The organism is Acidobacteriota bacterium, from assembly GCA_019347945.1.
In the GTDB taxonomy this organism is placed as follows: domain Bacteria; phylum Acidobacteriota; class Thermoanaerobaculia; order Gp7-AA8; family JAHWKK01; genus JAHWKK01.
Map to the genome: position 1 here is coordinate 1 of JAHWKK010000003.1, position 228,082 is coordinate 228,082.

Annotated in this window: 196 protein-coding genes, 1 tRNA gene and 2 pseudogenes; 110 read left to right on the forward strand and 89 right to left on the reverse strand. The window is 62.2% G+C overall.

The window, feature by feature from the left end; all coding sequences use genetic code 11:
- Positions 1–229 precede the first annotated feature (229 nt).
- Positions 230–3,388 (forward strand): right-handed parallel beta-helix repeat-containing protein, encoded by a 3,159-nt coding sequence (locus KY459_02635; GenBank protein ID MBW3563600.1) that lies wholly within the window; start codon positions 230–232, stop codon positions 3,386–3,388.
- A 169-nt stretch (positions 3,389–3,557) separates the two neighbouring features.
- Here the strand turns inward: KY459_02635 and KY459_02640 are convergent, their stop codons facing one another.
- A complete protein-coding gene (locus tag KY459_02640) occupies positions 3,558–5,867 on the reverse strand; it encodes a Na-K-Cl cotransporter (protein MBW3563601.1) in 2,310 nt (769 codons plus the stop codon).
- 87 nt (positions 5,868–5,954) lie between these two features.
- Between KY459_02640 and KY459_02645 the strand changes: the two genes are divergently transcribed.
- Entirely contained in the window at positions 5,955–6,053 is a 99-nt protein-coding gene (locus KY459_02645) for an energy transducer TonB (protein ID MBW3563602.1), read from the forward strand.
- 352 nt (positions 6,054–6,405) lie between these two features.
- Here the strand turns inward: KY459_02645 and KY459_02650 are convergent, their stop codons facing one another.
- Positions 6,406–7,011, reverse strand: coding sequence for a hypothetical protein (locus KY459_02650; protein MBW3563603.1), 606 nt, complete (start codon positions 7,009–7,011; stop codon positions 6,406–6,408).
- Positions 7,012–7,151: 140 nt separating this feature from the next.
- On the opposite strand from KY459_02650, the gene KY459_02655 reads away from it, so the two are divergent.
- Positions 7,152–7,979: a cadmium carbonic anhydrase gene (locus KY459_02655; GenBank protein MBW3563604.1), complete on the forward strand. Its 828-nt coding sequence runs from the start codon at positions 7,152–7,154 to the stop codon at positions 7,977–7,979.
- Between the two features lie 360 nt (positions 7,980–8,339).
- Complete coding sequence (locus KY459_02660; protein ID MBW3563605.1) at positions 8,340–9,815, forward strand: response regulator; 1,476 nt, start codon at positions 8,340–8,342, stop codon at positions 9,813–9,815.
- A gap of 176 nt (positions 9,816–9,991) precedes the next feature.
- Here KY459_02660 and KY459_02665 read toward each other — a convergent pair whose 3' ends face one another.
- Positions 9,992–10,444, reverse strand: a complete 453-nt coding sequence (locus KY459_02665; protein ID MBW3563606.1) for an MgtC/SapB family protein — start codon at positions 10,442–10,444, stop codon at positions 9,992–9,994.
- A 343-nt stretch (positions 10,445–10,787) separates the two neighbouring features.
- Here KY459_02665 and KY459_02670 point away from each other — a divergent pair, with 343 nt between their 5' ends.
- The 8 genes from KY459_02670 (at position 10,788) to KY459_02705 (ending at position 21,520) form a co-directional block, all read left to right on the forward strand.
- On the forward strand, positions 10,788–11,018 hold the full coding sequence (locus tag KY459_02670) for a hypothetical protein (GenBank protein MBW3563607.1): 231 nt from the start codon (positions 10,788–10,790) through the stop codon (positions 11,016–11,018).
- A complete protein-coding gene (locus tag KY459_02675; protein ID MBW3563608.1) occupies positions 11,015–13,300 on the forward strand; it encodes a protein kinase in 2,286 nt (761 codons plus the stop codon). Before KY459_02670 ends, KY459_02675 begins: the two co-directional genes overlap by 4 nt.
- A gap of 15 nt (positions 13,301–13,315) precedes the next feature.
- Positions 13,316–13,483, forward strand: coding sequence for a hypothetical protein (locus KY459_02680; GenBank protein MBW3563609.1), 168 nt, complete (start codon positions 13,316–13,318; stop codon positions 13,481–13,483).
- A gap of 4 nt (positions 13,484–13,487) precedes the next feature.
- The gene (locus KY459_02685; GenBank protein MBW3563610.1) at positions 13,488–15,575 is read left to right on the forward strand and encodes a PAS domain-containing protein; all 2,088 of its coding nucleotides are present in this window, start codon (positions 13,488–13,490) and stop codon (positions 15,573–15,575) included.
- Positions 15,576–15,979: 404 nt separating this feature from the next.
- Positions 15,980–17,131: a hypothetical protein gene (locus tag KY459_02690; GenBank protein MBW3563611.1), complete on the forward strand. Its 1,152-nt coding sequence runs from the start codon at positions 15,980–15,982 to the stop codon at positions 17,129–17,131.
- 434 nt (positions 17,132–17,565) lie between these two features.
- Positions 17,566–19,017: a glucose dehydrogenase gene (locus tag KY459_02695; GenBank protein ID MBW3563612.1), complete on the forward strand. Its 1,452-nt coding sequence runs from the start codon at positions 17,566–17,568 to the stop codon at positions 19,015–19,017.
- 13 nt (positions 19,018–19,030) lie between these two features.
- Positions 19,031–19,366 (forward strand): cytochrome c, encoded by a 336-nt coding sequence (locus KY459_02700; GenBank protein ID MBW3563613.1) that lies wholly within the window; start codon positions 19,031–19,033, stop codon positions 19,364–19,366.
- A gap of 141 nt (positions 19,367–19,507) precedes the next feature.
- On the forward strand, positions 19,508–21,520 hold the full coding sequence (locus KY459_02705; protein ID MBW3563614.1) for a DUF4910 domain-containing protein: 2,013 nt from the start codon (positions 19,508–19,510) through the stop codon (positions 21,518–21,520).
- A gap of 130 nt (positions 21,521–21,650) precedes the next feature.
- Here the strand turns inward: KY459_02705 and KY459_02710 are convergent, their stop codons facing one another.
- Together KY459_02710 and KY459_02715 are read right to left on the reverse strand one after the other, a co-directional pair.
- A complete protein-coding gene (locus KY459_02710) occupies positions 21,651–22,862 on the reverse strand; it encodes a cation:proton antiporter (GenBank protein ID MBW3563615.1) in 1,212 nt (403 codons plus the stop codon).
- Between the two features lie 237 nt (positions 22,863–23,099).
- Positions 23,100–23,687: a TetR/AcrR family transcriptional regulator gene (locus KY459_02715; protein MBW3563616.1), complete on the reverse strand. Its 588-nt coding sequence runs from the start codon at positions 23,685–23,687 to the stop codon at positions 23,100–23,102.
- Positions 23,688–23,759: 72 nt separating this feature from the next.
- Between KY459_02715 and KY459_02720 the strand changes: the two genes are divergently transcribed.
- Together KY459_02720 and KY459_02725 are read left to right on the forward strand one after the other, a co-directional pair.
- On the forward strand, positions 23,760–24,386 hold the full coding sequence (locus KY459_02720) for a hypothetical protein (protein MBW3563617.1): 627 nt from the start codon (positions 23,760–23,762) through the stop codon (positions 24,384–24,386).
- Positions 24,387–24,575: 189 nt separating this feature from the next.
- Entirely contained in the window at positions 24,576–25,721 is a 1,146-nt protein-coding gene (locus KY459_02725; protein MBW3563618.1) for an FtsX-like permease family protein, read from the forward strand.
- Positions 25,722–25,998: 277 nt separating this feature from the next.
- Here the strand turns inward: KY459_02725 and KY459_02730 are convergent, their stop codons facing one another.
- Positions 25,999–26,475 (reverse strand): nuclear transport factor 2 family protein, encoded by a 477-nt coding sequence (locus tag KY459_02730; protein MBW3563619.1) that lies wholly within the window; start codon positions 26,473–26,475, stop codon positions 25,999–26,001.
- Between the two features lie 306 nt (positions 26,476–26,781).
- On the opposite strand from KY459_02730, the gene KY459_02735 reads away from it, so the two are divergent.
- Complete coding sequence (locus KY459_02735; protein MBW3563620.1) at positions 26,782–27,819, forward strand: hypothetical protein; 1,038 nt, start codon at positions 26,782–26,784, stop codon at positions 27,817–27,819.
- Between the two features lie 473 nt (positions 27,820–28,292).
- Positions 28,293–30,533 (forward strand): hypothetical protein, encoded by a 2,241-nt coding sequence (locus KY459_02740; protein MBW3563621.1) that lies wholly within the window; start codon positions 28,293–28,295, stop codon positions 30,531–30,533.
- A 414-nt stretch (positions 30,534–30,947) separates the two neighbouring features.
- On the opposite strand, the gene KY459_02745 is transcribed toward KY459_02740, so the two are convergent.
- Entirely contained in the window at positions 30,948–32,633 is a 1,686-nt protein-coding gene (locus KY459_02745; protein MBW3563622.1) for a VWA domain-containing protein, read from the reverse strand.
- 254 nt (positions 32,634–32,887) lie between these two features.
- Here KY459_02745 and KY459_02750 point away from each other — a divergent pair, with 254 nt between their 5' ends.
- Positions 32,888–33,202 (forward strand): hypothetical protein, encoded by a 315-nt coding sequence (locus KY459_02750; protein ID MBW3563623.1) that lies wholly within the window; start codon positions 32,888–32,890, stop codon positions 33,200–33,202.
- 44 nt (positions 33,203–33,246) lie between these two features.
- On the opposite strand, the gene KY459_02755 is transcribed toward KY459_02750, so the two are convergent.
- From KY459_02755 to KY459_02770, 4 genes are all read right to left on the reverse strand, one after another.
- Positions 33,247–35,172, reverse strand: coding sequence for a glycoside hydrolase family 15 protein (locus tag KY459_02755; GenBank protein ID MBW3563624.1), 1,926 nt, complete (start codon positions 35,170–35,172; stop codon positions 33,247–33,249).
- A 3-nt stretch (positions 35,173–35,175) separates the two neighbouring features.
- Entirely contained in the window at positions 35,176–36,732 is a 1,557-nt protein-coding gene (locus KY459_02760) for an SDR family NAD(P)-dependent oxidoreductase (GenBank protein ID MBW3563625.1), read from the reverse strand.
- A 156-nt stretch (positions 36,733–36,888) separates the two neighbouring features.
- On the reverse strand, positions 36,889–37,707 hold the full coding sequence (locus KY459_02765) for an alpha/beta hydrolase (GenBank protein ID MBW3563626.1): 819 nt from the start codon (positions 37,705–37,707) through the stop codon (positions 36,889–36,891).
- A gap of 139 nt (positions 37,708–37,846) precedes the next feature.
- The gene (locus tag KY459_02770) at positions 37,847–38,089 is read right to left on the reverse strand and encodes a hypothetical protein (GenBank protein MBW3563627.1); all 243 of its coding nucleotides are present in this window, start codon (positions 38,087–38,089) and stop codon (positions 37,847–37,849) included.
- Positions 38,090–38,495: 406 nt separating this feature from the next.
- Between KY459_02770 and KY459_02775 the strand changes: the two are divergent.
- From KY459_02775 to KY459_02790, 4 genes and pseudogenes are all read left to right on the forward strand, one after another.
- Positions 38,496–38,807: pseudogene (locus KY459_02775) on the forward strand (hypothetical protein).
- 290 nt (positions 38,808–39,097) lie between these two features.
- Positions 39,098–39,868 (forward strand): formylglycine-generating enzyme family protein, encoded by a 771-nt coding sequence (locus KY459_02780; protein ID MBW3563628.1) that lies wholly within the window; start codon positions 39,098–39,100, stop codon positions 39,866–39,868.
- A gap of 22 nt (positions 39,869–39,890) precedes the next feature.
- A complete protein-coding gene (locus KY459_02785) occupies positions 39,891–40,238 on the forward strand; it encodes a DUF3179 domain-containing protein (protein ID MBW3563629.1) in 348 nt (115 codons plus the stop codon).
- Between the two features lie 21 nt (positions 40,239–40,259).
- Entirely contained in the window at positions 40,260–40,934 is a 675-nt protein-coding gene (locus tag KY459_02790; GenBank protein ID MBW3563630.1) for a DUF3179 domain-containing protein, read from the forward strand.
- A gap of 60 nt (positions 40,935–40,994) precedes the next feature.
- On the opposite strand, the gene KY459_02795 is transcribed toward KY459_02790, so the two are convergent.
- From KY459_02795 to KY459_02805, 3 genes are all read right to left on the reverse strand, one after another.
- Positions 40,995–41,579: a hypothetical protein gene (locus KY459_02795; protein MBW3563631.1), complete on the reverse strand. Its 585-nt coding sequence runs from the start codon at positions 41,577–41,579 to the stop codon at positions 40,995–40,997.
- Positions 41,576–42,094, reverse strand: coding sequence for an RNA polymerase sigma factor (locus tag KY459_02800; GenBank protein ID MBW3563632.1), 519 nt, complete (start codon positions 42,092–42,094; stop codon positions 41,576–41,578). Before KY459_02800 ends, KY459_02795 begins: the two co-directional genes overlap by 4 nt.
- 252 nt (positions 42,095–42,346) lie before the next feature.
- The gene (locus tag KY459_02805) at positions 42,347–43,372 is read right to left on the reverse strand and encodes a hypothetical protein (GenBank protein ID MBW3563633.1); all 1,026 of its coding nucleotides are present in this window, start codon (positions 43,370–43,372) and stop codon (positions 42,347–42,349) included.
- Positions 43,373–44,005: 633 nt separating this feature from the next.
- On the opposite strand from KY459_02805, the gene KY459_02810 reads away from it, so the two are divergent.
- Positions 44,006–44,539, forward strand: a complete 534-nt coding sequence (locus KY459_02810) for a DUF1440 domain-containing protein (GenBank protein MBW3563634.1) — start codon at positions 44,006–44,008, stop codon at positions 44,537–44,539.
- Positions 44,540–44,675: 136 nt separating this feature from the next.
- Positions 44,676–45,020: a hypothetical protein gene (locus tag KY459_02815; protein MBW3563635.1), complete on the forward strand. Its 345-nt coding sequence runs from the start codon at positions 44,676–44,678 to the stop codon at positions 45,018–45,020.
- 61 nt (positions 45,021–45,081) lie between these two features.
- On the opposite strand, the gene KY459_02820 is transcribed toward KY459_02815, so the two are convergent.
- Positions 45,082–47,685 carry a serine/threonine-protein kinase gene (locus tag KY459_02820; protein ID MBW3563636.1) on the reverse strand — a complete coding sequence of 868 codons (2,604 nt, stop codon included), beginning with the start codon at positions 47,683–47,685 and terminating at the stop codon, positions 45,082–45,084.
- A gap of 244 nt (positions 47,686–47,929) precedes the next feature.
- Between KY459_02820 and KY459_02825 the strand changes: the two genes are divergently transcribed.
- The 3 genes from KY459_02825 to KY459_02835 all read left to right on the forward strand — a co-directional run bounded on the left by KY459_02825 (position 47,930) and on the right by KY459_02835 (position 53,534).
- Entirely contained in the window at positions 47,930–48,706 is a 777-nt protein-coding gene (locus KY459_02825; GenBank protein ID MBW3563637.1) for a ZIP family zinc transporter, read from the forward strand.
- A 541-nt stretch (positions 48,707–49,247) separates the two neighbouring features.
- Positions 49,248–52,640, forward strand: coding sequence for a response regulator (locus KY459_02830; protein MBW3563638.1), 3,393 nt, complete (start codon positions 49,248–49,250; stop codon positions 52,638–52,640).
- 39 nt (positions 52,641–52,679) lie between these two features.
- Positions 52,680–53,534, forward strand: a complete 855-nt coding sequence (locus KY459_02835) for an NAD(P)-dependent oxidoreductase (GenBank protein MBW3563639.1) — start codon at positions 52,680–52,682, stop codon at positions 53,532–53,534.
- A gap of 121 nt (positions 53,535–53,655) precedes the next feature.
- Here the strand turns inward: KY459_02835 and KY459_02840 are convergent, their stop codons facing one another.
- A complete protein-coding gene (locus KY459_02840; GenBank protein MBW3563640.1) occupies positions 53,656–53,799 on the reverse strand; it encodes a hypothetical protein in 144 nt (47 codons plus the stop codon).
- Positions 53,800–54,049: 250 nt separating this feature from the next.
- Positions 54,050–54,448: a MerR family transcriptional regulator gene (locus tag KY459_02845; protein MBW3563641.1), complete on the reverse strand. Its 399-nt coding sequence runs from the start codon at positions 54,446–54,448 to the stop codon at positions 54,050–54,052.
- A 311-nt stretch (positions 54,449–54,759) separates the two neighbouring features.
- Between KY459_02845 and KY459_02850 the strand changes: the two genes are divergently transcribed.
- Both KY459_02850 and KY459_02855 read left to right on the forward strand, forming a co-directional pair.
- On the forward strand, positions 54,760–56,151 hold the full coding sequence (locus tag KY459_02850; protein MBW3563642.1) for a sensor histidine kinase: 1,392 nt from the start codon (positions 54,760–54,762) through the stop codon (positions 56,149–56,151).
- A gap of 518 nt (positions 56,152–56,669) precedes the next feature.
- Positions 56,670–56,942 carry a DUF4242 domain-containing protein gene (locus KY459_02855; protein ID MBW3563643.1) on the forward strand — a complete coding sequence of 91 codons (273 nt, stop codon included), beginning with the start codon at positions 56,670–56,672 and terminating at the stop codon, positions 56,940–56,942.
- Between the two features lie 13 nt (positions 56,943–56,955).
- Here the strand turns inward: KY459_02855 and KY459_02860 are convergent, their stop codons facing one another.
- The 3 genes from KY459_02860 to KY459_02870 all read right to left on the reverse strand — a co-directional run bounded on the left by KY459_02860 (position 56,956) and on the right by KY459_02870 (position 62,266).
- Positions 56,956–60,093, reverse strand: a complete 3,138-nt coding sequence (locus KY459_02860) for a protein kinase (GenBank protein MBW3563644.1) — start codon at positions 60,091–60,093, stop codon at positions 56,956–56,958.
- Between the two features lie 78 nt (positions 60,094–60,171).
- Positions 60,172–60,993 carry a DUF3494 domain-containing protein gene (locus KY459_02865; GenBank protein ID MBW3563645.1) on the reverse strand — a complete coding sequence of 274 codons (822 nt, stop codon included), beginning with the start codon at positions 60,991–60,993 and terminating at the stop codon, positions 60,172–60,174.
- Between the two features lie 298 nt (positions 60,994–61,291).
- Positions 61,292–62,266: a hypothetical protein gene (locus KY459_02870; GenBank protein MBW3563646.1), complete on the reverse strand. Its 975-nt coding sequence runs from the start codon at positions 62,264–62,266 to the stop codon at positions 61,292–61,294.
- Between the two features lie 174 nt (positions 62,267–62,440).
- Between KY459_02870 and KY459_02875 the strand changes: the two genes are divergently transcribed.
- Positions 62,441–62,899 (forward strand): hypothetical protein, encoded by a 459-nt coding sequence (locus KY459_02875; protein ID MBW3563647.1) that lies wholly within the window; start codon positions 62,441–62,443, stop codon positions 62,897–62,899.
- Positions 62,900–63,147: 248 nt separating this feature from the next.
- Here the strand turns inward: KY459_02875 and KY459_02880 are convergent, their stop codons facing one another.
- The 4 genes from KY459_02880 to KY459_02895 form a co-directional block, all read right to left on the reverse strand.
- Positions 63,148–67,023 carry an SPOR domain-containing protein gene (locus KY459_02880; GenBank protein ID MBW3563648.1) on the reverse strand — a complete coding sequence of 1,292 codons (3,876 nt, stop codon included), beginning with the start codon at positions 67,021–67,023 and terminating at the stop codon, positions 63,148–63,150.
- 81 nt (positions 67,024–67,104) lie between these two features.
- Positions 67,105–67,932, reverse strand: coding sequence for a fimbria/pilus periplasmic chaperone (locus KY459_02885; GenBank protein MBW3563649.1), 828 nt, complete (start codon positions 67,930–67,932; stop codon positions 67,105–67,107).
- Positions 67,933–68,096: 164 nt separating this feature from the next.
- Positions 68,097–68,558 (reverse strand): DUF4402 domain-containing protein, encoded by a 462-nt coding sequence (locus KY459_02890; protein MBW3563650.1) that lies wholly within the window; start codon positions 68,556–68,558, stop codon positions 68,097–68,099.
- Positions 68,559–68,824: 266 nt separating this feature from the next.
- Positions 68,825–69,286 carry a DUF4402 domain-containing protein gene (locus tag KY459_02895; GenBank protein ID MBW3563651.1) on the reverse strand — a complete coding sequence of 154 codons (462 nt, stop codon included), beginning with the start codon at positions 69,284–69,286 and terminating at the stop codon, positions 68,825–68,827.
- Between the two features lie 680 nt (positions 69,287–69,966).
- On the opposite strand from KY459_02895, the gene KY459_02900 reads away from it, so the two are divergent.
- The 15 genes from KY459_02900 (at position 69,967) to KY459_02970 (ending at position 94,537) form a co-directional block, all read left to right on the forward strand.
- Positions 69,967–70,836, forward strand: coding sequence for a sigma-70 family RNA polymerase sigma factor (locus KY459_02900; protein ID MBW3563652.1), 870 nt, complete (start codon positions 69,967–69,969; stop codon positions 70,834–70,836).
- 328 nt (positions 70,837–71,164) lie between these two features.
- Positions 71,165–75,085, forward strand: coding sequence for a response regulator (locus KY459_02905; GenBank protein MBW3563653.1), 3,921 nt, complete (start codon positions 71,165–71,167; stop codon positions 75,083–75,085).
- Between the two features lie 419 nt (positions 75,086–75,504).
- Positions 75,505–76,038 (forward strand): hypothetical protein, encoded by a 534-nt coding sequence (locus KY459_02910; GenBank protein MBW3563654.1) that lies wholly within the window; start codon positions 75,505–75,507, stop codon positions 76,036–76,038.
- A gap of 86 nt (positions 76,039–76,124) precedes the next feature.
- Positions 76,125–77,294, forward strand: a complete 1,170-nt coding sequence (locus KY459_02915; protein MBW3563655.1) for a glycosyltransferase — start codon at positions 76,125–76,127, stop codon at positions 77,292–77,294.
- Positions 77,291–78,871 (forward strand): tetratricopeptide repeat protein, encoded by a 1,581-nt coding sequence (locus KY459_02920; protein ID MBW3563656.1) that lies wholly within the window; start codon positions 77,291–77,293, stop codon positions 78,869–78,871. Before KY459_02915 ends, KY459_02920 begins: the two co-directional genes overlap by 4 nt.
- A 272-nt stretch (positions 78,872–79,143) precedes the next feature.
- Positions 79,144–81,744: a carbohydrate binding family 9 domain-containing protein gene (locus KY459_02925; protein MBW3563657.1), complete on the forward strand. Its 2,601-nt coding sequence runs from the start codon at positions 79,144–79,146 to the stop codon at positions 81,742–81,744.
- Between the two features lie 386 nt (positions 81,745–82,130).
- Positions 82,131–83,363 carry a PAS domain-containing sensor histidine kinase gene (locus KY459_02930; protein ID MBW3563658.1) on the forward strand — a complete coding sequence of 411 codons (1,233 nt, stop codon included), beginning with the start codon at positions 82,131–82,133 and terminating at the stop codon, positions 83,361–83,363.
- A complete protein-coding gene (locus KY459_02935) occupies positions 83,360–83,992 on the forward strand; it encodes a response regulator transcription factor (protein ID MBW3563659.1) in 633 nt (210 codons plus the stop codon). Before KY459_02930 ends, KY459_02935 begins: the two co-directional genes overlap by 4 nt.
- Before the next feature lie 250 nt (positions 83,993–84,242).
- Positions 84,243–84,662 (forward strand): response regulator, encoded by a 420-nt coding sequence (locus KY459_02940; protein ID MBW3563660.1) that lies wholly within the window; start codon positions 84,243–84,245, stop codon positions 84,660–84,662.
- A gap of 83 nt (positions 84,663–84,745) precedes the next feature.
- Complete coding sequence (locus KY459_02945; GenBank protein ID MBW3563661.1) at positions 84,746–86,146, forward strand: PAS domain S-box protein; 1,401 nt, start codon at positions 84,746–84,748, stop codon at positions 86,144–86,146.
- Positions 86,139–86,561 carry a response regulator gene (locus tag KY459_02950; GenBank protein MBW3563662.1) on the forward strand — a complete coding sequence of 141 codons (423 nt, stop codon included), beginning with the start codon at positions 86,139–86,141 and terminating at the stop codon, positions 86,559–86,561. The genes KY459_02945 and KY459_02950 overlap by 8 nt, the downstream gene beginning before the upstream one ends.
- Positions 86,558–87,610 carry a PAS domain S-box protein gene (locus KY459_02955; GenBank protein MBW3563663.1) on the forward strand — a complete coding sequence of 351 codons (1,053 nt, stop codon included), beginning with the start codon at positions 86,558–86,560 and terminating at the stop codon, positions 87,608–87,610. Before KY459_02950 ends, KY459_02955 begins: the two co-directional genes overlap by 4 nt.
- 15 nt (positions 87,611–87,625) lie before the next feature.
- Positions 87,626–88,849, forward strand: a complete 1,224-nt coding sequence (locus KY459_02960; GenBank protein MBW3563664.1) for a PAS domain S-box protein — start codon at positions 87,626–87,628, stop codon at positions 88,847–88,849.
- Between the two features lie 25 nt (positions 88,850–88,874).
- Positions 88,875–91,955 carry a PAS domain-containing protein gene (locus KY459_02965; protein ID MBW3563665.1) on the forward strand — a complete coding sequence of 1,027 codons (3,081 nt, stop codon included), beginning with the start codon at positions 88,875–88,877 and terminating at the stop codon, positions 91,953–91,955.
- A gap of 272 nt (positions 91,956–92,227) precedes the next feature.
- The gene (locus KY459_02970; GenBank protein MBW3563666.1) at positions 92,228–94,537 is read left to right on the forward strand and encodes a protein kinase; all 2,310 of its coding nucleotides are present in this window, start codon (positions 92,228–92,230) and stop codon (positions 94,535–94,537) included.
- 590 nt (positions 94,538–95,127) lie between these two features.
- Here KY459_02970 and KY459_02975 read toward each other — a convergent pair.
- Positions 95,128–95,316, reverse strand: a complete 189-nt coding sequence (locus KY459_02975; GenBank protein MBW3563667.1) for a hypothetical protein — start codon at positions 95,314–95,316, stop codon at positions 95,128–95,130.
- A 217-nt stretch (positions 95,317–95,533) separates the two neighbouring features.
- Between KY459_02975 and KY459_02980 the strand changes: the two genes are divergently transcribed.
- A complete protein-coding gene (locus tag KY459_02980) occupies positions 95,534–96,649 on the forward strand; it encodes a permease (protein ID MBW3563668.1) in 1,116 nt (371 codons plus the stop codon).
- A 153-nt stretch (positions 96,650–96,802) separates the two neighbouring features.
- Here KY459_02980 and KY459_02985 read toward each other — a convergent pair whose 3' ends face one another.
- The 7 genes from KY459_02985 to KY459_03015 form a co-directional block, all read right to left on the reverse strand.
- Positions 96,803–98,107 carry a vitamin K epoxide reductase family protein gene (locus tag KY459_02985; GenBank protein MBW3563669.1) on the reverse strand — a complete coding sequence of 435 codons (1,305 nt, stop codon included), beginning with the start codon at positions 98,105–98,107 and terminating at the stop codon, positions 96,803–96,805.
- Positions 98,108–98,383: 276 nt separating this feature from the next.
- Entirely contained in the window at positions 98,384–98,914 is a 531-nt protein-coding gene (locus KY459_02990) for a hypothetical protein (GenBank protein ID MBW3563670.1), read from the reverse strand.
- A gap of 396 nt (positions 98,915–99,310) precedes the next feature.
- On the reverse strand, positions 99,311–99,859 hold the full coding sequence (locus KY459_02995) for a DUF2007 domain-containing protein (protein MBW3563671.1): 549 nt from the start codon (positions 99,857–99,859) through the stop codon (positions 99,311–99,313).
- On the reverse strand, positions 99,846–100,652 hold the full coding sequence (locus KY459_03000; GenBank protein ID MBW3563672.1) for an ion transporter: 807 nt from the start codon (positions 100,650–100,652) through the stop codon (positions 99,846–99,848). The genes KY459_02995 and KY459_03000 overlap by 14 nt, the downstream gene beginning before the upstream one ends.
- A 67-nt stretch (positions 100,653–100,719) precedes the next feature.
- On the reverse strand, positions 100,720–101,376 hold the full coding sequence (gene coaE / locus KY459_03005) for a dephospho-CoA kinase (GenBank protein ID MBW3563673.1): 657 nt from the start codon (positions 101,374–101,376) through the stop codon (positions 100,720–100,722).
- Positions 101,376–102,287 carry a bifunctional 5,10-methylenetetrahydrofolate dehydrogenase/5,10-methenyltetrahydrofolate cyclohydrolase gene (locus tag KY459_03010; GenBank protein MBW3563674.1) on the reverse strand — a complete coding sequence of 304 codons (912 nt, stop codon included), beginning with the start codon at positions 102,285–102,287 and terminating at the stop codon, positions 101,376–101,378. The genes coaE and KY459_03010 overlap by 1 nt, the downstream gene beginning before the upstream one ends.
- Positions 102,284–102,931 carry a ubiquinone/menaquinone biosynthesis methyltransferase gene (locus KY459_03015; protein MBW3563675.1) on the reverse strand — a complete coding sequence of 216 codons (648 nt, stop codon included), beginning with the start codon at positions 102,929–102,931 and terminating at the stop codon, positions 102,284–102,286. The genes KY459_03010 and KY459_03015 overlap by 4 nt, the downstream gene beginning before the upstream one ends.
- Positions 102,932–103,470: 539 nt before the next feature.
- On the opposite strand from KY459_03015, the gene rlmB reads away from it, so the two are divergent.
- Positions 103,471–104,199, forward strand: a complete 729-nt coding sequence (rlmB, locus tag KY459_03020; GenBank protein MBW3563676.1) for a 23S rRNA (guanosine(2251)-2'-O)-methyltransferase RlmB — start codon at positions 103,471–103,473, stop codon at positions 104,197–104,199.
- Here rlmB and KY459_03025 read toward each other — a convergent pair.
- The 3 genes from KY459_03025 to KY459_03035 are packed head-to-tail and all read right to left on the reverse strand — an operon-like array spanning position 104,153 to position 109,222.
- Positions 104,153–107,230, reverse strand: coding sequence for a CHASE domain-containing protein (locus KY459_03025; GenBank protein MBW3563677.1), 3,078 nt, complete (start codon positions 107,228–107,230; stop codon positions 104,153–104,155). The genes rlmB and KY459_03025 overlap by 47 nt on opposite strands.
- Positions 107,231–107,258: 28 nt before the next feature.
- On the reverse strand, positions 107,259–108,350 hold the full coding sequence (locus tag KY459_03030; protein ID MBW3563678.1) for a DUF2183 domain-containing protein: 1,092 nt from the start codon (positions 108,348–108,350) through the stop codon (positions 107,259–107,261).
- Positions 108,329–109,222: an NAD-dependent epimerase/dehydratase family protein gene (locus tag KY459_03035; GenBank protein ID MBW3563679.1), complete on the reverse strand. Its 894-nt coding sequence runs from the start codon at positions 109,220–109,222 to the stop codon at positions 108,329–108,331. The genes KY459_03030 and KY459_03035 overlap by 22 nt, the downstream gene beginning before the upstream one ends.
- 249 nt (positions 109,223–109,471) lie before the next feature.
- On the opposite strand from KY459_03035, the gene xseA reads away from it, so the two are divergent.
- Genes xseA through KY459_03055 form a run of 4 tightly spaced genes read left to right on the forward strand, consistent with a single transcriptional unit; the run spans position 109,472 to position 112,834 of the window.
- Entirely contained in the window at positions 109,472–110,950 is a 1,479-nt protein-coding gene (gene xseA, locus KY459_03040; protein ID MBW3563680.1) for an exodeoxyribonuclease VII large subunit, read from the forward strand.
- Positions 110,947–111,210 (forward strand): exodeoxyribonuclease VII small subunit, encoded by a 264-nt coding sequence (gene xseB / locus KY459_03045; protein MBW3563681.1) that lies wholly within the window; start codon positions 110,947–110,949, stop codon positions 111,208–111,210. Before xseA ends, xseB begins: the two co-directional genes overlap by 4 nt.
- Positions 111,197–112,120, forward strand: a complete 924-nt coding sequence (locus KY459_03050; GenBank protein MBW3563682.1) for a polyprenyl synthetase family protein — start codon at positions 111,197–111,199, stop codon at positions 112,118–112,120. Before xseB ends, KY459_03050 begins: the two co-directional genes overlap by 14 nt.
- A gap of 24 nt (positions 112,121–112,144) precedes the next feature.
- Positions 112,145–112,834 (forward strand): N-acetylmuramoyl-L-alanine amidase, encoded by a 690-nt coding sequence (locus tag KY459_03055; protein MBW3563683.1) that lies wholly within the window; start codon positions 112,145–112,147, stop codon positions 112,832–112,834.
- Between the two features lie 4 nt (positions 112,835–112,838).
- Here the strand turns inward: KY459_03055 and KY459_03060 are convergent, their stop codons facing one another.
- Both KY459_03060 and KY459_03065 read right to left on the reverse strand, forming a co-directional pair.
- On the reverse strand, positions 112,839–114,467 hold the full coding sequence (locus KY459_03060) for a hypothetical protein (GenBank protein ID MBW3563684.1): 1,629 nt from the start codon (positions 114,465–114,467) through the stop codon (positions 112,839–112,841).
- Positions 114,464–116,218, reverse strand: a complete 1,755-nt coding sequence (locus KY459_03065) for a hypothetical protein (GenBank protein ID MBW3563685.1) — start codon at positions 116,216–116,218, stop codon at positions 114,464–114,466. Before KY459_03065 ends, KY459_03060 begins: the two co-directional genes overlap by 4 nt.
- A 210-nt stretch (positions 116,219–116,428) precedes the next feature.
- On the opposite strand from KY459_03065, the gene dxs reads away from it, so the two are divergent.
- A complete protein-coding gene (gene dxs / locus KY459_03070; protein MBW3563686.1) occupies positions 116,429–118,345 on the forward strand; it encodes a 1-deoxy-D-xylulose-5-phosphate synthase in 1,917 nt (638 codons plus the stop codon).
- 831 nt (positions 118,346–119,176) lie between these two features.
- Here dxs and KY459_03075 read toward each other — a convergent pair.
- The 3 genes from KY459_03075 to KY459_03085 form a co-directional block, all read right to left on the reverse strand.
- The gene (locus KY459_03075; protein ID MBW3563687.1) at positions 119,177–120,100 is read right to left on the reverse strand and encodes a cation diffusion facilitator family transporter; all 924 of its coding nucleotides are present in this window, start codon (positions 120,098–120,100) and stop codon (positions 119,177–119,179) included.
- Positions 120,101–120,130: 30 nt separating this feature from the next.
- Positions 120,131–121,417, reverse strand: coding sequence for a phosphoribosylamine--glycine ligase (gene purD / locus KY459_03080; GenBank protein MBW3563688.1), 1,287 nt, complete (start codon positions 121,415–121,417; stop codon positions 120,131–120,133).
- 296 nt (positions 121,418–121,713) lie between these two features.
- Positions 121,714–122,709, reverse strand: a complete 996-nt coding sequence (locus KY459_03085; GenBank protein MBW3563689.1) for a phytanoyl-CoA dioxygenase family protein — start codon at positions 122,707–122,709, stop codon at positions 121,714–121,716.
- A 180-nt stretch (positions 122,710–122,889) separates the two neighbouring features.
- On the opposite strand from KY459_03085, the gene KY459_03090 reads away from it, so the two are divergent.
- The 10 genes from KY459_03090 (at position 122,890) to KY459_03135 (ending at position 133,414) form a co-directional block, all read left to right on the forward strand.
- Entirely contained in the window at positions 122,890–123,576 is a 687-nt protein-coding gene (locus KY459_03090) for an RNA polymerase sigma factor (GenBank protein MBW3563690.1), read from the forward strand.
- Positions 123,577–123,613: 37 nt separating this feature from the next.
- Positions 123,614–124,012 (forward strand): hypothetical protein, encoded by a 399-nt coding sequence (locus KY459_03095; protein ID MBW3563691.1) that lies wholly within the window; start codon positions 123,614–123,616, stop codon positions 124,010–124,012.
- A gap of 81 nt (positions 124,013–124,093) precedes the next feature.
- Positions 124,094–124,510, forward strand: coding sequence for a ribonuclease HI (gene rnhA / locus KY459_03100; GenBank protein ID MBW3563692.1), 417 nt, complete (start codon positions 124,094–124,096; stop codon positions 124,508–124,510).
- A 116-nt stretch (positions 124,511–124,626) separates the two neighbouring features.
- Positions 124,627–125,094, forward strand: coding sequence for a PTS sugar transporter subunit IIA (locus tag KY459_03105; protein MBW3563693.1), 468 nt, complete (start codon positions 124,627–124,629; stop codon positions 125,092–125,094).
- A gap of 26 nt (positions 125,095–125,120) precedes the next feature.
- Positions 125,121–126,722 carry a TrkH family potassium uptake protein gene (locus KY459_03110; GenBank protein MBW3563694.1) on the forward strand — a complete coding sequence of 534 codons (1,602 nt, stop codon included), beginning with the start codon at positions 125,121–125,123 and terminating at the stop codon, positions 126,720–126,722.
- Positions 126,723–126,725: 3 nt separating this feature from the next.
- Positions 126,726–128,081 carry a Trk system potassium transporter TrkA gene (gene trkA / locus KY459_03115; protein MBW3563695.1) on the forward strand — a complete coding sequence of 452 codons (1,356 nt, stop codon included), beginning with the start codon at positions 126,726–126,728 and terminating at the stop codon, positions 128,079–128,081.
- A 71-nt stretch (positions 128,082–128,152) separates the two neighbouring features.
- Positions 128,153–128,971 carry a hypothetical protein gene (locus KY459_03120; protein MBW3563696.1) on the forward strand — a complete coding sequence of 273 codons (819 nt, stop codon included), beginning with the start codon at positions 128,153–128,155 and terminating at the stop codon, positions 128,969–128,971.
- Complete coding sequence (locus KY459_03125) at positions 128,964–129,824, forward strand: hypothetical protein (GenBank protein ID MBW3563697.1); 861 nt, start codon at positions 128,964–128,966, stop codon at positions 129,822–129,824. Before KY459_03120 ends, KY459_03125 begins: the two co-directional genes overlap by 8 nt.
- Entirely contained in the window at positions 129,821–131,134 is a 1,314-nt protein-coding gene (locus tag KY459_03130; protein MBW3563698.1) for a magnesium transporter, read from the forward strand. Before KY459_03125 ends, KY459_03130 begins: the two co-directional genes overlap by 4 nt.
- 78 nt (positions 131,135–131,212) lie before the next feature.
- Complete coding sequence (locus KY459_03135) at positions 131,213–133,414, forward strand: hypothetical protein (GenBank protein ID MBW3563699.1); 2,202 nt, start codon at positions 131,213–131,215, stop codon at positions 133,412–133,414.
- Between the two features lie 43 nt (positions 133,415–133,457).
- On the opposite strand, the gene KY459_03140 is transcribed toward KY459_03135, so the two are convergent.
- On the reverse strand, positions 133,458–134,099 hold the full coding sequence (locus KY459_03140; protein MBW3563700.1) for a DUF2459 domain-containing protein: 642 nt from the start codon (positions 134,097–134,099) through the stop codon (positions 133,458–133,460).
- A 379-nt stretch (positions 134,100–134,478) separates the two neighbouring features.
- On the opposite strand from KY459_03140, the gene KY459_03145 reads away from it, so the two are divergent.
- A complete protein-coding gene (locus KY459_03145; GenBank protein ID MBW3563701.1) occupies positions 134,479–135,435 on the forward strand; it encodes a hypothetical protein in 957 nt (318 codons plus the stop codon).
- Between the two features lie 72 nt (positions 135,436–135,507).
- Entirely contained in the window at positions 135,508–137,046 is a 1,539-nt protein-coding gene (locus KY459_03150) for a M20/M25/M40 family metallo-hydrolase (GenBank protein MBW3563702.1), read from the forward strand.
- A 24-nt stretch (positions 137,047–137,070) separates the two neighbouring features.
- Here the strand turns inward: KY459_03150 and KY459_03155 are convergent, their stop codons facing one another.
- The 7 genes from KY459_03155 to KY459_03185 form a co-directional block, all read right to left on the reverse strand.
- Positions 137,071–137,598 carry a hypothetical protein gene (locus KY459_03155; protein ID MBW3563703.1) on the reverse strand — a complete coding sequence of 176 codons (528 nt, stop codon included), beginning with the start codon at positions 137,596–137,598 and terminating at the stop codon, positions 137,071–137,073.
- The gene (locus KY459_03160; GenBank protein MBW3563704.1) at positions 137,583–137,861 is read right to left on the reverse strand and encodes a hypothetical protein; all 279 of its coding nucleotides are present in this window, start codon (positions 137,859–137,861) and stop codon (positions 137,583–137,585) included. The genes KY459_03155 and KY459_03160 overlap by 16 nt, the downstream gene beginning before the upstream one ends.
- A gap of 16 nt (positions 137,862–137,877) precedes the next feature.
- A complete protein-coding gene (locus KY459_03165; protein MBW3563705.1) occupies positions 137,878–139,563 on the reverse strand; it encodes a serine hydrolase in 1,686 nt (561 codons plus the stop codon).
- Between the two features lie 13 nt (positions 139,564–139,576).
- Positions 139,577–140,305 (reverse strand): hypothetical protein, encoded by a 729-nt coding sequence (locus KY459_03170; protein MBW3563706.1) that lies wholly within the window; start codon positions 140,303–140,305, stop codon positions 139,577–139,579.
- 63 nt (positions 140,306–140,368) lie between these two features.
- Positions 140,369–141,490: a Gfo/Idh/MocA family oxidoreductase gene (locus KY459_03175; protein ID MBW3563707.1), complete on the reverse strand. Its 1,122-nt coding sequence runs from the start codon at positions 141,488–141,490 to the stop codon at positions 140,369–140,371.
- 45 nt (positions 141,491–141,535) lie between these two features.
- Complete coding sequence (locus KY459_03180; protein ID MBW3563708.1) at positions 141,536–142,597, reverse strand: hypothetical protein; 1,062 nt, start codon at positions 142,595–142,597, stop codon at positions 141,536–141,538.
- Positions 142,594–142,851 (reverse strand): translation initiation factor, encoded by a 258-nt coding sequence (locus KY459_03185; GenBank protein MBW3563709.1) that lies wholly within the window; start codon positions 142,849–142,851, stop codon positions 142,594–142,596. The genes KY459_03180 and KY459_03185 overlap by 4 nt, the downstream gene beginning before the upstream one ends.
- Positions 142,852–142,993: 142 nt before the next feature.
- Here KY459_03185 and KY459_03190 point away from each other — a divergent pair, with 142 nt between their 5' ends.
- From KY459_03190 to KY459_03220, 7 genes are all read left to right on the forward strand, one after another.
- The gene (locus KY459_03190) at positions 142,994–143,734 is read left to right on the forward strand and encodes a class I SAM-dependent methyltransferase (protein ID MBW3563710.1); all 741 of its coding nucleotides are present in this window, start codon (positions 142,994–142,996) and stop codon (positions 143,732–143,734) included.
- Positions 143,735–143,914: 180 nt separating this feature from the next.
- Positions 143,915–144,676, forward strand: coding sequence for a hypothetical protein (locus tag KY459_03195; protein ID MBW3563711.1), 762 nt, complete (start codon positions 143,915–143,917; stop codon positions 144,674–144,676).
- A tRNA-Met gene (locus tag KY459_03200) sits at positions 144,677–144,753 on the forward strand.
- A gap of 74 nt (positions 144,754–144,827) precedes the next feature.
- Complete coding sequence (locus KY459_03205) at positions 144,828–145,118, forward strand: hypothetical protein (GenBank protein ID MBW3563712.1); 291 nt, start codon at positions 144,828–144,830, stop codon at positions 145,116–145,118.
- 189 nt (positions 145,119–145,307) lie between these two features.
- Entirely contained in the window at positions 145,308–145,520 is a 213-nt protein-coding gene (locus KY459_03210) for a hypothetical protein (protein ID MBW3563713.1), read from the forward strand.
- A gap of 32 nt (positions 145,521–145,552) precedes the next feature.
- Positions 145,553–145,822, forward strand: coding sequence for a hypothetical protein (locus KY459_03215; GenBank protein MBW3563714.1), 270 nt, complete (start codon positions 145,553–145,555; stop codon positions 145,820–145,822).
- Positions 145,823–146,083: 261 nt separating this feature from the next.
- On the forward strand, positions 146,084–146,932 hold the full coding sequence (locus KY459_03220; GenBank protein MBW3563715.1) for a hypothetical protein: 849 nt from the start codon (positions 146,084–146,086) through the stop codon (positions 146,930–146,932).
- Between the two features lie 145 nt (positions 146,933–147,077).
- On the opposite strand, the gene KY459_03225 is transcribed toward KY459_03220, so the two are convergent.
- The 8 genes from KY459_03225 to KY459_03260 all read right to left on the reverse strand — a co-directional run bounded on the left by KY459_03225 (position 147,078) and on the right by KY459_03260 (position 152,608).
- Positions 147,078–147,740, reverse strand: coding sequence for a hypothetical protein (locus tag KY459_03225; protein ID MBW3563716.1), 663 nt, complete (start codon positions 147,738–147,740; stop codon positions 147,078–147,080).
- A 1-nt stretch (position 147,741) separates the two neighbouring features.
- Positions 147,742–148,266 carry a hypothetical protein gene (locus KY459_03230; GenBank protein MBW3563717.1) on the reverse strand — a complete coding sequence of 175 codons (525 nt, stop codon included), beginning with the start codon at positions 148,264–148,266 and terminating at the stop codon, positions 147,742–147,744.
- Complete coding sequence (locus KY459_03235) at positions 148,263–148,892, reverse strand: RNA polymerase sigma factor (GenBank protein ID MBW3563718.1); 630 nt, start codon at positions 148,890–148,892, stop codon at positions 148,263–148,265. Before KY459_03235 ends, KY459_03230 begins: the two co-directional genes overlap by 4 nt.
- 116 nt (positions 148,893–149,008) lie before the next feature.
- Positions 149,009–149,584, reverse strand: coding sequence for a YdeI/OmpD-associated family protein (locus KY459_03240; protein ID MBW3563719.1), 576 nt, complete (start codon positions 149,582–149,584; stop codon positions 149,009–149,011).
- Positions 149,585–149,688: 104 nt separating this feature from the next.
- Positions 149,689–150,843: an NAD(P)/FAD-dependent oxidoreductase gene (locus tag KY459_03245; GenBank protein MBW3563720.1), complete on the reverse strand. Its 1,155-nt coding sequence runs from the start codon at positions 150,841–150,843 to the stop codon at positions 149,689–149,691.
- On the reverse strand, positions 150,840–151,610 hold the full coding sequence (locus KY459_03250; protein ID MBW3563721.1) for a di-trans,poly-cis-decaprenylcistransferase: 771 nt from the start codon (positions 151,608–151,610) through the stop codon (positions 150,840–150,842). Before KY459_03250 ends, KY459_03245 begins: the two co-directional genes overlap by 4 nt.
- A gap of 34 nt (positions 151,611–151,644) precedes the next feature.
- On the reverse strand, positions 151,645–151,950 hold the full coding sequence (locus KY459_03255; GenBank protein ID MBW3563722.1) for a transcriptional regulator: 306 nt from the start codon (positions 151,948–151,950) through the stop codon (positions 151,645–151,647).
- Between the two features lie 61 nt (positions 151,951–152,011).
- Positions 152,012–152,608: a hypothetical protein gene (locus tag KY459_03260; protein MBW3563723.1), complete on the reverse strand. Its 597-nt coding sequence runs from the start codon at positions 152,606–152,608 to the stop codon at positions 152,012–152,014.
- 218 nt (positions 152,609–152,826) lie between these two features.
- Between KY459_03260 and KY459_03265 the strand changes: the two genes are divergently transcribed.
- The 5 genes from KY459_03265 (at position 152,827) to KY459_03285 (ending at position 158,264) form a co-directional block, all read left to right on the forward strand.
- Positions 152,827–153,024, forward strand: a complete 198-nt coding sequence (locus tag KY459_03265) for a hypothetical protein (GenBank protein ID MBW3563724.1) — start codon at positions 152,827–152,829, stop codon at positions 153,022–153,024.
- A gap of 164 nt (positions 153,025–153,188) precedes the next feature.
- A complete protein-coding gene (locus tag KY459_03270) occupies positions 153,189–153,635 on the forward strand; it encodes a RimK/LysX family protein (GenBank protein MBW3563725.1) in 447 nt (148 codons plus the stop codon).
- Entirely contained in the window at positions 153,632–154,537 is a 906-nt protein-coding gene (gene rimK, locus KY459_03275; protein MBW3563726.1) for a 30S ribosomal protein S6--L-glutamate ligase, read from the forward strand. The genes KY459_03270 and rimK overlap by 4 nt, the downstream gene beginning before the upstream one ends.
- Complete coding sequence (locus KY459_03280; GenBank protein MBW3563727.1) at positions 154,534–155,496, forward strand: succinylglutamate desuccinylase/aspartoacylase family protein; 963 nt, start codon at positions 154,534–154,536, stop codon at positions 155,494–155,496. The genes rimK and KY459_03280 overlap by 4 nt, the downstream gene beginning before the upstream one ends.
- A gap of 755 nt (positions 155,497–156,251) precedes the next feature.
- Positions 156,252–158,264: a sulfatase-like hydrolase/transferase gene (locus tag KY459_03285; GenBank protein MBW3563728.1), complete on the forward strand. Its 2,013-nt coding sequence runs from the start codon at positions 156,252–156,254 to the stop codon at positions 158,262–158,264.
- Here the strand turns inward: KY459_03285 and KY459_03290 are convergent.
- Positions 158,258–160,150: an acyl-CoA dehydrogenase family protein gene (locus KY459_03290; protein MBW3563729.1), complete on the reverse strand. Its 1,893-nt coding sequence runs from the start codon at positions 160,148–160,150 to the stop codon at positions 158,258–158,260. The genes KY459_03285 and KY459_03290 overlap by 7 nt on opposite strands.
- A gap of 145 nt (positions 160,151–160,295) precedes the next feature.
- Between KY459_03290 and KY459_03295 the strand changes: the two genes are divergently transcribed.
- Together KY459_03295 and KY459_03300 are read left to right on the forward strand one after the other, a co-directional pair.
- The gene (locus KY459_03295; GenBank protein ID MBW3563730.1) at positions 160,296–160,991 is read left to right on the forward strand and encodes a GTP cyclohydrolase I; all 696 of its coding nucleotides are present in this window, start codon (positions 160,296–160,298) and stop codon (positions 160,989–160,991) included.
- A gap of 14 nt (positions 160,992–161,005) precedes the next feature.
- The gene (locus tag KY459_03300) at positions 161,006–161,329 is read left to right on the forward strand and encodes a nuclear transport factor 2 family protein (protein MBW3563731.1); all 324 of its coding nucleotides are present in this window, start codon (positions 161,006–161,008) and stop codon (positions 161,327–161,329) included.
- A gap of 21 nt (positions 161,330–161,350) precedes the next feature.
- On the opposite strand, the gene KY459_03305 is transcribed toward KY459_03300, so the two are convergent.
- Entirely contained in the window at positions 161,351–161,884 is a 534-nt protein-coding gene (locus tag KY459_03305; GenBank protein ID MBW3563732.1) for a GNAT family N-acetyltransferase, read from the reverse strand.
- Positions 161,881–162,705, reverse strand: coding sequence for a potassium channel family protein (locus tag KY459_03310; protein MBW3563733.1), 825 nt, complete (start codon positions 162,703–162,705; stop codon positions 161,881–161,883). The genes KY459_03305 and KY459_03310 overlap by 4 nt, the downstream gene beginning before the upstream one ends.
- Positions 162,706–162,753: 48 nt before the next feature.
- Here KY459_03310 and KY459_03315 point away from each other — a divergent pair, with 48 nt between their 5' ends.
- Positions 162,754–164,790, forward strand: a complete 2,037-nt coding sequence (locus KY459_03315) for an alpha-1,4-glucan--maltose-1-phosphate maltosyltransferase (protein ID MBW3563734.1) — start codon at positions 162,754–162,756, stop codon at positions 164,788–164,790.
- A complete protein-coding gene (treS, locus tag KY459_03320; GenBank protein MBW3563735.1) occupies positions 164,780–168,088 on the forward strand; it encodes a maltose alpha-D-glucosyltransferase in 3,309 nt (1,102 codons plus the stop codon). The genes KY459_03315 and treS overlap by 11 nt, the downstream gene beginning before the upstream one ends.
- Before the next feature lie 27 nt (positions 168,089–168,115).
- Here the strand turns inward: treS and KY459_03325 are convergent, their stop codons facing one another.
- Positions 168,116–168,307, reverse strand: coding sequence for a hypothetical protein (locus KY459_03325; protein MBW3563736.1), 192 nt, complete (start codon positions 168,305–168,307; stop codon positions 168,116–168,118).
- A gap of 85 nt (positions 168,308–168,392) precedes the next feature.
- The gene (locus KY459_03330) at positions 168,393–168,596 is read right to left on the reverse strand and encodes a cold-shock protein (protein MBW3563737.1); all 204 of its coding nucleotides are present in this window, start codon (positions 168,594–168,596) and stop codon (positions 168,393–168,395) included.
- Positions 168,597–168,880: 284 nt separating this feature from the next.
- Between KY459_03330 and KY459_03335 the strand changes: the two genes are divergently transcribed.
- Positions 168,881–169,843 carry a hypothetical protein gene (locus KY459_03335; protein ID MBW3563738.1) on the forward strand — a complete coding sequence of 321 codons (963 nt, stop codon included), beginning with the start codon at positions 168,881–168,883 and terminating at the stop codon, positions 169,841–169,843.
- A 106-nt stretch (positions 169,844–169,949) separates the two neighbouring features.
- Here the strand turns inward: KY459_03335 and KY459_03340 are convergent.
- Positions 169,950–170,695: pseudogene (locus KY459_03340) on the reverse strand (tyrosine-type recombinase/integrase).
- A 42-nt stretch (positions 170,696–170,737) separates the two neighbouring features.
- Here KY459_03340 and KY459_03345 point away from each other — a divergent pair.
- Positions 170,738–171,493 (forward strand): hypothetical protein, encoded by a 756-nt coding sequence (locus tag KY459_03345; protein MBW3563739.1) that lies wholly within the window; start codon positions 170,738–170,740, stop codon positions 171,491–171,493.
- Positions 171,494–171,550: 57 nt separating this feature from the next.
- Here the strand turns inward: KY459_03345 and xerD are convergent, their stop codons facing one another.
- From xerD to KY459_03360, 3 genes are all read right to left on the reverse strand, one after another.
- Positions 171,551–172,486, reverse strand: coding sequence for a site-specific tyrosine recombinase XerD (gene xerD / locus KY459_03350; GenBank protein ID MBW3563740.1), 936 nt, complete (start codon positions 172,484–172,486; stop codon positions 171,551–171,553).
- Positions 172,483–173,358: a lipoyl synthase gene (gene lipA, locus KY459_03355; GenBank protein ID MBW3563741.1), complete on the reverse strand. Its 876-nt coding sequence runs from the start codon at positions 173,356–173,358 to the stop codon at positions 172,483–172,485. The genes xerD and lipA overlap by 4 nt, the downstream gene beginning before the upstream one ends.
- 109 nt (positions 173,359–173,467) lie before the next feature.
- On the reverse strand, positions 173,468–175,594 hold the full coding sequence (locus tag KY459_03360) for a sodium-translocating pyrophosphatase (GenBank protein MBW3563742.1): 2,127 nt from the start codon (positions 175,592–175,594) through the stop codon (positions 173,468–173,470).
- 109 nt (positions 175,595–175,703) lie between these two features.
- Between KY459_03360 and KY459_03365 the strand changes: the two genes are divergently transcribed.
- Entirely contained in the window at positions 175,704–176,099 is a 396-nt protein-coding gene (locus tag KY459_03365; protein MBW3563743.1) for a secondary thiamine-phosphate synthase enzyme YjbQ, read from the forward strand.
- 15 nt (positions 176,100–176,114) lie between these two features.
- Here KY459_03365 and KY459_03370 read toward each other — a convergent pair whose 3' ends face one another.
- The 7 genes from KY459_03370 to KY459_03400 form a co-directional block, all read right to left on the reverse strand.
- Positions 176,115–176,651 (reverse strand): superoxide dismutase family protein, encoded by a 537-nt coding sequence (locus tag KY459_03370; GenBank protein ID MBW3563744.1) that lies wholly within the window; start codon positions 176,649–176,651, stop codon positions 176,115–176,117.
- A gap of 55 nt (positions 176,652–176,706) precedes the next feature.
- A complete protein-coding gene (locus tag KY459_03375) occupies positions 176,707–178,212 on the reverse strand; it encodes a hypothetical protein (GenBank protein ID MBW3563745.1) in 1,506 nt (501 codons plus the stop codon).
- A 107-nt stretch (positions 178,213–178,319) separates the two neighbouring features.
- Entirely contained in the window at positions 178,320–179,021 is a 702-nt protein-coding gene (locus KY459_03380; GenBank protein MBW3563746.1) for a hypothetical protein, read from the reverse strand.
- On the reverse strand, positions 178,996–179,886 hold the full coding sequence (locus KY459_03385; GenBank protein MBW3563747.1) for a class A beta-lactamase-related serine hydrolase: 891 nt from the start codon (positions 179,884–179,886) through the stop codon (positions 178,996–178,998). Before KY459_03385 ends, KY459_03380 begins: the two co-directional genes overlap by 26 nt.
- A 43-nt stretch (positions 179,887–179,929) precedes the next feature.
- The gene (locus KY459_03390) at positions 179,930–180,514 is read right to left on the reverse strand and encodes an ATP-binding cassette domain-containing protein (GenBank protein MBW3563748.1); all 585 of its coding nucleotides are present in this window, start codon (positions 180,512–180,514) and stop codon (positions 179,930–179,932) included.
- Positions 180,511–181,197 carry an ABC transporter permease gene (locus KY459_03395; protein MBW3563749.1) on the reverse strand — a complete coding sequence of 229 codons (687 nt, stop codon included), beginning with the start codon at positions 181,195–181,197 and terminating at the stop codon, positions 180,511–180,513. The genes KY459_03390 and KY459_03395 overlap by 4 nt, the downstream gene beginning before the upstream one ends.
- Positions 181,194–182,096, reverse strand: a complete 903-nt coding sequence (locus tag KY459_03400; protein ID MBW3563750.1) for a substrate-binding domain-containing protein — start codon at positions 182,094–182,096, stop codon at positions 181,194–181,196. The genes KY459_03395 and KY459_03400 overlap by 4 nt, the downstream gene beginning before the upstream one ends.
- A gap of 60 nt (positions 182,097–182,156) precedes the next feature.
- Between KY459_03400 and pepQ the strand changes: the two genes are divergently transcribed.
- Positions 182,157–183,473 carry a Xaa-Pro dipeptidase gene (gene pepQ, locus KY459_03405; GenBank protein MBW3563751.1) on the forward strand — a complete coding sequence of 439 codons (1,317 nt, stop codon included), beginning with the start codon at positions 182,157–182,159 and terminating at the stop codon, positions 183,471–183,473.
- Positions 183,474–183,489: 16 nt separating this feature from the next.
- On the opposite strand, the gene KY459_03410 is transcribed toward pepQ, so the two are convergent.
- Positions 183,490–185,016: a hypothetical protein gene (locus KY459_03410; GenBank protein MBW3563752.1), complete on the reverse strand. Its 1,527-nt coding sequence runs from the start codon at positions 185,014–185,016 to the stop codon at positions 183,490–183,492.
- A 75-nt stretch (positions 185,017–185,091) separates the two neighbouring features.
- On the opposite strand from KY459_03410, the gene KY459_03415 reads away from it, so the two are divergent.
- The 5 genes from KY459_03415 (at position 185,092) to KY459_03435 (ending at position 189,670) form a co-directional block, all read left to right on the forward strand.
- Positions 185,092–185,382, forward strand: coding sequence for a hypothetical protein (locus KY459_03415; protein ID MBW3563753.1), 291 nt, complete (start codon positions 185,092–185,094; stop codon positions 185,380–185,382).
- Positions 185,383–185,460: 78 nt separating this feature from the next.
- Positions 185,461–186,378 carry a proline dehydrogenase family protein gene (locus KY459_03420; protein ID MBW3563754.1) on the forward strand — a complete coding sequence of 306 codons (918 nt, stop codon included), beginning with the start codon at positions 185,461–185,463 and terminating at the stop codon, positions 186,376–186,378.
- A 226-nt stretch (positions 186,379–186,604) separates the two neighbouring features.
- Positions 186,605–186,877: a hypothetical protein gene (locus KY459_03425; protein ID MBW3563755.1), complete on the forward strand. Its 273-nt coding sequence runs from the start codon at positions 186,605–186,607 to the stop codon at positions 186,875–186,877.
- A gap of 525 nt (positions 186,878–187,402) precedes the next feature.
- Positions 187,403–189,439 (forward strand): biosynthetic arginine decarboxylase, encoded by a 2,037-nt coding sequence (gene speA / locus KY459_03430; protein MBW3563756.1) that lies wholly within the window; start codon positions 187,403–187,405, stop codon positions 189,437–189,439.
- 45 nt (positions 189,440–189,484) lie between these two features.
- Positions 189,485–189,670: a hypothetical protein gene (locus KY459_03435; protein ID MBW3563757.1), complete on the forward strand. Its 186-nt coding sequence runs from the start codon at positions 189,485–189,487 to the stop codon at positions 189,668–189,670.
- A gap of 62 nt (positions 189,671–189,732) precedes the next feature.
- Here the strand turns inward: KY459_03435 and atpE are convergent, their stop codons facing one another.
- The 4 genes from atpE to KY459_03455 form a co-directional block, all read right to left on the reverse strand.
- Positions 189,733–190,017, reverse strand: coding sequence for an ATP synthase F0 subunit C (gene atpE, locus KY459_03440; GenBank protein MBW3563758.1), 285 nt, complete (start codon positions 190,015–190,017; stop codon positions 189,733–189,735).
- Between the two features lie 96 nt (positions 190,018–190,113).
- Positions 190,114–190,809, reverse strand: a complete 696-nt coding sequence (atpB, locus tag KY459_03445) for a F0F1 ATP synthase subunit A (protein MBW3563759.1) — start codon at positions 190,807–190,809, stop codon at positions 190,114–190,116.
- Positions 190,810–190,853: 44 nt separating this feature from the next.
- Positions 190,854–191,249, reverse strand: a complete 396-nt coding sequence (locus KY459_03450) for a hypothetical protein (protein ID MBW3563760.1) — start codon at positions 191,247–191,249, stop codon at positions 190,854–190,856.
- Positions 191,242–191,433: an AtpZ/AtpI family protein gene (locus KY459_03455; protein MBW3563761.1), complete on the reverse strand. Its 192-nt coding sequence runs from the start codon at positions 191,431–191,433 to the stop codon at positions 191,242–191,244. The genes KY459_03450 and KY459_03455 overlap by 8 nt, the downstream gene beginning before the upstream one ends.
- Positions 191,434–191,700: 267 nt before the next feature.
- On the opposite strand from KY459_03455, the gene KY459_03460 reads away from it, so the two are divergent.
- The 3 genes from KY459_03460 to KY459_03470 all read left to right on the forward strand — a co-directional run bounded on the left by KY459_03460 (position 191,701) and on the right by KY459_03470 (position 194,176).
- Positions 191,701–192,360: an OmpA family protein gene (locus KY459_03460; GenBank protein ID MBW3563762.1), complete on the forward strand. Its 660-nt coding sequence runs from the start codon at positions 191,701–191,703 to the stop codon at positions 192,358–192,360.
- 137 nt (positions 192,361–192,497) lie between these two features.
- A complete protein-coding gene (locus tag KY459_03465; protein MBW3563763.1) occupies positions 192,498–193,205 on the forward strand; it encodes a hypothetical protein in 708 nt (235 codons plus the stop codon).
- Between the two features lie 272 nt (positions 193,206–193,477).
- Positions 193,478–194,176 carry an SGNH/GDSL hydrolase family protein gene (locus tag KY459_03470; protein ID MBW3563764.1) on the forward strand — a complete coding sequence of 233 codons (699 nt, stop codon included), beginning with the start codon at positions 193,478–193,480 and terminating at the stop codon, positions 194,174–194,176.
- Here the strand turns inward: KY459_03470 and KY459_03475 are convergent.
- The gene (locus KY459_03475) at positions 194,155–194,631 is read right to left on the reverse strand and encodes a flavin reductase family protein (GenBank protein ID MBW3563765.1); all 477 of its coding nucleotides are present in this window, start codon (positions 194,629–194,631) and stop codon (positions 194,155–194,157) included. The genes KY459_03470 and KY459_03475 overlap by 22 nt on opposite strands.
- Positions 194,632–194,643: 12 nt before the next feature.
- Positions 194,644–197,016 carry an alkaline phosphatase family protein gene (locus KY459_03480; GenBank protein MBW3563766.1) on the reverse strand — a complete coding sequence of 791 codons (2,373 nt, stop codon included), beginning with the start codon at positions 197,014–197,016 and terminating at the stop codon, positions 194,644–194,646.
- Between the two features lie 54 nt (positions 197,017–197,070).
- Here KY459_03480 and KY459_03485 point away from each other — a divergent pair, with 54 nt between their 5' ends.
- The 4 genes from KY459_03485 to KY459_03500 are packed head-to-tail and all read left to right on the forward strand — an operon-like array spanning position 197,071 to position 200,632.
- Positions 197,071–198,207: a Re/Si-specific NAD(P)(+) transhydrogenase subunit alpha gene (locus tag KY459_03485; protein ID MBW3563767.1), complete on the forward strand. Its 1,137-nt coding sequence runs from the start codon at positions 197,071–197,073 to the stop codon at positions 198,205–198,207.
- Entirely contained in the window at positions 198,204–198,488 is a 285-nt protein-coding gene (locus KY459_03490; protein MBW3563768.1) for an NAD(P) transhydrogenase subunit alpha, read from the forward strand. The genes KY459_03485 and KY459_03490 overlap by 4 nt, the downstream gene beginning before the upstream one ends.
- Before the next feature lie 12 nt (positions 198,489–198,500).
- Positions 198,501–199,925 (forward strand): NAD(P)(+) transhydrogenase (Re/Si-specific) subunit beta, encoded by a 1,425-nt coding sequence (locus KY459_03495; GenBank protein MBW3563769.1) that lies wholly within the window; start codon positions 198,501–198,503, stop codon positions 199,923–199,925.
- 14 nt (positions 199,926–199,939) lie between these two features.
- On the forward strand, positions 199,940–200,632 hold the full coding sequence (locus KY459_03500; GenBank protein MBW3563770.1) for a dienelactone hydrolase family protein: 693 nt from the start codon (positions 199,940–199,942) through the stop codon (positions 200,630–200,632).
- A gap of 308 nt (positions 200,633–200,940) precedes the next feature.
- Here the strand turns inward: KY459_03500 and recA are convergent, their stop codons facing one another.
- A complete protein-coding gene (gene recA, locus KY459_03505; GenBank protein ID MBW3563771.1) occupies positions 200,941–202,002 on the reverse strand; it encodes a recombinase RecA in 1,062 nt (353 codons plus the stop codon).
- Positions 202,003–202,207: 205 nt separating this feature from the next.
- Between recA and KY459_03510 the strand changes: the two genes are divergently transcribed.
- Both KY459_03510 and KY459_03515 read left to right on the forward strand, forming a co-directional pair.
- The gene (locus KY459_03510; protein MBW3563772.1) at positions 202,208–202,783 is read left to right on the forward strand and encodes a DNA-3-methyladenine glycosylase I; all 576 of its coding nucleotides are present in this window, start codon (positions 202,208–202,210) and stop codon (positions 202,781–202,783) included.
- Positions 202,780–204,783, forward strand: a complete 2,004-nt coding sequence (locus KY459_03515; protein ID MBW3563773.1) for a thioredoxin domain-containing protein — start codon at positions 202,780–202,782, stop codon at positions 204,781–204,783. The genes KY459_03510 and KY459_03515 overlap by 4 nt, the downstream gene beginning before the upstream one ends.
- A gap of 3 nt (positions 204,784–204,786) precedes the next feature.
- Here KY459_03515 and KY459_03520 read toward each other — a convergent pair whose 3' ends face one another.
- Positions 204,787–205,458: a transglycosylase SLT domain-containing protein gene (locus tag KY459_03520; protein MBW3563774.1), complete on the reverse strand. Its 672-nt coding sequence runs from the start codon at positions 205,456–205,458 to the stop codon at positions 204,787–204,789.
- A gap of 80 nt (positions 205,459–205,538) precedes the next feature.
- Between KY459_03520 and KY459_03525 the strand changes: the two genes are divergently transcribed.
- Entirely contained in the window at positions 205,539–207,212 is a 1,674-nt protein-coding gene (locus tag KY459_03525) for an amidohydrolase (protein MBW3563775.1), read from the forward strand.
- 203 nt (positions 207,213–207,415) lie between these two features.
- Here KY459_03525 and KY459_03530 read toward each other — a convergent pair whose 3' ends face one another.
- Positions 207,416–207,628, reverse strand: coding sequence for a DUF2283 domain-containing protein (locus tag KY459_03530; protein ID MBW3563776.1), 213 nt, complete (start codon positions 207,626–207,628; stop codon positions 207,416–207,418).
- Positions 207,625–207,873, reverse strand: a complete 249-nt coding sequence (locus tag KY459_03535; GenBank protein ID MBW3563777.1) for a DUF4258 domain-containing protein — start codon at positions 207,871–207,873, stop codon at positions 207,625–207,627. The genes KY459_03530 and KY459_03535 overlap by 4 nt, the downstream gene beginning before the upstream one ends.
- Before the next feature lie 349 nt (positions 207,874–208,222).
- Here KY459_03535 and KY459_03540 point away from each other — a divergent pair, with 349 nt between their 5' ends.
- Positions 208,223–208,864 (forward strand): DinB family protein, encoded by a 642-nt coding sequence (locus KY459_03540; protein ID MBW3563778.1) that lies wholly within the window; start codon positions 208,223–208,225, stop codon positions 208,862–208,864.
- A gap of 93 nt (positions 208,865–208,957) precedes the next feature.
- Here KY459_03540 and KY459_03545 read toward each other — a convergent pair whose 3' ends face one another.
- Positions 208,958–209,734 (reverse strand): hypothetical protein, encoded by a 777-nt coding sequence (locus KY459_03545; protein ID MBW3563779.1) that lies wholly within the window; start codon positions 209,732–209,734, stop codon positions 208,958–208,960.
- 231 nt (positions 209,735–209,965) lie between these two features.
- Here KY459_03545 and KY459_03550 point away from each other — a divergent pair, with 231 nt between their 5' ends.
- Positions 209,966–212,407 (forward strand): protein kinase, encoded by a 2,442-nt coding sequence (locus KY459_03550; protein MBW3563780.1) that lies wholly within the window; start codon positions 209,966–209,968, stop codon positions 212,405–212,407.
- Positions 212,408–212,462: 55 nt separating this feature from the next.
- Here KY459_03550 and ahcY read toward each other — a convergent pair whose 3' ends face one another.
- Positions 212,463–213,968: an adenosylhomocysteinase gene (gene ahcY, locus KY459_03555; protein MBW3563781.1), complete on the reverse strand. Its 1,506-nt coding sequence runs from the start codon at positions 213,966–213,968 to the stop codon at positions 212,463–212,465.
- A 113-nt stretch (positions 213,969–214,081) separates the two neighbouring features.
- Here ahcY and KY459_03560 point away from each other — a divergent pair, with 113 nt between their 5' ends.
- Positions 214,082–215,491: a TIGR00366 family protein gene (locus KY459_03560; GenBank protein ID MBW3563782.1), complete on the forward strand. Its 1,410-nt coding sequence runs from the start codon at positions 214,082–214,084 to the stop codon at positions 215,489–215,491.
- Positions 215,492–215,535: 44 nt separating this feature from the next.
- Here KY459_03560 and KY459_03565 read toward each other — a convergent pair whose 3' ends face one another.
- Positions 215,536–219,441, reverse strand: coding sequence for a carboxypeptidase-like regulatory domain-containing protein (locus tag KY459_03565; protein ID MBW3563783.1), 3,906 nt, complete (start codon positions 219,439–219,441; stop codon positions 215,536–215,538).
- A gap of 93 nt (positions 219,442–219,534) precedes the next feature.
- On the opposite strand from KY459_03565, the gene KY459_03570 reads away from it, so the two are divergent.
- From KY459_03570 to KY459_03590, 5 genes are read left to right on the forward strand one after another with little or no spacing between them, the layout of a single operon-like run.
- Positions 219,535–220,113, forward strand: coding sequence for a protease complex subunit PrcB family protein (locus KY459_03570; GenBank protein MBW3563784.1), 579 nt, complete (start codon positions 219,535–219,537; stop codon positions 220,111–220,113).
- The gene (locus tag KY459_03575; GenBank protein ID MBW3563785.1) at positions 220,101–220,631 is read left to right on the forward strand and encodes a DinB family protein; all 531 of its coding nucleotides are present in this window, start codon (positions 220,101–220,103) and stop codon (positions 220,629–220,631) included. The genes KY459_03570 and KY459_03575 overlap by 13 nt, the downstream gene beginning before the upstream one ends.
- A 15-nt stretch (positions 220,632–220,646) precedes the next feature.
- Positions 220,647–221,936: an MFS transporter gene (locus KY459_03580; GenBank protein ID MBW3563786.1), complete on the forward strand. Its 1,290-nt coding sequence runs from the start codon at positions 220,647–220,649 to the stop codon at positions 221,934–221,936.
- On the forward strand, positions 221,933–222,592 hold the full coding sequence (nth, locus tag KY459_03585) for an endonuclease III (protein ID MBW3563787.1): 660 nt from the start codon (positions 221,933–221,935) through the stop codon (positions 222,590–222,592). The genes KY459_03580 and nth overlap by 4 nt, the downstream gene beginning before the upstream one ends.
- A 44-nt stretch (positions 222,593–222,636) precedes the next feature.
- Entirely contained in the window at positions 222,637–223,221 is a 585-nt protein-coding gene (locus tag KY459_03590) for a phosphoribosyltransferase (protein ID MBW3563788.1), read from the forward strand.
- Positions 223,222–223,329: 108 nt separating this feature from the next.
- On the opposite strand, the gene KY459_03595 is transcribed toward KY459_03590, so the two are convergent.
- Positions 223,330–223,941 (reverse strand): OmpA family protein, encoded by a 612-nt coding sequence (locus KY459_03595; protein MBW3563789.1) that lies wholly within the window; start codon positions 223,939–223,941, stop codon positions 223,330–223,332.
- A gap of 63 nt (positions 223,942–224,004) precedes the next feature.
- Positions 224,005–224,958 (reverse strand): VWA domain-containing protein, encoded by a 954-nt coding sequence (locus KY459_03600; GenBank protein ID MBW3563790.1) that lies wholly within the window; start codon positions 224,956–224,958, stop codon positions 224,005–224,007.
- A gap of 54 nt (positions 224,959–225,012) precedes the next feature.
- Between KY459_03600 and KY459_03605 the strand changes: the two genes are divergently transcribed.
- Positions 225,013–225,198, forward strand: a complete 186-nt coding sequence (locus tag KY459_03605; protein MBW3563791.1) for a PspC domain-containing protein — start codon at positions 225,013–225,015, stop codon at positions 225,196–225,198.
- A gap of 15 nt (positions 225,199–225,213) precedes the next feature.
- On the opposite strand, the gene KY459_03610 is transcribed toward KY459_03605, so the two are convergent.
- Positions 225,214–225,483, reverse strand: coding sequence for a hypothetical protein (locus tag KY459_03610; GenBank protein ID MBW3563792.1), 270 nt, complete (start codon positions 225,481–225,483; stop codon positions 225,214–225,216).
- Between the two features lie 193 nt (positions 225,484–225,676).
- Between KY459_03610 and KY459_03615 the strand changes: the two genes are divergently transcribed.
- The 3 genes from KY459_03615 (at position 225,677) to lepB (ending at position 227,888) form a co-directional block, all read left to right on the forward strand.
- On the forward strand, positions 225,677–225,925 hold the full coding sequence (locus KY459_03615; GenBank protein MBW3563793.1) for a carboxymuconolactone decarboxylase family protein: 249 nt from the start codon (positions 225,677–225,679) through the stop codon (positions 225,923–225,925).
- A 64-nt stretch (positions 225,926–225,989) separates the two neighbouring features.
- Entirely contained in the window at positions 225,990–227,117 is a 1,128-nt protein-coding gene (locus tag KY459_03620; GenBank protein ID MBW3563794.1) for a fatty acid desaturase, read from the forward strand.
- 48 nt (positions 227,118–227,165) lie between these two features.
- Positions 227,166–227,888 carry a signal peptidase I gene (lepB, locus tag KY459_03625; GenBank protein MBW3563795.1) on the forward strand — a complete coding sequence of 241 codons (723 nt, stop codon included), beginning with the start codon at positions 227,166–227,168 and terminating at the stop codon, positions 227,886–227,888.
- Positions 227,889–228,082 lie beyond the last annotated feature (194 nt).

Consider the following 228,082-nt stretch of genomic DNA (forward strand, 5'->3'; position numbering starts at 1 on the left):
TCCAACCGTTGCCGGGAGTGGTTGCTTTTCTCCCTCGGAATGGAAACTTTCGTGACACTTCTCCACCAGGAGTAGAATGCTTTTGAGCCCGAAAATGCGTGTCGAACCGAAAAACGAAGGTGTGGCCCCTATCTCGTTTCTCTCACTCGCTGTGGTTTCGTTGTCCGCGCTGCTGTGCGCCAGCTGCGGCGCCCCCGTTCAGCGGAATGTTTCGGATTCTGCGTCGGCCATGCCCAGCGCTACTGGGGGAGTTGTGCACGTCGCCTCTCCGACCGGCAAGAAGGCGACGGACCGCGCGAGCATCCAGGCCGCTCTGGAACAGGTTGAGCCCGGTGGCACCATCCAGTTCGCGCCGGGGACGTACCTGATCGGCGCAGGCATCCGGATCCAGGTGGCGCGGCTCACCCTACGCGGCCACCCCCAGGGCACCACGCTACGCGGCTGCGATCCGGACGAATTCGCGACCTACGGCCTCCCGGAGCTGTCGGAGAATTGCGAAGGTCTCCGGCTGCTCGCAGGGCATCAGTCGGTGCACGATCTCACCTTCGAATACGCCTTCACCGGGCTCTATCTCGGCCTGCAGTGGGAGACGGGCGATCACCGAGCGCACCGCACCGAAGGCGGCGATCGGATCATGAACAACACCTTCCGGACCGGGAAAGGTATTGTCCTCCACGGCGACTGGCCGGAGCCATCGGTCATCCGTAACAACCGCTTCATCAACAACTATCACGCGGTCAATATCTTCGGCGCCACGGCCCACGTACTCGACAACCACTTTTCCGTGCCCGAGCCAGAGCGGGTGCCGATTGCCGGCTTCCCGGACGAAGCCGTCCGGATCTTTCCCCGCGACCGGGAAGCCGGGGACACGCTGCCAACCGTCTGTGGCCGCAACGTGGTCGCCGGCAATCGGATCGAAGGGGCGCTCATCGGGATTGAGATCCGCGTTCGGGAGGCGGACACGAGCTGTGAAGGGAATGTGATCCGGAATAACTGGATCGCCGTGACGCCCGCGCGTGTGCCCGAGTGGAGTTCGGTTCCGGCGCCGGATGACAGCCGCATCGTCTACGGATTGGCGCTGGCGCTGAACGACCTTGCGGCCGAGGGTTCCGGTGCGGAGAGTGACGCCGCAGCGCCCCGCATTTCAGGCAACGTCATCGAAGGGAACCGGATCATCGGGGGTTCGGGCCCTGCCATCCAGCTATACGGGGCAGCGGGCAACCGGATCGTCGACAACACCATCACCGGGGTACGACTACGGGAGACGTATCCGGGCCACACGCTGTATCTCCCACCGCCCGGCACCGATGCGAACGGCTCCGGTATCTGGATCTCCCACGGCAGCGACGACAACGAGATCGTCGGCAACACCTTCGAGGACGTGGCGTCGTACGCCATCGTGATCGAGGGTGATCGGAATCGCGTGGTCACCGCGAGCGCGAGCGACTCCGTGCGGGACCTGGGGCGCGGCAACCGCGTGACCGGCTCGAGCGCCACGCCCGCAGCGGCGGAGCCGGCGCACCCGGAGTGGCGACCTGTCGCCTCACCGGACGGGGCCAGAGTATTTGCTCTGGCCTATGCGGACGGCACGCTGTTCGCCAGCACGAGGGCGGGGCTGTTCGCATCCGAAGATCTCGGGACCTCGTGGCAGCTGCGGGGTCCCGCGAGTCGCCTGATCTCACGCGTGCTCCCGACGGCCGAGGGCGCGCTGCTCGTGGGCACGTACCGCCAGGGCATTCTCCGCTCGGACGATGGGGGGCGGACATGGTCACCGGTCGGGTTCGAGCGGAACATCTACACCCAAGGCCTTGTCCAGGATGCCGACGGTCGGATCTACGCGGCGGTTCGGCGCGCGGTAGAGGACGAGCCCACCGGCGTCTTCCGTTCCTCCGATGACGGCCGGACCTGGGTCGCAGCGGGCCTCGGGGCCGAGGAGGTCTACTCCCTCAGTCTGCCCCGCCCCGGGCTGCTCTTCGCCGGCACGCGCCGGGGGCTGTTCCGCTCCGAGGACGGAGGGGCTACCTGGTCCCGCATGGCATCGCTTCCATCGGAGGCTCCCGTGTTGAAGGTGGTGGCCGCGGGAGGACATCTCTATGCCGCGATGGGGTCACGCCTCTCCCGAACCCCCGGCGGCGGCGTAGCGCGTTCCGCGGATGGCGGGCGATCCTGGCAGCCGACGGAGGGACTGCCCCCGGGCACCTCCGTTCAGGACCTCGTTGTTCGGGACGGAGTGGTGTTCGCCGCCACGGGCAATGTGGTGCACGGCGGCGGAAGAGGGGCCTTCCGCCTGGATGAAGGGGGCAGCTGGCAGCCCGCCCGACTCCAGGACGTGTGGCTCCTGTCGCTGCTCGAGACCCCGGACGGTCTGTTCGCCGGAGCCTACGAGCTCGGGGTCTTCCACTCCGCCGACGGTCGGACGTGGAACCACCGCTCCGCCGGACTCCGGAACTGGGAGCCGACTTCCCTTCTCTTCGATGACAAGGGTCTCCTGTACGCGCTGTCGGTGAGAAGCCTGTTTCGCTCGACCGACCGTGGGCGGAGCTGGGTCGAGACGCCGCGGCCCGAGGGCTCGGCGCCCCCCAATCCGTGGAGCCTGGCCGCGGATTCGCGCGGCGACCTGTACCTGGCGGGCGAGGGCGGGGTGCTGGTTTCGTCGGATCAGGGCCAGTCATGGGAGATCCGCCCGATCCCGGGCGAGGACGGTCAGGTATTCGCCGTCACCATGGGCTGCCGAAGTCGGCTGTACGCGGTCGTCAGGGGGAAGGCCGCCTATACGTCTGCCGACGGGGGCCGGACGTGGGAGGTCGTGGATCTCCCGGCCCCGCCGCGCATGGCCCTTTTCGCGAGCCCGGCCGGCGCCCGCTTCCTCACGGCCCCGGACGGGACCTGGCGCTGGAGCGAGGGAGAGTCCTGGCGAGCGGTGAACGAAGCGCAGGTCGGACATTTGACCGCCTGTGGCGATGCCCTGATCGCCGGCACGTTCGCGCGAGGGTTGCTCCGGAGCACCGACGACGGCCGCACGTGGACCCCGATCACCGAGGACTTGCGCGCCGAAGCGCAGCAGGCGGGCTACATCACCTTCACGTCGATCGCCTGCCTCCCGGCCGGGGGCATTCTCGCCGGCACCTTCTGGGACGGCGTGTTCTACAGCCCGGACGGGGGCGCAACCTGGGTCGACGTGAGCGCAGGCTTGCCTTCGCCCTCGTCGCAGGACTTCGCGACGACGCCGGACGGACAGGTCTTCGTCGCCACGCCGGCTGGCGTGTACCAGGCGGATTTCACGGGTGCTCCGCAGCGCGGGGATGGTTCGGTCCCGACGGAAACCGATCGGCTCCAGCCGGACGTTCAAGAGGGAGGTGGTCACCAAGCTGTGGGCGAGGACGGATGATGGGTGGAAGATCGTCCACTTTCACTCCTCGGTGCATGAGGTTGCGCCGACGGCCGTCGTTGTGGCGAGCTATGGAAGTTCTGGATCATGATTCATCCCCGCGCCTCCCGTATCTCTGTCGAGTCCGAATAGCGAAGACCGTCGCCGCCTCCCCGCGGGGGGATGGGCATTAAGCCAGCGCACTCTCCTCGCCGCCGTCGCGCATGAACAGGCAGGTGGCGCCGGTGGCGTCGCGTAAATGCCAGAGCAGGTCGGTGTCGAACTCGCTCGGCAGCGGGAAGACGTTGATGTCGGCGTGCGGGGCCTGGCTGGCGTAGCGGCCGAACTCGCCGTCGGCGACGTGCACGCTGGTCGCGGCCGGCAGGCGCGCCAGGTCGACCAGGCGGACAAGGAACTCCTGCGCGCGCTCCTCGTGCGCCGTGTCCTCGACCGCCGCGATGACGTTGAGCGCGCCGTTCCAGCTGTCGGTTAGCCGGTAGGCGAGCAGGATGGCGAGATCCAGGTTCTCGAATTCCATGTCGAGCTTCCACTCCGGCCCCTGGTCTGGCAGCCACAGGTTGACGCGCTCGCGCCGCCCGAGACGCGCCGTCTCGTGCTCGACGAACAACACTACGCCCATGCGGTGGCGCCTTGCCTCGGACATCAGCTCGTCGAGCGCAGCGTGCGTCTCGCGGTCTTTTGGCAGCTGCAGGAACAGCACGTTGGGGCGGAAGAAGGCTCCGGCGAGCACCTCCATCCCCGTACGCACGTCGTCCTGGAAGCGCTCGGAGCGCAGCACCGTCGCCATTGCAAAGACGCCGCGCTCCTGGAAAGCGCGCACGGAGTCCAGCAGTTGCGCCTCCACGTGTTCGACCTCCCGCTCCGGAGCCATGCCCAGCAGCTTGAGCGAGCCCATCGGGTGCGTCAGGTGATGCAGCAGTTCGAACTGGCCGTGCAACCGGCTCGGGTCCTCGATCGGCACCAGCAGGTTTGGTTTCCAGGCCCGCTCCGCCGTGCCGCGCGCAAGGCGCACGCGCTTGGCGGCCCACTCGGCAAGCGCGGTGAACAGGCCGCTGCGCACGTCGCCCATCGGCGCCGCCAGCGTGCGGTGGACGAGCACGAAATACAATGCGACGACGAGCACCAGAGCGACGAGGCTGAACACTGGGTTGACGATGAACATCACCAGCAGGCAGCCGGCCAGGCCCATGAATGGCACGAAAGTGGGCACTTTCAGCAGCGGCCGGTAGCTCAACAGCCGCAGGCGCTGCTCGATCAGCACGACGAGATTGATCGTCGCGTAGGTGAGCAGGAAGAACATGGTGATCAGCGGTGCAATCGCGTTCAGGTCGCGCAGCATGAGGCCGGCGATGACGATCAGGGACGTCACCCAGGCGGCGTGGCGCGGTTCGTTGCCGCTGGTGGTGCGCGCCAGCCATCCGCCAGCGGGAACGATACGGTGCACGGCCAGCGCCTGCAGGATGCGGGGCGCACCAACGAAGGAAGCGAGCGCCGAGGAGAAGGTCGCCGCCAGCAGGCCGGCGAGCACGGCTGGACCCCAGAAGGCGTAGTCGATCATCGCCGTGTAATTGGTCAACAGCTCGTCGTGCGGAATGGCGCGCATCATCCACCAGGCCAGCGCCAGGTAGATGACGAAGCTGATGGCCACCGCCGCCAATGTGCCCGTCGGAATGGCGCGGCGCGGGTTCTTGAGATCTCCGGACATGTTGGCGCCGGCCATGATGCCGGTCGCCGCGGGGAAGAAGACCGCGAAGACAACCCAGAAGGTGGTGCCCGTGAAATTTTCTTCCGGCGCGCCCTCGAACTCGCCCCACCATACGACCGGGTTGTCCATCGGGGCCGTAAATGCCGCGATCGCCACCGAGGCGATCGACGCGACGATGATCGCCACGATGAGAAACTGTATGCGCATCGCGAATCGTGTGCTGATCAGCGTCAGGCCCAGGATGAGGCCGAAGACGATCAGGTCGATCGCTATCGACGGCAGTCCCGGCACTCCCATTGACTGCGCCGCCCATTCCCAGCCAGCGCGAAAGCCAAAGACGTACATGACGACGCCGAGCGCCTGCGCAACGAACAGCGGCACGCCGAGGGCACCACCGACCTCCAGGCCGAGCGACTGCGAGATCATGGAGAACGCGCCGCCGGCGCCGACCCGGATGTTGGTGACGAAGCTCGACATCGACAGCGCCGTGAAACCGGTGATGACGAAAGCGATGCCGATGATCGCCCAGGCGCCGCCCAGGCCTGCATTGCCGGTGACCCAGCCCAGGCGCAGGAACATGATGACGCCGAGTATGGTGAGCAGCGTCGGCGTGAACACTCCGGCGAACGTACCGAACTTGCTCGCCTGCGCCTGCTCGTGCTCCTCGGCCTGGCGCTGGATGTCCTTGGCCTCTTCCGCTCCATCCGGCGCCTGGCGCTCGATGTCGTCGCCCGCCTCGCCTTCGCCGCGCATGCCCTCTTCTTCTTTGGCCATGACCCTCTCCCTTTTGCGCGTTTCACGCCGGATGCAGGACGTCGCGGCCGACCATGACCATCACCACGACGTCATGCACTGAACGCCGTGAAACGGTGGCGTTTCAATCCGGGAACCCTGGACGGACTGGACGGAGAGCCGGTGGACGTGATCTTCCGTACCACGGTCAGCTTCAACGTTCCCTGATAGCCGGCCCGCCGTTCTCAGGAGTCCGTTCTCCCCCTCCCGATTCTTCTTTCGGTTGCCCTCCGAAGATCGGCTCGGCGGGAGTCTCGCTCTCCTGCTGGTTCATGCTCGATGCGGACGGTTCGTGCTCGATTTGGGCGGTTCATGATCACAAGAAGACAGTTCATATTAAAAAAAGGACAGTTCATGTGAAAGTCTGCTCCGCGGCTCAGAATGAACGGTTGGGAGGAGGCGGCCGGCCCTCTTCCAGGGACGGCCATCGTGACACTGGTCATCCTTACGCTCCATGCTGAGCTGACTCCCGTCCGGCTGCTCATCACTGACTTAGAGGGGGAGGTGATCGTGGCGGTCGCTACAGCCGCTCGAGGGTGGTCACGTTCAGGGTCGTGCCCTGCATACAGAAAGACATCTCGGCGATCGATCCGGTGACCCGTACTCGATCTCCCGGCGTGAGCTCTTCATTCGAGGACCCGAGGGTGTAGAGCGTTCCATCCTCGGTTCGCATGGCGAGACATTCGACGCCTTCGTCGGTGATTTGCCCGGTGACGGTGATCGTGTCGCCGTCGTTCGATCCTCCGGTCACCGCGAGGGGAGAGGACAATGCCTTGATGCGAGCGTCCGGTGTGGCGACGACGAAGAGATACGAATCGCTCGATGTGGCGGACCGCGGGATCGCGACCTGTCGTTCGATACGACCGGTCTCATCGGTACGCCCACGCTCGATCACGTCGTACTCCGACCGAGGTGGTCCGGCTCCGATGATGACTTCCGTATCGGGTGGAAAGCCCTGGCCGGTGACCGTCACCATCTCGCCCGGTGCGCCACTCGTTTTCGAGACCGACGCTACGGGCTCATCGGGCACGTCCGGCTCGATGGTCGTCTGATTCGCCGTGCAGGCTGCGCTCGCAACCAGCACGAACGTTGCGATCAGTGAGAATCTGCTCTTCAGTGCATTCATGTTTTAACGGTGAGTGCGAGGTTCATTCCGTGATGGCGACCGGAACGGAGCTCGCAAGAGCAAAGACGACAGCCGGACCACCGCGGTGGTCGGCCTGCTTCGAAAATGTCTCGTACGGAACCACAAAGGAGGATTGATCAATGAAAGAATGGGCTCTCGGTTTCATTTCAGTGGCACCTATGATCGTCGCGTCGTGCACCACAGCAGATCGTGCCGACGATCATCTGATTCCGCCTCCTGACGAGGCTGCTATCGTTGCGACGTGTGAAGGATTCGGCCCACAGACACCGCGTGACATCGACAATCGACGCGGACAGAATCCGATCGTTTCTTCCTTTGCACCCGATTATGAACGAATGAACCTCTGCAACATCCATTTTCATAAGAGCGCCGAGCATCGATCGAAAGCATTCGCAATTCCTGCCGAGAACAGCGATGGTGGGTTTCGCTGTGCGATCAGCGAAACTCTGACTGCCGCCGAACTGAGGCGGCCCGCGACCGACGTTTGTTCAGGTCTCCAGCCCGGCGACACCATCGAGGTCCACTGGGTCTACTCATCCTGCGACGTCGCCCCGGGGGAAGGCCTCGGCGCCTGTCTCAACGACACGTGCGCCAATCCGGACCTCAGAGTCGAAACGCAGGTGTTCACACTGGTGAATGATCCTTCCGCCCTGGACTTCACCGACTTCGGCTACACCGGCTCCAGGACCGGCGTCTATCACCAGGCCGCATCGCTTCCCACAGGGACCGGCACACCCGTAACCTTCCTCGGGTCGACGACCGGTCCGAGCTATTCGAATGAACAATGTTCGCCCCTCCAGGTCTCGTGGAGCGTCAGACCGGAATGTGCCAGGCTCGACATCAACTCACTCGGCACGTGGTGCCTTTCGAATCCGTTCATGGAGGACCACGCTCACGGCGTCCGCGAGCTCGTGACCGATCCTGCGCTGCTGGCACCGATCAGGTAACTTTCATCGTCTCGCGAAGGGCGAAGCAGCCGAGCCGATCAGGTCGCCAGACCTGCGTAGGTGCCCGGTCCCGGGTGGTAGAGTCAGACTGCGCGAGGTATTGCGACGGGACGGCGAAAACAGAGGAACGAATCCCGAGACCGAACCAGCGACGATCGGGTTGTCGAGCTGTGGAAAACGTTCCGAGCCTCTCCGCGACATCGCCGCGCTTTTCGGGCTGCGGGCCCATGCACACCTGACGAGATCGACGCTCGACAAGCGCTCGTACAGAGGCTGGTTGTCAGACGCGACGACGCTTGCAACGATGCCGGGAGAATGACTCGTGGTCATCATCATCGTGAGAAGATCATCTCGCGGTTGTTGCCGCGCGAGGTCACGTGCCAGAGAGCGCCACGATGTTCGAGTCTGGGCGGTCGAGCCATAGCGAGACCATCCCTCGGTGAGAGAAAAAAGTCCAACCGTTGCCCGAATTGGGAGACGACTGGAAGGAACGTCTTCGAGCTCGTCCATCCCGAAGACCGGCCCGATGTGGAGAGTCGTTTCGCTGAGGTGGTTCGCCAGGAGGCGACCAGCCATCCATTCGAGCTTCGATACCGCCACAAGAGCGGCTCGTGGCGTCTCATCGAGACTGTGCTGAGTCCTGCGCGCGATCCCGACGGAAACGAGATTGTCATATCGAATTATCGTGATGTCACAGAGGCGCGTTATCTGAGACGGCAGTACGAGGAGAGCGAGCGGATCGCTGCGCTGGGGCGGGTCGCATCGTCGATGGCACACGAGTTCAACAACGTGCTGATGGGAATCCAGCCATTCGTGGAGGTGATCAAACGATCGTCCGATCCGGAGCAGCTCTCCAGCGCGGCAAATCAGATCGGCGCGTCGATCCGACGCGGAAAAAATGTCACTGATCAGGTTCTCCGATTCACTCGTGGGCAGCAGAAGCTACTGGGCCCCGTGCGGGTACTCGCATGGTTGGGGGCGCAGCTTCCCGAGATCCGGGCGATCACTCCTGAATCAATCCATCTCGACCTTTCTCTTCCGGATGAGGATCTTTGGGTCACCGGAAACCTCGAGCAGCTCCAGCAGATTCTGGTCAATCTGGTCTCGAACGCGATTCAGGCCATGCCGGAGGGGGGTGAGATGCACATCGTCGCCCAACGAGCACGTCAGGCCAGCTGGAGCTTCGGTCATGTCCCCGATCCGAAATCGATGCTGCATCTCGCGGTGTCCGACACCGGAGTCGGCATCGACCCGGAGCTCCATGGAAAGATCTTCGAGCCGCTCTTCACGACTGGCAAGGTTCACGGAACTGGTCTGGGACTTTCCGTTACGCGACAGATCATCACCGCGCACGAGGGATATCTGTTCGTGGAAAGCCGGCCAGGCCACGGTGCCACCTTTCACGCTTTCATCCCTCTCTCGACTGCCCGGCCGGAGCTAAGAAAACCCCGTGGTGACTCGCGACTCGACGAGCGGATCCGTCGGGTTCTTCTCATCGAAGACGAAGACATGATCGCTGAAGGACTACGGGTTCTGTTCGAGATGGGCGACGTCGAACTGGAGCGTGCCTCCACCGGCATCGAGGGGGTGGAAAGGGCACGTTCCGATGCCTTCGATGCGATCATTCTGGACATCGGCCTCCCCGATATCGAGGGGGAGGAAGTGTTTCAGCAGATTCGGAGCACCGACAGCGATATACCGATCGTTTTTGCGACGGGGCACGCCGACCAGCAGAGACTGGGAGAGCTCCTCCGGAAGCCGCACACCTCATTCGTCGGGAAGCCTTTCGAGCTCGACAGTCTGATCTCGGTGCTGAACGATGCATTGAGGGGATGAAGAGCCTTCCAATTAAAGCTCCCCTGGAAGTTGAGGTCACAGCCAGTAACGCAGCTTGACGAACTCGTGAAGGCGAGGCCGCGGGAAGTTAAGTTGACTTTATGGCTGTGACCCACTTCTCGACAAGCTTTCGTACAGAGGCTCGTCGTCAGACGGACGGACGGCCGCCCGCAATCTCACTTGCCCAGGTCGAATTTTCTGAGATAGCGCAGGGTCACGAAGACGATGAGCGTCACACCCGCCGCGAGAACATATCGCGAGTAACCACACGCGGAGCCGACTGCGGCCGTCGCCCAGACCGAGGCCGCCGTCGTGAGGCCGCGCGGCTTCGATTCGTCCACGAAGACGATCCCCGAGCCAAGAAATCCGACTCCAATCGCGATCGCGTGAATCGCACGGATCGGATCGACCTGAAGTCGCATGATGGCGGATTCGAGCTCGAAGTCGACCCATAGAGCGGCCAGCGCTACAAACAGCGCGGAGGTCACGCCCACCAGGATGTGAGTCCGAAGTCCCGCGGCTTTTTCCGCCCGTTCCCGTTCGTAACCGATCAAACCCGAAAACACGGCTGCCACCATGATCGGTAGCAGAAGTTTCAGCTCCGCTGTCACGTACGGCCCGAGATCCATTCGATCCTCCCTCTCGCTCGACCGGAGTCTACTGGCGCGATTGCCTGGATTCTATCAATGTGCCGGTGCTCGTTACGCTCGAGGGTAAAGTTGGGGTCACACCTCGAATCTAAACTTGCCGGCTACACCGTGAGGGAAGGTTGGGGTCACAGCCAGAATCGCTTTGGCGAACTGGTGAATGCCGAGAAGAGCTGGAACGCTGCGACGGCAGTTCCGAAGATCTCTGAAGGGTATTCGATCGACGTTAAGTTGATTTTCCAGGTGTGACCCCGACTTCCCGACGAGGTTCATCCATATGCTCGAAGTGATCGCGACCCGTCCGTTCGTATTACAATCGACGCGCATGGATGAGGATCTCGGGCGGCACCTCGACGTGCTCGCGGAAGCGGCCGACCGGAAAGATCGACCGTATTCTCGAAGCGGCTCTTTGCTCGATGAGAAGCTCGATCGGCATCAGACCGGGAGCCGGCAGGAACTTACGGAGACGCGATCGATGATCAAACTCTCGTACACGTCTCCGATCGAAAGATCTCCGTGGAAACGACGGGTCCATCGCGGTAGTAAGACGGGGTGATCGGACAACGTCTGTCGCGGTACCGGATCGTCGAAAAACTGGGAGAGGGTGGGATGGGCGTCGTCTACAGGGCGCATGATGAGCGACTCGATCGGTTCGTCGCAATCAAACTGCTCGCTCCGGCTCTGTCAGAGGACAAGAATGCCCGACTGCGATTGCAGCGGGAAGCTTCGCTTCTTTCGAAACTGAACCACCCTAACATCACCACCATTCACGATTTCGAGACAGTGGATGATCTTGCGTTTCTCGTCATGGAGCTCGTCCCTGGGCAGACTCTGGCGGATCTCGTCCAGGATGGACCTTTCAGTGAGATCCGGATCGTGGAATGGGCGGAGCAGCTTTGTTCAGGGCTTGCCGCGGCGCATTCGCTCGGAATCATCCACCGGGATCTGAAACCGGCCAATCTGCGAATGACCCCGGATGGCAGGCTGAAGATCCTCGACTTCGGACTTGCAAAAATCTTCGAGAACCGGACGTCTGCTGACGATCCCACCGGGGTGTTGTTGTCGCAGGCCGGCGCGATCACCGGGACGATCTGTTACATGGCGCCGGAGCAGCTGGAAGGCACAATTCTCGACGGACGCACCGACATCCATGCCGTCGGCCAGGTCCTCTACGAGCTCGCCACCGGACATCCTCCATTCCAGCGGAAAACGGTTACGGAAATGATTCGCGCAATCGCCATGGAAGCTCCGCCCACGCCCGCCTCTCGCGGTGCCCGAATCAGTGGGACTTTCGAAGCAATCATCCTGAGGTGCCTCGAAAAAGATCCGGCCGACCGCTATCAATCGGCCCTCGAGCTCCTTTCGGACCTCCAAACCGTCGGAGCCCGTCCGGAAGGGCGGGAGACGTCGCCCGATCAGGTGACGGTACGCAGAAACATCGAACGACCTCCCAGGTCGGTGGCTCTCCTTCCGTTCGAGAATGCGACCGGTGCCGAGGAGTACGCCTATCTTTCCACGGCTCTTCCCGACGCTGTGGCAACTTTTCTCAGCAGGATCCGATCGCTCAACGTCCGGCCTCTTTCCAGCACGCGAAGATATCTCAGCACCGGAACGATCCCTCGCAACGCGGGACTCGAGCTTCGAGTGGATCTCGTCGTCAGCGGACACTTCATCGCCGATCCCGTCAATATCCGCGTGACTCTGGAGGTGATCGACGTCGACAGTGATCAGCTTCTGTGGGCATCGGCTCTGCGTGTGAAGCGAAGCGAGATGGAGCAGATCGACACCGAGGTCGCGAGCCGTATCAGGGGTGAGCTCCTCCCATCCCTCGGCCTGCGAGCCGGCACCGGCGCTGATGCGACACGCGCAAGAAATCCCGAGGCGTATGATCTCTATCTCCGGTCGCTCGCCCTTGCCGAGAACGTCGCACCTAACAAGGAAGCAATCGAAATGCTGGAAAAAGGGGTCGCCATCGACTCCTCGTTCGCTCCAGCCTGGAGCAATCTCGGGCTGCGACATCACCTGAATGGCAGTTACGGGCACGGAGGGAGCGAGGCTTACGACTTGTCGCAGCGCGCGTATCTGCGTGCGATCGCGCTCGACCCGGAACTGCTGTCGGCGACCTCCGGGCTCATCTTTCACTGGGTCGAAAAGGGCGACCTGTTCGGTGCGATCGATGTAGCGAGAGAGCTGCTGGCACGGCGTCCGGATGCTGTGCCGGCTCACAACGCCATGGCATATGTGCTCCGTTTCGCGGGACTCCATCGCGAGTCCGCGGAACATTCCGAAAGCGCTTTGCGACTCGACCGGGATCCGCGGACCGCTCATGCTGCTCTGACCTACCTCGCCCTGCAGGAGTACGATCGGGCGCTGGACTTCCTGGAGCTGCGATCAGGAACGGCATGGGCCGAGAACACGCGCCTGCACATCCTCCTGCACAAAGGAGCAGTCGATGATGCGCTGGCGGTTGCCCGGAGCCTCGCACCCGATCCGGCCTGGCCGGCGCGATTGGTCGCGGCGTTTCTCGAGGGACGGTCTCGCTCCGAAATCGCACGGCGCGCCGAGGAGTACGTCGAGACGAACATCCGAGTCGCCAGAGATCCGGAGTCGTCGTATCTCGACGGAGCCTTGATGGCTCATTGCGGCGAAGTGGAACGTGCGGTCGCGATGATCCGCAGTGCGATTCGCGGCGGCTACTTCTGCTACCGGAATCTGCAGCGCGATCCGCTGATCGGCAGTATCCGCGGTCTGGCGGAGTTTTCGCTCCTGCTCGAAGAAGCCCGGGCAGGCCACGACTCATTCGTGTCGTACCTCAATCGCTCCTCCAGCAAGGGGTGAGACGGCTTCATCACCGTGCGCACGATCACGTTCGGGTTGAATCCGGCCTGGCTGCTGGAAAATTCGGCCTCTCTCGATCTCGATTACGCGATTGAATACGGACAGGTTCGCTCGGAGCTGGAGCGGACGGGGACGCCGATCGGTCCCAACCAGTCGGGCGCATTCATTGCACTCCATTTGTAGTGTTATGCCATCGGCGCTGGATTTCCGCGCATTCTTCGAGTCGGCGCCGGGCCTCTTTCTCGTTCTCGAACCCGACCTCGAGATCGTTGCCGTGAGCGACGCCTATCTCGCCGCGACGATGACCGAGCGCGAGTCCATCGTCGGCAGGAATCTCTTCGACGTCTTTCCCGACAACCCCGATGATCCTGCGGCTACAGGGGAGCGGAATCTGCGCTCGTCCCTCGAGACGGTACTCGCGACCGGCGCGCCACACACGATGGCGGTGCAGAAGTACGACATCCGTCGCCCCGATACCGAAGGCGGCGGGTTCGAAGTGCGTTACTGGAGCCCGATGAATGCACCCGTGTTCATCGATGGCAGGTTGACCCACATCATTCACCGCGTCGAAGACGTCACCGAGCTCATTCGTCTCGACCAGCAGAGACGGGAACAGGAGAAGGCGCACGTCGAGCTGCTCTCGTCCGTTGAGAAGACACGCATCGAGCTCGATCTGCGCAACCGGGAACTGGAGGAAGCGAAGCTCCGCGGGTTCGTGGCGAGCAGGAACCTCGGTCTCATCTCCCGAGCCAATCTCTACCTGCTCCTGATGAACGCTCCCGCCGCCGTCTGTGTGGTGCGGGGCCCCTCCCACACGGTAGAGTTCGCCAATCCGATGTTCAAGCAGCTCGTGGGGACTAGAGAGATCCTCGACCGCCCCATTCGGGAGGCCCTCCCCAAGAGTGACGTTTTGATCGAACCGCTCGACCGCGTGCTCGCGAGCGGCGAGACCTTCGTCGGCAAGGAGCTGTCCCTGCGACGTGAAGACGACGCGCACTCCGAGCCTGCCATTTTCACCTTCGTCTACCAGCCGATGGCCGGCGTCGACGGACGGAACGAAGGAGTCGTTCTCTTCGGATTCGACGTCACCGAGCAGGTCGAGGCCCGGCACTCGGTCGAAGCACTCGCCGAGCAGCTTCGCGAAGCAGACCGGGCCAAGGACGAGTTCATCGCGGTCATCTCGCACGAGCTTCGTACGCCGATGACATCGATTCTCGGCTGGACTCGCATGCTCTCCCTCGGTGATCTCGACGAGGAGACTCACCGGGAGGCTCTGGATGCTCTCGACCGAAGCACCCGCGCCCAGGCGGCCCTCATCGAAGACCTCCTCGACGAATCGAGAATCGCGGCAGGAAAGCTGCGGCTCGATCGGCGCGATGTCGACCTGAGAACGATCGTCAGCGAGGCGGTGCAGATGGCGCGTCCCGGGGCGCAGGCAAAAGAGATCGTCCTCTCTTTCGAGGAGGATGAGGAGCGCTATCCAGCAAAGGTTGATCCGGCGCGCCTCCAGCAGGTCATCAGCAATCTGCTGGGCAACGCGATCAAGTTCACTCCCGAAGGGGGAGGCGTGAGAGTGAGGATCAGCCGCGACGACTCGTCAGCGCAGATCGAGATCAGCGATACCGGACGGGGCATCGCACCCTCGCTGCTCCCTCACATCTTCGATCGCTTCCGTCAGGGCGAGGATCAACTCGAGCGGCGGAGCGGACTCGGACTCGGACTCGCCATCGCGCGTCATCTGGTCGAACTGCATGAGGGACAGATCGAGGCGAGGAGCGAGGGAGAGGGCAAAGGAGCGGTCTTCGTCGTCCGGCTCCCTTTGCAGGAGCCCTCGAGCGGAGCGGACTTCATCGGACGCGACCGGTCGAGCCGCACCGCAGAGCTGCCTCGGCTCGATGGCGCCAGAATCATGCTCGTCGAGGACGAGCTCGACAACCGCACGGTCCTGGCAAAGGCACTCCAGCACTGCGGAGCCGAGGTCCGCTGCTGTACGACGATCGCAACGGCCCGGGAAGCAGTTCACGTCTGGCAGCCGGATGTCCTCATATGCGACATCGCACTGCCCGATGGGGATGGTTGCTCATTCCTCGCAGAGATCCGTGAAGCTGGCCATTCGATGCCGGCGCTCGCTCTGACCGTCTTCGGACGCCATCACGAGCAGACACGAATTCTCGAAGCAGGCTTCGAAGTGTTTCGCCAGAAACCGATCGATCCCGTCGATCTCGCACATGAGATCGCGCGTCTCACCCGCCCGCATCACCTCGTTCGGGACTGAGCCGCGCCGGGAGGTGCAGGAATGAGCCTCGGCGGGAGCCACTCCCGTCCTTCGTCGTCCCGACCCTCGTCGGTGGCGAGCCGACTCATGTCGAACTTGCGCGGCTCAGGTCCTCACAACCGTGAGAATCGTCCCTCCCAGTCATCTCATCGGGTCTTCGGATGGCGTGAAGGGGAAAAGCGAAAAGAGTGGTCAGGGCTACACAGCGCAGAGTTTTGTAGACCACCAGCAGGGACCGGACCGCGATCAGCCTCGACTACGGCGGAAAGTTCTGATTCTCCTTCGTGATCAAAAGGACCGGCTCCGCCGGACGCTGTTCACATCGATGGGTCCCTGGCGTATTTCCTGTTTTGGCGGTAGCATTACCACCTAAGGTGTTGACTGCCATTTCGAGGAGGAACGTCATGAGATTCCTGTCGATCCGAAAATTATCTCTGTCTGTGCTGGCCCTGCTGCTGCCGCTTACCATGGTTTACGGTGCGACTCCCGAGAGCGGAGATCTCTCCAGTTCCACCGACGAAGTGACGTGGTCCGGCGAGTTTTTCGTCTCCAATCCCACCTTGTGCACGGGCGAAGACGACCCGGTCTGCGATCACTTCCGCCTGACAATATCGTCGCCGTCGATCCAGCGTGTCCTGATCGCGATCGCGCCTCAGGAGGGGTATGAGGAGGACGACTACGACCTGTTCGTCTATGACGATCAGGGGGTGCTGCTCAACAGCGAAGCGAGCAGTGACGGGTTCGAGTCCGTCGTCATCGAGAACACCGGCTCTTCGTATTATGAGGTGAGGATCCAGCCCTGGTTCGTGACTTCAGGGTCGCGCTACAGCGGAGTCGCGATGAAGACCAGAGAACAGATGATCGACGTCGAAAACAACGATTGCCTGGAACTGGTGCCCGATACTCTCAGTGTCGTCGACACTGGTCAGGTCGTGGAGCTTTCCGTGATGCTGCTTCTCGATGGGACCGATTCGGCCGTTGCCGAAGAGATCATGGCGAGAGCGGCCGACTCGTATGCACCTCTCGGCATCAATCTGGTGCTGAAGCGGACGCGCAAAGTTTCGTACACCTCGACAGTCTCGAGTGATCTGATCTCCGACGCCAAGGCAACGGTCGGAGGAGTGCCGCCCAACGGGATCGACCTGGTCGGCGTCTTCACGACGAAGACGATGCAGTCGACGGCGGGTGGGGCCACGGTGGTCGGTCAGGCCGACTGCATCGGCGGCATCCGGTGGGACGAGAACTCCTTCTTCGTCCTCAGCGACATCCGGCACATCGAGGATCCGGAGAGCGGAACGACCGGAACGCTCAACAGCATGGGCTTCAATCCGAACGTCGACGCCACCGCGGAGGTGATGGCGCACGAGATCGGCCATCTGATGGGCGCGCATCACCACTACGCGAACTGCGTCGAGGGAAGTCTTTCCAGCACCGGACCGAGCGATCTCTCGCCCTGCACACTGATGTTCAACGCGGTCAATTTCGCCTCGATCAACTTCACCACCCTGAGCGGCAGCGTCGTGCGCGGTCACGCGATCGAGTACGCAGCGCCGTAAGAAGTTCTCTCACGGGCGCCTCGGAATTCCGGGGCGCCTTTTTCCTTCCTTCTGTCTCCGTTTCGAGATTCGCATTTCTGTTGAATATCGGTTTCAGGTCCGATCGCCTCCATTGGAGTTTTGCATTCGGATACCTCAACGATCGACGGCTGGTGAATCCCGGTGAGAAACGAAGACCGACCGCCGATCCTGTCCTTCTTTTCTGATCGAATGACCGCGCGACAAATAACCGCGCATCGCAGGAGGGCTTCGAGGTATTTCGCCGGAAGCCGATCGATCCCGCAATCTCACCGATGAGGTCGCACGTCTCACCCGCCCGCTGCGGGTTGGCAGACTCCAATGACAGAGCATCGTCACCCGGCTTCAACTGCTTCAGGCGTCTGCTGCGGGCACGGCTCATGCTACTCCACGAATCGAAGACCAAAGGAGTTGCCGTGCACCGTCGTCACTCAATTCTCGTACTCGTACTCCTTCCCCTTCTCGCCGCAGGCTGCTTTTCGATGCGCGGTTCGCACGGTGGTGGCCAGACGTCATTCGATGAAACGAGGCGGATCACTCCGAGCGACGTCGCGCTCCCCGATGGATACAGGATCGAGCCGGTTGCGGAAGGCTTCACATTTCCGACTGGCGTCGCGTTTGATGCCGCGGGGACGCCCTACGTCGTCGAGTCCGGATACTCGTACGGAGAGGTCTGGGACACGCCCAGGCTGCTTCGTGTCGCGGGCGATGGCTCCGTGACGGAGGTTGCGAGAGGCGACAACAACGGTCCGTGGAACGGAGTCGCGTACCACGACGGTGCCTTTTTCGTCGCCGAGGGTGGTCAGCGCGAGGGGGGACGGATTCTGAGAATCACCCCGGCCGGGGAGGTGACGCCGATCGTCGAGAACCTCCCGAGCCTCGGGGATCATCACACCAACGGCCCCGCCGTCGGCCCTGACGGCCGGATCTACTTCGGCCAGGGAACCGCGACGAACTCCGGCGTCGTCGGGCTCGATAGCGCGCAGTTCGGCTGGCTTCATCGCTATCCGGAGTTCCACGACATCCCGTGCCGCGACATCACACTGACGGGGAAGAATTACACGACTCGGAATCCGCTCCGGGGAGCCGGCCCGGCCGACGTCTCGACCGGAGCATTCGTCCCGTTCGGCACCGCGACCCGCGACGGCCAGGTGATCCGCGGGAGGATTCCGTGCAACGGCGCGATCCTGCGTGTCCGTCCCGACGGATCGAATCTCGAACTGGTCGCATGGGGACTGAGAAATCCTTTCGGACTCGCCTTTTCGCCGGACGGACGGCTGTTCGTGACTGAGAACAGCTACGATGATCGTGGAAGCAGGCCCGTGTTCGGGACCGGCGATCTTCTTCGCGAAGTCCAGCCGGGGAAATGGCACGGCTGGCCCGACTACTTCGCACACATTCCGATGGCTGGCTCCTTTGCCCCACCCGGAAAGGACGACCTGGTGCGGCTGATGAAGGAGTGGCCGAATGATCCGCCGAAAGCCGCCGCGAAATTCGCCGTTCACTCCTCCTCGAATGGACTCGATTTCGACGGCAGCGGGCGATTCGGCCCGCGCGGTCTCATCTACGTGGCGCAATTCGGTGACATGGCTCCCGGTGTAGGGAAAGTTCTCAACCCCGCGGGATTCAAGGTCGTGAGGGTCGACCCGGGGACCGGTGTCATCGAAGATTTTGCGGTCAATCGGGGCGAGCACAACGGACCGGCTTCGATGCTTGGTACGGGCGGACTCGAACGGCCGGTAGCCGTTCGATTCCATCCTTCTGGGAACGCCATGTACGTCGTGGATTTCGGAGTCATGACCGTGAGCGACAGAGGTCCTTCTCCGAAGAGAGAAACCGGAGTCCTCTGGAAGATCACCCGAAGATGAAGGAAGAAATCCGATGAAGAGATTCATAGCCGCACTCATCCTGCTCATGTCCGTTGCGCTCATCCACTGCGGCTCCGCGCGACGAGGCCTCCCGATCACCGGTCCGATGGAGCTCAAGGCGGAGCAGAGAGCGGGACAGGTCGCGTTCATGCGCACCTGTCATCAATGCCACCCCAACGGAGAGGGAGGACTCGGCCCCGCCATCAACAACAAACCTCTCCCTTCCTGGCTGATGAAGTTCCAGATTCGGCAGGGTCTGGGAGCCATGCCCGCCTTCGACGAGGATGTGCTGAGCGATCAGGAAGTCGACCAGATCATCGCGTATCTCAAAGAACTGCGGCATGAATGAGAAGAAGATTGGCCGCTCATTGGCGGTCAGATTTTCTGTTCAGGGCGGCACAGTCTGAAAGTGAACTGAAGACGTGAACGTTCGCTGGTCCGCTCTCTTCAAGCGGCAGCGATCGTACACCTTCGCCGTACAATCACGGCCATGCAAGCGACCCGTCTGCTCCTCGCCACCCTCCTCGCCACGCCGCTCGGTGCCAGCGACCTCCCGCCTCTGCTCGATCGCGACACCGTCCACGCGCTCTCCGAAGAGATTTCGGGAGAGCTGGCGAAGCGGAACCTCGAGCGGCTCGTCGTCCATCACCGGATGCGTGGCAGCGACGGATTCGAGGCCGCGGTCGCCGATCTCCATTCGCGCCTGCGCGGCTACGGGCTCGGTGAGGTCGAGATCCTGGAGCTCCCCGCGGACGGCGAAATCTTCTACGGCACGCAGCGGTCCCGTCCTCCGTGGAATGCTCAGTTCGCCGAGCTCCGCGAGATACGCGATGACGGCGAGGTGCTGATCGCGAGCTGGGACGCAATGCCGATGCGGCTCGCACAGGACAGCGTCAGCGCCGCGTTGACCGCGCGGCTCGTTGACGTCGGCGCGGGAACGTCGGAAAGCAACTACGCCGGACGCGACGTTAAGGGAGCGATCGTCATGACGTCCTCGCAGCCCGGCGCGATCGCCGATCTGGCCGTGGGCCGATACGGTGCTGCCGGTATCGTGAGCTGGGCGCAGAATCAGAGAACGGCATGGTGGGGGGAAAACGAGGAGCTCGTCCGCTGGGGTCACCTCGATACCTTCTCCGAACATCCCACCTTCGCGTTCATGCTCTCACCCGGGGAAGCGCGCGCTCTGATGCGCAGGCTCGAGGCCGGCGAGACCATCACGCTGCAGGCAGAAGTTCGTGCGGGCCTCGACGAGGGAGGCTACGACGTTCTCACCGCGACCATTCCCGGCGAGAGCGACGAAGAGATCGCCTACAGTTGCCATCTCGATCATCCCCGTCCCGGCGCGAACGACAACGCGAGTGGGTGCGCTGCTCTTCTGGAGATCGCACGCGTGTTCGCGAAGCTGATCGACGACGGCGCGCTGGAGCGTCCGAAGCGGACGATCCGCTTCGTCTGGCCGCCGGAGATCGAGGGAACGCTCGCGTTCCTCGTCGCCCATCCCGAAATAGCCGCGAACATTCGCGCCGCCATTCATCTCGACATGGTGGGAGGAGGACCGGAGACGAAGGCGACCTTCCATGTCACCCGGGGACCGGCGAGTCTCCCCTCATTTATAAACGACCTCTCACAGGAGATTGGCCGGTGGGTCAATGACCAGACCGCGGAGCTCGCTGCGGGAGGAACGCCCCTTTTTCCGCTCGTCGAGAGCACCGGCGGCAAGGAACCGCTCCGTGCCGAGATGGTCGAGCTCACCATGGGGAGCGACCATCAGATCTACACGGAAGGATCCTTTCGCATCCCGGCCGTCTACCTCAATGACTGGCCCGACCGATATATCCACACCACGTGGGATACGGCGGCAAACATCGATCCGACGAAACTCCGGCGCGCGGCGTTCATCGCGGCGGCGACCGGATGGGCGCTCGCAAACCTGGACGAAGACGACGTCCCGGAAGTGCTCGAGATCCTCGGGCGAAACGCGGTGCGGAGAACCGCTTCGATGATGGAACGACGCGGGGAAGTCGATCCGGCCGAAGCCGCGAATCTGACGCGCTTCCACTCCTGGTACGAACGAGAGCTCGTCCGATCGATCGAGCCGTTCGCACCGATCGGAAGCGCGTCCCGCGCCGAAACCGAAGAGTTCCTGGACCAGCTCGATCGACTCACGGGTGCCGCGGCACTCGCCGGGAGCGCGCGCGAGACGTCTCCCGTCGTCTACCGTAGAAACCGTGATCTTCCCGGGCCGATGACCGTCTTCGGCTACGACTATCTGGAGGCGCACTACGGGAAAGAAAAGACCGCGAATCTGGCGCTGCTGAGAATCGCCGGAGGCCGTCGCGGATCGGGTGCCGATTATGCGTACGAAGCCCTCAATCTCGTCGATGGGCGGCGCAGCGTTCGCGAGATTAGAGACATGCTGTCTGCGATTTACGGCCCCGTTCCCTTCGAGGCCGTCGCCGAGTACCTCGACGCGCTCGAGTCGATCGACGTGGTCCGAAGATAGCCGTGGAGAGCGCCGCCTCCGGCGGCTCGTATGACACTGGGATCGCGATGAGTCTTGCGGGTTGCCGCAGTCGACATCCATCGGCTCGCGGCCGCCGAACTCGATGGTTGCGGGCCGGGTCGCAGATTGGCTAGCCGTGATCGGGTTCCGGCTCGACTCGCCACATCACGGGAGTGGCGGTGATCCCGTGGACGAGGATCGAGATGAGCACCACGAACGCGACCGTCGACCAGATCACATCGGCCTCCGGCAGGTTCAGCCGGTTCAGAGCATAGGAGAGGTAATAGAAGGAACCGACGCCGCGGATCCCGAAAAACGCGATCGCTGCACGCCCGCGGAAGCGCAGGGGGGTTCCCGCCATCGCGAGAAGGCCAGTCAGCGGACGGACGACGAGGACGAAGATCAGACCTACGAGTGCGCTCTTCCATGTGAGTGATGCCAGAAGTCCCGTTGCGAGTGCGCCGCCGAAATAGACCAGAACGATCACCATCAGCAGTCGTTCGATGTCGTATGCGACCGCATGCAGCTCCCTGTGGTACTCGTGTTTTTCCTCGTGGCGGCGAACGACCAGGGCGGAGACGAAGACGGCGAGGAAGCCGTAGCCACCGAGAAGCTCCGTCCCCGCGTACGAGATCAGGGTGATGGCGATCGCGGCGATGCCCTCACCACTCTGAGCCAGCGGGGATGGCATCCGCACTTTGAAGACGAACCACGCGAGCAGGTGACCGATCATGATGCCGGCGAACAGTCCGACGCCTACCTTGTAGATGAGGTCGTGCCAGAGCCAGTTGCCGAACCAGGTCCAGCCCGATGCCCCCGCGGCGGCCAGGGCAAGGGCGAGGTTGGTGAACGGAAATGCGAGGCCATCGTTCAATCCCGATTCGGACGTGAGGGCGAATCGAACCTCACCGCTCCTCCCCTCCAGCGGGGGAGCCGACTGAACGTCTGCTGCCAGAACGGGATCGGTGGGCGCCAGAACGGCTCCGAGGAGGATCGCGGCCACTGGAGAGAGCCCGAGCGTCCACCAGCCGATCAGCGCAAACGCGGCGATGCACAGCGGCATGGTGATGCCCAGCAGTCTCCAGGTCGAGCTCCACGACCGCCACCCGACCCGCCGGTCGAGCTTCAGCCCCACTCCCATCAGCGCGACGATGACTACCAGCTCCGTCGCGCGCTCCACGATCTCAGGGTGCCGGAACGGCGACGGGATTTGCAGCCCGAGCGGCAGGGCGAACACGACCATCCCAAAGCCGATGTAGATGACCGGTACCGAGATCGGCTTTCCGTGGAGCAGGCGCGGAAGCCACGCCGCCATCAGAAAGGCGATGCCGATCAGCACCATGTAGATGTCGTAAGTCTCGCTCACCGGGACTCCTACTGTCGCACATCAGCGGGAGCCTTGCTTACGACCGTCGGGGGGTGCCGCTAAATTCTATTTGCGGGTCCGACCTCGAATTCCTGCCGCGGAGACGTGCTGCGGCCGCCCGACGACGGAACATCTTTCAGGACGATCTGCGCAAGGGCGCACTCCGGGGCGTTATCCTGTGTGAGCTCCAGCGAGGAGAACCGCGAGGCGTCATCACGAGGTCGCGGCGGCATCGATCGCTGACCAGGCCATCCGGTGGAACAGCGCGTCGAGACGTGCCGGCTCCTGCGCCGTATTCTCGCTCACCCACTCCTCCAGAATCGACATTGCGGCTCGCGCCTGCGACGTTGCAACCAGTCTGCGTGTGTCGGATGAGAAAGACCTCGACCCGGAAGTACTGCGGATGCGGTGGTCGATCAACCGGACGAAGTAGGCTTCGACGAGATCGAGGACACCGGCGATCGAGGACGACGCTTCGATCGCGCGGTAGAAGTCATCCACATCGGCGATGTGACCGAGAAGCTCACGGAGGGGGATGAGACGTCGAGAGCGTTCGGGTGACGCTTCCATCAGCGTCACCATGTAGTCGAGCAGATGCTCCACATCGGTGAGGAAGAGGTCGTTCTTGTCGCGGAAGTGTTCGTAGAAGGTGGAGCGGGCCACACCAGCGCGGTCGAGAATCTGCTGGACCGTGATCTCGTCGAACGGCTGCTCGGTCGCCAGCTCGACGAGCGCGTCGCCGAGTGACGCACGCGTTCGCCGCACGCGACGATCGAGCTTCTGCGTGCCGTTTCCGGACATCCCGCCCCCTTTCGTTCGAGAACGCGGCGAGCTGAGCTCGAGACGCCGCGGGAACGTCGCTACGATGACTTCATGACCGATGCACGCTCTGGTGGCCTCGCATTCGTGACCGCGACGATGCTCATGATTATAACGATGGTCTTCCATCCGACCGGACAGGATCTCGTCGACCCGGAAGGCTTTTCTGCTGCGGCGCGGATCGCGACTCTGGCCCACACCCTGGCCCTCCTGAGTCTGCCGCTCTGGGCCCTCGGTGGACTCGTACTGACGCGCGCGCTGGGATCGCGTGTGCTCCCGGTCGCCGCCTTCGTCGTGTACGGCTTCGGGCTGATCGCCGCGATGATCGCCGGCGCCGCGAGTGGACTGATCGGGCCCGCTGTCGCAGAAGCGATGCTCGACTCGGCGGAGAACGCCGGGTCGTGGCAGGTTGCGTTTCATTACAACGGACTCGTGAACCGCGCATTCGCGTCGATCTTCGTCGTCGCGTCGGCGGGGGCAATCGTCCTCTGGTCGGCGAACGGCATCCAGGGACGCACGCTTCCACGCGGGATGGGAATCTTGGGAGTGGTCGCGGGCATCGTCGTGATCGCAGCGTTCGTCACTGGCCATGTCGGACTCGACGTGCACGGCTTCGGGCTGATCATGCTCGTCGAGGAGATCTGGTTCGTCGGCGTCGCCGTCTGGATGATCCGTCGATAGTCCGGCGAAAAAGCGCCGTAGCGTAGAGTCAGGGTCACACCTCGAGTCTGATCTTTACTTTGCTCTGGCTAGGAGACTTGGGCGTCGACGCCCGTCACCTCGAACGCCAGGTAATCGAGCTCGTCTGATTTGGTCGAGTCGGTTGCGGGGCCTTCTGACCGGCTATGATGTCTCCATCTTCATCGAATCATGTTCAGACTGATTCTGTCGAATCTTCGCCGGCACGCGTTGCGGACGCTTCTCACGCTCCTTTCGATCGGTGTTGCGTTCCTTCTGTACGCATATCTCTCGGCAATCTCTAAAGCGTTCGAGCTCGGCATCGATCTGGCCGGGGGGGACCGGATCGTCGTGAGAAATGCGGCAGGGCTCAGGCTCATCCCTCTCGATTACGAGCAGCGGATCGAAGCGATCGAAGGAGTCTTCGAGGCGATGCCGCTCACCATGTTCGGCGGAATCCAGGGGGAGCGCAGGACGACACTGTTCAATCAGTTTCCGGTCTGGCCGGACGACTTTCGCCGCGTTTGGCCGGAGTTTCGGATTACGGACGAGACGCTGGACAGGTGGAAGACGAGCCGGCGGGGAGCCGTCGTGGGGGAGAAGACCGCGAAACGTCTCGACCTCGAGCCAGGAGACCGCTTCCTGCTCAACTCGCCGATCTGGCCATCGAAAACCGGCGAAGCGTGGGAGTTCGAGATCGTCGGAATCTATCACGGTCTGGAGAAGGAGACCGATGCGACTCACATGTTTTTCCGCCACGACTACTTCGAGGAGAATCGCGCCAGCGGAGAGGGACTGGTCCTCATGATCCTGGTCAGAATCTCCGACCCGGCCGAGAGTGCAGCGATCGTCAAGGCGATCGATGCCGAGTTCGCAAACTCCGACGCGGAAACCAGCAGCGAATCGGAAGAGGCATTTCTTCACGCGGTCGCGCTTCAGATCGGCAATGTGGGAGCGATCGCGATGTGGATCATGGGCGTGGTCTTCTTCACGATTCTGCTCGTCGCTGCGAACACGATGATGCAGTCGGTGATGGAACGGATGGTCGAGTTTGGCCTCCTCAAAGCGATCGGATTTACGGATCTGAGAATCCTGACTCTGGTGGTGGCCGAATCGACATTGATCGCGCTCGCGGGTGGGGCCGGCGGACTGCTGACTGGGATGATCCTGATCGGAAGAGGGGATCCGACCGGAGGCATGCTTCCAGCCTTTTTTTTTGCACCCGAGGACATCGCGGTCGGTGGGATCATCATGCTGATCCTCGGAATCGTCAGCGGGCTCGCCCCCGCTCTTCAGGCCTCCCGTCTCAATCCGATCGATGCTCTGCGGAGAGAATGACTGGAAGAGCCACTTTCCAGTGTTCGGGGAACGGGCGAAAAACGAACGGGCTGTTGCCCAAACCCGGGAAGGACGAAGCGGGGACAGGTGAGAACTTCGGGAACTTCACTTCCAATGCGTCCCACGTTCGCCACATCGCGCCGTGAAGTTCCCGAAGTTCTCACCTGTCCCCGCTGTGGACGGGGGCTCATGAATCGCGGTTGAAGGGACGGGCTCGGCCTGATCCGGTCTCTTCGGTTTGAGCAACAACCCCCCGAAGACCGGACCCCGTCCGTCGTCAGGAACCGAGGACCCGGTTGAACTGCTCGGTGTCGGTGTACTGCTGGAAGGACGTCACCTTCCCATCTCGCACCCGCCAAACGTGCACGAACTGCGCGTCGAGCGGAAGACTGGTGGCGTTGCCGGTACCCTTATAGCGGCCGAAAACGACCACCGTGTCGCCTTCACTGATGAAATTCTGTGGCCTCACCTGAAACTCTGCGATGTCTGACAGAACGCGTCCGAACACTCCTTCCGCCACGGCGTCGGGCCCGACGTAGGGATTGCGATCCGAATAGTGGAAACTCTCGGCCTCATTCCACACGATCCCGGGATCGAACGTTCCTAGGACTGCCGCTGCATCGCCGCGGGCAAAGGCGTCGTAAATCGAACGAACGAGCGCTTCATTCGATCCAGCAGCCGCGACACCGGCTGGGGACGCACATCCGGTCAGTAGGATCGTGATCATCAACGCTGCAGAAAATCTCTCGAGCATTCGCGTAACCTCCTGTGATTTGGACGCAATTGTACAGAAGCGCCCGGAAAAGGTCTTCTTTTTGGTTCGGGGCGCATGAATCACGGTTGAAGGAACGGGCTCGACCTGATCCGGTCTCACGGGTTTCGGTTTGGGCAACAACCCCCATGGACGTGACCCATGAGGCTCCTCAGTTTCGCAGTCGTAACCGACGACCGAAGACGCGGCCTCAGTTTCCGGACTCCGGCACCGCGTCGGTGAAATTTCCCGCTAAAGAAACTTCTGTTCGGAACCTCTCTTGCAAGCGGCGCAGGGAAAGGAGGTCGCATGGCTATGGAGAGAGAGCCCGAGGTCGTACGAAGCGAACGCGTGCATACCGAGGTACATGATCACGAACACTCGGTTTCAGGAGGCGTCCGACGCGTCTCGTGGGGAGCGATCTTCGGAGGAGTCATCGTAGCCCTCGTCGTGCAGCTCCTGTTGAGTCTGCTCGGCCTCGGTATCGGGATGAGCACGATCAATCCGGAGCACGAGCAGGATCCGATGGCAGGCCTGGGGATGGGGGCGGCCATCTGGTGGGTCGTCACGGCCCTGATCTCGCTATTCGCGGGAGGATGGACGGCCGGTTATCTGGCGGGAGTCCCGAGGAAAATCTCCGGCGCTCTGCACGGCGTAGTGACCTGGGGACTCGCAACCCTTCTCACCCTTTACATGGTGACCACAGCCGTCGGTGCCATCGTCGGCGGAACGATCTCGCTGGCGAGCCAGGGCTTGCAGAGCGCCGCGGGAGCGATCGGCGGAGACGGGCAGCAGACCGCACAGCAGACCCCGCAGGACCAGTCGCGAGAGCAGACCATCGATCGGATTCGCCGGGAGGCGGAGCAGATTCTCCGTGATACGGAAAATCCGGAGCTGCAACCCGAGGCGCTGAGAGAAGAGCTGGACGAGGCGCAGCAGACCGTACGGGAAGAGGCGATGGACGCGGTTCGGAATCCCCAACGTGCCGCACAGGAGCTCGACCAGATGTTCGATCAGCTTCAGTCGCAGGCGCGAGGGGTGATCTCCGAAGTCGATCGCGAGGAGATGACGAATGTGCTCGTGAGGAACACCGGCATGTCGGAAGAGGAGGCACGCCGGACGGTCGACAACTGGCAGCGACAGATGGAGCAGGCCGAGCAGAGGCTCGAGCAGTTGCCCGAACAGGTCCGGGAGAAGACCGAGGAGTACGGCCAGAGGGCGGCTGAGACCACGGCATCCGCGGCTCTGTGGTCCTTCTTTGCTCTGCTCGTTGGACTGCTGGCCGCCGCGTTCGGAGGATCCGTCGGAGCCCCGAAGCACCTCCTCCACGACCGCGATCATCATTGACGACTACCACGGCGTTTGACGTCTGCCGGCCGCGGGGTCACGACCCGGGATCTACTGCAGGGGTCGCGTTCGTCGCGAACGATCAAACCGCGCAATCTTTCACTCCCTCCGCCGATTCTCGGGGGAACCGCGCGAAAACGAACGGGTTGTTGCTCAAACCGACAAGCCGAGAGGATCACCGTCCAGATTTACCCCAGGGTCGACGTGTTCACAACTCGTCATCCTGAGCCGCCGAAGGACGGCGAAGGATCTGGGGGTGGCTCGCGAATCATCGTCATGGCGGGCTGGAGGATCATTCATGAGCCCCCGCCCAGATCCTTCGCCGTCCTTCGGCGGCTCAGGATGACAAGGGGCGGACTTTTCCCCGCCATCGTCTCTACCCGGATTTGGGCAACAGCCCGCGAAGACCTGATACGCAATCAGGCGCTGACCCCGAAGGGAGTTTTCTCTGCGAGGCTCTGTTTGGTTTTGTAATGTCTTTCTCCTCGGTACGGTACGTCGTGATCTGGCTGGTCTTCCTCCTGACGGTGCCAGTCGCACTGGCGATCGATCTCGGAGCGCCCGTGCCTCTGACGGAACCTCTCGAAGGTGCGGCGTGGTCGCGAAGCGAGAGCGTCAGCGCGGTCTGGGACGGCAAGCACTTTCTCGCGGTTTGGATCGAGAGCCGCGAGGTCGCCGCGGACGGCGAGGCGTTCCTCATGTCGGGACGGTTCGGGCCGGAAGGCGAGCGGCTCGACGGCCACGGCATTGAGCTCGACCGGCGAACAGAGATCGGTTGGGCCAGAGTCGTTCTCGCGGGCGGCAGTCCGCATGTGGTGTACCAGGTCCCGGGGCAACTTCTCGTCGTCCGCATCGAAGAGAACTTCGAGCTCACGCCTGTCCTCTCTTTCGGCGTTTCGATCCAGGATGGAGATGCTGCCGGCAACGGAAACCGGATCCTCATCACCTGGAGTAACTGGGATCAGGGATACGGGCCGGTGCAGGCGGTCATCGCCGATGTGTCGACCGGCATGCTCAATGGTCCGATCGTGATCGACGACGGCTATGAGCCTTCCGTCGCCGTGGACGGCGAAGGGTTTCTCGTTACATACAACGAGAGGTGGTCTCCGCCCGGCGGGATCAGGGCAGCGCGGATCGGCTCCGGGGGCACGGTTCAGAGCATCATCGTGATCGAGGAGACCGCCGGTCGCCAGGGTCCATCCGCAGCATTCACCGGCTCTGGTCACCTCATCGCGTATGGGCCGCACGACTACCCTCATCGCGTACGGATTCGGTTTCTTTCGGCCGAGGGTGAGCTCGGAGAGAGTCGATCGTGGGACGCCGGCGACTTTGGAAGAGACCGCATGATCTCGAATCGCGTGGCCGCAGATTGCAGCAGCGACCAATGCCTCGTGGTGGCCGAGCTCTCTCCGGTCTGCCATTTCAGTCCCTGCCTGGTCCCGTCTGATCTCTTCCTCATGCGTTTCGATCTCGATGGAAACCCGCTGGACGAGGAGTGGACGCTGCTGCGTGACGTTTCGTTCACCTCGTCGTATTCGCGAATCGCCAGTTCCGACAGTGCGCTATTCGTGACCTGGGCCGCCGACAGCCGCGGATACGGTAGTCTGATCGAAGGGTCTGACGTCAGTGAGACCTTTTATCTCTCCTCGGGAGCAACGAATCAGCGAAATCCTGTGGGTGCCGACCGTGAAGACGATTCGCTCGTGGTCTGGAGCGAGTCGGGGGACTTCGATGAGGAGAGATGCCTTCGGGCCGCGTTGTTGAGCAGGAGTGGTCGAAGAATCGCGGGAACGAGCATTTCCGACTGTAGCGATCAGGCGGGAAGGTGGTCCTTTTATCGGACGGGAATGTGGTCCGTTTCAGGAAACGAGAGCTCATGGCTCACCGTCTGGAGAGATTACGATGAGGAGCTCCAGACAGGCTTGATTCGCGGAAGAATCATGCAGCCTCACGATCTCACTGGCGAGACGTTTCTTGTTGCGGAGGAGTACCCGAGCGGGATTGCAAGTGCTGGCGGAAGCAGCGGTCACGTGGTCGTATGGCGGCATTTCGATGGCCTCGTTGCGACGCGGATCAGCTCGACCGGACAGATCATGGGCAACCCGTGGCCTGTTCTGTGGGGTAATGTTGATCAGCCACTCCTCGTCAGACTCGGTTCCGGATTCGCTCTGGTCTGGGATGGTGGTTACTGTCCCGGGGAGACCTGCGGGCTTCAGTACCGGTTCCTGACCGCTGACGGCCACACGTACGGCGATCCTGTCGCGATCGCGTCGCGTGGATTTACGTTCGATGCGGTAGAGGCTCCTGGTGGCGAGGCGCTCCTCGTCTGGAGAGATTCACTTCCGAAAATTCGCGCTGCGTTCATACGAGCAGACGGCAGTCTCCGCGACCTCGGTGTCATCGGGACCGCCGACATGTGGGGGCCAGTGCGCGTCGGACGTGATGGGGACGGATTCCTGGTCGCGGTCGAGCGGAATGACGGTTCGCTGCGGGTCACGAAGGAGACGCTCCTGATCCGTCTCGATGCCTCAGGAAGGGTCGAGGGGGAGCCTCACCACTTCGAGGGGCGTATTCAGGAAGTAGTCGGAGATGGTTTGCTCATCGAGCAGCGGAACGTGGAGTCCCCGCCCTTCTATGGCGCGCCGCGCCTCTTCCTGCGCCCGACCGAAGACGAGCCCGCGCCGAGGCGCCGGCGCCCGGTGCGCAGACCCTAGAAGGCCCGGCCGATCCCTCGCTCCGGACTCACTCAGACCGCGCGTAGCATTCGATCGCTCCTTCTGGCTCGGAACGTGGTTCCGGCCGACCACGGCCATGACACGCTCGCCCTCCCTGATCGCCTCGCCGAGAAGGCGCGCCATGTGCGCATCCCGATACTGGCTCGACTGGCGATTGATCTCATTAGTGAAGATGCCTCCGGTCTCCGCCGAAGTCCTGCCCGGATCGAACCACTTCGTCTCGGCCGTCCACCACTCCCGCGAGCCGAAATGCCGCTCATAGAGGTCGGCGAGATCGTCGACATCCGACATCAGCGCGACGTCGCCGAAGAGGGCCCGGACTTTCGTGATCAGCTGGTTCATCGCATCCTCCAGCGCCTGTCCCCGCTGGACGGGGACTGACCCCCGATCACATCAGCCGGAAGGGATCGTGATCTTGCGAATCCCGCGGATCTGGCTCGTCTCGTCCATCACCGTCACGACGAGGACGTGCTCACCGCGGCGCATCCGCATCGGAACGACGTAGGCGTAGGAATCGCCTTCGAGTGCGAGGCGGTCGCGTTCCTCCAGCTCGAATCGATGCGTCTGCTCCGCGACCTTCGAGAGCTTGCCGGCCCCATCCGACGCTGCGATGAGGACCGTGAAGGCACCCTCGAGACCTCTGTCGCCGCTGTGAAGGACGAGCTCCTCGTACGGGATGCTCAGCTCGAGCGACACGATGTTCCGTCGCCAGCTCTCGCGCTCGACTCCCAATACGCGTGATTCGAACCGGAGCTCCTCCGGCTGCTCGATCGTCTCCGGAAGAACGAGGCTCGCGATCGTCTGGAGCTCCGCCCGTTCACGCGGAGTGATTCTCAGCACCTCCAGCCGGTGGCGGACGGTGACGCCGGGCTGGTCGACCTCGACCCGTATCGAGCTTCGCCGGGGCGACGACTCGGACCGGAACCCGAGCGAGTAGTAGAAGCTGACGTCGTCCGCGGCCTTGCGGTTGATGTGCTCGAAGCCATTCGTCGGGGGAGCGGTGAGCCCGCCGGTCTCACGCGCCAGGTAGTTGAACACTTCACGGACGGATTGGAACTCGAACAGCGGATAATCGCCCATTCGACCTCTCGTGTGCTCGAAAGGAGCGAGGGTGTTGCCGGGGCCATCCCACATGAGCTCTGCGCCGCTGATCCCGGACTCGAGCTCCGAGAGTCCCCCTCCGAAGACGGGATAGAACGTCACGTCCGCCTCGTTCGCCGAGGCGACGAGCCCCCGGATCAGGGAACGGGCGTTGGTGAGCTCCACGATCTCCGGTTCGGCCTGCGGCTGCGACGCGTACTCCGTTTTATCGCTGCCACCGAGCATGCCAGCCATCTCCTGCTGTTTACCCTCGAGGGTCTGGATCGAGTCCGTGAAGGCGAACCTGAGACCCGGCCCGAGGTAAGCGACCATCGCCTTTCTCCCTTCGAGTCCTGCCACGCTGCGAACGACGCTTTCGAGCGCGAGGAATCGGTGACGAAGGAACGGCGTCATTTCGTTCGGCCGTCGAGTCTGGAACGCATGCCGGCTCGACGCGATCTTTTCGACCATCGCTTCGAGTTGCTCGCTGTCCGTCGTGAAGGAAATCAGATCATCGGCCTCGCCGCCAAAACCCCTCAGGACCATCATGACGGGTATCGAACGATCGCTCAGCGTCCGGACGAGCTCTCTGAGGTCCTCCGCAGCGTGGTCGCGACTGAAACGGTTCAGCGCCGAAGACTCGACGTAGATGATGAAGTGCTGCTGGGTTGAGGTGGGAACGAGATCGGTCGAAAAAACAGGAGTTTCCGGAACGCCGGCGTCGATGGCGACGGGCGCGTTCGCGTCGGTCACGTTGGCGTCGGTCACCGCGACCTCCGAGAAGTTCGAGATCTCCCGCTCCACGCCATCTTCGTAGATCTTGAAGTCCTCGGCGGTCAGTCCTCGAACGGGATTGCCGTCGGCATCGCGAACGAAGACGTCGACGCTGGTGACTTCGACGTCGATCCGCTCGACGAAACCGCCTTCGTCCTGGGTCGCGGCGGGGGAGGCCATCATCGCCGCCACCAGCGACATCGAGAGTCCTTGTGCGAGCTTCATGGGTGACCTCCCGTCCGGTCTGATTGTGATCGATCTATAGGTCACAGCAGGTGTGTGGAGTCAGGTATTCCGGGAGTCTTCATCTCGGAGGTGGAACGCGCGGAGACCCCCCGGTGGTGCGGGACGGTGCGCAAAGTTCGCGACGGTGTGGCTCGGCAGACCCCCGCGGTTGTTTACAAGGTCTGACGAATCTCGTGGAGAGGTTTTGAGTGATCTCGAGAGCTCCTGATCCGGTCCTTAGGTAAAATGATCGTATGACAGACGAAAGGGATGAGCTGCTGACCCGGATTCTGGACGAAGTGGTCAATGGCCGGAAGGCCGTCGAAGATCGAATCGACGGTGTTGCCAGCGAAGTGACCGATATGCGGCGAGATATGCTGTCGCACTTCGATGCCCTTTATGCTCGATTTGATCGTCTCGAGACGGAATATCATGCGCTCGCGAACGCGGTCGACCGACTCGAAAAGCGCTCGATGAGCAGGGAGGAGTTCGAGCAGAAAATTGCCGACCTCAAAGCTCGCGTTCATCAGCTCGAAACCAAAATCCTCGAGCTCGAAAAAACGTCCTGATCCAATCTCCAGGGGACGGCGAAGACCTCACACCCGGTCCGGTGTCACAGCTTCAGCATCGACTGCTTCGAGGACCAGAACCGCCCCAGGCGCCCTGACTGCCGGAACGCATCCCACAGCGCCATCGGACCGGACGTCGCACCGATGAGCTGCTTTGCGCGGCTCGTATTGCTGCCGCGAATGCCATCGACTCCCTCTTTTTCGAAGAGCTCGAAGAGTGACGCCGTGCGGATCACCGCCATGTGTGTGAATGCCTGCGGAAAGTTGCCGAGAAAAATCTTTGAGTCCGGATCGATTTCTTCCGAGTAGAGCCCGACGTCATTCGACGCAGCGAGCAGCTCGTCAAGCCGGTCCCGGGCCTCCTTTTCTCTCCCCAGCCAGAGCAACGCATCGACGAGCCAGAAGCTGCAGAGGAGAAATGCGCCTTCCCCCCCTTCGAGCTGGTCATCAGTTCGATACCTGTAGACGAACGGTCCATCCGACAGCTCCTCGCGGATTGCATCGACGGTGCGGCCGAACACGCCGGCATCGATCGGGAAGCCTGTGAACGGTATGGCGAGCAGCGAGCCGTCCAGATCGCCGCTCTCGAACGATTGCATGAGAGTGCCGCGGTTCGGATCGATCCCTCTCGCGAGGACCGTCTCGACGATCTCGTCCGCGGTCCGTCGCCATCCGCGTTTCTGCTTTCGGGATCCGGTCAATGCCGTCGCGCGGTCGAGGGTCACCCACGTCATCACCTTCGAGTAGACGTGATTCATCGGCTCTCCGCGCATCTCCCACAGACCGCTGTCTGGCTCCGACCAGTTCTCAGCGGTCCGGTCCGCGAGCTCCGCGAGAAAGTTTCTGGTGCGCCGTCGGGGGCGGCTCCCGAGGGCGCGCTGGAGGTGAGCCCAGTCGAGAATCTCACCCGGCACGTCGTGCTGCGTCTGCTGATATGCACCATTTCCTATGCGCACGGGACGACTCCCCGCATAGCCCTCGAGATGATCGAGTGACCGTTCCGGGAGCTCGGCTTCCGAGTCGATGCCGTACATGATCTGGAGGCGTGGGTACGAGGCGTGGCAGGCCACCATGAGGTACTCGCCGAAGCGCCGGGCTTCGCCGCTGTATCCGAGGACCGACAGCGCATACAGAGTGAGCGCTGAATCGCGCATCCAGCAGAACCGATAGTCCCAGTTTCGCCCAAACCCGATTGCCTCGGGAACAGAGGTGAGAGGCGAAGCCACCAGCGCTCCCGTCGGGGCGTACGTCATCAGCTTCAACGCCATCGCACTCCGCACGACGGCGGCATCGTGCGGTCCACCGTAGCGGGAGTACTCCATCCACTCCTCCCAGAATGCCCGTGTGACGTCGAGAAGCTGCTGCACGGGAATGTCGGGAACGCGAGCCATCGCGGGATAGACGAGCAGCTCCCGGCGATCTCCCGCGTGCAGCTCGATCTGAGCCGCCGCGCCTTCCGTCTCGTAGACGTGAAAGTCGATGCCTGTCCGGAGCTGCGTCCCGTCGGAAGCCGTCACGCCCCCTTTCATCGTCGTCAGAAGGGAGCGATGGCGGCCGTAATCGCTGGTCGGATCGTACAGCAGCTTCATGGGGACAGTTCCCTCGACGCCCTCGAGAATGCGCACGAGCGCGAATGGCGCCTCGAGCGTGACGTAGTCATGCATGCTCGATCCTGGCTTGCGACCGACCGGCATGAAGTCCGTCAGCCGAACAGACCCCGATGAGGTGCGGAAGAGAGTCTCGAGAATGTTGGTCCCTTCGAGGTAGCGGCGTTCCGATTCGAATTCTCCCGCGGGGTTGATCGAAAATGATCCCCCTCGTGTCGCGTCGAGGATGCGGCAGAACGCCGGCGCGGCATCGAACCGGCCGAATGTGCACCAGTCGATGCTTCCTGTCCGGGAGACGAGCGCTGCGCCGTGACAGTCGCCGATCAGCGCGTAGTCACGGATCGGTGCGTAAGGTTCGTTCACCGTTCACTCGAGCTCAGCGGTCTTTCCGGTCATCGCCCGTCCCGCCGCACGCAGTTCGCGGACGACGAGCGGGACCGTTGCGAACGTCGCACCCGCCGCAAGGAGGCACCAGAAGCAGAAGGCTTTGTGTTTGGTCCACTGATCGAGCGTGAGTTTCCCCGCATTGGCGGCATCGAAGGCGACCTTCGCACCGAGCGCGAGCGGAACCCACGGCATCGTCCGGTACCGATCGGGACCACCCATGGCGGCAAGCGACATCGTCGCTGCGTAGCTGCCGAGGCCGAGAACCGCATCGGGCATCGAGAATCTCTCGTACGCTTCCGCCGACGCATCGACCTTGTCTGCATCCATCATCGGAAGCGGCGGCTCGGGCAGATGCCGGATGATCCCCATCTGATAGAGCGCGATGAACCCCATCGAGGCGGAAGCGAGAGCTGACAGCCCCACGATGCCGCGCCTGTCCTTCAGATACTTCGACTCTCCCCTGCGGAGGTCGCGGCTCAGCCTGGACGCCTTCTTCTTCGCCCGCTTCTTCTCTTTCCGCTGCTGACCATTCCCTGCAGCCTTCAGACTCACGGCCACGGCGCCTAACGCGATCGCAGCAGCACGACTCAGCCAACCGCGGTGCAGATTGGCCTTCGTATACCAGTCGTGTTTCTGCGCTCTGTCGTCGAACCGGCCATGAGCTCCATGATCACCGGGGACTGGTGCCCACAGATTGTGCGGACGGTCCGGATCTTCCGGCTCGTCGGTCATCTGATCGTAGCCGTTGTCGGCGAGATAGGTGTCTCCGTAGCCGGGAAAGAATGCGTTTCCGACGATCGCCTTCGTGGTATTCCACGCGACGTTCACTTCCCTGCGATCGTTGTCTACGGCCCACATCACCGCGCGGGCGGCGATCTCGGGCTGGTAAATCTCCCCCACCGGCGCAGCCCGGCGCGGCAGCTTGCTTTTCACCCAGTCGAACTGCGGAGTATTGACTGCGGGAAGGTTCACCATCGTCAGACGCACAGCGCTCCTGTCGTGGATGAGCTCCGCGTACAACGAATCGTTGAAGCCCTGGATCGCGTGTTTGGCTCCGCAATAAGCCGCCTGCAACGGAATGCCCCGGTAAGCCAGAGCAGAGCCGATCTGGACGATCACGCCGTGATCGCGCGGAAGCATCCGACTGAGGGCGGCCATCGTTCCATGAACGACACCGAGGTAGGTCACCTCCGTGACCCGTTTGACTTCGTCAGGCCGCAGTTCTTTAACCGGCGAGAAGACAGAGACCATCGCGTTGTTGACCCAGACGTCGATTGGACCGAAGGTCTCTTCGACCGTTTTCGCTGCGGCCTCGACCGCATCAGCATCCGCGACGTCCAGAGGGAGAATGATCGCCTCCCCGCCGAGCTCTTCGACATCGCGCTTCGCGCCTTCGAGGCCATCCCCTCCGCGCGCGATCAATCCGATCCGAGCACCACGGACTGCGAGCTCCCGCACGATCGCGCGACCCACACCCGCCGACGCACCGGTGACGACGACCACCTCGCGTTTCTCATCCTGCGCACGCTTCTTCATCTCTGAATGTCCTTTCTCCCGTTCAGCCGCAGCAAGAAAAACTCCAGCCGGCGATTCGCTCGCTGAACTGAGATTGTCGAAATTGACGTTCACCAGGGCTCGATGTGTGGCGGCCAGTTTCGAGGCAGCAGCCATCGAATGACCAGAAGCTCTCAGTCAACGGTTGGCCTCAACGAGATCATTGATACCGCGGGCGATGATGTCGGGGTGATCTTCAGGAGTGAAATGTTTTCCTCCCTCGATGCGCTCGAGAGGCGCATCGAGGTCATGAGCGAAGCGCTCGCCATATTTCACCGGCTGGAAAGGATCGGCGGCTCCCCAGATCAATCGTGACGGAGTGCCGCGCAGGCGCGGAAGGTCGTCCGCTACTGACAGTGTGTCGTTGACGTCCAATGATCTCATCTGCCGGATGAGAGCCACTCCAGCACGGTCGCGCTCGTAGCGGGACCAGTGGATACGAAATGATTCGCGCGCGACGTCCTGATCATCATGGCCGCGCACGAACAGCGGAGCCACCATCGCTTTGACCACGCCTGCAGGAAGATGCCGTACCAGACCACCGATCGCCCGCATCATTTTCACGCTCGGTATCGGCCACGAGTCGTATCCGATTGCATTCGTGAGCAGAATTCCGGCCGCGAGTGAAGCGCGTCGGACGGCTGCGATCTGCACGACTCCGCCACCCAGATCATGCCCGACGAGAATTGCACGCTCGACCTGCAGAGCGTCCAGCCAGTCGAGGAGGTAGTCCGCTTGACGCGCGACTGATATCTCCCGTTCTGCGCCCGCCGCAATCGAGTCGCCATAGCCGATCATCTCGAAGCAGAGTTTGCGGGCGTTGGGAACGAGCGGCGTCACTTTTCGCCACAGATCGGGTGAGGTCGGTATTCCGTGGACGAGAACGACGGGAATGCCGTCGCCATCCTCCTCCCAGCGTGTCGGCGTGCCGTTGATCACTTCGGTACGCGATCGCATCTGGCGGTCCCTTCGTTTAATGCACGTGCGGTGCTGTCCTCGTTTCTCAGGCAGACGGCTTATCCTGCCCGCATCTCGTCCGTTTCTCGAATGCAAGCCGCATACGTGCTGTCGTGGTGATCCACCCGAGACGCTGCGGTCAGGAGGGCTCTCGCCGCTGTGCGTCCGCCAGAGCCGCGGAGGCGAGTGACACGAGAAACGGAACCGCGAACGTCAGCGAGATCCGCAGCAGGGCAATGCGTGCAACCGCTCCGCCGGACAACAGCATCCAGACCGTTTCGGTCTGGTTGATCACGGCGAGGATCGGTCCGACGATGAGGGCCGTGAGAGTCGCGCGGCGAAGATTTCGAGGGGCGCGCGCCGCCGCGAGAAACCGATGCATGGCCTGTTCTTACCGAATGCCCAGCGCACTGTCCAGTGGTTGATGGAAATCAGTGCAATCAAATCCGCACCCGGATCGTAACGCGGCTGAGGCACGTAGCCGTGCCCAGGAGGAAGGAATGACCGAACCGACGTATGTGAGGCAGACGAAAATCAACTGGAGCTCGGCACTGATCGCCGGATTGATCGCTACTGTCGTGATCACGATTACGATGGCGATCTTCGGGCAGAACATCATGAAGATGCTCGGCTCGACGATGCTCGGCGAGGACGCGAGCGTGGGCGCACAGTATCTCGTCGGAGGAATGTTCCATCTGATGGTCGGCCTCATCTGGGGCGTGCTCTACGCGTGGCTGTTCGGTCCCGTGCGCGTGTGGAATCCGCTCCTGAAGGGAATCGTGTACGGTCTGGCCATCACCGCCATCGCCCTCGCGACCATGCCGATCATGATGGCAATGATGGGCGGAGGGGGAGCCGGAAACCCATGCGCCGCCAACCCGTGCGCCGCCGGAAACCCGTGCGCCGCCGCCAATCCGTGCGCTGAAGCGCCCGGCAATCCCTGCCAGCCTTCGGATGTCGCGGGGAACCCGTGCAATCCATGCGCTGCCAATGCGAGCTCTTCGCCCGACCACGCCGGCAATCCGTGCAACCCCTGCGCGGCGAAGGCCGCATCCAATCCATGCGCGGCGAAGGCCGGGTCCAATCCCTGTTCTGCGTCAGCCGGAAATCCGTGCAATCCATGCGGCGGATCCGGAGGAGACACCTATTCGGCGATGATCAGCCTGATCAATCATCTCGTCTTTGCCCTGGCGCTGGCGTTCATCTACAGGCCGCGGGTGGCAGAATGACATTCCCTCCCCCAATTCGTCTCGCGGGAGTATTCGCCGGCGCAGTCCTTCTCCTGGGAGGTACCGGCTACTGGCTGGAGCGGAGCTCCGCATCGCTGGATGCCGAAGGGCTGGCGTGGGGAAGCGGGACGGACCTGACGCGTCCCGCGAGCTCCGGTGAGATGGTGATGATTCCTGGCGGCACGTACCGGATCGGGGACGACTCCGACCATGCGGCTGCGGATGCGCCATTGCGCGAGGTCGCCATTCAACCCTTCTATATCGACACGCACGAGGTCACCAACCGCCAGTTTCGCGAGTTCGTCGAGGCGACCGGCTACCGAACGACCGCGGAACGTCAGGGGGGAGGTTGGGGCTACCGATCGGGAGCATCGGACTGGGAGTATCTCCGCGGTGCCAGCTGGCTTGAGCCGCTCGGTCCTGGAAGCTCGATCGACGGCGCACTCGATCATCCCGTCGTTCTCGTTTCATGGGAAGACGCACGCGCGTATTCCGCGTGGGCCGGCAAGCGGCTTCCGACCGAAGCGGAGTGGGAGGTCGCCGCCCGCGCCGGTGTATCGGCAGGCAACACCACTTCCCGTCATCGCGACCCCTCGAAGGATGGATCTGCGAATGTCTGGCAGGGAACCTGGCCGCGCAGGAACGAGCTGGTGGACGGATTTTTCTACACTGCACCCGCCGGTACGTTCGAGCCGAACGACCTCGGCCTTTACGACATGATCGGGAACGTCTGGGAGTGGACCGAAGATCCGTACGATCGGGTCAACGCGCCGGAGATGCGTGTCGCCCGCGGTGCCTCGTGGTTCTGCTCGGCAAGCTACTGCGGTGCCTATCGTCCCGGGTTTCGCGGCAAGAGTCCGATCTCGCGCGGGTTCAACAATGTCGGGTTCCGCTGCGTGAAAGATGCGGTGTCACTGAGCAATGAGAGTTGATTTCAGTCCTATGCGAGATTTGATGCGTCTCCGCGTGATTGCTCCGCTCGTTCTGACACTTACGGTTTCTGCCTGTGCAGCGCCAAACGTCGACGATCCGAGGAGGGAGCCGAAAACGAGGGACGGATTGCCGCACATCACCGAGGTTGAAAACGATCCCGTTCACACGCTGCTCGCTCCCGACGCGATCCCCGCCATCGACGAGCCGGAGTTCGTTCGGGCGGCCGATGCGACGTTCATGGATGACGACGAGCCGGTCATCGGTGTCGTCTTGGACGGGGTGGCGAGGGCGTACTCCACATGGCACCTCGACCGCCACGAGATCGTCAACGATACGATCGCCTCGAAGCCGCTCGCGGTCACCTGGTGACCGCTCGCGCATACGGGCGTCGTGTACGCCCGACCGGAAGTCGACGACGGTCCGACCACCCTGGGCGTGTCGGGGATGCTGTGGCGTGATTCTCTCGTGATGTACGATCGTGCGACGCGCTCGCTCTGGAGCCAGGTCAATGGCCGGGCTGTCGCCGGGCCGATGAAAGGACGGCGGCTCGAAGAGTTTCCGTCCGAGCAGATGACGTGGGCCGAGTGGAAGCGCCGCCATCCGGACACACTGGTCCTCGTCAAGCCCCGCCTTCGCGGTTCGACGTACGATCGATACTTCGATGATCCCCGCATGATCGGGGTCCGCGGGTCGCGGAACCCCGATCCTCGCCTGCCGGGAAAGGAGCTCGTTCTCGGCCTCGAGCACGATGGCCGCTTCGCCGCCGTGCCGATCTCTGCGCTCCGACAGCGTCCGATCCTTCTGACCACAGCGCTCGACCGTCCAATCGTCGTCACCCGCACCGCCGCCTTCGACCGGCGTCATGGCGATCGCTCGCTCACATTCGAGCCTTTTGACGGAGCGCGGATGCGCGATCGGGAAACCGGTTCGATCTGGTCACTGGACAGCGGAGAAGCGATCGACGGACCGCTCCAGGGGCAGCACCTCGCGCGCATCTCGGCGAAGACTGTCTACTGGGCGATCTGGGCGAAATTTCATCCCGAGACCGCGGTGATCGAACCATGAAAGTGCTGGAGGGTATACGCTTCGGGCTGTCGAGTACGCACCGCTGCGCCATCCCTCAGCTCACGCAGTCCTGGCGAGCGCCATGACGAGCCCCTTCTCTTTCCAGACATCGATTCGAAGTCCATCGATGACGAACTGCTGCGAGGAGCCGATTCTCGCAAGTCGCTCGTCGGCCCGCACCTGAATCAGAGTGCAGATCCCTCCGGACGGCTCGACGAGCTTGATTTCTATCGCAGACAACCCGCCGACCGACGAGTATCGCGCGCCGACTACGCGCAGCGACATCTCTGCGGCGCGCTGAGGCATTACCGGATTGAAGTCGAGACGCGCCATCTTTGCGCGCAGCTCGTCGTAATCAGAAGCTCGTACTTCGACAGCGAGACGGCGGTTGTGATCCCGGGCCGCGATCATCGCAATCTCCTCCGCCGCCCCGTGATCGCGAGGGACCAGCAGAAGTGCGGTGGCCGCGATCAGGATTGCAATGACCGCAGCGATCGAAAGCCAGCGAACCGAAAACCGGCTGGACCTCCGCTCGCGCTCGCTCCCCTTTCGGAGAATGCGGATCTCGTCGATCATGGACGAGGAGAGACGCTTCGATTCGTAGTGAGTGCGAATCTGCTGTTCCAGGTTCTTTTCCGGTTTCATATGCTTCCCTCTGCGCCGGTCCGGCAATTCAGAAGGGTCCTCAGTTTCGATTTTGTTCGATGCAGCAGACTCAGCACCGTCCCCCGCGGCCGGCGCGTCAGATCGGCGATCTCCTGCGCGGTATAGCCCTCGACCACGGCCAGAAAAAGCGTCTCCCGCTCCTCCGCCCTGAGCTCGCCGAGCGCCTGATCGAGTGCGCCGGAAAGGAGATAGTCCTGCTCCTTCAGCGAGACAGCCGGCAGATCGGCGTCTTCTTCGATTGGAACGAAAAGAATGCGCCGATTGCGCCGGTACCTGTCGATGAACCGGTTCCGGATCGTCGTCAGGAGATACGCCTTATCCCAGGAGCCGCCCGAGCGGACGACAGCCACGCAGGCATCATGGACCAGATCTTCCGCCTCTTCCACCGCGTGGGTGAGCGCCATTGCATAGCGGAATGCAGCGTGCAGCAGATCTTCGAAATCTGCGTCGTCAGACCACTCCGCCGAGACATCTGTCGGCACGGTTTCATTCACCGGTTCTTGCTCTGCATCGGAAACGCCCGGCCGCGAGCTTTGATTGCAGCGGAAGAGCCCCGCGCATCGACCCCTCGCCCCGCTCGCGGGTAGAGGGGCCGTACAACTCCGATGCGGGCTACCACACGCAGAGGCTGCAAGCCCCCCGACTCCGTCTCCCGGCGCGCGTTGATCGCGCAAGCTCATCCGCGAATGCCGCGCGCCACTTCTTGTCTCGCCGACTTCGCGGGGAGAGGGGAGCGGCGGTGGTGCTCATCTTCGAACCGGACGTCTTCGCGCGGGCGCGTCGTTCCGAAACCAGCCCCGTGCCGTCGGCTCTGACTTCAGGAACCTCAGAAGCAGCGCTCCCACTTTCTGTTCGCCCGATTGCGCGGGATGCGTTCCGTCGCTCTGAAAATCGCCGGGCTCCCATACCAGCCCGTCGCTGCGCGGGTTCTGGCCGTCTGCCCAGAGATACGGCCCCCACGCCATCCATGGAGCGGCCGTGGCCCAGGACAGATCGCCCGCGCGGGGATTCGTCACCTCTCCGTTGCGCATTTGTTCGATCTGCGCTTCGACCGCCCACTTGACTGCAAACGCAGACTCGTAGGCGTAGGGTTCCGGATTCAACATCGTCGTTGCATAGCCGGCGTAGATCCGGCTCGACAGATAGATGATCTTCAGGTTCGGATAGCGGAGGCGAAGCGCGCGTGCGATGTCGCCGATCTGGGTCACGAGCCGGTATGCGTCGGCCTGGCCATCGGGAAGCGATCGCGTCGGACGCGGGTTGGCCACCTTCACCCACGCCACCTGAACCTGCGCTTCCGAGAGTCCACGCGGCGCCAGCACCGTGTCTCGTATGCGGTCGTAGTTCCTGTCGCCCGCCGAGTCCCACGTCTCCGCGGCCTGCCCGCCCTTCGCACCATTTGCGAAGACCAGAGAGGTCCGATTCACCTCCGGGTCGGCGAGCGCCTGGCCTACGAACGACCACACCTCGCAGCGGGTTGGATTTCCCTGGGAACAGAACTCCTGAGTCGTATTCGACATCCCGACCGATAGAAGAACGATCTTCCCTGATGATGATGGAACGCCGACAGTATCCCGCGGCACGATCTCCCGCGCGAACGACATGCCGGCCGCCGCGTGATCGAGTGGCATCTCGTTCCGGCCACCGGGATACAGACCACCGGGAAATCCGAGATAGTTCTGCGATCCCATGTCGGTGAGGGGCGTCAGAGCCGATGCGACTGTGGCGAATCCCGCGAACATCAGAGTGACGCGTGTCAGCTTCATGCTCATTGGACGGATTGAGGGGCCGTTCGTTTACTCGTACTGGCTGCAAATATTGTCCAGCTGTAGACTTGAATCCTTCGGAAGATTTTTTTCTCCGGGCCTGACGTACGTCGTGCAACTCTCCGCGACAAAGAGGTTTAAAAAAGCAGGACGGGCTTTCGTGCAGTAAGAGTAGGGGCCTGATGGGAAGTGGCGCAATCACTCCTGTGACTTACTCGTCTCTCTACCGAGATTAATAGTAGGGGCCAGGTCTTTTGGGGGTTGTTGCTCAAACCCGGGATAGAGACGATGGCGGGGAAAAGTCCGCCCCTTGTCATCCTGAGCCGCCGAAGGACGGCGAAGGATCTGGGGGTGGCTCGCGAATCATCGTCATGGCGGGCTGGAGGATCATTCATGAGCCCCCGCCCAGATCCTTCGCCGTCCTTCGGCGGCTCAGGATGACGAGTTGTGAACGCGTCGAACCTGGGGTAAATCTGGACGGGTGATCCTCTCGGCTTGTCGGTTTGAGCAACAACCCGTTTTAATTTCTACTCTGCGGGAAGGAGAAACAGAGATTCCAGACCTAGTTCCTGCTCTAGACTCTACTTGGGGCTCGAGACGATCGATCAGAAGGAGCAATCGGAAGGAGCGGCAGTTTCGATGAGAACCCGATCACGACGCATCCGTGAGCGCAGCCTGGCCACCGACCTGCTGGTCGGTACGGCTGCAGGAGTGGCCGCTACATGGGTGATGGACTGGGTAACGACCATCATGTACGAGCGGGAGCCGCAGCAGGCAAAGGATCGCGAGAACGCAGCCCGCGGCGACCAGATGGCGTACGAGACAGCGGCCGAGAAAGCCGCTGAGCTGCTCGGTCACGAGCTCTCCGAGGAGCAACGAAAGACGCTCGGCGCCGGCATCCACTGGACGCTCGGCGTTTCTGCCGGTACGGTTTACGGCCTCGCTCGGAACCAGGTTCCTGCCGCCGGGCTCGGATCAGGTCTCGCCTACGGTGCGCTCTTCTGGCTGGCGATGGATGAGGCGGCGCTCACCCTTCTCGGCCTCACTCCGCCGCCGCCCGAGTTTCCATGGCAGACGCACATGCGCGGACTCGTTGGCCATCTCGTCTTCGGCGTGGTCGTCGAGGCGGCGTTCGCCATCGCGGACACCGCGCAGGACCGGCTCTCCGACTGAATGAAGCGGAGGAGGGGAGCCCGTGCGCTTCCTGCAGTCGACACCGCTTCCTCGTGGCTACGAAGAGTGACGGCTCCCGGGCTCCGGCAGATCCGCCGGGCGGTGGAGAGGCACAACTTCCGCACGATCCGGAGAGATGGGCGAGTTCGGAAAAGTTCTTCTGCTCGCGCTGATTCCAGCTGCCGGAGTGATCGGCGGGGGGCTCGTCGGGGAACTGATGGCGATCAGCCGCAAGGCGAGAAGCATGGCGCTTCATGCCGCGGCCGGTATCGTCCTTTCAGTAGTTGCGGTGGAACTGTTGCCGGAGGCCATCACGGTCGATCCGCCCTGGGCGGCAATCGTTGCGTTCGCGTGCGGCGGGCTCTTCTTCGTCGGCATCGATCGCGCGGTCGATCTCATCGCAAGTCGGGATGGGGAAAGTTGGGGTCAGAGCCAGAAACGCAACTTAACGAGGTGGCGAGTGAAAAGTCCGCCGAGGTAAAATCCCTCTGCGGCCTGCCACCGGTCAGTCGCCGGCACAGCTCCGGGGTGCTTCCGGACGATCACTGGCGATCAGACCCCTCGAGCATCCAGACGTCTCCTCCCTCCGGACGCGATCGGTCGAATACGACCCACTGGCCATCGGGTGACCAGGACGGGTAGTCGATCCTCACCTGGGAGTCTTCGAATTCGAGAATCGTCCTCGTCTCTCCGGTCGCGAGCGGCGCCACCCATAGCCGCTGGTGATTCGAGACATCGATGACATGCGAACGGTCCGGCGAATACGAGTGGTGATACCCGCCTATGATCGCGGTTGGTTGCTCGTCGCCACCGGCGATTTCGATGAACGCGAGGCGGGAAGGGGATGTGGCGTTCGAGACGAACGAAACGGCCCTGGAGTCCGGGGTCCAGCGGATGTAGTGAACGTCGATGCCGTTCTTCGTGACCTGGCGCTGGTTCGAGCCGTCCCGGCTCATCACCCACAATTCGAGTCTGCCATTGGCGTCCGACATGTAGGCGATCATGCTGCCATCCGGTGAGTAAAAGGCATGAGTCTCACTAGAGGGATCGCGGGTGAGCTGCCGAAGCGAGCCGTTCCGCAGATCGACCTCCCAGATGTCGATCGATTGGCCACGGCCGGAAAAGAAGACGAGATGGGTCCCGTCCGGTGACCACACCGGCTGGAAGTCACCACCCGGTCCACGTGTCACCTGCTTCGCGGCGTCATCCTCGAGCGTCCTGATCCAGATGTTCATGTCGCCGGTCCGGTCGGAGTTGAAGGCGATCGCCGACGCGTCGGGAAACCACGAAGCCCGGCTTTCTTCGCGTGTGGTCGCCTCCACGACCTCAGGAGAGCCCGCCACGTTTCCCCCGGGGGTGACGGGGAGCTTCCACAGATCGGAATTCTGCCGAAGGGTCGTCATCGCCAGCCGGTTTCCATCGGCGGAGAGGGCGAGATCAAGATCGTGTCCCGCGCCGGTCGTCACCTGCTCCGGAGGCTCGGGGAATGAGTCGTCCGGCGCTGCGCGGCTTCTCCAGACGTTGATCCCGCCTCCCCGGTACGAGGAGAAATAGACGTAATCGCCGGACCAGACGGGGCCGACGTCGAGGATCGAGTCTTTCGTGAGCCATTGTGTCTCTTCCGTTTCGAGATCGAGAATCTGAATGTCGAACTGCGTACGATCCGAATACTGGAAGACGATACGGTCGCCGCCCGGCGACCAGCTCGGACGAAGATGCTCGCTCGCTTCGGTCGTGTCAGTCGTCGCCTGCCTCGGATTGCGGCCATGAGGATCCGCGATCCAGATCCGGCCACTGCCGCTCCATTGGGCCGAGAACGCGATTCGATTCCCGTCGGGAGACCACGCCGGGTCGAAGGCATCGCGAATGAGAACGTGCTCCGCTCCGCCCCCGAGATCGATCGACCACACGTCTCCGCCGGAGTAGGCGCCGTAGACATCCCCCGGCGCGAGTCGCTGGCCCTTCTCCCGCGAACGTACGAAGAGGATCGTCTTGCCGTCGGGAGACCAGGCCGGATAGATATCATCATAATCCCCGAACGTGAGCTGTCGTTCCTCCGCGTCGCCAATCGATTTCAGGAAGAGCTTTCTGAGGTTCCCGGTCTCTCTGGTGAAGACGATCCATTTCCCGTCCGGCGACCAGGAGGGGAACTGCTCGACAGCGCTCGCGGACGTGAGCTGCGAGAGGGTTCTGGGGGAGCTGGCCGCTGCTTCTCTCACTGTCTCATGAGGTGCGACGTCGTCACGAGCGATCCATACGACGACCGCTGCTGCGGCCAGCAGTAACACGAGAGCAATCCACATCGCTGGACGAGATTTGCCGTGCGTCTCGTGGGTCAGCCGGCGAAGACGAAGCCCGAGATCATGGGCGGACTGCAGACGCCTTCCTCTGTCCCTGGCCAGGCACTCGCTGACGAGCGCCTGGAGGGAATCGGGAACACGTTCGAGTGCGGGTGGCTCGTCGCGAAGGATCGCGCTCGTCGTTTCAGAGGCGCTCGGCCGCAGAAATGGCGGGCGGCCGGTGATCATTTCGTGAATGATAGACCCGAGGGAGAAGAGATCGGTGGTCGCGTCGACCGTCTCACCTCTGAGCTGTTCGGGTGACATGTAAAGCAGGGTTCCGATGACGGCACCCGGTGCCGTTCTTGCCCGGGTCGGATCCGATTCCGTGAACTCTTCCGAAGACCGGACGAGACCGAAATCGAGAATCTTCACCTGATCGTCCGGTGTGATCATGATGTTGTCGGGCTTGAGGTCGCGGTGCACGATTCCCTTGGCGTGGGCGGCGGCGAGACCGTCGCAGATTCGGGAAGCAATGTCTATCGCGCGGCGCCAGGGGAGCGATCCGCGAGAGAGACAAGCCCGAAGAGTCTTCCCCTCGAGCAGCTCCGTGACGAGGTATTGGGTGTCGCCCGCGATGCCGAACTGGTGAACCTGTAGAACGTTCGGATGGGAGAGCGCGGCAAGCGCACGAGCCTCCTGCTCGAAGCGCGCAACCGACTGCGCGTCGTCCCTGTGGATGATTTTGATGGCGACCTCACGATTCAGCTTTCGGTCGATGGCTCGGTAGACCTGCCCCATGCCACCGGATCCGATCTGCTCGATAATCTCGTAGTCGCCCAGTTCATGACCCGGCGCAAAGCTCATGCGTAGGAGACAAGCTTACCCCGGATCATCTCGGTCGGTGGAGTCCGGAGCCGGCGCGGCACCCCGACATCCGGTCCGGAGGCCCTACCCTCACCTGCGGTCCGAAGGAAAAGGAGGAAAAGTGGAGCCAACTCCAAGACCTTACCGCAAGTGCCTGCGTCGCCGAGCTCGTCGCGCGCCTCGTATCCACACCACTTTCCACCTCCTCGCGACACATCTCATGAATCATCCTGGCTGAGCTTCCATGCTCTGGGTCCTGGCGGTCGCGAGGCACAATTCCCGCACGATCCGGGCCATGGGGGAGTTCGGAAAAGTTCTTCTGCTCGCGCTGATTCCAGCTGCCGGAGTGATCGGCGGGGGGCTCGTCGGGGAACTGATGGCGATCAGCCGCAAGGCGAGAAGCATGGCGCTTCATGCCGCGGCCGGTATCGTCCTTTCAGTAGTTGCGGTGGAACTGTTGCCGGAGGCAATCACGGTCGATCCGCCCTGGGCGGCAATCGTTGCGTTCGCGTGCGGCGGGCTCTTCTTCGTCGGCATCGATCGCGCGGTCGATCTCATCGCAAGTCGCGAGGAGAATGGCGGGCGCGGGCCGTGGATGATCTACGTGGCGGTCGCCATGGATCTTTTCACCGACGGCATCATGGTGGGGTCCGGCAGCACCGTTCGCTTCAGTCTTGCTCTGATGCTGGCGACCGCGCAGATTCCGGGTAACCTTCCCGAAGGTTTTGCGACCGCCGCAACGATGAAGCGTTCCGGAGTCGCCCGGAAGTCTCGTCTTGCAGCGCTGCTCGCTCTGACGCTCGTTGCAGTCGCAGGAGCCTGCAGCGGCTACTTTCTCCTGAGGGACCAGCCACTGGTCTGGCGAATGGCCACGCTGGCCTTTACAGCAGGAATCCTGACGACTGCAGTCGTCGAAGAGATCATTCCCGAATCCCATGAGAAAGGCGAGGCGCGCGCTGCAGTGCTCTTTTTCATCGGAGGCTTCGTTCTCTTCATGGCCATCGCGTCCTACGTCGGGTGACAGCCCTTATTGCAGTTCCGCCCATTTCCCGGAGCTGGAGATCGACCTGATCCAAAAAGCGGGGATCCAGTTCGCGGCTCATGAGATTCGCCCTGGAACAGAGGAGGAGCGTTTTTCAGATGTGGCAGGTGACGGAACCGCGGATCAGCTCCCGAACCGAGATTCCAAAATTGCCCGGATAAATGCGCGGATATTGAGTGATATCCTCTTCCAGGATGGTGCAACGCACCCCGATGCGCATCTGGTGGTTGAAAATCGACCAGCGCTAGAGGTCACTGAATGACGCAGACGTCGTGACCCACGCTCACCACCCTCAGCGGCTGGGTGCAGACCACCGGCTCATATGATGGGAACCAGACGGAGCAGCAACCGCTTTCCTGGCAGAACCGTTTCTCGATCCGCTCACCTGGTGTTGCCCATTCTCTTTCTGCTGTTGGCCGGCCTTTCTCTGTTTGGGTTGAGCCCTTCGAAAGCGCTTACTCAGTACAGCCACCAGTCATGGACGGTGCGGCAAGGACTTCCGCAAAACAGCGTTCGCGCCTTGCTGCAGACGCGTGACGGCTACATCTGGCTCGCCACCGGCGCCGGTCTGGTCCGATTCGATGGCGTCCGCTTCACCGTCTTCGACAAGACCAACACGCCCGCAATTCGCGACGATGACGTTCGAGCGCTGGCAGAAGACCAGGAGGGAAATGTCTGGATCGGTACCTACAGCGGCGGGCTGACCCGCATGAACAGTGCCGGTTTCACATTCTACGGCGAGAAGGAGAGCGGGCTTCCATCGGAGATGATCCGGGGGCTCTACGTGGACCGCTCGGGCAGCCTCTGGATCTCGACCTTCGGCGGTGGGCTGAGCCGTTTTCGTGATGGAAAGTTCACGACGCTGACCACCGCCGACGGCCTCGCCGATGACAAGGTCAAGACCGTCATTGAGGATCGAGCCGGGGCGTTGTGGGTTGGTACATACAGCGGTGGAGTGAGCCGGATCGCCGGGGGCGAGATCACCAATTTCACCACGGATGACGGATTGCCGGCGATGTTCGTGCTCGACATTCTCGAAGACAGCAGTGGCGCCATCTGGTTCGCGACCTACGGGGGCGGCATGGCGCGACTCCAGGGCGGCCGGTTCACCGTCCTCTCGGTCGATGAAGGCCTTGGGGACAGCCGGGTGGTCGCCCTCGAAGAGGATCGGGACGGGAATCTCTGGATCGGACTCTACGGCGGAGGCGTTCAGAGGCTCACGGATGGAGAGTTCACCGGATTCACTCCAGCCGACGGGCTTACTGGCGATCTCGTTTTCGACCTGATGGAGGACAGGGAAGGCAGTCTCTGGATCGGATCATTCAACGGAGGGCTCGACCAGCTCCGCGACGAGCCTTTCACCACGTTCACCTCCAGAGAGGGATTGACGGGCGACATCGTTTTCAGCGTCTCAGCGGCACGCAAGGGCGGTGTCTGGGTCGGTATCGAGGGTGGCGGGGTCAATCGCGTGAGGGAGGGAGAGGTCGAGGCGATCTACACCAGCCGGCAGGGTCTTTCGAGCGACAACGTGGTTGCAGTGCTCGAGGATCGTCGCGGCGACGTCTGGATCGGCACATTTGACGCGAGGCTTCACCGCCTGAGGGGCGGTCAGCTATCGAGCGACACGGCAGTGGATGAGATCGGTGACGATCACGTCTGGTGCATCTACGAGGATGCCGACGGCGTGATCTGGCTGGGGACCCGCACGGGAGGTGTGATCCGGTACGATGGCCGCGACTTTTCCAGACTCACCAGCGCCGACGGCCTCGTCGGCAACGGCGTGCGCGCGGTTCACAAAGACCGCTCGGGTGTGATCTGGATCGGGACCGACAGCGGGGTCAGTCGTCTGGTCGGCGAGCGGATCGAGAACATCACCAGAGCCGACGGCTTGCCGACCGACGCGATCGTCGCGTTTCACGAGGACGCCGAGGGTGTGATCTGGATCGGCACGCGCGGCGGCGGGCTGAGCCGCTGGGAAGACGGCGAGATGTTTAATTTCAGCCGCAGCAACGGGCTTCCCGACGACAGCATCTTCCGGATTCTCGAAGACGATCAGGGCAACCTGTGGATGAGCAGCCTCCGGGGGGTATTCCGTGTCAGCAGGACAGAACTGAACGAGTTCGCCGCGGGAGACCGGGACGATTACGACTCGAACCTCTACGACACCGCCGACGGAATGGAGGATAGTCAGACCGCTGGTGGTTCTCAACCGGCGGGAGCGAAAGCGGCCGACGGGAGCCTCTGGTTCCCTACTGTAAAGGGAGTCGTCCGCGTCGATCCTGACAGCATGCCCGAGAACGATGTTCCCCCTCCCGTCTACATCGAGCAGCTGATCGTCGACCGCAAGGCGTATCCGCTGGGCGAGACAACGCTGCCGGCAGGGAGCAGGAATATAGAGATTCACTACACCGCACCCAGCTTTCAGGCTCCGGAAAAAATGAGATTCCTCTATCGCCTCGAGGGCTTCGATCCGGAGTGGGTCGATGCGGGGCCACGCCGTATCGCCTACTACACGAACCTCTCTCCAGGCTCTTACCGGTTCTCGGTTCAGGCGTTCAACAGCGACAACGTTGCCAGCGAGGGGATAGCCTCGACGAGCTTCGAGATCGGACGGTTGTTTTACCAAACCCTTTGGTTCTATCTGTCGATCGCGGCCGTACTCGCGACCTTCACATTTCTGATCGTCCGCGGGCGCCTCAGTGTGATTCGTGCCGAAGCAGACGCTCGGGCTGCCAACCTGGAGCGTTCCCTGATCGAATCGCAGAAGATGGAAGCACTCGGACAGATGGCTTCCGGAGTCGCTCACGATTTCAATAACACGATGATGACTGCTCTCCCGTGGGCCGACATCCTCGCGAGGCAGTATCCCGATATTCCACTCGTTCAGAAAGCGGCTCGGAACATTCACGATTCAGTGATTCGCGCACGTGGGGTGACACGCCAGCTTCTCGATTTCGCACAGCCGAAAAAACCAGAAATGAGGCCCGTCGATCTCGCCTCACTGCTGGAGAATCACCTCCAGCTTATTCGTCCCTCGCTCTCGCCGGAGATAAAGATCGATCTCGATTCCAGGGGGACGGATCTGATCGTTCTGGCCGATCCGGACCAGATTCAACAGGCAATCCTGAATCTGTCGCTCAACGCCCGCGACGCGATGCCGCGAGGCGGCACGCTGCAGTTCAAAGTGAGGCCCATCACGCGACGTGAGATCGAGGAATGGAACCTCGATCTGGCGGACGGCGTCGTCCTGTCGATCTCCGATACAGGGACCGGCATCGAACAGAGCAGACGGTTGCATGTGTTCGATCCTTTCTTCACCACAAAAGAGGTCGGCAAGGGAACGGGGCTGGGGCTGGCGGTGGTGCACCGGATCATCGAGGAGCACGGGGGGAAAATCGTGCTCGATTCCCCTCGGCACGGTGGGACTGTGTTTCACATTATCCTGCCGGCATACCAGGCCTCACCCGAGCAAGCCCCGCCAGAACAGCCGGCTCGGCAGGAGGGTGGAAAGCTGAGCGGCCTGCGAATCGTGATCATCGATGACGAAGTCGAGCTGGCCGAAGGGGTGAAGATGATGCTCGAGATGGACGGAGCAGAGGTCGTGCTGCGTGGCAGTGGTGTCGACGCTCTCGCGGAGATCGATGCAGGACTTCAGCCGGACCTCATCATTCTGGATCTCGGCATGCCGGGGATGACCGGAGATGAGGTCCATGCCGAGGTGCGCAAGCGATTCCCGCTGCTGCCGCTCCTCATCTCGTCCGGCTACGGCGACCGCGCAAGACTCGATCCGCTTCTGGCAGATGGCCATACTCGGTTCAAGCAGAAGCCGTATACTCTCGACGAGCTGATCGACGAGATCGTGCGGTGGGTTCAGCCGTCAAAAGCAAACGCAGCATCGCGCCGTGGAGAGTAATGCTTTCTCCGGCAGTCGGCGCGCAGTTCGGGCTGACGCATGCGTGTGATGATTGCAGGGGCCGGCGGTCTGATCGGAGCTGCTCTTTCCCGTCATTTCTCCGCCCGCGGCGAAACGGTCCCGCTGCTTCATCGTGACCTCAATATCGATGATCCGCAGCAGGTCCGGAAGATGGTAGCTTCGATCGCGCCCGATCTCATCGTCAACTGCGCTGCCGTCGGAGTCGACGAGTGCGAGCGCGATCCGGAGCGCGCCACGGCTCTGAATGTTCGAGGTCCGACCCTGCTGGCTCGAGCCGCCTCCGGGGCGGGCGCGGCATTCGTCCACTTCAGCACAAACTACGTCTTCAGCGGCGATCGGACCGACCGCGGCTTCTATCTTCCATACGACACGCCCGAGCCGATCAATACGTACGGCCGCACCAAACTGGCAGGCGAGCGGCTCGTTTCCGCGGAATGTTCCCAATCCTGGATCATTCGCACGTCCTGGGTCTTCGGTCACGGGAAGGAGAGCTTTCTCGCAACGCTCCCGCAAAAGCTGATGGCTGGAGTGCCGGTCGTCGCGACCACAGACATCTTCGCCAGTGTCACGTACGTGGACGATCTGGTCACGCAGCTCCACCACCTCATCAGACTGGGAGATTACGGCATTCATCACATCACCAATGAGGGCGTCTGTTCCCACGCCGAGTTCGCGAAGACGGCAGCACAGATTCTCGGTCTGACCCCGTCTGAACATGATGATCTGATCGAGCCCAGATCTGCCGATGCTCTGATCCGTTCGGCACCACGGCCGCGATGGACGCCGATGCACTCCGCGAGTAGCGCGCACATCAAGCTTCCACCCATGCGACCGTGGCAGCAGGCTCTCGCCGCCTACATCGCTACCTTCTGACTGGGTCGGGCAAGGGGCTTCGCCGTCGACGGTCGTCAAAAGTGCTGGCAGCTCGGCTCGTGGATTTGGGCACAGCTCCCGAAGATCTGATCCAAATCAGCGATCCCGAATCACCCGTCTATCAGATCCTCTGCATCTCTTTTCCACAGCAGCAGCGCGGGGCGAGATCGCCTCCCTGACCCTCTTTTGCTCCTTTTGTCACTTCGATCTCGCAGCCACAGTTCGGATCCGGACAACGGTACTTCTCGCCTCTCTTCAATGCCATCGTGATCTCCTTTCGCCCGGGGCGTGACCTCGTCAGCCCGCGGATTCAGTCGTTACCATGTCGCGCCCACAGCAGCAGCGCGGTACGTGTGTACCCGAACAGTCGGACGGAGCACCCTCGATCACCTCGATGATGCAACCGCAGCCGGCTTCCGGGCAGCGATATCTCTGACCCTTCTCGTATCTGGCCAAGTCGGTTCCTCCTTTCATGAAGCGAGAACAGAACCTCTACCCGGGTACATATTTCCAATCTACCGGTCGGAGGGCTCGAGGGTATCGAGAATCGGACACTCGAGGTGGTCGTCCGCACAGAGGCATTGCTCGAGCAGATCTCGCAGTGTCGTCCGCAGCGTGTCGAGTCGTTTGATCCGCTGCTCGATGTCCTCGAGGCGGACGCTCGCCATCCCGCGGATCTTCTGGCGATCGCGTCCGGCTCGGGTGCGGAGAGAAAGAAGATCTTCGATCTCGGTCAGTGTAAAGCCGAGCTCCTGCGCGGATTTGATGAAGCGTGTGATCCGCACCGCATCCCGATCGTAGACCCGGTGACCCGACACCGTGCGGGGTGGAGCGGGCAGAAGCCCGCGCCGCTCGTAATAGCGGATCGTCTGCACGTTGACGTTTGCAGCCCGGGCGACTTCAGAGATCTTCATGGCTTCTGTAATGCGAGGACGATCCCATGTATTCGGAGAGCTGCCCGGGCTGGTGGATGTGACTCTGGCGCCCTCCAGAATGCCGAGATGTGACGCTCTCACTTACCGGGACATATTCTTGCACCAGAGATTGAATGGATCTCCGCGCGCAGAGGCGGGAGGAATCGCGCAAAACGACTCTGTCACGGTCACCAGCACGAGCAGGAGCCGGCTCATCGCCGCCGGGAGCTCGAATGATTCGGGCGGGGCATTCTGCTCTTGCCCGGAAACGTGGCGCGTCTCGTCGCAGTGATTGAAGGGAACAAGCACAAATGGCGGGAGAAAAGCTGAAGCCGGAGGAAGCGGCCCCGCAGGCCGACCAGGTTCATGTCGAATTCCCTCCCAATCTGGCGCGCGAGCATCTGATTGCGCTCGCAGCCGAGCTCCGGGAGCGGCGGGATCTGATCCTCGATGCGTGGCGCGCATACGGCGACGCCATACCGGGCCGGAACATCGCGGAATCGCTCTCGCGGGTGCAGTTCAACGACCACATTCCGACCGTGCTCGAGACCCTGTCACAGAACCTCGAAGCGTGGCCCGACGGCATCGCCCCGCCCACAGAAGAGATGTCCGAGGAAGTTTCGGAACACGGGCTCCAGCGCTGGCAGCAGGGCTACTCGCTGAACGAGGTCCTGCGAGAATGGGGATATCTGCAGATGTGCGTCGCCGCGGAGCTCGAACGATATGCGGTCGATCACCCATCACTCGAGCCCAGCGTGATGCCGATTGCACGGCGCGCATGGGCGTTGCTGTGCGCCGACGGCGTCACCTCGAGCGCAACCCAGTACGGCCGTCTTCAGCAGACGGAGTCGACCGGCCACGTGAAGGCGCTCGAGCTTGCTCTGAGTGCGCTGCAGACGATGGAAAACGCGCGCGCTGAGGCGTGGCGGACAGCGGCGCACGACCTTCGCGGCAGCGTTACGGTCGTCAAAGGCGCGGCGTCGCTCAACGCGAGCGCCGCCCTTTCGGATGACACGCGCGCCGAGGTGGCGGAGATGCTCAGCAAGGGGGTTTCGTCGCTCCACGAGATGCTCACCGACCTTCTCAGTCTGGCGCGGCTCGAGGCAGGACATGAGCAACGCTCCGTCACATCGTTCGACGCTGCCGTGCTGATTCGGGATTTTGGAGCCGCGTCGCAGGCGGCCGCGACGGACCGCGGGCTCTATCTCAAAATGGATGGCCCGAGCACGCTCCCCGTCGAGGGCGACGGTCCAAAGATTCTTCGAATCCTGCAGAACCTCCTTCTCAACGCGGTCAGGTACACCGAGCATGGTGGAATTTCGTTGAGCTGGGGCATCGACACGACGAGGGACACCGATCGATGGACGTTCTCCGTCCAGGACACCGGACCGGGAATCGATGAGGCAGGAGTCGCCACGATAGGGAAGGATCTCCAGGACGCGACTGAGGTTTCCGACGATTCTCGAGACGCGAGCGACGACCGTCGCCGCGACATGGCCGGCGCACCGACGGTGGATTCCGAGTCTGACGCCTCACCGCCGGAAAACTCACAACAACACGGCGAAGGTGTCGGGCTGTCGATCGTGAAGCGGCTGTGCGAGCTTCTGGATGCGAGCCTGGAACTGGCGACCAGGCCGGGACAGGGAACGACCTTCCGCGTCATCCTTCCGCGCAGATACACGGAGGAAAATGACGAGAGCTGAGTGGGATGAATGCTGAATGCGACAGACACCAGTCATTGCATCGCCTCATTGCTCTCTGTTCGGAGGGCCCTGCGCTGTTGATCGTCAACGGCGCCATCGATATCGAGATTCGCGCAGAGGGCTGTCGGAACAGAGCTGCAGCTTCACCTGAAACTCGAGCTGAACGGAGCTCCTCAGGAGATCACCCTCCCGGCGCGAGTCACAGAAGCCACCGTCCGCCCGATCTATTACTGAGCTCGCTCCGAAACGGGCGACCAGGGTGCTAAGACGCGACCTGGGAAGGGCGAGCCCTGGCGACGAACGACGTGACACTGACGGACTCGATCACGACCGGGTGATCCGATCACCTCGAGCACGCAGGGGCATTTCCCTCGCGTTTTACGGGAGTGGGATCATTCCGCCCCGCCAACTCGACTCCTCCTCCTTCGACAGAACAGAGGCTGTCGTGGCGCATTTATTGCGCAGAAACTCCCGATAGTCGTAAATTGAAGCAGGTCAGACTATATTGAGGAGCTGCTATGCAAAAGTACGTGATTGAACGGAAGATCCCGAATGCGGGCAGCCTCACGACAGAAGAGCTGGAAGAAGTTTCCCGTCGTTCCCTCGCCGCTCTTGAAAAGCTGGGGCCTCGGATCCAGTGGCTACATAGCTTCGTCACTGACGACAAGGTCTACTGCGTCTATCTGGCACCCGACGAAGAAACGATTCGGTCGCACGCTGAGCAGGCTGGACTCCCCGCCGACCGAATCTCAGCGGTGCGGCGGTTGCTCGATCCGGTGAATGCGGTCTGAAGCTCCGCCGGAGCTATGCATCACCCTCCCGCAGTGCGTAATCGATGGCCTCACTCACTCCCATACATTGTCCGCACTGGTAAAGACGTCTGCTGTCGGCCTGATCGAGTGACTTCCGCGCTCTTTCGATCCCCGCAGAAAGCTCTGCCTGCTCGCCCTCCGGGAGAGGCGATCCGATGATGTCACGCAGCCGGGATGCGGCGCCGGCGAGCGTGAGAGCCCGCTCGTAACGGCCCTGGTCGGCGTCGAGCAGGGCCATCGCCTCGAGCACCCGCGCGATTCCTCTCCTGTGAGTGAGTCGCGAGAATTCCGCCAGTGCCTCACGATAGGCGGTGTCCGCCTTGTCGGGTTCTCCTCTCCGCCGGAACAGCCCGCCGAGGTCGACGAGGGTGCTGGCGGTCCCCCATTGATCATTCAACTCGCGAAACGACGACAAGGCTGCGGTGTACAGACTGAAGGCATCGTCCAGCCGATCGGTCTCGCGGGCGACGTCTCCCTGATGATTCATGACCCACGCCGTACTGGTGTCGTCTCCCAGACGCCGGAACAGCGCTTCCGTCTGCTGGTACATCTCTCGAGCAGCGTCGTGGTCGTTCTGAAGCCTTCGAACCATCGCGAGATTCGTGAGAGATCTCGCGAGGCTGGCATCGTCGCCGATCGTTTTCCAGATCTCGAGGCTCTCCTCGAGATACTCCGAGGCTCGTTCGAGTTGACCGAGATCCTTGTAAGTCAGACCGAGGCAGTTGCAGCCGATGGCGATTCCGCCGGGGTCCCCCAGTCGCCGATAAAGTGCGAGGCTCTCTTCCGCGCGTTCCGCCGCGATTTTGTAGTCGCCCTGGGTGCCGGAGAGAACCGAGACGGCGAACAGGGCTCGCGCTCTCAGGATGTCGTCGCCGCCGGAGCTGGGAAGAGCCAGGAGAGCATTCAGACGTTTCCTTCCCTCCGAGAGATGTTCGCTCCTCTCCCAGAATGGGAAGATGCCGACCGCCAGCCGGAGGCCCCACTCGGTCATGCCGGCCGCGGTGACCCATTCGAGAGCAGCACGAAGATTGTCGTTCTCGCGTGCAAACCTGGAAAGCCAGCGAACACTGTCTCCCTGGGAAAGCGCCTGTCCCCCTTCTTCAGTCAGGACCAGAAGATACGCGGCGTGAGCCTTTCGCGTCACATACTCGTCACCACTCGCCTCCAGCCGCTCTGCTGCGTAGTCCCGCACAATGCCCAGCATCGTGAATCTCGGTTCTTCCTGGTCGTCACCAACCTGGACCACGAGGCTCTTGTCGACGAGCGAACCGATCCCGTCGACCACGTCGACACCAAGCCGCTCGAAGGGATCTGCGACGGCCTGAGCGTGTTCCAGCGTGAAAGATCCCGCAAACACCGCGAGTCTCCGAAAGATCGTCTGCTCATCGGCACTGAGCAACTCGTGACTCCAGTCGAGCGTCCCTCGCAGAGTCTGCTGTCGTCCTGGAAGATCGCGAGCACCTCCCGTCAGCAGCTTGAGTCGCTTATCGAGCCGCTTGAGCATCGCATGAGGCGTCATCAGCCGAGTCCGTGCCGCAGCGAGCTCGATCGCCAGAGGCAGGCCATCGAGCTGCCGGCACACCTCGATGACCGCTGCCAGATTCTCGTCGTTGAGATCGAATGAAGAAGCGGTCGCACGAGCCCGCTGAACGAAGAGCATTACGGCGGGATTCGCCAGAGCTTCGTTCACGCTCAGTGCAGCTCCAGGCTCCGGGACCGGAAGAACAGACACGGAAAGAGCTCTTTCCGCATAGAGGTGCAGGATCTCACGACTCGTCACCAGGATCGACACGGTCGGGCACGCGGCAAGGATCTCGGTAAGGATCGAAGCCGCTTCGATGACCTGCTCGAAATTATCGATCACCAGCAGCGTTCTGGCCGAGCTCGCCTGCAGTTCAGTGATCACTCCCGAAATCGGTTCCCGTCCCCGATCAAAGCCTCCGAGCGCCTGCGCGATCGCTGCTCCCACGAAATCTCTGTTCGATATGGCGGCAAGCGGTACGTAGAAGACGCGGCCGCCATACCACGGAAGAAGCTGTTCCATTGCTGCGATCGCGAGGCGCGTCTTCCCACTTCCTCCGGGCCCGGTAAGGCTTACCAGGCGGACTCCCTGCTCGACGATCAGCTCATGGATTGCCCGGAGCTCCCTCTCGCGACCCAGCAGGGGAAAGTCAGCCTCGGGAAGCTTCGGGGTCGGACGCGAGACGTGCAGCGCGGCAGAATCCGCACCGGCGAGAGCCGCGAGCGTTTTGCGAACGTCATCGGTCGAGCGATGGCGATCCCGAGGATCCTTCTGAAGCATCGTCTCGATCAGAGTCGAGATCATCGGTGGCAGGTCAGGACGGGTCTTCACGACCGGGGGTGGTCTCTCACTCAAGGTCGTTGCGATTATCTCGACGCCGCTGGCGCCTTTGAAGGGGCGGGATCCGGTCGCCATTTCGTACAGGATGCAGCCAAACGAAAACATATCGGATCGGAAGTCGGCCGCTCCTCCCGCGATGACCTCTGGTGCCATGTAGCCGAGCGTTCCGACCGCGGAACCCTCGAGCGTCAGAGGCTCCTTCGGCGACGCATCATGGCGAATGGAAGCCACTCCGAAATCGAGAATCTTGGTGACGCCGTGCCGGGTGACGAAAATGTTGTCGGGCTTGAGATCGCGGTGGAGGATCTCTCGCTCATGAGTCGCCGACAACGCGTCCGCGATCTGGAAGGCAATCCGGAGAAACTGCCCCGCCGCAACCGGCTGCCGCACGAGCTCCCGAAGACTCTGGCCTTCGAGCAGCTCCATGACGATGAACGGCTGACCAGCCTCCTCTCCGATATCATGAATGGTCACGATATTGGGATGGTTGAGGGCGGATGCTGCTCGAGCTTCTTGTTCGAATCGCGCCCGTGTGGCTGCCGTGAGAGAGCGCGATCCCCGGATGACCTTGATGGCAACCTGGCGGCCGAGTCGGCTGTCGTCTGCGACGTACACCTCGCCCATCGCTCCCGCTCCGAGAGGCCGGAGAACCCGATATCGGCCCAGGACCGATCCGGGACCGAGGGGACAATCGGGGATTACCGCCGGTTCCGCGACCGGCCGTTTCGAGGTCGGAAACTCGTCCGTCGATATACCTTCATTCGACATGGTCGCCGTAGAAATACCCGCCGGGTCGGTGGTCGGCGGGTTCTGGTTTCCCGACCGGGATGCCGACTTCGGCGCGCCTTAGATGGAGAACCTCCGGAGGGCGACCAGCCCGATGATCGCGATCAGGGCGACGAGGGTCGCCATGCCGATCGGTCCGAGGGTCGGAATCTGCTCCACCGGCGGACGCGCCACCGCCGGCACGCACCCGGTGATGATCGAGTCCGTCAGTGTCACGTCGTCGTTCGCCAGGGCTCGACCTTCCCAGGTCGTGTCGGTCATCGTGGCCGAGGTCCCGGCGAGGACGTTTCCTGCGAAGGCCGCATCGGTCACCGTAAAGGCCTCGGCGGTCCACCAGTAAACGTTGCACGCCTGCGCGGTGCCGCCCATGACAACATTGAAGCCAGGGCCGGTGCCGGTGAATGCGCCCAGCCCGCCGGTTCCGACCCTGAAGACCCAGACGTCGTCGGCGTCTCCGTCGAGTGTGATCGTGACGCCTGCGCCGATCGTGGTCCCTGCAGTGGAGCAGTAGACACCGGGCGCGAGCGTGGTCGTGGTGGTCGGAATGGTCCCGGTGCACGGGTTGGCCGTCGGGACCGCGTTGTAGGCGTTGTCGAAGTCATTGACGACCGTCCCGGAGACCGGCGCGTCAATGCTCCCCGTGATCGTACACGGCCCGGTGTTGGTGATCGAGTTGCCGGTGGTGCCCACGTTTCCATCGATTGTTGAAGTCGTACAGGTCACCGTACCGGAAGTCGGGATGTCGTTCGTACCGAGGACCGTGTAGTTCCCCGCCGTACCCAGTGGCGGCGCCACCTGGGCATCTGCCGTGGTGGCGAGTGCAAACGAAACCAGGGTGGCGAATGCGAAGCTGGCAATGAGTCTCGGGTGCGTGAGGTTCATGGTGATTCCTCTTCTTCCTGCGCCAGGAGCCTTTTGCCGGCTCCTGGGAAGTCGTCCGTCATTAGATTAGCGTGCTTCCTGAACCACGCCTTTTCCTGTTTCCTTCTTATTAGTATAGACCATATCCTACGGGGGAATAGGAAAAAACGGGCCCAGGTCCCGACCTGACCCCGCTCACCGAAAAACACGGGTTGTGAGCGGCATGCGTACGGGTGACAATCCCTCGTCCTGGGCCGTCTCTCCTGATGAGCGCCGCTGCATGCCCTCTGAACTGAATGACGAAGAAGAGCTGGTCAACCTACTCCAGCGGAACGTCGTCCATCGGCAGGAAGTGCGGCACGACCACGCTCAGGCGTCTGGTCGATGCCGGCGGGCTGGTGAGCTTGGCCCACAGCTCGATCTTCTCCCCTTTTTTCAACTCCCTGAGTTCTCCGCTGCAGGAGCATTTATTGTCAGGGTCTCGTATCACGCCGTGCTTCTGCCGTTGTTCCGAATCAAGAAGATAGACGCCGCCGACGGTATTGAAGTCCGGAACCTCGTAATTGGTGTCCGCGAAGTCGTAGCCGAAGCCAATCGGCTCATCGCTGTCGTTGATGATCGCGAAGCGAAGATCGACGATGTCGCCACTTCCGCGGGAGAGTTTACGAACGACGACGCGTTGAGCCGGAATCTCACCCGCGGCCGAAGCAAGAGCTCCGTCCGAGGGCGGAGCCACCGGTGCAGCGATGCCGATCGGCACCTCGTCGATCGGCAGAAACTTCGGAACGATCACCGACACCCTTTCAACGCCGACCGGCGGAGCGGGATACTTCGCCCAGAGAAGCGAGCGGCCTCCCGGCGGGATCGATTCGATCTTCCGGCTGCAGATGCAGCGGCTGTCGGCATCCCGCATCACCATGTGCTTCTCGCGGTTGGCTGCGTCGATCAGATGGACGCCGCCGATTCCGCTGTAGTCCAGTACATCGTGTGCGGGATCGGTGAATGTGTATCCGAAGTCGAGGTTCGCATCTCCCCCGTTGATCACCGAGAACACAAGCGTGAGAACGTCGTCGCTGCCGCGGTCGAGACTGTGGATCTCGGCGCGAACACCAGGGATCTCCGACTCGCCACGCGCGATGATGGGCCCGGGACCGCTCACGGGCGTGGTGGCGGATGGCGGTGTTTCGGCCGGCGTGTCCGCCTCGGGTTGAGCGGCGGAAGATGGGGCTTGCTCCTCTCCGCAGCTCGAAAGTAGCAGGAGCAGACAAATGACAACCAGACGATTCCCATTCATGATGAACCCTCCCGTTGGTTAAGATCTAATCTACATCCAGGAGCCGCTGGAGGAGAAGAGATATTCGGGGCGGTGGCCCCGCTTCGCGGGAAGAAGAGGAGAGGTGGGTGGGGTCTGACCTGACCCCATTCCGACGCCGCCCACAGCCTTGGCTCGAGCACGATCTTCCTCTTCATGCTGAAGATCATGACGCTGAGCAGTCCGCGAAGTCCTCCCGCCCGCTCTTGCGCCTGCCAATCAGACTGGATCGATTCGATTGAAAGAGTGAACTGTAAAAATTTGCTGTCTGCGAACCAGTCGCAGTTTCGACGCCCGCCATTGTCGAACATCGACGCGGGTTGGACCGGCACTCCGCACCACCCGGCCGGTTCAGGTGAACTCCTGCGGCGGCCGCTCGTCAGTCGCGCTCTACTTTCAGGCCTGCTCTACGTATCAATGGTTGCAGCTGGTGTCAGTGTGAGGCACTACCTCTTCGCAGCGATGAATCTATTGCCGGAGAAAAGACCAGCAATCGAGGAGATGATCGCATTCGAGATCGACTACATCTTTAACCTCATGTTCATCCTCATCAGTGAACTGATGGTCTGGCTGCACATCCACGAAACGAAGAAAAGTCCTGCTTCGGGACGATGACTGAATTCGAAGGAGCTTCAGTGCTCGTAGCGGCACGGTCACGCCTCTCGGCAGATTCAGGGACGCCAGTCGGGGAATGTACGGTTGCGCCGGCCCTCGCTTCCCATTCTGAGCCCCGAATGCCGCCACAAGGATCTGACCCCCGAAGATACGGACTCTGATCGCGAACGCCTCCGCGCGGATCTCCTCGATGCGCCTGAGGCCGTGAAGAGGACGGCGCCGGACACGAGCGGAACAGAAGGCGGCACTCACGGCAGTCGGATCAGGTTTGCTCTGAACCCAGCGGAAGTGAGCTTCTCCCTGGCTGCCTCAGCCGCCTTTCTGGAGTGATACGGACCCGATCGGACGAGCTGAAAATTACCCGAGCTCTCCGTGTACACCTCGTCCAGAATACGCGAGGCTTTCAGCCTGATCTGCTCGGCGTGTCCAGGATGGTTGGTGATCGCCAGGTGGAGCAGCCAGGACTCACGCGTCTCGGGTCTCGATAAGCGGGAGGGCGTCCGCGGTCGATCCTGCGGATCTCGTGGCTTTTCGGCAGCAGTCCGGCCGAGCGGTCGCGGATTCCTTTCGGATCGATTCACCGTCACGGTACCAGCAGCTGGCTGTTCTTCTTTCGGATCCTCCGGAATTCCGGCAGCTGATTCCGAGAGCGCCCGCTGATCCGATTCCCCTCGATTGACCGCGACGGGACCAGTAGGCAGCTTTCCCGTCTCCTCACGTATCTGCGCTCTTTCGATCGCGATTGCTTCGAAGCCGGCCTTGCGAAGAGTGTCGCGAACCTCGATCGCCCTTGCCCTGCTGGGATAGCCGTCGGTTGCGACAATATAGAGCTCGCCGCGTTTCTCGACGACGGTGCGCTCGACGAGCTCCTGTTTCTCGACCCGGTCTGCGAGACTCAACGCATTGTCCTCGATGGAAAAAGCTCCGAGCTGTACGCGGAACGGCGCGGCGCCGGACTCCGCGGCCACTTGAGCCGAGCGCCGACCGTAGCCGCCGCGCATGACGAGCGAATCGAATCCCCGCGCCTTCAGGGCGTGCGACAGGGCAGTGGCTTCGGGCCTGGTGCGGCCAGCGGTCGTTCGTACGACATGAAGCTCTCCCGACCGGAGGATTCTGGCATCCGGAGCGATGTCGCTGATTGCCTCGAGCTGCTGCTTCGCATTCGCGGGCACTGCAAACGCCCCAGTCTGGACGATATATCTCGCCGAGCGCATAACGAGCGCTTCCCCCCCCCGCTCCTCCAGTTGCCGTGAGAGCGCGATCGCCTCGGTACGCGGAAGAGGACCAGTACGGATGATGTGATATTCGCCGCTCTGGATCACTGCCGCCCCGGGGGCCAGATCCCGCACTGCCTCGAGCTGATTGGTCGCGTTCTCGGCGATGCTGAATGCGCCGAGCTGAACCACCCAGCCTTGGCCGGAATCGACCTGGCGGGGTCGCGAGAAGACTGGCCGGGGGATCGCTCCAACGTCTGTCTCACTAAGCTCCGGAAGTTCGGATTCAGCGACAGAGGCTCTCTCTGGCTCATTCGGTGCTTCGGCGATCTGGACTGGAGGCTCGTCCGCGGACGGCAGCACGAAATCGACCACGATCACAAACGGCGCATCCTCCGGAACCGGAAGCGGTTTTTGAAGAGCTCCCTTCGTGGAGACGAGATCGAAGGCGCTGCGAGAAGAGACTCGAAGGACGTACATCCCAGGCCGTACGTGTGTGAGCACGTAGAACCCGTCATAGGCACTCACCGTGCTCTGGACGATCTCGCCTCCGCGGTCGACCAGCTCGACCCTTACCCCCGCGAGCCCTTCCTTTCGTCCCCTTCTCGTGGTCCACACCGTTCCCTCGATTTCCGTCGTTTCGATGATTGGCACATCGATGGCAGCCACCTTTCCCGGCCGCGGGATGATTCTGGTGCCCTCCTGCATGGGTATCCATTGGGGGCTTTCGAGAGTGGCCGTGGACACTGCGATGTCTGTCGGCTGGAGCGGTGAGAGATCGTCCACGAAAAGGATTCCCGACTCAGAGCTTCGCTGCGGCCGCTCGGCTCCATTGATCGTCACGCCGACTCGAGGAAGAAGCTCGTCCGCAGCGTCGAGAACCCCGTTGTGATTGCGGTCGAGAAAGACACGGAGTGATACGGCTCCGAACGAAGCCTTGTGCTGTGCGGCGGTGACCCATTCGTCCTCTCGGGGCTCGTGTCCGATCCCGGCGGAAAGATTGAGATTGCCCGAGATGACGCCATCGGCTCTCCTCGTGGTCTCCAGACCGGCAGCGAAGGCTCCCGTCGTCTTGCCGATACCGATGCTGTAAATGTGGGATTCGGAGAGAAAGGAGCGGCTCACGTTGGCGTAGACTCGATATTGCGAGCCGATCAGGCGTTCGAGAGTAAGGTTGACGGTGGATGCTCTTGCCGGCCGGAGAGTGTAGAGGAGCTCTCCCCGGACACCCAGATCGCGGATGTAGCGGCTCAACTGGAGCGAGCCTTCCAGCAGCGTTTCCTCACCAGTCACTTCCCTCCAGACGGCGATATTCGAGACCGAGAGCCCCTTGTAATTCGCAGAGATACGGTTCCGGGCGACTGTCTCGGTCTTCCCCGAGGCAAGACTCCGGCGTTCCACCTGCAGACTGATGGGGATACGCGGGAGGACCCATGCCGGGATCGCGGTATCGAGCCGCAGCCGGTCGATCGTCACGACGGGATCCACGGCGAACGGGAACACTTGGCTGAAGAAGCCGGGACTGAGCTCGGTGCGATTCAGCAGTACGTTCGTCCCGATCAGACGCGTCTGCAGCCCTCCCTCCCACGCGTGAGCGCCCGACTCGTCCTGAACGTAGTCGCCATAAGCGTAGACGGCGTCCCAGAAGGTTCGCAGCCCGAGCTTTCCGTAGCTGCGAGAGCCGAGCTCCGTCGGTATGGATGCCACTTCGGCGATCCCGGTCAGGTGACGGTTGAGCCCGTAACTCAGAAGCATCGATCCCCGCCGCGTCTCTTCGCTCTCGACGTTTGCCACGAGACGGTACTCGAACCTTCCGGGAAGTGTCAGCGATTCTCCGAGAAGGAACCGATGCTCTTCTTCCCGCCGCTGCCCCTGCGGCCCGTAGAAGACGAGACGGAAAAAATTCATCCCGAACAGCAGAGGCACATCGACAAACTCGTACTGCCCGTCCGGGCGCGACTGCTGGTAACCGATGAGTGAGCCATTGTGATAGAGCTCGACGTCCCAACCGGGAGGGAGGTTGCCCCGGAACGAGTGCCGGTCGAACTCGTCGGGACGGTGCAGAGGCATGTTGGTCAGAAGGAGCCCTGGTTCCGGCGCGCTGCTGTTGGTGAGAAGGCTGCTGCTCGGGTGGATGACGTGGCCGAGCGCGACCTCGGTGGCCCCGAGCCGCCCGCCCAGTTCACCGTACGGATCACGCCTCCGCAGCGTCAGTCTGGAGGTGTCGAAAAAATCATCGTCAGTTCCTGACAGATAAATCTCCGATTCCATGAACAGGAGATCTCCTGTTGCGTAGGTCGAATAGTTGGCCTGCGACTCGCTCTCGTCGAGTGTAAATCGCAGCGTCTGATCGATCGTGGGGATCTCCCAAAGGCGAAAACCTGTAGACACTCGCGGGTAACCGGGATCGCGAGTCATCAGACGGAGACGCCAGTGACGGATCTTTCGTTCGCGCTCGAGCCGTCTCTGCAGCGGCAGGGGCTCTCGTGGCCGCACCTGGACCCTCAGAGCGAACAGATCCACGTCGAAGGTAATCGGCAGCCAGTCACTGAGAAGCGTCGATTCCACGTAGATGTCATCCGCGTATACCTCGACCAGGGTGTCGGGAAATTTCCGGACTTTTCCCGAGATGGTCACCTCGCGCCGCGCGACATCGAGGTGAAAAGTTCGACTCTCCTCGAGGATGAACCCGGTTGCGAGTCCTTCAGGAGGATCCACAGACACGGCCAGCCCGACCACGTCGCTCATCGCTTCGAGCGGCAGAAAGGTTCCGCCCCCGGGACCGGAGTAGGCAGCCACTGCATCGGCCAGGACAGTGCCCTCGAGCACCACCTCGAGCAGAAGAAGGTCTTCGTCGGCCGGATCGACGATGGTGATCGGTTGTGCGTGTGTGACCGATGCTGAAAGCATGGCGAACAGCACAGCAGAGAGAAGGCCACTGCACTGGAGCCACACCTCGCAACGATACCTCACGGTTCTGGCCTCACCACGCTACTGGACCGTGACCACTCCCTCGGCACTCACAGGGTCCGTCTGATCGGGTCTTTCCTCGAAAGTGACGCGCAGGCGCCCCGGGGGCACGCCATTGGACAGAACAGGAAGAGGAACGCGTGCCCGACGCAGCGAGTTCGGGGTGTAAACGGCGACACCGCTCGCTCGCCCGACGACTCTTTCGGGACCATCACCGGTCTTCAGATAAACGGTCACATCCCCGTACACCGAACGGGTCCCCTCCCGTTCGAGCACGAAACTGACGTCCGGGGTTCCGTCGGTATTCTCCCGCAGTCCGATTTCCCGGACCGAGACGCTGACGCTCAGGTCTCCATGCCGGACGATGACGGGAATGGATGCACTGTAGATCGCGGTCAGCCTGATTTTCAGGTCTTCCTCAGCTTCGTCATCGGGCAACGTTGCATCTTCCTCTGTCGGCGGGAGTGCCTGAAAGAGCAGATGCGACCGGTACTCCCCCTGTTCCAGATCGGGTGGCTTCCGCAACTGCAGCCGCACCGTTTGCGCGACTCCCGGCTGCAGCACGACCTGCCGGGGGGAAAACCGAATCATTCCATCGGCGAAATTTTCCTCCGGAAGAGGTTCCTCCACCGGCACAAAAGCGCCGGTCTCCGTCATTCGCCGCTGGATCAGTGAGACCCGGTAGATCGCAGCCTCACTTCCGGAATTGATCAGGTCGATCTGTGCCGTTCTCGAGTTGCCCTCGAAGACCACTCTCGTGGGGTGAACCATCAACTCGCTGGCCGCCCAGGCCTGGGCCGTGCCGAATGCGACGATGATGGCGAGAACTGACCATTTCAATCGGTTCATCTCGATTCTCCTGTCGTACCTGGTCAATTTCAGCATCCAATGTCATGCCGTTTCCAATAATAGTATGCCGAACTGATGCCCTCCACCTCATCGGGGGAAGGATCAGACATGAAAAAAGGGCAGGGACGAATCCCTGCCCTCGAGAAAGCGGATGATCGAGATGCTCAGTTGTACTCGACTCCGACGTTGAAGGTGCCGGTGTAGCTGCCGGTGGTCTGCGCGCTGGCAACGGTGAGCGTGCCGCCGACACCGACGGTCTGCGCTCCGCTCGCGCTCAGTGTGCCCGTACCGGAGGGGTTGCTGGTGAACGTGCCGACGCTCATCGTCTTGGTGGTGTCGGTTGCGTGCGTGATGGTCACTGCGCTCGCCGGCAGCGTGATGGCGTAGGTGGCGTTGTTGTCACCGGTGACATTGAACGATGCCGCGCCGCCCACATTGGACGAGGAGAGGATAACCGCCCCCGTTGCACTGCGCGTCCCGGCGGGGGCGATGACGACCGTTCCGCCGGTGCCAGCGGCGAACTTGCCGAATTTGAGATCCGCGGCCTTCGAGATGGCGATTGGCGTGATGACTTCGGCCGTGGCGTTGGCGGTGGCCTCGGCGGCTTCACCGTCTGCGACGAACATGGCTGAGGATGCGAGAACCAGAGTGAGGATGATGACTGTTTTTTTCATTTTCGTTTCTCCCTTGTTTGTTGTTGTCCGGCGCTAACCGGTTCTGCTAATAAGTCGGCGGGAAGCGGGAAAAAATACAGCCGGGTCATTTTTCTTTCGCTCTGGAAAAAGTCGACGTCCGATGAGCTGGATTCGGAGCCATCCTGAAGTGGTCAATCACACGCAAAAAAAGGGCAGGGACGAATCCCTGCCCTTTGAAAAACGGATGGTCGAGATGCTCAGTTGTACTCGACTCCGACGTTGAAGGTTCCGGTGTAGCTGCCGGTGGTCTGCGCGCTGGCAACGGTGAGCGTGCCGCCGACATTGACGGTCTGCGCTCCGCTCGCGCTCAGGGTGCCCGTACCGGAGGGGTTGCTGGTGAACGTGCCGACGCTCATCGTCTTGGTGGTGTCGGTTGCGTGCGTGATGGTCACTGCGCTCGCCGGCAGCGTAATGGCGTAGGTGGCGTTGTTGTCACCCGTGACGGCGAACGATGCCGCGCCGCCCACGTTCGACGAGGAGAGGATAACCGCCCCCGTTGCACTGCGCGTCCCGGCGGCGGCGATGACGACCGTTCCGCCGGTGCCAGCGGCGAACTTGCCGAATCGGAGATCCGCGGCCTTCGAGATGGCAATCGGCGTGATGACTTCGGCCGTGGCGTTGGCGGTGGCCTCGGCGGCTTCACTGTCTGTGACGAACATGGCTGAGGATGCGAGAACCAGAGTGAGGATGATGACTATCTTTTTCATTTTTTGTTTCTCCCTTGTTTGTTGTTGTCCGGCGCTAACCGGTTCTGCTCCATAGGTCGGCGGGAGAGGAGAAAAAATACAGGCGGGCCAATTCTTATTTTGCGGAGCTCGATCCGGATCAGCCAAAATGAGGGGCGACCTGGAGATCTGCGCGAGCAGCGGCGTCGAAGAAAAACCTCAGTGGTGCTCGATCAGCAGGGGAAGACCGTTTGGTACCTTCCCTCGGGGCGCGTGATTGATGCGAGCTCGAAAGTGTTCTCACCGCTGGGATCGATCCGCGATCCGCCATTGTTCTCCGGCAGCCGTGGATGAGGATGTCAGACGCGCCCGTATTTTTTTTGATCCCTGGCGGACTCATGAGTTGAGAACCGTACCGGGCGGGCAGCGCAGCCCGGTGCTCCCGCGCTGGCGCTAACCGGTATTTTCACCGGGTGGAGCCGGCTCGTCCGGTACGGTTCTCCTTGGGATGCTTCTGATCGCGTAACTGTCGGGAAATTCGACGTTTGTCGGATTATGAACAGGTACGCCAAAGCTGTTTTTCATGCTAGCTCTCTTGTTTAGTGCCACTTAAGCTCATCTTCGGGATGGCAGCGCCCTTGGAATGTATCGAGGCATCAAATGGAGGGTACGAGTTGCAGAAAATCCTGATGGTTGATGATGAAGTCCTGGTGGCCGAGGCGCTCGCAGAGCTGTTTCGTGATGAACAGATCGAGCTCATCTCTGCGGAGGACGCCCAAAGCGCCGCCACACTGATGGAGGCGGAGTTTTATCCAGTGATTCTCGCCGACGTGCGGCTGCGTACCGAGGCGGAGGGGCTCCAGCTGCTCGAGTCGATTCGCAGGCTGAGCCCAGGTTCTCGTGTTGCCAGCGTCACCGGATTTGCGACGCCGGCGCTGGAAGCTCAGCTCAGGGAGCGGGGCGCGGAGCTGGTTCTCTACAAGCCGGTCGGGTTCGACGAGCTTCTGCGCGTGGTCCGCGAGCTCCTGGAAGCCAGGGAAGAGGATGAAGAGACAGAAGTCCCGGTCGATTTCGACGAGCTCTACACCAATCTGCAGAAGCTTCTTTACTCTCTGCCCGGGCGGCGATACGGTCTCACCGCAGACGAGACTGAGGAGGTCGTGCAGCAGGCGTGGTGCCTCCTGATCGAAAAACAGTCGCAGATCAAAAATCCGAAGGCATGGCTTGCGGGGACGGTCGTGAACCTGTGCAAGCAGGAGATCCACCGGAAAATGAACAAGCGCGAGGTCGAGACAGAGGAAGCCGCTCTGGAGCTCGAATACGGCGGAGACGCCGGTTCCGGTCCCGACGATGTGCTCATCGTACGGCAGGCGCTCGATCGCGTCGATCAGCGCAGTCGCGATCTTTGTCAGCTCATCGGGATGGAAAAACACTCATACGAAGAGGTCAGCGAGATCCTCGACCTGCCGCTCGGATCGGTCGGACCGCTATTCATCCGCGCGAAGGCAAAGTTGAAGAGAGAAATCGCAGCGGGCGCAAGCTGATAAGCCGCGGGACAATCAGGAGAGGAGAGGTGTGTTCGCAGTCGTACTCCTGACGAACGCGGCAGACCCGCAGGTGGCGCTCACGGAGTCGAAGTCGCCCGCGGTCTGAGAAGACACTCCGCATGCTCTTTGACAGCCTCTGAGATCCGGAAGGCGGTGGGGGGAGGGTTTCCCGGACGCTTTCGCGGGGCCTGTCAACTTGCATGCTCCCGTCGCTGGAAGTCGAGACAGGTGAGCGAAGCACGGTGGGCGTGATGGGTGGTCGCTCCGCCCGAGTCAGGCTCTCTCCGCGTTTCGTGTATTCTCAGAAGATTCGAAGGTGATCGGTATGACTCTTTCTGAAAAGCGCCCTGGAACATGGAGGCTTGTTCTCGCGCTGTTCCTCGCTGCGCCTACGACTGCGGGCGCGGCTGAGAAGCCTGCGGCGCTCGATCCGACGGGGCCGATCCGCCAGTACGTCCACCAGAAGTGGGGACAGGAGTCGAAGCTGCCGGTGACAACTCTGCTCTCACTGGCTCAGACTTCGGACGGCTATCTCTGGATCGGCACTGAAGAGGGGCTGGTTCGGTTTGACGGAGTTACCTTTGAAACATTCACGACCGGCGACAGTCCAGGGCTGGCCGGAAACTACATCAACACACTCCTCGTGACCCGTGAGGGTTCGCTGCTGATCGGCACGGGCGAGGGTGGTTTCTCGCTCCTCGACGACGGACGATTCACTGCATTCGGACTCGCACACGGTCTGCTGAGCGAGAAGGTTTCGGCTCTTCTGGAGGCTCGGGACGGGACGATCTGGATCGGCACCGGGGAAGGGCTGCAGGCCTGGGACCGAAAGACCTTTCGCTCCTTCACGGGTGAGCACGGGCTTCCTTCAGGAAAAATCACTGCTCTCGCGGAGGATCGGTCCGGAGACCTGTGGGTCGCCGCCGCGGACAAGATTTCGCGCTTCGACGGCCGGAACTTCACGACCTACGAGCCCGCCGGGGGAGCCCCGGTCAAGGCGCTCCTGGCCGTCGAGGATTCTCTCTGGATCGGGACGAGCGGTGGAGGCCTCGTACGGCTCGAAGATGGCAACTTCCACAAGTTTTCCACAGCCGACGGGCTATCGGGTGACAACGTTCTCTCTCTCGCACAGGGAACCGGGGCAATCTGGATCGGGACAGGTGGGGCAAGCCTGGACCGATACGCCGGCGGAGAGTTCGCTTCATTCGATTCGGCTGATGGGCTCGTCGGCGAGAACGTCTGGACGATCCTGGAAGATCGCGACGGGAGCGTCTGGAGCGGAGGGGCCGGAGGGCTGAACCGGTTCAAGACCTCGACCGTCCTCACCTATGGTACGCGCGACGGGCTGTCCCATCAGGTCGTCCTCCCGATTCTGCAGACCAGATCCGGAGATGTCTGGATCGGCACCGCTGGCGGCGGACTCAATCGTTACAGGAAGGGTTCGTTCGACACCTTCACGACACGCGAGGGTCTGTCGGGTGACATCATTCTCTCGCTCTGGGAAGAGGCGGACGGAAGTCTGCTGGTTGCAACGGTCGGAGGGCTCGACCATTTCCACGACGGTCGTATCGACCGCTATGAACATGCAGATCAGATGTTTCAGGCGATCCCGCAGTCACTGCATCGGGATCGGGACGGCGCCCTCTGGATCGGGACGACCGACCGAGGAGTGATCCGGATCGAGGATGGCGAAATCGCTCTCTTCACCACACGGGAGGGAATCGCAGGGAACAGCATTCTCGATATCCATGAAGATCGTGAAGGAGCTCTCTGGTTCGCGAGCGATGGTGGGGGACTGACCCGGTACAGCGAAGGGAGGTTCAGTACCATCACCACCCGCGAGGGACTGCCGACGAATGTGATCCTTTCAATCACCGAAGGCTCCGACGGCTCCCTCTGGCTCGGCTCGGTGGGAGCGGGCCTGATCCGGATCTTCGACGGCGCGATCACGTCCTACGGGCCGCGGGAGGGGTTCTCCGAGCATACCGTGTATCGAGCTCTCGAGGACGATCTTGGTCGGCTCTGGCTGAGCTCCACCCGAGGGATTACAGCGGTGGAAGTGAGCGCTCTCGATGAGCTCGCTGCCGGTCGTATCGACTCGATCAGTCCGCTTCGATTCGACCGGGACCACGGTATGAAGAGCAGTGAGTGCAACGGCGGCGTGGATCCGGCGGGGTGGAAGATGCGTGACGGGACCCTCTGGTTTCCCACGATGGACGGCGTCGCGGTGATCGATCCCGTGACTGCCGTACGGCGCATGGTGCCCCCCTCACCTGTGGTGATCGAGCGGGTTGTGATCGAGGGAGCTCCCGTCGATCCGGGTGAAGCGCGACTGATCGAGCGTCTCGCCGGCAAGTACGACGTCGAGATCGCGTACACCAGTCCGAGCCTTTACGACCCCGAGGGCGTGGAGTTTCGCTACCAGCTCGTGGGATTCGACCCGGGATGGATCGACGCGGGAGCTCGACGGGCGGCGTATTACACGCAGCTTCCGCCAGGGAATTACCATTTCCGGGTCGCTGCCGTGAACGGGGCGGGAGTCGTGGAGATGTCCGGAGACCCGATCGAGCTTCGTATTCGTCCTCGTCTCACCCAGCGACCTCTTTTCTACATCGGACTGCTGCTGGTTGCCGCGGCGGCAGTCATCGCCATCTACCGCTATCGCCTTCGCGCTTACGAGAAGCGACAGTCGGAGCTGGTGGCTCTGATCGAGGAGCGGGCAAGAGCGGAAGAGGCACTGCGGCAGAGCGAACAGCACTTCCGCTCTCTGATCGAGAATGCCTCCGACATTATCCTTGCCCTCGACCTGGATGGGCGAATCCTCTACGCAAGTCCGTCCACCGCGCGAGTTCTCGGGTACCGTCCGGAGCAGATCGTGGATCGGCTGCTTTCGGATCTCGTGCATCCCGAGGACGAAGCTGCAGCGATGGTGGCACTGCGGGAGAAGACCAGCTCGAGCTCGTCGGTCTCCGTCTCGTTCCGCCTGCGGCATTCCGACGGCTCCTGGCGCTCTCTCGAGGCGGTCGCACGAAGACTGGCCGAGACTGGTGCAGCGGACTCACTCGTGGTGAACTGTCGCGACGTCACGGATCGAAATCTTCTGCAGTCTCAACTGGAGCAGGCACATCGACTGACGAGTCTCGGCAGCCTCGCTGCGACTATAGCTCACGAGTTCAATAATGTTCTGATGGGTGTTCAGCCGTTCACCGAGATCATTCAGCAGAAGAGCACCGGAGATCCTCTGCTTCAGAGCGCTGCAAAACAGATTTCCTCTGCGGTCGATCGTGGCAGGCGGATCACTGGCGAGGTCCTCCGTTACGCGAGACCTTCGGAAGCTACGACGGCACCGTTCGACGTAGAGGCCTGGCTCCGAAACCTCGAGCCGGAGCTTAGAGCGCTCGTCGGCCCCGACATTGAGCTTCTGATCAGCGTCGATGACGCCGTCTCCGGAATCACAGGTGACGTACTGCAACTGAACCAGGTGATGACGAACCTCGTTCTGAATGCACGGCAGGCACTGGGGGATTCCGGAAGAATCGAGATCGACGCTCTCTCTCCGCGCCCGGGCGAACGTTACCACTTCGGTGTCGTCGACTCACCGGAGCAGTTCGTCCATCTGCTCGTTCGGGATTCCGGCACCGGAATGTCCGATGAGGTGCGGCGGCGGGTTTTCGAGCCGCTCTTCACCACGAAACGAACTGGAGGTACGGGGCTCGGATTGACGGTCGCGCATCAGGTGGTTCAGGGGCACGGCGGCGAGATCATCGCCGAAAGCACACCGGGCGAAGGCTCCGTCTTTCACCTCTTCCTTCCACGTTCCGAGAATGCGGTCGCTCAATTCCCCGAACAGGAGACTCCTCTTCCCGAATCTTCTGGAAGAGCACTTTCCGGTCTTCGAATCGTGCTCGTCGAAGATGACGAAAGCGTTCGTCTCGGCGTCGAGTCACTCCTGAAGAGTGAGAACATGGAGGTGGAAAGCGTCACCACGGGTCGAGATGCACTTCCTGCCATCGCCCAATTTCGTCCCGATCTGGTCATCCTCGATCTCGGCCTGCCGGATATGGACGGCATCGACGTTTACAGGGACATCAACGGCCGATGGCCCGAGCTTCCGGTGATCTTCTCGTCTGGCCACGGCGATCAGTCCCGCCTGGAGAAGTGCCTGGACAACCCCAGGGTCGGATTTCTCCTCAAGCCGTACGACGGCGAACGGTTGTTTCAGGAGATTCGGGTCCGCCTCGGTTGAAAGGACATGAGGCATCGCAGAGGAAGCGCGCATTGCCCTCGCAGGCTGCGCACCTGGCCCTCAGGCCGAGGCTCGGAGCTCTCGCGATCCCGGCCCGTGGTGAAACAGAGCGCGCTGATGCGCGGTGCGGGACACTCGGCCGGAAGCGAGCGACGGCACGCCCGGCTCGTCGATGCTCGTCGCGGAGAGAGTCGAAGGAGACGTGACCTCAATCACTGACGAGGAACGAAAGCGCATTCGATCGAGAAGCTCACACACACAACGATTGCGTGAGTAGAGCCACCAAAACGAAGCCTCGAGTACTGAGCTTCTGCGCCTGCGAACAGGATGTCGTGGCGTCAATTTCGCAAAGTGCTCCTGGCGGACCAGATGACATGACTGGTGCCGGGCCGGCGGTCGCCCGAAGGTCTCTAAAACTGGTGACCGGAGCTGCCCCGGGGGTCCTTGATTTCCTCCTTCAGTCCGGGCTCCGCCCGCAGCTCGCAGGTTGTCTCCGCTTCAGGCAAGTCAAGGCGAAAGGCGAAGATTTTCTGAAACAAACCAGACAAGAGTACGAGCGTCCTCACCCGTCGGAGGGTTCGCGCCTGCGGTCCCTCATCTGGAGCATCGTCTCGCTTTTTTTCGGCTGGACGATTTTCTTTTACTGGTGGTCGATCGTTCTGAAGGAGACGACGAGCGGAGCGTTCATCGACGTCATCGCCGGGCTGATGTTCGTCCTGGCGGTGCTGTTCATCGTCTCTATCTTCTGGATCGCCCACAACCTGCGACTCGCCCGGCGAGGGCGGCGCAGCAGTTCGACGCCTTATTTCCCGGGGTCGCGAGGCCGGGACAAGTTTGATCGATCACCGGTGATCGAGAACCTCGAGACGCTTCGGACTTGGCCGGTGGTAGTCGTCGATACTGATGAGGAGGGGAAGTCGTACGTTCGGGGTGACGAGGAGAGGGAGGCGTGACGATCCTCTACAACGTCGTGCAGGCAATCGAAGCATCATTCATTTATCCGTACCTCCTTCGCTTCTACGGTTTCTATCCAATATTGATGGCGTTTACCTGGGTGGTGATGGCGATCTTCTTCTTTCGTCGCCGTGAGGCTGGAGCCGAGGCAACGCCGTACGCGGATGTGACCCCCTTCGTTTCAATCATCGTTCCGGCGTTCGACGAGGAGGCGTCGATCGAACGGACCATTGAAGCTCTCCTGCAGCTCGACTATCCCGACTACGAGGTGGTCATCGTCAACGACGGCTCCCGAGACGGCACAACCCAGGCCGTGCGGCGTCATCTGAACGATTCTCGTGTCCGCCTCCTCGACAAGCGGATCAACGAAGGGAAGGCGATGGCGCTCAACGACGCCGTTCCGATCTGTCGCGGCGAGATTCTTGTGTTTCTCGATGCCGACATTCTGACGACGCCAATGCTTCTTCATGCGCTGGTACCGCATTTTCTCTCGCCTCGCGTTGCAGCGGTGACAGGAAATCCGCGCGTACTCAATCGTGGCTCGCTGCTCCGCGACCTTCAGACTCTGGAGTTCGCGTCGATCATCTCCGTGCAGCGTCGCGCCCAGCGCGTGTGGGGTCGAATACTGACGGTTTCAGGGGCGGTTTTTGCGGTACGTCGAACTGCTCTGATCAAAGTCGGCATGTTCAACCCGGAGATGGCAACCGAAGACATCGATCTCACCTGGAAACTGCAGCGAGATCTCTGGGACGTTCGTTACGAAGCGAGTGCCGTGGCGTGGATGCATGTACCGCCGACACTTCGAGAGCTCTGGAAGCAGAGACGGCGCTGGGCACGCGGGCTCGCTCAGGTGCTGAAGCGTCACTGGCGAGTACTCTTCACCTGGCAAGAGCGGCGAATGTGGCCGGTGTATTACGAGGCTTGTCTGTCGATCCTCTGGGCTTACACGTTTCTATTCGTCACCCTCTATTGGCTCGTGAGCTGGTTCGTCGGCTATCAGCCGGGGGGAGCATCACCGATCCCGAACCTCTGGGGAATGATGATCGCGACCGCATGTATCACGCAGCTTCTCACCGGAGTGCTCATGGACAAGCGGTATGACGATGATCTCCCGCATCACTTTCCCGTGGCAATCTTCTACCCGCTCGTCTACTGGATCCTGATGACGCTCATCACCGCGACATACACGATCGACGCGCTGGTGCGAAAGCCGCCGAAGATGCAGACATGGAAGATAAGGAGGGCCTCCGAGTGAGACTCTTCGCTCTTTCCTGTCTGATGCTTCTCGGGGCCGTGAGTGTGACTGCGCAATCACCGGCGGATCTGATCCAGCGTGGAGACGAGGCAGCAAGACAGGATCGTCATGATGCAGCGATCGAAGCGTACGAAGCGGCAGTGGAGCTCGACCCTGCAATCCGGCCAGACCTGCTGCTTCGAATCGGACGCCAGCAACTGTGGGCTGGCCATACGGAAGAGGCCGCCGAGATCCTGGGGTCGTTCGTCGATCTGAATCCGGACCACTGCGCCGGCCGCAACGACCTCGGGCTGGCTCTGGCCTGGGGCAACCGTCTCACCGAGGCACTCGAGCAGTACCGCTTCGTAGCCGGCCGCTGCCCTGACCAGAGGATGACGGCGCTCCTGCGAACAGCGCTCGTGCTCCGATGGCTCGACCGTCCGGCCGAGGCCTCGGATGCATATGAGCAGGTATCGATCGAAGGGAACGCCGCGGACAGGCGCGAAGCGGAGACGGGTCTGGGTTTCATCGCTCTGTTGCTCGACCGCAATCGATCAGCCTTCCGGCGCTTCCTCGAGCTGTACGATCCGTCCACAACTGATGGGGCAGCCGAAGGTCTGGCGATCTCCAACTACAGGCTTGGTAGAGTTGCGGCTGCGCGAGGACTGATCCGCGCGGCGGAAGATCGGGGCGATCTGTCGCGCGACCTGCTGAATCTCCGGCAGTCGGTGGAATCGTTCGATCGATGGCAGGTTCGGTCCGATGGGACCGTTTTCGAAGATGGTGACGGAACCGGTTATCGGGGGGGAAAGCTCGGGCTTTCGAAGGGGTGGGATCTGCGCGGACGGGCGGAGCTCGCCACCGGACGATCAACGCTGGAAAATGGTTCCGACGAGATCGCGGGTACGTGGGTGGAGCTGACGGGCGAGCACCGCTGGAGTGATTCCGGGGCCGCCCGAGCTCGTCTTCGCAGGTCGAGCTTCGATACCGGATGGGACCCCTGGAGCGGAGAGCTGCACTGGATTGCGACGCCCGACGACAATCATCGTTTCGACGTCGCGGTCGCACGTCTTCTCGTCACCGACAATCTCGCAGCGATCGAGAACGACCTGCGCGGGGATTTCCTCTCGGCCGGTTTCGACCGGGATGTCGGATACCGGTTCACTCTCTCGGCTTCCGGGGATCTCACCCGATGGTCCGCCGGAAACGAGCGGGCGAGGATCCGGGCCTCTGTCGCAAAAATTTTCGACGGCGTTCCGCGGATGACCGTCTCCTGGCCCACGATGGTCCAGTGGTACGACGAGCCGTTCCCCTTCAGGCTGTGGTCACCGGAGTATTACGTGGAGACCGGACCAGGGGTCAACGTCTATCGCCGATGGAAGCAGGTGTGGAATGTGAGCGCCTACGGTCGCACCGGCGTGCAAAAGGAGGAGGATCAGGACTGGAGGGTTCTCGGTGTGGCCCGTGTCGCGGTCGAGCGCGATCTGCGCGACTCGTGGGCACTGCGATTGAGCGCCGGCTGGTCGAACTCGAACGCTGCCGGGAGCGGAGGATTTCGCCGATCATCGGCTCAACTCGAGCTCGTTCGAAGATTCTGACCTTCGAGACCGGTCGCGAATCTACCTTTTAACCCGCCACTCAACTGTCGTAAAGTTCGACGATCTACAGATCGTTGGCCTGAAGGGAACGAAGCGCGACCTACGCTGTCAATTCGTGAGAGTTGCATGACCGGGCGGGCGAGCCGCCGCCAGGAGCTCGCGTGAATCAAGCCTCCGGCCAGACGTTGCATCGCGCAAGCTGTATCGCGTCGGCGTCTCCCAATCCGGTATTCTTCTTCACGACAGACGTAATGTGGGATGGAATTGTGCGAATGAGACTCTTCTTCGTGGTCGGGGGTATGGCGCTGGCGATCTTTTCTTCGCAGCGCGCTCTGGCGACGTCCGACCTCAGCCTGCGGGGGGAGTACCGGGCAGTCCGGACCGACGAGACGCCGCGGATCGATGGCGAGCTTTCGGAGCGGATCTGGGAGACGGCCCCGGCGATCACGGACTTCGTCCAGCAGGAACCGGAGACCGGAAACGCTCCGACGGAGCGCACCGTCGTGCGGTTCATTTACGACGACAGCGCTCTCTACGTCGGTGCATCGCTCCGCGACAGCCATCCCGTGACGTCGAAGCTTGCCCGGCGCGATTCTTATCTCGCCTCCGACTGGCTCGCGGTGTATCTGGACACCCATTACGACCGCCGCACCGCACGAATGTTTCGCGTTAATCCCCTCGGCGTCCAACGCGATTCTCTCGTCGTCGAAGAAGACGAGGAGGATCGGAGCTGGGATGCCGTCTGGACGGCGGCAACGCGGGTCGTCGATGGCGGATGGACCGTCGAGATGCGGATTCCATTTGCGCAACTGCGATTTCCCGAGCGGGAGTCGCATGTGTGGGGATTCAACGTTGAACGCGAGATCTCCAGGAACAATGAAGTGATCCGACTCGTCCACGTGCCGCGCAACGAGACCGGCTTCGTGAAGCGCTTCGCTCGTCTCGTCGGGATCGAATCGGTTAATCCTCCGCGTCGCCTCGAGGTCCTTCCGTACGTCGTCGGCCGGGTCGGGTTGCGGAGCGCGGACGATCCATCCAACCCGTTCGACGGCGGAACCGAAGAGATGGAGCTCGGCCTGGATCTCGAGTATGGGCTTTCGTCGAATCTGACGCTTACGGCGGCTCTCAATCCGGACTTCGGGCAGGTCGAGGTCGATCCCGCGGAGGTGAATCTCACCGCATTCGAGCTCTTCTATCCCGAGCGGCGGCCGTTCTTTCTCGAGGGAGCGGACCTGCTTTCGTTCGGCGGACCGAGCCTGTTCTATTCACGGCGGATCGGGCGAAGTCCTCAGGGCCGGCCCGCTGCCTTCGACTTTGCCGAGCTTCCCGGACAGACGACGATCCTTGGAGCTGCGAAGATCACCGGCCGGACCGAGTCCGGCTGGTCGATCGCGGCTCTCGATGCGATCACCGAAGAAGAAGAGGCGCCGTTTCTTCTCGAGGGGGAGCGTGACTCGGCCGTCGTCGAGCCTCTGACCAATTACTTCGTCACCAGAGTCTCGAAGGATCTCAGCGGGGCCGGGCAGGTCAGTGCGATGTTGACGTCGGTCCATCGTTCGGGAACGACCATCCAGCCCGAGCTGCACGATGAAGCTTACTCGGCGGGAGCCGATGGATATCAATACTTCGGCGAGCGCGAATACCTGCTCGACTGGTCGGCCTACGGATCGTACGTCGCGGGATCAGCCGAATCGATTCTGAGAACACAGCGATCATCGGCGCGATACTTCCAGAGACCGGATGCGACTCACCTCGAGATCGATCCCGGCCGGACGTCGCTCACTGGGTGGGGCGGATCGATGCGCTTCCGGAAGGTGAGCGGAAATCTCCGATATACGCTCACCGGACTTGCCGCATCGCCGGAGCTGGAGATCAACGACGCCGGCTTTCTCGGCAGGGTCGACGAATGGGCATCGCTGAATTCGATCGCGTGGGTCGATCCGGTTCCGCGCGGACGGTTGCGCAGTCGCTCGTATATCTTATGGAAGATCGATCGATTCAATTTCGGTGGAGATCACTTGCTCGACCGGAGCATGGGCATCGTTCGGTTCACCTACTCCAACTACTGGCAGACGTCGTGGAGAGTGATTCACGATGCCAAGGCGTTCGACGATCGCTCGACTCGGGGAGGACCCCTCATCCGGACGCCGTCCAACACGTTCTATCAGGCATCAGTCAGCACGGACTTCAGAAAGAGGTGGTACGGGACCCTCCGCGGGAACATCGAGCACGGGGGTATGGATCTGGAGGCGCGAAGGTTGAACGTCGAGGTTTCCTATCGCCCGTCGCCGGCCATGACGATGAGTGTGGGCCCGTCGTGGTCACAGGTTCGTTTTCCATACCAGCACGTTCGTACCGTGGCGGACAGCACGGCCGGTCACACGTTCGGTTCACGGTACGTCTTCGCACCGATCGAGCGTAAGACACTCGAGCTTGCAACGCGCTTCGACTGGGCAATCAGCCGTACGCTCACTCTCGAGCTGTTTCTTCAGCCGTTTGTCTCGAGCGGTGACTATCTCGAGTTTCGAGAGCTGGAACGCCCTTCCTCTCGCGACTATGACTCCTACTCGGAGATCGGAGACGTGAGTTTCGATGAGGAGGCAAACCGATACACGATCGATCCGGACGGGAGCGGCCCCGCGCAGCCTTTTTCATTTCAGAACCCCGACTTCAACGTGCGTAGCCTGCGAGGCAATGTCGTCGTGCGGTGGGAGTTCCGGCCCGGTTCCGCCGCCTACCTCGTCTGGACTCAGAACCGGGCGGAGCGGGCACTCGTCGGCGATTTCGACGCGGGCCGGGATTTCGATGCCCTCCTCGGCCTTGATGCCGATGACGTCATCCTGGTGAAGGTGAGCTACTGGCTCGGATTGTAGGGCGCGCTGTCAGCTGCGTGTCAGCGGCTTATAGCTCAGCATGAGAGGTTTCACGCCCAGAGACGCCAGCTCGGAAATCGCTACGGCGATCTGCGCGATTCGTGGGCAATGTGATTGAGCGTCGGCTGGTCGGACTCGAACGCCGCCGGGAGCGGAAGATTTCGCCGAACTTCGGCTCAACTCGAGCTCGTGCGAAAAATTCTGACCTTCGAGATCGGTCGCGAATCTACCTTTTAACCCGCCACTCAACTGTCGTAAAGTCATGACGAAGTGGTAGAGAGGCATCTCTGGCGGGAGGAATTCTGTCCGACAAGCGCAGCCCTGATTCTCTGAAGCTGGCCCGACTCAGAATCGGTTCAGCAGTAACGGCGACGCTTCTGTATCTCGTGTTTGGTCTGCTCTGGATCGCGGTCAACGGCGCGATCGTCGACAGGTTGTTCGACAATCCGGACCAGATCGTTGGTTTCGAGCTTCTGAAGGGAATCGTCTTCGTCCTGGTCTCGACGGCGCTGCTGTACCTCTTCATCACCCGGCACGCACGGCGGGTTCTCGAGTCGGAGATGGAGAGTGAGTCGAAGCTTTCGATGATGGTCGACCAGCTCCCCGCAATCCTGTGGACGATTGATTCTGATCTGATCATCGATTCGATCACGGGATCGGGGCTTCGCCTGCTCGGACCTGCGGCAAATCAGAGTCTCGGGAGGAATGCGACCGACCTGGTTCCACGATTTGCCGCAGACGTGCTCGAGAAGGCAGTTAGGGGGACTCCAGGGACGTATGTCATCGAGTTTGAAGATCGAATATTGCGGACGTGGGTCGAGCCGATGCGAAGCGATGGGGATCTCGTCGGTGCGATCGCGCTGTCGATCGACATCACGGAGCAGGAAGCAGTCCGCAGGAACCTGGAGGCTTCCATGCGGGCACTCTGGCGGGTCCAGGACGAGCTGGTCGAGAAGAGCCGGGCACTCGAAAGATCCTCGGCGCAGCTGATCGACGCTCAGGAATCAGAAAGAGAGAGGATCGCCCGCGAGCTTCATGACGAGCTCGGCGGGATCTTCACCTCCCTCAGTTTCGACGTTGCGCTGATCGGCGAGAACGCTGCTGATCCGGCACTCGTGACCGAGCGAAGCAGTGAAATGCTCCGCCGCATCGACGGTGCGATGAAGCGAGTGAGAGAGATTGCCCACGACCTCCGGCCGAAGGTGCTCGACGACTTCGGGCTGGTCGCCGCGATCGAGGATCTCGTCGCTGCGTTCTCCGACCGCTACGGCATCGAGACGAATCTGTCGAGTCGCCCGGAGGAGATCACCGTCGGGAGGGGTTACGACATCATGCTCTACCGGATCGTTCAGGAAGCACTGACGAACGTCGTGAAACATGCCGCGGCGACTCGTGCTGAAGTGAGGTTGAGGTTGTCTGATCACCATGTGGTTGCGGAGATCCGGGACGACGGAAGGGGCATCCGACCGGAAGAGATGGATGCGACGGGCTCACTCGGACTCGTGGGGATGCGTGAACGAGCCGATATCCTGGGAGGGGACCTGGCGATCGAGCCATTCGCGGGGAAAGGAACGATCGTGAGAGTGAAGGTGCCGCTGAGCAGGAGGGAGCAGTCATGATCCGGATCCTTCTCGTCGACGATCACGCCCTGGTCCGGGCCGGCCTGCGCCGGATCCTCGAGACGCAGCAGGATATGGAAGTGGCGGGGGAAGCAGGAACTGGTGCCGAGGCGCTCGACCTGATCCGAGCCGGCGAGCTCGACATCGTTCTTCTCGACCTGTCGCTTCCCGATTTCAGCGGGATCGATCTGATGAAGTCGATCCTGGCTGCAGATCCATCGAGGAAGATTCTCGTTCTGAGCATGCATCCCGAGGAGAGCTACGCCCGGCGGGTGATGCGCTCAGGGGCCGTAGGTTACCTCAACAAGGAAGCCGCTCCGGAGCTCCTGATCACGGCGATCCGTAAGGTTGCCGCAGGTGGCCGCTTCGTCAGTCCCGGTCTCGCGGAGCTTCTCGCAATCGACCTCGCCGAAGATGACACCGAGTCGCCCCACGAGCGGCTCTCCGATCGGGAGTTCGAGGTGTTCGAGAGAATCGTCCGCGGTGAATCCGTCTCCCAGATAGCGGCCACACTCGATCTGAGCCCGAAAACCATCTCGACCCATCGGAGCCGGATCCTCCAGAAGATGGACCTCCGCAACAACGCCGATCTGATCCGTTACGCGATCGATCAGGGACTGCTGAGCTAGGGCAGCAGGGATGAAAAATTGAAAGTGGTTTTTGCTCCGGTTGGAGGGAAATGAACTGAGTCGGATGCTCGGCAACAGCCTCCGGTCTCCCCGTTTTCTCCTTCCTCAATCATTGTCAGACATCCCCTACACGATCGGGGGACATCGACCGATACCGCACGTCGGGCCGACGCCCTATCGTGGTGTACATGGAAAACCAGTGTATTGACGCTTCATCCGGGTGCGCGGCGCCGCGAGGAGCTGACCGCCGATGAGCTTCAACGACAGACAGCCGAGGATTCTCATCGCCGACGACGACGACGTGATGCTCATCGGCGTTGCGGAGCTTCTTCGCAGACGGGGCTACGAGGTCGAGGCGACTGACCGGCTCGAGCTCAGCAATGGCTCCGGACCGTTCGACCTAATCATCTTCGACCCGCTGGTCGAGGGAGACCTCGATGCCGCACGACAGTTCGTTGCATCCGCACGTCAGTCGAACCCTCCGCCGTTCCTGATCGTCGTCTCCGAATTCATCGAAAGTCTCAGGGATGTCGGTGCGCGTGATGAGCGACGCGCACTTCTCCATGTGAAACCTGTCCGGGTTGCAGAACTGGCCGAATCTGTCGAATCGCTGTTGCGCGAGCGCGAGATGTCCGAGGTCCTCACGATCATCGAGGGGGATACGGCGTGAATCGCCTGAGCGAAAGACTGACGAGCCGCCACGGGCGCGCTCCATTCATCTGGCGTTCCGTGTTACTGGGCGGTGCTTCGCTGATGATCGCTTTATCGGTCGCGAATCTCGCCGGGTGGGTGATCGGGTCGGAGATACTGACGAGCTGGATCGACCTGAGTGTCGAGGCCATGCTCCTCATCACCATTCTCTCCACCATCATTCTCGTGATGGTCTTGAACCTCCATACACGCGACGAACGGGAGCGCGCGCTGCGCAGGGAACGCGACCGGGAGGCCGAAAAACGACAGGTGATGTGGAATCTCTCCCGAGACATGATGGTGATCGCGAATCCGGAAAGGAATCTCGTGGACGTCAACCCCGCCTGGACCACCACCCTCGGATGGTCCCGCGAAGAGCTTCTGGGCCGGCGGTACGAGGAGCTCCTCCATCCGGACGATCGTGCGAGGACGGAAGAAGAGATCGGACGCATTTCCGACAGTCAATCGACGGTTCTCTTCACCAATCGTTACCGCAGTAGGGACGGAAGCTACAGGTCGCTGCAATGGCACTCGGTACGTGAGGAAAAGGGCGAGATATTCGGAGTCGCGCGGGATGTCACCGAGATCGTCAGGGCGAGCGAGACACTCCATAATCTCAACCGGGAGCTCGAGAGCCGAGTCAGACTCCGCACCCGTGACCTGGAGACCGCCAATCGCGAGCTCGAATCGTTCAGCTATGCAGTCTCGCACGACCTGCGGGCACCCCTTCGGGCGATCGAGGGATTCAGTCGGATGGTGATTGAGCGGCACAGCGAGGATCTTCCCGAGCAGGCCCGCCACTACCTCGAACGGGTACGCACCGCCTCGAGTCGCATGGGAGAGATCATCGACGGGCTCCTCTCGCTGTCGAAGTTCAGCCGCGGCGATTTGCGAACCGAGACCGTGAACCTCAGTGAGATCGCGTCAGACATCGTCGAAGATCTTCGTGTCGCGGATCCTGATCGGAATGCAAAAGTCACCATCGAACGGAAGATGCACACCACAGGAGATCGAAGACTGCTTCAGTCGCTGCTGCTGAACCTGATCTCGAATGCCTGGAAGTTCAGCTCTGAAAGAGATCCGGCAGTCATCGAAATCGGGTCCAGTGTCAATGGCCGCATCACCGAGTTCCATGTTCGCGACAACGGCGCTGGATTCGACCAGAAACATGTGGAAAAACTGTTCAAGCCGTTTCAGCGTCTTCATTCGATCGAAGAATTCGATGGCACCGGACTCGGCCTGGCCACAGTCCAACGGATCGTATCGAGACACGGTGGCGCTGTCTGGGCAGAGGGTGAGCTCGAGAAGGGAGCGACCTTCCGGTTCACGCTCCCGTACGCGGAAACTCCCGAACATTCGATTGAGGGCGCGCAGAGTGCAGGCTCTCAGTCATCGACAGGTCGAGAACCCGACAACATAAACTACTCAGAATCTACCGGACAAGGAGTCAGTACTGATGCCTAAGAGCAAAAAGCGAATCCTCCTCGTCGAGGACAACCCCGACGACCGGGAGCTGATGAGGGTCGCCCTGGAGGAGAATCGGCTGGTCAATGAGGTTCTCGTAGCAAAGGATGGTGAAGAGGCGATCGAGATTCTCGAGGGGGACGAGGACTTTGCGCTGATTCTGCTCGATCTTCAACTGCCAAAGATCAACGGTCATGAAGTGCTGCGGTTCATCCGCTCGAGGACACGACGCGTTCCGGTCGTCGTACTCACCTCGTCCGATGAAGACCGTGACATCGTGGAGAGCTACGATCTCGGGGCCAACAGCTACGTCCGGAAACCGGTCGCGTTCGACGAGTTTCTCGAGGCGACCCGCCAGCTCGGAATGTACTGGCTTCTGCTCAACTCGGGACCACCTGCACGGAGCTCGGGATGAAGGTTCGCATCCTCATACTCGAGGATGAGATCGACGACCTCACACTAATCCTCGAATCGCTCCGCGACTACGGGTTCGATCCGGAATGGGATCGTGTCGAGACCGCAGAGGGCCTCCGGTCCATGCTGCCGGAGCGGCAGTGGGAGGCGGTGCTTTGCGACTACAACATGCCGAAGGTGACTGCCGAGGAGGCAATCCGCATCGTAAAGGAGTTCGACTCCAATCTTCCCTTCATCCTCGTCTCCGGGACCGTCCATGCGTCCGTCGCGGTTCAGATGATGCGTCAGGGAATGCACGAGTACGTCATGAAGGACGAGCTCGAGAGGCTCGGTCCTGCTCTGGAGCGTGAGATCCGGGACGCCACACACCGTCGAAGCGAGCGCGTCGCAAAAGCAGAGCTGTTCGAACTGCAGAACCGGTTCCGCGACACGTTCGAGCAGTCATCGGTCGGAATCGCCCACCTCGATCGGGAGAGTCGGGTGATATGGATCAATCGTCAGCTCGCGGAGCTCCTCGGCTATGACCGGGACGAGATCGTCGGCCTCCCCTGCGAGAGGTTCACCTGGCCCGAAGACTGGCCTGAAGAGCAGGCCAGGCAGAAAGCGCTTCTCGCCGGCGAGATGCGCGAGTATCGCGTCGAGAAGCGATATCGCCGCCGGGACGGCACTCCGATCTGGACCTTTCTCACGCTCACCGCGATCCGGACCGAAGATGGTCAGCTCTCGTACCTCTCGGCGGTCGTTCAGGACATCACCGACAGAAAAAGGGCCGAAGAACGGGTCAGGACCAGTGAAATGTTCACTCGGGCGATCCTTGACTCGCTCCCCTTTCAGGTTGCAGTCGTCGACCAGGAGGGGATCATTCGCCACATCAACAGTGCATGGGAAGGGTTTGCGCTCAGGAACGGCCTCACGTCTCTCCACGCGGTCGGTATTGGAGCATCCTATCTGTCGGTCTGCCCTGAGGATATTCGCGCCAGGTTGATCGAGGTAATCGACGGAACCCGAAGCTCCTTCGTCATCGAATATCCCTGTCACTCCCCGGAGTAGGACCGGTGGTTTCTCATGCAGGTCGCTCCGCTGACGTGGGGAGATCGCGGAGCGGTCATCTCGCACGTCGACATCAGCTCGCGCGTCCTGACCGAACAAGCCCTCGCGCGGCGTGAGCGCGAATACCGGTCCATCGTCGAGACGATGGGCGAGGGGCTGATAAGTTTGGACGTCGAGGGACGTCTTCTTTCGGCCAATCCGCGCTTCACCGAGATGGTCGGCTATGAGCTGGACGAGCTTCGCGGGCACAACCTGGTCGATTTCTTCCTCGACCCTGACGAGCGGGACGAGGTCCGGAAACACATCGCGATTGCCCTGGCAGGAAGCCTCTCGAAATTCCGACTTCGGATTCATCACAAGGAGGGACGCGAGATCTGGCTCGAGATCACCACCGTGCCGCGTTTCGACTCGGAGGGCAACGTCGTCGGCCGGCTGAGCGTCGCCAGCGACGTCACCGAAAAGCGCGCGGCCGAGCAGGAACAGGATCGGCTCCGCACACGGATCGAGGAGCTCAACCGGATCGAAAGTCTCGGAAAGCTTGCGGGGAACATGGCGCACGAGTTCAACAACGTGCTGATGGGCATCCAGCCCTTCACCGAGGTGATCCGGCGCTCTTCATACGGAAACGAAAAGGTCGACCGGGCGACCGATTTCATCGTGGAAGCGGTGCAGCGCGGCCGGCATATTTCTCAGGAGATCCTCCGCTTCGCGCGGCCGACACCCCCCGAAAGAACGGAGCTCGAGGTGAATACGCTTCTCATGCAGGTCGAGCAGGCCGGTCGAGGAATCGTCAATGGCTCGCACGAGCTCGCGATCGAACCGATGGGAGAGCGGGCGACGATCAGCGCGGACAGGGATCAGCTCGTGCAGATCTTCACGAACCTGCTGCTCAACGCCAAGGCTGCGATGGAACACGGCGGGCGCATCCGAATCCGGGCTCGAAGAGACGATCCCTCGACGCATTCCGAGGCCGGCGTGATCGATCATCCGCAGCGTTATGTCCATCTGGAGATTTCCGACACGGGGTGCGGCATGCCTCCCGAGGTGACTCAGAAGATTTTCGAGCCGATGTTCACCACCAAACGTACGGGAACAGGCCTGGGGCTCGCCATCGTGCATCAGATCGTGACGGCCCATCACGGATACATCTTCGTCGAAAGTGAGCTTGGTGAAGGGACGACGTTTCACCTGTTTCTCCCCTTGAGCGGAAGCACGTCACCGGAGAGACGGGCGGCTTGATCATCGTCAGCGGATGTGCATGGAGATGAACCGATTCTCTCCGGAGACCGCTGTTCTGCGCCTCGGTGATGATGGCCACATCCTCACCGCGACAGCGGCCGCGGCAGACCTTTTCGGCGCTCGATCTCTCGAGAGGATTCCTTTCAATGAGATTCTGAAGCGTTCGTTCGGGCGGGGGGAGTGGAAGCGCGGCGATGGCGGCTCTTTCGAAGCGGAGACGTTCGGTATCAGGAGAGACGGACGGCCACTGGAGCTTCGCGTGGTGCTGCCCGATCCTGACGACGACCCGATCACCCGGCGCAAGCGCGACAGCCTGCTCAGCATCACCGCGGACGTATTCCGCGCCGGGAGTGACGATCTGGATGAGGCGATCGTCGATGCGCTCGGCCGGATGGGACGGCTGATCCGGGTCGATCGCGCATACGTCTTCCTGATGTCGGATCAACAGACCGCCACGAACACTCACGAGTGGTCACGAGCAGGAACCGACCCGCAGATCGATCGCCTCGGGGAGGTGTCTCGAACCGTTTTCCGCTGGTTCGAGGAGCAGCTCCGCCAGGACTCCTGCCTCGTCATCCATACCGTGGATGAGATGCCTTCCTCCGCCTCCGATGCGAAAGCTCATCTCGAGGATCAGGGAATCCGCTCCCTTCTGCTGGTCGGAATGTTCGAGAGAGACGAGCTCCTGGGATTCGTTGGGTTCGACGCCGTTTCACGAAAGCGGAAATGGTCGTCCCGGACGATCGAGCGCCTTCGGTGGATCGCCGAGCTGTTCATTCAGTCCCTGTTACGGGCGAAGTCGCAGCGGGAGCTCGAGCAAACGAAGGAGCTCTTCGACCGCGTCAGGATGGCGACCAACGACATCATCTACGACTGGAACCTCGAGGAGGGTTCAGTCATCCAGGGTGAGGGTCTGGAGCGCATTCTGGGCTATGCGCCGTCGAGAGAGACGGCCGATCCGGACTGGTGGATGGGACTGATTCACCCCGACGATCGTGAGAGGATCATCCGCGAGACCGACGCAGCGTTCGCTGATCCGGCAGCGAGTGTCTGGTCGGGAGAATATCGGGTTCGCCGTGCCGACGGAGGCTGGACGTACATGCTCGATCGCGCCTGTATCATCCGGGACGAGACCGGAAAGGCTCTTCGCTCGATCGGTACCGCCTCGGATATGACCGACAGAGCCCGGGCGGAAGAACGCCTCAGAAAGCAGGAGGAGCTTTTCCAGTACGTCCGTCTTGCGACGAACGACATCATCTGGGATCTCGATCTGGTCAGCAGAACAGTCTGGCGCAGCGAGGCGCTCGAAGCGGTTCTCGGATTTCCTCCCGGCACCGACCAGGGGTTGGAGTGGTGGTTGGAACGAATCCATCCCGAAGACGTCGGTGAACATCGCGCCATGCTGTCCGAAATGTTCAACGAGCCCGGCTCCACGTTTCTCGAGCACACGTATCGGATCCGGCACCGCGACGAACACTGGGTCTACATTCTCGATCGCGGGTACGTCATCCGGAACGAGGAGGGTCGTGCCATTCGGATGATCGGAACGTCGACCGACCTGACCGAACGGATGCGAGCCACCCGCGATCTCGAGACGTCCGAAGCACGCTTCCGCGCAGTCGTCGAGAACGTTTCCGACGTCATCGCCATCGTCAGTCTGGGTGGTGTGATCATTTATCAGAGTCCCTCATCCGCCAGAGTCTTCGGTTACGCTTCGGCAGAACTGGTCGGGCAGAATATGTTCTCGAATGTTCACCCTGACGACCGGGAGCGCGTGGAATCGATCTTCGTCGGGGCAGTCACGAGCCGGCTTCCCGAAGCTCGAGCGACGTTCCGTTACCGTCATGCCGCGGGGCACTGGCTTCGGGTGGAAACCGTCGGATCGAACTTCATCAACCGTGAGCAGATGGGCGGTGTCGTTCTGGTCTCGCGCGACATTTCGCAGCGGCGCCAGATCGAGCAGCAGCTCGAGCGTTCGGCCCGGCTCGCCAGCCTCGGTCATCTCGCATCGTCGGTCGCACACGAGTTCAACAATGTCCTGATGGGCGCACAACCGTTCATCGAGGTGATTCGGCGAACGAGCGATCCCGCCAGAATCGGTGCTGCTGCCGATCGGATCGAGGAAGCAATCGACCGGGGGAAGGATGTTTCCCGGGGCCTCCTCCAGTTCGCTCGTCCGATGGCCGTCTCGATCGACACGTTCGATCTTCGCTCATGGCTGCAGTCGCTCGAAGACGAGATCCAGCGGATCGTTCCCGAGAGGATGCGTGTCGTGGTCACCGTCCCGAACCAACCACTTCCGACGATCGGAGATCCTGCCGGTCTTCACCAGGCTCTGCTGAATCTCGTTCTGCACGCGGGCGAAGTACTGGAGAACCGCCCGGATGGAACGATCGAGATTGCTGCCAGGAAGGCTGATGCTCGTGATCGGGCCGAGAACCTGATCTCGGGCGACCCCGAGGACTTCGTGGCTCTCAGCGTTGGGGACAACGGGCCCGAGATCGACGCTTCGGTTCTCGAGCACATCTTCGAGCCGATGTTCAAAGCGCATCACGCTTCTCCCGGAGGACTGGATCTGACCGTTGTGCACCAGCTCATCATGGCGCAGGGGGGACAGGTGCGAGCCGTCAGCACGAAGGACGGGACGACATTTCACGTGTTTCTCCGATCGCGACGGGACGTGACAGCCACGGAGCGCGCCGCTCCCCGAATCGATTCCTCTGAAACGACGCTCTCTGTGATCCTTCTGGTCGAGGACAACGCGATCGTCGCATCGGGAATCGCGGCGGTCCTCGAGCTCGATGAGCAGAAGGTGGAGGTTGCACACAGCGGTGCCGCCGCAGTCGAGCGACTCTTACGCGACCGGCCCTCGGTCGTCATCCTCGATATCGGTCTGCCCGACATGAGCGGAGTCGAGGTCTATGAGCAGATCGAGAAACTCTACCCCGACCTGCCGGTAGTGTTCTCGAGCGGTCACGGAGACCAGCAGGAACTGAAGCGATATCTCGATCGGCCGAACGTCGAATTCCTCCTCAAGCCGTACGATGCCGAGACGCTGATGACGATCGTCGAACGTCTGCGGAGTGGAAACAGGAACGAGGGTTGATGAGCAGCGGGAGTTGCATGAACGGAAGGGGCGAGCTGCACCGTTTCGAACTTGCCGAGCCGCACCCTGTCGAACCTGCGTGAATCAGGCCTCATCGCCCTCCCGGTCAATATTGCTGCGTTTCCAGCGTCGGAGGCGCGACATCAAGTAGCGACCGAGAGTGGGAAAAACAGGGTCAGGGCAGATGAGGAAGAGTTGGCTTATCGCTTTGGGAAATAATCAAAAGTTAACTTTCCAGCTCCGACGTTAACTTTAGATCGTATGATTTTCACGTGCTCAAGGCTGGTTCACGGCTCGGCCCGTACGAGGTGCTCGCCCCTCTGGGCGCGGGCGGGATGGGAGAGGTATGGCGGGCGCGCGATCAGCGCCTGCATCGCGACGTGGCCATCAAAGTCCTTCCCGAGGCCATGGTCGAGAACGAGATGGCCCGGGAGCGTTTCGAGCGCGAGGCCCAGGCGGTGGCCGCGCTGTCCCATCCGAACATCCTGGCCATCCACGACTTCGGCCATGACAGCGGCATTGCGTACGCGGTCATGGAGCTTCTGGAAGGGGCCACCCTGCGCGAACGCATGCAGCAGGCCGAGATCACATCGGCCCGCGCTCTGGAGTGGGCCCATCAGATTGCCCAGGGTCTGGCCGCCGCGCACGAGCGAGGCATCATTCACCGCGATCTCAAGCCCGACAACATCTTCGTCACTCGCGACGCGGTGGTGAAGATTCTCGACTTCGGTCTTGCTCGCATCGACGAACCGGCCGTGCGCGATACCGCGGAGGGCACCACCGTCATCGCGCGCACTTCGCCCGGCACGATCATGGGCACCTTGGGCTATCTCGCACCCGAGCAGGCGCGCGGCGAGACCTCCGATGCGCGCTCCGACATCTTCTCGTTCGGTGTGGTCTTCTACGAGATGCTTGCCGGAAAGCCGGCCTTCGTGCGCAGCTCGAAGATGGACACAATCATGGCCATTCTGCGCGAGGAGCCGAAGCCGCTCGCCGATACGGGACGCAGCGTCCCGGGCGAGGTCGAGGATATCGTGCGCCACTGTCTGGAGAAGGCTCCGGAGGACCGGTTCCGCTCGGCGCGCGACCTCGCCTTCGCGCTGCGGTTGGCCATGCGCTCGAGCTCCGCGAGCGGGTCCGATCTCGTCAGCCGCCACACTCCGCGACCCGACGAAACCTCGCGTCGGGGCGAGGTCTCGATCGCCGTTCTCCCGTTCCGCAACATCAGCTCGGCCGCCGACGGCGAATACCTCAGCGACGGGATGACAGAGGAGATCATTAACTCCATCTCCAACATCCCGAATCTGCACGTTGCTGCGCGAAGCTCCTCGTTCGCATTCAAAGGGAGCTCGGACGACGTGCGGAAAATCGGGCGCGAGCTCGGCGTGGGCATGGTCCTGGAAGGGAGTCTCCGCCAGCTCGGCTCGCGACTGCGCGTCTCCGCTCAATTGATCAACGTGGAGAGCGGCTTCCAGGTCTGGTCCGAGCGGTGGGACCGCGAGCTCGCCGATGTCTTCGCTGTGCAGGACGAGATCGCCCAGGCCATCGCCAGCGCGTTCAAGCTCCGCATCGCGCCCGAGGATGCAGGGGCGGGGACGGGAAAGACGCAGAACGTGGACGCGTACGACCGCTATTTGAAGGGACGGTACCTTCTGGTGCGACGTCGAACGCGCGAAGCCATCGAGGAGCTGCAGGCGGCGGCGGAAACGGATCCCGATTTCGGCGACGTCCATACCGCGCTCTCGGACGCCTGGGCCATTCACGGTTTTTACAGCGGCGTCTCGACGTGGGAGGCGTGGGCGCGCGCACAAGCGGCCATCGACGAAGCCGAACGCGTCGCGCCCGACTCAGCGAGCGTCGCCCTTTCCCGGGCCATCCTCGAGCACTACTACGGATGGAACACTGCACGAGAACAAGCGTTCTGCCGGCAGGCCATCGAGCGCAATCCGAAGTCGGCCGACGGGTGGAACTGGCTGGGTCTTTGTCTCGGGTTGACCGGACGAACGAAAGAGGCGCTCGAGTGCACGGCCCGCGGCATCGAGCTCGAGCCCTACGACGCGAACGTGCGCGCCTCCGCTGCCTGGGCCTCCGCGACGATCGGCGACTTCGAGACGGCGGCACGGGTGCTGTCGAGGACACTCGAGATCGCGCCGGACAGCGGCTACGCCCTCTGGAGTTACGCCACAGCGCTGCGCTTCCTCGGCCGCTATGAGGAGTCCATTGCCGTCTTCGACAAGCTCGTCGAGGCGAGCGGCCGCGAGGTCCCGTTCTATCTGGCTCGCCTCGGTGCAGCGCTGGCAGACGCGGGCGAGCGATCGAAAGCCGAGGAGATCCTCCACGACCTGCAGTCCCGTCGCGACCGCAAGGTGTTCGTCGCCTCCCGCGATCTGGCCACACTGCTCACCGCGCTGGGCTACCACGAGCTCGCCCTCGACGCGTTGGAGCTCGCGCGGCAGGAGCGCAATGCGCTCATGTGGGCGTGGATCTACCAGGCCGAGTACCGTCCGCTTCAGAGCCATCCGCGATGGCACACTCTCGCGCAGCAAGTCGGCAGGACCGCGCCCATGACGATCGCGATCTGAGGGCGCCTCCTAATGAAACGACCACGAAATTGCGAGGACTTCGACCTTTGCAGCGCTTCGCTTGGCCTGATGTCCCACCCTGCAAGGTCCCTCGCTTGCCCGCCCGACCGCCCGCTCGGGACGACGTCGGTTTGAGTATGGGGTGCGGAGTTTTGCGGCCTCCGGTTTTCATTCCCTCTTCACCGGCGCAACGCGCCGGTCAATTGCTCAGGATGACGAGTTTGTGAAGCGTCGACCGTGTCCGGCTCGCGGGAACTTAACCGGTTCTCTCGGCTTTTCGATTTGGGCAACAGCCCGCGAAGATCTGGCCCTCAATCACCGAATGTCAGCTGCCTGCCAGCGGCTTATAGCTCAGCATGAGAGGTTTCACGCCCAGAGACACCAACTCGGAAATCGGTACAGTCTGATTCGGTCGGAGGTGATAGGAGCCGAGCTCCACAGGTTGCAACTTCGACTGGTCCGTCGTGAAGCGTGCTGCCTCTCCCCGCTTCGTCGCCATCCCGTACACCTGCACGCGGGCACCATCGCCTTCAATCCACGCTCGAATCATGACTCCGGAGATCACTCGTCCGTCGGGAAGTGTGCCAGCATCAGCTTTCGCGAGCCACGCAGTTGCAGTCGGCCCGCCCTGTGTAAGGGGTAGCGGTCGGGCCCACGCTCGCGGCACGAGCACCGTCGTGTCGGCTCAAAATGACGTGATTCGTTGTGGGCGACTGATGGTGGGAGCAGCCGGCGAGCTGCAGCGCCGAAAGCGCGAGACCCAGTACGAGCATTCTCATCTTGACCTCCTCGGGTTTATGACGACTTGCCGAGCGCCAAGGTCACCTGTTCGCGGCTGACGGCTTGCCGCTCACCTGCCTGTGCGCGCCCTGGATACTGTCGAGATCGAGTAGCGGTAGCGCGTGAATCACTCCTTCCGATTGTTCAGCCAACCATCCCCGGTGATCTCCTCCGGCGACCGCTTCACCGGCACGATTTCTTCAAGCGCTCCGGAACATGGAATCGCTGGGCGAAGCTCTGTACACGGGCGCCGGTATGCTGTGGAAGGCGCTTTGGGCGCTCGCCTTCGGGTATCTCATCTCCGCCGGTATCCAGGTCATCGTCAGTCGTGCGCAGATGGGGAGGGCGCTCGGTGAACGAGGACTGAAAGAGGGGGCGATGGCCGGCTTTTTCGGCTTCGTATCGTCGTCATGCTCGTTTGCGGCGCTCGCGGCCTCGCGCACCGTCCTCGTCAAGGGCGCCCACCCTTCGAACTCCATGGCGTTTCTCATCGCGTCTACCAATCTCGTCATCGAGCTCGGCATCGTCCTGTACGTTCTCCTCGGCTGGAGGTTCGTGCTCGGCAACTTTGCTCTGGGGCTGCTCATGATGCTCTATGCGTATCTCCTCACGAGGATATGGCTCCCACAGGATGCAGTTGATGAAGCAAGGGAGCAGGGGGAAAAGGCGACGCAGGAGGAGGAAGAACACGGCCAGCAGGAGGGATTGCACTGGCGCGACGCCCTCGGCAGCTCCGACGGGTGGAGACGAATCGCCCGCTCGTTCGTCATGGAGTGGAAAATGGTGTGGAAGGAGATCCTGTTCGGTTTCACCATCGCCGGATTCATCTCCGTCTACATTCCGCAGTCGTTCTGGAACGCAATTTTTCTGAGCGAAGGCGAGCCCTCTTTCTTCGTCGTTCTCGAGAATGCACTGGTCGCTCCGGTCGTGGCCTTTTTCACGTTCATTGGCTCGATGGGCAATGTTCCTCTGGCGGCCATGCTGTGGTCCAAGCAGACTTCGTTCGGCGGTGTCATGAGCTTCCTCGGGGCTGATCTCGTCGCCGCCACCGTTGTCTGGATCCACGTCAAGTACTACGGCTGGAAGTTTGCGCTCTACCTTTCAGGCCTGCTCTACGTATCGATGGTCGCCGCCGGTGTCAGTGTCCACTATCTCTTTGCCGCGATGAATCTGTTGCCGGAGAAAAGACCAGCGGTCGAGGAGATGATCGCATTCGAGATCGACTACACCTTCTGGCTCAACCTCGTGTTCATCCTCATCAGCGCCTCGATGGTCTGGCTGCACACCTCGGGAAAGCAGCAGAATGATGCCTCGGCGGGTCATGAGAATTGAGAGCTCTGCGCACGCCGAGGTGGACAACAACGCCGGCACGGAGCGCATGTATGGGTGATGCACGGTAGCGATGGGACGGTACGGTACGCGCTACACCTCCACCCCAGCCCGCCGACAGAAATGTTCGAATCGTGGGCTATGGAGCCGGTCGTCTCAACGGACGAATCTGTTCCAGCTCCCGTATGACTCGCGGATCGATCCCCGAGGAATCGCCAGAAGGGCAATCGCGGCACCGGTCACCGTGGCGAGCACGGCGACGATGAGAGGGGTTGCGGTCATCCAGGGGAGGACGGCCAGCCCGAGTCCGGTCGGAACATTCAGCCACCGCACGAGCCGAACCGGTTCTCCCATGGCGACCACCGCGATCACGAAGACGATAGGCCCTCCAAGGTGAAAGAGGTGAGCCGGCGGGCCTGATAGAGCGAAGGCCGCCGGCAGGAACATCAGCGCAAGTCCGGCAAGAGCCGAGGTGGTGAGGCTCCAGGGTGCCGTCAATCCCCACAGCGATGAGGCGGCCACCGATGCGGGCCGTTCGGTAATCTCGAGCATTTGCGGCGTCCGCTCGTCGGTTACGCTGCTCTCGGCAGGCCCTCCTTTCCAGAATGCAACCCAGACGGATTCGCCGCGTTCGCGCGCCTCCCGCAGGTTCTGCGCCATCGCGATCACCTCGTCCACCTGTAGCGGAATCATCGGAAGCATCAGAAGTGCGGCGGCGAGGCAGAACGTGCACCACGCACCGACGACGACAGGCTGCGAGATCACCAGCACGATGTGTACGAGCCCGAGCGGGATGACAAGAATTCCGAAGAACGTCACCATCCACGGCATCGTCCGCCAGCGGGCGGTCCCTCCCATCCAGGCCATGAGAAATTCGATTGTGTAGGCGAATGCACCCAGTGCCGCGTCGGAGATCGGCCATGAGTGGGACATGTCCGAATCGAGGACGCGACGGCTCCCATCGCCGAAGAAAGGCTCAATGGGCTGGTCGACATATCCGAGCTGGTACGCCGCGAGGTGCCGCGAGAAGATCCACCCTCCGAATGCAAGCACGATCAGAACTGCCCGCTGCGGCCAGCTCGACGGGTTGTAGCTCCATTCCGGCGGTTGATCCCCTCCCATGCGCATGAACGACACCATGCCGGGCATGCCGGGAATCAGGACCGTCAGCGCAATCACGAGAGCACCGACGAGCGTCCCATTCGCATAGAGAGCCGCAGAAGGCGCCCAGAACACAATTGGCGCCATCGTCAGCCAGATGCCGACGAAACAACAGATCCACGCGCTGATCGGACGGGCTGGCCGCAGGGCTCTCCAGCCGAACACGACGAGCAGAAGCCCGCTCAGGGCGTCGCTCCAGCGCATCGCTGCGACGCGGCCTTCCAGCGAGAGCCAGACCTCTCGTCCACCGCTCGGTTCCACGACGGCACTGGCGCCGAGGCTCCAGGACGCGGACATCATCCAGAATCCCAGAATGATCACCGTCCACCACACCCACTGTGTCCGGCGTTGATGCTCCTCGAGCATCGCCCGGGTATCGACCTGGGCCTCACCACTCCGGCCATTCATCTCAGGACGGCCGTTTCCGCGAGTGCTCATGACCACCTTCCTCGTCCCGCTGCATCAGCAAATGCCGGCTCTCGTTAAGGGAAGCCCTCGACTTCACAGAAATTTTCCGCTTCACTGATTTTTCTTCGCCATTGCGTAGAGCGCGCGCTCCACCACTCTCACATGATCCTATTCCGCGTAACCTTCAGGCAGCGGTGTGGACCGCATCGCCCGAGACATCCCTTCGTCGACGAACTCACTGACGGCGCGGTGGGCATGCTGGCGGATCAGAAGGACGATCTGCGGGTCGTCTGAGGTTTCACGAACTCGGACACCACCCGGAATCTCTTCGATCTCCATCCGGAGCTTTCCGTGATTCTCAAAGAGTTCGCGGAAGACGGGATCCATCATCCGGATAGGCTGACCTTCCTCCACCCGCTCTTTCATCTGATGGACATGCCGGCGGATCGCCGCAGTGATCTCGGGGTCGTCGCTTCTCGTAACGGTCACCACACCGTCCGGAACGTCGGTCACCTCACGCTCGATACTCTCGTGATTCACGAGAAGCGTGTGGATCGACTGCATGTCCTCCATCATCCCGCTACCCATTCCCCCACCCATCTCACCACTCATCATCCAGTCGGGCATCGAAGCGTCCGATGCCATCATCCCGCCTCCCTCACGATCCATCATCGGCCCGTCCATCATCGAGTCGTCCATCATCGGGATTGAGCTCTGGTCCTGCTCCTCGGATGGGGGCGCCGGTGAATCGGCTCGACAGCCTGAAATCATCAGAAGGGCCAGGATCAACGGACAAAGAAGGAAGATGCGCATGACGATGATTGGCATTCAACCGTGATGCCGCTCCCCCGCAACGACTCCGCTGAGAAGAGCGGCGCATGAGCGATCTCAGAGGCCGAGGCCGCTCTTCAGGTTAAAGAGAGGGCATCATCGCCTGGCTGCCCTGGCCAACACTCTCCGCTCAATTCGAGCCATAAAAGGTACGATTAAATACAAAAAACCGCCACTTCATCCGAAAGGGCGACAGCGTAGTGCGGATGGCGCGGACCAGCTGAGCACATTGCCGGAGCGTATCCCTGCTCGCGTTGTTTGCGCTCATTTTTTCTCGTCGCCGGTCAGTTTCTGCCAGCCCGTCCTGAAGGCGACGGCGATGATCAGGACGCCGATCAGCGTGCTGGTCGAGAAGCCCCCGGCGTAGATCAGAAGCGCTGCGAGGACCGCCGAGGCGAAACCGAAGAGGATTCCCGGCACGGGCGATGGCGGAGCCGGAACGTAGCCGCAACGGAGGCACTTCTCGGTCGCGATGCGCGCGGCGTCGGGCGACGATACGCGGGCGAGCGGAGTGGAGCAGCGGGGACACTCCGGATGGTCATCCCGCGTTCCCTGTTCGTCGTCTTCGACCGGCCCGGAGTCGAGCATCTCGCGCGCAGCTTCGACATCCTCCCGAGGAACCTGAACCTCGAATCCCGAACTGGCCGTGAGCACGTGAGCCAGATGCGGTTCCATCCGGAGCATCTCGGAGTCCGGGATGATCGCGTCGATCTCCCCCGAGCGAAGAAGCCCTTTCACGAGCTCTGCTTCCATCAGCGAGGGGACGCTGGCGATCGTGACGAACTGCCTCTCCGCCCCCTCAGATCTCGGCACCACATCCCCGGCAGTAAACCGCGTCGACCTGATGATCCGCGAGTCCGCAGCTGCCGCAGCGGAGGGAACGGAGCGTCGGCTGCAACCGGCTCATCTCGACCGTCACGATCCCCGTCGGCACCGCGATGATTCCGTATCCCATGATCATCAGAACCGAAGCGAGAGCCTTGCCGAGGGTCGTGATCGGAGTGATGTCGCCGAAGCCGACAGTCGTCAGCGTGACGATCGCCCAGTAGATCCCGGTCGGAATGTTTACGAATCCCGCCTCCGGACCTTCGATCAGGTACATCATCGATCCGACGATCACCACGATCGTGAGAACGACGAAGAGAAAAACGGTGATCTTGTGAATGCTCGCACGGAGCGCCCGCGCAAGAACCTCGGCGCCTCCGACGAACTGCACGAGCTTGAGGACCCGAAAGATCCTGAGCACGCGCAGAACCCGGATCGTTGCGAGGAACTGGGTGCCGGGCACCACGAGACTCAGCCATGTCGGCAGGATGGCGAGCAGATCGACGATGCCGAAGAAGCTGAAGACGTAGGCTCGCCTTCGGCCGGCGGACCAGATCCTGGCGATGTACTCGATGGTGAACAGAATGGTGAAAAACCATTCGGCGGCGACGAGAAAGTCGCCGGCTTCGCGATGGTAGCGCGCGACGCTGTCGACGCAGACCACGACGACGCTCAGAACGATGGCGATGATGAGGCCGACGTCGAAGGCTCTCCCCGCCGGAGTGTCGTGCCCGAAGATGATCCGACGAACACGTTCGCGGGGCGTCTCGCTCACGAGCATAATGTTGCATGAAACTGAGGCCGGAGGCCAGAGATGGCGAAGAGGGGCGGCTCTCTCACAAAGTGACTCAGGAGGAGCCCCGTTCCCTCGCTTCGAGCTCTTCTCCGCGGACGAGCCGTTCGAGATCGAGGGAGAGCATGGCGTGGACGCGGACGACCTCGCGCTCGAGCTCGACCATGTCGCCATCATTGTGGATCACGAAATCGGCCGCGGCGAGGCGATCCTCTCTCGCCATCTGGCGCGACATCCGCCGCTCGACGTCGGCTTTCCGCATGCCGCGCTCGCGAGCGCGCTTCAGCTGGATCTCCGGCCGGGCGTCCACGACGATGATCCGGTCGTAGCGCTCACGGCCTCCGGCTTCGATGAGAAGCGTGGCCTCGACCACGACGATCCGGTGGCTCTCCGGAAATCTCTCGATCTCGTCCTCGATGATCTTCTCCTCCCGGGCGATCACGAGAGGATGGATCAGCGAGTTGAGCCGGGCCGCTTCTTCGTTCGACGAGAAAGCGATCTTCGCGAGCTTCGCCCGGTCGAGCTCGCCCCGGGAGTCGAGAATGCCTCGGCCGTAATGCTCGACGACGACCGCGAACCCGGGAGCGCCCGGACGATAGAGGTCGGAGACGATCCGGTCGGCATCGACGACGAAGCACCCGAGCCCGGCCAGAAGGCGGGCGACAGTCGTCTTGCCGGCTCCGATTCCCCCGGTCAGGCCGGTCCGGAGAATCATCCCCGCCGTCCTTTAGCCGCTTCGACGGTGTTGCTCATCAGCATCGCGATCGTCATCGGCCCGACCCCTCCTGGAACGGGTGTGATCCATCCGGCGCGCTTCGCGGCCTGATCGAATTCGACGTCGCCGACGATCACCGAGCCCCGCTTTTCGAGCGCGGCACGCTTAGCGTCGCCCAGCCTTGCGGCGAGCGGATCGCTCGCCCCGATGCGGTTGATGCCGACGTCGATCACGATCGCCCCTTCCCGGATGGCCGACCCCGGAATCATGAACGGCCGGCCCACCGCGGCGACGACGATCTCTCCCCGCCCGATCACCTCTTCGAGATTCTTCGTTCGCGAATGACAGATCGTCACGGTTGCATGCTCGCGAAGGAGAAGCGCGGCGACCGGCTTGCCGACGATGTCGCTCCGGCCGACGACGACGGCATGCTTCCCCTCGATCGATTCGCCGGTCGAGTTGATGAGCCGAATGCAGCCCGCGGGTGTGCAGGGAACGAGCGACTTCCGTCCGAGCTGGAGGTTTCCGACGTTGATCGGATGAAAGCCGTCGACGTCCTTCGCCGGATCGATTCTTCGAAGAAGCGACTCGGAATCGAGATGGCCGGGAATCGGAAGCTGCAGAAGGATCCCGTCGACCTCGTCATTCTCGTTGAGCTCGTCGATCACGTTCTCGAGATCTTTCTGACGGACGTCGCCCGGCAGGTGCTTCTGCTCTCCACGAATCCCGAGCTCCCGTGCTTTTGCCGCCTTGTTCCGAACGTAAATCTCGGATGCGGGATCGTCTCCGACCCGGACCGCAACGAGTCCGGGAGTGATCTCCCGCCCCGCGAGCTCGCTCACCGCGGAGCGAACCTCGAGCTCGACCGTCTTCGCCACCTCTTTGCCGTCAATGGTCCGGCCCGTCATTTCACACCTCGATAGAAAGTGGCGATGCCACCGGACAATGGAGCTCTCTCGACTGACGAAAAGCCTGCTTCGCGCATCAACTCGACGAAGCGTTCTCCTTCGGGAAAGCCGTCGATCGAATCGACGAGATATTGGTAGGGAGCCCTCGAGCCGCTGATGAACCCGCCGAGCAGGGGAAGAACGTGGCGCATGTAGGGACGATAAACGAAACGGAGGGGAGTGTGGGGATGGGAGAACTCCAGGACACCACAGGCGCCCCCCTCGCGGAGGACTCTGCGCATCTCCTGCAGTCCGGCGAGCGGATCGGCAAAGTTCCGGATGCCGAACGAAACGGTGACCCCGTCGAAGGTGTCGTCGGCGAACGGAAGCGCCAGCGCGTCGCCGGCGATCGGACTGATCCCGAACCGCTCGTACCGGGGGCGACCGGCATGCAGCATCTCGAATGTGAAGTCGGAAGCGACCACACGGTGGCCTCCGAATCGCAGCAGGTCGGCCGCGAGGTCGCCCGTCCCCGAGGCGACGTCGAGGACCCGGCCCGGGGAATCGAGGAGGCGTGCCGAAATACGCTTTCGCCATCCGACGTCCTGGCGCATCGAGAGGAGGCGGTTGGCCAGATCGTATCGTGGCGCAATTCGGGCGAACATCGCGCGGATGCTTCCCGGACGTTTGTCGAGCACGGGGGGCTTCTATCACGAGAAGAGTGAAGGGTGAAGAGTGAAGAGTGAAGGGGTTCCACGCAGTTGATCCTTTCCAAGGGGGAAAAGAGCGTACGGTCGGGCTCTTGCAGCGCTTCGCTTGGGCTGATGTCCCAACCTGCAAGGTCCTTCGCCTGCCCGCCCGACCGCCCGCTCAGGATGACGTTGGTTTGAGTACGCGAGTTCGGTTGTTTCTGCACTCACGGGTGTCAGCGAAGCGCCGACTTTCAAGTTCATTTCCGTTTCACCGGCGCAGGCGCCGGTCACTTGCTCAGGATGACGAATGTGAATGGATCGCCAGGACGCGCGACGAGGAATGTGAAGTCCAGGTTCAGACGCGGAACCCTGCATAATTTGTAAATCAGATTTTCAATCTATGCAGATTGCAGGCATTCTGGCGAAAACGATCGTGGCGATCTGATCTGTTCGGCCGGATCCGGGCAGAGGTCACGCTCTCTTCTCGCGCCGCTGTCCCGCATAATGAAGCTGTGATCGTCTACGGCGTGAACCCCGTCCTCGAAGCGCTTCGAGCGAGCCCGGAGCGAATCCGGTGGATCGGGATTCGGAAGGGATCGAAGGAGCAGCGGCTCGGCCGGCTGGCCGAGGAGGCGAGAAAGGCCGGCGTACCGGTACGTCCGGTCGATGATGCCGCGATCCGCCGGCAGGTGCCGCGCGATGCGGTTCATAACGGGGTGATCGCGGAGGTCGGTGAGGTCGCGCTGGTCGATCCCTGGCCGATCATCAAAGCCGAGTCGACATCGCTCATCGTGATCCTCGACCAGGTGAGCGATCCACACAACGTCGGCGCGATCATCCGGAACGCGGACGCGCTCGGTGCGGATCTGGTCGTGGTGCCGGAGCATCGGAGCGCTGCGCTCAACGCCGCCGTGGTCAAAAGCTCGGCGGGTGCTGCCTCATGGGTACCGGTCGCGCAGGTGACCAACCTGGCGAGACTGCTCGACGATCTGAAGGAGGAGGGATACTGGTCGTACGGGCTCGACGCCGAGGGGCACCCGATCGAGGAGGCGAGGTTCGGTGGCCGGGTCGTGATCGTTCTCGGGAGCGAGGGGAAGGGGCTCCGTCCGAATGTCCGGAAGCATTGTGACGCGGTGCTCTCGATTCCGATGTCGGGTCACGTCGACTCGCTCAACGTAGCCTCGGCGGCGGCGATCACTTTGTGGGAGGTTGCGCGGCAGCGCCGCTCGAGCTCTGCGTGAGATCGTGTACGTCGCGGGTCAGGTCGCCGGGATCGATCGGTTTCAGGTGGTAGCGATTGAAGCCCGCGGCCAGAATTGCGTCGCGATCATCGAGGCGTGCATAGGCTGTCAGAGCGATCGCGGGCAGGGCGGAGGCGTACGTCGGCATCTGCCGGATGCGACGAATCATCTCCTTGCCGTCCTGCTTCGGCATTGCGATGTCGCTGACGATGACGTCGAAGTCGCTCGTTTTTTCGAGCGCATCGATTGCCGCGGCTGCCGAATCGACGGCGACGACAGTGGCGCCGCACTGGCGTAAGAGGACGGCGACGAACGAGCGGACGTCCGGCTCGTCCTCGACGACCAGAACTTTTCTCCCCGTCAGGGGAACCAGATCGCCTTCGTCCTGCGATTCACTATCGGTGAGAATCGCGTCGCTTCGCGGAAGAGTGATCGAGAAGGTCGACCCGCGACCGCGACCGGGGCTTTCCGCTTTCACCTTCCCCCCGTGCGTTTCGATGACGTACTCGACGATCGCGAGACCGAGTCCCAGACCTCCGAACGAACGCGTGGACGAAGCATCGGCCTGGCGGAATCTTTCGAAAATGCGCGGCAGAACCTCCGGATCGATCCCCTCCCCCCAGTCCTGGATCTCGATCGTGACCGAGCTCGGAGTGACGATGGATCGAACCTCGACCCGACCGTTCTCCGGCGAGAACTTGATCGCGTTGGAGAGAAGATTCCAGAATGCCTGCTGAAGTCTTGCCCGGTCGGCCGACACGATGATCCCGTCGAGCGGCTCTGAATCGACGTCGATGGAGACGTCGTGGTGAGCAAACTGAGGAAGTATGGCATCGACAGCGTCCTCGAGAACCGAGCGAAGAGCGACAGGCTGCGGCTCGATCCGCAACTTTCCGCTCGTGATGCGAGAAACGTCGAGCAGGTCCTCGATCAGCTGCGCCTGAATTCTCGCGCTGCGCTGGATTGCCGAGACGGCTTCCTCATACTCTTCGCCTTCTATTCCGATCTCGAGCATTCGGACCCATCCGAGGATGGCAGTCATCGGAGTTCGCAGCTCGTGAGACAGACTCGCGAGGAAACTGTCCTTCGCTCGATTCGCTTCCTCGGCGACATTTCTTTCCCGTCGGGCTTCCTCGAAGAGGCGTGCATTGTCGATGGCGACCGCTGCCTGTGCAGCGAGCCCCCGAACGATCTGTTCCTCGCGGGAGCCGAATCGCGCGGGCTGCGGGTGCGCCAGGATCAGACCTCCGAGAATCTCCCCGGACCGGGAGATCAGCGGCACTCCGAGGTAACTGCGCACCGGGGGATCTTCACGAACAGGGAAGTGATGGGCCGCATCCTCCAGCCGTACGAGCTCGCCGGAGCTGACGGTTCGCCCCAGCGCAGAACCGGGATCGAACGGAAGCGATCCATGCGACAGATCCTCGAGAGACGAGCTCTCCGGATTCGGTATGAAAGCGCCCCAGCGCGCGCCGCAGAGCCTCGTGGATGCATCGACGACCGTCCGGATCACACCCTTCGACAGCAGTTCCGCCGAGATTTCCTGATTCACTCGGGTGATGGTCTCGAGCGTCTCCTTCTCTTCCCGAAGCTCGAGCTCGATTCTCTTGAGCTCCTGAAGACCGAGCACGAACCCGACCCAATGGTTCTCGCTTTCCGGGAGCTGTGCGATTCCCATGAGGACAGGTACCGGAGTACCGTCGACGCGCAGCAGGGTTTTCTCCCACGGCCCGTACTGACCGGTTTTACGCATCAGCGAGAACGCGCGCCGGTCGGCGGGCAGCTGATCGGGGGGCGTCAGTTGTTCCATCGTCAGCGCGTCGGTGGTGTAGACGTCGAGCCCGATCAGATCGAAGAATGCATCGTTGGCATCGATGATCTCCCCCTGTTCGTTTCCGAACGCGATTCCGATGATGTTCGCTTCGACCAATCGCCGCATGCGCCTCTCGCTTTGTTCGAGAAGCTCGTTGGCGTCGCGGAGATCGGAGGCGAGCTGTTCGGCGGAACGACGGGCCTGGGACTGGCTCCGGCTCAGAAGGTACAGAAGAAGGCTGATGAAGAGACCTCCCGCGAGGATCAGCGGTACCTGATCGCGAGGGGAATAGGCGATGAAGGCGAGAGATGGAACGAACTCGAGGATCCAGGTTCTCCCCTCGACCTCGAGAGGCATCGTCGTCCGAAGCGCCTCCGCCCTCGAATCCGCAGCGGACCGTTCCCATTGCGGTGACTGGTAAATCAGTTGTTCGTCTTCGATCGAGCCGTCGTAAACGCGGAAGGCCACCTGCGGACGGATCTCGGTTCCGAAAACGCCGCGGAGAAGATCGGTCACCCGAAAGGGGCTGTGGACGAATCCCTGGAGATTCTCCCTCCGCTCTTCCACTGTTTCCGATGTTCTTTCGCCCGCGTAGACGGGGACGTAAATGAGGAAGCCGGACTGAACGTCATCGTCGATCTCCTGCACGAGCGTGACGCGGCCAGAGGCCGTCGGCTGTCCCGTGTCGCGGGCGCGAACCATCGCGGCTCGCCTGGTGGACTCGCTGAACATGTCGTACCCGATCGCCGCCCGGTTCCGTTCGTCGAGAGGCTCGAGAAAGAGAATCGCATGAAATTCGGGAGCGTCGGTGGCTGGCCAGAACTCGATGTCGCTCAGCCGGGAATGGACGACATTGCCGATATCGAGCTCCTCTCCCTTTCGGATTCTCGCCGAATATCCGACGCCTTGGACTCCGGGGTGCCGGGTTTCCAGGTTGAGTCGCTCGACGTACGACCTGAAGTCCTCCTCGGTGACCTGATCATTCGACGCAAACAGCCCCGCGGTGCCCAGGAGGAGATTCACATGCAGCTCGATTCTGTCCTGAATGCTGTCACGGACGCCCTCGGCTGCATTCCTGATCCGTCTCTGGTCCCGATCCCGGTTGGTCGAGGAGACGTACCACGCGGTGAGCCCGGTTGCGACGAGCGAGGTGATCAGAATGATCGCCGGGATGAACCCCCGGCGCCTGGTATTCGGGCGTTTGTCGTTCTTCTGCATCAGGAAAACCGGGGTTTTGGACAGCAAATTATTGGCCACGGCGGCGAATGAGCCCATCGCGTTCGGCCAGATTTCGAGCCTGCTCCGTCGTACTCACAAGGTGAAGCTCGACGCCCAGAGACCGCGTGGCTTCCCCCAGTGAACGGACTTCCTCGTCCCGGGCCGCTGCAGAGACGTCGCGAATGAAGATCGCACGGACCCGGTCCGGATGAGCGCGAACGACCGATTCGTAGATTTCCGGATCCGCCTGACCGGAATCCCCGATCAGAACGAACGGAAGATCCGGATAGGTCCCGAAGATCCCCTCGATCTGCTCGAGCTTGTGAGCATGATGGTCGGCGTGAATCAGCTTCTCGGAATCGAGTCCATAGTCCTGAAGCAGGATCGGTCCCTGCGGAATGCGGTTCAGAAGAAGAAAGTCGTCGAGCACGTCGTAGAAGTTCCATGGTCCGCTCGAGACGTAAAAGAGGGGATTGACCGCCCTCGTCGATGAAGAACCGTGGCTCAGCTCCACGTAAAAGTCGCCGACGTGCTCGAATGGTGTTCGGGTGCGCGCATTGTGAAAAACCACGCTGCGGAACATCCGGATGTAGCTGGCGGCTCCCGTTTTGACGATGGTGTCGTCGATGTCGCTGATCACACCGAACTCCGCGGAAGGATCGGGAACCAGACATTCCGCGAAGGAGACGGTCTCCTGCGGGGGATGCGGCTCGAGAAGGGTGAGGCGAACAGGCACCCATGGGCCGTGCCGTTCCGACGGACATGGCAGTTCGGCGTCGATGTATCCCTCGTCGTCGGAGCGGACGCGCAGCGTTGCAGGGCCGGCTGATAACTCGACGACCGCTTCCGGAACCTCTGCGCTGGAGACCCGTCGCCATGTTTCGCGCAGGTTTCCGAGCGAGGTTGCTGGCTTCAAACCTCTGGTAATGCTCGGATCGCGGATGACCCGCGCCATGACCCGGATCGTTTCGGTCGTGCCGTAGCCGCGATAGGGGAGAATCATGGGACGGCCCCTCGTGCGACCGGCAAATCGGGCTTCGCTGCTGAGCAGCCTCTCCGCTGCCAGTGCGGTTCGGTGAAGCGTCTTCCGCAACCGGGTCAGATACGAGCCTCCCGCCACTCGTGCCAGAGCCGCTCCGTGACCTTTTCCAGCGAATCGATCTCGGGTGGCCAGCCGGTCCGCACCCGAGTGACCTCGCTCGATACCTGCTGATCGACCATGAGGGCCTCTCCGAACCCTCCCATCGACTGCATCACCTCGAAATGCGGGGTGTGGCGGGTCTCCACATCCTTTCCCAGTGGCTTGCCCAGCTCGACGGCCATCTCGTTGAGCGACAGATGCGTCGAGTCGGTACCATGAAAAATACCTTCGAGCCGCTGCTCCGCGACGGCCGCGTAGAGTCGCGCGAGATCGTCGAGGTGAACCATCGCCCAATGGTTCTCTCCGTCTCCGGCGATCTCCACCGGTTTGCCATTCTCGATCGACTCGAACCAGCCGCGAAGAAGACTTTCTTCGTGGCCGTACACGCAACCTGGGCGGATCACGGCTCCCGTGATTCCTTCGCGGCTCATCTGCAGGACGAGTGACTCGTGTCCCGGCCGCCAGTAAACGATCGGCAGGGGATCGAGCGGCGAGGCCTCGTCGGCGACGTTCTCGCCGGTCGAACCGAAGACCCAGACCCCGGAGGTGTAGATGACATGGCGCTCGTTATCGCCCGCGAGCAGGCCGTCGATCGCTCGCAGGTCGAGATCGATGGCATCGTCGCCGTGAGCTGCCGCCATGTGGATCGCGGTCGGGTGCTCGTCGACGATGTCGCTCAGGCCGGGGAGGTCGGATAAATCCCCTCGCAGGATCGTCGCGCCCATCCGCTCCAGCCGGGAGGCGTCCGTTCCTTCCCGGACCAGCGGGGTGACGGCGTGCCCCCTCCCGATCAGTTCTCTCGTCACGGCGCTTCCGATATAGCCGGTCGACCCTGTCGTCAGAATCTTCATGGCCCGATTCTATCCACCAAGCATGCCCGCACGGGATCGCGGTTGGTCGGGAATGTAGAGTGGAGACGTGACCAGCGGGGACCGGTGAGAACTTCGCGAACTTCACTCCGAATGCGTCCCAGGTTCGCCACATCGCGCCGTGAAGTTCGCGAAGTTCTCACCTGTCCCCGCTTCCCTGTATGGGCAACAGCTCCCGGAGATGTGACCAGCTCGCGTGCAGGAGAGCAGTCGCGATATCCTCGGATTCAAATGGATGGCGCAGCTCCAGGCCACGCCGTGCTGAGCGTCAGTCAGCTGGTCCGGCTCATCAACGTCGATCTCGGTTCGCGGTACGGCACAGTGGCGGTCGAAGGGGAGATCTCGAACTTCACCAGGTCCGGCGCCGGTCATCTTTACTTCACCATCAAGGATCGCGATGCCCAGCTGAGCGTCGTCATGTTCGCGCGCGAGGCGCAGGCGCTCAAATTCGCACCGGAGCAGGGTCTTGCGGTCGTGGTGCGCGGAAGGCTGGGGATTTATGCGCAACGGGGATCGTTCCAGCTCAATGCGATCGCGGTCGAGCCCGTCGGGCTCGGCGCGTTGCAACTCGCCTTCGAGCAGCTGCGGAAGAGACTCTCCGAGGAGGGGCTTTTCGATTCGGCGAGAAAGCTCCCGATTCCGATGCTCCCGTCCAGGATCGTGGTCGTTACGAGTCCGGTTGGTGCGGCGATCCGCGATGTCCTCAACGTACTGGGCCGGCGCTTCCGCGGCATCCACATTCAGATCTATCCGGTTCGCGTTCAGGGAGAGGCGGCTGCAGCCGAGATTGCGGCTGCCATTCGTCATCTTTCCACATGGAAGCGGCATGACGTCATCCTCCTCTGCCGCGGCGGCGGATCACTCGAAGACCTCTGGGCATTCAACGAGGAAGTCGTCGCCCGCGCGATCGCGGACTGTACGATTCCGACGATTTCCGGAATCGGGCACGAGGTCGACTTCACGATCGCCGACTTCGTCGCGGATGTGCGTGCGGCGACACCATCGGCAGCGGCGGAGCTCGTGGTGGGAACGCGTGAAGAGATTCAGCTTCGAATCGATCATGCGAGAAGACGGATCGAGCACGTCGTCACGCGCCGGATGGGATCGCTCAGACGCACAGTCGACTCGCTCAGCCTGGAAGGGCGCCTCGGTTCGTTTCCACTTCGCATTCGCGCGATCAGCTCGCGGCTTCAGCGGCGTCAGGCGAGTCTCTACACGCTTCTCGAGAAAGAGGCCCGGACGCTCCGTGCACGACTGGCACGGCTCGATCGCCCTCTCACCGAGTGGCCGTCGAGGGTAGCGCTGCGCGAAAAATGCGGAAGGGTCGATCACCTCACCGAAAGACTTTCGACCAGAATCAGAATCGTCGCGTCCCGGAGACAGCAGGCAGTCGCGGCGCTCGTTGCAACTCTGGAGGCGGTGTCGCCGTTGTCGGTCCTCGCGCGCGGGTATGCGCTGGCGTTCACCAGTCGCGAGGGACGTCGAAAGATCCTGAAGGGCCCGGAGGAGGTCGAGATCGGTGAGCAGATCACCGTACAGCTGAGTCGTGGAAGCCTCGATTGCGCCGTCGAAGGAAAGACGCTCGGAGTCGAGGCGGTGATGCCCGCCGCAGAGCCGGGGATCGACCGGGCCGGGCGGCGCCGCGGCGCTCGAAAGCGAAACAAGGGTGAGCGTTCCATCCAGCAGAAGCTTCCGATCGGAGAGAGATGAAAGAAGAAAACAATCACAAGTTCGAGGAGTCCTTCAGAGAGCTGGAGGACATCGTCACACGTCTGGAGGGTGAAGAGCTCTCGCTCGACGAATCGCTCGCCCTTTTCGAAAAGGGCATTCGACTCAGCCGTTTCTGTCACGAAAAACTCGAGCAGGTGGAGAAGAAGATCGAGCTCATCCTCGCCGACGCCAGAGGCGAACCGAAGATCGAGCCTTTTCCTTCGGAAAGCGACACCACCGGCGGTAATGACCGGAACTGAAAGAGCGACGGATCCGACGGAAGCCTGGATTCGAGCGCGGCGTGAAGCGGTCGATCGCTTGCTCGATCGCGAGCTTCGCCCCGAGGCCGAAGTTCCGGCATCTCTCCATTCGGCGATGCGATATGCCGTCATGGGAGGGGGAAAGCGAATCCGCCCGATTCTCGCGATCGCCGCCTGCGAAGTCCTCGGGGAGGATCCGAAGCCTCGAATGCGGGCCTTCGCTGCGCTCGAGCTGATTCACACGTATTCGCTCGTTCACGATGACCTTCCCGCTCTGGATGACGACACTCTTCGCCGGGGACGCGAAACGACCCACGTCGTTTTCGGCGAAGCCGCTGCGATCCTCACGGGCGATGCGCTGCTGACTGAGGCCTTCCGCTGGCTCGGGACTCCCGTGAGCGGAGTCGATCCGGAGAGACAACTCCGCGCGGTCCGGATCGTCGCCGACGCCATCGACTCGACCGGGATGATCGGAGGTCAGGTCCTCGATCTGGAGAGCGTGAACGCGGGCGAAATGGCGGAAGCGGCCGCGCTCGATCTTCTGGAGTCGATCCACCTCGCCAAGACGGGGAAGCTGATCGTCGCGGCAGTGCTTCTGGGTGGGGTGCTCGGTGGTGCGAATGACGCCGAGCTCGGGGCCCTTCGAAAATACGGCGAGGCAATCGGACTCGCCTTTCAGATCCGGGACGATATTCTCGACGAGGTCGGAAGCACCGAACAGCTCGGAAAAACAGCCGGAAAGGACCGCGAGCAGCGCAAGCTGACCTATCCGGCGCTGCTGGGAATCGAGGGCGCGCGGGAACGGCTCGCGAAGGCGACCGAGAACGCATATGCTGCCGCCAGCGAGCTCGAGCAGCCCGATGGCCCGCTGCACGGCCTCGCCGAACTGATTGCCAGCCGCGAAAACTGAAATGGAGCGAGCTGGTCGCCTGAGTTGAGCTCTATGGAACCGTCGAAAACGTCGTCGAGAAAAACCTCCGGAAAACCGATCGAAGTCGAGTTCGTCGTCCTTCACTACACGGCGGAGACCCTCGAAGCGACGCTCCAGATTTTCTCCAGCGCGGATCCGAAAACCGGAGCGCATCTGGTCATCGCTCCCGACGGGCGGGTCTTCGAGACGACCGCATGCTGGGATGGCGACGCGATCGCGGCGCCTCACGCCGGGCGGAGCCGCTGGAACGACGGAGCGAGGCTCTGGGAGGAGTTCAACGATTTCTCCCTCGGGATCGAGATCGTCAACAGCAACGGCAACATCCTCGAGTACACCGACGCGCAGTACGAAGCGCTGGCCGCCGTGCTGCGTCATCTCGGCGAGGCCTATCCGGCGCTCCGCGACCCGGGACGGATCGTCGGCCACGAACAGATCGCCGGCTGGCGCGGGAAGGCCGATCCCGGCGCGAAGTTCGACTGGGGCCGGCTCTACTCCGCAGTGTACGGCGAGTCGCCGCAGCCCGAACGGCGAGCGTCGACACCGCCGGCTCTCGTGGATGCACTCGCGGTCTTCGAGGGGGCGGCACCGCGCGCTCCCCAGGAAAACGCCGGCTACTGGCGGGCCGTCAACTATGTCCTCGAAAAGTCGGTCGCTCTGCTCCACCAGGCGGATCCCGACAAGCCGGCGGCTTGACGGCTCAATCTCCCGCAGGATGAGCTGAATCTCCGTGGCCCGGCCAGGCGGGAGGAGGCAGCTGACGCTCCATCTCGTGGCGACGGATCAGTCCCGGCGGCAGCGGAGTATCGGGAAACTCCCGAGTCATGGCTCCAGGCTGATCGAAGTAGGTCTGCTCGATGTAGGCGGCCTCGAGGCGCTGGAGCGGATTGAGCGGCCTCGAGTTGAAGATCGCCATCGGAGTTGCGATCCAGACGGCTGCGCCGAACGCCATCCAGGCGAGATGCCGGGCTCTGCGCCGCCGCGGCGTGGTCCCGAACGCCACCGCGACCAGAAGCGCGAGGACGATCATCCTTCCGACCAGAGGCGGAGCGATCAGATCGGTCCAGACCGGCACGGAGAGGTCCCGCAGAAGGAGACGCCCCGAGAGACTCACCCACGGGAAGGGAATCTCCGGCGGAACGAATGAGAACCCGAACGTCGTGATCGTGACGGCCGCGGCCGAAGCGCCGATGAGCGCCGTCTCGAGCCGGTTGAAGGGGGAGTAGACCATCGGAAAGACGAGGAGCGGGATCACCGGAACCAGATACCTGAGGCCGACGCCCCAGCCGCCGTGCCAGTTCGGGTAGCCGGAAAGTACGAGCAGCAGGAGTACCGGCGCAACCAGAAGCGTGACGATCGCGGCTCCCGGCAGCCGGCGCCGCGCGCGGGTAATCCAGAGCGGCAGCATCAGCAGAAAGGGCGACATCAGGAGGAGTCCGCGCGACGGGCTGAGAAGCTCGGCGACGAGATTCGAGGCCGATGGAAATCCGATACCGAAAAAGCCCGACTCCGCCAGCTCCCTGAACTGATCGAAGCGTTCGTGACCGGAGGAGACGGCGACGAAGCTTCCGAACGTCAGTTTCTGATAGAGGGCGAGGATGATCGCGAAGGGAGCTCCTCCGGCGATGACCGTGGCGGCACGCCTCCACTCCCCGGTCACGAGGAGCCCCGCGAGAAAGACGGCGATCGGAACCGCGGTCGTGTACTCGTTGAGAACAGCGACTCCGCAAAGAGCTCCCGCACCGAGTGCACGCCAGAGCGAGCCTTTCCACGCCGGGAGATAGAGGAGAGCCCACGCCCCGAAGACGCAAAGGGCCGAGAGGGCGTGCGAAAAGAAGAGCAGCCCATAGGCGAACAGCGGGGTCGCGAAGAGCAGGGCTGCCACGGTCAGGGCAATCCGACGTGGCCTCGCTCCGGTTTTTCCGGCGGCATACGCCAGCAGCGCGCCGAGAAGAAGAAGAGGAATGGTCGAGGTCCAGATGCGGCAGAGAAACAGAGAGGTACGGAGGGTCGCCGGACCGGGTGGTCCGATCATCGCGTGCGCGAGTGCGTATGCAGGGATGGCGAAGAAAGAACCGCCCGGCGCCTTGTTGGAGTAGCGGCGGCCGTCGATCTCCGAGATGTCCTCGAGCCTGGGACCGAGAAGCGGCAGAAGCCAGGAGATCTCGGGCGAGCCGCGCTCGACGATCGAGCTCGTTGCGGCCCATCGGCTGAATTCGTTTGGCGAGACGAAATGAGGATAGACCGGCACGACGAGCAGTGCGATGAGCGCGTAGCATGCGACGCTCAGAAGCCCCGCGGCTAGACCGAGCCGTACGTTTCGCGTCATTGATCTCGCCTCCCGCGCGAGCTCGCGCCAAGTCTTCTCAGCGCCTCGGTTCGCTCCCGGCGGAGGTTTTCGAGCTCCCGCTCGACACGCGCGGACTCTTCATGCCGCCCGCTCCTGGTCAGGTACTCGATCTCATCACGCAGAAGCCCCTCGCGAAACTCGACTCCTCCCGGGAGAAGTGCGAGCGGCTGGTTGCGGGCGATGAGATCGCGGTACTGCTCGCGCCCGTCGAGCGAGTTCGCTCCGCAGACATAGACGAGTCCGGTGACGAGAAGGAACCAGACCGAAATGACCGGCGCGGCGGCCGCAGGCCGATCGAGAATCCGGAGGAGTGAGAACGCGAGAAGAGAGAGTCCGATCAGGGTGACGACCAGGAAAGTGACGACGGTCAGACGGAAATCGGGAGGAACGGACGCGAGGGGTGCGAATTTCCCGGGAAGAGCGAGAAGCGCCTGCTTCTGCATCGTCCACAGCTCGGAGGGGGTGTAATAGCGGGCGAGCGAAATGCGATCCGTTGCGAAGAAGAGCGTCATCGTCCAGAACGTGCAGACTGCCACGATCGGGACGGAGATCGGGCGTCGCACTCTCGAAAGGAAAACGGCGAGGCCGATCACGACGAAGACCGTGCTGTTGAGAAAGCGTCTCTGCCCGAACGCAGTTGAACCCCAGAAGGTTCGTTCCATCGTGGCGTTGATGAACCATTGCGCCGCGAAGAAATAGAGCGCCGCGAGCGCCAGACGGCGGTCGTCCCGGAAAAGAAGAATCAGCCCGATGATCGCCACGAGGACGACAGGCGCCCACGGCACGAGGCCGTGATACCAGGAGAAGAGTGGCTCCCAGGTCCACACTTTCTCGAAAGCGGCGAAAGGTGCCGCCCGGCTCCCGCCCGTCAGAAATCCGGCGGGTGTTCCGTAAATGAACCAGCTCGCGACCAGCTGGGGGAGAGCCGCGAGGAGAGCTCCGGCTGGCAGCAGAAGCGACAACCGGAGCATGAGCGACCTGGAGATCCACGGAATGAGAATGAACGGTACGAGGGCGATCGCGAGGTTCTGGGGCCGCACGATGAAAGCGAATCCGATTGCCAGCCCGGCGAGAAAGATCCTGGACCTGCGGGAGTCTTCTCTCAGTGAAAGGGCGGCAGCCACGGCCAGAGCGCAGGCGAGCGCCGAGACGGCGTGAGACATGGTCGAGTGGCGAAGCGAGTACCAGAGCAGAGGCGTACCGAACCAGGTCGCAATGGCGGCCGCGCCCGCCGCTTCTCCGGAGCTGAATCTCGCCGCGATCCGGACACTCACCAGAAGGGCGAGCAGGCCGGCGAACGCCGAGGCCGTCACGACCCCAACGTTGTAGGGGAGGGAGAATCCATCGCGCGGAAACGATCCCGCCCCGAGTCCTCGCACTCCGTCGGCCAGTGCCATGGAGGGGAGCCAGTAGACCGCCGTCCCGATCGTCCAGTGATTTCCGAGAAAACCGGTGGAGGTCACCTCTTTGTGGAGGATCCGTCCCTCGACGATCATTCCGAGACGATCCCATTCGTCGTAGAAGAGGAGGTCGCGATCGACCCACATCGAAGGGAGATAGCTGTAGTAGCCGGCACCGTCGGGCAGGACGAGGCCGGGCGTCAGCCAGATCAGCGAGAGCAGCCAGGTCAGCGCCACGACGGCGCCGGCCCGGGCGAGCCGGAACCTCGAAGTGGTCCGGGCACGGGCGCGCCCTCCTTTCGGGCGCCGGCTTTCGACGGGATCGGGCAATGAAGTTCTCCGCGCGAAGTGTATAGGTGTGCAGGGGTACGGCGATGTAGTGCAGTTAGTCACGCGGGCATGACTCCTGGATCGCTCCAGCCCTCGTTCTCCCAGGGTGGAACATCCCGCGGAGCATCTCCGTTGTCGCTTTTCACTCCAACAAGTGTCGGTTCATCTGATACTTCCGACACCGAGGTGAACAGCGTGGCAAACAGGAAAATGGCGAACATTCTCGATACGATTCATTCACCGGCCGACATCCGGATGCTGAATCTCCGGCAGCTCGAACAGCTGGCCGGGGAGATCCGCGAGCGAATCGTCGATGTCGTTTCCGAAAAGGGCGGACATTTCGGCGGCAATCTCGGAGTGGTCGAGCTGACGCTCGCCCTTCACTACGTCTTCGATACGCCGCGGGACCAGCTCGTGTTCGATACGGGACACCAGAGCTATCCTCACAAGCTGATCACGGGGCGGCGCGAGCGATTCCACACGATCCGCCAGCACGAAGGGATCTCGGGTTTCTGCAAGCGCGAGGAGTCGATCTACGACGTGTTCAACGCCGGGCATGCTTCGACTTCGATCTCGGCGTCGCTCGGAATCGCGGTTGCGCGCGATTTCCGGAACGAGGATTACCGGGTCGCCGCGGTCGTCGGTGATGGAGCGCTGTCCGGAGGGCTGGCATTCGAGGGCTTGAATCAGGCGGGACATCTGAAGCGGAAACTTTTCCTGGTTCTCAACGACAACGACCTCTCGATCTCGACCAACGTCGGCGCGATCTCGGGCTATCTCAATCAGATCATCAAGGGACAGAAGTACAACGCGCTCAAGGACCTGGCCAAGGGCGTCATGGACCGGATCCCGCTGGTCGGCGATCGAATCCACGGGCTCGCCTCCGACATGGAGGAGGTCCTCAAGAACATGACGGTTCCCGGGCTGCTCTTCGAGGAGCTGGGCTTCAAGTACATCGGGCCGTACGACGGCCACGATCTCAAGCTGCTGATCGACATCTTCGAAAAGCACAAAGACTACGACGGGCCGATCATCTGCCACGTGATCACGATGAAGGGAAAGGGCTACGAGCCGGCGGAGGTCAAGCCGATCTGGTCGCATGGCGTCACTCCTTTCGACAAGGCTTCGGGCGTGGTTCACAAGTCGACCAATCCGGCGCCGCCGAAATACACCGGAGTCTTCGCGGAGACGCTCATCGAGCTCGCATCGAAGGATCCGAAGATCGTCGCCGTCACGGCAGCGATGCCGGAGGGGACAGGGCTCGACAAGTTCTCAAAGGAGTATCCCGATCGAACATTCGACGTCGGAATCGCGGAGGAGCACGCCGTGACCTTCTGCGGAGGAATGGCGACGCAGGGGATGAAGCCGGTCGCCGCGATCTATTCGACATTTCTGCAGAGAGCGTTCGATCAGACCTTTCACGACGTCGCGATCATGGACCTTCCCGTCGTGTTCGCGATGGACAGAGCCGGAATCGTCGGAGCCGACGGCCCGACCCATCACGGAATCTACGACATGGCATATCTCCGGATTCTTCCGAACATGATCTGCATGGCGCCGCGCGATGAGAACGAGCTGAGACACATGCTCAAGACCGCGCTCGAGACGGGGCATCCGACCTCGCTTCGCTACCCCCGCGGAGAGGGTGTCGGGGTGGAGATGGACGCCGAGCTCCGGTCGCTGCCGATCGGCAAGGGCGAGGTGATGAGAGAGGGCTCGGCGGCCACGATTTTCGCAATCGGCGCGGAGGTGTGGCCGGCGATGGAGGCGGCCGACCTGTTGTCTCGCGAAGGAATCGAGGTCACGGTCATCGACGCGAAATTCATCAAACCGCTCGATGAAGAGCTGATTCGTCGTTACTGCATCCCCGGTGCGAAGGTAGTGACGGTCGAAGAGGGCTCACTCGCCGGAGGATTCGGTTCCGCGGTCATGGAGAAGATTCAGGAGCTCGGCATTCACGGGGTGGAGATCGACAGAATCGGGGTGCCCGACGAGATCGTCCATCACGGATCGCAGGGGGTCTTGCGCGCGCAGTTCGATCTGCATCCCGAGGGAATCGCGAGCCATGTCCGGGACCTCCTCGATCGCGAAACGAGCCAGCCTCGGCCGCGCGTCGCGAACGACTGACGCGAATGGATGGGGGCTCGTGAACGAAGAGGCGCGCGAGCGCATGACGTCAATAACGGCCAACCGCCAGATTCTTCGCCCGCGCTCTGCCGGGCTCAGAATGACGAATGTTGTGTTTGCGCGAAGCGACGATCATGGACGAATGTTTGCTCTCGCGAACCCACGCCCTCGTCATCCTGAGCAATTGACCGACGCTACGCGCCGGTGAAGCGGAAATGAAAATCGGAGCCCGCAAAACTCCGCACCCCATACTCAAACCGGCGTCGTCCCGAGCGGGCGGTCGGGTGGGCAAGCGAGGGATCTTGCAGGTTGGGACATCAGCCCAAGCGAAGCGCTGCAAAAGGTCGAAGTCCACGCATTTCGTGGTCGTTTCATTAGGAGCAATTGACCGACGCTACGCGCCGGTGAAGCGGAAATGAACATGGGGGAGCACCGGAGAAAGGGCGATGTTGGGTCGGCGCTTCGCTTGGATTCACTGTACTCGCTCTGGAGGTCCCTCGCCTGCCCGCCCGCAGGTACGCCGAATCAAACCGATCCGCAAGTTCGCCGCCCGCTCGGGACGACGGGGCGGGGAGAGGGGTTTGTCGAGGCTTCAATCCGGCGTCTGGTCCGGCGTAATCTGCGGCATTCGAAGCCATACGCCGGGACGATGCAGTCACGTCACAATGCCTCCTCCGCCCCGGTCGTCCCGCGCCGGTGGTCGGGCGGGAAAGCGAGGGACCTCTCATGAAAGTACAGTCAGACCAAGCGGAGCGCCCATCGAACCGGCAGTTCATCAGGAGCCGCCGAAGGACGGCGAAGGATCCGGGGAAGGCTCGTGAGTCAGGTCGATCAGGAAGTGATTACCTGAACTTCCGACGTGATGCAGTGGGGGTCGTCGTCGGGACAACCGGTGTCGTGCTCGAACTGGATGGTCGTGTGAGTGATCCCGTACTCCGCCTGCAGTAGCGTGGTTGCCCGTTCGAGAATGGAGGCTGTGCTCGCCAGCGAAACGTCTCCCAGCTTCAGGTGACACGACAGCGCCGGTCGGGTCGGCGCGATCGCCCAGATGTGAACGTGATGGACATCGAGCACGCCCGGCTGCGAAGCGAGCCGCGTCGTGATCTCGTCGGGATCGATTCCATCCGGAGTCCCCTCGAGGAGAAGGTTGATCGTCTCTTTCAGAATGCCCCAGGCGCTCCAGAAAATGAGGATTGCGATGAGGCCGGTCACGATCGGATCGAAAATCGAGTTGCCGGTGAACCGGATCAGGAGTGCAGCGACGATCACTCCTGCCGAAGAGAGGGTATCGCCGAAGAGATGGACGGTCGCGGCGCGGATGTTGATGTCGTCTGCACTCTCCTTCCGCAGCCACAGCGTGATCGCGACATTCAGCAGGATGCCGATTGCGGCCACCCAGATCATCGTGAAGCTGTCGATCGCCTCCGGCTGCCGGAAGCGATGCCACGCCTCGACCAGGAGGTAAATCGTGAATGCGACCAGGAATCCTGCGTTGACGAAGGCGGCGAGAATTCCGGCGCGCTGGTAACCGAACGTTTTCGACTGGCTCCGCGGAAGCACCTCGAGCCAGACGACGAAGAGCGCGAGCAGCAGAGCGACCGAGTCGGTGAGGTTGTGAAGAGCGTCTCCGACCAGCGCGAGTGCATTCGCCAGAATGCCGGCAACCAGCTCCACGACGACGAAGAGCACCGTCGCGAGAGCAGACACTTTCAGCTTGAGGCTGACCGTCGTCGGATGATGATGATGTCGAGGCATCTCCCTCGGTTAATCCGGGAGGTGATTCGATTATTCGCCCGCCGCCTTCTTTCGCATCTCCATCGCGCGGTAGCCGATGTCTTTACGGTAAACCGCGCCGTCGAATTTGACGGCGGCAGCGGCCTTGTAGGCTTTCGTCAGAGCTTCCGACATTGTAGCGCCACGACCGCAGGCGGTGATGACACGGCCGGCGACGTTGATGAAGTTGCCGTCATCATCCTTTCCGGTGGCGGAGTGAAAGTACTCGATACTCGGATCCTCGAGATTCGGGACCGTGACCGGAACGCCGTTCGGCGCCGGACCGGGATAGCCGGACATTGCGACGACGACTCCTGCTGCCGCCTCCTTCTTCCAGCTGAGTTTGGTATCGCCGAGATTCCCGTCCGCCACCTTCACCATCACTTCGGCAAGATCGCTTTCGAGCCGCATCATCTGCACCTGTGTTTCCGGATCACCGAACCTGCAGTTGAACTCGAGGACCTTCGGTCCGGCGGGGGTGAGCATGATGCCCGCGTAGAGGCATCCCGTGTACGGCCGGCCTTCTTCCGCCATCGCCTGAACGGTCGGAATCATGACCGTCTTCATGATCTCGGCCGCGAGCTCGCCCGGCAGAATGATCGCCGGTGAATGAGCGCCCATACCCCCGGTATTGGGACCCTCGTCGCCGTCGAGCGCCTTCTTGTAATCCTTGGCGGGAGAGAGGGGAACGAGTTTCTTTCCGTCGGTGAGCACCATGAAGGAGAGCTCTTCCCCCTCGAGAAACTCTTCCACGACGAGCCGGCTGCCGGCGTTGCCGAACTTCCGTTCGTCGAATACGACCTTCGCGTAGGCCTCGGCTTCCTTTTTGTCATTGACGATCGCGACGCCCTTGCCACCGGCGAGTCCGTCGACCTTCATGACCAGCGGAAACTTCTTTCCGATTCCGTCCATGGTCTCATCCACCGAGGAGTAGACATGCGATGCCGCGGTGGGGATGCCGTACTTGACCATGAACTCCTTGGAGAAGACCTTCGAGCCTTCGATCTCGGCCGCGAGCTTGGTCGGGCCGAAGATGCGGAGATCCCGCTTGTGAAACTCGTCGACGATCCCGAGCGTCAGTGGAAGCTCCGGTCCCACCACGGTCAGATCGATCTTCAGCTTCTCGGCGAAGTCGAGAAGGTCCACCACGTCGGCCACACCGATCGGGACGCAGTCGGCGATCTCGGCGATACCCGCGTTTCCGGGTGCGACGAAGATCTCGTCCACCAGCGGGCTCTGGCGAAGTTTCCAGGTGAGAGCATGCTCGCGCCCTCCGTTACCGACGACGAGAACACGCATCGACAATCCTCCAGTGACAGCGGTGGAACAACCCTGAAAGTTTAATCGAACGGGCCCGGATCGTACAAATTAACGTGAGTCATTATTGTCAGGAGACAGGATTCAGGAGACAGGATTCAGGATCCAGGAGCCGGGACCGACCGGGGGCGCGAGGAGCCGGGATTCAGGAGCCGTGCGGAAACGGTCCGAATCCTGAATTCTGTCTCCTGAGTCCTGTCTCCTGATCCTGTCTCCTGAATCCTGTCTCCTGAATCCTGTCTCCTGAATCCTGTCTCCTGAATCCTGTCTCCTGCACATCAGCGGCTGCGAAGGGCCGAATCGATCAGCCGGTCCCATTTCGACTTGAGCTCCCGCACCTGGCGTCGAAGGCCGGCGACCCCGCCCTGGGGCGGTGCAGGGAAATCGAGCGCGAGAACGGGGCTGTCGTATTGGGCAACCGACGCGACGGGCTGCCCGTTGCGGATGTCGACGATGTTGCGGCTCGTGATTTTTCCGAGGCTGACGTCGCTGAGAAGAGGGGTGTAATAGAAGCATCCTTCGAAGTAGAAGTGCGTCACCTGGCTCCATCGCGACCGGCCCCGTTCCAGGATCCGCTCTCCCCCGTGGAAGAGATTTGCCGACCAGATCAGTGCCTGTCCTCTTTTCACGTTCAGAGTCTTCCGCTCCAGTCCGGACGAGAGCATCAGTTCCGCGACGAACTGCTCGTAAAGCGGATAGTGCTCGTATTGCTGCTGTTGGGTGCTGGCCCTCAGACCGAGGTCTTCGAGTGTATAGAAGGGGAGCTCCTGGCTTCGCGGATAGTAATGAAGCGGCCCGTTGCCGCCATCGATGTCCTCGAGGGCGACCCAGACGCCGCACATGAATCCGGGGGGGAAGGAGTGAAAATGGATGGTATCGCTGTGAGTCGCCTGCTCGGAGCCCTTGCAGAAGTTGAGCGTCTGAAAGGGGATGGGGCGACGCTCGTAGAAGATCTCCAGAAGGTCGACCACACGCTTCGATGCGGCAATTCTGCGGATCCGCTCGTTGACGGTCCAGCCGTCCTGGATCCGGGTCTCATCCGAGAAATAGGGACCGGTGTCGTAGGCGAAACGGGGCGCGATCTCGACGGGGAGCGCCTCGAGGTCGTTGGGATCGAGTATCGGGTCGATGACGACGTAGCCGTCGGCCCGGTAGTCGCGAACCAGGCGCTCGGTCTCCGGGTCGAGGTTCTTCGCTGCGAGCTGCTGCTCGAAGTCGGGTCCCTCGAACCACGGGCGCACCGGGCCGAGCTGTTCTGCTGTGAGGGGACTCACGCCGGGTACAAACCGGCCGCAGGCCGGGAGGATTTCTTTCCGGACTGTCGGGATCTCGGTGGCTTTTTCGCGGTCCGGCCGTTGATAGAGGTCACAATGGGATAACGTCCGACGCCGGAAAGCCCGATCCGCAGAGGCGGTTGTAACATTTCGGGGGCTGATCGACTCTGTCTGAATGTCATGGGTGAAGCCGAACCAAAGCGGGAGTTTCAGGAAGACCATGAGAGCGCCATGGCGGATGAAGAGGTCGTCGCGGCGGTTCTCTCCGGAAACACTCCGCTGTATGAGCTTCTGATGCGGCGGTACAACCAGCGGATCTACCGGACGGTTCTCGGAATCATCGGACGGCCGGAGGACGCTGAGGACGCCGTCCAGCATGCCTGGCTCGAGGCATGGCGGAATCTCGGATCGTTCGAGCGAAGATCCTCCTTCCCGACCTGGGTCACCCGGATCGCCGTGAACTCCGCGTTCGGGCGGATCAGGCGGGAGGGGAGGGCGATCGAGCTGGCGACTCCCGATCGGAGCCGCCCTGAATCCGAATCCACGACACCGGAGGTGTTGGCGATGTCTTCTCAGATGCGAGAGATTCTCGAGAGGGAGATTCTCGGCCTCCCACGCGACTACAGAATCGTCCTCGCACTGCGCGATGTCGAAGGGATGTCGACCGCGGAATGTGCGGAGGCGCTCGATGTGACGGAGGGCGTCGTCCGGACCCGCCTCCACCGTGCGCGGGCGATGCTGCGCGAGCGACTCGAGAAGCTCGGAACCTGTGAGATGGCCGCGCTCATGGCGTTCGCAGGGCATCGCTGCGACAGAGCTGTGACCAGCGTGCTGAACGCAATCAGCAGTGAATCGAAAACGCGTTGATACTCAACCGTCGACCAACACAAGGAGGAGATTCGAAATGAATGATCATATGAGCCGTCAGGCGTTCCAGCTTCTGCGATTCGGTTTCATCGTTGCGCCGCTCGTTGCGGGACTCGACAAGTTCTTCAATGTGCTGACCGACTGGGAAAAATACCTCGCACCTTTCATTCCTTCGATGACGGGCCTCTCCCCGTCGGCGTTCATGACGATCGTCGGTGTGGTCGAGATCGTCGCCGCCATCGTCGTCGCAGTGAAGCCGAAACTCGGAGGCCTTCTCGTCGCGGGCTGGCTCCTCGGAATCATCGTGAACCTCATCGCGGTCGGCGGATATCTCGACATCGCCCTTCGCGACGTCGGCCTGATGATCGGAGCGCTCGCGCTGTACCTCCTCGCTCGCGCCTCGGAGACGCAGGCTCCGGCCGAAGCGCGGCACTGATCGGAGCGCACGAGTCGAATCCAGCAGGCAGATCACTCTCGGAGGATAGAATCGGCTTTCGTGAGCCCCGGAACGAGAGTGATGATGTATACCGATGGAGCGTGCAGCGGAAACCCCGGACCGGGAGGGTGGGCAGCGCTGCTGCGATGGAACGATCACGAGAAGCTCGTCTCGGGAGGCGATCCCTCCACGACCAACAACCGGATGGAGCTGCTCGCCGTGATCCAGGGATTGCGCAGCCTCAAAAGGGGCTGCTCGGTCCGGATCGTGACCGATTCGCGCTATGTGATGGACGGAATGACGAAGTGGCTCGCCGGCTGGCGCCGGCGAGGATGGAAGACCGCTTCGAAGGCGCCGGTCAAGAATCAGGATCTCTGGGAGAGTCTCGATCGGGAGATTTCGCTGCACGAGGTCGAATGGGAGTGGGTGCGAGGTCACTCGGGCCATGAAGAAAACGCGCGGGTGGATGAGGCCGCGCGTGCGGCCATTCCGTTTTGAGAGTCGGGTAAAGCTGGAACCGGAATGAGGCGTGCACCACTGCTGACGCGCATGACGTAGAATGACCGGCGCTCCGGGTGCTGGCTGCTCGACGGCGTGCATTTCGACGACCCGACATGAAAATTGGTGAAATGATCAGGGAGGATCTGATCCTCCCGGAAGTTCGTTCGTCCCGCAAAGATGACGTGATCCGCGAGCTGGCCGGTTTTCTCGCGTCGAGCGACGACCGCGTAACAGCAGCCGATGTGACGCGGGTGCTTCTCGAGCGGGAAAAGCAGGGCTCGACCGCGCTCGGAGAGGGAATTGCCGTTCCCCACGGAAAGCTCAGCTCGGTCGACGAGTTGGTCGCATGCCTCGGAAGATCGCGCCGCGGGGTCGACTTCGGAGCCGCCGACGGGAAGCCCACACACTTCTTCTTCGTCATCGTCGCACCTCCCAGCTCGGCCGGTGACCATCTGAAAGCTCTCGCGCGCATCAGCCGGGTCTTCCGGGATGGTTCGATTCGCGACCGGCTGATGGAAGCAGAGACCGCGGAAGAGATGCGGAACGTGATTGGAGAGGCCGAGGGCGACGGGTCACGGTAGTCCCGTCACGCAGCGGCCCCATACGGATGGCGAGACGCGCGGAATGGCAGCCGGGGGATGCCCGGCACCAGTCCACGTGGCGGCTTGTGGCCCGCGACGTCGGAGCGCTCCAGGTTCTGATCGGGCTCGGCATGCTTCTGCCGGCGCTGGTGGCCCTCATCTATGGTGAGATTCATACCGCGATCGCCTGTGCGCTGGCGTCGGCTCTGACCGCCGGCTGCGGCGCGCTCGCCGCACGCAAATGGCGCGACGTCGGAGATCCGGAGCGCCGGCACGCGATGATCATCGCGGGTCTCGGGTGGCTCGTCAGCGCAATATTCGGGGCGATTCCTCTGACGCTCACGGCGTGGATCACACCGGATTCGGTGGCGCAGTCGTTCGTTCCCCCGGGAGAGACGTATCGTTCGAGCCTCCTGATCTTCCGTAACCCTCTTCACGCCCTTTTCGAAAGCATGAGCGGTTTCACGACCACGGGATTCACGATGACCGTTCACGAGCCGTCGATCGGCCGCGGTCTTCTCTTCTACAGATCTCTGATGCAGTGGATCGGTGGAGTCGGAGTGATCGTCCTTTCTCTGGCGGTGACGCCGCGTCCTCGTGCGGTCGGCGAGCTCGAGCTCTATCACTCGGAAACCGCTGGTATGAAGCTGCGGCCGACCATCCTCGGAACTGCGCGTGCCATCTGGAAGATCTACGCCGCGATGACGCTGCTGGTGTTCGTATGGCTGTTCGTGTCGACGCTGCTGATTCTTCCCGGCTACGGGCTCGAGCCGACTCTGTTCAATTCCGTGAACCACGCGATGACCGGCATCGCCACCGGAGGCTTCAGTACGCTGGATCGCAGCATTGCGGATTACGAGTCTCCGGCGATGGAGATGGTCCACATGGTGCCGATGATCCTCGGCGTCATCGCGTTTCCGTTGTACTACGCCTTTGTACGTCGCCGGCGTCTGCTCGTCTTCTGGAAGGATCCGCAGTTTCGCCTGATGGTCATGATTCTCGCCGTGATGATTCCGACTGGATTTGTCCTTCTGGTGGGCGCGCCGGCAGTCGACGCGCCCGCGCGCACCGCAGCGTTTCAGATGGTGAGCGCGTTGTCGGGCACCGGATGGTCGACCTCCGACCTTCAGCAATGGAGCGCTCCTGCGCTGCTTCTGATGGCGCTCGGAACGATGGTTGTTGGCGGTGCTGCCGGGTCGACGTCGGGAGGGCTCAAGCTGATTCGCGCCTACGTTCTGCTCCGCGCAGCCATGTGGCGCGTCCGGAAAGTGTTTCTCCCTGCAGAGGCGGTTATTCCGTTCCGCGTGGGAGAAAAGAATATGACGTCTCAGGCAATGCAGCGGGAGGTCGCCGATGCGGCCGTGTTGTCGTTTCTCTATCTCGTGATGATGGCAATCTCGATGGTCACCACGGTTGCGCTTGCAGGTCCCGAGTTCACGACCGCCGAGGCGATCTTCGACAGCGTGTCGGCGCAGGGAACCGTCGGTCTCTCCACCGGAGTCGCCAATCCCGACATGCATGTGGTTCTCGAAGTAATGTACATCCTGCAGATGTGGACCGGCCGGCTCGAGATTTTCCCCGTCATCATCCTGTTCGGCGCTCTGGTTTCCAGAGCAATGAGGCGCTGAGCGATGTATGTGATCATCGTAGGAGCGGGAGAAGTCGGTAGAACTATCGCGCGGCTTCTCGTCGAGGAGGGACACGAGGTCGCCGTCGTCGAGCTCGACGAAGAGCTCGCTCGCAGACTCGATTCGTCGCTGAATGCACTGGTGGTTCAGGGATCAGGGATCAGCTCGTCGATTCTGCAGCATGCCGGTGTCGAGCGTGCCGATCTGCTGCTTGCCGTAACGAGTACGGACGAAGTGAATCTCATCGCATGCATGACCGCTCGCAAGTACGGAAGCGAGCGGCTGCGCGTCGTCGCTCGAGTACGGGAATCACGCGACGTGGTGGGTGAGCTGGCACTGAGCGCCGAGGATCTGGGACTCGATGCTCTCATCAGCCCGGAGCAGGCCATCACCACCGCCACCATCGAGGATCTCGAATACGCCGGCGGCGGGGAGATGCGAGAGCTCGGCGGCGGCCGTCTGATGCTGGTCGGGATGATGCTGTCGGAGGACTCGCCGCTCGTTCACGAAACTCTCGAGGAGCTGAGGGAGGACTTTCCGGGTGAATTTCTCGTCGTCGGAGTCCAGGGAGAGGATGGCCGGATCCCGAGCGGCTCCGACCGTCTGCGTCCAGCAGACCGCGCTTTCGTCCTGGCGCCTCCGGGCTACCTGACCGAGCTCGCGATTCTCTCCGGAACTCCGTGGTACCACGTCCGGCGGGTACTGATCGTCGGATGTGGCAATACCGGTCTCGCGCTCGCCCGTGTGCTCGAGGAGAGAGAATACGAGACGACCATCATCGAAAAAGACGGGGATCGTGCCGAGCATCTCTCGCACGTGCTGGCGGACGCGCTCGTGCTTCAGGGCGACGGAAGCGATCCGGAGTTCATGCGAAGTCGAATCGAGCGCGGCCGCATCGATGCGGTCGTCGTGCTCCTCAAGGATCCCGAAAAGTCGGTGCTCATCGGTATATTCGCAAAGTCCCTCGGTGCGAGAAAAGTGATCGTTCGCTGCGATAAGCCCGCCTATGCGCGTCTCGCAGGAAACCTCGGGATTGATGCGGTCATCAGTCCAAAACGGGCCATGACCGATGCCATTCTCCGTTACGTCCGAAGCGGCCGGATCGAAGCGACGCTGCTGCTCGGCGAACAGGTTGCCGAGATCATCAGGTACACCGTGGCGGAAAAACCGAAAAACAGGGAAATCCTCGAGAAGCCGCTGCGCGCGCTCACTTTCCCGGAAGGATCCCTCGTCGGAGCCGTGATCCGGGAGGGGCAGATGTTTCTCGGATCCGGCGACACCGTTCTGCGCGCGGGCGACGAGCTGTTCATGGTCACCCTGCGCGACGTTCTCGGCGAAGTGGAACGGTTTCTCGCCTGACCGCGCTCTCGGAGACGGCACGGCGGTTTTGACTAAACTGATCGGCGGAACGCGATCAGATGGAGAGCCCGATGCCTGTTGACAATGAATTCAGTGAGGCCGTGAACAGACTCTCGAGGACGTTTCTGGAGTCCGTGACGACATATCTGCCGCAGCTGCTGGGTGGACTGCTCGTGCTCGTCGTCGGCGTACTGCTGGCGTGGCTGCTGCGCGCGATCGTCGTCCGCCTGTCGGGCGGGCTCCACCGATGGCTTCCTCAGACATTGCGCCGCTCGGGTGAGCCCGGACGCCTGGCGAAGCTCATCGGCGCGATCATCTTCTGGGTCGTTCTGCTGCTCTTCGTGACGGCGGCCATCCACATCTGGGGGCTCACGATCGTGGCGGACTGGCTTGCCCGCATCGTCGCCCATCTTCCCTCCATTGCCGCGGCGGCCCTGATCGTCGTTCTGGGCGTGCTGCTCGGACGCTTTGTTCGCGACCTCACGCTCGGTGCTGCGTCGAAGCTCGAGTACCGCGCGCTCCTCGCCCGGGTGGCACAGGCGGGTGTCTGGGCGGTGGCCGCAGTCGTTGCGATCGATCTGATCGGCCTCGACATCACGTTCATCGTCGTTCTCGCCGGGATCGTTCTCGGTGCCCTCGCAGGGGGCGTCGCGCTGGCATTCGGTATCGGGGCAGGGCCCTTCGTTCGAGATTCGCTCGCGGTGCGCGATGTCCGCGCGCGATACCGCCTCGGCGACGAAATCCGGCTGGGAGATCTCGAGGGACGCATTGTCGAGATGTCTGCTCGAAGCGTCATCCTGGAAACCGTGGACGGGAAGCTCGCCGTCCCCGGCCGCTTCTTTGCCGAACAGCCGTGCACCATGATCATCCGGGAGGAATCCGATGGCTGACGGAGCGAAGCAGTTGACCATGGGCTTTCTCGCGCGGCATCCCGATGCTGCCGCGGCCGTTCTCGAAGAGCAGCCGGTCGACGTCGCGGCGGCCTTCCTCGCGGAGATTCCGGCTCGTCTCGGCGGTCCGGTTCTCGGGCTGATGATGCCCTTTCAGGCGTCCCGCTGCCTGCTCGAGGTGGATCCCGAGGCGGCAGCGGGGCTTCTGAGAGAAATGCCTCACGCGATCGCCGCAACGAATCTGCGGCGATGGCCCGCGTCGAAACGGGATCATCTTCTCGGTCTCCTCCCCAGCCGCCTGGCATTCACCATCCGGCTTCTCCTCGGTTATCCCGCTACCACCGTCGGTGCCTGGATGGACCCGCAGCCGGCGCTGCTTCCGAGAGAGGGAGATGTCGGAAGCGCGCTCGCCCGCCTCGGCGAGGAGGACGGCGAAGTCGAGCGGATCGTCTTCGTGACCGATCGGGAGCAGCGTCTCGAAGGACAGGTGCGCATCGGTGCGCTGTTGCGGGCGACTGAGCGGACGCCGCTCTCCGCTCTTCTCGAGCCAGTGCCGGCGCCGGTTCAGGCTCGGGCCGACCTCATCGAGCTCCGCGATCACTCCGTCTGGGACGAGCCCGATCCGGTTCCGGTGCTGTCGCGCGAGGGCCGCGTGGTGGGTGTGCTGCGCCACTCGGACCTTCGCCGCGGTCTGGTCGGCTCGCGTACCGACTCGAGAGATGCTCCCGGCAACAGCCTCGTCAATCTCGCCGGCGGCTCGTGGCTCGGGATGGCGCGGGTTCTCGAGAGCGCCCTCGGCATGCTTCCGCCGGCCCGGCCACCGCAGCCAGCGCCGAAGGAGCAGACGAAGTGACCGTTCAGGCCGCACCCGCCATTGAAGCGTTCACCCACCGCTTTCTCCGGGATTATCCGCGCGAAGCGGCGCGGGAAATCGAGAAGCTCGAGCCCGAAGTTGCGGCGCCGGTACTCGCGCGCGAGCCGCTTCACGTCCTGCTCGCGGTCTGGAACCATCTTGCGCCGGCTGTGGCCGATCCGCTGCTTCGGGCCCTTCCCGAGGAGACGGCTGCCGGGCTGCTGCGGGAGCTCGATCCCGGGTGGGCGGCATCGGCACTTCGTCGGATGGACGAGGACGACCGCAAACACTATCTGGAGCTGTTGGGCCAGAATGTCGCCGACGATCTCCTTCGCATGATCGAGTATTCTCCCGACCGGGCGGGCGCCCTTATGGATGCGCGGGTCCTGGCGTACCACGGCGAGGCGACCGCGGGCGAAGTGCTCTCCCGGATGCGAGCCGGCTCCCGCCATCAGCAGAAAGCCGTCTTTCTTCTGGACGACGCGCAACGCTTTCATGCGGTCGTGGACATTCAGGACATTGCGCTGGCGGATCCGGAAACGCGGCTCGAGGAGCTCGCTCATCCGCCGGGGGCCGCGGTCTCGGCAATCGACCCGAGGGAGACCATCGTCGAGCTGCTCGAGCGGCAATGGATCGACGAGCTCCCGGTACTCGACGTCCACAACAGACTCCTCGGGGTGATTCGCGCGAATGAGCTGATGCGGGCACTTCAGGAGTCGACGAGTGCCGACCTGCAGACGATGGTCGGTGTCGGGAAAGAGGAGCGGGCACTCTCTTCCGTCGGCTTTGCCGTGAGGAAGAGACTGCTCTGGATGAACATCAACCTCGTGACCGCTTTCCTGGCCGCCGCGGTCGTCGGCCTGTTCGAATCGACCATCGCCCAGTTCACGGCGCTCGCCGTGCTCCTGCCGGTGGTTGCGGGGCAGTCGGGCAACGCCGGAGCTCAGGCGCTCGCCGTGACGATGCGCGGTCTCGCGCTTCGCGAGATCGGGCTGCGCCAATGGGTGCGTATTCTGATGAAGGAGCTGCGCGTGGGAATGGTCAACGGCGTGGCGATCGCATTGGTCACGGCTGCCGGCGTCTATGTCTGGAGCCGGAGCGAGGGCCTCGCGCTCGTCATCGCGCTCTCCATGGTCATCTCGATGACCATCGCGTGCGTCGCGGGCGCGATGGTTCCGCTCGCTCTCACCCGCGCGGGGCAGGATCCGGCGCAGTCGTCGTCCATCCTCCTCACGACCGTGACCGATGTCGCCGGCTTCATGTCGTTCCTCGGCACGGCAACACTCCTCTCCGGAATGCTCGTCGAGTGAGACTGTCGGGAGTCACATCTGGCGCCCGGGAAGGATGAGACGCGCACTGCGGGTTTGCTCTACGAAGAGGACCTCGGAATGAAACGTCCCGTCTGGATCGCCCTTGTCGTTCTTGCGTCGTCGGTCTCCGCCGTCGCCCAGCCGCGTTTGATCTCCCCGCCGCCACCGCAGGAGGGCTGGTGCGCAACGAGTCCGGCGATGACGGAGGCGCTGAAGGAGCGTCACGAGTGGCGAATGGCGACGCGGATCGGGCTGATGGCAGAGCAGCCGGATCGCGTCATCGAGCGCGATGGCGTCTTCATCGTTCAGGCTGACGAATCGATCCTGGTCAATGACGATCCGCTCGATCTGACCGGTCGTTCGGTTCGATTCATCCCCGAGGACTCGGGTTACGTCATCGAAACGCTTCCTCTCGACTATGAAAAGAATATTGGGGATCTGCTCGTCGACTTCGGCACCGCGTCGGTGACGAGCAGGCGCATCGATCTTCCCTTCGGGTTTCCGTTCCATGGCACGACGTATCATCAGGCTTACCTGACCAGCCGGAACGGCATTCATTTCGAGCCTCCGGTTCCGGCCGCGCTGACGCAGTACGAAGCATTCGATGCGGCGGCGATCGACCAGGCCGTCATCTCTCCATTGCTTCTCGGAGCCGTTCCCAGGACGTTCGTATCGCCGGCCGTGTACGTCAGCGGCTCGCCCGAAGAGGCCGTCGTGACCTGGCGCACCGATTCGACCGACTTTGCCTACGATGTGCAGGCAGTCCTATCCGCCGACGGGACGATCACCCTCTCGTGGCGGTCGGCGAGAGACGTGAGCTGGGGCGCTGTGGTCGTGACGCCGGGCATCGACCGGGCGGAGATGTCGAGGCAGCCGGTCGTGACGGTCGAGGATGTCCTCCAAGACGGCCCGCCTACGCGTCCGGATCAGGATTTCAGCAGAGTGGTGATCGAGCGACTCGATGGCTCCGATCTGCTGGAAGTCCGGATCGAACTTCAGGGCGATGTTCGGATGAGCTCGATCGCACCGGGCGAGTTCGTCCAGTATGCGATCGAAACGAGAGCCGGTAACACGAGCCGGATCGTTGTCCATCTGACGCGCGACGCGCGATGGATGCTTCTTCCGGGAAGAGGCTGGATCTCGAATCCGGGAAGCCTCCGGATCGAATCGAGCTCGATCCGTTTCTTCGTGAACGACCGCGATCTCGAGCGGGGAGATTCGATCGGTCTCAATGCCTGGATCTGGGATACCGCGGCCGGCCGAAGCGTCGACTCGGTCAACGGAACGTACGCGCACGGATACTCGGAGGATTCCTTCGAGCTGGATCTCGGCGCGGCTTCGGGGCGGTCGGCCCGAAGACCGATCGTCGAGTCCTTCACGCTTCCCGACATGGACCCGTACGCGGTATGGGATCTGGTCGCCCGGGAGTATGGGCTCAGAGCCTTCGACACGGACGCGCTCGCCATCTATCAGGATTTCTTCACGGACCTCGTCCTGTACGCCGGGGCGTACTCGACCGTTGGAAATCCCGGTGTCGACGGCGTTGCGTCGAGGGGCGGGTACGGCAGCTACGCCCCGCTGTCTCCGGCGCTCCTTCACATGAGCCGTCTCGGGTACCGCTACAACACGACCGACGAGCTCTCGACGCACGTGCTCAATCACGAGTTCGGACATCGCTGGCTCTACTTTTTCGAAATTACGGAGAATGGCGAATCGACGCATTCGCTCAATCCCACGGGAGCACATCCCGCGCAGTTCGTCCACACGCCCGCGGCCTTCGACGTTCGAGGATCGCGAAACTCGTCCGCGATGGGCGGCTCCTGGTTCGAGGACCGGGGCGATGGGACGTTCATGGCGAGGGAAGAGCTCGCATCCTATGGCTACTCGTGGCATGAGCTCTACCTTATGGGTCTCGCCCGGGCGGACGAGGTCGAGCCGTGGTTCTACATCGCGGAGTCGGACCCGCGACTCGGGGACGCCTATTACCCGCCGGACGGGATCGTCGTGAACGGAACGCGCCGCGACGTTTCGATCGATCAGCTGGTCGAATCGATGGGAGAGCGCTCGCCGGATCACGATCGAAGCCGTAAGCGGTTCTCGACGTATTTCGTGCTGCTCGTGCGCGATCTCGAGGGTCTCTCGCCAGCGAAAGTCGACGATCTTCATTACCGGCGCCGGCTTCTGCACGAGGCGATTCCGCTGGCGACAGGCGGGCGAGCCATACTCGATACGTTGTACGAGCCGCCGGGACCGCGTCGCCGCGGGGTGCAGAGACGCTGAGCTGCGCCGGTCGCGAGGCGATGCGCGTGCTGCGGTCCCGCCGCTACGGACGGGGCTCCGGCGTTTCGCTCGAGCTCTCGCTCTCCACGACCTGCCAGCGCGACTGAAGCGCCACACCGCTGACCTCGCATCCGAGCTCCCGCAGCCAGGCGGCGACCTTTCGGTTCGAGCTGTTGATCAGCGTGTAGGGCTCCGGGTAGTCGACGAACTCGAGACGGGGAGACGGGTTGAAAAGACGCGAGTCTCGATTGGCATTGAAGAGATCCTGGAGGCGCCGTTCGAGTCGCACCGCTGCTTCCCGCTCGACCGTGATCGGCAAAATTTTTCGGACACCGATTCCGATCCGCCGCAGAACTTCTTCGGTCGTTTCCGGAGCCGGCTCGATCATCTGGCGGCCGAGCGCCGACCTCGTCGGCCACAGCACAGCGATCAGGGCGTTCCTCCAGCTCGTCTGGTTCAGTGCGTAGTAACGCCAGTCGCCGAACGCCCATCGCGAAGCATGATCGTCATTTCCGGGCAGGACGAGTGAAGAGCTCTTACCGTGCTCGAGCAGATAGACCGTCGCCGGTGTCTCGGGATGCGCGGGAGGACGAATCGTCGTCGTACACGACGCCGTGGCGATGATCATCGCCGCCGCGCAGATCACGGATGCTGCCAGCAGCAGAAAGCCGTGGCGTTTCGACATCAAGCGATGGTCAGGCAAGAATCGCACCTTTGCGGCTCGAGTCTCGATGCAACCCGCTTCGTCATCTACAATCCGGGCATGAGCATCCGAGCGGGAAGTGGTCAGATTCATCCTCGAAGCAATCCGCTCCGGCTTCCAATGAACTGGCAGTACGGTCATCGCTCCGCTTGGTATGACTGTACTTCCATGAGAGATCCCTTCGGTTCCCCCCACCCCTCGCCCCTCAGGGCAGGCTCCTCGCCCACCGCCCGACCGCGCGCTCGGGATGGTTTCGAATGCCGCAATATTACGATGGACCAGACGCCGCAATTGACGCTTTGCCAGACACTTCTCCGCCCCGGGCGTCCCTCCATCGGACGTCGTCATCCTGTCCGCTGAAATGATTGATCATCTGCTTCCGGGCATCGCGCTCGCGCTGGGCATGACGTTTATTGCGGCCGCCGCTTTTTTCCCGGTGATCCGTCTCGGAAGGTACGCACGCCTGGGCGTCCTCATCCTCCTCGCAATTCCGATTCTTCTGTCTCCGCTCGCGATTCCAGCGAGCGAGACGCTCGCCCGCGCGCTCGTCGCAATGATCGCGGTGTTCGTCTTTTTCAAGATGTTCGACGTCCATGTCGGCGCCGGATACGGCGGCGTCCCGGATCTTCGAACCTATCTGCGCTGGCTTCCGAACCTTCTCACACTCGTGTTGCGGAAGCTCCACCTGGAACCGCGACCGACGCAGCGCGAAAACGGATTACGCCTCCTTCGGGTCTCGATCGTCATCGCGGCAGCGCTCGCCGCGGTTGCCGGACTGCGGATGGTCGAGTGGACCGATTATCCGTTCGCACTGGAGCACGCGCTCAAGGCGCTCGTCATTTTTGTCGGCTATACCGCGAGCTTCGGCTTCATCATCCACACCCTTCGACTCGCCGGCGTTCAGTCCCGGGACTTCACGATGTCGCTGTGGCGGGCGCGGACGCCGGCCGACTTCTGGAACCGCTATAACCGGAACATCAGTCAGTTCCTTTTCGAGGACGTCTTCAGACCCGTGCGCCGGTTCGGCTCACGGACAACCGCCGTATTGGCCGCGTTCGCTGTTTCCGGCATCGCGCACGAGTACATCTTCAGCATCGCGATCGGAAGAGTTGAGGGCTACCAGACCGCGTTCTTTCTGCTTCAGGGTCTGGCAGTTGCCGCGACCGCCGGATGGAAGCCGGCCGGATGGCAGGTCGTCCCCGCCGCCCTGGGAACCCTCCTCTTCCTTCTGGTCTCCTCGGTTCTCTTCTTCGCGAGCTTCCATGCCGTGGTGCCCATCTACATGGACGGGCCGCCGCACTGGCTGCCGGGACAATGAGACGTAATGCCCTTGCAAAGCCGGTTCGGAATGTTCCCGGCGGCTGATATTCTGAGGAGATGGAGGATTCTCATGCGCCGGAGCTCGAGTCTTTGCCTGATCCTGATTGTCCTCACGTCGCCATCCGCGATCCACGCGCAGGAGCAGGCGACCGATCCGGTGGAAGCCGCACGCGGTTGGCGTGGGGCGCACGCGGCGCGCATCCTCGAGGACTACGCTTCGCTTCTCGCGATTCCCAACGTCGCATCGGATGCGGAAAACATCCGGCGGAACGCTGCGGTCATCCGGGATCTGTTCGCACGACGGGGAGCGACGATGGAGCTTCTTACCCTCGACGGCGCTCCGCCGATCGTTTTCGGACGGCTCGAAGCGCCCGGCGCCACCAGGACGCTCGGCATCTACGTCCACTACGACGGTCAGCCGGCCGAGCCCTCCCGGTGGACCAACGACCCCTGGACGCCGACCCTCTACACCGCTTCGATGGAGGATGGAGGCTCGCCGATTCCATTTCCTGCGGCAGGGGAGCCCGTCGACCCGGAGTGGCGGATTTACGCGCGCGCCGCCGGTGACGACAAGGCCCCCATTCCCGCGCTTCTCGCGGCGCTCGACGCGCTCGGAAATGCGGGCATCGGACGCACCTCGAACCTCGTCTTTTTCTTCGAGGGAGAGGAAGAAGCCGGCTCTCCGCATCTCGGTGAGTATCTCGATCGTTACGCCGATCGCCTCGACGGGATCGACGCCTGGCTGATCTTCGACGGCCCGGTTCATCAGAGCCGGCGTCCCCAGCTCGTCTTCGGCGTTCGCGGCGTCACCGGAATGGAGATCACCCTCTACGGCGCCAGCCGCCAACTCCACAGCGGCCACTACGGCAACTGGGCACCGAACCCGGCAATGATGCTCGCCCGGCTTCTCGCGAGCATGAAGGACGATGAGGGGAACGTCACGATTGCCGGCTTCTACGACACGGTCGTGCCGGTCGGTGAAGCGGAAGCGGCTGCTCTCGCGAGCGTCCCCGATCCGGATGAATCGTTGCGGCGGGAGCTCGGCCTCGTCCGCACGGAGGGAGGGAACACGCCGCTCAAACAGCGACTCCTCCTTCCCTCGCTCAACATACGAGGGCTCGAGAGCGCGAACGTCGGCGACGCAGCGCGAAATGTCATTCCGTCGACGGCGACCGCCGCGATCGACATCAGGCTCGTGAAGGGGAACGAGCCGGACGAGATGATGAATCTCGTCGAGGCGCACATCCGCAGCCAGGGTTACCACATCGTTCGGGAAGATCCGGCGATGGAGACGAGGCTCGCGCACGAGCGGATCGCGAAGGTGACTCGTAGTCGCGGTTACGTTGCCGCACGGACCGACATGAACGATCCGATCGTTGCAGATCTCTCGAGGGCCGCGGAACGAGCCGCCGGCGAGCCGGTCATCCTCGTCCCGGGCCTCGGCGGATCTCTTCCGCTGTATCTCTTCACTGAACGTTTCGACGTACCGCTGGCGATCGTTCCGATCGCGAACCACGACAACAATCAGCACGGCGACGACGAGAATCTCCGCCTGGCGAACCTCTGGTACGGCATCGATCTGGCGGCCGCGATCCTCACGATGGAGTAGCGGTGGGATCGTGAGGTTTCAGGATTACGTCGCGGACTCGACGAAGGCCTCGACACGCCGCCTCAGCGATGGCAGATCGACCGCGGGGTAGCGGTGGAACTGGTCTTCGATCTCCGAGAGCCAGCGAAGTAGACGAACGGGCTCGATCAGTCCGCGCCGGGCCATCTCTCCGGCGTCGACGAGATCGCGATCGTGACCCCGCTCGATCTTGGCGAGCGCCTGCGAGTCGTAATCGTAGTGAAAGAAATCGATCGAGCCGAAACGTCCAATCGACTCCGACCGGGACTTCCAGTGCGGTAAAGGGGGAAGGAAGTGGTGAGGAGCGGCGAGCTCGACGTTGACGCAGATCTCGTCCTTCAATGCTGCTATCCGTCGGAGCACGTCATCCGACTCGTTCTCGACGTGAAGATCGATGTCGATGGTGGATTCCCTCCAGCCGTGCAGCACAGCGGTCGCGCCACCGGTGAAATAAATCTGGGCATGCGAGCGGGAGGTTCGCCCGAGCTCGCTCATGAATGCCTCGAGACTTGCACGATCTATCGGCTCGCGCATTCCGCCGCCCTCTCGAAGCTCACGAGTCTCCGGATCAGTGCGTTGTAACTCGAGTGGGCTCCGTCTCCATCACTTTCGACCAGCCGTTCGTAAAGATTGCGCTCGGGATGATCAGTCAGCTTCTCGCCGACGTCCAGACCGATTGCACGCAGTCTCGCCGCCCCGATCATCACCAGCAGCGACTCGTTCGAGACGATGCCCGAGTCGAGATCTCTCAAACCCTTTCCGATCAGCTCGCCTCCCGGAAATGTGCTGATGTCCACCGCCCAATTCTACCGGTCAGCGTTTCCTGCCGTGAGTGACTCTGCCGTTCTGGATCCTCATGATCGTCCCCCTCTCTTCGTCGATTGCGAAGGCGACATTCTGGTCGCCGGCGATGAACCGGTCGGAACGGATCGCGATCAACGGCACATCTTTCATCGTCGAGCCATTTGCCACGAGTCCTTCGCCGGCGATGCTGATGACGACGAGATCGTCGCCGAGGTCGTAGGTTCCCGCAACCGTGGGGAGGACGTCCTTCGAGAGCGGTAGACCGCTTTGCAGCCTCTCGAGCATCAGCTTTCCATTCCGGGAGTCGGGTGCCAGATCGAGAGACTTTTCGTACGCCTCAATTGCATCGGCACGCCGGCCGGACATCGCAAGCGACTCGCCGAACGAATCCCATGCGTTTGAAGACTCCGGATGGCGCTCGGTCGCGAGACGGAACACATGTTTCGCTGCGTTGTAGCGGTCCGCCCGCAACAGAGAATAGCCGAGAGAATTGAGGGCCTTTTCGTCGAGAGCAGAGTCATCGAGGGTCGGAAACCGGTCCTCGCCGCTGGTGAGGATCTCGTGAAGAGCGACCTTTCGAGGTGAATCCCATCGTTCGTAACTGAGCCATTCGAGAGGCCGCAGCGGCGCCTGATCTCCGAGGGCCTCTGCGGCGATGTCGCCCGCGATCGCGAGGCCACCCGATCCGTTGGTCAGGATTGCGACTCCGGTGTCATTGGCGTCGTCGCCGAACAGATACGCCTTGAAGTCGCCGTTGTCTCCCCAGTGCCAGAAATACCGGTGGGACGGATTCTCGAGCAGTCCGTAGCCGAGCCCCCAGGAGAGATCTTCGCTGTCGGGTCCCGGATCCACGGAGGGATTGCAGACGGCGCAGTTCGAGGGAACGGTTGACGCGGTGCTCAGCATCGCGTGCACCGATTCTTCAGAAATGGTCGTTCGCTCAAACATTCCGAGCAGGAACCTGCCGAGATCCGTCGCGGTCGTATGCAAGGTGGCGGCGGCGAGCGCCTGTCCAGGCTTCCTCCGATCCTGCACGCGTCCCGTTTCGTCGTGACCGAAGGCCTTGGTCGCGTCGTACTCCTCTTTCCAGGTGAAGCTGGTGGCGCTCATGCCGAGCGGCTTGAAAACGAGCCGCGACGCGAGTTGTTCGAGCGACTCTCCCGTGGCTGTTTCGATCGCCTTCTGAAGATAGACGTACCCCTCGCCGGAGTAGCTGAAACGGGAGTCAGGATCGTACAGAAGGGCGAGCGGTTCTCCTCGAGGACGCCAGTTGGGCAGTCCGCTGCGATGGCTCAGAACCATTCGGGGAGTCACGTTCCTGGCCCTCGGATCAGCGAAGTACGGTTGGGGCATGTAACTCGCGAGAGACTGGTCGAGCTCGATCACACCCTCCTCCACGAGCGTCATGACGAGCATCGCGAAGACCGGTTTGCCCAGCGATGCGGCTTCGAAGATCGTCGATCCGGTGATCGTCTCTCCGCTGTCGGTATTCGCATAGCCCGAGCTCCAGCTCGAAACCTTTCCATCACGCACGACGGCCACCGCCATTCCGGGGACCTGAGCGCGCTCCATGAGCTTCGGCGCACCCGCTTCGAACCCCGCATCTCGTTTCGCGGATGGCGCGGCCTTCTCGTCCGATCCGCAGGCGACGGTCAGAAAAATGAGTCCGGTGAGGATGGCGGATGGGACCTTCATGATCATTTCGGAATCAGTCCAGCTGGAAAGTCGCCCAGCGGCTTTCGCCCGCACTCTTACCGAGCCCGGAACCTTCGGTGTGAGTTTCCAGCCGGGTGACGACGAGGCGATTTCCCGATCGTGTAAACGTTCTCGATTCCTGGCGCGTGCCCTGGAAGCTGATCAGGAGAAACCGACCCCGGGCGGTCGAGCTCTGTTCCGAAGCGATTGGTACGTGGTCGGGGCCGATCCACAACTTCATCGATGCCTCGGAGCTCCTGATTCGCTTTCTTGCCTCCTCCGAGAGGCGTACCGGAAGCTCGATCTCGAGAAGCCTCACCTCGCGCCCGTTTAACCGGGTGACGCTTTCATTCGTGATCTTCGCCCCCGTCAGGTCGCTCAGCAGATAGGGAGCGTAATCGACGATCTCGGCCACCTCCGACGCCTCGATGCTTCGGAGCGCACGAATGGCGGGACGGTTGCGGTCCGGGTTCGGATCCAGCGCCTCCGCCTTCGCGTCCTCGAGCGCCGAAAGAGGATGCCGGATCGAGAGACCGCTCGCATCGGCCGTCACATGCGCCCGCGTTCGCCCATCCTCGGCCGGCCGGTCCTCAGTCGTTCCCACGACCCGGAAGTCGAGCGCTCCGGAAACCGGCGTGGTCGCCGGCATTGCCTCGAGCTTCGACCGGACGAGATCGAGAGTATCGGCAGACGCCGGAAGCGCCGTGCCGATCGCGATTGCGAATGCCAGTGCGTTTCTCATGATGTGGACCTTCCCTTGATCAGACGCGAGCGGAGAGGAAGAGTTATCCGCGTCCGGGCGAGCTCAGTTCTTCTTCGGCGACTTTGCCTTGATCGTTTCCGGCTCCTCGACCGGTGCCCGGCGGATCTGCTGGGAGATGTCGGGGCGGTCTTTCGGTTCGTCGAGCTTCAGCCCGATCGCCCGCCCGTTCGACCGGATCGACTTCTCGATTCCCTCGATGATCTGCACGTCGATCAATCCTTCGTATCCGGAAGGCTCGGGACGGCTCCCGTCGAGAACACAGCTCGAGAAGTGGAGGATCTCGGGGGCGAACTGATCGCGTTTCGCATAGGTCGTTTCCTTCGTACTCTTCCCCACAGTCAGTTCATGTCGCAGCTCGCCCGCGTAGGCGTAGGCCGGATCGAGGCGCAGATCCCCTTTCGTTCCGATGAGCCGATACGAGCCGGTGCTCGCCGCGCCGAAGCTGATCGTGAACGACGCGAGACGCGAGCGGGGGAAGCGGAGCGTCGCGGCGATCATTTCCGGTACCTCATCGAAGCGCGAATCATCCGCCGATTCCGCGATCGCGCTCACCTCGACCGGTTCGTCCCGAAAAAGATACCGCGCGGCATTGATGCAGTAGATGCCGATGTCGTTTGCCGGCCCGCCGCCGAGATCCCGCCTGAGACGGACGTCTCCCTCGCGAACGTTCATCGTGAACGCGGACGTGAAGATCTTCGATTCGCCGATCTTTCCGGAAGCGACGACCTCCGCCGCGCGCATGTTCGCGCGCTCGAAGTGGAGCCGGTAGGCAATCATGAGTCTGACGTCGTTCTTCTCCGCAGCTCGGATCATCGCCCGGCATTCCGAGGAGGTGACCGCCATCGGCTTCTCGCAGAGGACGTGGATGCCGGCATTCGCAGCGCGGACCGAGAACTCCCTGTGCATCGAGTTCGGCAGAGCGATGTAGACGGCGTCGATCTCCCCGCTCTCGAGCAGCGCGTCGTACTCGTCATACGAAGCGAGGTGGTCGACGCCGTACTTCCGGCCGAGCTTCCGGAGCTTGCGGGAGTCGCTCGAAACGAGCGCCGCGAGCGCCGAGTTTTTCTTCGCGTGCTCGAACGCCGGGAGCACCGCAACCTGTGCGATGTGCCCGAGACCGGCCACCGCGTACCGTACCTTGCGCTTTGACGAGCTTGCAGTCATGAGCTCACTCTGAGGCATCTCCGTCTGCCATGCGCGTGCCGATCGTCAGAAGCCCCTGAATCCGACCAGCCCGTCGCCGAAACCGAGCAGCAGCTCTTCTTCGGCCGGGGTTCCGTCGGGCGCGAGGCCGGAGAGCCGGTATCGGAGTGTTGCGGTGGTCTCGTCCACCCCGATCAGTGCCGCGGAAACCGTCGATGGGTCGAATCGACTCCGGATCGCGGCGATGACCTCGTCGGCGGTCGTGCGGGAGACGTCCTCGTCGTCCGCCGTCAGCGCTCGCTGCATCCGCTCGGTGTCGTTGGCGACGGCGGCAGCCAGAATCACACGAACGCGCGAATCGGCGCGCGCCGTGTAGTCGAGCACGGGGGAGTGGAGAAGCGTGAGGTCCCCGGTGATCAGAGTCGCGGAAAGGGTGGTTCCGCCGACGCCGTGAAGTGTCCAGTTCGACCGTCGGGGCTCTCCTCCGGCGTAGGAGATCCGCTCGATGTGGCCGAGGATGCGGCGGTGGGCGTCGATCGCGGGCCAGAGCGTCTCGGAGAGCCCCGGTACGTAGAGAGCGAGCTCGTCGACCGCCGAGCGATCCATCGAATTGACGGCCCTCCCGAGCAGCCCGACGATCCGTTCCGCCTCCGAGTTGATCGGGACCGAGGCGCGTGGAAGCTGGATGCGGACTTCGGCACGGTTGCGATCCGTTTCCGCGCTCGAAAAGAAAACCGGCACCGACTGCCGCTGCTCGACGTTTCCGGCGGCCGCGTCGATCACGACACATCCGAGGAATGCGGGTCCGGCGCCGCCGGCCAGGGTTGCTTCGAATTCTCCGTTCCAGCCGCTCGTGACAGTGATCGGATCGGTCGGGGAGGAACAGCCGGCATCCGCGCGCCGCAGCGTCACCCGTGATCCGGTAACGACGACGCCCCGGGCATCGGTGACGACTCCTTCGATGTGAGCGACGTTGGGAGGCCGTTCCGGAAGGAGCGGGTCGGTTGCGTCCCGATCCGCGGAGTGCATGCAGCCGGTCCCGATCAGAAGGCTGGCGGCGATGAAGTGGAGAGCGAGGGATCTGATCACGAGGCGATGGAATGCATCTCCCGTGCTGACGGCGGTCACGCGACCCGGAAACCTTTCGAGCGGAGCGTCTCGCGGATTGATTCGACGTGATCTCCCTGGATCTCGATCTCGCCCCCGGCCGCCTTTCCGCCGGCTCCGCAGCGCTTCTTGAGCTCCTTCGCGAGATTTTCGAGAGTGGCCGGCGTGAGCTCGAAGCCGCTGGCGACGGTGACCGTTTTACCGCGCCGCCGTTTGCGGTCGAGCGAGATGCGGATCGTCTGTTTCCCGGCGGGAACGTCGGTACCCTCGGGCATCTCTCCCGATTCGCGAAGCCGTCTCGCCTCGGCCGGATCGGTCGTGTAGATCAGTTTGGAGTTGCGACCGGACACGGTCTGATTTTAACTCGCGCTCAACTCCCGCCCCTCTCCTCTCACCCGGACTACAATGGCGCCGACGATGACGAAACCACCGATTGCGCCCCATCCCGATCTGGAGCGTTACTACGATTCTCCGGGGGAGCGCCCCGGATTCGTGCGGGAGATCTTCGACTCCACGGCCCGCTGGTACGACTTCTCGACGGGGATTCTCGCGCTCGGAACGGGCTCGTGGTACCGGTCGAAGGCGTTGCTTCGCGCGGGGCTCGAGCCGGGAATGCGGCTTCTCGACCTGGCGACCGGGACAGGTGCAGTCGCGGCCGCGGCGAGGGATGCGGCGGAGGGACTCGAGATCATCGGCGCGGATCTCAGCGCGGGAATGCTGATGGAAGTGAAGCGGAAGCGGATCGTCGCGCCGGTGCAGGCGACCGGCGGAAGTCTGCCGTTCCGCGACGCGTCATTCGACATGGTGTCGGTGGGCTTCGCCATGCGGCATTTCTCCGATCTCCGGACGACCTTCGAAGAGATTCATCGAGTGCTTCGGCCCGGTGGCCGCGTTCTGATTCTGGAGGTGACTCCTCCAGAGGGCTGGATCGCGCGGAAGCTGCTTGAGATCCACATGAAGCGTGTGATTCCGCTGATTGCGAGGATCCGAAGCGGGGACGAGCGCGTGCGGAAGATGCTCGAATACTACTGGGACACGACGGAGCAGTGCGTTCCGCCGGAGACGATCGTCGGAGCGCTCCGGGATGCTGGATTCTCGGAAGCGAAGCGCCACCTCGAATTCTTTTTCAACAGCGAGTACACCGGCACCGCCGGCTGATCGTTGCCGGTTGCCCGCCGACGTAGCGCGGGCTTTGGCCAAGGTAGCGCCGGTTTCCAACCGGCGACGTAACGCGCATGTCGGGTGATCGTTCCCCTCCGGCCCCACCAGTCACCATTCAGTATCGAATTTCCACGGCAACACCTTCCCGGGCCTACGATCCTCGCGGAGGTTTCGAAAATGATAGGGAACGGTTCGCTTCTCTTCCTTCTCGCTCTCTCGCTCGCAACTCTGGGATGTTCACACGGCACCACCGCCCCGCACGCCGCCGCGGGTGGTGCGCATCATTCATCCTACGCCTCGGAGGCCTACGATCCGGAGTCGGGGCTTTCGACCGCTGAGATCGAGGAGCTTCGCATCGGAGCGGGGATGGGCCTCGCGCGGCCGGCGGAGCTCAACAGTTATCCCGGACCGCTTCATGTGATCGACATGAGCGACGAGCTCGCACTGACCGACGAGCAGGAGGCGCGAACCAGCCGCCTGTTCGACTCGATGCGGGCGACGGCGCTCGATCTCGGGCGGCAGATCATCGAGCAGGAGACGATGCTCGCCCGACGCTTCCGGCACGGCCACATCGACGATGCGACGCTTGAACAGCTCACGAGCGGGATCGCGAAGCTGAGGGGAGAGCTGCGCCGCTCATCTCAAAGCACATCTCCGGATGAAGGAGATCCTGACGCCGGAGCAGATTCGAAAGTACGACGAGCTGAGAGGCTACGGAAGCTCCGCGCATCAGACTCACGAGCACTCGCCGCAATCGTAGACCGCGGGCGGGCGAAACCATTGAATCCGCGGGGTCCATCCCAATCCACTTACGGTCGGTGCAGAAGGTTGAAATCACGACTGAAGAGGCCCGGCGTTTCCACCCGACACGGCGGAATAGTGTCCGGGAGGACCTCGTTGTCAAAAGTCCCGGGCGTGGAGAAATGCGCACGGCAGTGACGCGGGGTGGAGCAGTCCGGTAGCTCGTTGGGCTCATAACCCAAAGGTCGCAGGTTCAAATCCTGCCCCCGCAACCAAATCAATTCTTCAGGCCGCCGAGATGAAAATCTCGGCGGCCTTTTTCTTTGTCCGCTGAAAAGGAGCTGATGCGATGATCGAACATGAGCTCGTCGACGCCGTCGAATCGCTGACGATCGATCCCGCGGCTTTCGATCACGAGACCCATATCCGTTTTGCCTGGACGCTGCTCCGCGATGACCCCGACGGAGCCCGCGAGCGGATCAGCATCGGGATCCGGCGCCTCGCCGCGCACGCCGACGCCCCGAAGAAGTACGACGAGGCGCTGACCCTGAACTGGATCTCGCGGATCTCCGAGCACCTCCGGCCAGACGAGGACTGGTCGAGCTTCCGACGTCGAGCCGAAGACCTCTTCGCCAAGTAACTCGTTGTTGTCACCTCGCAAGAAAGATCGTTCTCAAAGGAAACATCCGCAATCAGATCGATGGCGATCTGGTTCACCAGGCGGAGGTTGCCGCGGATGCGGGAGAGGAAAGCCGGCTCTGCTTGTGAGCTGCCCAGTTCGGGCATTAGAATGCCCAATATGGGCACTCAGCGAAGAACCCGGAGAGGGATGGCTGGGCTGGGAAATGCGCTGTTCACCCGGACCCAGCAGCGCGTTCTGTCGCTCCTTTTCGGACAGCCCGACAGAGCCTTCCTTCAGAAAGAGGTGATCGACCTGGGCGAAGCGGGATCGGGCGCCGTCCGCAGGGAGCTCGACCGACTCGTCGCGAGCGGCCTTGTCACCATGGAGCGCGTCGGTGCGCAGAACCAGGTGAATCCTTAGAGCTCGGACCGATTCCCGAAAACTCGCAGGCAGTGGCCTCGGCGCTCGGAGATGCCGCGATCGTCGTGTGGGAACAGGAGGGAGACCTGGTTGGTCGGTTGATCGAACAGAGCGGTTCGCCGGGCCCGGTGACGGCACTGGCGAGCTCGCCTCTTCCCGAAACGTCTCCCCAGCTCGTCGTGGTGGAGGGAACCACTTATCTCCTTTACGAGAGGATCGATGAAGAGGCAGGCGGTGTTCCCAGGATCTTCATGCGGTCGCTGTTCCTGAACGATCGAAGGCCGGCAGTCCGCCGGCGGTGAACGGCGCCGCCGGTTTTCAAGCGTGAGCGCTTCCTGGCGCCCACGCCTCGACCTCCGGCCGGATCTCAGTCAGAGCTGCCATAACCTTTCGACCGAGGGGGACTCCGCCGCCGGCCACCGCGCTCTCGAACGAGATCATCGGCTACCTGACGGGAGCCGAGACCGCCTGCGAGTGAGTCGTAGCCGCGAATCTCCACCAGACTGACCGGGGGTGAACTGCCAGAGCCGGAGATGATCGGAGAGGCGGATTAGAATCGCCGGATGCGGACGGTGATCGGAAGGCTGGGTGAGCTGTTCATCTACACGCTGATCTTCATCTTCGGGCGGCGTCATCGGCGGGATCAGGTCGAATGGCTCGTCGGTCCGATGGGGGAGGAACAGATCGGTGACCGGCCATACGAGAAGATCGCGAGGGACGAAAATCTGACGCTCGAGCGCGCGGCCCGGCGAGGGGGGCTGATTCCGGACCTGGAGACGCTTCGGAGCAAAAGCTTCGATCCGGATCAGGTCGATTGGCGAATCCGCGATTTTTACGAGAACACCGCTTCGTACCAGCTCGACACCTGGGCAACGACGCACTTTCCCGCTCGCATCGCGCTCTGGCTGCTCGTGACGACGATCAGCGCGCGGGTCGATCAGCTCAACTTCCCGCTCGATGGACTCGACACCGCACGCGGGATGACGAGCGAGATCATCCTCCTGCGGGACGAAAAGGGAAAGGTGCGGTATACGGGATGGTACCGGCGACTCGTTCGGCTCGATCGCGCGATCTACACCGGCTTCTACATGATCCAGCCGATCCCCGCAGGGGACCAGCCCTGCGTCAAAGTCGTCTTTCCGATGCCGCGAGGCAACGCCACGGTCCTGCTGCGGCCGGAGAATGAGGGTGCGGAGCTCAGGCTGATCTCGGCTGGCAGCTACTTCGGTGATGCGGGCTTCTATCGGGTGCAGCAGGCGGGGGACCGGCTTCGGATCTGGCGGGTTCCGACACTCCGTGAGCGATTCCATCTGTATATCGATTCCGAGGATCTGGTCCGTTGCGACCACACGGTGCGCTTTCTCGGGATGCCAGTGCTGACGCTGCACTATCGGATCCGTCCGGGTGCATGATTCTTCGCGGACATGCTTGCGGGGGCTGGAGCCCCGCCCCCCTCTTGTCGAATGGGGGTCGGCTCTCCAGAGCCGACTCTCGGGGGGCTCCAGCCCCCCGAAAGGCCAGTGGACGAAAACTGGTGGCGACCGGGATCGACCGCGTCTATTCGCGGGCGCGAACGACGATCATCAGCGCGCGACCGGCATCCGGCTGGCGTGCGGCACCGAGCACTACCGTCTGGCCGACCCGCAGATTGAGCGAGGTCTCGAGCAGCGTCCGCCCCTCCGCGTCGCCATCGACACGGTCGAGCCGGAACTGTTCGATCCGGAGGCTTCCGGAAACCGGATCGTACTCGCCGAAGTCGAATGCCGCACGATGCCCGTCGAAGGTCAGCACCGATGAGTCACCCTCACGTCCGGTCACCGTCGACCCGCCGATCCTCCGGAAACTGTTGAACCGGAGGACGCCCGACAGCTTTTCGCTCAACTCGCGAAGCTCGCGCGGAACCGCCTGCGGAGAAGTTTCACGACCTGCCGAAACGAGAACGAGCTCGATCGAGTAGAGCCGCGGAGGCGCGTCAAACTCTTCGATGACGGCCGCGATCCGCTCGAGGACGTCCTTCCGGTCGGTGATCACCAGCGACTCTTTGCCCGGCTGAATAGAGAACGATCCCTCCGCAGTCATCAGCGATTTCACGACAGCCGCCGCAGCCTCGGGACTCTTGTGCTTCAGGGTGAAAGATCGAGCCGAGATCGATTCCTGCGCGGCGCCGGTCCAGGCCAGCGTCAAAAGGATGAGTGTCGTCGTGAGGGTCAGTTTCTTCATGTCAAAGGTCCTGCGGAAGTGTCTCGTCGAAAATCATGACGATTCTGATGTCATCGGTCGTTTCCGCCGGGAGCTCGACGATCATCGCGTTGTTGTTCGAATACCCCTCGACGACGGGGAGCGTGGAAGAAAAAGTCTCGGCGTTTGCCGGTGCCGTCGCATCCGCCGGGATTGATGCTTCGAGCGGAGCCGTCGCCACCACGTTACGGTCCTGAATGAACAGGCCGCCGGCGATCGCGGCGAGAATTGCGGCGACCATCGCGAGCCCGACCCATCGGGGAGTCTCGGCCGGTTCCTCGACCGTCTTTTCCGTCTCCCGCAGCCGGATCTCACCGACGACGTCCGCGACGAACTCGTCGAACTCGCTTTTCGGGACTGCAGGAGTCTTCTCGATTGTCCGGAAGAGGTTGATGCTGTCGGTCGCGATCGCGGCCGCCGCGCAATCGGCACAAGACCGCGCGTGGGCGCGCCCACCGGAGGTCGTCATCGCGGTGTCGATGCCGGCGAGAAAGTCGGTGCAGTTCATGAGCGTCCTCCTTCGCGCGCGTACTCCGGATACTTCGTGGCGAGCTCCCTCTGGAGCGTCTTCCGGGCGTTGAAGAGATGGTTGCGCACGGTCGACTCGCGACAACCGAGGATCTCGGCGACCTCGGGGGAGGTCATCTGCTCGATCTCGCGCATGACGAACACCTGCTTCTGGAGCGGTGTGAGGGCTTTGGAGCATTCGGCGAAGATCGAGTCGACCTCTGCGTGCTGGAGGTTGACCGTCTGGCTGGGGCGGGAGGAGTCGCGGACGAGCCGGAGCGGCGAGTTGACCGCGTTGTCGCGGGTCTGGCGGCTGCGGAGGAAGTCGATCGTGACGTTGCTGACGACCCGGTAGAGCCAGGTGTCGAACTGCCATGAGGAATCGTAGGTGTCGAGCTTCTCCCAGAGCCGGATGAAGACGAGCTGGGCGATGTCGCGGGCTTCCTCCCGGTCGGCGATCATTCTGCGGCAATGCGCGAGGACCCGGGGGCTTTTCAGGCGTACGAGGTCTTCGAAGGCGGCGGAGTCACCGGCAACGGCCCGCTCGACGAGCTTCCGGTCATCGACTTCGCCCGCATCCGGACTTTCGTACTCGTTCATCGTGAATTTGTAGACTGTCGCCCCCATGCGTACCTGATACGGTTCGGCGCCCGAGACCGTCCAAGCGCCAGAACCGGCGGGTACCGGGAGTCATTCTGCCCGATCCTGCCCCCGATGTGTCACTCGACGCGTCTCGAGGCCGCTCAATCCCGTCTCAGGGGCGGGACTCTTCGGCCGGTCGCCGAGTCGGTGATGAGCTGGTCGAGCCGGCGCTGGCGGGTCGCGTCCCGTTTTGCGCTGAGAATCCAGGAGTTGACGGCGCGCCGGTACCAGGGAGGCTGCGACTGATAGAACTTCCATGCGGCGTCGTTCCGCTTCAACTGTGATTGATATTCGGAGGGGAGGATCTCGGGCCGCTCTTCATAGGAGTAAATTCCGGACTTGTCTTCGCGGCGCGCCTCGTACGCCTCCCGGCCCGGAGGCTCGACACGGCCCTCCTCGTCCAGCTTCTGGTAGCGGTCGATGTTGCGTCTGCTCCAGATGCTGCCCGGGCGGCGGGGAGTGAAGCGGATGGCGTAGGACTCGTCGTCGACCTTCTTCCGGACGCCGTCAATCCAGCCGAAACAGAGTGCCTCGTCGACCGACTCCGGCCAGGTGATACTCGCCCTGCCGGACTCCTTCCTGTCGAAACCGACCCACAGCTCCTCCCGCTCGCCGTGGTGCTTCGAAAGCCAGCGGCGGAACGCGGCGGGCGAGTCGAAGAAAGTGAGGGCGGAGATCTGCGGCACCGGGAGGAAATCTTATCGAATGGGCAGATCTCTCGGTCTCCCCGGGGATCCCGGGGATTTCGCGAATTCGTGATTTCCTGGCGCTTCTTGTGAGCTCAGCCGGCGGAGCGCCATTGATTCAGCGGTCGGCGATCGGGCTCGGGAAAGGATCCCCGTCCGAAGAAGACGTGCCGTGTGAGCTCGCTGAGCGGCCGCGTGCGGAGGAGTGCGCAGCCGAGCTCGACCAGCAGCGGCGACCTCACCGCGGCGATCGCCCGCCGCATCCATCGCCGCGAAATGAATCGTGTTCCGAGTCCCCGGCCGGGGTAAAGCGAAAGCGATTTCGGGGAGCTCTGCTTCACCGCCAGGGTGAGGACCTCTGCGGCGTATCGGGAGAGACGCATCGCTCCGTCGAGGCCTCCCGCCGTAAGCGGTGAGACTGCACCGGCGGAGTCACCGATCACGAGTCCGCGCTCGCATGAGATCCGCGGAAGGATGCCGCCGACCGGGATGAGGCCGCCCCGACGCTCGACGACCCGCCCGCTCTCCAGATCGCAGATGCCGCCGATCCTGCTGCGGAGCGCGATCAGCGCGGCGCCGGGATCGAACGAGCTCGCGTATCCACCCACGCCGACGTGGACCTCCTGCCCGTCGTCGGCAAGCCAGCCGATGTAGCCGGGAGCGAGTCGGGGATCGAGAAAGCAGTGGAGCGCGGGCGTTCGCGTGCCGCCGACGCCGTGCAGCACCTCTTCGACGCCGACGATGAGCTCGTCATTGCGGCTGAGTCCGAGAGCGGCGGCGACTCTCGATCGTGCCCCGTCCGCACCGACGATGAACCGGGTCGCCACCTTCTCGACCCCGTGCGCACCTCGTAACCACACGATCGTCCCCCCGTCCGGCGCGCGATCGACGCCGATGAACGACGTCGAGGGTCGCCACTCCGCCCCGTTCCTGGTCGCCTCCCTCAGCATGCCGGTGTAGATCGTCTCCATCCGCCCGATCCGGAACTCCGGGACCGAGCTCTCGAGCGTCTGTTCTCGCCCCGCGGGAGAGTGAAGCACCACCCGTCGAACGACGGGTCCCAGCGATCCTTCCGGCAGATCGAAATCTTCGAACGACTTCCGGACGAAGATTCCGGTCGTGCGGACCGCGGTTCGGACGTTGGCTTTCCTCTCGACGAGAAGGACCGATACTCCTTCCGCGGCGAGATGTCGGGCGCACTGCAACCCCGCAAGTCCGGCGCCGATCACGGTGACGTCGTACCGTTTCACGATAGCGCCGCCTCCGCGGAGATCGGGGCGTCGATGCGTGCTGGCCCGGGCAACCCGCCGAACCGGCGGTTCCGCCCGTGAAACGTCTCGACCGCGTCGCGAAGGTCTTCGCCAGTGAAATCCGGCCAGAGGACCTCGGAGAAGAGGAGCTCCGCGTAGGCGCTCTCCCACAGCAGAAAATCGCTCAGCCTCTGTTCCCGGCCGGTCCGGATGAGCAGATCGACGTCGGGCGTGCCGGCATCGCCATGCTGCGACTGCGCGAGAAGCCGGTGAAAGCGATCACGGGTCAGCGCTTCTCCCGCGGCGAGCCCGGCCGCCCGGACGATCGCATCCCGCGCGGAGTAATCGACGGCAAGACGAAGGTGGAGAACGTCTCCTGCTTCGGTCGCCGACTCCGCCTCTTCGATCGTGGCGACCAGCGACGATGGAAGCCGGTCGCGCCTCCCGATCACGCTGAGTCGCACTCCTTCGCGCCGGCAGTTCGGAGTTTCCGCCTCGAGGAAGGTGCGGAAGAGCGCCATCAGAACGGCGACTTCCCGAGCGGGCCGGCGCCAGTTGTCGGAAGAGAAGGCGTAGAGAGTGAGCGTGGCGATTCCGAGGCCAGGCGCCGATTCGACTGTCCGGCGGACGGCCTCGGCGCCGGCGCGATGTCCTCGTGTTCGCGGCCAGCCGCGCTCTTCGGCCCAGCGGCCGTTTCCATCCATGATGATGGCGACGTGCATACGGTACATGACTGCATCTCCAAGTACTTTATATTGCAAAGTCATTGCCACCAATGTTCTGTCGGGTGCCCTCGCATGATCAGCTTCCTGCGCGGGTGGCGGCGATCAGCGCTTCCATGTGGTCGAGGTAGCGCTGGAGCGCCCGGCGACCTTTGGCGGTGAGCCGGTAGTCGGTGTGCGGGACTCTTCCCCGAAACGACTTGCGGCAGGCGAGGTAATCGGCGTCTTCGAGTTTACGGGCGTGAACGCTGAGGTTGCCGTCGGAGGTATTGAGAAGGTCTCTGAGCTCGGTGAAGCTGAGGCTCTCGTTGACGGCGAGAGCGCTGAGAATTCCGAGCCGGAGCCGGTCGTGAATGAGGCGGTCGAGCTCGGTCGTCCTTTCCACCGCGCCCTCGATCGCAACGAGCCCCGTATCCGTCGTACCCGGTTTCGTTTTCGCTGCCTTTCTAGCCACCGTACCTCCTCGCGATGATCGCTCCGAAAACGATGTGGAGAGCCCCGAATCCGACTCCGAGGCATAAATTGCCGACGAGGGGAGAGCTGAAGAGGGCGATCGTTCCGAGAAAGAGGAAGAGAAGTCCCATCAGCGGGATGATCCGGACGGAGAATGTACCGCCGGCGACGACGGCTGCGCCGTAGAGGAGAAGCCACACCCCTGGAAGGAGCGAATGAAGCCCGGCGCGGGCGAGCACCGCGGTGAGGAGCGCTCCGGCGAGAATGGCGGGGGAAAAGCTGAGAGCGAACTGGCGCGCGGGGCGCGAAAAGAACGGCACGCCGGCGTCGCGCGCCTTGAGCATCACCGCGACCAGACCGACGGCGAGTGCGACCCCCGCCGCCACGAGCCAGGTGGCGAGCCACGCCTGCGGGGTTTCCTGTCCCGCGGCGACGATCGCGGCGGCGAGTCCGGTGAGTCCCATGATCACGCCACCCCAGCCCGGAACGGCCGTGAACGAGCCGGCGCGCTCCATCGCATCGCGGATGAAGACGAGGTTCTCGGCCGCGTGCTCGTAGATGCTCGGGGGCTCGTCGGTGCGACGGTTCATTGAGGATAAAGATAGGGTGTCGTTCGCATAGTGTCAAGTACTTTGAGTGATAAAGTCACGTGCGGCAGAAACTCTGGTTTGCTCCAGCCGAAGGCGAGACTAGAGGCGCCTTCAATCAGGGTAGATTTCGATTCGAAACGCGCCGCCAGCAATAAACAGTACATTTCATCAAATCGTTAGTACATTCAATGCAATGAACTGACACAAACGCACGCCTGGTGGCATCGAAGATACGCACGGCACCGTTGAGCCGGGCAAGACTGCGGATCTCGGTTGAGCCGGGCAAGACGGCGGATCTCGTGATACTCACCTCAGATCCGTCCGATGACATCTCCGCGCTGCAGCAAATAGAGGCCGTGGTCAAAGCCGGCAGGATTCCGAGGCAGGAATACGATGAACCGTTGGCAGAAGAATAAGAGCACCTGCTGACCCCAGTCTGATGCCTTCGTCGCGTTGCGTGCTTCGGTCGAGGATTGGTAGAGGTCCCGGGTTACCTCCTGTCGACAGGGATTGAGTGTAGCGTTCCGTGTCCCGACACTCCCGCCGTGTAGAATCTGGCGACGTGACCGATTTTCCACAAATGATTCTCGGATGGCGGGAGTGGGTCGCGCTCCCCGACCTCGGTGTCGGCGCGGTTCACGCCAAGCTCGACACCGGGGCGCGAACCTCCGCGCTCCACGTGGTCGAGATCGACATCTACCGGCGCGCGGGCCGGAAATGGGTCCGGTTCAAGGTCGACCCCGACCCGAAACGGCCCAACCGGCTGATCGAGACGGCAGCCCCGCTGATCGACGAGCGCGTCGTCAAGAGCTCGAGCGGTGTCGGCGAGCTCCGTGCAGTCGTCGAAACGCGGATCGCGGTCGGCGGCCGCGAATGGCCGATCGAGGTGAGCCTGACGTCCCGGGACGAGATGAGATTCCGCATGCTGATCGGCCGGGCCGCGCTGGCGGGGAGGGTCGTGATCGACCCGAAACGTTCGAACGTCGCCGGCACACCTCGGAGGCCGCGCAGAAAGGTGGTCAAGTGAAGATCTTCGTATTGTCGAGAAAGTCGAGCCTCTACTCGACGCGGCAGCTGGTCGAAGCGGCGAAACGGCGCGGCCACGAGGTCCGCGTGATCGACTATCTCCGCTGTTACATGAACATCACGTCGCACCGCCCCGAGGTGATCTTCCAGGGCGAAAAGCTCGAAGGGGCTGACGCGATCATCCCGCGGATCGGGGCAACCTACACGTTCTACGGAACGGCGGTCGTCCGGCAGTTCGAGATGCAGGGCGTCTTCTGTGTCGCGGAATCGCAGGCGATCAGCCGCTCGCGCGACAAGCTCCGCTCGCTCCAGCTGCTCGCGCGCGAGGGAATCGGGCTTCCCGTGACCGGCTTCGCGCACTCCACCAAGGACGTCGAAGGGCTGATTCAGATCGCCGGGGGCGCGCCGCTCGTGATCAAGCTCCTGGAAGGGACCCAGGGAATCGGCGTGGTCCTCGCCGAGACCAAGCAGGCGGCGGAGTCGGTCATCGAGGCATTCCGGGGACTCGAGGCGAACATACTCGTGCAGGAGTTCATCAAGGAAGCGGGAGGAGCGGACATCCGGGCGTTCGTCGTCGGCGGAAGGGTCGTTGCGGCGATGAAGCGGATGGCGAAGGAAGGGGAGTTCCGGTCGAATCTCCACCGCGGTGGCAACGCGTCGAAGATCAAGCTCACCCCGGAGGAGCGCTCGACGGCGGTCCGGTCGGCGAAGGCGATGGGGCTCAACGTTGCCGGCGTCGACATGCTGCGATCGAATCACGGGCCGGTCGTGATGGAGGTCAACTCTTCCCCGGGTCTCGAAGGAATCGAAAAGGCAACCGGCGTCGACGTCGCGGGGAAGGTGATCGAGTTCATCGAAAAGAACGCCGCACCGAACAAGACGCGAGACCGCATTCAGCAATGACGTCTGACCGAGGCACCGAGCTCGTCGTCGGAGGGGAGACGGTCGAACCGGGAACCCGGAAGCGCGTCGACATTCCGATCGCGAGATTGCCCTCCGGGACGAGTGTCTCGCTCCCCGTCATCGTGCTGCGCGGTCGCCGCGAAGGCCCGGGCGTCTTTCTCAACGCGGCGATTCACGGCGACGAGATCGACGGGCTCGAGGTGATCCTCGAGGTTCTCGAACGAATCAACGTGAAGTCGATTCGCGGAACGATCATCGCGGTTCCGGTGGTCAACGTGTTCGGCTTCATCACTGCGTCGCGCTATCTTCCCGACCGGCGCGATCTCAACCGGAGCTTTCCGGGAAGCGAGACCGGCTCGCTCGCCGCGAGACTCGCGAATCTCTTCATGCAGAACGTCGTCCTGCACTGCAACTACGGGATCGATTTTCACGCCGGCTCGCACCACCGGACCAACCTTCCGCAAATCCGCGCCGATCTGACCGATCCCGAAACGCTCCGGCTTGCGGAAGCCTTCGGGCCGCGAATCATTCTGGATGCGCCGCTGCGGCCGGGTTCGCTTCGCCAGGCTGCCGGATCGAGGGGGATCCGGACGCTCGTGTACGAAGCGGGAGAGCCGAGCCGGTTCGACCCCGTCTCGGGGACCGAGGCGGTCGAGGGGACGCTGAGAGTTCTTCATGCGGTCGGGCTTCTCGACCAGCCGGTCGACCCCTCCCCCTATGAGCCCTTCAGAATCGGACGCTCCCGATGGGTCAGGGCCAGCCGCAGCGGAATCCTCCGCCCCTCGGTGCGTCTCGGACAACTCGTGCGAAACAAGGAAAAGCTCGGCGTCGTCTCCGACATTTACGGCGAACAGAAGGCGCCGGTGAGAGCCGCGTTCGCCGGCATCGTCCTCGGCCTTCAGCTCAACCCGCTCGTTCATCGTGGCGATGCGCTGGTGCACATCGGCGAACCGGAGTGATAGAAGCGGTGGCCGGTTGCCGGTTGCCGGTTGCCGGTTGCCGGTTGCCGGTTGCCGGTCGCCGGTTACCGGTTGCCAGTTGTCAGTTGCGGGCTTCCAGCGCGCGCACCCCTCGAAAACTTTCGGCTGCCAGTCTTTGGTGGACGCGCTGCAGGCTCGCAAAACACTCGCGGGCGCGTCAGCGGGGCGACTGGACATTAGTCGTCGAGGGTGGCCCCGCGAGGAGGATCGTTCTGAGCAAGCCCGCGCCAGCGGGCGAAAGGGCTTAGCCCCCGGCTTCAGCCGGGGGGCCGAGACCCTGCTAGAGGTAGTGTGAGCCCGCTTCAGCGGGCGGCAGGTGCGCGATTTTTCGTTATACGGACCGAACTCGAAGAAGCTGCCGTTGAAAACTGTAAAACGATCCTTGAGCCAGACCTGCATTCGTAAATCGCAATCGGTTCTGTCGCCCGCTGAAGCGGGCTCGACCTCATTTGTAAACCCGTCACTCGCCCCCGGCTGAAGCCGGGGGCTAAGATCTGTCGCCGCCTTCGGCGGCTTCCTCGGGTTTAATAGATTTCATCGGGACTCGAGATCACCGATCATTGACTGGTCCTGTCGCCCGCTGGCGCGGGCTGAGCCGAACTGCCAACAACTTTCTTCACCTTCGATGAGACGTTCAACACATCTGGTCCCTTGCGCGGGCTGTCTATACTGGCAACAGGCCAATGCTTATGTCGCTGCATCCTCTAGAAAGAGAGAATGTCCTGAGACGAGCAATGAAACGCAAAGGTGCGCGGCTCTCGCGGGTCTGCGCGGTCATCGCACTTCTTCTGATCGTCCTCGGCGGGTGCCGGGATGAGACGGAGGGCGTCGTCGAGGCTGCACCTCCCTCGATCCTTCTCGTGACGCTCGACACGACGCGTTACGATTCGATCGGTCCCGCCGCCGCCGTCGAGACCCCGGCGTTCAATGCGCTGGTCGAGCGGGGAGTCGTGTTCAACAGCGCCTGGGCGACGGCGCCCCAGACGCTCCCGTCGCACGCGTCGATGCTCAGCGGGCTCCATCCGGCAGGCCACGGCGTTCACCAGAACGCGCGCCGCCTCGGCGACGACATCGAGCTCGTTCAGGAACAGCTGCGATCGAAGGGCTACCGCACCGGAGCGTTCGTGTCGGCGCTTCCACTGGCGCGGAAGTTCGGTCTCGAACGAGGCTTCGAGGTCTATGGGGACGAGATGGATGGAGAAGAGAGAAGCGCGATCGAAACCGCATCCGAAGCGATGGCGTGGCTGAAGACGACGGGGTCGGGTCCGGTCTTTCTCTGGGTGCATTTCTTCGAGCCGCACTATCCGTATGCACCTCCGGAGGGAATCGCGGCACCGACTCCCTATCTGGGAGAGATCGTCGCTGTCGACAATGCGCTCGGTGATCTGGTCCGGGAGTTCGAGGCGAGGAGGCCAGCGGGGGCGATCATCGTTGCAGGCGATCACGGCGAGGGGCTCGGCGAACATGGAGAGGCGCAGCACGGAATGCTCGCTTACCGGTCGACCATGCAGGTGCCGCTCGTGATTCGCGTCGAGGGCGAGAGCCCTCGAGCCGTCGAGACTCCGGTGAGCATCCGGAGGATCTTCCACACGGTGCGGGCGATCGCTGGGGAGGAGGATGAGCTGAGCCTGCTGGGGAACGCCGGCGAGATCGTCGTCGGCGAGGCGATGCAGCCGTACCTCGCCTACGGATGGCAGCCTCAGGTGATGGCGACGTGGGACGATCATCAGGCGATCTTTGCGGGCGTGCTCGAAGCGTACGACCTCCAGGCGGATCCTGCGCAGTCGAACGACCTCGGTTCACAGGCCGAGATCCCGCGGCCGGTTCGCGCGGCGCTCACCTCCTATCCGATTCCGTCGATCTCCGGCGGCCGCGACAACGTCGAGCTCTCCGACGAGGAGCGGCGGCAGCTCGCGAGCCTCGGATACGTCACGGGTGGTCCGGCTCCGGCAATCCGGGAGGATGCCCCGAGACCGGTGGAAATGGCGGATCTGTTCGACGAGCTCGACCGCGCGTCCGGCGCGTTCGCAGCGCAGCGATGGGAGGAAGCGATCCCGATTCTCCGGGAGATCCTCGCGCTGGACGAGTCGAATCTGATGGCGGCGCTGCGGCTCGCTGCGGCGTACTCCGCGACGGGCGACGACGAGAAGGCGATGGAAGCGTTTCGCCGTGCGCGGGAGATTGCTCCCGACTCCCCGGACGTCGATCACTACGAGGGGTTGCATCATGCGAGACAGAGAGACTGGGAACGTGCCGTTCCGCTGCTGGAGGAGTCGCTCCGCAACGAGCCGGGCAGGCTGGCTGCGATCGAGGCGCTCGCGAGGCAGAGGGCTTCCGAGGGGCGGTTCCGCGAGGCGCTCGATCTGTGGGAGCGGGCCGATGCGATCGAGCCGCTGAGCGCGGATCAGTCGCGAATGGCGGGAGCGGCGGCGATGAGGCTCGGCGACACGCCGCTCGCTCTGAAGTATCTGGAGCGCGCGCGATCGATCCTGGGCGCGCGATTCGAGAACGATCTCGAGCTCGGTGTTCTCTATCTCGAGACTAGGCGATTTCGAGAAGCGAGAGCGGCCCTCGACAGGGCGGTTCAAAGAGACCCTGAGAACCCGATGGCGCTGTTCAAGCGGGCGCAGCTCAGCGTTCTGCTGGGGGAGCCGGAGGCATCGCAGTGGATCGCAAAGGCGAGACGTGCGGCGGATGCGGTCACCGCTCCGCTCATCGACAAAGAGCGTCTTTTCGAGGGCTACTGAGCCATCTCGGCGATCGCCTCTTCGACTTTTTCGGGCGTCGAATGGACGAACTCGACCATACGTCCTTCGAACCACTCGTAATCACCTTCGAGGAACGACTTCACCAGCTTGTATTCCTTCTTGTCGTGATTCGAGAAGAGCTGGTCGAACGTCTGGTCAATCCGTACGCGTGCCTGATTGCAGAATGCCTCGGCCAGGTCGATCGCGTTGTGTCGCCCCTTGTTCTTCGAGAGATGAGTCGCGTAGGTGACTGTGGCGCTCATCGCGAAGAGGTCGACGCCGATGTCGACGATCCTGAAGAGAATGCGCTGTTTCTTCTCGAGCTTCTGCTGGTAGCGCGACATCGCGTGAAAGATGCCTCTCGCGAGACGCCGCGAAGTCTTCTCGACCCACTTCATCTGGCCGCTCAGTGAGCCCAGCTGATCGTAGTCGCCCTGGCGTTTGGGGACGAAGAGTTTCGGGTACCAGGTGGCGTAGTGAGCACCCGCCTTGGCCGCGCCCTTTGCGAGCTCTCCGAAGCTCGGGTCCTTCTGCATCATGAACTGCGCGTACTCCATGTGTGGGTCGACCGCTTCGCGCGCGATGAACAGATGCTGGATCTCGCTGGTCCCCTCGAAGATCCGGTTGATCCGCGAGTCGCGAAGCATGCGCTCGACCGGCCATGGCTTTTCGCCGCGATCGTGGAGCGACTTTTCGGTCTCGTAGCCGCGGCCGCCCCGGATCTGAACGAGATCATCGATGAGACCCCAGGTGACCTCGGTGTTGAAGAGTTTCGCCATCGCCGCTTCGATCCGGAGATCGACGTCGCCGCGATCCGCCAGCCCGGAGGTCAGCCAGACGATCGATTCGGCGGCGAAGGTGTTCGCGGTCATATGTGCAATCTTGTCGGCGATCGCTTCGTGGTAGCCGATCGGCATCCCCCACTGAACTCGCTCGTTCGCCCAGTCTCGCGTGATCTGGAGCGCACGCCGCGCTCCGGCGGCGCAACCCGCGGGTATCGTCAGCCTGCCGGTGTTGAGCGTGATGAGCGCGAGCTTGAGGCCCTGCCCTTCGTTCCAGAGGAGGTTCTCGTTCGGAACGTAGACGTCATTGAAGTTCATCAGCACATTGCCGATGCCGCGAAGTCCCATGAACTGGGATCGATGAGCGATCTCGAATCCCTTCGAGTCCGTTTCGACGATGAACGCGGAGATCTGTTTCCGCTCCTTCCCCTTGATGACCTTCGAGGGGGTTTGTGCCATCACGACGATCAGCTCGGCTTTGAGACCGTTGGTGCACCACAGCTTCTGGCCGTTGATGACCCAGCCCTTACCGTCCGGTGATGGCGTTGCGGTCGTGGTCATCCGGGCGGGATCGGAGCCGACACCGACTTCGGTCAGGGCGAATGCGGAGATCGCTCCCTTCGCCAGTCGAGGAAGGTACTTCTGCTTCTGCTCCTCGGTTCCGAACAGTGTGAGCGGCTGGGGAACGCCGATCGACTGGTGCGCCGAGAGCCAGGCGACGGTGGACGCGCAATGCGTGGCGACCAGAGCGATCGCACGGTTGTAGTTGGTGATGCTCAGGCCGAGGCCGCCGTACTTCTTCGGAATTTTCATCCCGAATGCTCCGAGCGCGCGGAGTCCCTCGAAGATCTCCTCGGGATACTCGCCGGTCCTGTCGATCTCTCCCGCGTCGACGTTCTCAATCAGAAAGGCTTCGAGCTTCGCGAGGAACTCTTCGGCCTCCTTTTCATCCTCTTCACTCTGAGCGGGGAAGGGATGGATGAGGCTGAGGTCGACTTCACCGACGAAGAGTCCGGCGGCGAAGGAGGGCTTTTCCCACTCCGTCTCGCGGCTCGACTCGGCGACGTCCATGGCTTGCTGGATGGCTTCTTCGTTGTGACTCATTTCGGGCTCCGGCTTCGGTGTTCGGCATTGTCCTTCAGATGGCTCGACCTATCCTGAATGAATGCTCATTCAGTGTCAATGATTTCCTCTTCTCAGGGGTTTAGATGCAAGAAATGCCCCGCCGTGAGGATATACTCGGCGCGCCATGGCGGAGGAGCGAAAGAAGGGGAGGCCGGCCACTCAGAACGGCCTGAAAGCAACCCAGTTCGAGGCCATCGTCAATGACAGGGGGCTTCTGATCGGCCCTCGTCCGACGGTCGACACGGACAAGCTGGAGGGCCTCCTTCGGAAGGTCCTCGAGGAGCTCCATGTCGATCTCGAAGACGAAAATGTGGTCGGGACGCCGCGCCGGTGGGCGCATTCGCTCGTCTCGATGACGAGCGGTTACGACTTTAAGGACACGACCCGGCTGGTGACGCTGTTCCGTCAGGCGTGTCACACCGCGGACGACAAATGCCAGAACCTCGTCGTCCTCGGGGGGACGTACAAGACCCTCTGCGCGCATCACATCCTCCCGTTCTTCGGCCATTTCATCGTCGGATACATTCCGGAGGCGCACATCATCGGAGCCTCGAAGATTCCGCGGATCGTCGAGGTTCACATGCGGAAACTTCAGAGCCAGGAGCATCTCGCGCATCAGATCGCGGACACGATCGAGCAGATTCTGGAGCCGCGCGGGCTCGCGGTGTGGATGGGAGGAACGCATCTCTGCATGGTGATGCGGGGCGTGGAGCAGGAGTCCTCGTTCATGGAGACCAACGTGCTGCGGGGCGAGCTGCTCGAGGACGAGCGAACGCGGCAGGAGTTCATGTCGATCGTGAGCCGGCGCGGTCAGCGCTGAGCGGAAGCGGACTGATGAGTCACGCCGAGGCCGTGAAGGGCTACTTCGAGGCGTTTGCCGAGCGGGACTGGGAGCGGTTCTCGCGCAAGCTCTCGCCTCGATTCTCCTTCACGAGCCAGTATGACGACGCGATCGGGCTGGAAGAATTCAGGCGACGCTGCTGGGACGCCGTCGAGAGCGTGAGCCGGTTCGAGATCGTCGCGATACTCGAGCGTGCTGACGACGTGATGGTCCGTTACAAGGGCCGCGTCAACGGCCAGGAAGTCCAGAACGTCGAGCACTTCGTATTCGAAGGTGAAACGCTGCGAAGCGTGACGGTCTTTTTCGGCCGGCCGTGAGTCGCATCGCGTTCCTGCCGTTCAGATGATCGACGTCGCCCGCTGCATCAGAAGGTCCGTCTGAACGTCTCTTCCCATGACGAACTCTTGGGATCCGCAATAGCTGAAACCCTTCGACTCGTAGAAGCGTCGTGCGGGATGGTTGTGCTCCCATACGCCGAGCCAGATGACGTCGTGACCGCCGGTTCTTGCGATGTCGAGACACTCGGAAATCAGGATCGAGCCGATTCCGCTGCGCTTCAGCTCGGGATTCACGTAAAGCCGCTGAAGCTCGATCGGCGAGACTCCCGTCACACCGGGCTCGCGATGGCCGACCCGAAGCTTCGCGTATCCGAGGATCTCTCCGGCGGCCGTGGACGCTATTCTGAATATGGAGGATTCGTCCTCGAGCTCGGCGGCGAACGCTGCCTCGGTGTAGGTCTCGACGATGTAGGCATCGAGATCCTGGTCGTCGCAGGTTCCGCGAAACGTCGTTTCAAACGAGCGGAGAGCCATTGCGACGAGCGCGGGGATCTCGCCTTCGAACGGCTCGCGGGTGACCAGGTCCCGAGTCACGCCCGATCGGTTCGATTCGCGAGCTCACTCCGGAGCGCCCGAACCTCTTCCTTCAGCTCGAGAATGAGAACGACCGACGCGGCGTCGCCCTCCTCCTCGTCGCGTCCGACGAAGAACGAGGCGAGCATCGCCGTCACGTAGCCGAACATCGCGACCCCGTATGACGTGAGCAAAACCGCCAGAATCCGCCCCTCGGGGGTTGCCGGCCAGGAACTGCTTCCCAGCGTCATCAGAATCATGATCGTCCACCAGAGCGAGTCGGCATATGTGGCGAAGCCGGCCGCAGAGGGACCGCTTCGCTCGAACGTGTGCATCCCGAGAGCTCCCAGAACGCTGACGATGATCGTCAGCGCGATGACGTAGCCGAAGTTGCGCTTCTGCATCGTTCGCCGGAGCGATCGCATTCCACGGTTGAACGAGCCGACGAGACGGAGAAGCTGCAGGCTGCGCGCGGAGCGGGCGAGGCCGAGAACCCGGAGGGCACGCGCGGCGCGGAGAATCCGGAGAGCTGGAAGTGCGAGCGCGAGTAGCGTCAGCCAGTTCTTCACGACGAACTTTTTCTTTTTTGGCGCGATGAAGAATTTCACCAGAAAATCGACGATGAAGATGACCCAGATAATGTTCGAGATCATGTCCAGCGCGGGGTTTGCACCGGCGGTCAGCTCGACGACCAGGATGACGAGCCAGATGAAGCCGAGAATGACCATCGGCAGCTCGAGCAGATCCTCGATCTGAGTAAGCAGCTGTCTTCGCTCGGTTCCGAGCGACCGTTCGATTTCGGTCTCTTCGTTGGTCTCACTCGGGGTCGTTTGGGTGTCCATCGATGTGCCTCCTGCGTTGCGGGATGATAGTTTCGACTGGCTCGTGACATGCTTCGCGAAACGCCGAAAGGAGTGATCTTGGCAGAGTATCCCGACGAAGGTCGAAAACGAGTGGTCATCGCGGCGGTCGAACCGACCGTCGATGGAGGAAGATTCGCAGTCAAACGGGTCGTCGGAGACCGGGTGGAAGTCACGGCCGACATCTTTGCAGACGGCCACGAAAGCGTTGGTGCCCGGCTGCTGTGGCGAAAGAGTGGCGAGAAGGAGTGGAGCTCGGCACCGATGGCTCATCGGGACAACGATCGGTGGGCGGGTGAGCTCGCGGTCGACGCGATCGGCCGCTGGGAGTTCACGGTCGAAGCGTGGATCGATCGGTATCTCGGCTGGTCGAGAGACATGGAAAAACGGATCGCCGCGGGCCAGGATCTGGCCGTCCAGTACCTCGTTGCTGCCGAGCTGATCGATCGCGTGATCGACCTCAGGAAGCTTCCGAAGGCCGACGCGGCGGCACTGAAGGAGTGGGCGGCGACCTTTCGCGACGAAACGATTCCCGACGCCGACAAGACGGACAGGCTCGTCTCCGGCGATCTCGACGAACTGATGGAGCGCCATCCGGATGACCGGCATGCCTACCGGCTCGAGCCGGGCTATCCGATCTGGGTGGATCGTGAGCTCGCGGGCTTTTCAGCGTGGTACGAGATGTTTCCTCGCTCGACGGGGAAGCGGGGGGAGCACGGTACGTTTCGGACAGCCGCCGAGCGTTTTTCCTACGTGCGTGAGCTCGGTTTCGACATCGTCTATCTTCCTCCGATTCATCCGATCGGCGTCTCCTTCAGAAAGGGGAAGAACAATACGCTCGAGCCGGGGAAGGAAGACGTCGGGAGCCCCTGGGCGATCGGCGGCCGGGAGGGGGGCCACACGGCGATTCATCCCGAGCTCGGCACCCTGGAAGATTTCCGGTGGTTCGTGAAGGAAGCGCGAAAGTATGACCTCGAGGTGGCCCTCGACATCGCGTTTCAGGCTTCCCCCGATCATCCGTGGGTCACCGAGCACCCGGAGTGGTTTCGGAAGCTGCCTGACGGATCGATCCAGTACGCGGAGAATCCTCCGAAGAAGTACCAGGACATCTATCCGATCGATTTCGACTCGGAGGACTGGCGGGGACTCTGGGATGCGCTGAGAGACGTCATGCTCTTCTGGGCTGGCGAGAAGGTCCGGGTCTTCCGCGTCGACAATCCGCACACCAAGGCGCTCGGTTTCTGGGAGTGGGCGATCGCGGAGATCCGTGACGAATATCCGGACGTGATCTTTCTTTCCGAAGCATTCACCCGGCCGAAGGTGATGTATCACCTCGCGAAGGTGGGATTCACGCAGTCGTACACCTACTTCACCTGGCGGAACTCGAAGCCCGAGATGGAGGAGTATCTTCGCGAGCTCACGTCGGTCCCTGTGGTCGATTTCTTCAGGCCTAATTTCTGGCCCAATACGCCCGACATCCTCCATGCCGATCTCCAGACAGGAGGGAGGGGGATGTTCATGACGAGGTTGATGCTCGCTTCGCTCCTCTCGTCGAACTACGGAATCTATGGTCCGGCATTCGAGCTGCTCGAGCACCTTCCGGTTCGCGAAGGAAGCGAGGAGTACCTCGACTCGGAGAAATATCAGATCCGGCGATGGGACCTCGACCGGGAAGAGTCGCTGCGGTGGCTGATCGCGAGAATCAATCGGATCAGGCGGGCGAATGCGGCGCTTCAATCGAATCGTTCTCTCCGGTTCCATCGATTCTCGAATGACCAGATCACCTGTTTCAGCAAACGGACGAAAGATTTCGCGAACGTGATCCTCTGTTTCGTCAGCTTCGATCCGCGGCACGTGCAGGCGGGATCGACACGGCTCGATATGGCCGAGCTCGGGCTCGACCCGGGAGAACGCTTCACCGTGCACGATCTGGTCACCGGGGCTCGCTACGATTGGCATGGTCTCGAGAACTATGTTGAACTGAATCCGCACGTGATGCCGGGACACATTTTCGAAGTGCAGAGACGGAAACCGAGCGACGCAGCAGGAGCAGGCGATGGTGGGTGAGCAGGATCCCTTCTGGTACAAGGACGTCGTCATCTACCAGACGCACGTGCGCGCGTTTCACGACAGCAACGCTGATGGGATCGGTGACTTCGAGGGGCTGACGGAAAAGCTTCCGTATCTTCACGATCTCGGCATCACCGCCATCTGGCTGCTGCCGTTCTACCCATCACCGTTGCGCGACGACGGATACGACATCGCCGACTACACGGCGGTGAATCCCGCCTACGGAGATCTGGAGGACGTGAAGAGGTTCATCCGGAAGGCGCACGCGCTCGGGATCAAGGTGATCACCGAGCTGGTGATCAACCACACGTCCGATCAGCATCCCTGGTTTCAGAAGTCCCGCCGGGCTCCCCGGGGGAGCAAGTGGCGCAACTTCTACGTCTGGAGCGACGATCCCACCGAGTACTCCGACACGCGAATCATCTTCAAGGACTTCGAAACGTCGAACTGGACGTGGGACCCGGTGGCGAAGCAGTACTACTGGCATCGGTTCTACCATCATCAGCCCGACCTCAACTTCGAGAATCCGGAGGTTCATCGGGCAGTGGAGCAGGCGCTCGATTTCTGGATGAAGCTCGGAGTCGACGGGTTGAGACTCGACGCGATCCCTTACCTCTACGAGAGGGAAGGAACCAACTGCGAGAACCTACCCGAGACGCACGAGTATCTGAAGACTCTGCGAGCGCATGTCGACTCGAAGTTCGAGAACCGGATGCTTCTGGCCGAGGCGAATCAATGGCCGGAGGACACCAAGCCGTACTTCGGCGACGGCGACGAATGTCACATGGCGTTTCACTTTCCGGTGATGCCGCGTCTCTACATGGCGGTCGCGATGGAGGACCGCTTTCCGCTCGTCGACATCATGCATCAGACCCCGCCGATCCCCGAGAACTGCCAGTGGGCAGTTTTCCTCAGGAATCACGACGAGCTGACCCTCGAGATGGTGACCGACGAGGACCGGGACTTCATGTGGCGGATGTATGCGAAGAATCCGAGAGCGAGAATCAACCTCGGGATTCGGCGCCGGCTCGCACCCCTGCTCGGGAACCACCGCCGTCGCATCGAACTGCTCAACGGGCTGCTCTTCTCGCTGCCGGGTACGCCGATCATCTATTACGGCGACGAGATCGGAATGGGGGACAACATCTATCTGGGGGACCGGAACGGAGTCCGGACCCCGATGCAGTGGAGCAACGACCGGAACGCGGGGTTCTCCCGCGCGAATCCGCAACAGCTCTACTTCCCGGTGATCATCGACCCGGAGTATCACTACGAGTCCGTCAATGTGGAGGCCCAGCGGGAGAATCCGAACTCGCTGTGGTGGTGGATGAAGCGGATGATCGCGCTTCGCAAGCAGTATCAGGCGTTCGGGCGCGGATCGATCGAGTTTCTGAATCCCGACAACCCGAAGGTGCTCGCTTTTCTCAGAGCATACGAGGACGATGTCATCCTCGTGATCGCGAACCTCTCGCAGCACGTTCAGTGGTCGGAGCTCGACCTCAGCCGATTCTCCGGCCGGGTTCCGATCGAGATGGTCGGACAGACGGAGTTTCCGAAGATCGACGGGCAGAACTTCCGGGTTACGCTCGGACCTCACGAGCTGTTCTGGATTTCTCTGGAAAAGGATGAGGAGATTGCCGAAACGTTCGAGCCTCCGGTCTTCGAGGTCGGCACGCTCGAAGCGCTTCTGACGGGCCGCGCCAGGCGGGCGTTTCAGAAGACGCTGCTCGGCTGGCTGCAGGAGCGTCGATGGTTCGGAGGGAAGTCGCGGAAAGCTCGTGAAGTCGAGATTCGCGACTGGATTCCGATCGGAAAACACGGTGTCATTGCGATCGCGCGGATCGACTACATCGACGGTTCTCCCGAGTTCTACCAGCTTCCGCTGATCGTCCGGCGTGAGGGAACGGTCGATAGTCGGGCGATGCCGATTGCGAGGCTCGGCGCGGACAGAGTCGTCATCGACGGCCTCTGGGATCCCGACTTCTGCCGCGCCCTTCTCGGGCCGGTCGTGGGGCGAAAGAAATTCAAGGGGGAAGACGGTCTCATCGAGGGTTCGCTCGTTAGCCCGGAGTCGAAGGCCCCGCTCAAGGCAGTGTTCCGGAACGTTTCGATCATGGGAGGCGAGCAGAGCAACACCTCGATCGTCTTCGACGAGAAGGTGATTTTGAAGATGTTTCGCAGGCTGGAACCGGGAACGAGTACCGATCTCGAGACGCAACGATTCCTCGCGTCGGAGACTGACTTCACCCACATGGCTCCGCCGCTCGGCTGGCTCGACTACGTGCAGGAGAATCAGGAGCCGTCGACGCTCGGGATGGTGCAGAAGTTCGCACCCAACGGAGGCGACGCATGGGCGCTGTCACAGCGTTCGCTCGAAGGCTTTTACGAGAGAGTCCGGAGCGGTGAGACCAGGGTGAACCGTACGATTCGGCCGGAAACCAGCGGCCTCGTGGCGGCCGCGCGAAAGCCGCGCCGGGAGGGAGCCGAGAATCTCCTCGGTGAGTTCACCATGGTCGCCGAGCTTCTCGGAACCAGGACCGCCGAGATGCATCTCGCTCTCGCCTCGGGTGGCGAAGGCTCGCCTTTCGCGCAGGAGCCTTTTTCTTCCCACCATCAGCAGTCCGTTTATCAGGAGCTGAGAAGGCAGGTGATCAGCGTGACCGAGCTGATGAAGAAGCGGGGAGATTCGCTGCCGCAATCGATCCGTGGCTCTGCACGGAAAATCGCCAGCTCGCGCCCGGTCCTCGAGCGTGTGGCAAAGGCGGTTGCCGACGGGCCGATCCGGACTCGCAGGATCAGAACCCATGGTGATTTTCACCTCGGCCAGGTCCTCTACTCCGGGAACGATTTCGTGATCATCGATTTCGAGGGGGAGCCGAGCCGGGCGCTGAGCGCGAGAAAACTCCGCCGCTCGCCGCTGCGAGATGTGGCTGGGATGCTCCGTTCACTCCATTACGCTCCCTTCGCCGCGCTCCGCAATCTCTGGGGAGAGACCGGGGGACCGGAGAGCGATGAGGCCGAAAAGCTGGAGGAGGCGGCCGAAGCGTGGGCCTGGTGGGCGCAGGTGCGATTCCTCAGGAGCTATCTCGAGCGGATGAAGGATTCGAATCTGATCCCTTCGACGGACGAGCAGATCCAGGTGCTGCTCGATGCCTTCATGATGGAGAAGGCGTTATATGAGGTCGTCTACGAGTTGAACAACAGGCCCGACTGGATCGAGGTGCCCGTCAAGGGGCTGGAAGGATTGATCAGGAGGACTTCGGCGGAGGGGTTGAGCCCGGCCGGTTCGGGATGAACCGTGCCGGGGTGAAGCAGGGGCGAATCAGGGGAGATCGTCCGAGTAGTGGTCGACGGGACCCTTGAGCGGTTTCATCTCTTCGACTTCATCGAGAGAGAGTCCCAGATCCTCGCCGCCGTCGCGATCTTCCTGCCGACGCGCCTCTTTGGCCTGCTTGCGCTCACGCTTCGCCTGCTCGCGCTGGCGTTTGATGACGGATGGTCTTGCTTTGGCCATTGGCCCTCCCTGTTCATTCTGAGCTCAGGCAAAAGAAGGGGCAGGATTGCTCCTGCCCCGGTTTTTTGAAATTGTCGTTCGAGGTTCAGACAGTCTCGACGTTCGACGCCTGAAGGCCCTTCGGACCCTGCGTTACGTCGAACTCGACAGCCGCGCCCTCGGCCAGCGAACGGAAACCGTTGCCCTGAATCGCCGAGTAATGGACGAATACGTCTTCGCCGCTTTCACTCGTGATGAAGCCGAAACCCTTGGCGTCGTTGAACCACTTGACAGTACCAGATGTTCTCATCTTTGAATCTCCTTTCCGTGTTGCCTTGGAGATTCAACGAAACGTCTACTCTCTGCATGGCAAACCACTGATGTCCGATTAAACACCGGATAACACAATTCTATTCGCGAAGTGGCATTTCGTCGAGTCTTACCGGGAAAACGAGGGCTTTCCGGGTCACGCCCGGTCTCCGGGACAGCCATTTTCGTCGCCTTTCCTCCGGAGACGTACTCAGATGGTTCCGAAGTGAAACATTCAACATTTCTCGGTTGTTGGGAAAGAGCGGACCCCTATTGGAGGTTTCTGTGAAGAATCTCAAGTTGGTCGTTGTCTCCCTGTTGATATTGCCCGCCGCGGTCGCCCCCGCACCGCTCGCCTACGGAGAGGAGAAGACGCCGGGCCTCGAGGTCGTCAAAAGGCTCTCGCCGCCTGAAGTATCCCGCCATCTCGCCGAGCTCTCCGCCTTTCTCGATGCGAAGCGAGGCGAGTTGAGACCGAACGCCGTGCTCGACGACCGCTGGAGCTGGATCTTCGCGATTCCACTCGCCGGAAACACTCCGGGAAGCCGGGGGACCTACTTCCGATCGGACGTCACGTTCTCCAACCAGAACTTCGAACGATCGCAGTTCTTCCGCGTGTTCTTCTTTCCTCAGGGGATGGACAACACCGCTGCACAGGGCTTTCTGCTCGATCTCAGGGGAGGCGAGATCTTCACGGCTCGAGACTTCATAGGAGACTTCCTCGGGATCACCGGAATCGGCACGCTTCTCGTCCATGGTGTCGATGAAAACGGGAATATCGATCAGCTCGCCGCTCTCGATGGTTACTCGCGAGTCTGGACTCCCCAGCGCGACGATCCGACCGCCACGGCCTCGGCGCAGTTCAACGCGGTCGACGTCAATCTTCTCGCGAATTTGCCAGGAGCGGTCGCGATCGGTCTTCGCAACGACCCTGAGTTCAGAACGAACGTTGGAATCGTGAACCTCAGCTCGAGATCCGAGACGTGGGACGTGACGGTCATCGGCGAAGGAGGTGCTTTCACGCTGCTGGAGATCACGGTCCCGCCGCAATCGGTCAAGCACGTTGGCGTTGGGGACATCGATCTCGGAAATACCTTCGTCGAGTTCCAGGTCCGGGGAGACCCAACCGGACTCCAATGGCTCGCGTACGGGACGACGAACGACAACATCTCCGGCGATGGCTGGGTTTCGCTCGCTACGCCGCAGCGCGAAGCCCCCGGTGGTACTCGTGGAGACAGACCGTATTAGGCCGGTCGCTGAGGGTGGTGGCAACGAAAATCACTAACCTCATCGCTTCCTGCCAGGGTTGCCCCTCGGGAAGCGTCCGGGATTCCACTCCCGCCCCGCCTGGCTCCTATGCCCGCGGGTGCATCCGGTCGTAGATCTGCTGGAGACGTGCGCGGGAGACGTGCGTGTAGATCTGGGTCGTCGATATGTCGCTGTGTCCGAGCATCACTGGACCGAGCGGAGGTCGGCGCCGTGCTCGAGCAGGTGGGTAGCGAACGAATGCCGCAGTACGTGAGGGGAGATATTCGATCGGATCCCCGCCTCGCGGGCGTGTTTCCGGATCTTCATCCAGATCGACTGCCGGCTGAATCGCCGGCCGCGATTCGACAGGAACAGCGTCGGATCACGCTCTTTTTCGAGCTCCGGCCGGCCATTCTCGATGCAGCGGACGATGCCATCGCGAGCGCGGTCGCCGAGCGGGACGATTCGTTCCTTCCGTCCCTTTCCCGATCGTGCGTAGAAAGCCGGCGTCGAGCTCCAGGTCATGGTTCCCGGCGTCGCGTTCGACCACGCCGAAGGCAACTCCGACGCGCACCTTCTGAGCTCGCCGCGGGCCATTCGACATTTTTGTTGCCTTTCCGCCGGAGACGTAATAAAACCTCGGATGGTTCCGAAGTCAAAATTCAACGTTTCTCGGTCGCCGGGGGGCGGATCCCCCGCTTGGAGGTTTCCTTGAAGAAGCTCATGCTGGTCGTTGTCTCCCTGTTGATATTGCCCGCCACCCTCGCCCCCGCCCAACTCGCCTACGGAGAGGAGAAGACGCCGGGCCTCGAGATCGTCAAGAGGCTCTCGCCGTCTGAAGTATCCCGCCATCTCGCCGAGCTCTCCGCCGTTCTCGAGGCGAAGAGAGGTGAGTTGAGACCGAACGTCGTGACCGAGGACCAATGGAACTGGATCTTCTCGATTCCACTTGCCGGAAACAATCCGGGGAGCCGAGGAACCTACTTCCGATCAGACGTCACGTTCTCGAACCAGCACTTCGATCGAAAGCAGCGCTTCGTCGTGTTCTTCTTTCCTCAGGGAATGGACAACACCGCTGCCGAGGGTATCGTGCTCGGGCTCGATGAAGGTGAGATCGTCACGGTTCGAGACTTCATAGGTTTCCTCGGAATCACCGGGCTCGGGTCGCTTTTCGTCCATGGAGTCGATCAAAACGGGAATGTCGACCAGCTCGCCGCTCTCGATGCTTACTCGCGAGTCTGGACTCCCCAGCCCGACAATGCGACCGGCGCCACGGCCTCGGCGCAGTTCAACGCGGTCGACATCGGCCTCCTCCAGGGCCTGGATAGAGCAGTCGCGATCGGTCTTCGCAACGACCCTGAGTTCCGAACGAACGTTGGAATCGTGAACCTCAGCTCCAGGTCCGAGACCTGGGACGTAACGGTCATCGGCGAAGGAGGTAATTTCACGGTGCTGGAGATCGCGGTCCCGCCGCAATCGGTCAGACATGTTGGGGTTGGGGGCATCGATCTGGGAAATCTCTACGTCGAGTTCCAAGTCCAGGGAGACCCGACCGGACTCAACTGGCTCGCGTACGGGACGACGAACGACAACATCTCCGGCGATGGCTGGGTGTCGCTCGCCACGCCGCAGCGCGAAGACGCTCCCTGACCTGACCGCAGCGCGCGGGGCGAGAGCCCGTCTCTCGCCCCGTCTCGCCTGTGGGACCTATGCCCGGGGGTGCATCCGATCGTAGATCTGTTGAAGCCGCGCTCGCGACACGTGCGTGTAGATCTGGGTCGTCGAGATGTCGCTGTGGCCGAGCATCATCTGGACCGAGCGGAGGTCGGCGCCGTGCTCGAGCAGGTGGGTAGCAAACGAATGCCGCAGTACGTGAGGGGAGATATTCGATCGGATCCCCGCCTCGCGGGCGTATTTGCGGATCTTCATCCAGATCGACTGCCGGGTGAATCCACGGCCGCGATTCGACAGGAACAGCGCCGGACTCCCCTCTTTTTCGAGCTCCGGCCGCCCGTTCTCGATGTAGCGGACGATGGCATCGCGAGCGCGGTCGCCGAACGGGACGATCCGTTCCTTCCGCCCTTTCCCGATCGTCCGGAGAAAGCCGGCATCGAGCTCCAGGTCGTTCGTCTCGAGCTCGATGATCTCGCTCACCCGCAATCCCGTTGCGTAAAGGAGCTCGAGAATCGCCCGGTCGCGGAGGCCCGCCGCGGTGTCCTCCGGGGGAGCATCGAGAAGCCTGTCGATCTCTTCCATCTGCAGAGATTTCGGCAGCGTCGACCAGAGTTTCGGGCTCTCGACGTTCTCGCTCGGGTCGGCCTCGAGGTGTCCTTCGGCGACGAGAAACCGGTAGAGACCGCGGATCGCCGCGAGGGCGCGTGCAGCGGAGCGTGCCGAAAGACCGTCCGCACGAAGCCGCTGAAGGTAACGGACCAGCGTGAGGCGGTCGGCTTTCTCGAGCGGAATCCCTTCCTCTCGCAGATGATGTCCCAGGTGGCGCAGGTCTCTCCTGTACGACGAGATCGAAGCATCGGCGAGGCCCTTTTCGACCGTCAGATAGTCGACAAAGAGTGGTAACCACGTCGTGAAGAACGGGGTGTCCTCCGCGGCCTCGGGATCGATTGCGCGCGGAGATCGCTTCATGCCAATGCCGCGCTCTGATGGGCGACGGCGTCCGCCATGTAGGAGGAGCGGACGAATGGTCCAGCGAACACCATTCTGAAGCCCATCGCTTCGCCCTCCGCCCGGAGGGAGTCGAACGCGTCCGGATGGACGTACTCGACGACGGGAAGTTTCTGAAGATTGGGCTGCAGATACTGTCCGATCGTGAGAATCTCACAGCCGGCCTCGAGAAGCTGGCGCATGACGCCAACGACTTCTTCTCGCGTTTCACCGAGGCCGAGCATCAGCCCCGATTTGGTGATCACGGAGGGGTCGGATTCCTTGGCACGACGGAGGACCGCGAGGGAGCGTTCGAGACGGGCGCCGCGGCGGACTTCACGATAGAGCCGAGGGACGGTCTCGACGTTGTGGTTGTAGTAGTCGGGTCGAGCTTCCACGACGGTATCGACGGACTCGAGACGCCCTCGGAAGTCGGGAGTCAGGACCTCGACCGCCGCCCCCGGGAGGGCTTCCCGGATCGCGCGGATGGTCGCGGCGAAGTGGGCTGCTCCGCCGTCGGGGAGGTCGTCTCGAGTCACCGAGGTGACGACGACGTGAGCCAGGCCCATCCGGCTCGCTGCTTCGGCGACCTGCCGCGGCTCTTCAGGAGACGGAGGGGCGTACGGGCGTCCGGTCGTCGCATTGCAGAAGCCGCATGCTCGGGTGCAGACGTCTCCGAGGATCATGAAGGTGGCCGTGCCGCGCGAGAAGCATTCCGAGCGGTTCGGACACGCGAGCTCTTCGCAGACCGTGACGAGAGATTTCGAGCGGAAGAGAGTTTTGAGCTCGTGCAGCTCCCGGAGATTCAGTTTTTTCTCCCGAATCCACTCCGGAAGGCGTTGTCGGTCGGGCATGATGAATATTGTAGAAGATCGGACCCGTGCCGGGAGCGGCGGGCGATCCGAGACATGCAGTGAAACGGGGGGGACCGTTGTGGTCCCCCCGTCCTTCCAACTGGTCAGGTCAGATTAGAAGCGGTGCGATGACGAGCGCGACGACCGACATCAGCTTGATCAGGATGTTGAGGCTCGGTCCGGCGGTGTCCTTGAACGGGTCTCCGACCGTGTCGCCGACGACGGCGGCCTTGTGGGCGTCGGAACCCTTGCCACCGAAGTTGCCCGCCTCAATGTGTTTCTTCGCGTTGTCCCAGGCGCCGCCGGCGTTGGCCATGAAGATCGCCATCATGACGCCCGAAGTCGTTACCCCTGCGAGGAGACCACCGAGGGCCGTGACGTCGTAAAACCCGACGACCACGGGAACGATGACGGCGAGCAGACCGGGAGCAACCATCTCTTTCAGAGCGGCTGTAGTGGAAATGTCTACGCACTTCGCGTGGTCGGCGACTGCGGTTCCTTCCATCAGTCCGGGGATGTCGCGGAACTGCCGTCGAACCTCCTCGATCATCTGGAAGGCGGCGCGACCGACAGCCTGCATCGCCATCGAGGAGAAGAGGAACGGAAGCATGGCTCCGAGAAAGAGCCCGCCCATGACTCTGGGATTGGAGAGGTCGATCGTGGTGAGGCCGACCGTCGTTTTGAACGCAGCGAAAAGAGCGAGAGCGGTGAGGGCAGCGGATCCGATCGCGAAGCCCTTTCCGATCGCGGCCGTGGTGTTTCCGACCGCGTCGAGCTTGTCGGTCCGGCCGCGAACCTCGGCGCCGAGATGGCTCATTTCTGCGATTCCCCCGGCGTTGTCCGCGATCGGCCCGTAGGCGTCGACGGCGAGCTGAATGCCGGTGGTCGACAGCATGCCGAGCGCCGCGATGGCGATGCCGTAGAGTCCGGCCTGCTGATAGGCGATCACGATTGCTGTGACGAGCACGATCACGGGAAATGCCGTCGACTTCATTCCGAGCGCCAGACCGCTGATGATGTTGGTGGCGACGCCGGTCTGGCTGTCCCTGGCGATTCCTCGCGCGGGTCCGCGCGATTCCGAGGTGTAGTACTCGGTGATCAGCCCGATGAGAACACCGGCAACGAGCCCTGCGATCGTGGCAAAAATGATCCCCATCGCACCGAACTCGACACCGTCGAGGATATAGGTGCCTTCGAGCATCCATTGAGTGACGATCCAGGTGACGGCGAGCATGACCGCCGCCGAAAAGAAAGTGCCGGTGTGGAGCGCGGTAGCGGGGTTGCCCCCTTCCTTTGTCCGAACGAGAAACGTTCCGGCGAGGGAAACGATGATGCCTGCGCCGGCCAGAACGAGAGGAAGAAGGACGAGCATCGGTGTGAAGGTTTCGCCGCTCGATTTCATCGCGTTCATTCCGAGCACGAGTGAGCCGACGATCGCGCCGACGTAGGATTCAAAGAGATCCGCTCCCATGCCGGCGACGTCTCCGACGTTGTCGCCGACGTTGTCTGCGATGACCGCGGGATTGCGGGGGTCGTCCTCGGGGATGCCGGCTTCGACCTTCCCGACGAGATCGGCACCGACGTCCGCTGCCTTGGTGTAGATGCCGCCGCCGACGCGCGCGAAGAGTGCGATCGAGCTCGCCCCGAACGAAAAGCCGGAGAGCACGGTGACGACCTGGCGAAGGCCTTCCTGCGTCCCGCCGTCGAACATGCCGCTGTAAATCAGGAAGAGGATCGAGAGGCCGAGAACGCCGAGCCCGACGACCGAGAAGCCCATGACGGCGCCTCCTGCAAACGCGACCTTGAGCGCCGGGTTCAGGCCGGTCCGCGCCGCGGCTGCGGTCCGGACGTTCGCGGAGGTCGCCACTCGCATTCCGAACAGGCCCGCGAGACCGGAGCAGATCGCTCCGACCGCCACCGAAACTCCGATGAGCCAGGAGCTTTGCGGGTTGGTGGCATTCGCGAAAGCGAGAAGCGCAGCCACGACGACGACGAAGATCGCAAGGATCCGGTACTCGCGTCCCAGAAAGGCCATCGCGCCGTCACGGATGTAGCCGGAGATTTTGACCATCTCGTCGGTCCCCGCCTCCTGCTTGTTGATCCAGGAGCTCCGCAGCCAGGCGAACGCCAGCGCCGCGAGTCCCGCGAGTGGTACGAGGTAGAGCAGAGTTTGAGTATCCACGTCTGAAAAATCCTCTCTTCCGGGTGTTGGGTGCTCATGAGGAGCAGGACGCATCCTCGGGATTCGACCGTCCGGTGAATCTTATGGAAGGAATGGCTCTGGTTTCAATTCCACTCCTTTCAAATCGGCCCTGAACACCCGGAGGCTGTGCTAACTTCCCCGAATGTTCTCGACCGAGATCGACGTTCGCACGGGCTCCGATCGGGAGGTCGTATTCGTCACTGACCAGGTCGTGGAAGCGGTTCGGGCGTCGGCGGTGCGGGACGGGATCTGTCTGGTGACGACGCCGCATACGAGCTGCGCGGTCACGCTGAACGAGAATGCCGACCCTGCCGTTCCGCGCGACCTGATGCGGGCGTGGATGGCAATGGTTCCCGACGTCGCGTTCGACCACGCGGAGGGCAACTCCGACGCGCATCTTCTGAGCTCGCTGATCGGAACGGCCGTGACGCTTCCGATCGTCGAAGGTGAGCTTCAACTGGGCCGCTGGCAAGGGGTCTGGCTGATCGAGCTCGACGGACCTCGAACGCGCCGGATCCGGGTCAGCTGCCTCGGTTGAGCCTGGGGCCGGGATTCAGGGCGTCGGAAGACGGTTGATGACCCCGCACGCGATTCTGGCTCCGGCGTTTCCCGAGGGCTGCGAAGTGAGATCGTCGGGGTCGGCATGGAGGACGACCGCGCGGTTGGCGACCGAGTTCGTTCCCTCATGGGCCGAGAGAACATGCGAACGGACCGTGGTGCTGACGCGGCCGTTGCGGTTCGCGGTCACGTTCCCGAGATCTCCTGCATGCTTCTGCCCATCCGTTGGAGCGCCATGTGGCATGCCGTGAGGGGAGAAGTGATCGCCGGCGGATGAGCCGTCTGCGGCGCTGCAATTCCCATTTTCGTGAATGTGAAAACCGTGAACTCCCGGCGGAACGTTCGAAAGACTGATCTCGATGTCGACGCTGCCGTTGGGCCACTCGAGAAATGTCACGACGCCTTGTGCCGTCGAACCGCTGCGACCCTCAAGGGTGGCGACGGCCTTTGCGGTCGGCTGCCGGGACGACATACAGGCCACGAGAGTTGAAACCACGAATAATGCGAAGGTGAACGTCACCAGTTTTTTCATCGGGAACCTCCAGCGCGAGTAAAGCTGCAACCGTCGGGCCGGATGGCTGGGACCTTCAGCTGAGTCCGAGCTCGGAGACGAGCTGATCGATGGTCATGACCTCTTCTGCTCCGTCCTGCCGGCGCAGCTTCGCGTGATACCAGCCGTCCATCGCCACCGGTGTATAGAGCTTTCCGCCGATGTGCAGCTTCTTTCCGGAAGTGAGTGCAAGGAACACCTGCTCGTAGATGCTGCGGCTGAGCTTCGTATCCGGATAAAAGCGCTCCCGATACTTCACCTTCGCCTTCCGCCCCGCGACCGCGCGAGCTGGCGGCCGCCGTGCGGTTTTTGCTGCTTTTTTGGTCGGACGCTGGTGTGTACGAGGCGGTGGCGGGGCCGGCGGCGCGGCGTCATCATCCGGGGCCTTCGGGTCGGGCGCCGCAGCCGCCGCGGCAGCTCGTCGCGGTCGCCGGGGCGCGTCGCCGGTCTCTGCCTTCCTGGCGGCTTCGGTCTCGTTCTCGATTCCGTGGCGGACGTCGAGAGCCTTCGAAACGATCCATTCAGTCTTGTCGGTCGCGGAACCGCGGGCGGCGACGCGGCCGGGAAAGCGACTCATCGCGAGAATGCGTTCGCTGAGAAGCAGACCCCACCGGCAGAGAACGCCGACGTGATCGTAGGCGAGAGGGCGATCGGTGAGCTCGAGAAGCGAGCGGCTCTTTCGCTCGAGCACGGCGAACAGCAGGCGCGAACTGAACGGATCCGAATGCCGGAGAATCGATTTTCTGAAGTAGCGCGCCGTCTCCAGACCGATGCGGCGAAGCGAGCGCTTCTTTCCGTCGGTACAAACCCAGACGCGTTCGTCGACGTCGGTCGTGAACGGGCTCCGCGGGTAATGGAAATCTTTCGTCAGCCACCCCTTTCGAGTCGTGTGTTTTCCGGGGGTGACGTTCGCGATCAGCGGGATGGGGAGCTCTTCGAGGACATCGAGCTCGTACGAGCTCCAGGTCATGATCTCGCGAACGATGCCGATGATGGCTGCAGCGGTGGCGATCATCATGACCGGATCCGGGGTGAAATCGAGCGTGATCTCGATCCGGCCTCCGCGAGGCCGTACTCCGACTCCCGTCGACCTGCGGTTTGCTCCGAGCATCATCAGGATCGGGGGGAAGATGTAAGCGAGCAGCAGGGAGAGTTTCCTTTCGTTGCGCGAGCTCGACTGCTGTGATCGGGGGATCTCGAAGGAGACGTTGTAGTGGGAGCTGTATCCCCTCAGTCTCACCTCGTGCCCGGTCCTCTTTTCCCACTCGGTGAGTTGATCGCGGACGAAGGCGATCTGCTCCCACAGGCTGCGGACCATTCGCGCCGTACATTTCGGCGCGACTTCGATCAGAGGAGTGACGACTTCGATGACGCCACGATCGAAATAGACGGCGCCACCGGTCGGAAGCTGAAGCGAGCGTCCTTCGCGCGGAAGAAGCGGAATCGTGATGAAGTCGGTCGGAGCTTTCCAGAACTTTTCCGGAACGACCTCGGATCCGTCGACCCAGACATTGAACTCCGATTCCATCCCGACGGCGGGCATGAGGAGTTTTCCTCCGCGTCGGCGGGGGCGGCGGGCTCGCTTGGGAAGGGGGGTGCGGGACATGACTCCCACTGGATAAAGCAATAGGTCTGCCCGGCGGCGGCGGCTCAGTTCGGCTCGCCGGTTTGCAGCTGATCGCGCCTTCGGTCGGAGTGGACCCGGCGCTCGAGAGCGTCGGGAAGAATGACGACTTCCCGGGGATCCTCCTCCAGCTCCGGGGGATCGAGCAGGGCATAGCCGATGTCGAGATGGAGATGATCGTCCGCGTGTCCCGGTTCGCTTCCCCAGGGGCTGATCCGGAGGGATGCGTCGACTTCGCGGACAACCGAGGCAAACTTTTCGTGAGGCTCCTCACCGTCGATGAGCGTCGATCCGATCCGATAGATGTCGGCGCCGCATGCCCATCGGTGGGGATCGCCCCGGTGCCCCCTCTGGTGGAGCGGGGAACGATAGCCTCCGTTGACCGAAATATTGAGCGTCGAGCCGACGGCGTTGCGAACGTTCTGAAGAGTCAGGGCGAGGAACCGGACGGCTGTCGGGATGTAACGGGGGAACGAACGGAGGGGTTCAGCTTCCTTCAGGTCGACTCGAAGAAATTCGCCGATCGCAAAGTGAGTCGTCAGGTAGGTGTTCCATGCGGCCTTCTTCGAAGGAACGCGAAGGAAAAATCTCGGGAGTCGCCTCAGCTTTCCCTCGAAATCACGAACGAATGCGCCGGGTGAGAGGCACGATCGAAGCGGTTCCTCCAGCGTGAATCCGTCGACAACCGTCACTTCCTCGCTCTCAGGCGTCGCTTCTGTTTCGGTCACTCGCCATCTCCCCCAGGAATGAATGGATTCCCGCCGTGATCTCCGCGACCGCCCCGGATGGCTTCCTGCCCGGAGGGAACTGGGTGAGCACGGCGAGTACGTAAGGCTTCCTCTCCTCGAAAAAGACGATCCCGGCGTCGTGATGAACTGTCGAGATGTTTCCCGTCTTGTGCGCAACTCTCGCCTGCTCGGGAAGGCCTGCCGGGATGCCGCTCCGGTACTTCTGGTCGTGGAGAATCTCGAGCATCGCCTCGCTCGCTTCCTCGCTGAAGGCTCGTTTTTCGGTGATTGCCCGCAACAGGCTGACGAGTCCGTTGGCGCTTGTCTCGTTGTTGAGTCCGGCTTCGAAGGCGACCTCGTCCTGAACCCCGCGCAGCACCCTGATTCCGTCGACACCCAGCTCGTCGAGGGCCTTTGCGATCGCCGGGATTCCGACCAGTTGAACGAGGAGGTTGGTCGCGAGATTCGACGATGTCGTGATCATGTGGTGCATCAGTTCCCGAATCGGCAGCGCTGTCCCGATTCGGTCCGCGATGCTGTCCGACTTCGGGTTGACGCTGAGCCGGAAGACCGAGCCGTCGACGATGCTCTCGAACCGGTTCCGGACGTGGAGCGTGTCGTCGATCCCGAAGGTGCCCCGGGCGGCCTGCCGGAAAACGGCTGCCATGACGGCGATCTTCATCGTCGATGCGGCATGGAATGGAGCATCGCCGTTATAGGCCCACTGCACGGTGGTTTCGTAGTCGTAGTACGAGATTGCGAGATCGCTCAGCTCGTGCGCGTTCTTCAACTCGATAATCCGGGAGTACAGCGACGTTTCGACGCTTTCCCGGGTCGCATTCTCGGCGAGTGGCGCCTGGCTCATCGGTTAGAAAGGGTATCAACGGAAGTGCCAGTTGCGGACACCCTCAAATGGAATCCCGCCCGCCGCGCATCGAGATCTCGCTGAAAGGAACGTGTGAAAGGACCGGAACGTCGTGCGTCGCGATGACGATGAGTGGCCGCTTCAGGCGGACTGATTCTTCCATCACTCGGGTCCACGCCATCATCCCTTCTTCGTCGAGTGCCGCGGTGGTCTCGTCGACGAGCAGCACTTCGGGATCGGCAGCCATGGCTCGCGCCAGTGCCACTCGTGCGCGCTGACCCGAGGAGAGTGTGCCTACGTCGCGATCCAACAGTTCCATCGCTTCGAGTCGTCTGAGCGCATCGTCTGCCGGTGCTGTTCCGGACCCGGCCAGGCCGAGATTGAACGCCACCGATCCGCGAAAGAGAAAAGGATTCGAATGTACGAAGACTCGCCTTCCGAACTCGGGAGAGATCACGCCTTCCAGAGGAGGCTGCAGCGTTGCGAGAGATCTCAGAAACGTCGTCTTGCCTGAACCGTTGCTGCCGGTCACCACGAGAACCCGATCCGCTTCGACCCGTCCGGCGGGAACGCGGGCGATCGTCGCATCGTAGCCGAGCGCGAGCCCGGTCCATCTGATTCCGATCACGACCTTCCCCCCATCCGAACCACGCCGTTGACCAGGAGTGCGATCGCAATGAGAACGAGCCCCAGCGCGATCGCTCTCGCGTCGTCTCCTCTGTTGTGTTCCAGCGCGATCACCGTCGTCAGTACGCGGGTCTCTCCCCTGATGTTGCCGCCCAGAATGATTGCCGCCCCGACTTCCGTGAACACTCGGGCGAATGCGATCATCGCAGCCGAGCGGAGCTCCGAAGCGGACTCCCGTACCAGCAGCCAGCCGGTCCGGACCTTTCCGATTCCGAGGGTGCGTGCCGTCTCTCGGGCTTCCGGCGGGAGCGACTTCAGCGCGGTGAGAAGAAACGCCGCGATGATCGGCGTCGCCAGAATCGCCTGGCCGGCCACCATCGCCGCGCGGGTGTATAGAAGATCCATCCACCCGAGCGGACCGGAGGAAGAGAGCAGGAGATAGAGAAAGAGCCCGATTCCGACGGTGGGGAGCGCGGTGAGCGTATGGACCAGCCACGAGGCGATTCTCGACGTGATACCTCGTGCCGAAGAGAGAACCACCGCGACGGGAATCGCCAGGATGAGCGCGATCAGAAGCGCCGCGAGCGACACCGAAACCGAGGTCAGCGTCACTGTCACGAGCTCGCGGTCCCAGGCCGCCAGGAGTCGAAGCGCCTCGCCGAACGATTCGAGAAGGGGGCTCATCGGGGGAGATCGTCCGGTCGGGAGTCGGGCCGCCCTTCGGGCCAGGCCCGGAACGGTTTCTCGCCCTCGATGGAGAAGTCTTCGATCACTTTACGTCCGGAACCTCTGGTGATCCATTCCCCGAAACGGATCGCCTCTGCGCTGCGGGGCCTGCCCCGCCGGATCGTCAACGCGTAGCAGTTGAGCATCGCGTTTTCGGAGGGATCGCTGAAGAGAGGCTCGAGCCTCAGTGTGTTTTCGAGCTTCAGGAACGTTGCTCGATCAGTCAGCAGATAGCCGGAGCGCTCCGACGCGATGCGGAGAGTTCCCGCCATTCCCTGTCCGGTCTCGACGAGGAGGGAAGGCTCAGGCGCGACCCCCGCGGCTGCCCAGAGGCTCGACTCCCTTACGTGGGTCCCCGAATCGTCGGCCCGCGAAATGAAGGGGGAACCGGATCTCGCAATCCGAATCATGGCGTCGAGAGGTGACTCCGCGGCCTCGACCCTCGCAGGATCCTGCTCCGGCCCGGCGATCAGAAAATCGGTGCACATGAACTTCCGGTACCAGGGATCGGGCAGCTCCCGAAGGAGTTTGGATTCCCCGTTCGGCTCGTGAGTGATTGCAGCGTCCGCATCGCCGGCGCGAAGGATGTCGAACGCCCGTCCGCTCCCGGCGCTGAGAGTCTCGAGTCGTTCTCCGGATTCATTTTCCCAGGCGATCGTGAGGGCCTCGGCGAGGCCGGAGTTGTCGAAAGACGTCGAGGCGACGAGTCGAAGGGGGGTGCCGGAAGATTCCTTCGCGCAGCCGGCTATCACGAGCGACAGAACGGCTGCCGCGAAGATGAGCTTGTGCGGATCCGCGAAGAATTTCCAGGCCTCGTCGATGCTTGCGGGTATCGTTTGTGATCGGACCGGTTTCATGGAGATGGCAGAGTGCGAAGCTGCACGGCCAGCATGAAAGAATATCCGCAGGAGTCACGCATGACGAAACACGATTTGTACAAAGAGCATCTCAGAGTCGTATCCGATCGTTTTGATCGCGCGCTCGAATCGGCCGGCTACGACGGAGTGGTGATCTTCTCGGGAAGTCAGCACATGATCTTCCTCGATGACATGCCCTATCCGTTCAAGTCGAATCCCCACTTCAAGACGTGGGTCCCACTGACGGGAGAGCCGGATTCCTACGTCGTCTACGAGCCTGGAAGCAAGCCACGGGTTCTTTTTCATCAGCCGGTCGATTTCTGGCACAAGCCGCCGTCGACGCCGGCCGCGGACTGGGTGACGGAGGTCGATCTCGAGGTCACGAAAACAACTGAAGAAGCCGCCGGAAAGTTGCCGAAGGATGGGAAATGGGCGTGGCTCGGGGAGCCGGCCAACGGAACCTCGAAGCGATTCGACGTGAATCCGGAAGATCTCATTTCGTTTCTCGATTACGAGCGCGCCTGGAAGACCGAGTACGAGATCGACTGCATGCGAAGGGCAAACGATCGCGCCGCGCGCGGGCACATCGCCGCGCGACGAGCCTTCGAGGACGGTGCCTCCGAATGGGAAATCCATCTCGAGTACCTCCGGGCGACCGAACAGAACGAAGCGGGTCTTCCGTACGGAAACATCATCGCGCTCAACGAGAATGCGGCCGTCCTTCACTATCAGCATCAGGAGCGCGAGCGGCCGGGGGACAACCGGCGGTCTTTCCTGATCGATGCCGGAGCGAGCTGGAACGGCTACGCCAGCGACATCACGCGAACCTGGTCCGCGGGTGATGCGGAGTTCCAGTTCCTGATCGACTCGATGAATCAGGCACAGAAATCACTGGTCGGCGAAGTCAGGCCGGGAGTCGATTACAAGGAGCTTCACATGTCGGCTCACCGACGGGTAGGCCAGATCCTGAGAGATCACGAGCTCGTCGACATGTCGATCGAGGAAATGGTCGATGAGGGCGTGACGGGCAAATTCTTTCCACATGGCGTCGGTCATTACATCGGCCTCCAGGTTCACGACGTCGGGGGATTCAAGGCGAACCGCAACGGCAAGGAGATTCCGAAGCCGGAAGGGCATCCGTTTCTCCGGTTGACGAGAGTTCTCGAGCCGACCCACGTCCTGACCATCGAGCCGGGGCTCTATTTCATCGATTCACTTCTCGACGAGCTCCGCGTTGGACCTCACGGCAAAGGGGTCGACTGGAGAGGCATCGACCGTCTGCGGCCGTTCGGTGGCGTTCGGATCGAGGATGATGTCGTCGTTCGCGAGCGGGAGTGCGAGAACCTCACCCGGGACGCCTTCGCACGGATCGCCTGAAGAGGGCACCGGAGCCTCATTCGACGATGAACCACGCCGTCGCGAGCTTCGGATCCGAGCTCGACCAGGAACTGAAGTTTCGGGCGCGATCGCTGAGCCGCAGCGAATGTAGTGTCCACCGTCCCGCTGCAGAGAAGCGTGGAATGACCACCTCCGCTCGCCATTCGTCGCTCTCGCCGACTCTTTTGAGAGACGCCTGAATTCTTTGTGGTTCGCTCTGGTCGATGTCCGGACTTTCGAGCAGAACGGTGGCGCTGAGCACGCCGGTCTCGGCATCGGCTGCAAAGGCGCTGACGACGATCGACGAGCTCTCGCGGTTCGACACGACATTCGGGGCAATCGAAACGGAGATCAGCTCCGGCGGAGTCGAGTCGCAGGTCCCCTGAAATGAAACGTAGAGCCGGGTTCCCTCCAGCGGGGGGTCACCTTTGAAAATGGACGAGCGATTGCCTGTATTGTCCTCGGCGGAGACTCGCGAGACGCTCCAGTCGCCGCATTCGATCTCCGCGGGAAGCTGGATCTCGGAGGTCCAGCGTCCGCCCTCCCCGGTCGTGGCGTGGAAAGAGAGATGCGCCGCCCCGGAGGGGCTCTGGAGCACGCCGTTGACCCTTCGTACCCCGGATTCGTCGTCGACGACCGCCGCGCTGAGTCGAGCGGGGTTTCCCGCCTCGGCGGTGGGGGTCTCGAACCAGACCCGCTCGATCACAGGGGGTGTCGAATCGGATTCCTCGGAAACGATGTGCAATGAAGCCTCGGCAGGTACCGTCTCGGTCGTCCACGCAACCGAGGAGCGATTGTTGGCGGCGTCGACCATTCCGACCGATGCGATGATCCACCTTCCCGCCTCGACACGCTCCGGTATCGTGAGCGTCGACTGGAACAGGCCGTCGTCGATTCGCGTCATGGAAAACGAACGGTCGGCGTGCGACGAGGGGCTGACGATCCGGCCCCATATGCGGGCGACACCCGCCCGGTCATCCCGGACCATCGCCGTGAGGAGCGTCGATCCGCCCGCCTCGACAGTCGAAGGCTGAAACCAGATCCTTTCGAGACTCGGCGGTGTCGTATCCGACTCTTCATCGCTCTCTTCCTGAGCCGATGATTTGTTTTCTGGTGAAGGAGTCGGTTCCATGGCGTCGTCGGTCGGACTCGGGGTCTCCGAGCCGCTCGCGAATTCCGGTCGAGACGGCGGCGCACTCGCGCGACTCAGCGGTTCGCGCGCGCGTGTTTCCAGGCCTGCCTCCCGGGACTCCCGATTCATCTGCTGGGCGGGAGCTGGTGATGTCTCCGAACCGATCTCGTCGTCTGGCATCGATCGGATCAGCGAGATCGAAGAGACAATCTCTTCGGGAGCTTCCCTCTCGGCGGGCGGTGAATCGCTGTGCGACTCCTCGGCAGCGATGTCGGCCTGTCCCACTCCGGATGTTTCGGCCCTTTCGACTGAGCTGGCCGGAACATCCGTTCGTGTCATCCGTTCGAACGCGATCCAGCTGCATGCGAGGAGGATCGTGATGATCGTTGTGACAACTCCCGCGCGACTCACCGCAACAGTGTATGCCTCTGTCGATCTGGCTCGCGATGTGAAATGGAAACTCTTTCAGCGTGGAGGTAGAAGATGATGGCTGAGTTGATCCAGCAGTACAAGGCGCGATTGAGGTCGGACGACGGTGCCGAGTATACGGTTCAGGCGTGGGGGGAGCGGGAGGAAGGGACGACTTGGATTGGCTGGCTGGAGTTTCATCCCCTCGATGACTTGCGCGACATTCTTCAGACGGATCGTGAGACGATACAGCCTGGGCGAAGGGAGCTCGGGTATTGGGCCTCAGGTCTCGAAGACGTCTACCTTCAGGGAGCCTTCGAACGATCACATTCCATTTCGTCCTCCAGGCCTTCCAAAGCATCTGTCTGAGACGGCGTGTATATCCGCCATCCTCGCCTTTTGTCGTGTACAACACCGCCCCGCCAATCTATGATCCGCCTCTGAGTGATGCTCAGAACCATTTTCATCAAATTGTCGGAAAGCGGGACTCTGCGAAAACTCGCGGAAGACTCCGCGTTCGGTAACCGTCTCTCCAGCCGCTTCGTCGCGGGAACCACGGTCGAGCAGGCGATCGCCGCTGCGGCCGAGCTCAACCAGGCGGGAATCAGCTTTTCACTCGACTACCTCGGTGAGAATGTCAGCAGCGAAGAGGAGGCCAGGCAGAACGAGGTCTTCTATCGGGGCTTGCTCGAGGAGATCCACGCGAAGGGTCTCGACGGTAACGCGAGTATGAAGCTGACCCAGATGGGCCTCGACTCGAGCACCGAGCTTGCGACCGAGATCACCGCGAATCTCGTCAGTCGGGCTGCCGCGCTCGGGACATTTCTGCGCGTCGACATGGAGGGAAGCGACTACACGCAGCGCACGCTCGACATCGTCCGGGAAGTGCATGGCCGCGAGGGGAACGCGGGTCACGTGGGCGCCGTGATCCAGAGTTACCTCTATCGGAGCGAAGCCGATGTGCGCGATCTCTGCGCGCGCGGCATCAGAATTCGCCTCTGCAAAGGCGCCTACAAGGAGCCGGCGGAGATCGCCTGGCAGGACAAGGCGGACGTCGACGCCAGCTTCGTGCGCCTGATGAAGATCATGCTGGAGAGCGGCATCTACCACGGCATCGCGACGCACGACGAGAAGATGATCGATGCGACCATCTCCTGGGCGACCGAGCGAAGCATCGACTCCTCCGCCTTCGAGTTCCAGATGCTGTACGGCATTCGCCGCGATCTTCAGGAAAAGCTCGTGCGCGATGGGTGGAATATGCGCGTCTATGTCCCCTTCGGCGACGAGTGGTATCCCTACTTCATGCGGAGGCTGGCCGAGAGGCCGGCGAACGTCATCTTCGTTCTGAAGAATCTGTTCCGCTGAAGTTGGAGGTTGGAGTTGGAAGTTGGGGAAGCTCGGACCTCGCACCGCTGATGGACGGCAGATCAGCTCGAGATTCCAAGAGTGGTTGGTGGCTGCGGCGCGACCCTGGTTCTGGCGAGGCGGCAGGCGATACCGAATTGTTGCCCCGGGATCAGTTTCGCCCTTTCTCCCGGCTTGGAAGTCTCGGATCGATTCTGCTAGAGTCCCCTCCGGAGGATCCCAACCTATGACAAAAAAACTTTTGGCAGTACTCGCAATTCTTGGACTCACCCTCTTCGCGGTCGCCTGCGACGTCGAGCAGACCGGCGAGGATACCTACGAAGTCGAGGCTCCCAGCGATGAAGCCGAAGCCGCTGCAGCTGAAGCCGAGCGGGAGATGCGTGAGGCCGGTGAGAACATTGAAGAAGGCGCTCGTGACGCGACGCGCGAAACCGGGGAAGCGATCGAAGAAGCCGGCGAGGAGATGCAGGAGCACTCGCAGCCGGGCGATCAGGACTGACCAGCAATTCGAATGACCTTCGGGCCCCTGCGACCGCAGGGGCCTTTTTTTTTGCGATCTGTCGGAATCGGCCTGCTGTGAAGCATTCAGCCCGGACAGCTTCGCCAATCGCCTGAACGAATACTTCGAGTCGAAAAGGAGATCCTCGATTGGGTCGAGGAAGAAGATTCCGTTACGGCAGTCATTCGTGAGATCAACGACTACTACCGACTCCTCGAGCGCGGACCGATGACGAACGAGGTGACCTGGTTTTTCGATGACGCCGGCGAAGTCGAGGGAATGCTGCGCGGAGACATCATCCGGAAGAGCTCGACGTCCTGATGCCCGACGGCGAGATCGATCCGACCGCGGATCACCCGGAACGATTCAGAACACTCCTCACCGAATGGCGCAATGCCGCGGGACTCCCGCCGATCGAATGACTGACCCTCCGGCCCGGCTGCGGCGCGTCTGCCGGGAGTAGCTGGCCCGGGATCCAGTCGGCTCGTCGAGGTTCCTGTGATCGCCCTACAATAGGTCACGCCGATGGTTGCAGGAACCGGTGACGCGGGTCGCGCAGGAGACGCGGCACAGCAAGCGACCTGGGCTTCAGGGAGAACAGCAGACTTGAACAAAGACAACCCGAGGGCGGCATCTTTCCGGAAAGTCGATGGGACGTGGACGGTCGAGGATTCTGCCGAAACGTACCTGGTCGATCGGTGGTCCAGCGGTTACTTCTCGATCAACCAGCGCGGCGAGGTCGTCGCCCATCCTTCCGGCGATCCGGCCAAGTCGATTCCGCTCATCGAGGTGGTGGAAGAGGCGAAAGGAGAGAAGCTGCGGACGCCGCTTCTGATCCGGTTTCAGGACATCCTGAGGGACCGGGTCCAGAAGTTGAACCGGGCGTTCGTCGGCGCGATCGAGGAACAGGGTTATGCCGCTCCGTACCGGGGGGTCTTTCCGATCAAGGTCAACCAGCTACGTGAGGTGGTCGAGGAGATCGTCGACGCCGGCAAGCCGTATCACTTCGGACTGGAAGCGGGCTCGAAGCCGGAGCTCTTCGCAGCGCTGGCGGTCCACGATGATCCCGAAAGCCTGATCGTCTGCAACGGCTACAAGGACCGGACGTTCATCAGGATCGCATTGATGGGGACGAGGCTCGGAAAGAAGGTCATTCTCGTCGCCGAGAAGCTTTCGGAAGTACGGGCGATCGCGGAGATCGCGGCGGAGATGGGCATCGTCCCGTGGATCGGAATCAGGGTCCGGCTGCAGGCGAAGGGTTCCGGCATCTGGGCGACCTCCGCGGGCGAAGGGGCGAAGTTCGGATTGTCGGTCGCCGAGATCCTGAGCGCGGCCCGGATTCTTGCGGATGCGGGGCTCGCGGACTCGCTGAAGCTTCTCCACTTCCACATCGGCTCGCAGGTTCCCGACATCCTGACGATCAAACGTGCGGCGAGGGAAGCGTCCCGGGTTTACGCCAAGATGCATCGGGCCGGTTACAAACTCGAGTATCTCGACGTCGGGGGAGGCCTCGCGGTCGATTACGACGGCTCGAGGACGACTTTTCACTCGTCGATGAATTACTCGCTGGAGGAGTATGCCGCGGACATCGTCTTCAACGTCAAGGACATCTGCGACGAAGAGGGAGTGCCGCATCCGACGCTCGTCTCCGAGTCGGGTCGCGCGGTCGTCGCGCACCATTCGGTACTCGTCGTCGAGGCATTCGGCTCGATCGACCGGGTTCCGGACGGACGGTTGCAGATCGACTCCGATCACAAGCTGGTCCATCAGCTTCGGGAGATCGAGGAAGAGATGAGCTCCCGAGGATTGAACGAGACCTGGCACGACGTGCAGCAGGCCCGGGAGGAGGCGCAGAAGCTGTTCGAGGTCGGTCTTCTCGACCTGGAGGATCGAGCGGCCATCGAAGCAGCGATCTGGAAGCTCGTCCGGACGATCGAGCGAGCCGCGGAGATCGGATCGGAAGGAGAGGACGACGTTCCCGAGTATCTGCAGGATCTGCGTGCGGAGCTGTCGTATCAGCATCTCTGCAACTTTTCGGTATTTCAGTCCCTGCTCGATCATTGGGCGCTCGGGCAGCTCTTTCCGATCATGCCTCTCCATCGGCTCACCGAGCAGCCCGAGATGCGCGGCACACTCGCCGACATCACGTGTGATTCGGACGGCAGGATCGCGAAGTTCATCGACATCGCCGATGTGAGGGAAGAGCTCCCCCTTCATCCCGTGGGGGACGGACCCTACTACCTCGGTATCTTTCTGACGGGCGCCTATCAGGACATCATGGGGGACATCCACAACCTTTTCGGGAGAGTCAACGAGCTTCACGTTTTTCTCGACGACGAGGAGGAAGGGGGGTGGTACGTCGAGGAGACGATTCCCGGAAACCGGATCGCGGAGGTGCTTCAGCTGACCCAGTACGATCTGGCGTTTCTGCAGCGGACGATCAAGAAGCTGGTCGACGCCGCGATCAAACGGGGCGATCTGAAGCCGAAGGAAGGGATGCGGCTGCTCGGTGAATACGAAAACGGCCTGACGGACCAGACCTATCTGACACTGCCGGATTGAGCCGTGGCACCCTGATTGCTGCCGGTTGGGGTCGGAGGTGACCCTTTGCGCTGGTTCAACATTTCACTCGTAGGATGGATCATCCTGATCATCGCGATCGCGGTGGCCGCTCACCTGATGGGCGCTCCGCCCGTCTGGATCGGGGTCGGCGCGCTCGCCCTGATCGGAATCGCCGTCATCATGTCGGTCAACAAGTCCGAGAAGTCCGGCCCCTCGCCCCCTCGAGTCTAAAAGGAAGAAGGCCGGAGCCGCGTGGCGGCCCCGGCCTCTTTTCGAGCTTCGGTGAACCCTGATCAGAAAACCAGAATGAAGGCGATGACCAGCGCGTAGATCACGAGCGACTCGATCAGCGCGAGACCGATGATCATCGCGAGACGGATCGCGCCGGCTGCACCGGGATTTCGCGCGATTCCCTGGCACGCTGCCGAGATCGCTTTTCCCTGCCCGAGCGCACCACCATGCGCGGCGACTCCGAGCACGATTGCTGCGGCGATCGGCCGCCAGTCCGTCCCCACCGCATCGGGATCCTGGGCGAACAGTGGGACGGAAATCATTGAGATCACGAAGATCAGACCCATTACCTTGAGACTCTTCACAGCGACTCCTCCTTGATTCATTCTAATGTGCGGATTGGTGTTCGTTTCTAATTTGCAGTCGAAAACGCGAAATTCAGATCAGTGTTCTTCGTGAGCAATGGCTCCCCCGATGTAGACCATCGTCAGCATGACGAAGATGAACGTCTGCAGGATCGAGCCGAAGACGCCGAGCCCCATCATCGGCCAGGGAATCAGGAAGGGAATCGTCATGAAGATTCCGGTTGCCGTGTGCTCTCCGAAGATATTGCCGAACAATCGCATGCCCAGCGACAGGATCCGTGCGAAGTTTCCGATGATCTCGATCGGGAACATCAATGGTGCCAGCCACCAGACCGGACCGGCGAAATGCTTGAGATAGTTCAGAATCCCCTGGTCCCGGATGCCGATCCAGTTGAAGTAGATGAAGGCGAGCAGAGCGAGAGCGAACGTCGTGTTGAGATTCGCGGTCGGCGGCTGCAGGAAGAAGAAGATCCCTATGATATTCGAGATGAAAATGAAAACCGTGAAGGCGGCCGTGATCGGAAGAAATCGCTTCGCGGCCCCGTGGCCGATGATGTCCTCGAGAAGGTTCTTGAGCCCTCCGATGAGGACTTCGAGGATCTGCTGAAAGGTGCCGGGGTTCTCCTTCGAAAGGCGGCGGCTCATCAGAGGAAAGGTGATGGCGCAGATCAGAAAAACGAGCAGGGCCATCAGGACGTGATCGGGGATGTAGAGGCCGAACGGCTCGAGGAGCGCGTTGACGGGGCCGTAGAGTATTGAGGTGTGATGTTCCATTGTCTGTTACCGAACCGCGCTACCAAACCGAAACAAATCGCATTCTAATCCCCTCGGAGCGAGATCCCGATCGCGCGGGCAGCCTCGCCGAGAATCCCCACGACGATGACCGAAAATCCGAGCGCGACACCGACCGGCTCGAATCGGGCTACGGCGATGGTGGCAAAGACGGAAACGGTCATCAGAATCATCCGAAAAGCCACTCTTCCCCCGACGCTGGCGGGGCTGATGTCGGAGGATGACCGCAGAGTGTCCTGAACGATCTCCTGCAGCCAGACGAAGTTCATCACAACGAGGATTGCGCTGCAAGCGATGGCGCCGGCGAAGCGCCAGCCCGCGAAAACGACAGCCCCGGCGATCATCACGAGTGAGCTCACCGCGGCGGTCGTCATGATCCGTCTCACGGTAGCGCGGTACTCGGAATCGATCGGATCAGACATCGGTCTTTGGGTCGTCGGGGGGATCGGTGAAGCCGCCTCCCTTTCCCACCATCCGGAAGAGGTTTAGAAACGCGGCGATCACTCCGAAGCCGGTGAAGATCGCCGTCAGCCAGGGGGAGGTGCCGAAAACGCGGTCCATCGCCCAGCCCCATCCGAACCCGAGTGCGATGGCGATCGGGAACATGAAAGCGAGAGCGGTCAGTTCGAGGCCCGCCCGATAGTCGTCCCCTTTTTTCTTCCTGCTCGAATGATTGTCCACAGCGTCCTCGAAAGATGTCGCCTTTCACCGGGAAAGGTCGGCTGGCATCACCCGGCCGAAACTCTCACATGGTCACGTTTACTCCTGATTCTGTGGGATTTAGCGTCTGGAAGTCCCTGTGCTCGTGCCGTGGCATACGCCTTGCCCCTACAAATAACGTCGCCAAACAGAGGCGTCAGGAGGAATAGACAGATGAAACGACTTACACATTGGAGCCTGAGCATTCTCACCGTCATCATCATGGTGCTCGCGGCAGCCTGCGTCAGCAGCGACGATCCCAACAAGAGAGCCAAGAAGGGCGCAGCGATCGGCGCCGTGACCGGAGCCGCAGCCGGAGCCGTGATCGGAAATCAGTCAGATAACCCGAAGACCGGTGCTGTGGTCGGTGCGGCCGTCGGAGCCGGAGTCGGAGCTGCGATCGGTCACATGATGGACAAACAGCAGCAGGAGCTCGAGCGGATCGAGGGCGTCGAAGTCACCCGAACTGCCGAAGACGAGATCAACGTGGTCATGGAGAACGACATCCTGTTCGACTTCGACTCGGCGGCACTTCGGGCCGATAGTCGTCAGTCGCTCAGAGACATGGCGAGCGTTTTCGTCGAGTATCCCGACACGCGTATCGACATCAGCGGCCATACCGATTCGGTCGGGTCGGCCTCTTACAACCAGAATCTCTCCGAGGAGCGGGCGCGGGCAGTGACGCGCTACCTGACTTCCCAGGGAGTTTCGCCGACGCGAATCACCGCCCGAGGGTATGGCGAATCGCTGCCGACCTCGTCCAACGAAACGGCAGCCGGCCGCCAGCTCAACAGAAGGGTCGAGATCCAGATCACGGCCATTCCTCAGGGCTGAACCAGGAGCAGCAGCCGATGTTGGGAAAAGCGGGACTTCGGTCCCGCTTTTTTCATGTCGGAAAAGCCCACCCCCGATCTCTGGTAGACTGAGTTGCTCTCGCCGAGCGCCGACTGATACGAGGGAGGAATCGCCGCTTGATTACGGGCTACAACACCGATATCAAGCATAACGACAAGGTCTTTCACGTCCAGACAGAGGATAAGGGAAACAACAATCCCGTCATCGAATCGCTCATTTACGTGGGTGGCGAAATTCTGGCGTCGACAAAGACCTCGTATGCTGAGCGCCTGGCGGCCGGTGCTGACGAAAAGATCATCGGCGAGCTGATGGAGCTTCAGCACAAGAAGATGATCGCTGCCATCAAGCGCGGTCGTTTCGACAAGAAGCTCGTGGGCGAAGTGATCATGCCCGCCAAGACGGTCGCACAACCCATTCCCGAGCAGGACGAAGCCGAGGAAAAAGACCTGCTCGAAGACAGCGGCAGTCGCAGTCTCGATCAGGTGATCCTCGATTACCTGGCGTCCGAAGCGGAAAGTGAGCATCTCGAGCTGAGCCTCGTCAACACCGTCGATTTCATCGCGGGCATGCCATTCGAGCTCCGCGTGACGGCATGCCGGAGCCTCTCACAGAAGCCGATCGCCGGTGCAATGATCGAGGTGAAGATGATCTCGACGGTGGAGCCTCCACGCGTTCTCTTTCGGGGCGCGACCGATGAGAACGGCACGACCGTGATCAGGGCGACGATTCCACCGTTGGCCGAGGGCACTGCGGCCGTGATCGTTTCCGCCCAGAGCGAGCTCGGCAACGATGAGCTCAAGCAACTGGTCAAACGCAAGCGCTGAATGAACACCGGAGCCGGGAATCAGGAGCCAGGAATCAGGAGCCAGGAATCAGGAACCAGGAATCAGGAACCAGGAATCAGGAACCAGGAGTCAGGACGGGTCCCGTCTTTGATGTTGCTGGGCTCGCTGGCGGCGATCGTAGAAAGAAGAGGCGAGAGTTGGTGGCTCGCTTCGCTCGCGCTGATTGATGAAATGCGCTTCGCCCTCTCTCCTGACTCCTGATTCCCGGCTCCTGGTTCCTGACGCGACAGCGACATGAAGCGAAATCGACGATGAGAAACGCCATCACAGCCGCGCATGTGCTGGTCTTCTTGGTGGCCGTTTGCACCGGAGGCTCGACGCCTTCCGACGCGCTCCGGTACCTCGCGATCGGTGACTCCTACACGATTGGTGAGGGGGTCTCGCGCGAGGAAACGTTTCCCGAGCAGCTGGCCGTTCTCCTTCGGGCGAGGGGAGAATCTGTGGGCGATCCGGTCGTCATCGCCGGCACGGGATGGACCACGCCCGTGATCCGGCAGAAGGTCCTCGATGCCTCACCCCGGGGCCCGTTCGATCTCGTGACCGTACTCGCCGGGGTGAACGACCAGTTCCGCGGAGGATCGCCACAGACCTACCGGAACGAATTCGAAGCGCTCGTCGGAGAGGCGATCGAGCTGGCCGGCGGGAGACACGCTGCCGTGGTCATCGTCTCGATCCCCGACTGGAGCGTATCGCCGGCCGGGCAGCGGATGAATCGGCCGAACGTGGCAGCGGAGATCGATCGCTTCAACGAGGTCAACCGTGCAGTTGCCGAGGACTTTGGAACGCGCTATGTCGACGTGACCGCGTTCTCACGCGAGGCGACCGATCCCTCGATGTTTGCATCGGACGGTCTGCATCCGTCGGCGATGCAGTACGGCGAGTGGGCGCGCGCGATTCTTCCTGTGGCGCGACAGGCTCTCAGTGAAGCTCAGTCGTCGAGCTCTCGATAGGTGCTCTTGAAATAGAGGAGCGGCGCCCCGTCGGAGACCGAGAGGGACTCGACGCGACCGACGAAGATCGTGTGATCCCCTCCTTCGAAATTCGAATGGATCGTGCATTCGAGGTTCGCCAGCGTTCCCTCGATCACTGGCACCCCCCCGGTTCCAGCCCGCCACTCGACTCCCTCGAATCGATCCTCGAGCGGGCTGGCGAACCGGCTCGACACATCGAGCTGCTCGGACGAGAGGATATTCACTACGAATCGGGACGCGCGCGACAACGCCTGATGTGACCGGATACCCTTCTCGATACAGATCAGTACCAGGGGAGGCTCGAGCGACAGGGAGCAGAACGCGCTGACCGTGAGGCCATGAGGAAGTCCATCGGCATCGAGGGTCGTCACGACGGTGACACCGCTGGCAAAGCGGCTCAGGCCCTCGCGAAACTCGACGGGTGTCACGGCCATTTCGAACCGTAACTATAACCGGGCGGTCGCCGCATTGACGGCACGGGTGATGCGTGCCTGCCGGGGGTTGATTGCGAGAGAGCGATTCCAGTAGTCGAGTGCACGAGCCGGGTCGTCCCTGCGGGCGTATACGTTGCCGAGATTGTTGAGGACCTCGATGGAAGTGGGTCTGAGCGCCAGCGCCTCCTCGAGAACGGGCACCGCTTCGGTGAGCCGGTCGGCTTCGGCGAGGGCCGAGCCGAGGTTTGCAGCGATCCGATAGGAGCCGGGAAAGCGCTCTCGCGCTTCGGACAGAATATTGATCGCGCGGGTCGGCATGTTCCGATCACCGGAACGGAACCATGCCGCGAGATCGATCACGAGTTGCTCGGGGTCGTCGACGAGATTCTCGTCGATGATCTTTTCAACGAGGTTTTCGGCCGCGGTGATCCGGTTGTTGGCGAGGGAGGCATTCAGGAGGTTCAGATACGCGGTCGGATCGTTCTCGATGACGGAGGTCGCGTCATCGAAATAATCGATCGCTTCGGCAAGATCTCCGGCTCGAGCTCTTTTGACTCCTTCGTTATTCAGCCAGGCGTATCGCCCCCAGGTCTCGGGTCTTTCCGTCGCGGCCTCGCTCCGTCGAGCCGTCTGAGTGGAGGGATCCGACTGGAGATGTCCGGCAGATCGCTGATGTCGCATTTCGAGGCCTCGTGCGAGCTCCCCGGATGCGCGCGGCGCTTCGAGATCGATCAGATCGCTGTACGAAACGACCTGGACTGCTTCGATAGGTTCCACGTCAGTGAACATCGAGTCGAGTGCGCGACCGTCCATCTCCGTCGACTTCGGAAGCCCGAGAAGGGAGAGGATCGTCGGTGTGACGTCGAGAATGCTCGCCTGGATTCGGGCCCGCGAAGGTCGGACTGCGTTACCGAATGCGATGAGGACGCCGGCGTCGCGATGATCGACGAGGGTGTTTCGTTCCTCGGGTGCGAGTCGGGGTCGATCATCACCCCACATGAAACCGTGGGCCGAGACGATCAGGAGAGTGGAGTCTTCCGGCAGGGCCCGGAGCCATTCGCCGAGAAGCCTGTCGAGCTCGACGTAGAAGTTGATGAGAACGGGCCAGTATCGACGGTACATGTCGCGATCGACGCCGGATCGCTGCGGGGGAGAGTAGGGACCGAAGACGTGATGAACCACGTCGGCCCCGGGAAAACCGACCGCGAGCAGCATCGGCTCGTCGTTCTCCACCAGCCGGAGGGCCACTCTGTGGCTGGTCCAGGTCCGGGCGAGAACTTCGCGCAGCAGGACGGTCGGACTGCCCCCCTGCAGGTCGTTGCCGACCTCTGCGAAACGGCCGAGCTGATCGGGTCCGACCGTCTCGATGGGAACCCGGCTGTCCGCGACGACTGCCGCGACTTCAGCCGGCCACGTCTCGAGCGTCATACCCTCATCGGGTTGAACGACGACGAGGTTGTCCATCCGGACGGGGGGCCACGCAGCCCACCAGTCGACCACATCCGAGGGGCGGTTGAAGCCGGCCGCGATCTCCCAGAAAGCCGGAGCATGGCGGCGTGTCGCCGGCGCGGCGGCGGTTTCCGCGCCTCCGACGATTCCGGTCCGGGCCGGAGCGAGACCGGTCGAAAGAGATGTCCAGACGAGCGATGAGGCTGTGGGCTGAATCGACTGCAGGCGGGCCGAGGCTCCGTTCTCGATGACCGACTCCATATTCGGCATCCGCCCGACGTCGATCAGGGCGTCGAGCAGTTCCCAGTCGAGACCGTCGATGCCGATCACGGCGACCCGACCGACCGGTCCCCGGGCCTGCCTTCGAATCTGCTGGCGTTTGTGCTCGAGCAAGGCTCCCTTGTCGATGGTGATTCGGCCGATCTCGAAAGCCTTGACGTCGATCCCGTTCCGTTCCAGGTGCGCGATGGCTGTAGCCGTCAGAGCCGAGCGCCTCTCAGCGAACCGCGCTCCCGGAGAGGCGAGCTCCTCCACCGATACCTGTGTCGTCACCGCCCGGAGCGCCTCGGCGACCCTCCGATCGAACCAGGAACGCCAGCCGTCCACCACGATCCGTCGCGAATCCGGCAGCTGCGCGCCCGTGACGAGGAACCGCACGCGGTATCCCACTCGGATCGGCACGTTCTCCCGCGTCAACGCCGAAGCCACGCCGTCCGCCTGGGCGGCGCCGTCGCGGCTTGCAAATGCGTTTCTCCGGAAGATGTGCGGAGGGAGGAACGCGATGCCTCCTCGAGCGATCCGAATCTCACCCGATGTCCGGTCGATCCCGAAAATGAGAGTCCCTGGCGAGGGAAGGTAGAGACTGATCGCCAGGTAGAAAAGCCCGATAATTCCGAAAGCGATCAGCAACAGCTGGAGGCGGCGAAAAGTCAGCATCGGCAGACGACCTGTTGCATCCGAGCTGCCAGCTGCAATTAGAATGCACCGAACATGACACTCATATTCGTTCCCAAAGAGGCCGGAGACCAGGAGACGCGAGTCGCTGGTACTCCCGAGACGGTCAAAAAATACGTCGCCGAAGGTTTTTCCGTATCGGTCGAATCGGGCGCTGGCGAGAAGTCGAACTTCAGCGACGAGGTCTATCAGGGTGCCGGCGCCACCATCGGGACGACGGCCGACTGGGAGAGGAGCGACCTGGTTCTCACCGTGACCGGGCCATCGGAGCAGAACGCGGCGCGGATGAAGCAGGGCGCGATTCTGATCGGCCTCCTCACGCCGCATCGCCGTTCCGATCTGGTCAGGAAGCTGCGAGATGGTCGCGTCTCGTCGCTCGCGATGGAGCTCGTTCCTCGAATCTCCAGGGCGCAGTCGATGGATGCTCTCTCGTCGCAGGCTTCGATCGGCGGCTACAAAGCGGTTCTGCTCGCGGCATCCCGGCTCGGCAAGTACTTTCCGCTGCTGATGACCGCGGCCGGGACCATCAAGCCTGCGAGAGTGGTCGTGATGGGAGCGGGCGTCGCCGGTCTGCAGGCGATCGCGACTGCCAAGCGTCTCGGCTCGATCGTCGAGGTCTCCGACATCCGGCCCGCCGTCAAGGAACAGGTCGAGTCGCTCGGCGGAAAGTTCATCGAGCTTCCGATGGAGGAGAGCGGAGAGGGTGCGGGCGGCTACGCGAAGGAAATGGGAGAAGACTTCCTCCGGAAACAGCGGGAGATCGTCGCTCGCCACGTGTCGGCGGCCGACGTCGTCATCACGACCGCGCAGATACCCGGGCGCAAGGCGCCGACGCTGGTCACCGAGGAGATGGTGAAGGCGATGAGAAAAGGGGCTGTGATCGTCGATCTGGCGGTCGATTCCGGGGGCAACTGCGAGATCAGCGAGCCCGAAAGGGAGATCGAGCGGCACGGTGTCCACATCCTCGGTTACTCGAATCTCCCCGCGACCGTGCCGGAGGACGCGAGCACGCTTTACTCGCGCAATGTCTATTCACTGCTTGGTCTGGTCAAAACCAAAGAGGGAGGGCTGACCCTGAACCTCGAGGACGAAGTCATCGATTCAACTCTGCTCACTCACGACGGAGTCGTCCGTCATGCTCCGACGGCTGCGCTTCTGGAGGGTCAACGCTGATGGACTCGATTCTCATCGGTATTTATCTTTTCGTTCTTGCGATGTTCGTCGGCTTCGAAGTGATCACGAAGATTCCGCCGACGCTGCATACGCCTCTGATGTCGGGTGCGAACGCGATTTCCGGGATTACGGTTGTCGGAGCGCTCATTGCGTCGCAGGGAGGTTATTTCACGACGAGCCGGCTTCTCGGCTGTCTCGCGATCATTGTCGCGACGGTGAACGTGGTCGGCGGCTTCCTGGTGACTGACCGAATGCTTCGAATGTTCGGGAAGCGGAAATAGGGCGGGGCGCAGATGGACGGACTCGTATCGTTTCTTTACCTGCTGGCGACCGCTCTCTTCATCTTCGGTCTGAAGAACCTGACGAAGGTGCGCACGGCGCGGCGCGGCAACGGCTTCGCCTCGCTCGCGATGCTGCTCGCGGTCGTTGCGACACTGCTCGATATCGGGATTGTCGACTATCGCTGGATCGTGATCGGCCTGGTGATCGGATCGGTCATCGGTGTAGTGGCGGCGACTCGGGTGAAGATGACCTCGATGCCGGAAATGGTCGCCCTTCTGAACGGTTGTGGCGGCGCCGCGTCGGCACTGGTTGCTCTCTCTGCCATCTGGCTCTACGTGATCGAGCCCCTCGCCATCGGTACGATCTCCGGAATCATGGGCGGTGTTTCCGCAACCACCGTCGCATTGTCGATTTTCATCGGCTCGCTGACACTGAGCGGGAGCGTGGTGGCATTCATGAAGCTTGCGGGGTCGATGCGTGGCGATCCGATTCTGATTCCGGCCAGGCACGCCGCGAACGCCGCGCTCCTGGTGCTCTGCATCGTCGCCGGTATCTGGCTGATCCAGTGGACGTCGGCGGCAGGGATGATCGGCTCTCTCGCAGTTCTGCTGACGCTTGCTGCTGCACTTCTCGGTGTCCTTCTGGTGATTCCGATCGGTGGGGCCGACATGCCGGTCGTGATCTCGCTGCTCAATTCGTACTCCGGACTGGCGGCTGCTGCCACCGGATTCGTCATCGCCAATGAAATGCTCATCATCGCGGGTGCACTGGTCGGCGCGAGTGGCCTGATCCTGACCCAGATCATGTGCAAGGCGATGAACCGGTCACTCGCGAACGTCATCTTCGGGGGCTTCGGCGCAATTGCCGACGAGGGGGGCGCGCCCGCCGACCAGGATTACGGACCGGTGCGCTCGGGAGGAGCCGAGGAAGCGGCGATACTGCTCGACGGCGCCGAAAAAGTGATGATCGTTCCCGGTTACGGCCTGGCCGTCGCGCAGGCGCAGCACACGACCCGCGAGCTCGCCGAGATGCTGGAGGCGCGAGGAGCGGAAGTCATCTACGCAATCCATCCGGTCGCCGGCCGCATGCCGGGACATATGAACGTGCTCCTCGCCGAGGCCGACGTGCCGTATGAGCAGCTGGTGGAGATGGAGCGGGCCAACGGCGAGTTCATCGACACCGACGTCGTCCTGGTCCTCGGAGCGAATGACGTCGTCAACCCGGCTGCCGAGAAGGAGAAGGGGAGCCCGATCTACGGCATGCCGATCCTGCAGGTTTCTGCGGCTCGATCGGTCATCGTGGTCAAGCGCTCGCTGAGTCCCGGCTTCGCCGGCATCAAGAACGCACTCTTCGAAGATCCGAAGACAATGATGGTATTCATGGACGCGAAGCAGGCGCTCCAGGAGATGATCTCCGAGCTGAAGCAGGCGTCCTGAGAGGAGGAAGCCTCATGGGCGAGACGATCAGCTTCAAGTCGAACGGGCACGATTGCCGGGGGAACCTCTCCGTTCCCGCGGATGGCTCCGGCCCCGCGGTCGTGGTCATTCAGGAGTGGTGGGGGCTGGTCGACCACATCGAGGACGTCGTGGATCAGTTCGCCGCCTCCGGGTTTCTCGCGTTCGCTCCCGACCTCTACCACGGGAAGAAGGCGAAGTCGCCGGACGATGCGAAAAAGCTGATGATGGAGCTCGAGATCGACTCCGCGGTCGAGGAGATCTCCGGCGCTGGCGAATATCTGCTGTCGAGGCGGGAGTGCACGTCGTCGAATTACGGTGTGGTCGGATTCTGCATGGGCGGTGGTCTCGCGCAGATGGTTGCCACGCGCGACCGTCGGGTCGGAGCGGCGGCGAGCTTCTACGGCGTCCTGCAGAAAGCGAAGCCCGACTGGGACGCCCTCGAAGCGCCGATTCTTCTGATCTACGGCGAGACGGATCTTTCGGCCCGCGCGAGCGAAGGGATCGAGCTCCAGAAGAAACTGCGGGCGGCGGGGAAGAACGTCGACGTCGCCATCTACCCCAACGCTGGCCATGCGTTCTTCAACGATTCGCGTCCGGAGGTCTACGTCGAGGACGCAGCCCAGGATGCGTTCGAGCGCGTCATCGCGCTGTTTCGCGAGCACCTCCCCGGCGCCGAAGTCGGTTGACGGAGTGAAGAAGCGGCGAGCCGTTCCCAACGCAAGCCCCGGAGGGGCGAAAGAGAGTAGCCGGGGGTGGAGCGGCGCCAGCCGCGGAACCCCCGGATGTGAGGCATATTGAAATCGAACCCCGGAGGGGTGACAGATCCCTGTTTCTGCGTATTTCTGTCGCCCCTGCCGGGGCTCGAAAACATCTTTCGGCCCGAACCGGGGGTTCCGCGGCTGACGCCGCTTCACCCCCGGCTACTTTATGCCGCGCCTCCGGCGCTGGATCATGGCCCGTGAGCCGGCAGCGACCCACGAGCGCTGCGATCGGATTACTTGCTCGATGCTTCCTTCTCCGGGGCCTCGTCGCCGCCCTCGATCACCTTCAGGCCGGGCCCGCCGATCCCGAGGCTCTCGCGGATCTTCTTCTCGAGCTCGGATGAGAGATCGGGGTTCTCGCGAATGAAGATCTTCGAGTTCTCCCGACCCTGACCGAGGCGGACATCGCCGTACGAGAACCAGGAGCCGGACTTCTGGACGAGCTTCTGTTCGAGCCCGAGGTCGATCAGCTCCCCTTCCTTCGAGCTTCCTTCGCCGTAGTTGATGTCGAACTCCGCCTGCCGGAAGGGAGCGGCGCACTTGTTTTTGACGACCTTGACCTTGACTCGCGATCCGGTGATCGTGTCGCCTTCCTTGATCGAAGAGATCCGGCGGATGTCGAGCCGCACCGACGAGTAGAACTTCAGCGCGCGGCCGCCGGTGGTCGTCTCGGGACTGCCGAACATGACGCCGATCTTCTCCCTGATCTGGTTGATGAAGATGAGGACGGTGCGCGATTTCGCTACGATCGCCGTCAGTTTGCGAAGCGCCTGCGACATCAGTCTCGCCTGAAGGCCGACGTGACTGTCGCCCATCTCGCCTTCGAGCTCGGCCCGCGGAACCAGCGCGGCGACCGAATCGATGACGATGACGTCGATCGCTCCGGATCGCACGAGCATTTCCGCAATCTCGAGCGCCTGCTCTCCGCTGTCGGGTTGCGAGACGAGAAGATTGTCGACGTCGACTCCGAGTTTGGCGGCGTATTCGGCGTCGAGCGCGTGCTCCGCATCGATGAAGGCGGCGAGTCCGCCACCTTTCTGCGCCTCGGCGACGACCTGCAGCGACAGCGTCGTCTTTCCGGATGACTCCGGCCCGTAAATCTCGACGATTCGACCGCGCGGAACACCGCCGATCCCGAGGGCGGCGTCCACCCCGATCGATCCGGTCGAGATCGAGCTGATCGAAAGCGTCTCCTGCTGTCCCAGACGCATGATCGCTCCCTTGCCGAACTGCCGCTCGATCTGAGAGAGTGCGCCCTCGACGGCTTTGAGTTTTTCGCTTTGTGAAGATGCCATTGAAATTCTCCTGTAAGGTTCTGTATCGAAAGTTTGCGTCAACGGATCGAGTCGTGAGAGCTGACTCGGGCTGTGCGTGTGACGCACGGCGGATCGAACCGATCCGAGTTTAGAGAGGGCGATCCGAAAGCGTCAAGAAACTGGCCAATATGCATTGGTTATGGTAACAAATTCTACGATCGTTAGAGTCCGTTATGATCATCAAATGTCGAAAATGAAGCGTTGCGCCTGGCCTCTGAAGGGAGATGACGCGTATCTCCGCTACCACGACGAAGAGTGGGGGGTGCCGCTGCGCGACGATCCCGGACAGTTCGAGTTCCTCACGCTCGAGAGTGCGCAGGCAGGCCTGAGCTGGGCGACGGTTCTCCGGAAGCGGGAAGGCTATCGAAAGAACTTCGCCGGTTTCGACCCCGAGAAGGTCGCGCGCTTCACCGACAACCGCATCGAAAAGATTCTTCTCGACCCGGCCATCATCCGGAATCGTGCGAAGGTTCGGGCAGCCGTGTCGAACGCGGCGCGGTTTCTCGAGATCGCCGAGGAATTCGGTACGTTCTCCGACTACATCTGGAGCTTCGTCGATGGAAAACCGAGGGTGAACCGGTGGAAACGCGACGCGGACGTTCCGGCCACATCGCCCGAGTCCGATGCACTGAGCGCCGATCTCAAACAGCGCGGGTTCAAATTCGTCGGCAGCACGGTGATGTATGCGCACATGCAGGCGACCGGTCTCGTGAACGATCACATCGTGAGCTGCTTCCGGCATCGCGAGGTGCAGTCATGAGTAAGGAAGCGGGCAACCGGCTCGCTGGCGAGACGTCCCCCTACCTCCTTCAGCACGCCGGAAATCCCGTCGACTGGTATCCGTGGGGCGAAGAGGCCTTCGAGGCGGCGCGTGCAGCGAACCGGCCGGTCTTTCTGTCGATCGGGTACTCGGCGTGTCACTGGTGCCATGTGATGGCGCACGAGTCGTTCGAGGACGAACGGATCGCCGCTCTTCTCAACGAGAACTTCGTATCGATCAAGGTCGACCGTGAGGAGCGGCCCGAGATCGACGCGATCTACATGCAGGCGGTTCAGATGATGACGGGCCACGGGGGATGGCCGATGTCGGTCTTTCTGACTCCCGATGGCCGGCCGTTTTTCGCCGGGACCTATTTCCCGCCGACCGACCAGCGCGGAATGCCGGGATTCGATCGGATTCTCGAGCACGTGAGCCGGATCTGGTCCGAGCGTCGTGATGCGGTCGACGAAGTTGCTTCGGAGGTTCGCGACGCGATCCGGGCGTCATCGAAGGCGAAGGAGGGAGCTCTGGCGGTCGAGGCGGAAAGGCTAACGGCCGCGGCATGGGCGAGCGTTTCACAGTTCGATTCGACGTGGGGCGGCTTCGGGTCGGCGCCGAAATTCCCGCAGGCGATGCATCTCTCCTGGCTGTTGAAGGTCGCGCGCCGAACCACCGCTCCGGAGCTGGCCGCGATGGTGACGACGACCCTCGACCGGATGGCCGAAGGTGGAATCTACGATCATCTCGGCGGCGGATTCGCCAGATACTCGGTCGACAGGGAGTGGCGTGTGCCCCACTTCGAGAAGATGCTCTACGACAATGCGCTTCTCTCCAGCGTCTACACCGAGGCGTGGCAGTACTCGGGAGAACGCCGCTACGAGCGGGTCGTCCACGAGACTCTGGAGTTCGTGAAACGAGAGATGACCTCGCCGGAGGGGGGCTTTTATTCGGCTCTCGATGCCGACTCCGAGGGGGAGGAGGGGAAGTTCTACGTATGGACGCGGGACGAGATCATCGAACTGCTCGGCGACGATCGCGGGCAGCGCTTCGCGGATCTTTACGACGTCACCGGCGAGGGCAACTTCGAGCATGGGAAATCGGTTCTCCGGTTGCCGCGCGACGGCCAGGCACCGGACGGCGAATGGCTCGAGGAAGCGCGCGCGCAACTCCTGGCGGAACGGGAAAAGCGAGTCCGTCCCGGCCGCGACGACAAGGTGATCGCCGCGTGGAACGGATGGATGCTCGCCGCCTGGTCCGAAGCGGCCGTTGCGTTCCGGCGTCCTGAGTACCTCGAGGTCGCGAAGAGATCCGCCGGCTTTCTTCTGGAACACCTGGTGTCGGACGACGGCCGCGTGATGAGGATCTGGAAGGACGGCCGAGTCCGGTTCGAGGGGATTCTGGAGGATCATGCAGGAGTTGGTTGGGGGTTGGTCGCCGCATTCGAGGCAACCCAGGATCGGCGCTATCTCGACGCGGCGAGGAAGATCGGCGAAGTGATCCTCGAGCGGTTCAGTAGTGAGGATGGTCCGTTCTGGGACACGGCTGCCGATCATGAATCGCTCATAGCGAGACCTCGTGACACGTTCGATTCCGCGACCCCGTCGGGCAATTCGCTCGCAGTTCGTCTCCTGCAGAAGCTCGCCGCATATTTCGACGCGCCGCGATTCGAGGAAGCCGCGGACCGGGCGATGCTTGCGCTGATGCCGGTCGCTCTGCATTATCCGAACGGCTACGGATTTCTGCTGAGCGCGGCGGAATGGCATCTGAGCCGTCCAGTCGAGATCGCCATCACTGGCGAAGCCGGGGAGAGTAAAGAAGCCTTCTGGCGCGCCGTCGGCGAGAGCTATGTACCGCACAGGATCATCGCCGACTCGAGGGCGGGTGCACTACCGCTGCTGGAAGGCAAGCCGTCCGATGAAGCAGCGGTCTGGCTCTGCAGGAACTACACGTGTGAGGCGCCGATCGAGGATCCCGACGAGGTCAGGAAGAAGCTGGCCTGAAGATCAGCTGCTGATCTTGAGCGCCCGTTCGTAGTCGCCCTTGACGTTGCGCACGTAATTGACGGTCTCGCTGTATGGCGGGATGCCTCGATATCGCTCGACCGCCCCTGGGCCGGCGTTGTAGGCCGCGAGGGTCAGCTCGAGGTCGCCGCCGAATGACTCGAGAAGCATCCGGAGATACCGGACGCCCCCGTCAATATTCTGCTCGACGTCGAAGATGTCCTCGACTCCGAGAAACTTCGCTGTGGCCGGCATCAACTGCATGATTCCGCACGCGCCCGCCGTGGAGACGGTGTCCGGTTTGAAGGAAGATTCACGGAAGGCGACGGCGGTCACGAGGCGAGGGTCGACGCCATGTTCTCTCGATGCGTCGCGGATGGCTTTCGCGATGTCCGCGGGCGCCTTGGTCTGAACTTCGGCGTTCCCGTTGTAGACGACGGTGCCGTAGCTGCGGAACCGGATCGAGCGGGAGGCGGCGATTCTGGTGAGCTGGCGCTCGATGTGACCGTCGACCTCGTACGCCCTGACGCTCTCCTTATCGTTGGTGAGGACGACACGCCCGTTGGATCGAAGGCCCGCACCTTTTGCCTCTGAAGCCGTGAAGATACGCTGCCCCTCGGCGGACCCTGCTGCGAGGGTCGCGATGGCGAGCGTGGTCAGGAACAGTGGGCGCATGGTGACTCGGTCTCCGGATTGAATATGATGGCAGCTCGATCGACACTCGGCAAGTCGAAAATATTCTCGAGGAGGGCTGGATGCTCCGGAAAACTACTCTCATCGCAGCACTTGTGGCGCTGGCCGCTGCCTGCGTCACTCCGGGCTCCGACGTGAGACAGGTGGACGAAATCAACCAGACGGAGAGCTACGACCTCCTCGTGAAGAACGCAACGATCGTTCAGGGCGCCGCCCTGCCCGTGATCCGGAACGGCTTTCTCGGGGTCCGTGATGGGCGCGTGGCCTTCGTGGGGAGCTCGGAGGTCAGCGGGGAATCGACGCTCGACGCGGGCGGAAACGTCGTGCTTCCCGGCCTGATCGACGCGCATGCGCACATCGCGGGTCTCGGAGCGGCTCTCGATTCGGTCGATCTCGTAGGAACGGAGTCGTGGGAGGAAGTGATCGACCGGCTTCGGGCGGAAGCCGACCGCAGGCCGGATGGTGAATGGATCACCGGTCGGGGCTGGGATCAGAACGACTGGCCGGTCCAGGAGTTTCCGAATGCACGCGAGCTCGACGAGGCAATTCCCGATCATCCGGTCGTGATCACCCGCGTCGACGGCCATGCGCTGGTTGCAAATGCGGAGGCGCGACGGCTCGCCGGTGTGACCGAGCTCACGCAATCTCCCGACGGAGGAATGATTCTTCGGGACGCCGAGGGGAGGCAGACCGGCGTGTTCGTGGACAACGCGATGGGTCTGGTCCGGGGAGCGATTCCGGAGGCCTCGAGAGAAGTGAGGAAGAGACGTCTGCAGGAGGCAGCACTCGAGATTGCCCGGCATGGGATCACCGGAATGCACGATGCGGGAACCGACGGCGAGACGATCGAGCTGCTGCGGGAGCTCGACCGGGAGTCGAACCTCGCCATCCGCGTCTACGTCATGCTCACCGACAGCGAGCCGCTCCTCGAGACGTGGTTCTCGAAGGGACCACTGATCGACGACGGGCGGGTCACCGTCAGATCGGTCAAGCTCTATGCCGATGGGGCGCTCGGAAGCCGGGGGGCCGCTCTTCTGGAGCCGTACTCGGACGCGGATCACACCGGGTTGCTGACCACCTCGCGCGACCACATGGAAGAGGTGGCGAGACGAGCGAAGGCTGCGGGATTTCAGGTCGGCGCGCATGCGATCGGCGACGCGGGCGTGCGAACGGTGATCGAAGCGTTCGATCGCGCCGGAGTCGAGCCGCGTGACCGCTTCAGGATCGAGCATCTCCAGGTGATGGCGCTCGAGGACATCGGGCGGATTGCGGATCTCGGTCTGATCGCGTCGATGCAGCCGACGCACGCAACTTCCGACATGCCGTGGGCGGAGGCGCGAGTCGGTCCGGAGAGAATCGAAGGGGCGTATGCGTGGCGGAAGGTTCTCGATCGTGGCATTCCCCTCGCGCTCGGCTCCGACTTCCCGGTCGAGGAGGTGAGTCCGTTTCTGGGGCTGTACGCCGCGATCACGAGGCAGGATCTGGAGGGGCACCCGCCGGGTGGCTGGTATCCGGAGGAGAGACTGACGAGGCGGGAGGCGCTCGAAGGGTTTACCGAGGGCGCGGCCTTCGCGGCGTTCCAGGAAGACGAGCTCGGTACGCTCGAGCCGGGGAAACTGGCGGATTTCATCATCGTCGACCGCAACCCTCTCGAGGTCGATCCGGGCGAAGTTCCGGCGACTCGGGTTCTTTACACCGTGGTCGGCGGACGGGTCGAGGTCGTGGGCGGGAAGTGAACTTTCGCGTGAGACCTGGTCGATGGACGGCGCTCAGTTTCCGTCCACGCCTCCGCGACTTGTTTCACGTTCTTCGAGAACGTGCCGAATTCGCTCAGCTGGAACGGCGGGCGGCCGATCGAACGTACCGCGTGACCCGGATGAGTTGACGATCAGGCGGGTCGACGGGTGGTGCGGGGGCATTGCGAAAACCTTCTCCTTTTTCAGGCGACATCCGGGACGGACTCGAACAACAGTCGTCGAATATCGGTCTCCGGCGCCCGCTTGGACAAATACAGCATTTCGATCCCCACGACACGGTCCTGTTCGTCGTAATCCACGACGATGCCGGGCGAGACTTCCTCAGAACGGGCCGATGGTGCTTCACTCAACGTCAGGTAAAGCGCGTCGGCCTGCTGGTCCACTTTCAACTTCATGGGAGTGTCCTCCTTCGATCAAAGAATATCGTCACGATGTGTGGCGGTGTTCTCTTCCCGTTCACGACAACGCGCAATACACGGTTTCCAAACTCCGGAATGCGTGTCAGGCGATGCTCCAGGTCTGAATCCACCGGATCGGTTTCGGTCGTCTCCGGTGCGCTGAATGCCTGTTCCACCCAGGCGATCTGGATTTGGCGCTTCTCCAACGCGTCCCGGGCATGTTCCGTCAAAACGTAGTCCACGTGCCGGTCACTCCAGCTTCGATATTTTCATGCCCCGACCATGGTTCTTCCGTCGTGCGATCTCGTCGCTTTCATCAGCCTGCTTCATCGTTAGTCTCGACGGCCGAAGATCGATTCTACGTCACATGGAGCGTAGCTCATCCGGCTGCAAATCCCGAGTCCAGAAGTAAACCACAAAGCGAAGATCTGAACCGTCGGCGTCCGGTTGACCCTGGCAACCCCCTCATCCCGTATCCACGCTCCGTGGGTACGAAGTTTGGGCAACAGCCCGGTGATTTCGCCGGAGGTGCCATAGCTGATGCGCTGCCGGCAGGGTTTCTCGATTAAACTCGATGGTCTGGAGGACGCCATGAAAATCCGGTCCCTGTTTCTGATTCTGCTCCTGTCGTGCGTCGCGCTGATCGGCTGCCGCAGTTCGAGCTCCACGATGGACGCTTCAACCAGTTCAACGTTCAGTCCGCGCGAGCGGGCCGAGCTCGACGCTTACCTCGATCAGACCCGCGACATGTTTCTCAGGTCGGTCCAGGGGCTGACGGAAGAGCAGATTCATTGGAAGCCGTCTTCCGAGCGTTGGTCGATTGCGCAGGTTGCCGAGCACATTGCGGCGTCGGAGTCGATGATACGAGGTGCCATCGAAGGAGCGCTGGCGGCACCCGCATCGGCCGACATGCTCGTCGATGCGCAGAAAGAGACGATGATTCGGCAGATGGTGACGGACCGTTCGCAAACGTTCAATGCGCCCGAGCCACTTCAGCCGACCAATCGATACGGCAACTTCAGCGACACGATCGACGTTTTCAGAACCGAGCGGATGAAGACCGAGAGGCTGGCCCACGACGGCGGGAACCTGCGGCTCTACGCGGCCGAACATCCCGCCGGTGGCCCCGTCGATGCGGTCGGCTGGTTCTACTTTCTTTCGGGTCACACCGAACGGCACACGAAACAGATCGAAGAGCTGAAAGCGAGGCCCGACTTTCCGCGCGGCAGCTAGTGAGAGCTTAGAGGCGAAAGGCGCGACGAGGCCGGCGAACTACCGGGCCTCGAAGCGTCCCTTCGAATCAGGGAACAGGTGTGGCGTGTGAGCTCATCGTGGGGTCAGAACTGTGACGAATTGATTGTCGTTGGAGGTGGTGCTCACGAAGGCCCAGAGACCGACGCTCTCCTCCCCACTGATTTCGACTCTCAGCTGGTCCCATCCCTCCAGCTCCTGCAGAGCCGGGAGTGATATCTGGGCATAACCTGGGGTGTGGAACGGGTCGAGCGGAACAGGCGTCAACGTTACCGGGAAGTCAGTCAGAAGAACATCGGTGTCGTCATCGTTCAATTCGCGGTTGGGCAGGATTGCGTAGACCTTCACACGCGCCGATGTCGTCACCCCTCGTTCGAAGGTGTAGATCCTCAGCATCGATCGAAAGCCGTCACCGTTCCTGATGTCGGTGATTCCGAAGGGTTCGTGGAAAACATCGTCCTCATACACCACCGGGATTGATGTTCCCCATGTTTCCTTCTCACGGGAGAGGTCTCTCACGCGGAGGTTGATGTCGATGTTTTCGATGGCGTCGCAACCGAGGACCGTCAGATACTCATCATGGAAGCTGGGAATCGCGGTGCTGCCGGGCTCGACGGTAGCAGTTGGACACGGCGGAAGCCCGCAATCCCTGAAGATCCCGCCGACGAAGACCGGCTCCTCTCCGCGATTCGAAATCGTCAGGTAGGTTTGCCAGATCGAGCCGAAAGCTCCTGGTACCCCATCGGCGATGACAGGTACGAGAATTCGCTGCTCGCACGGAGCGTCCTGTGCGCCGGCCGTAACAGCCAGCGAAAAGATTACTGCGATGATTGTCAACCGTTGTTGCTTCATTTCATCCTCTCAGTCGTTGAGTTGATCCCCGCCGCGATATGCGCGAGAATCCCGAACCTCCCAATACAGAGGCGTAGCAGGGGCCTGCGGTGCGTCGAGTACGCCTCCGATACATCTACCGATTTTGGGAACATGGTGACGAGAAAGAAGCGGGGCGACGTAGAATTCCGGCCACCGGCCACCGAAAACCGGCAACCGAAACAGGTACCATCTGCCGGGTGTGAGGCGGGCATGAGAAAGATCTCCCATTATCGGATCCTCGACAAGCTGGGCGCCGGAGGAATGGGCGAGGTCTATCTCGCTGAAGATCTTTCGCTCGGACGAAAGGTGGCGATCAAGGTCCTTCCGGAACAGTTCACGCAGGATCGTTCCCGCCTCGAGAGGTTCGAGCGGGAGGCGCGTGCGGTCTCCGCGCTCAATCACCCGAACGTCCTGACCATCTTCGAGATCGGCGAATACGAGGGAGAGCACTTTCTCGCGGTCGAGTACATCGACGGAGAAACGCTGCGGGAGCGGATTCGTCGAGGTCCGATGACCGTCGGTGAGGTGATCGAGGTCGCGAGCGGGATCGCCGCCGCTCTCGCCGAAGCGCATACGGCCGGCGTGATCCACCGGGACATCAAGCCGGAAAACGTCATGATCCGGCGCGATGGGCTGGTCAAGGTGCTCGACTTCGGTCTCGCCAAGCGAGCGGAGAGCGTGGATCCGGGCGCGCCGACGGTCGTGCGGGCGACTGCCCCGGGGACGATCATGGGCACGGTCACGTACATGTCGCCCGAACAGGCGCGAGGACTCGAGGTCGACGCCAGAACCGACCTCTTCAGCCTCGGTGCGGTCCTCTACGAGATGCTCACCGGGCGGACACCGTTCGCGGGGAAGACCAATACGGACGTTCTCGCCGCCATCATCGGTTCCGAGCCACTGCCGATTTCACGTTTCGCCGGCGACGCACCACGTGAAGTTCACTGGATCACTCAAAAGGCGCTGCACAAGGAGCGGGACGAGCGGTACCAATCCGCGAAGGAGATGCTGGCGGATCTTCGTCGTGTGAAGCGGGACGTCGAGTCGGGCGTCCCGGCCGCCGGAGATCCCGCAGCGGCGTCCACGATCGCGTCGGACGACAGGGTGTCGGGCTCACCGACCGATCCCGCGACGACCGTCTCGAGCGCAGAGTACGTGATGTCAGGCATCCGGAAGCACAGAACCGCTTTCGCGATAGTCATCGTTGCCGTCGTTTCGGCGATTCTGATCGCAGGACTTTTCTCGCTCCGGTCGACGCCGATCGATTCCGTGGCGGTGCTTCCGTTCGAGTATGCGGAGGGGGATCCGGACTCGGAGTATCTGGCGGACGGTCTGACCGAGAGTCTGATCAACAGCCTATCGGAGATCGACGGACTGAGGGTCGTGCCGAGAAGTCTGGTCTTCGCGTACAAGGGATCGCCCCAATCGATCGAGGAGATCGCCTCGGATCTCGGGGCGCGGGCGGTGGTGACCGGTCGCATTCTGAAAAACGGCGAGCGGGTTGACGTTCAGGTCGATCTGGTCGACGTCGAATCGAGCGCGCAGCTATGGGGTGACCGGTTTGCCGGCAATGAATCAGACGTGATGGAGGTGCACCGTCGGATCACGCAGGCGATCTCGGGACGAATCCGCCCCGCGATGGACGAGTCGGAGCGAAGCCGCGTCGAGAAGGCCTACGCCGGCGATCCGGAGGCATACGACCTTTATCTCAGAGGACTGTATCTCTGGAATCAACGCACTCCCGACGACATCATGCGATCGATCGATCTGTATCGGGAGGCGCTCGATCGCGATCCGACATTTGCGGAGGCCTGGGCGGCGCTCTCGAATGCCTACACGATTCTGCCGACCTACAGGCTGATGAGCCCCAACGAAGCCTTTCCGAAGTCGAAGGAAGCGGCCCGGCGCGCTCTCGAGCTCGATCCGGACCTCGCACCACCCTACGCGGCGCTCGCAGCGGCGCTTTTCGAGCATGACTACAATCCGGCCGAGGCGGAAAGGCACTATCGCCGGGCGATCGAGCTCGATCCCGACTATCCTGCCGCGCGCTACTGGTACTCGGAGTTTCTGGTGGCGATGGGGAGGCCACGCGAAGCCCTCGACCAGGCGTTGGCCGCTCGGAAGGCAGATCCGCTCTCGATCGCGGCGGCTCAGACCGTTGTCGGAGCCTACATCGCACTGGGTGATTTCGAGAAGGCATGGGACGCGATTCGCGTATCGGAGCAGATCGATCCCGACTTCCCCAATCTTTATCTGATGCGCGGCATCGTTCTGTTCAATCAGGGCCGCGAGGAGGAAGCCGCAGATCAAATGGAAGAGTTCGCCGCCGCGACTGGTGATCTCCCAGCGGCGGTCTGGGCACATCAACTTCGAGGCGAACGAGCCGAGGCGCTGCGGCTCGCGCGCGAGCTCGAGCAGCGGGCACTGGCCGGGGACTCTCCGGCGTACGGCGTTGCCATGAGCTTCGCCGCCCTCGGAATGTACGAGGATGCGATGAATTGGCTCGAGCGAGCATACGCGAACCGTGAAACCTGGCACCTCATGTTCATTGGACGCGACACGCTGTTTGCGCCGATGTATGACGATCCGCGCTTTCAGGAGCTGATTCGGAAGCTGAGGCTGCCGCCGCCGACTATCTGGTCCACCGAGTAAACGAAAAAGGCCGCGCTCGAGAGCGCGGCCCGGACTGGAGTTGCGATTCCGAAGGTCAGTAGCGGTAATGCTCGGGCTTGTAGGGACCCTCGACGGGAATCCCGAGATAGTCGGCCTGGCTCTTCGTCAGCTCGGTGAGATTGACACCGAGGTGTCCGAGGTGGAGGCGTGCGACTTCCTCGTCGAGATGTTTCGGCAGGATGTAGACCTTCTTCTCGTACTCACCGGCGTTCTGCCAGAGCTCGAGCTGCGCGAGGACCTGGTTGGTGAACGATGCGGACATCACGAAGCTCGGATGCCCCGTCGCGCAGCCGAGATTCAGCAGGCGTCCCTCAGCCAGGATCAGAATGCTGTCGCCGTCCTCGAACACCCACTCGTCGAACTGCGGCTTGATGTTGACACGCTTCACGCCCTTCACCTTCTTCAGCCCGGCCATGTCGATCTCGTTGTCGAAATGCCCGATGTTGCCGACGATCGCCTTGTTCTTCATCCGCTGCATGTGTGAAGCCGTGATCACGTCCTTGTTCCCGGTCGCAGTGATGAAGATGTCGGCGGTTTCGACGACGTTGTCGAGAGTGTCGACTTCGTAGCCTTCCATCGCGGCCTGGAGCGCGCAAATCGGATCGATCTCGGTGACGATGACGCGCGCGCCCTGGCCACGAAGTGCCTGAGCGCATCCTTTGCCGACCTCGCCGAACCCGGCGACGACTGCGACCTTGCCGCCGATCATGACGTCCGAGGCGCGGTTGATCCCGTCGATGACCGAATGCCGGCAACCATAGATGTTGTCGAACTTGCTCTTGGTGACCGAGTCGTTGACGTTGATCGCGGGAAACATCAGCTGCCCCGCTTCCATCATCTGGTAGAGCCGGTGGACTCCCGTGGTCGTCTCTTCGCTGACGCCCTTGATCGTCGAAGAAAGCCGGGTCCACTTCTTCGGATCCTTCGTCATCTCGTTCCGGATGAGCTCGAGGATCACGCCCCACTCCTCCGGGTCGTTCTCCGCGTCGAATTCGGGAACATTGCCGTCGGCTTCGTACTCGACTCCCTTGTGAAGAAGGAGGGTTGCGTCTCCGCCGTCATCGACGATCAGCTGCGGACCGGAGCCGTCGGGCCACATCAGAGCCTCGCTCGTGCACCACCAGTACTCTTCGAGCGTCTCCCCCTTCCATGCGTAAACCGGGATGCCTTTGGGATTCTCGGGTGTGCCGCCGCTCTCGGGCCGGCCGACAACGACAGCCGCGGCCGCGTGGTCCTGCGTCGAGAAGATGTTGCACGAGACCCAGCGGACATCGGCACCGAGGTGGGCGAGCGTCTCGATCAGGACGGCCGTCTGAACCGTCATGTGGAGGCTGCCCATGATCCTGGCTCCGGCGAGAGGTCTGGAGTCGCCGTGGCGTTCGCGGAGTGTCATCAGGCCGGGCATCTCGTGCTCGGCGAGTCGGATCTCGTCTCGTCCGAGCTTCGCAAGCTTGAGATCGGCGACCTTCCAGGGTTCGCGTCCCGCTTCGCGGGCAGCGGTGAAGGGATCGGTGGCGGGTTTTGTCGTCGTCGTCGTCATTCAGGGGCTCCTCTTGATGCCGGCCAGCATATCCTCCGGCGGGCGATGGTCCCAACCATCAACATTGGCTCCGGCATCGTATTCCGGGTCCGCGCCCGCGCCGGACCCTTACAATGACCCCGTTGAAAAACGCCCCCGTCACCAGCGGATCGAACCCGCTCTCGCGTCTCGGTCGGAGGATTGCCGATCTGAGTGAGAAGTACTTTCCCGATGCCTTCGTCTTCGCGCTCGCGGTCGTCGTCATCGTGTTCGTCGGCGGGCTCTTCGCGAGGGAGTCGCCGGGAACGCTCACGAGAGCGTTTGGGGACGGATTCTGGCAGCTGATTCCCTTCACGATGCAGATGGTGCTGATCATCGTCGGAGGCTTCGTCGTCGCCAGCTCGAAGCCGTGCGCCCGCCTGATCGCCAGGATTGCCGAGGTGCCTGGGACTCCTCGTGGCGCCGTCGGCTTCACGGCTTTCTTCGCGATGACGACCTCGATGATCTCGTGGGGCTTTTCGCTGATCTTCACGGGATTGCTGGTGCGGTCGATCGTGCGCCGGATGCCGTCGGTCGACTATCGCGCGATCGGTGCCGCCGCATACCTCGGGCTCGGGAGCGTCTGGGCGCTCGGCCTTTCGAGCTCGTCGGCCCTGATGCAGGCGACTCCCGAAGCGATTCCCCCGGCTTTACTGTCGATCACCGGGGTGATTCCGCTCAGCCAGACGATCTTTCTGTGGCAGAACCTCGTTCTCGCGGCCGTCCTGATCATCGCCTCGCTTCTGATCGCCTGGTACTCGTATCCGGCGGAGGGGGAGGCGAGAACCGCCGCTTCGCTCGGAGTTCATCCGGAAGAGGAAGCGCTGGACGAGCCGGAGGAAGCGAGGACCCCGGCCGACCGGCTCGAGACGAGCCCCGTTCTGATGCTCTTCGTCGTTCTGCTGCTCGTCATCTATCTCGCCCAGAAGTTCGTCGAAGAGGGAGCGGTCGCCGCGTTGAATCTGAACACGTTCAATCTGATCTTCATCAGTCTCGGGATGCTGCTGCACTGGCGCCCGCGCTCGTTTCTGAGGGCGGTCGCCCGTTCGGTTCCGGCCACCGCCGGAGTGATCATCCAGTTCCCGTTCTACGCTGGCGTGTTCGGAATGATCGCGAACACGTCGCTCGAGACGAGGCTCTCCGAGTTTTTCGTCGGGATCGCGACGCCGGGCAGCTTCCCGATCGTCGTTGCGGTCTATTCGATGATTCTCGGCGTCTTCATTCCGTCGGGAGGCGGAAAGTGGATTCTCGAGGCTCCCTATCTGATGTCGGCTGCCAACGATCTCGAGGTGCACCTCGGATGGACGGTTCAGGTCTACAACGCAGCGGAGACACTGCCGAATCTGATGAACCCCTTCTGGATGCTGCCGCTGATGGGAATCCTCGGTGTGAAGGCGCGGGACCTCGCGGGGTATTCGATTCTCCAGCTGATCTTTCACATCCCGATCGTGCTGATTCTCTGCTGGCTGTTCGCTTTCACGCTCGGGTACATCCCGCCGATGTAGAAAATCGAAGGTGATGGCCTGCGGAGTGGGCGCTGGCCCCCTGCTCAGATGCCGACGCGGGTCGTCTCGCCGTTGCGAATCGTGAAGGGGACCGATTCCGTTGCCGTTCCGGCGGAATCGAGAATCTCGAGCGTGTAGTCGCCGGGGGCGAGATGATCGAAGCGGTTCTCTCCCGGACGGATCGTGAATTGCGGAGGATATGCGAGCGCTACCTGTCTGCCGGCCGCATCGCGCATTCGAACGCTGACCGGCTCGGAGCGCGTCGAGGTCACGAGCAGATCGCCGCCGGTTCCGAGCGTGATCGTGACCGGCGGACCGGGAATCGAGACGGTTCGAGTCGCTCGTTCCAGGCCACGTGCAGTGACCCATAGGGTGTACGAGCCAGGCGCGGCCTCGATCAGCAGTGTGCCGTCCTCGCGCAGAGGCGGCCTGGCGCGATGGACCTCACGTCCGCTACCGTCATAGAGGACGACCGAACCTGGAACGCTCTGACCGCTGGAGGCGTCGATGACGCGCAGGATGAGATCTCCTGCAGGAGCAAGTCGGAGGACGAGCTCCTGGGCGGCTTCGGTGCGAACGTCCGCGGTGGCCGTGGCCTGTCCGAAGCCGTCTTTTCGGGCGATGACGCTCCACTGACCGGCCGTAACGTCGTCGAATCGGAATCGTCCGTCGACGCCGGTGACCTTCCGCTGGCGCGACATCGGGGCGCTTCCCTCCGAAGCGATCTGAACGTCGGCATTTTCGACGGGTGCTCCGGCCGAGTCGACGACGCGGCCTTCGATCGAGCCACCGCGAATGTCGATGTCGAAGGTCGCGTCGCGCGTGACCTCGTACGTCGTGTTGAACGCTCCCGAGCTCATGTCGAAGACCGAGACGTCGTAGGTCCCTTCGACAAGCCCGCTCACCCGATATTTGCCGCCTGTCTCGATCGGCGAGTTGCCCTGGTTCCGTCCGGCGCGCCCCCGAAAGACGACGACGCCCGAGGTGAGCGGATTACCCCGGCGGGTGACGGTGCCCGATATCGTGAGACCTTCGACGAACCGGAGGTCGACAGACTGCTCGCCGCCATTGACGACCTCGACGGTGACGGGCTCGGAGTATCGCTGGGCCATTCGATCGTTGACCTGTGCCATCACGGTAACTGAGCCGGTTGGGGCGCCTTCGAGCCGGAAGGTTCCATCCATCCGGAGCGGAGTCGTGTTCCCGATCGAGGAGTTTCGCGCCGAAATGGATGTCTTGCTGTAGAAGCTTTCATCGAGTCCGGAGACGCGGCCGACAAGCGTACCGCCGGACTCCATGGTCAGGTCGATCGACTGGTCGCTTCGCATGTCGAGCTCGGCCGTGGCGGTCGCATGGTCTCGATGCATTGCTCTCACCGTGTAGCGACCGGGGGCGAGCCCGTCGATCGAGAAATTGCCGGCCCCATCGGTCGTGATGTCGAACCGGGTGTTTGTCCGCTCGCTGCTCACAGCGTGAACCTGGGCGCCGACGACCGGTCTGCCGTCACTCGTCCGGACTCTTCCGGTGAGCTCGAGTCCGGCTTCGAGTCGCGCGTCGACCGTCTCGCTCTGGTCCTCGATCTGCACGGTGCGTCGCGTGGGCTGAAGCCCGGTTCGGGTGAACGTGATCGTCCTCTCACCCCGCGGTACGTTGGTGAGCTCATATTCCCCGGAAGCATTCGTCGATGCGATCAAAGTCGAGAAGGGATTGAACGAGCCAGGCACGTCTGCCGACACGGAAACGTCCGAAAGAGCCATCCCGTCCGGCCCGGTGACTTTTCCGCTGATCGTCGCACCCTTTTCCAGTCGGATCTCGACCTGTTCCGAGATTTCGTTCTCCTCGATCTCGATTCCGTGAACGGTGCGGGAGATGAACCCGGGTGCCGAGACCGTCACCTTAGCGGTGCCGATTGGGACATCATCCAAAGTGAATCTTCCGTCCTCGGTGATGAAGGAATCGTTCTGTGCACCCGACAGTCTCACCTGGATCTGCCCTCCCCCTGTTTCATCGCGGCCCGCCTGTGCCTGGAAGGATTTGACCGGGGCCCCATCCTCGTCGACGACCTTCCCCGCGAGCGTTCCTGTGGCAGGTAGCCGGATCGTCAGTTCATCGGACGGGAGAGTCACCGTCCGCATCTCCCTGATCGAACGCTCCGGATCGAGCGCGACCAGCATCGTCTGGCCGTGCGGCAGATCCGGCACGGCGAAGGATCCGTCGGGCGCGGTTCGGACGTTGCCGGTATCGGCCCCGGGGACCAGCACCCTTACGTCGGCCACACCCGCGCCTTCCTGCGTGACTACGCGGCCGCGCAGGGTGTGACCCGGGACGAGGCGGATCTCGAGCGGATCGACCCGCGGCACGATCTCGATCGGGGTTTCCTGACCAGCGAATCCATCGGCTTTGAAGGACAGCTTCCAAAGTCCTTCTGCCAGCTGCATCGAGAACGCACCGTCGGCATCCGTGACCAGATTCGATTCGCGGGTAGCAACCCCGCCCGCGAAGCGGCGAATGGTTCTGACTCCTGCGATTCGATTATCGGCCGGAGCCGCTTCGATGACGACGCCGGCGACCGGAACACCCTCCTGATCGATCACGCGGCCTGTCACCTCGATGCCGAGCGGAATGGTGATCCGAAGATCGCGGCGGGTCTCTCCCGGATCGAGCGCCAGTATCGCGGGAGTCGCGGAGGGAAGTCCGAGTTTGCCGCCGGTGATCATCACCTTCGGCCCGGTCGAGACCGTGTTGATCACGAAACGGCCTTCCGGGTCGCTCCATCCGGAAGCCGGGCCTCCGGCCATGAGTCGCATCATCCGGCGCGGTCCGGCCTCTTCCCTGGCGGCGACCACGGAGGCGGCGGCAACTCCTCGTCCCGCCTGGTCGACCACCCACCCCTCCAGAACGGCAGCGCGACCGAGAACGATCGTCGAGACACTGTTCTCACCGCTCTCGAGAGAGGTCGAGTCGAAAACGGATTCGTATGCCGGATGATGGACTCTGAACTGGTAGGAGCCCGGCGGAAGTGCTTCGAAGGTGACCTTCCCTTTGGAGTCGGAGATCCTGGTCGGGTCGGATGACGTGAGCCCCAGGCTGACGATCGCGCCGGCCACGGGCGCACCGCCAGGCCCGGAAGTGAGGGTCAGGCTCATCCTCCCCCCGGAGATCAGAGAGGGGGAGGCGGCGGTCTGACCGCGCCGGATCGAGCCGGTCAGGTTGCCGCTCGTGACCTGCAGCGTCTTCCAGTCCGCGGGAACGAGGGCGGTCCACGATCCGTCGTCGGCGGTTTTCGCGAGTGATATGGGACCGTGCGCGATGACGGCGTCGGCAACCGGTGTCTCGCCGTCGCTCCTGACGATCCTGCCGGAGACTTCGACGAGCGACGGAACATTCACGACCGAGTCCTTCCGAAGCGTGGACGTCCAGATCTGTCCGGAGCGGATGAGGCTCAGCGAGGTACCCTGCCCGATCCAGGCCTCGGGGACTTCGATCGAGAGCTCGGCCGGGATGGTCCGGGTGATCTCGGCACCATTAGCCTCGATCACGCCCCGGGTGCCTTCGAGATCGGATCCGCGGAAACGGACGGTCACCGGATTGTCGACCGCGAGAGGAATGGCGCCCGCATCGCTTCCATTGAACGCGAACGTCGAACTGGGGACGTAACCCTCTTTTCGAACGACCATCGATACGGTCGGGACCTTCGAGTCGAGCTCGAGCGTGAAGCGACCTTTCCTGTCTGTCTCGACGGATGAGAGGGGCTCGCGCACCGTGCCCGCGATTAGTCGCTCGGCCCGATCGATGTTCGATTCCGGAGCATACGCGTGGACGGTGGCCGACGGAAGCGGAATTCCCTCGGTCGTCATCACCACTCCTCGAATTTCGGCCTTGACCGACGGCCCGATGACGAACAGGAAAAATGCTGCCGTCACCACTCTGGCGAGGTTAGAAGAGGTCATACAATCTCCCTGATCATTGGACGAAGTCGCACCGTCGTCGTTTCGATCAATCCCATTCACAGGCAGGCAAAATGTTCCATCACCGGAGGTCGCATGAAGAGAATTGCTTCGTTTTCGATCAGTCTACTACCGCTCGGATGCGTTCTACTACTGCTCGGATGCGTTGCAACCGATGGAGCGGATGGAGGGAGTGATGCCGGGAGTGCCGAAGCGCGAGACGACTCGAACGTCAGGGAGGAGCCAGCGATGAAAGTTCTCGCGACGGGCGTCTATGGAGCGCTCGCCACGGGCAACGTGGAGGAGACCGGGAGACGCGTCCCGTGGATCGAGGTCGCGACAGACCGGACCACTTTCAGACAAATGTGGGCGAGCCACATCGGGTTGGCGGATGTTCCCGAGATCGATTTCGAGTCGAGGATTGCGGTTCTGTTGCTGCTTCCTCTCCAGCGAACGGGGGGTTACGCGATCGAGCCGCATGGAGCGCGCATCGTGGAAGGTGATGTTCTCGAGATCGACGCAACAGTGATCGAGCCAGCGGAGGACGCGATCACGACCCAGGCCTTGACGTCTCCCTTCGCGGTGATCGAAGTGGAGCGGCTTCCTTTTGAACGCGTCGACTGGCTGGGTGAGGGGCGACTCGTCGCTCGAAGGGAGATCGATTGGACCGACTGATCAAGCGCTTCGACAAGCTCGAGCGTGCCCGCGAGGAGACCGCGAGCTGGCTCGATTCACACGAAGATCTCTTTCGTGAGAAGCCGGACGCCCATACATGGTCGTTGGGGCAGGTGGTCGATCACGTGACGATAGCCGAAGCCGGGGCGCTCGAGTACGTCACGTACAAGATGACCGAGGTCGAGAAACTGCGCGCCGCCGGTTTTGGCGCGAGAGTCCGATCGACGATCCTGGCCGCTGCTCTCCGAAGCCCGATGCGATTCAAAGCGCCCGAAGTGGCGGCGACCCCGTCAAACGAGCTCGAGTGGTCGGAAGCGACGGAACGGTGGGAAAACCTTCGGAGTCGCTGGCGCAGTCTGCTGGAGACGTTTCCGGAGGAGCTGGCCGGAACGGCGATCTATCGTCATCCGGTCGCGGGACGGATGACGATCGAGCACGCGCTGAGTTTCATGCAGGAACATCTCGCTCACCATCGCCGGCAGCTCGAACGGATTCATGCACGTCTCCGCTCCCTGTAATCGGCGGCTGCCGCGATGACCGAGGTTCCTGGAGAAGAAGCCGGGAGAATTTCGTTCCGGGCCCGCTTCAGCTCGCCGTTTCTGGCGCTTCGTCACCGGGACTTTCGTCTCGTCTGGATCGGAGCGTTCATCTCGACCACGGGAACGTGGATGCAGACGATCGCGCAGGCCTGGGTCGTTCTTTCGATGACCGGCTCCGCGTTCTATCTCGGTCTCGACGCATTTCTGGCCACTCTGCCGATGATCCTTTTTTCTCTGGCCGGCGGCGTCGTGGCCGACCGGATCGATCGGAAGCGACTGCTGATGATCTCGCAGGTTCTGCAGATGAGCTTTGCGTTCATTCTGACGGCCCTGCTCGTAACCGACCAGGTTCAGGTGTGGCACATCCTCGTGCTCTCCTTCTGCACCGGGACGGTTCAGGCATTCGGAGGGCCCGCGTACCAGGCGCTGCTGCCGGTACTGGTGGAAAAGCGGGAAGTGCCGAACGCGGTGGCGCTGAACTCGATGCAGTTCAACCTTGCGAGGATGCTCGGGCCGAGCCTCGCGGGAATCGCGCTCGCGACGCTCGGAGCCGAGTGGTGTTTCGGTCTCAACGGTCTTTCGTTCGTTGCGGTCATCATCACTCTCTTTTTCGTGGAGAAGAGCTTTGCCAGAGCCGGCGGAAGGAAGGAGTCGGTTCTGTTCGATCTGCGCGAAGGGCTCTCCTTCGTGTGGAACGAAGGCCGGCTGTTCCTGCTCACGGTACTGGCGGCGGCGACGACTCTGTTCGGGATTCCGATCGTGACGATGATGCCTGTCGTGGCGGAAAATATCTTCGGCGTCGGCGCGAGCGGATACAGCTGGCTGATGACGGCCAGCGGTGCCGGCTCGGTGACCGGCGCCGTGCTCGTCGCATCGATCCTGACTATTCGCCGTCGAGGATCGCTGGCGATCGGCTTCCAGCTCTCGTTCGCTCTTCTTCTGCTCGCGTTCGCCTTCTCCAGAATGTTCTGGCTGAGCGCAGTTCTCGCGTTCCTGACGGGACTGGCGTTGCTCGGAGTCATCACGGTGACCTCATCGATGGTTCAGCTCGTCACGACCGAGCAGATGCGAGGACGGGTCATGTCGATCTTCATGCTCGCCTTTCGCGGCGGCATGCCGCTCGGAAATCTGTTCTCGGGCTGGGCCACCGAACGATGGAACGTGACGTTCACACTCGCATTCAACGCAATCGCGTTGCTAGGTGTCGGTCTGATCTTTCTCGCCTTTCGAGCGCGGCTCGACTCGAAAGCAGAAGCCGAGGCCGTGGTGGCGGAGGTCGCATGAAGAGATCCGAGAAGGCTCGCCGGATCGCATCGATTCTCGACGAGCTCTACCCTGACCCGCCGATTCCGCTTCGCCACCGGGATCCGTTCACGCTTCTCGTCGCGGTCGTTCTCTCGGCACAGACCACCGACGAACAGGTCAACCGTGTCACGCCCGCGCTGTTCGAGCGTGCACCGACACCCGGAGCGATGGCGGCAATGCCGGAGGAGGAGATCCTCGAGCTGATCAGGACGTGCGGCCTGGCTCCCGGCAAGGCGCGCCGGCTCGCGAGTCTTGCCGGAATCGTCGCCGATCGATATGGAGGAGAAGTTCCGAGCAGCTTCGAGGAGCTCGAACAGCTTCCGGGAGTCGGCCACAAGACGGCGAGTGTCGTCATGGCACAGGCGTTCGGGCGGCCGGCGTTTCCGGTCGACACGCACATCCATCGTCTCGCCGCGCGATGGGGGCTCTCTCGGGGTGAATCGGTCGAGCGGACCGAACGGGACCTCAAGAAGCTCTTCGATGCCGAACTTTGGGGGAAACTTCATCTTCAGATGATCTACTTTGGCCGGGAACACTGTCCCGCACGCCACCACGATCTCCGGTCGTGCCGCATCTGCTCCTGGGCGGCGAGCGCAAAAAGGATTCGCGAGGAGAGGCGCGGGGCCTCGGGTTGACTTTCCGAAATCATTTAGCGCGTTCATCTTGCTAGAATGCGGACGTGAAATTCGCGAATCGCGGGGAAGCCGGAAAGCTTCTGGGAGCGGAACTGCAGCGCTACGCGGGCGTTGAGGGCCTCATCGTCCTGGCGCTTCCCGGGGGTGGCATTCCGGTCGCCACCGAAGTCGCGCGGGTGCTGAATGCTCCGCTGGACGTCTTCGTGGTTCACCATCTGAGGGTTCCGGGGCAGGATGAGCTGATTCTCGGCGCGATCTCGAGTGGGGGGACGAAAGTACTCAACTACCACGTCGTCCAGACCTACGACATCAGCCAGAGAGAGATCGACGAGGCAGCGGAGAGAGAACTGGTTTCGTTGAAAGCCGAGGAAGCAGCCTTGCGAGGCGGAAAGCCTCCGGTCGAGATCCGGGACCGTACGGTGATTCTGGTCGACGAAGGGATGGCGAGTGGAGCGACGATGCGAGCCGCCGCCTCGGTGATCGCGAGTGCCGAGCCTCGTAAGCTGATCGTTGCGGTGCCGGCTTCATCCGAATCTGCCTGCGCCGACGTCGGCGCGCAGGTCGACGAGATCGTCTGTCTCAGGACCGAGCCGGAGCTGGCGTCGGTGTCCGAGGCGTACGAAGCGTAGCGAAACAGCGGGGTCGGGTCTGAACTTGGAACTTAACGCCCGGAATACCGCGTCTTTCCGCCAATTTCGTCGTTAAGTTCCAAGTTCAGACCCGACCCCGCGTTCGGGTTACTCGAGGACCACCACGACGACGCGGCGGTTCTGGCTGCGTCCCTCGCGGTTGGCGTTCGAAGCTGCCGGGGAGGACTCTCCGTACGAGATGGTCGACATCCGGGCGAGCGGGATGTCATGCGTCCTCGAGAGGTAACGCCGAACGGCCTCGGCCCGGTCGAGTCCGAGATCCTCGTTGTAGGACTCGGCTCCGGTGGAATCGGTATGGCCCTGGATCTCGATCCATACGGGACGATCGAGCGCCTTGATGCGCTGGGCCAGCGTGTCGAGTGAAGCCGTCGCATCGTTGCTCAGCTGCGATGAGTTCAGAGCGAATCGAATCCGGTCCTCGGTGAAGGATTCCTCGAAGACCACCTTCCCCTGGGCGAGAATCCCCGCCTCCGTTGCACGGGTCAGAGCTTCGCTCGCTTCGCGGCTGAGCTCGTCGAGCCGAGCGTCGGTGCGTCGCTGCGCTTCCTGAAGTTCCTCGACCTGGGCGCCGACGGTCTCGATCTTGGCGTCGGTGCGCGCTTCCGAGGCGGCGATCCGTTCGTCGATCGCCGTGTTGGTGGCGCAGGCGCCGCTGAAAATGAGTCCCGATGACATGGCAATGAGTGTGAGCTTGTTCATGATTCTCCTTTTAACAATTAGTGATTGTTGTCGCCGCCGAATGCGCAACCGGGGCGGAAAATCTCAGTTCTTGATTGGGGGAGCGGTTCCGCGGTAGCCGGCCCGGATCCGGACTGAACCGATCGATCGATTCAGCGTCAGCGAGAACGAGCGGTATCTTATCCCATCCTTTCCCGATGGCTTGAAGCCAACGACATACTGCGATCTGAGCTCCTCGAGGATGTCTCCGATTGCATCATCGAGTGAGTCGAGTCCCGACGTGATCGCCATTCGTCCGCCGCTGGCACCGGCCAGGCCGGCGAGGACGGTGAGGTCGAGTGTCGCCTCACGATTCTGCTTTCTTTCGGCCTCGATCGAGGCGAGCGTTCGAAGGCCGAGCGGATACACCGGCACCGAGAGACCTTCCAGCGCCCGCTGAAGTCGGGGCCTGTCGATGGTCGAAGCATTATCGAGACCATCCGTGAGGAGGACGATCGCCCGGACACCGTTCTGGCCGAGAATCGTTTCGTCCGGAATCTGCAGGATCGCGTCGAACAGCGCGGTCTTTCCGAATGGCTCGACCTCGTCGACGGCTTCGAGGATCCTGCTGCCGTCGGTAGTGAATTCGACCTCCCGGCGCACTTCCCCCGCGGAAAAGACATAGAGCGAATAATCGTCCCCCGGACGGCCCCGCTGGATCAGCGTCGTCAGCGCCCGTCGCGCCCCTTCGAGCTTGTCGCCCAGCGCCATCGATCCGGAACCGTCGAGCAGGATCGTGAACGAGACCGAGTTGCGCGTCGAGTGATCGAAAAGGTCAGTCGCGACCGGCTCTCCATCCACCAGCAGCTCGAACTGCCGCCGCTCGAGGTCAGTAATTGGCCTGCCGTTCTGGTTGAAGAGCACGAACGGCACGATCACGTAGTTGACCGCAACGCTCTCGCCGAATGGATCTTCCGCCCCGGCCGTCTGGGCAGTGGCATCCGAAACGGTCAAAATGAGGGCAGCGAGTGCCAGCGCTCCCGTGGCGAACCATGCCACTCGAAACCTCGATCTGTTCTCTGCCGTAGTGTTCATCATAGGAGGTAACGTTCAATGCCTTTGCACCGCTCGAGAAGACACAGGATTTTCGGTGGCGTTTGTGGAGGACTCGCCGAGTGGCTCGGCTGGAACCCCACGCTGGTTCGGATTCTGTACGTCGTGATCTCGATTACGACCGCGGGATCTGGTTTTCTCCTCTATCTCATCCTCTGGATTCTGATGCCGCAATCGTCGACCTAGTCGGAACCGGCCGGTTCAGCTCTTTGCGGCCTTGCCGAGCAGGGCGGTCCCCACGGCGATCGCGACCAGGCCCGCCACGGCCAGTCTGCCATGGCGTTTGACGTTTCTTTTCGCGACGACGGCTTTTTTCCCGGCTTTTTCGGTGATCCGCTCCAGCCGTTCGTCGGCCTTCCTGGACCACCGCTGACCCTTTTTCGTCTCGATCGCCCTGGTCGCGAGCCAGATCGCTCCCAGCGACGCGAGTCGTGACGCGGCAAACATCGTTTTCGAATCCTTTGCAGTCAACAAGTTCCACCCCCTGGTTCGTGTCGGAACAGTGCAACGTGATTGCCACGGTCCGGCTGGGTGCTGGAATAATCCCAATCTCGGTTATATTTTAATAAAAGAGTTATAGAAATAGTATAATACTTCTAACTTAGGGTGGCGGTCGCGTGCGCGATCGCACTCGCGCTTCCATCATCTGATTCAAGTTAGGAGTATGAGCGGAAAACCGGCCCGGCTGAGGATGAACCGGATTGCAAAGCCGGCGACCAACAAGACCGATTTCGAGTTGGTGTGTCTCGCGGTCAGCGCGATGAATGGATGCGAAGCCTGCGTACGGTCTCATGAAAAGGTGGTGATCGACGGCGGTCTGACCGAGGATCACGTGAATGATGCGGTTCGAATTGCCGCTACGATGCAGGCGCGGCGATCGGGCTGGAAGTCTGAGCGGTCCCGACGCTGTTAGAATCCGACAAGACCTCGGGGTGCGTTCATCGCCCTCCTTGAATCTGTTCCCGAAGGAGGGCAGCATGCCCACGGCTGATCGCGGCAGACTCGACTGGATCAACATCGCGTTCCTCACGCTCACACCGGTGATCGGGACTGTCGGCACGCTGCTCTGGACCCTGCACCGGGGATTCGAGTGGTGGATGCTCGGTCTCTTCCTCGTCCTCTACACGCTGGTCGGCATGTCGATCTGCGCCGGCTATCACCGGTGCTTTTCCCATCGCAGCTACACCGCGGCGAGGCCGATTCAGGCCCTCTACGGTTTTTTTGGAGCGATGGCTGCCCAGAACTCGATTCTCTGGTGGTGCTCTTCTCATCGGGTTCACCATTCTCACGTCGACAAGGACTGGGATCCATACAACATCCGGCGAGGGTTCTGGTGGGCACACATCCTCTGGATCTTTCACAAGGTCGAGGGAAACGGTTTCGAGAACTCGCCCGATCTGGTCGCCAACCGGATCGTGCAGTGGCAGCACAAGTACTACATCCCGATCCTGATTTTCGGGGGCTTCGGGATCCCCGCCACGGTGGGCTGGATGTTCGGTGATCCGATCGCAGGGTTGCTCTGGGGCGGATTTCTCCGCATCGCCGCCGTCCACCACAGCACGTTCTTCGTCAATTCTCTCGCGCACAGTCTCGGCGAGCCGCGCTATGCGTGGGAGGTCTCGGCGAGGGACAACTGGGCCGTCGCGCTGCTGACGTTCGGCGAGGGATACCACAGCTTTCATCACCGATTCGCCTCCGATTACCGGAACGGCGTGAAGTGGTGGCAGTGGGATCCTGCAAAGTGGTTGATACGAGGCCTTTCGAAGGCGAGGCTCGCCTGGGATCTCCGCTCGACCCCCGCCCCGCTGATCGAGCGGGCGAGAATGACCGCGGCGCTTCGGGCGCATGAAGCGCAGGAAACGGAGGTTTCGGTGAATGTGCTGGCTCGATACCGGGAGCGGATCGCCGTGGCGACCGGAGAGCTCGAGGAATCGTTCGAGCTCTGGAAGGCGGCAATGAACGAAAAAGCGGCCGGGGTTTCCCGGCAGTGGCGCGCGAAGAAACGCGAGGCCGGCAGAAGAATACGAGTCGCTCGCAGGGAATGGGTTGCGGCGGTTCGGCTGCTGAGAGCAGCGGTCCAGGCGCGGTCCGAAAGTGCAACATAACCGTCACGCCGCAGGAACCAGGAGCTCCCATCAACCGTAGAGGTAAGTGTGAAGGACGACAAGAAGCAGGCTGAAGTCGAACCAAAGAGGGGTTTCTTTCAGGAGCTCTGGACCGAATGGATCCGACCCATCCTGATCATCCTCGCGGTGCTCATCCCGTTCCGGTCGGCGGTCGCGGACTGGAACGACGTACCGACAGGTTCGATGAAGCCGACGATTCTCGAGGGCGATCGCGTCGTCGTGAACAAGCTCGCCTATGACCTCAAGATCCCTCTGACCACGATCCGGATTGCGGAATGGGATGATCCGGAAAGAGGAGACATCGTCGTGCTTTTCTCGCCGCGTGACGGCAAGCGTCTCGTCAAGCGTGTGATCGGTCTTCCCGGCGACATCATCGAGACGCGCAATGGCGTGCTCTTCGTCAACGATGAGCCCGCCAGCTACGAACCGCTCGACTGGCAGATGCTCGACGGAGTTTCCTCGGACGACGCCCGCGGATCAGCGTTCTTCGTCGAGGCCTTTCCCGGCGGAGCGCATCCGGTGATGGCGATGGCGTATGCCGGCGTCGATCGGAACTTCGGGCCGGAGATGGTCGCGAACGACCACTATTTCGTGATGGGCGACAACCGGGACAACAGCTCCGACAGCCGGGTGATCGGTGCGATCGAACGCGACCGGATCGTCGGCAAGGTCTTCGCGGTGGCTTTCTCGCTCGATCGCAACCACTACTACAAGCCGCGTTTTTCCCGATTTTTTCAGGGTCTCGACTGACCGGAGGCGCGGGGTGGGGGGGGGAAAATTTTAAATAAAAAAAAAAAAAGGGGTAAAATTTTGAATTAAAGTATTTTTTTTTAAATTGTGTACCCACCCCCCGCATAAACGAAACCCCCCCCATAACCGCCGGCTGACAATTTTTGTTGGGATTTTAGCGACCCCCCGAGATGTAACATAACCACCAAAAAAAA

What these genes read in the sequence shown, in the direction of transcription:
- KY459_02635 (MBW3563600.1), top strand. Translation starts at nt 230, where the DNA reads ATGCCCAGCGCTACTGGGGGAGTTGTGCACGTCGCCTCTCCGACCGGC.
- KY459_02640 (MBW3563601.1), bottom strand. Translation starts at nt 5,867, where the DNA reads ATGGCCAAAGAAGAAGAGGGCATGCGCGGCGAAGGCGAGGCGGGCGAC.
- KY459_02650 (MBW3563603.1), bottom strand. Translation starts at nt 7,011, where the DNA reads ATGAATGCACTGAAGAGCAGATTCTCACTGATCGCAACGTTCGTGCTG.
- KY459_02655 (MBW3563604.1), top strand. Translation starts at nt 7,152, where the DNA reads ATGAAAGAATGGGCTCTCGGTTTCATTTCAGTGGCACCTATGATCGTC.
- KY459_02665 (MBW3563606.1), bottom strand. Translation starts at nt 10,444, where the DNA reads ATGGATCTCGGGCCGTACGTGACAGCGGAGCTGAAACTTCTGCTACCG.
- KY459_02670 (MBW3563607.1), top strand. Translation starts at nt 10,788, where the DNA reads ATGGATGAGGATCTCGGGCGGCACCTCGACGTGCTCGCGGAAGCGGCC.
- KY459_02685 (MBW3563610.1), top strand. Translation starts at nt 13,488, where the DNA reads ATGCCATCGGCGCTGGATTTCCGCGCATTCTTCGAGTCGGCGCCGGGC.
- KY459_02690 (MBW3563611.1), top strand. Translation starts at nt 15,980, where the DNA reads ATGAGATTCCTGTCGATCCGAAAATTATCTCTGTCTGTGCTGGCCCTG.
- KY459_02700 (MBW3563613.1), top strand. Translation starts at nt 19,031, where the DNA reads ATGAAGAGATTCATAGCCGCACTCATCCTGCTCATGTCCGTTGCGCTC.
- KY459_02705 (MBW3563614.1), top strand. Translation starts at nt 19,508, where the DNA reads ATGCAAGCGACCCGTCTGCTCCTCGCCACCCTCCTCGCCACGCCGCTC.
- KY459_02710 (MBW3563615.1), bottom strand. Translation starts at nt 22,862, where the DNA reads ATGGTGCTGATCGGCATCGCCTTTCTGATGGCGGCGTGGCTTCCGCGC.
- KY459_02715 (MBW3563616.1), bottom strand. Translation starts at nt 23,687, where the DNA reads ATGTCCGGAAACGGCACGCAGAAGCTCGATCGTCGCGTGCGGCGAACG.
- KY459_02720 (MBW3563617.1), top strand. Translation starts at nt 23,760, where the DNA reads ATGACCGATGCACGCTCTGGTGGCCTCGCATTCGTGACCGCGACGATG.
- KY459_02725 (MBW3563618.1), top strand. Translation starts at nt 24,576, where the DNA reads ATGTTCAGACTGATTCTGTCGAATCTTCGCCGGCACGCGTTGCGGACG.
- KY459_02730 (MBW3563619.1), bottom strand. Translation starts at nt 26,475, where the DNA reads ATGCTCGAGAGATTTTCTGCAGCGTTGATGATCACGATCCTACTGACC.
- KY459_02735 (MBW3563620.1), top strand. Translation starts at nt 26,782, where the DNA reads ATGGCTATGGAGAGAGAGCCCGAGGTCGTACGAAGCGAACGCGTGCAT.
- KY459_02740 (MBW3563621.1), top strand. Translation starts at nt 28,293, where the DNA reads ATGTCTTTCTCCTCGGTACGGTACGTCGTGATCTGGCTGGTCTTCCTC.
- KY459_02745 (MBW3563622.1), bottom strand. Translation starts at nt 32,633, where the DNA reads ATGAAGCTCGCACAAGGACTCTCGATGTCGCTGGTGGCGGCGATGATG.
- KY459_02750 (MBW3563623.1), top strand. Translation starts at nt 32,888, where the DNA reads ATGACAGACGAAAGGGATGAGCTGCTGACCCGGATTCTGGACGAAGTG.
- KY459_02760 (MBW3563625.1), bottom strand. Translation starts at nt 36,732, where the DNA reads ATGAAGAAGCGTGCGCAGGATGAGAAACGCGAGGTGGTCGTCGTCACC.
- KY459_02765 (MBW3563626.1), bottom strand. Translation starts at nt 37,707, where the DNA reads ATGCGATCGCGTACCGAAGTGATCAACGGCACGCCGACACGCTGGGAG.
- KY459_02770 (MBW3563627.1), bottom strand. Translation starts at nt 38,089, where the DNA reads ATGCATCGGTTTCTCGCGGCGGCGCGCGCCCCTCGAAATCTTCGCCGC.
- KY459_02780 (MBW3563628.1), top strand. Translation starts at nt 39,098, where the DNA reads ATGGTGATGATTCCTGGCGGCACGTACCGGATCGGGGACGACTCCGAC.
- KY459_02785 (MBW3563629.1), top strand. Translation starts at nt 39,891, where the DNA reads ATGCGTCTCCGCGTGATTGCTCCGCTCGTTCTGACACTTACGGTTTCT.
- KY459_02795 (MBW3563631.1), bottom strand. Translation starts at nt 41,579, where the DNA reads ATGAAACCGGAAAAGAACCTGGAACAGCAGATTCGCACTCACTACGAA.
- KY459_02805 (MBW3563633.1), bottom strand. Translation starts at nt 43,372, where the DNA reads ATGAGCATGAAGCTGACACGCGTCACTCTGATGTTCGCGGGATTCGCC.
- KY459_02810 (MBW3563634.1), top strand. Translation starts at nt 44,006, where the DNA reads ATGAGAACCCGATCACGACGCATCCGTGAGCGCAGCCTGGCCACCGAC.
- KY459_02815 (MBW3563635.1), top strand. Translation starts at nt 44,676, where the DNA reads ATGGGCGAGTTCGGAAAAGTTCTTCTGCTCGCGCTGATTCCAGCTGCC.
- KY459_02820 (MBW3563636.1), bottom strand. Translation starts at nt 47,685, where the DNA reads ATGAGCTTTGCGCCGGGTCATGAACTGGGCGACTACGAGATTATCGAG.
- KY459_02825 (MBW3563637.1), top strand. Translation starts at nt 47,930, where the DNA reads ATGCTCTGGGTCCTGGCGGTCGCGAGGCACAATTCCCGCACGATCCGG.
- KY459_02835 (MBW3563639.1), top strand. Translation starts at nt 52,680, where the DNA reads ATGCGTGTGATGATTGCAGGGGCCGGCGGTCTGATCGGAGCTGCTCTT.
- KY459_02840 (MBW3563640.1), bottom strand. Translation starts at nt 53,799, where the DNA reads ATGGCATTGAAGAGAGGCGAGAAGTACCGTTGTCCGGATCCGAACTGT.
- KY459_02845 (MBW3563641.1), bottom strand. Translation starts at nt 54,448, where the DNA reads ATGAAGATCTCTGAAGTCGCCCGGGCTGCAAACGTCAACGTGCAGACG.
- KY459_02850 (MBW3563642.1), top strand. Translation starts at nt 54,760, where the DNA reads ATGGCGGGAGAAAAGCTGAAGCCGGAGGAAGCGGCCCCGCAGGCCGAC.
- KY459_02855 (MBW3563643.1), top strand. Translation starts at nt 56,670, where the DNA reads ATGCAAAAGTACGTGATTGAACGGAAGATCCCGAATGCGGGCAGCCTC.
- KY459_02860 (MBW3563644.1), bottom strand. Translation starts at nt 60,093, where the DNA reads ATGTCGAATGAAGGTATATCGACGGACGAGTTTCCGACCTCGAAACGG.
- KY459_02865 (MBW3563645.1), bottom strand. Translation starts at nt 60,993, where the DNA reads ATGAACCTCACGCACCCGAGACTCATTGCCAGCTTCGCATTCGCCACC.
- KY459_02870 (MBW3563646.1), bottom strand. Translation starts at nt 62,266, where the DNA reads ATGAATGGGAATCGTCTGGTTGTCATTTGTCTGCTCCTGCTACTTTCG.
- KY459_02875 (MBW3563647.1), top strand. Translation starts at nt 62,441, where the DNA reads ATGCTGAAGATCATGACGCTGAGCAGTCCGCGAAGTCCTCCCGCCCGC.
- KY459_02880 (MBW3563648.1), bottom strand. Translation starts at nt 67,023, where the DNA reads ATGCTTTCAGCATCGGTCACACACGCACAACCGATCACCATCGTCGAT.
- KY459_02885 (MBW3563649.1), bottom strand. Translation starts at nt 67,932, where the DNA reads ATGAACCGATTGAAATGGTCAGTTCTCGCCATCATCGTCGCATTCGGC.
- KY459_02890 (MBW3563650.1), bottom strand. Translation starts at nt 68,558, where the DNA reads ATGTTCGTCGCAGACGGTGAAGCCGCCGAGGCCACCGCCAACGCCACG.
- KY459_02895 (MBW3563651.1), bottom strand. Translation starts at nt 69,286, where the DNA reads ATGTTCGTCACAGACAGTGAAGCCGCCGAGGCCACCGCCAACGCCACG.
- KY459_02905 (MBW3563653.1), top strand. Translation starts at nt 71,165, where the DNA reads ATGACTCTTTCTGAAAAGCGCCCTGGAACATGGAGGCTTGTTCTCGCG.
- KY459_02915 (MBW3563655.1), top strand. Translation starts at nt 76,125, where the DNA reads ATGGCGTTTACCTGGGTGGTGATGGCGATCTTCTTCTTTCGTCGCCGT.
- KY459_02925 (MBW3563657.1), top strand. Translation starts at nt 79,144, where the DNA reads ATGAGACTCTTCTTCGTGGTCGGGGGTATGGCGCTGGCGATCTTTTCT.
- KY459_02935 (MBW3563659.1), top strand. Translation starts at nt 83,360, where the DNA reads ATGATCCGGATCCTTCTCGTCGACGATCACGCCCTGGTCCGGGCCGGC.
- KY459_02940 (MBW3563660.1), top strand. Translation starts at nt 84,243, where the DNA reads ATGAGCTTCAACGACAGACAGCCGAGGATTCTCATCGCCGACGACGAC.
- KY459_02945 (MBW3563661.1), top strand. Translation starts at nt 84,746, where the DNA reads ATGATCGCTTTATCGGTCGCGAATCTCGCCGGGTGGGTGATCGGGTCG.
- KY459_02950 (MBW3563662.1), top strand. Translation starts at nt 86,139, where the DNA reads ATGCCTAAGAGCAAAAAGCGAATCCTCCTCGTCGAGGACAACCCCGAC.
- KY459_02955 (MBW3563663.1), top strand. Translation starts at nt 86,558, where the DNA reads ATGAAGGTTCGCATCCTCATACTCGAGGATGAGATCGACGACCTCACA.
- KY459_02960 (MBW3563664.1), top strand. Translation starts at nt 87,626, where the DNA reads ATGCAGGTCGCTCCGCTGACGTGGGGAGATCGCGGAGCGGTCATCTCG.
- KY459_02965 (MBW3563665.1), top strand. Translation starts at nt 88,875, where the DNA reads ATGAACCGATTCTCTCCGGAGACCGCTGTTCTGCGCCTCGGTGATGAT.
- KY459_02975 (MBW3563667.1), bottom strand. Translation starts at nt 95,316, where the DNA reads ATGAGAATGCTCGTACTGGGTCTCGCGCTTTCGGCGCTGCAGCTCGCC.
- KY459_02980 (MBW3563668.1), top strand. Translation starts at nt 95,534, where the DNA reads ATGGAATCGCTGGGCGAAGCTCTGTACACGGGCGCCGGTATGCTGTGG.
- KY459_02985 (MBW3563669.1), bottom strand. Translation starts at nt 98,107, where the DNA reads ATGATGTCCGCGTCCTGGAGCCTCGGCGCCAGTGCCGTCGTGGAACCG.
- KY459_02990 (MBW3563670.1), bottom strand. Translation starts at nt 98,914, where the DNA reads ATGGACGACTCGATGATGGACGGGCCGATGATGGATCGTGAGGGAGGC.
- KY459_03000 (MBW3563672.1), bottom strand. Translation starts at nt 100,652, where the DNA reads ATGCTCGTGAGCGAGACGCCCCGCGAACGTGTTCGTCGGATCATCTTC.
- KY459_03010 (MBW3563674.1), bottom strand. Translation starts at nt 102,287, where the DNA reads ATGACGGGCCGGACCATTGACGGCAAAGAGGTGGCGAAGACGGTCGAG.
- KY459_03015 (MBW3563675.1), bottom strand. Translation starts at nt 102,931, where the DNA reads ATGTTCGCCCGAATTGCGCCACGATACGATCTGGCCAACCGCCTCCTC.
- KY459_03025 (MBW3563677.1), bottom strand. Translation starts at nt 107,230, where the DNA reads ATGCAGAAGAACGACAAACGCCCGAATACCAGGCGCCGGGGGTTCATC.
- KY459_03035 (MBW3563679.1), bottom strand. Translation starts at nt 109,222, where the DNA reads ATGAAGATTCTGACGACAGGGTCGACCGGCTATATCGGAAGCGCCGTG.
- xseA (MBW3563680.1), top strand. Translation starts at nt 109,472, where the DNA reads ATGGATGGCGCAGCTCCAGGCCACGCCGTGCTGAGCGTCAGTCAGCTG.
- xseB (MBW3563681.1), top strand. Translation starts at nt 110,947, where the DNA reads ATGAAAGAAGAAAACAATCACAAGTTCGAGGAGTCCTTCAGAGAGCTG.
- KY459_03050 (MBW3563682.1), top strand. Translation starts at nt 111,197, where the DNA reads ATGACCGGAACTGAAAGAGCGACGGATCCGACGGAAGCCTGGATTCGA.
- KY459_03060 (MBW3563684.1), bottom strand. Translation starts at nt 114,467, where the DNA reads ATGACGCGAAACGTACGGCTCGGTCTAGCCGCGGGGCTTCTGAGCGTC.
- dxs (MBW3563686.1), top strand. Translation starts at nt 116,429, where the DNA reads ATGGCGAACATTCTCGATACGATTCATTCACCGGCCGACATCCGGATG.
- KY459_03075 (MBW3563687.1), bottom strand. Translation starts at nt 120,100, where the DNA reads ATGCCTCGACATCATCATCATCCGACGACGGTCAGCCTCAAGCTGAAA.
- purD (MBW3563688.1), bottom strand. Translation starts at nt 121,417, where the DNA reads ATGCGTGTTCTCGTCGTCGGTAACGGAGGGCGCGAGCATGCTCTCACC.
- KY459_03090 (MBW3563690.1), top strand. Translation starts at nt 122,890, where the DNA reads ATGGGTGAAGCCGAACCAAAGCGGGAGTTTCAGGAAGACCATGAGAGC.
- KY459_03095 (MBW3563691.1), top strand. Translation starts at nt 123,614, where the DNA reads ATGAATGATCATATGAGCCGTCAGGCGTTCCAGCTTCTGCGATTCGGT.
- rnhA (MBW3563692.1), top strand. Translation starts at nt 124,094, where the DNA reads ATGATGTATACCGATGGAGCGTGCAGCGGAAACCCCGGACCGGGAGGG.
- KY459_03105 (MBW3563693.1), top strand. Translation starts at nt 124,627, where the DNA reads ATGAAAATTGGTGAAATGATCAGGGAGGATCTGATCCTCCCGGAAGTT.
- KY459_03110 (MBW3563694.1), top strand. Translation starts at nt 125,121, where the DNA reads ATGGCGAGACGCGCGGAATGGCAGCCGGGGGATGCCCGGCACCAGTCC.
- trkA (MBW3563695.1), top strand. Translation starts at nt 126,726, where the DNA reads ATGTATGTGATCATCGTAGGAGCGGGAGAAGTCGGTAGAACTATCGCG.
- KY459_03120 (MBW3563696.1), top strand. Translation starts at nt 128,153, where the DNA reads ATGCCTGTTGACAATGAATTCAGTGAGGCCGTGAACAGACTCTCGAGG.
- KY459_03125 (MBW3563697.1), top strand. Translation starts at nt 128,964, where the DNA reads ATGGCTGACGGAGCGAAGCAGTTGACCATGGGCTTTCTCGCGCGGCAT.
- KY459_03135 (MBW3563699.1), top strand. Translation starts at nt 131,213, where the DNA reads ATGAAACGTCCCGTCTGGATCGCCCTTGTCGTTCTTGCGTCGTCGGTC.
- KY459_03140 (MBW3563700.1), bottom strand. Translation starts at nt 134,099, where the DNA reads ATGTCGAAACGCCACGGCTTTCTGCTGCTGGCAGCATCCGTGATCTGC.
- KY459_03145 (MBW3563701.1), top strand. Translation starts at nt 134,479, where the DNA reads ATGATTGATCATCTGCTTCCGGGCATCGCGCTCGCGCTGGGCATGACG.
- KY459_03150 (MBW3563702.1), top strand. Translation starts at nt 135,508, where the DNA reads ATGCGCCGGAGCTCGAGTCTTTGCCTGATCCTGATTGTCCTCACGTCG.
- KY459_03155 (MBW3563703.1), bottom strand. Translation starts at nt 137,598, where the DNA reads ATGCGCGAGCCGATAGATCGTGCAAGTCTCGAGGCATTCATGAGCGAG.
- KY459_03165 (MBW3563705.1), bottom strand. Translation starts at nt 139,563, where the DNA reads ATGAAGGTCCCATCCGCCATCCTCACCGGACTCATTTTTCTGACCGTC.
- KY459_03170 (MBW3563706.1), bottom strand. Translation starts at nt 140,305, where the DNA reads ATGAGAAACGCACTGGCATTCGCAATCGCGATCGGCACGGCGCTTCCG.
- KY459_03175 (MBW3563707.1), bottom strand. Translation starts at nt 141,490, where the DNA reads ATGACTGCAAGCTCGTCAAAGCGCAAGGTACGGTACGCGGTGGCCGGT.
- KY459_03185 (MBW3563709.1), bottom strand. Translation starts at nt 142,851, where the DNA reads ATGCCCGAGGGTACCGACGTTCCCGCCGGGAAACAGACGATCCGCATC.
- KY459_03190 (MBW3563710.1), top strand. Translation starts at nt 142,994, where the DNA reads ATGACGAAACCACCGATTGCGCCCCATCCCGATCTGGAGCGTTACTAC.
- KY459_03195 (MBW3563711.1), top strand. Translation starts at nt 143,915, where the DNA reads ATGATAGGGAACGGTTCGCTTCTCTTCCTTCTCGCTCTCTCGCTCGCA.
- KY459_03205 (MBW3563712.1), top strand. Translation starts at nt 144,828, where the DNA reads ATGATCGAACATGAGCTCGTCGACGCCGTCGAATCGCTGACGATCGAT.
- KY459_03210 (MBW3563713.1), top strand. Translation starts at nt 145,308, where the DNA reads ATGGCTGGGCTGGGAAATGCGCTGTTCACCCGGACCCAGCAGCGCGTT.
- KY459_03220 (MBW3563715.1), top strand. Translation starts at nt 146,084, where the DNA reads ATGCGGACGGTGATCGGAAGGCTGGGTGAGCTGTTCATCTACACGCTG.
- KY459_03225 (MBW3563716.1), bottom strand. Translation starts at nt 147,740, where the DNA reads ATGAAGAAACTGACCCTCACGACGACACTCATCCTTTTGACGCTGGCC.
- KY459_03230 (MBW3563717.1), bottom strand. Translation starts at nt 148,266, where the DNA reads ATGAACTGCACCGACTTTCTCGCCGGCATCGACACCGCGATGACGACC.
- KY459_03235 (MBW3563718.1), bottom strand. Translation starts at nt 148,892, where the DNA reads ATGGGGGCGACAGTCTACAAATTCACGATGAACGAGTACGAAAGTCCG.
- KY459_03250 (MBW3563721.1), bottom strand. Translation starts at nt 151,610, where the DNA reads ATGACTTTGCAATATAAAGTACTTGGAGATGCAGTCATGTACCGTATG.
- KY459_03260 (MBW3563723.1), bottom strand. Translation starts at nt 152,608, where the DNA reads ATGAACCGTCGCACCGACGAGCCCCCGAGCATCTACGAGCACGCGGCC.
- KY459_03270 (MBW3563725.1), top strand. Translation starts at nt 153,189, where the DNA reads ATGATTCTCGGATGGCGGGAGTGGGTCGCGCTCCCCGACCTCGGTGTC.
- KY459_03280 (MBW3563727.1), top strand. Translation starts at nt 154,534, where the DNA reads ATGACGTCTGACCGAGGCACCGAGCTCGTCGTCGGAGGGGAGACGGTC.
- KY459_03285 (MBW3563728.1), top strand. Translation starts at nt 156,252, where the DNA reads ATGAAACGCAAAGGTGCGCGGCTCTCGCGGGTCTGCGCGGTCATCGCA.
- KY459_03290 (MBW3563729.1), bottom strand. Translation starts at nt 160,150, where the DNA reads ATGAGTCACAACGAAGAAGCCATCCAGCAAGCCATGGACGTCGCCGAG.
- KY459_03295 (MBW3563730.1), top strand. Translation starts at nt 160,296, where the DNA reads ATGGCGGAGGAGCGAAAGAAGGGGAGGCCGGCCACTCAGAACGGCCTG.
- KY459_03300 (MBW3563731.1), top strand. Translation starts at nt 161,006, where the DNA reads ATGAGTCACGCCGAGGCCGTGAAGGGCTACTTCGAGGCGTTTGCCGAG.
- KY459_03310 (MBW3563733.1), bottom strand. Translation starts at nt 162,705, where the DNA reads ATGGACACCCAAACGACCCCGAGTGAGACCAACGAAGAGACCGAAATC.
- KY459_03315 (MBW3563734.1), top strand. Translation starts at nt 162,754, where the DNA reads ATGCTTCGCGAAACGCCGAAAGGAGTGATCTTGGCAGAGTATCCCGAC.
- treS (MBW3563735.1), top strand. Translation starts at nt 164,780, where the DNA reads ATGGTGGGTGAGCAGGATCCCTTCTGGTACAAGGACGTCGTCATCTAC.
- KY459_03325 (MBW3563736.1), bottom strand. Translation starts at nt 168,307, where the DNA reads ATGGCCAAAGCAAGACCATCCGTCATCAAACGCCAGCGCGAGCAGGCG.
- KY459_03330 (MBW3563737.1), bottom strand. Translation starts at nt 168,596, where the DNA reads ATGAGAACATCTGGTACTGTCAAGTGGTTCAACGACGCCAAGGGTTTC.
- xerD (MBW3563740.1), bottom strand. Translation starts at nt 172,486, where the DNA reads ATGAAGCGATCTCCGCGCGCAATCGATCCCGAGGCCGCGGAGGACACC.
- lipA (MBW3563741.1), bottom strand. Translation starts at nt 173,358, where the DNA reads ATGCCCGACCGACAACGCCTTCCGGAGTGGATTCGGGAGAAAAAACTG.
- KY459_03360 (MBW3563742.1), bottom strand. Translation starts at nt 175,594, where the DNA reads ATGCGTCCTGCTCCTCATGAGCACCCAACACCCGGAAGAGAGGATTTT.
- KY459_03365 (MBW3563743.1), top strand. Translation starts at nt 175,704, where the DNA reads ATGTTCTCGACCGAGATCGACGTTCGCACGGGCTCCGATCGGGAGGTC.
- KY459_03370 (MBW3563744.1), bottom strand. Translation starts at nt 176,651, where the DNA reads ATGAAAAAACTGGTGACGTTCACCTTCGCATTATTCGTGGTTTCAACT.
- KY459_03375 (MBW3563745.1), bottom strand. Translation starts at nt 178,212, where the DNA reads ATGCCCGCCGTCGGGATGGAATCGGAGTTCAATGTCTGGGTCGACGGA.
- KY459_03385 (MBW3563747.1), bottom strand. Translation starts at nt 179,886, where the DNA reads ATGAGCCAGGCGCCACTCGCCGAGAATGCGACCCGGGAAAGCGTCGAA.
- KY459_03395 (MBW3563749.1), bottom strand. Translation starts at nt 181,197, where the DNA reads ATGAGCCCCCTTCTCGAATCGTTCGGCGAGGCGCTTCGACTCCTGGCG.
- KY459_03400 (MBW3563750.1), bottom strand. Translation starts at nt 182,096, where the DNA reads ATGAAACCGGTCCGATCACAAACGATACCCGCAAGCATCGACGAGGCC.
- pepQ (MBW3563751.1), top strand. Translation starts at nt 182,157, where the DNA reads ATGACGAAACACGATTTGTACAAAGAGCATCTCAGAGTCGTATCCGAT.
- KY459_03415 (MBW3563753.1), top strand. Translation starts at nt 185,092, where the DNA reads ATGGCTGAGTTGATCCAGCAGTACAAGGCGCGATTGAGGTCGGACGAC.
- KY459_03420 (MBW3563754.1), top strand. Translation starts at nt 185,461, where the DNA reads ATGCTCAGAACCATTTTCATCAAATTGTCGGAAAGCGGGACTCTGCGA.
- KY459_03425 (MBW3563755.1), top strand. Translation starts at nt 186,605, where the DNA reads ATGACAAAAAAACTTTTGGCAGTACTCGCAATTCTTGGACTCACCCTC.
- speA (MBW3563756.1), top strand. Translation starts at nt 187,403, where the DNA reads ATGGTTGCAGGAACCGGTGACGCGGGTCGCGCAGGAGACGCGGCACAG.
- atpE (MBW3563758.1), bottom strand. Translation starts at nt 190,017, where the DNA reads ATGGGTCTGATCTTCGTGATCTCAATGATTTCCGTCCCACTGTTCGCC.
- atpB (MBW3563759.1), bottom strand. Translation starts at nt 190,809, where the DNA reads ATGGAACATCACACCTCAATACTCTACGGCCCCGTCAACGCGCTCCTC.
- KY459_03450 (MBW3563760.1), bottom strand. Translation starts at nt 191,249, where the DNA reads ATGTCTGATCCGATCGATTCCGAGTACCGCGCTACCGTGAGACGGATC.
- KY459_03455 (MBW3563761.1), bottom strand. Translation starts at nt 191,433, where the DNA reads ATGTTCCCGATCGCCATCGCACTCGGGTTCGGATGGGGCTGGGCGATG.
- KY459_03460 (MBW3563762.1), top strand. Translation starts at nt 191,701, where the DNA reads ATGAAACGACTTACACATTGGAGCCTGAGCATTCTCACCGTCATCATC.
- KY459_03470 (MBW3563764.1), top strand. Translation starts at nt 193,478, where the DNA reads ATGAGAAACGCCATCACAGCCGCGCATGTGCTGGTCTTCTTGGTGGCC.
- KY459_03475 (MBW3563765.1), bottom strand. Translation starts at nt 194,631, where the DNA reads ATGGCCGTGACACCCGTCGAGTTTCGCGAGGGCCTGAGCCGCTTTGCC.
- KY459_03480 (MBW3563766.1), bottom strand. Translation starts at nt 197,016, where the DNA reads ATGCTGACTTTTCGCCGCCTCCAGCTGTTGCTGATCGCTTTCGGAATT.
- KY459_03485 (MBW3563767.1), top strand. Translation starts at nt 197,071, where the DNA reads ATGACACTCATATTCGTTCCCAAAGAGGCCGGAGACCAGGAGACGCGA.
- KY459_03495 (MBW3563769.1), top strand. Translation starts at nt 198,501, where the DNA reads ATGGACGGACTCGTATCGTTTCTTTACCTGCTGGCGACCGCTCTCTTC.
- KY459_03500 (MBW3563770.1), top strand. Translation starts at nt 199,940, where the DNA reads ATGGGCGAGACGATCAGCTTCAAGTCGAACGGGCACGATTGCCGGGGG.
- recA (MBW3563771.1), bottom strand. Translation starts at nt 202,002, where the DNA reads ATGGCATCTTCACAAAGCGAAAAACTCAAAGCCGTCGAGGGCGCACTC.
- KY459_03510 (MBW3563772.1), top strand. Translation starts at nt 202,208, where the DNA reads ATGTCGAAAATGAAGCGTTGCGCCTGGCCTCTGAAGGGAGATGACGCG.
- KY459_03515 (MBW3563773.1), top strand. Translation starts at nt 202,780, where the DNA reads ATGAGTAAGGAAGCGGGCAACCGGCTCGCTGGCGAGACGTCCCCCTAC.
- KY459_03520 (MBW3563774.1), bottom strand. Translation starts at nt 205,458, where the DNA reads ATGCGCCCACTGTTCCTGACCACGCTCGCCATCGCGACCCTCGCAGCA.
- KY459_03525 (MBW3563775.1), top strand. Translation starts at nt 205,539, where the DNA reads ATGCTCCGGAAAACTACTCTCATCGCAGCACTTGTGGCGCTGGCCGCT.
- KY459_03530 (MBW3563776.1), bottom strand. Translation starts at nt 207,628, where the DNA reads ATGAAGTTGAAAGTGGACCAGCAGGCCGACGCGCTTTACCTGACGTTG.
- KY459_03540 (MBW3563778.1), top strand. Translation starts at nt 208,223, where the DNA reads ATGAAAATCCGGTCCCTGTTTCTGATTCTGCTCCTGTCGTGCGTCGCG.
- KY459_03545 (MBW3563779.1), bottom strand. Translation starts at nt 209,734, where the DNA reads ATGAAGCAACAACGGTTGACAATCATCGCAGTAATCTTTTCGCTGGCT.
- KY459_03550 (MBW3563780.1), top strand. Translation starts at nt 209,966, where the DNA reads ATGAGAAAGATCTCCCATTATCGGATCCTCGACAAGCTGGGCGCCGGA.
- ahcY (MBW3563781.1), bottom strand. Translation starts at nt 213,968, where the DNA reads ATGACGACGACGACGACAAAACCCGCCACCGATCCCTTCACCGCTGCC.
- KY459_03560 (MBW3563782.1), top strand. Translation starts at nt 214,082, where the DNA reads ATGACCCCGTTGAAAAACGCCCCCGTCACCAGCGGATCGAACCCGCTC.
- KY459_03565 (MBW3563783.1), bottom strand. Translation starts at nt 219,441, where the DNA reads ATGACCTCTTCTAACCTCGCCAGAGTGGTGACGGCAGCATTTTTCCTG.
- KY459_03570 (MBW3563784.1), top strand. Translation starts at nt 219,535, where the DNA reads ATGAAGAGAATTGCTTCGTTTTCGATCAGTCTACTACCGCTCGGATGC.
- KY459_03580 (MBW3563786.1), top strand. Translation starts at nt 220,647, where the DNA reads ATGACCGAGGTTCCTGGAGAAGAAGCCGGGAGAATTTCGTTCCGGGCC.
- nth (MBW3563787.1), top strand. Translation starts at nt 221,933, where the DNA reads ATGAAGAGATCCGAGAAGGCTCGCCGGATCGCATCGATTCTCGACGAG.
- KY459_03595 (MBW3563789.1), bottom strand. Translation starts at nt 223,941, where the DNA reads ATGAACAAGCTCACACTCATTGCCATGTCATCGGGACTCATTTTCAGC.
- KY459_03605 (MBW3563791.1), top strand. Translation starts at nt 225,013, where the DNA reads ATGCCTTTGCACCGCTCGAGAAGACACAGGATTTTCGGTGGCGTTTGT.
- KY459_03615 (MBW3563793.1), top strand. Translation starts at nt 225,677, where the DNA reads ATGAGCGGAAAACCGGCCCGGCTGAGGATGAACCGGATTGCAAAGCCG.
- KY459_03620 (MBW3563794.1), top strand. Translation starts at nt 225,990, where the DNA reads ATGCCCACGGCTGATCGCGGCAGACTCGACTGGATCAACATCGCGTTC.